Origin of the sequence: Microbacterium sp. TPD7012, from assembly GCF_003075395.1 — a bacterium.
In the GTDB taxonomy this organism is placed as follows: domain Bacteria; phylum Actinomycetota; class Actinomycetes; order Actinomycetales; family Microbacteriaceae; genus Microbacterium.
The window spans coordinates 401,830-627,687 of the sequence record NZ_QDFV01000002.1 but is presented as its reverse complement, the minus strand read 5'-3'; the positions used below and the strand labels follow the sequence as shown (position 1 = coordinate 627,687).

The window sequence follows — 225,858 nt, the reverse complement described above, 5'->3', positions numbered from 1 at the left end:
GCCCGGCGAGGAAGACGTCGAAAGGCTGCGAGCGCACGCGAAGAAGACGCTCGCCGCCGTGCTGCCGCAGTTCCTCGCGCTCCCGCGTCCCGATCATGTCGTCGGCTCGTCGAAGGCGATCCGCTCGCTCGCCCGACTCGTCGGATACCCGGCACCCGGCTGGTCGGGGACCGATCGGATGCTGCTCCCCCGCGCTTCGCTCGGCTCCTGGATCCCGCGTCTCGCGCGGCTCCCGGCATCCGCTCGTCAGGAGCTCCCCGGGATCACGCCGGATCGCACGTTCCAGATCGTCGCCGCGGCGGTCTCGCTGCATGCGGCGATGACCGTGCTCGACATCGAGGAGCTCGAGGTGTCGCCGTGGGCGCTGCGCGAGGGCGTGCTGCTGCGCTACATCGAGCAGCTGAACTGGAGCGGCACCCGAAGCTGAGAACCGGGGTCGGCTGCGGTGGCTAGCATGGCGGCATGTCCGCTCCTGCCGTCGTCCGCGCCCGCACCGGCGCCGTCGTGGCGCGGGCGCTGCTGGTCGGCTACCTGCTCTTCGTGGGCTTCACGGTGTGGCTGCCCGCGACGGTCTCGGCCAAGGTCACGGGTCTCGTCGGCATCGTCGCCACCTGGGTCGCGGATGCCGGGATCGCGTCGTACTCGCGGAGCGCCTTCGTGCTGGAGATCCTCGCCAACGTGGCGCTCTTCGTGCCCGTCGGCCTGCTCCTCGCACTGGCCTGGCCGCGCCTGCGGCTGTGGCAGACCGTGCTGATCGGCGCGCTGATGAGCGTGCTCATCGAGACCGTGCAGGGGGTGATGCCCTCGCGGTTCCCGACGCTGTCGGACGTGATCGCGAACACCACGGGCACGCTGATCGGCGCGCTGATCGTGACGATCATCCTGTCTCTCGCGGGCGTCGGCCGACCGTCTCCTGCGCGTAGGCTGACGGCGTGAACGCGCATTCTCAGGACGGTCCGCCCGCCGGCATGAGCCGCCGGGAGTGGCGTGAATCCCAGGCGCCCGCCGCCGCGGTCGAGGCTCCCCCGGCGGAAGCTCCGGTCATGCCCGACTTCCTCGGGGGCCCGCCGTCCGCCGAGCAGCCGAGCGCGAGCCTCACGATCCTCACCGTCTGCACGGGGAACATCTGCCGCTCCCCTCTGGCCGAGGTGCTGCTGCGCGGCAGGCTCGAGCCGCTGGGCGTCCGCGTGCACAGCGCCGGGACGCACGCCCTGGTCGGCCACGGCATGCCCGAGCCCGCCCTCGACCTCGCGCTGAAGGCCGGTGCGGATCCGCAGGTCGCCGCCGCTCACCAGGCCCGCTATCTCGTCGAGCCGATCATCGGCGACGCCGACCTCGTCCTCGCGATGGCTCGTGAGCACCGGTCGCACGTGGTCAAGATGATGCCCAATCGGCTGCGCCGCACGTTCACGGTCCGCGAGTTCGCCCGCCTCGCCTCGACCCTGAGCACGGAAGACGCGCGCCGCGCAGCGGATGCCGCCGGCGGATCGCCGCAGGATCGGTTCGCCGCCGTGCTCCGCGCCGTCGCCGACCAGCGCGGCCTGACGCCGTCGGCCGCCGAGGACGACGACGTGGTCGACCCCTACCGACGCTCCAGCGAGACGTATGCGCGCTCCGCCGCTCAATTGGTTCCGGCGCTCGACGAGGTCGAGCGGATCGTGCGCGCGGCACTCGGCTGAGCCTCGTCTTTCCCACGGCAGGCGGTGGTTCACCGTATGCTCGATGTCGTATCTGCATCCCGAGTTCCCCACGGGATGCATGAGGGGATAAAGAGTTGGAACTCAGAGACTACGTGCGCATTCTGCGCGCGCACTGGATCGTGATCATCGTCGCCACGATCATCGGAGCCGCCGCGGCCTTCGGGTGGAGCGCCATCCAGCCTCGCGTGTACTCGGCCGACACGACCGGCATCGTCACCGCGGTCGGCGGCGACGGCACGAGCGGCAGCGCCCTCGTGGGCAACCAGCTCGCCCAGAGCCGGGTGAAGTCGTACCTGAACCTGGGCTCGTGGCGCGCCGTCGCCGAGCACGCGATCGACGAGCTCGACCTCGACACCTCCCCCGACGTCCTCGTCAACCACGTCACGGTGACGAACCCCGTCGACACGACGGCCCTGAAGGTGACCGCGACGGGTTCGACGCCCGAGTCCGCGCAGGCGCTCGCTCAGGCCTGGCTCGACGGCATGGCGATCGAGATCGAGAAGCTCGAGGGAGGGACGACGACGTCCCCCGCAGCGATCTCGCTCATGGTGGGCGATTCCGCGCGGCTCCCCTCTGCGCCCTCGTCTCCGAACACCCGCCTGAACCTCATCATCGGCGCCCTCGTCGGCCTCGCCCTCGGGCTCGTGTACGCGTTCGTGCGCCACACGGTCGACCGTCGGGTCCGCCACCCGCGCGACATCGAGCGCGAGACCGGCGTCTCGGTCATCGGCACGCTCCCGCTCGAGAAGTCGATGTCCGACGAGCGCCAGGTGATCGACTTCTCGCTGGAGTCGCAGCACGGCGTCTCGCACCACACGATCGAGTCGATGCGCGAGCTGCGCACGAATCTGCAGTTCATCGACGTCGACAATCCGCCGCGCGTCATCGTCGTCACCAGCTCGGTGCCCGGCGACGGCAAGTCGACCGTGTCGGTCAACCTCGCCTCGAGCCTCGCCGCCGCGGGCCAGTGGGCGATCCTCATCGACTGCGATCTGCGTCGCCCGGTCATCGCCGACATCTTCGGGATGTCCAAGGATGTCGGCCTCACCGACGTTCTCGCCGGGCGTGCCGACCTGCAGGATGTCGCGCACCGCCCGTCGCGCGACGTGCCGCTGGCCGTCGTGGGGGCTGGGCGCATCCCGCCGAACCCGAGCGAGCTGCTCGGCTCGCACCGCATGCGCGACTTCCTGGCGGAGATCAGCAAGTCCGCGATCGTGATCCTCGACTCCCCTCCGGTGCTGCCGGTGACGGATGCCGCCGTGCTCGCCGCCGGCGCGGACGGCGTGCTGATCGTCGTGTCGTCGGGGAAGACCACCTTCGACATGCTGCAGCGCGCCATCGAGAACATCACCCGCACGACGGGTCGTGTGCTCGGCGTCGTCCTGAACCGCGTCCCCCGCAAGGGCGCCGAGTCGGCGTACTACGGCCGCGAGTACTACGGCGCGTACGAGCGGTACGCGCAGAAGGAAGAGGACACCGAGGCGGAGACCCCGGAGCCGGGCGTGCGTCGTCGCGGCGCCGCTCAGGTCTGAGCCGTCGGCGCCTGCAGGAGCCCGTCCTCGACCAGCTCCTGGAGAGCTGCCTGCACGATCGAGCGCGCGTCGCCGGTCTCGGGCTCGCCGTGCGCGCTGACGACCGCCTCGACGATCTCCGCGAGGGTGTGGCCGTGCGCCGCCGCCCACAGGGACGGCCCGATGCCGTCGAGCACGTGGACCTGTCCTCCCGTCGGCGTCCGCTGCAGGATCGCGATGCGACCGCCGAGGTCGAGCTCGTCGGCCGTCGCCGCGCGCGCGAACGCGTCGGCGCGCGTCGGCGCGCCATCGGATGCCGTCGGACGGGGTGAGACCGCGTCCACCGGGCGGAGCTCGGTGCGCAGCAGACGCTCGATGATCGGATCGATATCGGCGACCTCGCGATACCGCAGCCGCACAGCGCCGCCGGTGGCCTCGAGAAGGGCCGCGATCCGCTGCAGCGGGGCCTCTCCGTCGCACAGGTAGCTGGTCTGGGGTCCGAGCAGCTCGAGGGCCTCCGCGACGTCGAGCTCCTCGAGCGACGGCTGCTCAGGGCCGTCCGCTGACCGATCGATCACGACGATCTTCGCGACGCGCAGCGAGGACGGGAGCGGACGCCCTCCGTCGAGACTCGACAGCGCCACCTGCGCCTTATGGGTCGAGTGCGCCTCGATGATCGACAGCGGCTTCCGATACGGTTCGACACCGCCGTCGGGGGCGATCGCGATCGTCTCATCGCTCACATACGCGTACCGCCGGGACAGGTGCCGTGCAGCCGTGGTCTTGCCTGTGCCCGACGGCGCGCTGAGCACGACGACGCGACCGCTCTCGTCGGCGAGGCCGGCCGCGTGCAGCATCCACACCGGATCGGCGCGACGGTGCGCGAGGGCGGCGATCGTCACGTCGGTCGAGAGCATCGAGAGCGCTGCGTCGTCTTCGAGTCCGTCACGCACCGCGACGATCACGTCCGGCGTCCGAGCTCCCTCGTACCAGGCATCCGCCCATGCCTCATGGGCACGGATCCGGAACTCCGCATCACGACTCGAGACATCGACATCGACGACGGCACCGACCGCGCTGACGAGAAAGCGATCAGGCATGGGAACAGCCTATCGACCGGGATGGAGCCCTCATCGAACGCACGAAAGAACACATCGCGCGCATTTAACAAACAATCTGCGCAGTGTTCTTCACTTCGATGTTCGAATTCCGCTGCTCGTCATAGCGTGACGGTATCCAGGACAGGGGAATCCTCGCGAGAAGAAATCCTCTGACTCCAGAAGAAAAGCGGAGTAACGGTCACCGCGACGGTCTTCGAGACGGTAGCGTATCGACCACGCGAAGCCAGAGTGCGGGTCGATCTGAGGGGGTCGACGAGCACGGATCAGTCTGGCGCGCGTTCATTCGGCGCACGGAAGGGTGATGCGTGGATCTCGGCAACGTGAGGGAGATCGGTCCGCAGGAGCTGATCGATCACGGCATCCGGCCGGTCGGTGACCGGGCCTCCCTGCGTGCTCGGGAACGGACTCCCGGCTCCGTCATCCTGCTGACCATGAGCGGCACGTCGAGCGAGGTCGCGATCGACACGCTGACCGCTCACCCGGAGCACGCGGTCTTCGCCTTCATCCAGGCCGAGGCCCTCTGGTCGAGGATGCAGGACGAGCCGTGGCTGCAGATCGAGAACGGCATGGTGATCGCCGCTCCCGGCCTCACGCGCGGATTGCGCTGTCAGGGCGCGTGGAGCGCGACCGTCGCACTGGTGCCCCGCACGGCGATGGCGTCGTTCGTCTCGACCCTGCCGACCGACGCCCGGATCTTCCCCGAACGTCGCCTGCTCGACCGGGCGATGCAGGACTTCGTCGAGGGGCTGCTGGAAGCCGACGAGCGGGCGACCGCGATCGAGCGCTACGCGGTCGAGCAGCTGGTCGTGGAGATGGGCGGCGCGATCCTCCTGGACCGGGTCGGCGCCGTCTCGGGTCAGGGCTCGCCGCGCGCTGTGCTGCGCGACCGTGCGATCGCGGTGATCGCCCAGCAGTGCGGGGATCCGAGCCTGACGCCGACGCAGGTCGCCCGCGAGGTGCAGTCCTCGCTCCGTCAGCTGCAGCTGGTCTTCGCCGAGGCCGAGAACAGCGTCGCCGGAGAGATCCGCCGCCAGCGCGCACGCCTCGCGCGCTCGCTGCTCGTCGACAGCCGCTACGACGTGCTGAGCATCGAACAGATCGCGCAGCGCTCCGGTTTCCAGTCGCCGATGAGCCTGCGCCGGGCCCTCGACGAGGCTTACCGGGCGACGCCGCGCGCCCTCCGCGCACGTCGTCGCGCGTAGCTCGAAATCGGTCTTTTCGCTCAGATCGCGCAGGTTCGGCGCACAATGCGCTGACTTCCTCCATTCGATGTTCTCGGCCGTTCTCCCCCGCCTACGTTGATGCCTACGAAGAGGCTCCTGGGGGATGCAGACGAACGTGTCGCCTCTTCGCGACACAACGGGGAACCGTATCTGCATCTATGAGGGAGGGCACTCACGTGACCGAAGAAATCCAGAAGAACAGCGGCTTCTCGCGCCGCACCGTCGTCAAGGGCGCCGCATGGTCGGTGCCGGTGATCGCGGCTGCCGTCGCAACGCCGCTCGCAGCGGCATCCGGCGGAGACATCGGAGCCTTCGCGCTCGACGGCTCCTGTGGAGTCCTCGGCGTCCTGGGCCCTGGGTTCACGCTCGAAGCCAGTGCCACCGAGCCGATCCCGGCGGGTACCACGGTCACCATCACCGGCGGCGGCATCGCCAACATCGGTGTCTTCAGCGTCACGGGCGGCACGGCTGCCGTCAACGTCCTGTCGCCCACGAGCACCCAGATCGTCCTGAGCGCTCCGGTCCCGGCTGGCGGCACCATCGCCTTCCGCACCACGCTTTCGATCTCGGTCGCGTTCACGCTGAACGCGACGACCACGCTCCCCGCCGGTTACACCGGCACCGGTGGCAAGCCTGCCGGTTCGGTGAGCTCGACCCTCATCCTCTGCTCGGCCACCTGATCGGGCACCAGAGGATCTGAGAAGTCAGACCACCAGAGCGGCCGGATCCTTCGGGGTCCGGCCGCTCTGCTGATCCGCCAAGATGAAGTCATGCACGCATTCGTCGTCCCCCTGACGGTGTTCCTCGCCCTGGTGTTCGCCGTGAGCGCCCTCGGCAAGCTCCGGTCCGCCGACCGCGGGAGCGCGTCGTTCGCCGCCCTGCAGATCCCGGTACGCCACCCGGATGCCGCTGCCGTCGCCCTGATCGCTGCGGAAGCCGTGGTCGCCGTCGGACTCGTCGCCACCGGGGGATGGCTCTTCGTCGGTTTCGCCGCCGGCGCGTTCGTCCTCACGGCCGGTCTCCTCATCGTCGTCGTCCGGGCTCACCGGAAGGGCGCCACCGATGACTGCGGATGCTTCGGCGAGTGGATCCCGTCCGCGATCGGTCCGCGACTGATCCTGCGCAACGTGATGCTGACCATCGCGGCCTCCGCCGTGCTGGCGTCGTCGATCCTCGTTCAGACGCTCCTCGGCGGGCCCGTCGGGGTGCCGCTCGCCCTCTCGTCGCCGTCGTCGGTCGTGCCGGCGGTCGGAGCGCTCGCGGCCGCGGCGCTGATCGCGGTGGCCACCTGGGCGACCGTCCGCGCCTCCACGACGACCCCGGCTGCCTCATCGCCCGCTGACCGCGGAGCGGGTGCGGTCGTCGTGCCGGAGACGGGCGAGATCGTCGATCTGCTCGCCGCAGGCTCCCGCGCCCGCCTGCTGGTGTTCGTCTCGCCGGGCTGCCACGCCTGCGAGACCGCTCTGACGGCCCTCACAGCGGCCGAAGACGACCTGAACGGGCTCGTCGACCTCTACGTCGTGCAGAGGGCCGCGTCGGGGGCTGCGGGCACCGCCTCGGCCCACGCCCTCCCCCAGGCCGCGCGCTTCGCGCTCGACGTCGGCGGATCGCTGAGCGCGAGTCTGGGCACAGGCCGGGCGACCCCGGTGGCCGCCCTGATCGGCACCGACGGGCTGCAGGCCGGTCCCCTCGCGGTCGGCAGCGACGAGACGGCGCTGCTCATCGACAGCATCCGCGCCCTCGCGACCGCCCCGCCGGCGTGAGCCGCCGCGGGTCTACGCCGTGCGGCGGATCGCCTTCGGTCGACCCGTGAGCCAGCCCATGACCCATTCGACGGGCCCGGTGCCGACGAAGCGCCACCACAGCCATCCGATGAGGATCATGCCGGGCACGATGACGAGCCAGCCCGGATAGAAGTTCTCGGCAGGACGACCGTAGGCGTTGTTCCAGAGCGCGATGAGCCCGACGTGCAGCAGGTAGAGCGAAAGCGCGACCTGGCCGCAGGCGCGGAGCGGGACGAAGATCGCGCCCCAGACGCGCTGCGCGCGCTCCCGACGGACGGTCGCCGCGAGGACCACGCAGACGTAGACGGCGAAGACGAGACCGAAGTCCTTGAGGGTGTCGAGGTAGTCGCCCGACTGCACCGTGCCGAGACGCTGGCCGACACCCCAGGCCAGGTATGCCAGCGGCGCCGCTGCAGCGAGCACCCAGAGCAGGCGATCCCGCTTGAGGCCGTGACGGATGAGCAGCGCGCCGATGAGGAACATCGGCAGCAGGTTGACGACCCGATACTGGGGGCCGAGGAACAGCCAGGTCATGACCTCTCGCACCGGGTCGCCGCTCGTGTAGGCCCACACCCAGGTGCGGGCGAGGGCGAGCAGGGGCTGGCTCACGACGAGGATCACGACGGTCACGGCGATCACGACGGGCGTACGGGCGAGCAGGATCGGCGCCCCGATGATGATGAGCAGACCGAGGTAGGCGAGCACCACGGCCACCCACGAGCCCCAGGAGGCCATCCAGACGCCCAGGACGACGAGGAAGAGGCCCCGGAGCGTCTGCTGGAGCAGCGTCGTCCCCACGCGTCCTCCGCGCCGCCACACCAGCTCCGCCGACATCCCCATCACGAGCGCGAACAGGGGCGACGCGACGTCGCTGAAGTTCGCCGTGATGAACTTGACGGCCCACGGGGCGTTCGGCACGAAGGATGCCGCGTGGGCGATGAGCATCGCGATGATCGCGAAGCCGCGCAGGACATCAGGAATGAGAAGGCGACTCGGTGCAGACCGGAGCCGCGCGCGGGCCTCCGGCGCGTGCGTCGCCGCACTCGCAGAATATTGGTCCATTCCCTGACAGTATTGGCTGGACCCCCGTGCGCGCGACCTGGAGACCGAGATGACGACCGCAGAATCCCCTGCTCCTCGTCGCCGCAGAATCGGCGGAGTGTGGCTCAACGTCGCCCTCGCGCTGGCGCTCACGGCCATCATCGTCGCGTTCCTCGGGCAGCCCTCGTCCGGCTCGATGTCTCCGACGCTCGAGCCCGGAGATCGGATCGTCGTGAACAGGCTCGCGTTCCTCGGCTCCGACCCCGCTCCCGGCGACATCGTCGTGTTCCGGCCCGACGACAGCTGGGGCGAGAAGCCCGCAGCCGGCAACTGGGCGACCGGAGCGCTGCAGTGGATCGGCGAGACCACCGGCATCCGCCCCTATGTGCTCGTGAAGAGGGTCATCGCGGGCGAGGGGCAGACGGTCGAGTGCTGCGATGCCGAGGGGCGGGTCCTCGTCGACGGCGAGCCGCTCGACGAGCCCTACGTCGTGAAGGACCTGCCGTTCGTCAGCGGCGAGCTCGACTGCGACACCACACCCCTGTCGACGCGGTGCTTCGCCGAGGTGACGGTGCCTGAGAATTCGTACCTGGTGCTGGGCGACAACAGGGCGAATTCCGCGGATTCCGTGTTCCTGTGCCGCGGTGTCGCCGACCCGGACGACGGATGCTGGCGCTGGATGCAGCGGGACTCGGTGTTCGGCAAGGCCGGGCCGATCCTCTGGCCCGTGTCGCGCTGGGGCGGACCGTGAGAAGCGGGCTCGAAGCGCGCGAGTTGTTATTCGTCGGGACGTTATGAACGCGTGAGTTAGCGAAGACCTCTGAGCAGGATGTGGGCTACCACACTCAGACTCTGAACACGGATGTCTTCGTGACTCACGCTAACGCACGGAGCATCGGATCGTAGCGTTGGCCGGTGTGCACGATGGTGTGATCCGCCCCAGCCGCTCGCCCCACCTTATGGATGGGAGCCAACCTGACGAAACTGCGGGCGAGCACCGACGACGCTTATGAGCTTCATGATTGATCAACCTAGAGAGTGGAGGGCGTACGCCTGGACGATGGTTCTAAGTGCTGCACTCCGTGAGCTCCCAGGCCTGGGATCCTGCTCGGCCGGAAAAGTTCGAGGCGCCAGCGCACGGTAACTCGGCGTGCTCACGCACAGCGATGGCGTTCTGGGGCGACGCACGAGCGAGTCTTTGTCAGACAGGCCCGCGGCAACGACGTTCGGTGACGATAGTAAGGATCACGGCTGGAATGTCGAAAGGCATCGCTAGGGTCGCGACTAGGCTGCAGCCGCGCTGCACAGAAGCAATGAAATGAACCGAGGAGAAGCTCTTGCCCACAACTATCCCGATACCGCCTTTGACCTCGCCCGAAGACCCTGCTCGTACGCAGTTCGACGAGGCGGTGCGCATCCGTCTCAATGACGAGCTGTCAGCGGCGGCCTTGGGCACGTTCTCCGCCGCCGACTATGGTGCGGACCCTGCCGCGTCTTGGACGGTCAACCGGGACGCATTCCAGGCTGCGAACGATGCTGCCGTCGCAGCCGGTGGCGGGCGGGTAAGTGCCCCTCCGGGTGTGTACCTCGCTAAGGGCATCGTGTTGGATTCCCGGGTCGTGCTCGATATCCCTGGTGTCACGATTCAGTCTCCCGATGGCCTCGCGCCGAACGTAATCACCACTCGGCTCAGCTCACGCACGGCATCGGCCGTGAAGGGGTCCCGGGATGTGACTGTGACCCTTGGCGGTGTGGCAGGGATCGAGATTGGTGCGCGGGTAGCGATCTTCGCCGCCGGAGGACTGCTTGACTCACAGCAGAGCCGTCTGTCCGGAGCGGTGGACGCGACCAGCACTGACCTGACGCTGATCAATGTCACCGGCCTTGCAGCCGCCGGTACTTTGATCATCGATGACGAGTTGATCACCTTCACCGGGCGCACCGCTGGCGCGTTGACGGGTGTCTCGCGCGGAGCTTTCGGCACGACGCCTGCCGCGCATACGGCCACGGCCCCCATTGGTGTTGCGCGTCGACTCTACGCAACCATCGTAGGAATATCCGGCGATGTCATCGCTCTTGACCGGCCGGCTCAAGCGACGGCGACTGGTGTGGCTCTCACGTTCGGGACCGTCAGGTCTGGAATCATCGGTTTCCCCACGATCGACGGTAATAAGCCCGTCAACGGCGCTCCCGCGAGCGTCTACGCGGTGCTCGTCCAGCTCTCAGCCTGGGGCGAGTATGACCTCCGTATCGTGAACGGAGAAACCGGCGGCATGATGTTCTCCCGCGGCTCCGCCTACAATCTCGGGCGGCGCATCCACCTTCACGACAGTTCAGTCCCCGCCGCATTTAAGGGGTCCGCGTTCTGGCTATACCAGGGTTGTGAGCAGAATCACTTCGAGGACATCACTGTCACCGGCCACTCGTGGGTGGGTGTCTACCTCGACGACCGGACCTCGATCAACGAGGAAGGATGGGACGCCCCCAATTCGCACAACACCTTCGTGACCATCAACATCGATGTCACCCAGTCCGCGACCGGTGTTTTGAACGTCGTTTCTGGTCGGTACAACCGTTTCCTCGGTGGTCGTCTGAAGTCGCCGAAAATCGGCATCAACTGCTCCAACAACAGTCAGGGCTCCTCGGCGGGTCAGGGCTCGGTAGGCAATGAGTTCACCAGCTTCACGCTCAACGTTGGAGAAACCCCTTATACGCTCAGCGCGTCTGGCAACCTTCTCCACGACTGCTTTGTGGAGGCGTCGCACCAGTCTTATCCGGGAACGGCTGCGCTTGGAAACACGGTCTACGCCGTGAGCCCTGCACCGGGCGTCGCGCCGCTCATGGCGGCGGCTTACCGCCTCAATATGCTTCCGAAATCACGACTCGACACATGGGACGGGTGGACGATCCTCCCCGCAGCGGGCACGGGCGGTCCTAACGGCGTCATCGATTTACTCGACACCGCCACAACCTTCAACCCGATCGTCTACAACACCACTCCGATTGCGGTTGGACCGGGTGTTCCCTTGGCCGCCTCGGTGGAGGTCACGGTCCCGGCGGGCTACCCAGCTGTCACGCTTGCGGCCGTCGTTCTCGGATACCGTAACGTCTCGTCCACACCGTCGGTGACGAACTCCGTGGTTGGACCGATCACGACGATCAATCCCGGTGAAACGAAGCGGCTGACCGCGGCTATCCCTGTCACTGCGGCACTCACCGAGGGAGCGCGTGTTCAGATTCAGCTCCGGTCCGCCGCCGCCACCGGACGACGTATCGTCGTAAGCCCCTCACCTGTGCTGGAAAAGAACACCACACAGCCAGGACAGGGGTTTAACGGCGACACGGCGGGCGCACTATGGGTGGGTGAACCCGGCAATTCTACTTCGGTCCTCTTCGCCTGAGGTAACGTTCGAACTTGGACGGCGGGGAATCGTGACCCATGGCGGAACGCCTACGCAAGAGTTGTAGCTTACGATAAGAAACCCCGACCTGGCCCGAGGAAAGGGTCGGGGTTTCGTAGTAGGGAAGCACCCGGCGCTCTCTGAACACGCATCCTGCCCGCCGCTATCGCCTGGGTGCATGCACGTATAGGTCTCGCCACCCGGACCGAGTCGCCCACCCTGGTCGGCATCATAGTCCTAGTGTCGCTGGTGGCTGTCAGAATGGGAATCGCAGATTTCGTCGCCGTGATACGCCGCGAACGCGCAATCCGCAACTCAGTGACGCGGTGGATGGCACCGCGCGACAACAGATAGTCGCGGTCCGCCCCATAGAATCAAGCTCATGTCTCACACGCGAACAGCTCGCGCGATGGACGACCTCCACTCGCAGGCCAAACGGGTTTCCCTTATGCGGCACCTGTCGGTGTTCGTGTTGTTCTCGGTCTCCCTCTGGGTCTACATCGCCGCCCTCGAGGTCACCTACTCGCAATTCATGGCACCTCGATTCGGGTACCTCGGCTGGATCTATCACCAGCCGGACCCGGGCTGGATGCTCATCTCGTATGCGCTGCTGCTCGGCGCTGCCGCGTTCCTCCCGTACCGCGTGGAACGGTTCTCCGGTTACGCGGTCTGGTTCCTATACGCCGCACTGCTCGTGCCGGTCACCACGCTGCCCCAATACGGGGGTAACCGCACCCCCGAGGACACCTTCACCTTCGCGATCTTCTGCTCGATCGTGTGGATCGCCGTCGCCTTAATACTGCGCCGCAAAGCTGCACCGCTTGTCCCGATCAAGACGAGCAAGCCTGGCCTGCTCTGGGCACTAGTGTCGGTCATCTCCCTCGTCACGTACGTCTATCTCGCGGCCGTCTTCGGTATTACGTTCAACCTCGTGTCCGTGTTCGAGATCTACGACACTCGGCTCTCATACCGCGACGAGGTCATTCCCACGGTGCCTCTACTGGGCTACCTGATCACCAACCAGGGCAACGTTATCAACCCGTTCCTCATGGCATTCGGGTTGCTCAAGCGGAGGTACTGGCTGTTCGGGCTCGGAGTGGTCGGGCAGCTGCTCATTTACTCCACGACTGGATACAAGACTGTCCTCATTTCGATCCCGCTATGCCTCCTGCTGGTGTTCCTGCTTCGGAAGCGCACCAGCATCCTCGGAGCGATGGTCGTCTTTGGGGCCGCCGCCCTCGCATGGCTCGCCATCGCCATCGACCGCGCCGTGTCCATCGGCGTCGTCGATGTCCTCGTCGCGCGCACCTTCATGACCGCTGGGTACCTCATGCCCTTCTATCGCGAGGTGTACGACGAGGGGGCGTGGGCGCTCTGGGACTACTCATTCCTCGCGCCGTTCGTCGACGCCCCGTACGACACATCGCCCGGTTTCCACGTCGCCCAGGTCATGCTGAACCGGCCCGACGTGCAACTCAACGCCAGCCTGTTCGCTGACGGCTACGCGAACCTCGGCTTCATGGGCATCGTCATCGAAGCAGCCTTCCTCGTCGTGCTGCTATTCCTTGTCGACAGCGCTGGCCGCGGGCTCCCCACCGCAATCGTCGTCCCGGCCGGGCTCCTGCCCGTGTTCTCACTGGCGAACGCGAGCCCGTTCAGTGCCCTCCTCAGCTACGGCTTCGGTCTCCTCATCCTCCTCCTTGCGTTGTATCCGCGAGACGTCGAACCGGACTCCCCGCCCCTCACCATTCACTTCCCGCCATCCAAGCTCGCCAGTGCCAGCGCACGACGCCGGCAATGACGAAAGCCCCCACCGCCGTTCGGCGGCTGGCGGGGGATCAGACTTGAGTTGATCAGCCGCAGCCGGGCGCTTCAACTGCGATAGGCGTCTCACGCACCATCGGTGTCGTCCACACGTCATAGGCGCCGTAGTCGGCTCCCGTCGTGCCTTCGGCCCCCTTCATCACCACAGTGATCGTCGACGCCGTTTGCGGAGTGTTCAGGACACTGATACGGGCAACCGAGCGCCCCAGGTGGGTCCCTTGAGACACGAGAGTGGCGCTTTGAGCCCCACCGACCTCCCACGACTCGATAGCTGCGCCCACGGGCGAGTAGATGACGACATCGGTCGCGAGACTGCCCGGGTCGTAATGCGGACCGGTGATGAAGTACGGCAGGTTATCTGCCTGCTCAGGTGTGATGTTGTTGGCGAACGTGATGGTTTGCGTGAACGTCGGGGCGATGCCTGTCGTGGTGCACTGATCCGTAGTCGCAACCACGGAGGCGTCCGCGTAGTAGTCCGTCTTAGCCCCGGTCGTGTCGTTGAAGAAGACTCCGGCGACCGTTTTGTCCTCGTTCGTCGCGGGAAGCGTGCCGGAAAGCTTGCTTCCCGCCATCATCGCTTCAAGAGTCGGGTTCGACGACCAGATCTTCATCCGGCCTTCGTCACTCGCCTTCACGAGCGCGTCAACAAAGGCCAAAGGATTTTCGACACCCGATGTGATCTTCGAGAAGATCTGGGCCGCGGCTGAGGCGAAGAAGAGGTCCTGGGGGTTCTGATCCGTCCCGTCTCCATACTTGAAGTAAACCTCGTTGAGGAGCAAGGGAACCGCGTTCTCGCTCGTGAGGATTTCGCCCGTCTGGAGCGGGATCGGGCCCGTTGCCTTCAGGATGTATGCGAGGGCGACCGGATCGGTTGAGATCACGTCGTCGAACGGCGGAAGTCCCTCATCGGCCCACCAAGCGCGCATGATCTCCACAGTCGTCGGGAAATCTGGCGTGGCGGTCATATTAGGGATCCAGCGACCGATGATGTCCGAATAGATGTGCTCTGTCTCTGCATCGAGAGGAGCGATACTCTCCTCACGGGCGTTCGCGAACTGCACACTCGTCGCTTGAGTGGTGAGCTCGATCCGCCCACCCGTCGCGGTAACGAGAGCGAGCGCTGCGGGGTTTCCGCCGGACGCGCGTAGCTCAGAGTTGCCCTGGAACATCAGCAGGTAGGTTCGCGGAGCCTCCTCACCAAGGGCAGCTGGAAGCACCTTGAGGATGGGGGAAAGAGCACCCAGAGACTCGTCGACCCCGGCGACTGCGTCCCTCAAAGTGGAGAGTGCTTCTGTAACTTGGGGAAGGAGGAAAGTCTGATCTGTGGAATCAAGCCGTGCGCTGACCGCCGCGAAGGTGGCGGCTCCCGACGTGACGACTCCTTCTAGACGATGGATCGCTGAGAGATCGACGGCTCCGTCAACGGGGCGGAACGCTGTGAGGTCCAGACTCGGTAGGGATTTCAGCGAGAAGTCCGCGACCTCGTCCACGCTTTCAGCCGCGGCACGGACAGCAGCGAGGTTCTGTCCCACGACCGGTATCCACTCCGCCAGACGCCAGTCCGCTTCCGCCGTCGTCGCAACTGCGCGGGCTGAGAGCTCTTTCAGGGACGCCGCATCGGCCGCCGCTCCCTCAAGGTCACCCGCGAGCACTTTCGCCGGCATCCCGCTGGCGATTGGCACCGCAGGCGTCAGGGAATCGCGGACCGTCAGTGCCTTCGATACGGCTAGCGCGGACAACACGACGACCGCAGCCGCGAGCAGCCCCAGAAGCCCGCCGATAACCCAGATGACGCGTCGTCGACGGCTACGCCGGGGCTCTTTTCGGTCGATGTCTGTGCGCCGGCTGGCGCGCGTCTGGGGCATGTCGCTCATCGCATCCTATTCAAGCGTATGGCTGCACCGAATCTGCTGAGAGGCGGTAAACACCGTAGTATCAACGCCCCGTCGCCAATTTCTTGATGCTCTGACCGACGCGGCGCACACGAGCGACGAGGATCGCTCGACGGCCAGCTTGAGCGTTTCCCATCGAGATGCGCATGGTCTCAGTGGTCGGCCAAACCAAACGGGTGAGTGCTCTGAGACGGTGGCGCATCGGGACAAATTTCAGCGCCTTGAAGTGACGAATAGAGGACGCGGCTTCCGTTCGCATGGCCCAGTCCGCCGGGGGTAGAGCGGACGAGTACCGGTGGGCGGCATCGTCACCGAAGGCACGAGCAAGGGGCGCGCGGAGAACGTAGCCAGCATCGAATCGGTCGACAACCGTCATCACTCCCGATCCAGCCTTGTGTAATACGGTCGCGGCTTTCGCGATGTCGTGGTCGGTGGGCGCCACGCCGTTGTATGGACGCACATCGTGAAGCGCCGACAGCACTGCGTGAGCCTCACGAGACGGCGTGAGTGCCCTCACACCCGCGAACGAACGCGGTTGTGAGTCTTCGAGCAACGAGCGAAACGCATCCGCAGGACGGCTCCGCATACCGGGGAACGATGTGTGTACGTCGACAGCGCAGCCCCATTCTCCGGGGACAAGAGTGAGTGAATGAGTGATGGTCGTTCCGGTGAAGGGGAGCATTAGAGGCGTCCAGCCCCACGGCCGCATTGCGTCGGCTAGGCGAACGTCATCACCCGGCGACACCCAGCAGTCCACATCCCCTGAGTGCTCACGCTCCCGGAGCCCCTGAGCGTGCAGAGTCGGCCCCTTGATAAAGACAAGCTCTATGCCTGCCTTGCTCGCGACATTCTGCAGCAGCGCGTACACCAATTCGTGAGTGAATGACGTGAGCCACGGACGAGACACTCCTGTGAGGCGCGTAGGGTGCGTCGGATCTTCCCCTGCCAGACCCATGTCGCGCAAGTCGTGAAGGATATCCAGGCCGCCCTCCTCCGCGTCGGGTGCCGGAACACCACCCGATGCCAGCGCCCGCCACACCTTGGCACCGTCGCCGAACAGCAGGATCGGTGGACCCGGGTGGACCGACGTCACCGCGATTTCGTAGCCTTCACCAGCGGCTGCGTTCTCCATAAGATCGAGGGCGCCATACCCCGTTGCCACCCACTGCGACATCGCGGCTAAGCCTCCCCAGCGGTGCGCGATTCGCTCCCGCGATCCAAGTGTCGTGCCGCAGCAAGGCCGGTCAGCCACGTCGCCACGTAGATGACTGCGAACGCGAGAGAGGTGACGAGGACAAGTTGAGCGACGTCCGCCCCCCAGGACCAGCACAGCCAGATCACGACGAGCACCAAAACAAGCCGCGACGCATCAAGCACGAGGTTAACTCTGGCCCATTTCGCCACTACGAGGGCCTTACTGAGCGGACTGGCGATGAGTCTCGTAATCAACATCGGAGTGAGCAACTGCATGATGATGCCTGCGGCCGCCCATTCTTCGCCCAGCAGCCAGGGAACGACGATCGGGGCCAGAAAAAGGACAGCGACTCCGATGACCACGCTGACCAGGAGGAGGAGCAGCGAGACTCTCAGGTAGTAGGTGGTGCTTCCATGGGAGTCAGATCGCACATGGAAAGCAAGACGCGATTCCACCACCTGCGATACAGCGGTAGCCACGATGACAAGCGGGACCGCGAGGATTCGTTCAGCCATCCCCCACTGACCGGCATCCGCCACGTCGAACCAAAGCCCTGCGAAGAGTATCGGCAGAGCGAGCGCCGAGGCGTTCATCAGCGCGGCTGGAGCAAAGAGCAACGGGAACGTGCGGTACTCGCGCATCACCAGGCGAATATCCGCGCGGTCGAAGCGTTGAAGCTCTCTCCTGATCGAACCGACCAGCGGAATCACCCCGGCTAGGCGACCGGCTCCGTATCCGCCAACAAGTCCGACGGCCGAGGGCGAAATCAGAGCAACGCCGAGTTGGGCGAAGGCCGTTGTCGCAGCTTGCGTCACGTTGCGCGTCGCGACTGCTCGATAGTTCCTCACTCGCAACGCGAACTGACCCAAGAGAACGAAGACACCTGAAAGGAAGGTTATCCCCCCGACCCAGGCGCTGAATCCAGCCAAGCCAGCCATTGCTTGCAGCTGACCCGCTGCGAAAAGAAGCTCCAGCACCAACCCGGACAGCACGCTAATCACCGCAGTGATGCCGAGCCCGAGAAATAGCAGCGCCGAGGCTTGTTTCGAGTCCTTCGGTAGCATGAGCGCAGACTCAAGCCGAAGCGCCACAGCTGGAGTGATCATCCCTGTCACTGATACGACCAGAGTCAGGTAGCCGAACGCGTCCGGTTCGTAGATACGGGACAAAATGGGGGTTGCGACGAGCGTTATCGCCTGAGCGATCACCGAACTCAGGATGAGCACGGATCCCCCGCGCACTTCCTTGCCGCGCATCAGCGCCCGGATTCTCGCGAAAAAGCTCAACTCTCAGACCCCCTCGGACGGGGTGGAGAGTGGACAGGACGATCGCTGGCGCGATCTCATCTGCCAACACTCCTCAATCGTAGGAGCTGAGCCCGCAAGCCAGGCTCGACGGCGAGTTCCCATGTGAAGCGCTCTTTCGCTGCTCGCGCTCGCGCTCGCAATGCAGCATCAGTCTCATCGTGAGCCTCAGCCAGCTTCACCATCTCGTCGAGCATCGAGTCGGCTAGCCCCGAATCGCCGTGAACAGTCACGGCATTAGATGTAGAGAAATTCCATTGTGCCCGCCGCTCTGTCACCACGTTAACCAGCCCGGCCATCGCATGCTCATAGTTCTTGCTCGGCACGGCTTCTTCGTTCTGCCCATCAGGCATGAGCAGGGAGAGACCAAACCCTGCGCGCGAAAGAAGCTCGGGCATCTCGTGCGTAGGGCGCGTCGGCAAGATCCGCAGATTCGCCGGGCGCCCGGCTGCGTCGATCACTCGTTCGAAATCCGTCTGGTGCTCAGGCGACGGATAGCGGCCGAGAACCCAGAATTCGAACAGCAAGCCACGCTCCGCGGACCGTCGCGCGAGGTCGACCAGCAGTTCTGTGCCGTACGTCCGCGAAAGCGTTCCAACGTGAAGGACGACCCAGCGGCGGTGCTGGAAGGCGATCGAAGGCAGCTCCGCGAACTGAGACAGCATGGGAAAATTCGGCGATACAGAGACCGGCACGCCTCCGTCGCGAAAAGATTCCGCCATTCGTTCGGTGACGACGTTCGCACCGCCCAGCATCCGTGCTGCGCGAACTTGATATCGCTCCAGCATGCCTGCCACGGCCTCTTGCGCCCGCCGCGGGATTGGCAGCTTCTCGGCGTAGTACGACGCATAGTATTCATGCACGTCGTAAAGGACGGGCTTGCCCGATCGGCGTCGCCATCGTTTCGCGGCGTGAAGAAAGTAGTAATCGTGAATATGCCACATCTCGCCGTCGAGAGCCTCCGCCGCCCGAGCCACTCGCCCGACCATGCTGATGCGCTCTCGAGCGTTCTTCGGAGAGGGAAGCACAGTCTCACCGACAACAGGGTCATCGGATGGCATCCCGTCGCCCAACCAGATGAAGTGAACCCGGAAGCCGGCATCGAGCGCTACCTGAGCACACCTGACGATTCGCCGATCTCCTCGCGGGTGCACCGTGGGGATGACGAGCAGCGGAGCGTGTTCTGTAACGCCGGATGGAACAGACACACGCCACGCGTCGGTCCGGACCTCGCGCTGTTCAGGCGCGCCTGACACCAAGGACTCCCCCACACTCTCAGTCATGCAGACCCAGCCGTGCGCGGTGCGAGTGAGCGGTCGACAGGATGAAGGCCGTCGCCCGCCACGCGGTGTTGTCGATCTCGTATCCGGCGGGCAGCGATGCCAGATCAGCGGGGATGCTGAGCCGAGCCTTGACAGCACGCAGCACGCCCGCCGGCGTCAGCCCGGTCGTGATGATGGCACCGGCGTCCAGGGCCTCTGGGCGCTCGATGAAGTCGCGGACGGTCACGGCGGGGAAACCGAGCGTGCTCGACTCCTCGCTGATCGTGCCGCTGTCCGAGAGCACGAGCTTGGACTCCTGCTGCAGCTTGATGTAGTCGTGGAACCCGAACGGCGGGTGGAAGGTGATGCCGTCGACCGCCGCGGCGTCGTCGAGGGCCTCGATCCGCTTGCGCGTGCGCGGATGCGTCGACACGAGGATCGGGATGCCGTACTCGCTCCGCAGCGCCTGCAGCGAGGCGATCGCGGACCGGAGACGAGCAGGGTTGTCGACGTTCTCCTCGCGGTGCAGGCTCACGAGGAAGTACTCCCCCGGCGTGAGTCCTGCTCGTTCGACCGCGTCGCTCGCCTCGATCTGCGCCCGGTTCTGCTCCAGGACCTCGCGCATGGGCGAACCCGTGAGCAGGATCTTCGAGGGGTGCAGACCCTCGGCCAGGAGGTTCCGTCTGGCGTGCTCGGTGTAGACCAGGTTGTAGTCCGCGACGTGATCGACCAGGCGGCGGTTCGTCTCCTCCGGCACGTTCTCGTCGAACGAGCGGTTGCCCGCCTCCATGTGGAACACCGGGATCTTCATGCGCTTCGCGATCACCGCGGAGATGCAGCTGTTCGTGTCGCCGAGCACGAGGAAGGCATCCGGCTTCTCCTCGCGGAGAACCTCTTCGGTCTTGGTGAGGATGGATCCCAGCGCCGCACCCAGCGATGAGGTGTCGGCGTTGAGGAAGTGATCCGGCCGGCGCAGCCCGAGGTCTTCGAAGAACACCTCGTTGAGCTCGTAGTCGTAGTTCTGCCCGGTGTGGACGAGAACCTGGTCGGTGTGCTCGTCGAGCATCTTGATCGTCGCGGACAGGCGGATGATCTCCGGCCTGGTGCCGACGACCGTCATCACCTTGAGTTTGTCGGCCATGGTCACACTGCCTCGGCAATCGTGTCGGGGTTCGCGGGGTCGAAGATGTCGTTCGTCCAGAAGGACGTGTACAGCAGGTCCTCGCCGATGTTCGTGATGTTGTGCGCCCACATCGTCGGCATGTCGACGGCACCGGGCGCGTCGCCCGAAACCTCGAAGGACACGACCTCATCAGAGTACAGGCGGCGCAGCGAGATGCGGGCTCGGCCCTGGAGCACGGTGAAGCGCTCGATCTTGCGGCGGTGGAAGTGGTCCCCGCGGGTGACGCCGGGAACCGTCGTCGAGAACGACGACTGGCCGGGACCACCGTGCGAGCGGATGATCTCGAAGAACGACCCGCGGGCATCCGCGTGCCGGGTCAGATCGATCGGCGACTGCGCGGGGAACGTGTACGAACGGTACGTGTTGAAGAGGTCGCGGTCGAAGTCCTCGGCCACGCTCGGGATCTCGCCGCGGCCGTACAGCTCGGCGTACCCCTGCAGGCGGGCGAGCAGCCCCGACACGGTCTCGTCCTGCTGCAGCTCGCCGAGGGCGGTGAGGGGCACAGCTCCGCTGAGGATGTCGGCGGCGTTCTGCGCATGCAGCAGCGTGAGCTGCTTGTCGTTCTCGACCGTGGGGCTCTCCCCCGCCGCGATCAGGTGGCTGAACGTCGCCGTGACCGCGTTGTAGAACGGACGCCCGTGCTCGCCGAACAGGTTCGGGAGCCGCACGTCGACGAACTCCGCTCCGATCGTGGATGCCGCGTCGGCGAGGATCTCCGCAGCCTTGGCCTTGGCCTCTCCGTACACGGAGCCGTTGGTGGCCTGCGTGGAGTTCGCGTAGACGATCACAGGAGGCGGTGTCGCGGCCGCCAGCAGGGCCGACGCGAGCTGCTCGGCGAACGCGATGTTCCCCTCGCTCACTTCCTGATCCGAGGCGCGGTTGATGCCGGCGATGTGCACGACGCGGTCGCTGCCGTCGACCGCGGCCGTCGCCTTCGACGCCTCGAATGCGGCCCCGACGGGGATGGCCTCGACAGGCGTCCCCGATTCCTTCATCGCCGCGCGCAGGTGCCAGCCGAGGAACCCCCCGGCACCGGTGACGGCGAGTCCGCTCACGAGTCCGACCCGCTCACGGGGATCCCCGCCAGGCGGAGCTCGTCGCGCACCTCGGGGAGCGTCAGCAGCAACTCCTCGACCTCGCCGACCGACATCTGCTGCACGGTGTGCGAGTCGTAGTCCTCGAAGCGGTTCTGTGCGACGTCGCCCTCTTCGAAGTAGACGCTGTAGTTGAGGTCGCGGTTGTCGGCGACGACGCGGAAGTAGTCGCCCATGTCGCGGGCACGAGAGAGCTCTTCCCGCGTCGCGAGCGCTTCGGACAGCTTCTCGGCGTGCCGGGTGCCGATCACCTCGAGCTTCGCATCCGACCGGAACAGGTTCAGCACAGCCTGCGCGAGGGTGCCGATCGAGGTCGCCCTCGCCTTGCGGACGAACAGGTCACCCTGCGAGGCGTTCTGGAACGCGAACTCGACGAGGTCGACCGAGTGCGCGAGCGACATCATAAAGCGCGTCATGTCGGGGTTCGTGACGGTGATGTTCTTCCCCGCCTTGAGCTGACGGATGAACAGCGGGATCACCGATCCGCGCGAGTACATGACGTTGCCGTAGCGGACGCACGAGACGGTCGTGGCGGTGTTGGGGTTGTTCAGGCCGTGCGACTGCGCGACCTTCTCCATCAGGGCCTTGGACATGCCCATCGCGTTCACCGGGTAGACGGCCTTGTCGGTGCTGAGCGCCACGACGGAGCGCACACCGTTGCGGTCGGCCGCCCGCACGACGTTCTCGCTGCCGTGCACGTTCGTGCGCACGGCCTCCATCGGGAAGAACTCGCACGAGGGCACCTGCTTGAGCGCCGCGGCGTGGAAGATGAAGTCCACGTCGCGCGTGGCGCGGTCGACGCTGTCGTAGTCGCGCACGTCGCCGACGTAGAACCGCAGACGAGAATCGGGGATCTCATGGCGCATGAGATCCTGCTTGGCCTCGTCGCGGCTGAAGATGCGGATCTCGGAGACGTCGCGCTCGAGGAGCTTCTTCGCGACCGTGTGGCCGAACGATCCCGTTCCGCCGGTCACCAGCACCCGCGCTCCGCCGTATGACTCGCTCATCGTCGTCTACTCGTTCCCTTCGCGGCTGCCGAGAGCAGCTCTTCGATCCTTGCGATTCCCGACTCGCGGGAGAAATGGTCGTCGTACATCGTGCGTCCGCGCCGGGCCATCGCCGCGCGCTCATCGGAAGTGCGTGCGGCCGCCGAGCGGAATGCCGCTTCGAGCGAGTCGACGCTCTCGGCATCCGCCGTCAGTCCCACGTCCCCGTCTTCGACGAGGCGCCGCACATCGCCCTGGACCGTGGTCACGACGGGAACACCCGCCGACAGCACGGCCTGGAACTTCGAGGGGATGGTGCCGCGGAAGACCGGCATGTCCTTCAGCGAGACGAGCGCGTAGTCGGCGCGCGCGTAGACCTCCGGCATCCGCTCGCGCGGGACCGGGTCCTGGAAACGCACGTTGTCGGCGCCCAGGTCGCCGACGAGCGACTGCAGGTCGGCCTTCACCACGCCGTCGCCGACGAGCGTCAGCGTCACGCCGGCATCCGCCGCGGCGTAAGCCGCTCGGACGGCCGTGTCGAGGTCCTGCATGTCGCCCACGTTGCCCGCATAGACGATCTCGGCGCGCGGCTCCTCGGCCACGGGGAGCACGGATGCGACGGGCTCACCGGCATCCGCCCAGTTGTAGACGAGATGGGCGCGGTCGGCCGGCACACCTCGCGACACCAGCGTCGACACCATGGTCGGAGCGATGCCGATGACGCCGGCGGCCCGCCGGTAGGCGCTGCGCAGCCACGGTCCGAGCGCTCCGGAGATGACCCGTTCCTTCGTGCCACCGGACATCATCGACGAGCCGACGATCGAGTCGGGCCACAGGTCCTGCACGTGCAGCACGTACGGGCGTCCGCCCGTGACACGCCACAGCCAGGGGCCGAACCCGGCCGTCATCTGGGTGGCGTACACGTAGACGACGTCCGCTCCGCGGGAGAGGCGCCGGGCCGTCGCCGAGCTGAACGCGAACGAGAAATAGTTGAGCATGCGCTTGAGCGCGCTCTGCGAATGGTCGGCGAACAGCGGGACCCGGCGGATCTCGACCCCGCCGTCCTGCTCCGTCGAGCGCCAGCGCTGCCGATAGCCCGGGAAGACCTTGCCGGTCGGATAGTTCGGGAAGCCCGTGAGCACCTTGACCTGATGCCCGCGCGCGGCGAGCCCCTGAGCGAGGTCCGCCGGCAGCGGCACGGCCTCCGGCGGGTAGTACTGCGAGACGATCAGCACCCTCATGACGCCGTCCCGTCTCCGAGCAGGCGAGCCGGCACGCCGACCACGACCGTCCCCGCCGCGACATCCTTGGTGACGCAGGCCGCAGCCCCGACGGTCGCACCCGCCCCGACCGTCAGCCCCGCGAGCACGACAGAGCCGGCGCCGAGAAGCACTCCGCTCTCGACGACGACGTTGCCCGAGACGATCGCCCCGGGATTGACCGAGACGAAGTCGGCCAGCGTCGCGTCGTGGCCGAGGATGCTGGCCGGATTGAGATGCACGTGGTCGCCGATGCCGACGTTCGTCGAGACCTGCACGCCCGAGGTGATGACGACGCCGTCGCCGATGCGCGCCCGCGATCCGATCACCGCGCGCGGGTGGATGAGCGTCGTGGCGCGCAGCCCCGCGTTCGAGAGCCGCTGAGCGACGGCCTCGCGCACCGACGGCGAGCCGATGGCCACGACGAAGCGCTCGTCCCCCGCCGCGGTCGGCAGCCATTCCTCTTCCGTGCCGAGATAGACGATGCCGCGCTCCGCGAGACGGCCGAGGTCGACCGGGCGCGGCCCGGAGTCGACGACGCCGAGAAGCTGCAGGGGCTCGCCGCCGGCGATCAGAGCCTCGACGACATCGAGGGTCTCTCTGCCGAAGCCACCGGCTCCGACGATGACGATCCGCTCAGCCATGCGCCTCACCGAACTTCGTCATGGTCACGTGCCCCTCAGCCGAGATGCCGTCGCGCTTCACGACCGAGCCGATGGTCCGGGCGACGATGCGGAGGTCGAGGCCGACGCTACGGCGATCGACGTAGCGGACGTCCTGGGCGAACTTGCTCTCCCAGGAGATCGCGTTGCGGCCGGTCACCTGAGCGAGGCCGGTGATCCCCGGGCGCACCTCGTGCCGCCGGGCCTGCTCCGGCGAGTAGCGCTCCAGGTACTCGACCAGCAGCGGCCGCGGGCCGACGATGCTCATGTCGCCGCGCAGCACATTCCAGAGGCTGGGGAGCTCGTCGAGGCTCGTCGAGCGCAGCCGCATGCCGAACGGCGTGAGCCGGTCGGCATCCGTCACCCATCCGCGGGCCTCGTCGACCGAGCGCATGGAACGGAACTTGTACAGCGTGAAGATGCGGCCGTCCTTGCCGGGGCGCTCCTGCGCGAACACGACGGGGCGTCCGAGCTTCACCGCGACGAGCACGGCCGTGGCGACGATGATCGGCGAGAGCACGACGAGCGCCACCGCGGCGGCGGCGATGTCGAGACCCCGCTTGACGACGTCGTAGGGACGGAAGCGGGCGCTCATCGCGTCAGGAAGCCGCGGATCGCCGCCAGCACGCGCTCACGCTGCGGCGATGTCAGAGCGGAGCCGCTCGGCAGGGTGAGACCGCGGGCGAACAGGGACTCGGAAGCACCGCTGGTCTTCCGACGGGCGCCCGCGAACACGGGCTGCGCGTGCATGGGCTTCCAGAGCGGACGGCTCTCGATGTCATCCGCGGCGAGGGCGGCGGCGAGCTCGGAGGGCTCCCAGCCGGTCTTCGCCGGATCCACGACGATCGACGTGAGCCAGACGTTGTCGGCCTCGTCGCCCTCTGCCCCGAAGACCTCGACGCCGTCGACATCCGCGAACAGCTGCTTGTACAGCTCGCGCACCTCACGACGACGCGCGATCATCGCATCGAGGCGGCCGAGCTGCGCGCGCCCGAGAGCCGCGAGCAGATTGCTCATCCGGTAGTTGTAGCCGATGTCGGTGTGCTCGTAGTGCACGACCGGCTGACGGGCCTGCGTGGCCAGGTACCGCACGTGCTGTGCGAAGTCCGCATCGTCCGTGAGAAGCATCCCACCGCCGGACGTGGTCATGATCTTGTTGCCGTTGAAGGAGACGATGGATGCTCGGCCGAAGCTGCCCGCCGCGCGCCCCTGGTGGGTGGCGCCCAGCGACTCCGCGGCATCCGACAGGACGGGCACCCCGAACTCGTCCGCGATCGCGAGGATCGCGGTGTAGTCGACGGCCTTGCCGAGCAGGTCGACCGGAACGATCGCCGACACCCGCTCGCCCGCTTCACGGAGCTCGACGAGCGCCTCGCGGAGCAGCGCGGCATCCATGTTCCCCGTCAGGGGGTCGGCGTCGATGAAGTACGGCTCAGCACCCGTGTAGACGATCGCATTGGCGGTCGCCGCGAAGGTCATCGACGAGGTCAGCACGACGTCGCCGGGCTTCACTCCCAAGGTCAGGAGACCGAGGTGCAGCGCCGCGGTGCCCGAGCTGAGGGCCACCGCATGGGCGACGCCCACGCGTGCGGCGAGCTCGCGCTCGAAGGCGTCGACGTCGGGGCCGAGCGGGGCGATCCAGCCGGAGCGCATCGCGGCGACGACGGCCTGTTCCTCGGCCTCTCCCACGTCGGGCGAGGACATGTAGATCCGTTCGCTCACGCCTCTGCGCCCTTCGGGAGGCGGATCGGCTCGATCACGACCGTGTCGTTGTTCCGCGGGCTCGCGAACATGCGTTCCATCCATCCAGTCTTGTCGAGTCGCTCGGGAGTGATCACGTCGGCGCGCGTGTGCGAGACCTTCGGATGGAAGGGACGCTCGAGGTTCTCGCGGGACCCGACGAGCTCCTCGTGCAGCTTCTCGCCCGGGCGCAGGCCCGTGAACACGATCTCGATGCTCTTGCCCGACATCGCGACCATGCGCTTCGCGACCTCGAGGATCGACACCGGCTCGCCCATGTCGAGGATGAGCACCTCGCCGGCGCGGCCGATCGCTCCCGCCTGGACCACAAGCTGGCAGGCCTCGGGGATCGTCATGAAGTACCGCGTCGCATCGGGGTGGGTCACGGTGATCGGTCGACCGTCGGCGATGAGGCGCTGGAACGTCGGCAGCATCGATCCGCGGCTGCCGATGACGTTGCCGAAGCGCACCGAGAGGTAGCGCATCCCGGTCTCCTCGCCGGCCCAGGCGGTCAGCTTCTCGGCGACGCGCTTGGAGTGCCCGAGCACGCTCGTCGGGTTGGCAGCCTTGTCCGTCGAGATGTTGACGAACGTCGAGACGCCCACGCGGCGCGCCGCGTTGAGCACGTTCAGCGACCCGATGACGTTGGTCTTCCACGCCTCGTCGGGGTACTGCTCGAGCATCGGCAGGTGCTTCAGCGCTGCCGCGTGGAAGACCACCTCGGGCTTGCGCTCGTCGAAGATGCGGTCGAGGAGCTCGACATCGCGGATGTCGGCGAGGACCACGTCGTTGGTGTCGAGCAGCCCGTGCCCGGAGGTGCCCAGCTGCGCGTCCTGCAGCCCTGTCTCGTCGCGGTCCAGCATGATCAGCTCACTCGGGCCGTACTTGGCGAGCTGTCGGCAGAGCTCGGACCCGATCGATCCCCCGGCACCGGTCACCAGCACGCGGCGGCCCGTGACGTAGCCGGCGATCAGCTCGACGTTGGTGTCGACCGGATGCCGGCCGATGAGGTCTTCGATGCTGATGTCGCGCACGTCGCTGATCGACTGCTCCCCCGACGCCAGCGTGTTGAGCGAGGGCGTGACGGCGACACGGAGACCGGCGGCCTCGGCGCGGTCGCTGAGCTTGCGCAGCAGCGCGCTGTCGGCGCGGCCGATCGCGATGATCGCGAGCTCCGCTCCGGTGCGCTGGGCGGCCTCTGCGAAGTCGCGCGTGGTGCCGATGACCGAGACGCCGCGCAGCCGCAGGTTGCGCTTGTCCGGGTCGTCGTCGATCAGTCCGACGGGGCGGATCGGCGACGTCGGGTCGGTCGTCACGTTGGCGAGCAGCTTGTCGGCGATGAAGCCGGCGCCGACGATGAGCGCGGGCGAGGCGTCTTCCCCGGGCTTGCGTGCGCGTTCGATGACGAGGCGCGCGAAGTAGCGCACGCCGAACATCAGCAGGAGCACGAACGGGAAGGCCAGAAGGAGCGTGCCGCGGGGCACCCCGACGGCCGGACCGATCGGGATCACGATGAGTGAGAGCGCGACGGCCTCGATCACGACGATGACGCCGACGGCGCGCACCTCGTCGAAGGACCCGTAGGTGAAGCGTCCGCGGTACAGCGCGGTCGCGTAGCCGATGACGATCTGGATCGCGCCGGCGATCAAGGCGAGCACCGTGGTCGAGATCCAGCCGCGTGCGTCCATGATGAACTCGAAGCGAAGGGCGACGGCGAGCACGACGCCGAAGCTCCAGGAGAGTCCGTCGACGATGGCCGCCAGCATGCGGCGTCGCCTCTGTGTCACGGACACCTCCGCGACAACCGGTATATCGCCGGTCGAAGTATCGACGAACGGCTTTTTCGCATTCAAGACTGGAAGCCCCCTCAGACTTACTCACTCCCCTGGAGATATGTTCTCACAGGTATTGAGCAGGTCCGTGCCTTATGGCGTCCCTTCGCCCTCGGGCGGCGTCTCGGGATCGACCGGGGTCTCCGGCGCGGGCGGGTCCGTCGGAGTGGTCGGATCCGCCGGTGGCGTGGTCTCCTCGGTGACCGGTCGCCGGGCCGTCTCCCGTGAGCTCTGCTCCTGCTCCTGCTCGGCATCCACGCGCGCCTGGTCGGCGACCACGGCGACGAACGCATCGTGGTAGCCCTGGAGCGCCGTGGCACCCCCGGGACCCCAGAGCCCGGTCGCGCCGATGCGGGCCGCAGCCTCCGACAGTCGGGCCTTCAGCGCCTCGTCCGCCTCGGGATAGGCCGACTTCGCGGCCTCCGCCGCGCCGACGAAGCTCCCCGCATAGGCCGCCACCGCGGCGTCCGCGGGAGGGCGGAGCGCGTCGAACTGCGTGCGGATCGACCGCATCTCGGTGGTCGCGCCGTCGAGTGCGACGAGCTTCTCCTGCGCGCGGTCGATCGCGCTTCCCACGTCTTCCAGCGACTCCTCGTCGATGTCGCCGCGTCGGTACTCCGCGGGCAGCTTCGGCACCGTGATCGCCGCGAGGCCCGCTGCATAGACGTCGACCGCCGCGACGGCAGACGCCAGCGCCGCGGGATCGGTCACCGCGATCACGCCGCCGCCGTCGGATGCCGGATCCGGTGCGGTACTCGTCGACACCAGCGCGCTGCGCAGGGATGCAGCGGCCGCCGTCTGCGTCTCGATGTCGGCGACGATGCGGTTCCTCGTCGACGTCAGCGCCTGATGCGCGTTCTGCAGCGTCGCCTCATCCGCCTCGAGCGACACGAGCGAGCTCGCCGCCGGACTCGCGGTCGCCATCTGCACGCCGCCGACCGCCGCTGCCGCGACCACGGCGACGACGGCGAGCGCACCGACCGACGTGGCCAGCGGATCCCAGCGCCGGCGGGAGCGCTTCGCGGGACGCCCGGCATCCGCAGACCCAGCCGCGATCGGCGCGGCGTTCTGCGCGGCGACCTCGACCCGGCGCATCAACTCGTTCGTGTCCGCCAGCGGCCGCACGGGGCCGCGCGCGTCGCGGGGCTCGCCGATCATCTCGCGCAGGCGCCGGACCGTGTGGTGGTCGTCCAGCGGCGCGCGCCCGGACGCACCGTCGCGCGGGCCGTTCGGGAAGAGTTCGCTCAGACCAGTCATGGTGCCCTCATAGGAATCGGTAGTCTCAGAAGACGATACCGTCGATCCGCGCCGAACCGACCGGGAGAGCCATGGAGTTCCACGACTACGTCCGAGTCCTGCGACGGCAGATCATCCTGATCATCGCCGGCGCGGTCATCGGTCTCTCGACCGGCGCGCTCGTCGCGATGCTCACCCCGCAGCGATTCGAAGCCTCGGCCGACGTGATGGTCACGGTGCAGCTCAGCGACACCGCGACCCCCGCCGAACGGGCGCTCGCCACCAGCTACGCGATGCAGACCGTGGGCACCTACCGTGCGATCCTCACCAGCACGCTGGTGCTCGAGCCGGTGATCGAGGACCTGAACCTGTCGACCACGCCCGCCGGTCTCGCCGGTCGCATCCAGACGAGCGCGGCGACCAACAGCGCGATCATCACGATCAGCGTCGAGCACGGCAACCCCGGCCAGGCCGCGCGCATCGCGAACGCCGTGAGCGAGAGCTTCACGACCGTGGTCACCGAGACCCTCGAGAAGCGCGAGCAGCAGACCGCGTACTCCGTGCGCCTCGTCACCCTCCAGGCCGCACAGGTTCCGACCACGCCCGTCGCGCCCAACATGCAGCTGTCGCTCACCCTCGGTGGGATCATCGGTCTCGCCGCCGGCATCGGGATCGCGCTCCTGCGTGCGACGCTCGACCAGCGGGTGCGCACGGCATCCGATGTCGAGGCCGCCGTCGCGGTGCCCGTGCTCGGGCAGATCCCCCTGGATGCCGACACCGCCGACCACCCGCTCGCCGTCAGCGCGGCTCCGCACGGTCTCAGGGCCGAGGCGTTCCGCGCCCTGCGCACCAACGTGCGCTTCCTCTTCACCGAGGGTCAGGGCGTGTTCGTCATCACCAGCTCCGGCCCCGGTGAGGGCAAGTCGACGACCGCAGGCAACCTGGCCCTCGCCTTCGCGGATGCCGGTCACCGCGTCGCGCTCGTCGACGGCGATCTGCGACTCCCGCGCGTCGCCGAGTACTTCGGCATCGAAGGCGGTGTCGGTCTGAGCGACGTGCTCGCGGGTCGCGTCGAGCTGAACGACGTGATCCAGCCCTGGGGGCGCAGCGCGCTGTTCCTCCTCCCCGCCGGGACCGTCCCGCCGAATCCGGCGGAGCTCCTGGGCTCCCGCGCGATGGCGCAGCTCGTCGAGGCGCTGACGGCCGCGTTCGACGTCGTGATCATCGATGCCCCGCCGCTGCTGCTCGTGACGGATGCCGCCGTCATCGCCCGCGTGGCCACCGGGGCCATCCTGGTCGCGGCATCCGGCTCGACCCACGCCACGCGGCTCTCCGACGCCGCGAAGAGCATCGAAGCCGTCGACGCCCGCGTGCTCGGCACCGTCGTCACGAAGGTGCCGGTGCGCGGTGCCGAGAAGAATCCGTACGGCTCGGAGGCCGAGCGCGTCAGCACCTGACGCGCGACGCGCGGTGCCGGAGGGCGACGCGCGCCATGAAACAATGTCGAGAATCGTCATGCGGCTCGTCTCAGCAGACGCGGACCGCACACAACAGGGGGAATCTGCCGCGTGGAACTTCGCGACTATGTGCGTATCCTGCACCGCAACTGGATCCTGATCGTCATCCTGCTGGTCCTCGGGCTGGCCGGCGGCGCGGGATACGCCGCGCTCCAGCAGCCCAAGTACGTGGCGTCCACCCAGCTGTACGTCTCGGTCCACACCGAGGGCGCCGCCACCGGTGACCTCGTGCAGGGCACCACCTTCGCGCGTCAGATGGTCACCAGCTACGTCGACGTCGTCAGCACGGCGCTCGTGCTCGAACCCGTCATCGACGAACTCGGCCTCGACGACAGCGTCGCAGACCTCAGCGGCCGGGTGACGGCCACGACCCCGCTCAACACCGTGCTGATCGACATCACCGTCACCGACGGAGAGGCCGGGCAGGCGGCGGAGATCGCCAACACGGTCGCCTCGAGCTTCCAGGACGCGGTCCAGGAGACGCTCGAGCAGCCCGCCGTCGAAGGCGCCGTCAGCCCGGTGCAGATCACCGTGACCGAACCGGCCGTCACTCCGACGCAGCCGACCAGCCCGAATGTGCGGATGCTCATCATCCTCGGCGGCATCATCGGCCTGGCCGTCGGCATCGCGATCGCGACGCTGCGGACCGTGCTCGACAACCGCATCCACACCCTGCACGACATCGAGACCCTCACCGACCGCCCCGTGCTCGGCGGCATCGCCTTCGACCCGGAGGCGACCAAGCGTCCGCTGATCGTGCACGCCGACCCGCGCAGCCCCCGCGCCGAGTCGTTCCGCAGCCTTCGCACCAACCTGCAGTTCCTGAACGTCGACGCGGGACCGCGGATCTTCGTGATCTCCAGTGCCGGCCCCGGTGAGGGCAAGTCGACGACGACCGCCAACCTCGCGATCGCGCTGGCCGAGACCGGTGCGCGCGTCGCCCTCGTCGACGGCGACCTGCGCCTGCCGCGCGTCGCCGACTACATGGACATCGAAGGCAGCGTCGGGCTGACCGACGTGCTCATCGGGCGCATCGACGTGGCCGACGCCCTGCAGAAGTGGGGCACGAACGACCTGTACGTGCTGCCGAGCGGGCAGGTGCCGCCGAACCCGAGCGAGATGCTGGGCTCCGCCGCGATGGACCAGGTGCTGGCACCCCTCGGCGAGTACTTCGACTACGTGCTCATCGACGCGCCGCCGCTCCTGCTCGTGACCGACGCCGCGGTCGTCGGCGCCAAGACCCGCGGAGTCATCGTCGCCGCAGCATCCGGCAAGACGAAGAAGCAGGAGCTCGAGGGCGCGGTGCGCTCGCTCGAGACCGCCGGCGTCAACCTGCTGGGCGTGGTCGTCACGATGCTGCCGACAAAGGGCCCGGACAGCTACGGCTACGGCGCCTACACCTACGGCGCGACCCATCCCGAGGACGCGAGCCCGAAGAAGCGCAAGCGCGCCAAGGCCTCCGCCTGACTTCTCCTCCCCTGCCGCGGCGCTTTCGACGCTCCCGTGGCAGTTGTGGTGGGTGTTCGGCCGGAATACCCACCACAAGTGCCACGGCAGCATCGCTCTGCCTGTGGAGGAGCGGGGCGCGGAGCGGGACGGCGGCGGATGCTGGGGGCATGACCCGGATCGGAGAGCTGCCGCCGTCGCTCGGACAGCACTTCAGCGTGTCCACGGCACGGGAGGAGGGCGTGCTGCGGAGCCGATTGCGCGCGAGCGACCTGGAGTCGCCGTTCCGCGGGACGCGTCGACGCGCGTCCGCGCTCGAGACGACGGATGCCGCGACCGACATCGGCCCGATGACCGGACCTCATCGGGCCGAGCAGCTGCAGCGCCGCGCCGGCGCGCACGGGTACGCGCCGCGGATGCACCCGGAGCACTTCTTCGCCCTCGAGACCGCTGCAGCACTGTGGGGTGCTCCCCTCCCGCTCTTCCGGCGCCTCGGAGAAGACGACGAAGAACTGCCCGTGCATGTCGGGGTCTTCGGCACCGGCTCGCTGCCGCGCCTCGCAGGGGTGACGGGGCATCGTATGCGCCCCGCGACGACCGCGGTCTGCACTCTGGAAGGACTGCGCGTCACCACTCCGGCCAGTACTTGGGCGAGTCTCGGCACTCTGCCCCTGCACGACCTCGTCGCCCTGGGGGACTACTTCTGCCGGGTGTGGCGGCCGGGGTACGGTCGACCTCGCACCGACCGGCAGCCGCTCACGACTCCGGCTCGGTTGCGCGCCGCCACGGCATCCGGTCGACGCGTCGGCGTCCGCCGTCTGCGAGAGGCGCTCGCACTCGTGCGCACCGACTCCTGGTCGCCGCGCGAGAGCAAGGTGCGCTGCATCCTGGTCGAGGCTGGGCTTGCGGAGCCGGAACTCAACATCGACGTGTTCGACGACGACGGCCGATTCCTCGGCTGCGCCGACATGGCCTACCCGCGACGGAAGGTCGCCGTCGAGTATCACGGCATCTGGCACAGCTCGACGTACGCGCGCGACGTCGAGCGCATCGCCCGTCTACGGGCCGCGGGGTGGACAGTGATCGAGGTGACCGCTGATCTCGTCCGCCGCCCCGCCGACCTGGTCTCGCGCGTCCGCCAGGCTCTCGGCTGACCGCTCCCGTGGCAGCGTCAGGGCTTCACCCGGAACACGACCCAGTGGTACAGGACGAAGCGCAGCAGCACGACGATCACGATGCTCACGAGGTTCACGACGTTGACCGCGAACGCGCCGGGCGTGCGTCCGAGCGACGCGGCCACCAGCTCGACACCGACCCAAACGAGCGCGGCGCCGATGGCCGTGCACACCGCATTGGTCGCGAGGAACAGCGCGACCTCGGCGATGCGGCCCCGGCGGTCGCGGTGGCGGAACGTCCACTCGCGGTTCCCGATGTAGGCGTTGATCAGCGCGACCAGTGACGCGGCGATCTTGGCGGCGACGACGTCCCAGCCCCACACGTAGACGAGAAGGTTGAAGACCCCGATCTCGATGAGGGTGCTGAGCGCCCCGACGACGAGGAAGCGGCTGCCGACGCCGACGAAGCGGCGCAGTCGGGAGGGAGGATTCATGGCTCAACTAGGCTACTTGCAGAATGCCCTGCGCCCGGCCACCCCTAGGACCCCCGTGACACTCACCCATCTCGCCATCGTCATGCCCGCCTACAACGAGGCCGAGGGCATCCGTGGCTTCATCGACGAGATCAGGGATTCCGTGGCCCCCCTGGCCGACCGCGTCACGTTCCACATCGCCGACGACCGGTCGACGGATGCCACGGCGTCGGTGTTCGACGACGTCGCCGACGTGACGGTCGACGTGCAGCCGGTGAACCGCGGGCACGGCCCGACCGCCCTCGCCGCCTACCGGGCAGGGCTCGCCGCCGACCCGACCGTGCTCATCCACGTCGACGGCGACGGGCAGTTCTACGGCCGCGACTTCCCCCGTCTGCTCGCCGCCCTGGACCAGGCGGATGCCGATGTCGTGCACGGCGTCCGCGACGGGCGCACCGACCCCTGGTACCGGAAGGTCCTCACCTCGGCCGTCGGCCTGCTGATCGCCCTCGCCGCCGGCCGCCGCATCCCCGATGTCAACACTCCGCTGCGGGCGTATCGTCCCGACGCCCTGCAGACTCTGATCGACGCGATCCCCGCCGATGCGACGGTGCCGCATGTGCACTTCTCGCTGGCCGAAGCCCGCGCCGGCTTCACGGTGCGCTACCTGCGGGTCGCCAGCATCCCGCGTCGCGGCGCATCCACCACGGGCACCATGTGGGGTCGCGGCAACGGTGTCAGCCTGCCACCCAAGCGCCTGCGTGCCTTCGTGCGCACCGCGCTGGGCGAAGCCTGGACGCTCTCCCTGCGCCCCTCGGCTCCGCTGCGCGGCATCCGTCGGCCGGAGCCCGTCTCGCGATGACCCGCACGCGCACGATCCTGTTCTGGGCGGTCGCGGCCGCCCTGCTGATCGGACACGTGATCGTCGCGTGGCACAGCCTCGTGGTCTGGCGCTTCTGGGAGGACGAGGCGTTCAACCTCACCGTCCCCCGCAATCTGCTCGCCGGTCTCGGCTATTCGAGCGACGGCGCCCTCTCCGGTTCGACCATCACGCCGTTCGATCCGCGCATCTCCACGGGGCCTGTCGTGCTGCTGCCGGTCGCCCTGCTGCTCGCCACGGGCATCGACCCCGTGCTGGCCGCGCGCCTGGTCCCCCTCGCGTACTGGGTGCTGCTGCTCGCCGGACTCGCCGTCATCGGTCGGAGGATCGCCGGGCGGTGGGCGGCGCTGCTCGCCGTCGCGGTGCCGCTCGCGTTCACGGCCGGAGCCGGCGTCTCCCCGATCCAGGGGCCGGGCGACCTGCTCGGCGAGATCCCGGCCGCCGCGCTCCTCGTCTGGGCGCTGATCGTGCTGCCGCGGCGCGCCTGGCTGGCGGGACTCCTCGTCGGACTCGCCATCCAGGCCAAGCTCATCGTGCTGCTCGCCCTCCCCGCGTTCGCGGTCGCCCTCTGGGTCCTGTCGGACGGCACGGGCTGGGCCCGCCTGCGCGATCTGCTGCGACGCGCCTGGCTCCCGCTCGTCCTCGTCGCCGTGCCGACGTTCGTGTTCGAGCTGGCGGCGCTCATCTCCCTGGGCGCCACCGGATTCGTCGAGCACCTCCGCAACCTCGTGAACTTCGTCCGCAGCGGCGGGCAGGGAGACGCGGCGACCTCCATCATCCAGAAGCTCGGCGCGCTCGCGGACTCCTGGTCGCTGCCCGGAGTGATCGCGGCCATCGGAGCGGTCATCGCGATCGGACTCGCCGCCACGGGGATCGTCCTCCGCTGGCGCTCGGCCACCCCTGAGGAGCGCGTCGTGATCGCCTACGCGCTGGCGGCGTTCGTCGGCGCGCTCGCCTTCGTCGGCTGGTGGGCGACCGCGTCGCGGCTGCCGCTCTGGGTGCGGCATCCGGCTCCCGGCATCTTCGCGTTCTTCCCGATCATCGCGGCGGTCGCGGTCTGGGCCGTCGTGCGGATGCCGCGGGGCACGGTCGTGCGGATCGCCGGTGTCGTGGCGGCATCCGCTCTGGCGCTCGTCGTCGCGGCCGGCGGCGTGCTGCACGTCGTGGCCCAGTTCGCCCCGCGTACCCTCATCACCCTCGACGAGCAGCGCGCGGGAGTGGCTCCGCTCACCGCCTGGGTCGAGGAGAACGACGTGGAGTGGCTCGCCGCAGACCCCTGGGGCGCGGCCGTCGCGCCGATCGTCCTCACCGGGGCGCACGTCGGCCTGTTCGACGCCGTGGCGATGCAGGACGCACCGCGCCTCACCGGCCTCGCCTGCACGACCGAGACCCTCGCCGACAGCGGCTACTTCCGCATCTGCGCCGCGCCCTGAGCGCACGGCGGAGCCCCCGCAGACGCGCGAAACGCCCCCGGCCCGAAGGCGCGGGGGCGTTTCGATGTCGTACCGCAGACGGCCGTGTCAGAGAGCCAGGCGCTCCTGCACGACGCCGGCCAGACGATCCGCGTACTCGCGCACCGACTCGGCATCCGCCGCTTCCACCATGACGCGCACGAGCGGCTCGGTGCCGGACTTGCGCAGCAGCACACGCCCGGTCTCGCCGAGCTCGGCTTCGACCTCTCGGACGGCCTGCTGCACGTGCTCGTCGTCGGCCACGCGGTCCTTGTCGACGTCGCGGACGTTGATGAGCACCTGCGGGTAGACGTTCATCACCGAGGCGAGCTCGGCGATCGACTTCTTCTGACGCGCCATCTCGGCCACGAGGTGCAGACCCGTGAGGAGTCCGTCGCCCGTGGTCGCGTACTCGCTCATGATGACGTGACCCGACTGCTCGCCGCCCAGGGCGTAGCCGCCCGCGTTCATGTCCTCGAGCACGTAGCGGTCGCCGACGGCGGTCTGACGCACCGTGATGCCGTGCTCGCGCATGGCGACGTGCAGACCGAGGTTGCTCATCACGGTCGCGACGAGCGTGTCATCGGTGAGGTGCCCGCGCTCCTTCATCGAGACGGCCAGGATCGCCATGATCTGGTCGCCGTCGATGTGGTTGCCCTCGGCGTCGACAGCCAGGCAGCGGTCCGCATCGCCGTCGTGGGCGATGCCGATATCGGCCCCCAGACGCACGACGGCCTCCGCGAGGTTGTCGAGGTGGGTCGAGCCGACGCCGTCGTTGATGTTCCAGCCGTCGGGGTCGGCGCCGATCACGGTCACCTCGGCGCCCGCGTCGCGGAACGTCTCGGGAGACACACCGGATGCGGCACCGTGGGCGCAGTCCAGCACGACGTGCAGGCCGTCGAGCTGGTTCGGCAGGGATCCGAGGAGGTGAAGGACGTAGCGGTCCTCGGCGTCGGAGAACCGCTCGATGCGGCCGACGCCGGCGCCGGTCGGGCGGAGCATCTCCCCCGACATCGCCTCTTCGATGCGCTGCTCGACCACGTCGGGCAGCTTGCGCCCGCCGCGCGCGAAGATCTTGATGCCGTTGTCGGGCGCGGCGTTGTGAGACGCCGAGATCATCACGCCGAAGTCGGCGTCACGGTCTGCGACGAGGAACGCGAGCGCCGGCGTCGGGATGACGCCCGCCTCGAGCACATCGACGCCCGAGGACGCCAGTCCCGCCGACACGGCGGCCGTGAGGAAGTGTCCCGAGACCCGGGGGTCGCGGGCGACAACTGCGGTGAGTCGCTTGCCTTCGGCTTTGCGAGACTCCGCAGTACGGCCCTGGCCCAGGACGACAGCAGTCGCCTGGGCCAGGGTGAGCGCCAGGTCGGCGGTGAGGATGCCGTTGGCAAGTCCTCGCACGCCGTCCGTGCCAAAGATCGGCATCGGAGCAGTGGACCTTAACGCTTCGAGTACTGAGGCGCCTTACGGGCCTTCTTGAGACCAGCCTTCTTGCGCTCCTTGACGCGAGCGTCGCGCGAGAGGAAGCCGGCCTTCTTGAGGGTCGGGCGGTTGTTCTCCTCGTCGATGCCGTTCAGCGAACGGGCGATGCCGAGACGGAGCGCGCCGGCCTGACCCGAGGGGCCACCACCCGAGATGCGGGCGATGACGTCGTAGGCACCGGTGAGGTTGAGCACCGTGAACGGGTCGTTGATCAGCTGCTGGTGCAGCTTGTTCGGGAAGTAGTCCTCGATCGTGCGGCCGTTGACCGTGATCGTTCCCGAGCCGGGGACGATGCGCACGCGGGCGATGGCCTGCTTGCGACGGCCGACAGCGGCACCCGGGACGCTGAGCACGGGGCGGGGAGCCGCCTCGACTGCTTCGGTCTCGGGGGTCGACGTCGAGAAGTTCTGGGGGGTTTCGGTGGTGTCCTGGATGTCAGCCACGAGTATGTCCTTAAGTCTTTACGGCGCTTACTGGGCGACCTGGTCGAGGGTGTACGGCTGGGGCTGCTGCGCGGCGTGCGGGTGCTCGGCACCGACGTACACCTTGAGCTTCGACAGCTGCTGACGGCCCAGGCTGTTCTTGGGGAGCATGCCACGGATGGCCTTCTCCACAGCGCGGATCGGGTTCTTCTCGAGGAGCTCGGCGTAGGTGACCGACTTGAGGCCGCCCGGGTAACCCGAGTGACGGTAAGCCAGCTTCTTCTGGAGCTTCTGACCGGTGAGCGCGACCTTGTCGGCGTTCACGATGATGACGAAGTCACCCGAGTCGATGTGGTTGGCGAAGGTGGGCTTGTGCTTGCCACGCAGGAGCGTAGCGGCGTGCGAAGCCAGGCGGCCGAGAACGACGTCGGTGGCGTCGATGACGACCCAGTCACGCTGGACCTCGCCGGCCTTCGGGGTGTAAGTGCGCGTCACGATAGTGCTGCTTTCTTGTTCGAACGGAGAAGTTCGTGAATCCCACTCCGGGGTGGTTCTTCCCCAGGGGGAGGAACACGCCAGTGGAGGGCTCACGTTCGGATAGTGCATCTTCCCCGCAGTGAGGAGAAGGGCACCAAAGAGACAGCATACGCCACCCGATGCCCTTCCCCCAAACCGGCCTCAGCCGATCGCGACGCGCTCCCCCGCCGCCAGCACGCGGAGCCGGTCGCCCTGCCCGGCGTACTCGAACATCGCGACGAGCCGCTCCCGGGTCTCGGAGAAGTGGAACCAGCCCTCCGCGTGCACCGGGACGATGACGGCGGAGGAGAGCACCTCGGCCGCCTCCAGCGCGGTGCGCGCGTTCAGCGTCAGGTCGATGTCTCCGAACCGCCCCACGTTCGCGGCTCCGGCGAAGAGCACGGCGACCCCGATGCCGGGGAAGCGCGCGGCGATCTCGCGGACCAGGTCGACGGAGGCGTTGTCGCCGGAGACGTACACCGTGGGGTGACCCTCGGCTTCGAGCACGAATCCCGTCACCGGACCGGACAGGGCCTCGGCGCCCTCGGGCCCGTGCAGTGCCGGCACCGCGGTGACGACGACGTCGCCGACGCGGTGCTGCTGCCAGGGGGCGAGGCCCGAGATGCCCGAGATGCGCGTGGCCGACTCCTCGGTGCCGAGCACGAGCGGCACCTCCTCGAGCAGCGCCCGTCCTGCCGTGTCGAGGTTGTCATCGTGCTGGTCGTGCGACAGCAGCACGACGTCGATCGCACCGAGAGCGGATGCCGGCACCGCCGGGCCCGTCAGCTTGCGGAGCACGATCGGACCATCGTACGAGCCCGGCTCGTCGAAGGTCGGGTCGGTCAGGAATCCGAGTCCCGCGTAGGTGAAGTGGAGCGTGGGGCCTCCGACGAGGAGAGCAGAGATCTGTGTCATGGATCGAGTCTCCGCCATCCTCCGTCGCGGGCCCAGTGGCCTGAACGCACACTTCCGATAAGATCGGGCCATGCTCTCCCCCGCTTCCCGCTCTCGCGTCGCGGTGCTCGCCTTCCCGCACATCAGCCCCTTCCACCTGTCCGTCCCGACGCTCGTCTTCGGCGGAGCCGGGCTCGACGGCGTGAGCGGCCTCTACGACGTCGAGGTCTGCGCCGAGCAGCCCGGATCGATGCCGACCGCGGCGGGATACGGCATCCGGGTCGAGGTCGGGCTCGAGGCGATGGACGAGGCCGACCTCGTCGTCATCCCCAGCTGGCGCCACGGGTCGGAGCCCTCGACCGAGCTGCTCGACGCGGTGCGGAGGGCGCACCGTCGCGGTGCGCGCATCGTCGGGCTCTGCCTGGGAACCATCGTGGTCTCCGCGTCCGGCATCGCGGATGGGCGCGAGGTGTCGACGCACTGGGCCGCCGCCGACCGGCTGTCGGCCGCGGAGCCGCAGGTACGGGTGCGCGACGACGTGCTGTGGTCCGATCTGGGCGACGTGGTGACGTCCGCCGGCGCCGCGGCAGCGCTGGACTGCTGCCTCCACATCGTCCGCTCGGACCACGGGAGCGTCGCGGCGGCGGCGCTGGCCCGCTCCCTGGTGCTCGCGCCTCATCGCACGGGGTCGCAGGCGCAGTACATCCCCGCTCCGGTGGTCGCCGTGTCGGCCGACGACCCGATCGGCGGGGCGATGCGGTGGGCGCGCGAGCGCCTCGGCACGCCCATCGATGTGGACGGCTGGGCGGCGTCGACGCACATGTCCCGGCGCACGTTCACGCGACGCTTCCGCGACCGCACCGCGACGAGTCCGCAGCAGTGGCTGCTCGACCAGAGGGTCGAGTTCGCTCGCACCCTGCTCGAGAGCGGCGACGACACGGTCGAGAGGGTCGCGGAGCTCGCCGGCTTCGGCAGCGCGGTGTCGCTGCGTCTGCACTTCCGTCAGAGACTCGGCGTCAGTCCTGCGGCGCACCGTGCGGCATTCCGCACCGGCGCGGCCTGAGCGGGCGGCTCTCAGTCCGGCTTGACCGTCACCAGGATCGGTCGATGGTCGCTCGACCCCTGGGGCAGCGTGGTGATGCGCTCGATCTCGAAACCCGTCGAGGTGGCGAAGTCGTAGTGCCCGCGGAACACGCGGTAGCGCGTGTAGGTGTGGTCGTCGCTCAGGGTCAGCGCATACCCGTGGTCGCGAACCGCCTGTCCGAGGTTCTCCTTGAAGATCGGGTAGTTGTAGTCCCCGACCATGAGCTGCGGCAGCCCCTCGCCGAGTGTCGCGAGCTCGGTGAGCGCGGCACGGATCTGATGACGGCGGAGGGAGTTGAGCGCTGTCAGGGGGGCGGCGTGGAACGAGGCCACGATGAAGTCATGACCGTCGTCGATGTCGCGCAGACGCGCCCCGAGCACGCGCTCGTGCGCCGGCTTCGCGATCCGGTCGTGCAGGGACTTCTTGAGCCCGAGCATGCGGATCCCCTGCAGGTGATAGGTGCTCTCCCGATAGAAGAGCGCGATGCCGAGCCGGTTGCCGTGCGTGGCGTCCGCGAGGACGAGTCCGCCGATCCGCGGCGGGAGCTCCGGCACGTCGCACTCCTGCAGGCAGAGGATGTCGGGGTCGTGCTCGCGCACGAGAGCGGCGAGCTCGCCCGCGGCCCGGTGCTTCTGGAGGTTGTACGAGATGACCTTCATGACCCCTCCCACGCTACCCGTCGCGGCTGTGCACCGGCTCCGATCACTCGTCGTATCCCCAGCGGATGCCGAGCACCCCCGGCCCGAATCCGTGACGCACGAGATGCACGGAGCCGCTCTGCACCGGCCGCATCGACGACGTGCAGTCGTCTTCGGTCTCGATGTACTCCTCGCACCAGGAAGGCAGGGCGTCCGGGTGGAAGCGCACCCAGATCAGGGTCTCGCGCGCGGGCCTCGACGTCGCATGCCAGGCGGACTGGCGCGGTGGATAGCCGGGCGGGAACGTCTCGGTGAACTCCACGAGCGTGGTGCCGCCGGTCGTGATCGGCTGATCGAGCGCGATCACCACCCCGGAGAGAAGATGGCCGGGATGCAGGTACTCCCGGTCGATGCGACCGCCGACGACGTCGGTGATCACCGACATCACCTCGGTCTCCTCGGGAGCGACGTCGACGAGCGGGAGCTCTGTGATCACGCCCTGCGTGGCCTGCACGAGCGAGCGCATCACGACGCTCTCGACTGCGCCGCTCGCTCCGACCCGCACGGTGACATGGGTGGAGAGATCGCGCAGCGCCTCCTGCGGGGAGGACTTCAGCGCGCGCAGCGTCTCCTCCGTCTCCCGGTTCTCACGCTCCTCGTCGAACGGCAGCCGAGGCGGCGCCACCGGTCCGAGTCGCGTCGACGGCCCGAGCAACGAGCTCAGGTGCCCGCGCGCGAGTCCGAGGCGATCCTCGATGCCGTCGACCGCGCTCAGCGACTGGGCGCCCTCCGGCTGTCGGTCGCCCGACCGCCAGTAGCTGAGGGTCGCCATCGACACGAGGTTGCCGTCGTCGGCGAGCCCCTGCTGGAGCCGTGACAGCGTGATGCCGCGCTCGGAGATCGCCGCGCGCAGGGCCGCGGCGAAGGCCCCTGTCCGGGCGTCGATCCGATCCGTCACGTTTCCCCCGTCGTACCGTGAAGAGGTCTGCCGGGTTCAGCTTACGGTCGGTCGGCGCCGTCGCGGGGAACGGCTTGCACGACCTCCGAGACGACGGATGCCGTCAGGCGCCGTCGTCTTTCGCGTCACGGCGAGCGCGCGTCTGCTCCGCGCGGGCGGCGAGCAGCTCGTCGGCCGGGTAGCCGACCTCGGTCAGCGTCAGGCCGCGCGCCGCCAGCACCTTGAACTCGCTCGTGCGCGTCAGAGCGTCCCTCAGCACCACGAGGTCGCCGATGTCGAGCCGCCCCTCTCCGACGGCGACGCATCCGCCCACGAGGGCACGCACCATGCTGTGGCAGAACGCGTCGGCCTTGACCTCGGCCACGAGCACGCCGTCGGCGTCGCGCGTCCAGCGGTAGTCGAGGAGGGTGCGGATCGTCGTCGCCTCCTCGCGCGGCTTGCAGTAGGCCGCGAAGTCGTGGAGTCCGATGAGGGTGCGGGCCGCGGCATCCATCGCCTGCGCGTCGAGTCGTCCGCGGATGCTCGTGGTGTCGAGCCGCCGCAGCGGATCGAACCCGGCCTCCGCATCGGCGAGCCGGTAGCGGTAGCGACGCCACACGGCGGAGAATCGGGCGTCGAAGCCCTCGGGCGCGAGCGAGGTCCGCGTGACCGTGACGTCGGAGTATGCGCCGAGCACGCCGCGCAGGCGTCCTGCGATCGAGCCGGCGGGGTCCTGCGCCGCGCGACCGTGCCGGGCTTCGATCCTCTCCCACTGCGCCTCGTCGAGGTCGACGTGCGCCACCTGCCCGGTGGCGTGCACACCGGCATCCGTGCGTCCGGCGACGACGAACTGCACATCGGAGCCGACGATGCGGGCGAGCGCGGGCTCGAGCGTTCCCTGCACCGTGCGGAGCGTGGGCTGCTTCGCCCAGCCGCGGAAGTGGGTGCCGTCGTAGGCGATGTCGAGCCGGATGCGCACGGAGCAAGCCTAGGGCAGACCCCCGCGCCGCCCGGTGACGCTCAGATGCCGCCGTCGATCGAGCGGATGGTCACGCTCGGCTCGTCGGGCACCATCACCTGCGTCTCGCGGTTCAGGCTCTCACCGCGGAAGAACCGCTTCGAGCGCGGGAACAGGTACCAGACGAACATGAGCACCAGTCCGATGGCGAGGGAGCCGATGCCGATCACGAACGTGCCCCCGATGCCGAAGAGCACGGTGTAGCCGTAGTCGACGTCCCACATGTCGATCGCGGACTGGATGAACGCCCACGCCAGCATCAGGCCGCCCAGCAGCGGGAACAGGCCCTTGAAGAAGAAGTCGCGGGCCGACCGGGTCAGGTCCTTGCGGAAGTACCACACGCACGCGAAGCCGGTGATGGCGTAGTAGAAGGCGATCGCGAGCCCGAGAGAGAGGATCGAGTCCTGCAGGATGTTGTCGCTGATCAGCGTCATCCCGACGTAGTAGGCCACTGCGACGACGCCCATGACGATCGTCGAGAACGACGGCGTCTTGTACGTGGGGTGCACGTCCTTGAACTTCGCCGGCAAGGCCCGGTAGACGCCCATCGCGAGGGTGCCGCGAGCGGTCGGCAGGATCGTCGTCTGGGTGGAGGAGATCGCCGAGATGACCACGGCGACCACGAGGACCCACCCGAACGGGCCGAGCAGACCGTCCTTGATGGCCAGGAAGAAGTCGTCGGCGTTGGCCTCGTTGCCGAGACCGGTGCCGGTCTCGCCGAGCCCCGCGTACATCATGGCGGCGATGGTCACGCCCACGTACGTGAACAGCAGGATGACGGTGGTGAGCAGAGCGGCGCGGCCAGGGATGCGCTTCGGGTCCTTCGTCTCCTCGTTCAGCGCGAGGCAGGTGTCCCAGCCCCAGTAGATGAAGAGGGCGAGCAGGATGGCCTCGGTGAATCCGGCGAAGTCGGTGAAGGCGAACGGGTTGAGCCAGGCCATGTCGAACGGCGTCGGGTCGGGTGCCGTGCCGGCGAAGAACTGCCAGAGCGCGGTGACCACGAAGATCGCGAGCGCGAGGTACTGGATGCCCAGCAGGATGTTCTGGATGCGCTCGCCGATCTCGACCCCGCGCCAGCTGACCCAGGTCATCGCGGCGATGAAGAGCACGGCGACCAGCACGACGCGCCAGTCGTTGTTCTCCAGGTCCTGACCGATCAGCGACCAGAAGTAGACCGAGGCGATCTGGGCGAGGTTGGCGAGCACCACCATGCCGGCGACCGCGACTCCCCAGCCGCCCATCCAGCCGACCCACGGACCGAAGGCCTTGGTCCCCCAGGTGAACGTCGTGCCGCAGTCCGGCACCGCGTTGTTGAGCTCGCGGTAGGCGAAGGCGATGAGCAGCATCGGCACGAACGCGATGATGAACGCGATCGGCGCCTGAGCACCCACCGCGAGAACCACGAATCCGAGCGTTGCGACGAGCGAGTACACCGGAGCCGTCGAGGCCAGACCGATGACGGTCGATCCCCAGAGTCCCAGTGTTCCCGCAGCCAGACCCTTGCCGTCGGGTCGTTCCAGATGAATCGGCGTCGTTGCTGCCATGTCAGAACAGTAGAGCCACTGCTGTTCTCGCGTCAATCGTTTTCTTTCACCGACTGATTCCGCACTTCGATGTCGGGTACTACGACGGATTCCGCAGGTTCAGTCGCGCCCGAGCATTCCGTCGGCGTGGTCGGCGACCCACTCCATCAGCGGCAGCATCCGCTCCATCAGATCGCGGCCGAGCGGAGTCAGGCTGTACTCGACGTGCGGCGGCACGGTGGGCAGGGATTCGCGGTGCACGAGACCGTCGTCGGCGAGCGTGCGGAGAGTGGACGCGAGCATCTTCTCGCTGATGCCGTCGACCGCACGGCGCAGCTCGCCCCATCGATGCGTCCCGTCGGAGAGGGAGGAGAGGATCAGCACGCCCCATTTGCTCATGATGTGGTCGAGCACGACCCGGGTGCCGCATCCCTGATCGAAGACGGCAGGGGTGGACTCCTTGATCTGCGCGAAACTCACCGACATGTAGGTACCTTACCTGAAAGTGGGTACCCTCCGGGTGGAATGCGCCGAGGGGTTCCGGAGGTTGTCGAGGGTGTCATCCACGAAAGGACTCCCATGACCACCCTCGTCACCGGCGCCACCGGAAACCTCGGCCGCCTCATCATCGCCAGCCTCATCGAGCGCGGAGCCGATCCGCAGTCCATCGTCGCCGGCGCGCGCGACGTCGCCAAGGGCGCCGACCTCGGCGTGCGCGTGGTGCACCTCGACTACGCGGATCCCGCCTCGATCGCGGCGGCGTTGGAGGGCGTCGACTCCGTCGCGCTCGTCTCCGGCTCCGAAGTCGGTCAGCGCGTCTCTCAGCACCAGGCGGTCATCGACGCCGCGAAGACGGCAGGCATCACGAAGCTCGTCTACACGAGCGCGCCGAAGGCCTCGACGAGCGACCTGGTCCTGGCCCCCGAGCACAAGGCGACGGAGGAGCTCATCGCCGCGTCGGGTGTTCCGGCCGTGATCCTCCGCAACAACTGGTACACCGAGAACTACGTCGCCGATCTCCGCCGTGCCGCCGAGACCGGGGTGCTCGCCGCCGGCGTCGGCGAAGGACGGGTCGCCTCGGCGAGCCGGAAGGACTTCGCGGATGCGGCAGCCGTGGTGCTTCTCGAAGACGGTCACATCGGTCAGGTGTACGAGCTCGGCGGCGACGTCGCGTGGAGCTACGGGGAGCTCGCCTCGGCGATGTCGGAGGTGTCGGGGCGTCCGGTCGCGTACCAGGCCCTCACCGCCGAGGAGCAGAGCGCCGCGCTCGAAGCCGCGGGACTCGATGCCGGGACCATCGGCTTCGTGGTGGCCCTCGACGCGGGCATCCGCGGCGGTGCGCTCGCCGACACCGACGGCACCCTCGCGCGCCTGATCGGGCGGCCGACCACGCCTCTCGTGGACGGGCTGCGCGCCGCGGCCTGATCACCGCCGCTGAGACAGCAGTGCCGTCCTCCCCTGTCGAGGAGGGCGGCACTTCCTGTCGGCGCAGGATGCGTCAGGCGGCGTCGCGCGACTGCACGTACACGACCGTGAGCGTGATGCTCTCCCTCTGCAGCCCCGCGGCGCGGAGCACAGCGTCGACCCTCTCGTACGCCTCGCGCAGGACGACGCCCGATGACGCGGTGACGTCGACGCCGAGCGAGGCCTCGACGGCGACGCCCTCGTCCCTCACGACGACCGAGACGATCGGCCGTTCGTCGTCACCGACACCGAGCGCGACAGCTCCCGCGCGGAGCAGGTTGGAGACCAGCGAGCCGGATCGGTAGACGTTGCGGACACCCGGCGTCGCCCGCAAGGCCCCTTCGATCTCCTGCGCGAGCCCGGTGCGGACCTCCGGCGTCATCGCTTCCGCTCCGTTCACGACGAGACCTCCTGGATGTCGCGGATCGCGATGTCGATCGCGACGATGACGAGCTCTGTGTGCAGGCGCAGTCGCCTGTCGACCTCCGCGCGGAGACGATCCGCGAGAAGCGGGATCGGCTCGCCGTGGAAGACGTTCGCCTCGATCTCGACCCGGATGGGTGTCCCCGGCACCGTGACGTCTCCGTCCAGGCGGCATCGCCCGAGCAGCAGTCCTGGTACCGCGTTCTCGGCCGATCGGATGAGGCCGCGCACCGCACCCTCGGTGATCGCGAGATCCGCGCCCGGCTCCGGCGACCCGAGCGGAATCCTCCGGCCCGCGCGCGCATCGATCGCGATGCCCGCGAGGATGCGGTCGACCCAGCCCGCCTCGACCTCGGGAGCCGCCGCGGCATCGGCGTCGATCAGCTCGCCGCTCAGTCCGTGGAGACGCTCGAGGGCGTCGAGGGCCAGCTGACAGCCCGGCGACTCCTCGATGGAGCGGTTCAGCGGCTGTCTGTCGGCGTCGAGGTACTCCGTCAGCTCCTCGATGGTGTGCCCGTCCAGATCGGTCGGCTCGAGTCCGAGTCGACGGCGGTCGGGGGTGCCGTGGTCGTCGCTCATCGCCACTCCTCCATCCGTACGATCATGTACTTCCTCGCACGGGCCAGCAGGCCGCGTGCGGTCGTGACGGGTATGCCGAGCTCCTCGGCGATCTCGTCGTACGAGTAGCCGCCCATCTCGCGGAGGACCCAGCATTCGCGCTGTTCATCCGGGAGCTCGCGCAGTGCGGCCCCGAGTGCCGCGATCCCGGCCCGCGCCTGCACGACCTCATCCGGTGAGGTGTGCGCGGGGGCAGGGCGGTCGAGGTCGTCGATGTCGACGACGGGACGGAGCGCGCGAATCCGGTCGACGGCCTTGCGGCTGACGATCCTCATCAGCCAGCTCTTGACCTTCGACGGATCCTCTAGCTCGGAGAACCGCTGCCATGCGGTGACGAACGCCTCCTGCACCACGTCGTCCACGTCGGCCGAGGCGTTCAGCATCCGGTGGGTGTACGCGCGCATCATCGGCGTGTACCGCCGGACGAGCACCGCGAACGACTCGACGTCGCCATCCATGGCGCGTCCGGCCACGATGCGGTCGTCGGCGTGCTCGAGCGCGCTGCGAAAGCGTTCGTCTGCCATCTGCTCACCTCCTCGTCCCGATCCCCTAGGAGATTCGGAACGGATGCGCCATCGGATCGGATCATCGCGCATCGACTCAGTCGTCGTCCGTCGCGATGTGCACGTCGTTGACCGTGACGTTGACCTCGGAGACCTCCTTGCCGACGAAGTCGACCATCGCGCGATGGATCGCAGCGCGCACGTCGTCGGCGACCTTCTGGAGCGAGACCGGGTACTCGGCGACGATGGTCACGTCGACGGCGACCTGGGTCTCGCCGACCTCGACGGCGATGCCCTGCGTGAGGTCGCTGGTGTTGAGCGCATCGCGGATCGCGCCGACCATGCGGGCGGCTCCTCCGCCGAGGGCGTGCACGCCGCTCACCTCGCGCGCAGCGATGCCGGCGATCTTGGCGACGACGGCATCCTCGATCGTGGTCGTGCCGGGCGCGACCGCCTCATGCGGCGCGACGGCCGGGGTCCCGGCCTGAGCGGCATTCGTCACATTCGCCATGGTGAGCTCCTTCGTACGTGTCTCGCATCCGCGCGGGGTGCGGGTCGCAGGTCAGCGACACCACTAGGACGGATGCCGGGCGCCGATCGTCACAGATCCGTCCGACATTTCTCTGTGAGGCGTGCCGCCGGGACTCACAGTGCACTCCAAGCTTGAGAGTGCAAACTTGCACTCTATGGAACAAGGTGCAGATTCACTGAGAGAGCAGCGCAAGCGGGAGACCTCGCGGGCGCTGACGAAGGTCGCCAGGCGGCTCACGGCAGACCGAGGCTTCGCCGGCTTCACGGTCGAGGAGCTCTGCGCCGAGGTCGGGGTCTCCCGGCGCACGTTCTTCAACTACTTCGAGAGCAAGGAGAACGCGGTCTTCGGCTTCGCCACCATCGACTCCCGGCAGGAAGCCCTCGAGGAGGCGTTCGTCTCCGAGCACGGCGAGCTGCTGGATGACTTCGTGGGTCTGACGATCCACCGCTTCGGACTCTTCAACCCGCTCGAAGATGCCGCCGAGCTCTTCGCGATCATCGAACAGGAGCCGCGGCTGCTGAAGGCCGCGTTCGAGCAGATCGCGAAGAACGAACGCCGCGACATCGAGCTGATCGTGCGCCGCATGGGCGATGTCGCCGATCCCGATCTGCGCGCCGAGGTCATGGTGCACTCCGTCGGCGCCCTCGTGCGGCTGTCCATGGACCAGCTCCTGCACCACCACTCGACCGATTCCTTCGAGGCGCTCATCACGCGACGTCTCGAACTCGCCCGCTCCGTCTACGCACCGACACAGAAAGTCGACTGAATGTCCGCCACCGCCACGAAGGATGCGCCCTTCCTCCTCACGAAGCGCCGCATCTGGATCATCTTCAGCGCGCTCATCGCCGGGATGCTGCTCTCCAGCCTCGATCAGACGATCGTCTCCACGGCGATGCCGACGATCGTCGGCCAGCTCGGGGGCGTCGACCACCAGGTCTGGATCACCACCGCGTACCTGCTGGCGACCACGATCGTCATGCCCATCTACGGCAAGTTCGGCGACGTGCTCGGCAGGCGGAACCTGTTCCTCGTCGCGATCGCCCTGTTCACGCTGGCATCCGTCGGCTGCGCCTTCGCCACCGACTTCTGGATGTTCGTCGTGTTCCGCGCTCTCCAGGGCCTCGGCGGCGGCGGCCTGATGATCCTGTCGCAGGCGATCATCGCCGACATCGTCCCCGCCAATGAGCGCGGCAAGTACATGGGCCCGCTCGGCGCGGTGTTCGGCCTCTCGGCCGTCGCCGGCCCCCTCCTCGGCGGATTCTTCGTCGACCACATGACGTGGCAGTGGGCGTTCTACATCAACATCCCGGTCGGCATCGCCGCGTTCATCATCGCCCTCGTGGCGCTGAAGCTCCCGAGCAAGAAGGCCGAGAAGCCGATCGACGTCTTCGGCGTGATCTTCCTCTCGATCGCGACCACGTGCCTGATCTTCTTCACCGACTTCGGCGGCGACGCCGAGTTCGGCTGGGACTCGCTGGCCACCTGGGCCTGGGGCGCCGGACTGATCGCCGCAGCCACCGCCTTCGTCATCACGGAGTCGCGGGTGCAGGACCCGATCATCCCGCTGAGCCTGTTCCGGAACCCGATCTTCGTCAACGCGACGGCCATCGGCCTCGTCCTCGGCATCGGCATGTTCGCCGCGATCGGATTCGTGCCCACGTTCCTGCAGATGTCGTCGGGCACCTCGGCCGCGGCATCCGGTCTGCTGATGATCCCCATGATGGTCGGCCTCATCGGCACGTCGATCTTCTCCGGCATCGCGATCTCGAAGACCGGGAAGTACCGGATCTATCCGATCGTCGGCACTATCCTCACCGGCGTCGCGATGGTGTCGATGACCACGCTCTCGGCGGCCACGCCGATCTGGCTCATCTGCGTCTTCCTGTTCGTGTTCGGGGCGGGACTCGGGCTCATCATGCAGGTGGTCGTGCTCGTCGTGCAGAACGCGGTGCCTGCGGGCGAGATCGGCACGGCGACCAGCACGAACAACTACTTCCGCGAGGTGGGAGCCTCGCTCGGCACCGCCGTGTTCGGCACGATCTTCACCACGCGACTGACCGAGAACCTGCTCGGCGTGTTCGCCGACGCCGGGGCATCGCCGGATGCCGCATCGCAGGCCGCGTCGACGATCGACCCCTCCACGCTGAACTCGTTGCCCGACGAGGTGCGGGACGGCATCGTCACCGCCTACGCCGACGCGCTGGCGCCGGTGTTCTGGTACCTCGTGCCGTTCATCGTGCTGGCCCTGGTGCTGTCGCTGTTCCTCAAGCAGATCCCGCTCTCCGACCAGGCAGGACTCGTCGCCCGCGGCGAGGCCATCAGCGGCGCGGAGGCCGAGCGGCTGGAGGCCGAGCTCCGCGGCGGCGGACGGACGGATGCCGCGTCGACCGATGCCGGGAGCGATCCGGCCGGCTCGGAGGGCGGCGGCGAGACGTCGCCCGCCCGCCGCTGACGCGGGACCGGCGCGGCATCCGCTCGTGATCCTGTCAAGGGGCTACCCGTCTCCTCCTGCTCCCGGCATCCTTCACAGTGAGGACAGGCAGGAGAATGATGGAGCAGGCGTCAGACCCACGGTTCGTGCTGACCCAGGTCAGCACCGAGGCCTGGGCGATCCACGACCTGCAGTATCCCGACGGCGATCACCGGCGGATCGTGTGCCGGATCTACGAGGACACGCCGACCGATGTCGAGGTGCTGTGGTTGCGCGACCTCCCGCTGGCCCCGCGCTATCCGTCCGTCGACGACGTCCTCGAGTCGGTCCGCCGCTTCCAGGACGCATCCCGCGCCACGCGCCCGATCCCGATCCCGCACCGGCCGCCGCCCTCGCTGCGGCGCGGAGAGCGCGGGTGATCCGCAGGGTCCTCTAGGAGGTGCTCGAGCTGCCTGAGCGTTCGGTCAGGTAGGGCTCGATGGCTGCCGCGAGCTTCGCGGGCGTCATCGACTGCAGCCAGATGCGTCCAGGGCCGTGGATCTCGGCGAGGAACAGCGAGTCACCGAAGAACTTGTTCTTGATGCCCTTGATCGAGGTGAACTGCAGATCCATGTTCGCGTCGAACATGGCGAGGTGCCCCGGGTGGATGAGAAGCGACTGACCCGCCGCGAGCGTGTACTCCGTGATCTCCCCCGCGAGCTGCACCCACGCCGTACCGGAGCCGGTCAGCTTCTGGAACACGACGCCGGCGCCGCCGAAGATCCCTGCGCCGAGCTTCTTCTGCAGTCCGACCGTGACCTCCACATCGCGCGTGCTCGCCGTGTACGAGCCCGCCTGCACCATGAACTGATCGGCCGCGTCGATGTCGATCTGACGGATCGTGCCCGGCAGCTGCGCCGCGAACGCGACCAGGCCGCCCTGCGCGGGAGCGGTGTACTCGGTGAGGAACAGCTGCGCGCCGCCCAGCACGCGCTTCAGACCGCTCATGAAGCCACCCTGTCCTCCGGTGCCGTGCACGGTCGACGTGTCCAGGGCGAACCCCGGGGACATCCAGGCCACGTCCCCACCCTCCGCGACGATTCTCTCGCCCGGGTCGAGCGTGACCTCGAGGACGGGCATGGTCGTTCCTGAGATGGATGACTTCATGCATCCGACCATAGACGCGGCGACGACCGGCGCGCCAGCCTCTTCCGCCCCGCGGTCAGCACTCCCATTCGGCGTGCGCGTACTCCCCCAGGTCCGACGGCGGCCCGGTCCCCGGGTCGTCATCGATCGCGATGACGACCCGGCTCGACCGCGAGATCAGCGCGCTGAGGCGAACGCCCTGGGAGATGAAGCCGACGAAGGTGCCCTCCGATCGCGCGGCATCCTCGATCCGGCGCATCAGGTCTTCGAGGTCCTGCCCGGGACTGAGCAGGAAGTCGTGACCGTCGATGTCGACGTGGGTATGAGTTGTTGCCGGTGCAGGGCTCATGGGGTGAACGTACGCGCCCGCAGCCGACTCCCTCAGGGGGTTGCGCTCACGCCTTCGATGCGCACGGCCATGAGGTCACGGCTTCCGGGGGTGGTCATCGACCTTCACGAGCGTGCGTCCGCGCAGGGTGTAGACGACACCCTCCTCGTCGACGTTGAGGTGCGGTCCGCTGTACCAGCCGCCGTTGATGGCCGCCACGACGGTGGTGACCTCGAAGGACTTCGGGTCGATGCGGAACAGCGTGGTGTCGGAGACTCCGTAGATCACGCCACGAGCCGCCTTCATGGCCACGAACCCGGGGGCGATGGACTTCAGATCAGCGGTGTGGACGATCTTCCGACCCGGGCGGTCGATCACGAACAGGATGCCCCGCTGCGTCAGCGCGAAGAGGTGTCGACCGTGGCTCGCGAGAGCACCGATCCCGTTCGCCTGCGCGGTCTCGATTCGCCAGAGCTCTCGGTGAGCGATCGGATCCCACGCCACGATCGTGCCGCGCGGGCCCGTCTTCTGCGCGTTGTCGCCGCCGAGATAGGCGACGCCGTCCACGGAGACGACCGCACGGACGAGCTGCACGTCATCGATCGGATTGATCGCGTGCGTGCTCGCGCCCGTACGGGGGTCGTACGTCCAGAGCGAGCCACCGCCCTCGGTGTCGGCCTGCGCCGCCACCAGGAGCAGCCCGTTGCAGTCGTCCCAGTGCGTGTCGAGCGGCCGATTCTGCTCGGAGGGGAACGACGCCACGCGGCGGATCGGCTCCCCGGAGGAGGGATCGTAGGACCAGATCCCCTGCGAGTTGTACTGACCGGTGAAGAGCACACCGCCGATGACCTCGGCATCCTTCGCCTCACCCGGTGCACGGAGGTTGATGACCTCGCCGCTGCCGAGATCGTGGCGCGCGATGCCGCCGTTTCCCCCCACGTACGCGAAACCGGCGCCGACCGCGATGCCCATGCAGGTCTGCGCACTGATCGGCGCGCCCGCATCGCCGAGATCGACCTCCGACCGAAGGGTGCCGTCGCGGTCGAAGGCCGCGACGACCGCGTATCCCGACACCGCGACGAGTCCGCCGTCGTGGGCATCGAGGCCCCAGATCTCGCCGAGCTCGATGGTCAGCGGGAGCTGCTCGACCGCCGCCGCTCCCGGTGACCAGCGCAGCACGCCCGCCTCGTTCGCGCAGTACACGTCGCCGTCCATCACGGCGAAGCTCTTGGCGGTCTTGCCGATCGAGGTGACGAGCTCGTACGACGTGTGATCCGCGAGCGAGATCGCGGCGATCTTCGACTGTTCGAGGGAACCCGCGGTCGATGCGAGCAGTCGGTCGCCGTCGACGGCGAGTTCGCGGATGCTCGGGTCGTTCACCATCTCGGACGGCGTGATGTCGGTGAACGCGGCCGACGCGCGGTCGTACGCGTAGAGCGCCGCCCGGCTGGTCTCGGTGCCGCCGCCGAGCGTGCTGCCGGCGCCGAAGTAGACCGTCTGGTCGGTCGCCGCCACCGCACGGGCCAGCGTCGCCTTCGGATCGGGTACCCCGAGGCTCGTGACGGCCCCGGTCGACGGGGAGTACTGCCAGAGGGACGGCGCGCCGGTGCCACCGCCGCCGACCGCGAAGACGGTGCCGTCGGGAGAGACGGCGAGATCGCGCACATCGCGGTCGCCGATCCGCCCGATCGAGACGGCGGGAGCGGAGAGATCGGCGAGGTCCCACCGGTAGAGGTTGTCGTTTCCCGCGGCCTTCTGCAGGATGCCGGCGTAGAGGACCTTCCGCACCGGATCGACCGCCAGCGCCTGGATGCTGTGCCCCGTGGCGAGCGTCGTCGAATGGGTCACCGTGCCGGAGGCGACGTCGAAGGCGAGGATGCCGGTCGGCTCGAGGTTGCGCGAGCCGATGTAGCAGACGCCGTCGAGGAGCACTCCGCTCATGAGGGAGTACTGCAGGATGCCGGGGCCGATCTCGGTGATCGTCGTCGAGCCGCGCCCGGCTCGCACGAGCGACGAGGCCTGAGCGGGCGACGGCGAGACGATGCCGACAGCGGCGGCGAGCAGACCGCCGGCTCCGGCGAGCAGCACGGTGCGGCGGGACATCGCGGTGTTTTCGGACATGGTGGAGCTCCTTGGGTCGTCGTTGAACTGCGGAGGGGTCGGGGACTCGGGTCGGAGAAGTGCGGTCAGGCGGTGATGGCGAGGAGATCCGGTGCGATCTCGTGCCGGAGCGGCTCGCCGCGGGCGATCCTCCGGAGCTCGTCGAGCATCGACCCGGAGAGCCGACCGAGCTCCGCACCGAGGGATCCGGCGATGTGCGGCGTGAGAAGGGCGTGCTCCGAGGCGTACAGCGGATGGTCCGGCTCCAGGATCCAGGGGACGGTGACGTCGAGGATGGCGAACAGCTCGCCGTCGACGACCCTGCGGGTGAGGGCCTCCTGATCCACCAGTTCGCCCCGCGCCGTGTTGATCAGGGTCGCACCGCGGCGCATCATGCCGATGCCGCGGGCGTCCACCAGATCACGGGTCGACGGCAGCGAAGGGGCATGCACGGAGACGACCTCGCTCGTGCGCAGGAGCTCATCGAGCGGGACCGAGGCGACGCCCAGCGCTGCCGCCTCGGCGTCGCTCAGGTACGGGTCGTAGACCACGACCTCGAACGTGTAGGCCTTGAGCATGTCGATCACGATCCGGCCGATCTTCGACGCGCCGATGATGCCGATCCGCTGCCCGTAGTTCCCCATCCCCGGGAAGGCGGCTTCGATGTCGAAGTCCTCCTGGAGGTCCCGGTATCGACGGGCGATCGGGAGCACGCGTTTGCCCGCGAGGACGATCATCGCGACCGCGTACTCGGCGACGGGCACGGCGTTGGCCGCGGCCGCCGAGCTGACGCGCACCCCGCGGTCGAGGACTGCGCGATCCAGGTAGGGCTTGACCGTGCCCGCCGCGTGCAGAACCGCCTCGAGTCGAGGTGCGGCATCCAGCAGCGCGGCGTCGAGTCGTGGTGCCCCCCAGCCGGTGATCAGCACCTCGACGTCGCCGAGGATCCGACGCGCGGAAGCCGAATCGAACTCGGTGAGGTGACCCGCGACCTCGCCGACGCCCGCGTACTCCGTCATCGTCCGCGCCGAGAACACGCGCTGCCTGACGGATTCCGGCATCGCGAAGGCGATCACGGGGCGGCGGCTCATTTGACGCTCCCCGCGGAGAGGCCCGCCCGCCAGAACCGCTGCAGCATCACGAACGCGATGATCAACGGCAGGACCGAGACGAAGGATCCGGCGATGACGAGGGTCGAGAACTCCGGGTTCTGCTGCACCTGGCTCTGCCACAGCGCGATGCCGACGCTGGAGGGGAACAGATCGCGGTTCTGCAGCATGATCAGCGGGAGCATGAAGTTGTTCCAGATGCCCACGAACTGGAAGAGCGCGATCGTGACGAATCCCGGCACGAGCATCGGGAGTCCGACCTGGAGGAAGCTGCGGATGGGGCCCGCTCCGTCGACGCGCGCGGCCTCGAGAGTCTCCGCGGGCAGATAGCCCGAGGAGAACACTCTCGCGAGGTACACGCTGAACGGGTTGCACAGGGTCGGGATCAGCACCGCCCAGATCGTGTTCGTGAGACCGATCGACGCCGCCAGCAGATACAGCGGGATCACGGTCGCAGTGTTCGGGATCAGCACGCCGACGAGGACCGAGGCGTAGAGGCCCCGCTTGCCGCGGAACTCGAACTTGTCGAAGGCGTACCCGGCCATCAGGGAGACGAACCCTCCCACGACGGCGCCGACTCCGGCGTAGAGGATGCTGTTGCCCAGCCAGCGCAGGAAGATGCCGTCGTCCTGGCCGAGCAGTCGCTGCATGTTCGCGACGAGATCCGACCCGAAGGCGAAAGCGTCTCCGGAGTAGAGCTCGCCGGCGTTCTTCGTCGCGGCGAACACGAGCCACAGCAGCGGCAGGACCATGTAGGCCGAGCCGAGGATCAACAGGCCGTTGACCGCGACCTTCGACGGCAGGTGACGCCCGCCGGCGAGGTTTCGACGAGGGGCCCGCGGCGGTTTCACGGGTGCCGCGGCGCGGGGCACGGGACGATCGATCACGGCGGTCATTGCGCCCTCTCCTTCGAGGTGAATCGGGTGACGACGAACGACAGCAGTCCGGCGAGCAGGGCCAGGATGATCGACGCTGCTGCGGCCTGAGGAAGGTCGTTCCGGTTGAAGGCCGCGTCGTACGCCCACATGTTCGGCACCCAGGTGCTGGTCACCGCGGTCGTCGCGGAGGACAGGATCTTCGGCTCGGTGAACAGCTGGAGAGAGCCGATCACGGTGAACAGGAGCGCGACGCCGATCGCCGGCCAGACCAGAGGAGTCTTGATCGAGAACGCGGTGCGGATCTCCCCCGCGCCGTCCACCCTTGCGGCCTCGAGGATCTCGCGCGGCACGGCCTGGAGCGCGGTGAAGAGGATGATCACGTTGTAGCCCGCCCACTCCCACACCGCGATGTTCACCATCGAGGGGAGCACGAGCTGCACGGAGAGGAAGTCGATCCCGATGCCACCCGATTCGAGCGCCTTCACGATCGGGCTCACGCCCGGGGTGTACAGGTAGGCCCAGATGAGAGCCGCGATCACTCCCGGAACCGCGTGCGGCAGGAAGAGCAGCAGCTGGAATGCCCGCTTGGCATAGGCGACGGCCGAGTCGAGCAGGAGCGCGAGCACCAGGGCGACGACGAGCAGCGACGGGACGTAGAGCAGGCAGTAGAGGGCGAGGCGCCCGAAGCCATCGGTGAAGGTGCGATCCGCGAGGACCTCGACGTAGTTCCCGAGACCCACGAACTCGGTGGTCGAGCCGCCGAAGCCGAGGCCGCTGCGCTTCTCGGCGAACAGACTCATGCCGATCGCGTAGATCACCGGGGCGATCATCGTCAGGGCGAAGAGCGTGAAGAAGGGGATCAGGAAGACCGAGGCGGTGCGACCGCCCGTTCCCGGGATCGTCTTCCTCGTCCGCCGCTTCGCGGGTGCCGGAGTTGTCATCATCGATGTCCTTCGATCTGAACCGCCGGGCGGGGTCCCTCCCCCTGCAACACCCGCCCGACGGAGCATCCGCTTATTCCTTGATGTCGAGGCCGAGCTTCTCGAGCCCGTCGACAGTGGCCTGCTGCGTGGCCGTCAGCGCGTCGCCCAGCGTGGGCGACGCGGTGACCGAGTCCTTGAGGGCAGTCGCCGTGAGGTCGTACTTCGGCCCCCAGGCCCAGGGCCCGAGGTTCGCGGACGCTTCGTCGAAGACCTCGTAGATGTCGTTGCCGTAGTAGTCGACGGGTGCGACGGATGCCGCGACGTCGGCCAGCCCCGGGAACGCCGGGTACGCGGTGCCGACAGCACCTCGCGCCTCGATGGCGTCGGGCGACGTCACGAGCCATTCGAGGAACACCGCCGCTGCGGCGGCGTTCTCGGAGTTCTCCGGGATCGCGAAGCTCGTGCCGCCGCTGAGCGCGCCTGTCGGCTCGCCGTCCCACGACGGCGGAGCGGCCGCGATCCACTTGCCGGCCATGCCGGATGACTCGGTGCGGGTCTTGAGCGCGGACGCGCTCCAGGAGCCGCCGACCCAGCCGTTGACCACACCGCTGTTGAGGTCGGCGGTCCATTCGTCGCTGAAACCGAGCTGCGCCTTGACCAGTCCGTCATCGATCAGGCGCTGCCAGTAGTCGGCGACCTCCTGCGACTTCTTGTCGTCGACCGAGACCTTCCAGCTCTCGTCCTCGACGCTGAACCACTCGGCTCCGGCCTGCCACGCCATGGGGGCGAGCTGCGGCTCGTTGGTGAAGAAGCTCGTCAGGTAGGCGTCGGGGTTCACGGCCTTCAGCGCGCGCGCCGCCTCTTCGAACTCGTCCCAGGTGGTCGGGACCTCGACACCGGCCGCCTCGAGGACATCCTGTCGGTACCAGACGACCATGGGCGGGGCGTCGTACGGCAGCGCGTAGGCGGCGTCGCCGAAAGTGACCAGGTTGCGCACCTGCTCGTCGTACTCCCCCAGGACATCGCCGGAGACCAGATCGCCGACGGGAGCGAGCTGCTCGGCTGCGACGAATCCGGGGAGCCGGTCGTATTCGATGCCGACGATGTCGGGTCCGCTGCCGGACTCGATCGCCGCGGACAGCTTGGTGTAGCCGCCGTTGGCTCCGTTCGGGATCTCCTCGAAGTTCACGGTGATGTCGTCCTGGCTCGCGTTGAACGCGGCGGCGACATCGGCCATGCCGCTGAGGAACGACCAGAAGGTGACCTCGCCCTTCGGAGTCTCGGTCTTCACGGGTTCGGCTGCGGGACTGCTCGCAGCACAACCCGCGACGAGTGCGGAGGTGGCGACCAGTGCCGCCACAGAGAGGGAAGTTCGACGCAGGGACATCGCGGGTTCTCCTTCGAATCGTTGACCGTGCGAGTCCGATCTTTCGTCACCCGAAGCGATTCACCAAGGAGAGCGGTGGATTTCTCACAAAACCTAACATTTCACCCGGCGCGGACGGACGACTCCCGCACCACCAGGGCCGGGAGGAGCGCCATGCGCACCGGCGTGTGGGCGGAGGCGGCGGGGCGCTTCAGCTGGTCGACGCACAGTCGCAGCGCGGTGTGCCCGAGCTCGTGCTTCGGCGGCGCGACGGCGGTCAGCGGCACGGTCGCGAAGGCGGCGACCTCGTCATCGTAGGCGACCACAGCGAAGTCCTCGGGGACGCGCAGCCCTCGCTCCAGGACCAGGTCGAGGAAGGCCATCGCATCCGCATCACCCAACAGGATCGCCGCAGTGATCCCCTGCTGCACGCAGTCGTCGAGCAGGTCGCCGAGCTCTGCGATGTCGGCGTTGTCGCCGATCCGCGGGTGCGAGAGGTCACGGCGGAGCCAGAGCGCGGATGCCGGGTCCATCGCGGCCATCGCGCGCCGGAACCCCGCGTCCAGCCCGGCGACGGTCGCCGCGGGCCGCGCGGCGAGCGCGATCGCACGGTGCTCCTGCTGTGCGAGGTGGCGCACGGCGACCTCGGCGCCGTGCGCGTGATCGGTGCGGACCCATTCGAGGCGCCCGGCGAGCTGGTCCTCGACCGACCTCTCGACCATCACGACCGGGATGCCCGCCTCCTCCAGCATCCGCTGCAGCGGCGAGCTCTCGGCGATCGCGTCGTGCGGAGTGATCATCAGCGCGTCGACGCCGCTGGCGATGAGGCGCTCCGCCTGACGGAACTCCTCCTGCGACGAGTAGTTCGTCGCACCGACGACGAGGCGGCAGTTCGCCTCATGGGCCGCCTGGCTCGCCCCGCGGATCACCTCGGGGAAGTAGTACTGGGTCGTCGGCACGATCATGCCGATGGTCGCCACCGGTCGGGGGCGGACGCGCGCCCCCGACCCGTCTTCGCGCGACTGCTGCTGGGCGACAGCGAGCGAGATCGCTCCCCCGTGCACGCGGGCGAGCAGGCCCCTCTGCTCCAGAGCGACCAGGTCCCGCCACAACGTCATCGGGGTCACGCCGAGCCGCGCCGCGAGGACCGCGCTGGTCAGCGAACCGCGCAGTTCGAGCTCGCGGAGGATGGCATCGTGCCGAGCGGCAGCAGTCATAACCACATCACGATAGTGGATGCGCCTCTTCCGGCCAGTCGGTGACGACGACCTTGCCGATCGTCTGCGACGCCTCCACGATCTCATGCGCCCGGCGCATGGTCGCGGCATCCAGCGGCGTGAGGTGCTCCGTCATCGTGGTGCGGATCACCCCTTCGTCGACGAGTTCGGCGACCTGCTCGAGGAGCTCGTGCTGGTAGTGATCGGCGGGGTCGGTCACCGGACGGGTGAACATCAGCTCCCAGTGCCAGGTCACGCTCTTGCCCTTCAGCGCGTCGATGCTGCCACCGGTCTCGTCGATCGAGACGACCTCGCCCCGCGGACGGATGACGTCGGCGATCGCGCGGACGTTGCCGGGCGTGAACGACGTGAAGACGTAGTCGACGCCGCTCGGGGCGATCGCGGAGACCTCGTCGACGAAGTCGCGGCCGACGACGTGATCGGCCCCCATCCGCTCCACCCATTCCACCGATTCCGAGCGCGAGGCGACCGCGATGACGGTGAGCTTCGTGAGCGCCTTGGCGAACTGGATGATGAGAGAGCCGACACCGCCGGCCGCACCGATGACGAGCAGAGTCCCCTCGCTCCGGTCGTCGAGACCCAGCTTGTCGAAGAGCGCTTCCCACGCCGTGATCGCGGTGAGCGGGAGCGCTGCCGCCTCCGCGGTGGACAGCGAGCGAGGAGCGTGGCCGACGATGTTCTCATTGACGAGGTGGTAGCGGCTGTTGGTGCCGGGGCGATCGATCTGTCCCGCATAGAACACCCGATCCCCCACGGCGAAGCGGGTCGCCTGATCGCCGAGGCCGACGACCACGCCGACCGCGTCGTAGCCGAGGATCCGATGCGCACCGGAGGTCGGCGAGCCCGCGCGGACCTTCACATCGACGGGGTTGATCGAGACGCCCTCGACCTCGACCAGAAGGTCTCTGCCGGTGGGCGTCGGGACCGGCAGCGAGAGGTCGGTGAGCGATTCGGAGTCCGAGACGGGGCGGCGCCCGCGCGCGCCGATCGCGGGCATGCGGTCAGGGAGGGAGGAGGTGTCGTTTGCCATGACGTCACGCTATCCGAAGACCCCCAGTTACCCACAAGCGCCCCAAGTATCCAAGAGATACCATGGAGGGATGCTGACCGAGACCGCCTGCCGCATCGACGCCCCTCACGACGTGTACGACGCGCAGTGCCCCTGCCGCGGGGTGCTCGATCTGCTCGCGGACAAATGGAGCGCTCTGGTGATCGGCGCGCTCAGCGAGGGACCGCAGCGCTTCGGCGAGCTCAAGACCCGGCTGCAGGGCATCAGCCCGAAGGTTCTGACCGCGACGCTGCGGCGCCTGGAGGCGCGCGCGCTGCTGGTGCGCACGGTCTTCGCTGAAGTCCCGGTCCGGGTGGAGTACTCGCTCACCGACCTCGGCGTCGACGCTGAGAAGCCGTTGCGCGCGCTTCGCGGCTGGGTCGAAGCCAACATCGAACGCTTCCCGGCGATCGACTGACGGGGCCGCAGGTCTCAGGCCGAGACGTCGGCCTCGAGCATCCGAGCGGTGCTGACCCACTGGGATTCGATCAGCGACGGATCGTTGCGCAGCTTCGCGAGCAGGACGAGACCCTCGAGGTTCGCGACGACGGCCGTCGCCATGTCGCGCCGCTCGTCCCCCAGCACGGCGGCGATCATGTCGACCTGGGTCTCAAAGATCTCCTGGAGACGCTCGCGGATGACCGGCTCCGTGGATGAGAGCTCCAGGGCCAGGTTGCCGAACATGCACCCGGCCACGGCTCCGGCCCCCGCCTGCGCTTCGCGCTGCACGGCGGCGGTGGCCTCGAAGAGCCGGTGGAGGCGATCGACAGTGCTGCCCTCGGACGACAGGATGCTGGACCACTCCGCTTTCTGACGGCGCCAGTGCTCATCGATCACAGCGACGGCGAACTCCTGCTTCGACGGGAAGTAGTAGTAGAAGCTGCCCTTCGGCGCACCCGCGGTCGCACTGATCTCGGCGACGCCGATCGCTCCGTACGAGCGCTCGCCGAACAACCGCTCCCCTGCTTCGAGCAGCCGCTCCCGCGCATCCGATGTCCGACCCATTTGACAAGTATATGACCGATCGTCTATAACGGTCAATGTTAGTAGTTGACCGATCGTCTATAGGAGAATCATGTCTGTTCAGAAAGTCGCGATCATCACCGGCGCCTCGCAGGGAATCGGTGCAGGACTCGTCGCCGCCTACCGGGAGCTCGGATACGCCGTCGTGGCCACGTCCCGCTCGATCACGGCGGGCGATGACCCCGGAGTCCTCGCCGTCCCGGGCGACGCCGCGGATCCCGCCACCGCCGCTAACGTCGTCCGCGCGGCCCTCGACCGCTTCGGACGGGTCGACACGCTCGTCAACAACGTCGGAGTGTTCACCGCCAAGCCCTTCACGGATACGACCGATGAGGACTACGCGCTCAACCTGGGCGTCAACCTCGGCGGCTTCTTCCACTTCACTCGGAACGCGATCGTCCCGATGCTGGAGCAGGGCGGCGGCCACATCGTCAACATCACCACGACGCTCGTCGAGTCCGCGCGATCCGACATCCCCTCCGTGCTCGCCTCCCTCACCAAGGGCGGGATCGCGGCAGCCACCAAGTCGCTCGCGGTGGAATACGGCGATCGCGGCATCCGCGTGAACGCCGTATCTCCCGGGATGATCCTCACTCCCCTGCAGGGCGGGGCGACGCCGGAGCAGCTCGCAGCCTTCCACCCTCTGCAGAAGGCCGGCACGGTGGATGACATCGCTCGCGGGGTCGTCTACCTCGAGCAGAACGAGTTCGTCACCGGCGAGTTCCTGCACATCGACGGCGGCCAGAGCGCGGGCCACTGATCATGACCGCACACACGACGGCAGCCGCAGCCCGGATCGCACCGGCGCTGACCCGATGGCAGCAGGGAATCGGCGCCGGGGATCTCGATCGCATCGCCTCCGCGTTCACGACGGATGCCCTGTTCCAGGGGCTGCTTCCGGAGCACTCGATCGGGCGTGCCGGGGTCGTGGCGTACTACGCCTCCCAGCCGGTCCCCCTGACGGTGGAGTATGACGTCCTTCGGGCGCACGACCTGGGAGATGACGCGGTCGTGGCCTACCTCGAAGCGCTGTTCCACCTCGAGGGGCGAGACGACATCGTGACGCACCTCACGCTGGTCTTCGAGCGTGAGGCCGACGACCTGCTCATCTCGCACTACCACGTGTCGCGGGTGAACTGATCGGAGGGTGGTGTCCCGGCGCGGGCACCACCCCTCGTTCGACCGCTTCACCGGCGCCGAAGTAGATTTGCCAGGTGACTCTGGAGATCCGCGCCCTGACCGATGCCGACGTCGAGCCGGTCATCGACCTCTGGCACGAGACCGGCCTCACCCGCCCCTGGAACGATCCTCGCGCCGACATCCGCCGCGCCCGCGCGGTGTGGCCCGAGCTGCTGCTCGTCGCCGCCGACCGGGACACCGTCGTCGGGACCGTCATGGCGGGGTACGACGGTCACCGCGGGTGGCTCTACTACCTCGCGAGCGGGCCGGCGCGCCGGGGCGAAGGCATCGGTCGACGGCTCGTGCAGGAGGCGGAAGCCCGGCTCGAGGCGCTCGGATGCCCGAAGGTCATGCTGATGGTCCGTCCGGGGAACGACGCGGTGCTGGATTTCTACGACGGCCTCGACTACATCCGCGAGGGCACGCTGCTCACCGGCAAGAGGCTCATCCCGGACGACTGAGGGCGGCTGCGTTCACGGCAGAGTGCGTCAGAGCGAGAGTCGGATGCTCGTGTTCGAGCCCAGCCTGTGGTCGCCATAGCAACGTCCGACATGCGACATACGGTGGACCCGTGAGCTTCCGCCCCAACGACCGCGTCTACGTTGACGAGTCCAAGGCGCGAGGCTACTACGTCGTTGCCACCGCCTCGATCATGGAGAGTGTGCAGGTCTCCGAGCGCGTGTTGCGGGATCTGCTCAAGCCTGGTCAGCGCCGAATCCACTTCAAGAGTGAGGGCGACAGTCGGCGCCGCCAGATCATTTCTCGCATGTGCGATCTTGATCTGCGGGCGTCGGTGTGGGTCGTCAAGCATCAGTCGGACAAGGAAGCACGACCCCTGTGCCTGACCGCGCTGACAGAGAAGGCTGTCGATGCGGGCGTGGCGCATTTGATCATCGAGCGAGACGAATCCCTCGAGCGCGCAGACCGAAGATTGATCGCCGAAATATTCCGCCGTGCAGGATCTTCAGAGATGTCCTACCGACATGTCGCGCCCCACGCGCATCCTCTGCTCTGGGTGAGCGACGCCGTCGCTTGGTGCTATTCGAACGGCGGCGACTGGATCCGTCGGGTCGACGCCATCGTCGATGCACGGGTCTTCCGACTCTAGAAACACGTGAGCCTGGCTCGTCTACCGTCCGGAAGACTGCCAGGCTCCGAGGGCTACTGCCCGCCGTACCCCAAGTGTAACGTGCAGGCACCGACAGCGGCCAGCGTTCATCTGCAGTGCCGCGTCCGGCACAAAACCGGCACACCACTCCCCCAGGCCGTTCCGCCCATCGCCCCCGGATACGACAAAACCCCCGGAAACCGGGGGTCTTGATCTGTAGCAGGAGCGGGGCTTGAACCCGCGACCTCACGATTATGAGTCGTGCGCTCTAACCAGCTGAGCTACCCTGCCGCGAGGCATCCGTCCGCGTGTGAGAAGAATGCTGCGAGCCCCGAGTCAGGATTGAACTGACGACCCCTTCCTTACCATGGAAGTGCTCTGCCACTGAGCTATCGGGGCGTGCTGCCCCTCTCGGGGCAACCACACGAGAATACCATCACCATGGCGTCCTCATGAAATCAAGGCGGGTCAGTACGAGGACCGACCCGCGTTCGTGCGGAGCCACGGCAGCGGATCGATGGTCGATCCGTTGACGATGAGCTCGAAGTGCAGGTGTGCGCCGTAGGAACGGCCCGTGTTTCCGGTCTTGCCGACGATGTCGCCGACCTTCACCGTGTCGCCGGCCTTGACCTGCAGCGAGCCGTACTGCATGTGCGAGTAGTGGCTCGTGATGACCGCGCCGTCGATCACGTGATCGATGTAGACGGTCACGCCGTAGGCGTCGCCCTGCTCGGTCGCGATGCGCACGGTTCCGTCGGCGATGGCCTGGATCGGAGCGCCGTCGCCGGGGACGAAGTCGATGCCCTCGTGCAGACGGCCGCTGCGCATGCCGTAGCCGTCGGTCATTCCGACGCCGACGAGGAACGGCCACTGGATGGCCGCGTCGGGGTCGTTCGTGAAGACCTCGTTGGAGTAGTTGATGCCCTGCTCGGCCGCGACCTGGACGAGCGAGATCGTGCTGAAGCCGTCGGCGCGCGTGAGGGCCTCGTTCTGGACGCCGGCCGGAGCGACGAAGGCCTGGATCTCGTCGGCGGACTCACCGTCGGCGGCCTGCTGGGAGGAGGCGACGAGCGAGGTCGCGGCGAGGGACGTGCCCTGGGAGGCGGCCACAGCCTCGGCGGGGAGCGTCATCGAGACCGCGAGCAGACCCGCGAGGCTCATGACACCGACCGTCGCACCGACGGCGAAGACCTTGCGCGCGCTGCGCTCACGGCGGCTCGTGGCGGGAACAGCCGCATCGCTCTCGCTCTTCGCGTCGGTCGCGGACTGGCCGGCGGCCGGCTCGGACGGAGCGGATGCCGTGGGCACGGGCCCGGTCGCGCGGAATGCCCGGGACGCGCGCTCGAAAGCATCGGCGTCCGCCGTGTCGTCCGACGCCTCCGCGCTCGTCGCTGCGGGCATCTCGAAAGCCTCGGAAGCCTCCGGCTCGGAGACCTCGACGAGCTCTTCGACCTTGTCGGTCTCGGCCGGGGCGTCGACGGTGACGGGCTCGGCTGCGTGCTCAGATGCGTCGTCGATGCGGGTCAGGGGCGCGTCGTCGATCGGGGCGTCGGCGGTCACACGCTGGCGGGCGGCGCGGCGGGAGAGCGGGGCGACAGCGGCGAGGGCGATGACAGCCTCAGCTGCTGCGACAGATTCCGTCGGTCCCACCGCAGGGGCCTCAGAGGCCGTGGTGCGGAGTCGGCTGGACCGGCGCGTGGGCGCAGAGGCAGCCTGGGGATTCTCGAAGGGCAAAGCGTTGTTCTCTCAGTCGTGCGTCAAGCTCGGGGGCGCTAACTCGGCTTTCACCTTCGGGTGGTGAAAGTAACGATCGCGTAAGACCTTATCGGTATCCGCCTGGGAATGCCATGAACAGGTCAGTGTTTCTCCCCCAGAAGAGCGAGGAGCCGGGCGTGCACCTCGGGTCCTCCGGAGATCAGCATGGGCCGCGCCGAATCGACGTCGTGGCGCGAGACCAGGCCGCCGGCCTCCTCGACGAGGAGCGCTCCCGCCGCGAAATCCCACGGCTTGAGCCCTCGTTCGAAGTAGCCGTCGAGTCTTCCCGCCGCCACATAGGCGAGATCGAGGGCGGCGGATCCCGACCGGCGCAGATCTCGCGCCATCGTCATCACACGTCGCACGGTCGCGAGGTCGCCGTCGTGGGTGGCCGGGTCGTATCCGAAGCCGGTGGCGAGAAGCGCCCCGGCCGAGGTGTCGGACGTCACCGCGAGTCGGGTCTCCCCCGCCCAGGCGCCATGCCCGCGGGCAGCCGTGAACAGTTCGCCGAGCGCCGGGGCGTTGACCGCGGCGGCCAGCGCCTCCCACGACCCGGGTTCCGCCGGGCCTCGCACGGCGGCGATGCTGACGTTGTAGGCCGGCATCCCGTAGGCGTAGTTGACGGTGCCGTCGATCGGATCGACGACCCAGGTGATGCCGCTGGTCCCGCTCTCGGCCCCGGACTCCTCACCGAGGAATCCGTCGTCCGGGCGGGCCGCATCGACGCGCGCACGGATCAGTGCCTCGACCTCGCGGTCGGCTTCGGTGACGATATCGGCGATCGTCGACTTGGTCGCGGCCAGATGCACGCCGTCACGGCGACGGCGGAGCGCGAGCTCGCCGGCCTCACGTGCGATCTCGGTCGCGAGATCCTTGAGTTCACCCTCGAGCGTCACTGCGCCGGGTACTGCGGTGCGGGCGGAGGCGGCGGGAATGCGGGCGGAGCCGTCTGCTGCGGTGCGGCCGGAGGCTCGGCGACGGGAGCCTGCGGTACCGGGGGCACCTCCGGCGCCTGCGGAGCGGGCGGGGCGAACGCCTGTGCGTACTGCGGCGCGGCCGGTTCCGGCGCGACAGGGAACGCTGCTGCCGGAGCCTGCCCGAGCGCCTGCTGCTGCGGCGCGACACTCGGGTATCCGGTGTAGTAGGCGTTCCAGTCGGGCGACGCGTCAGGAAGCGCGGGGAGCGGGGTGACGCCGTCGGCGTACGTGGGCCAGGCCGGCGCGGCTGCGATGGCGGCTGATGCCTGCGTCGGCTTCTTCGGCGCGAAGAGCGCGTTCAGGAGCGGGATGAGCGTCGTGCCGACAGCCGCAAGGATCGTCAGCGCGACCACGATGCGCCAGTAGAGCTCGCTGTAGTCGAAGCTGTGCGGGAAAGCCAGGAAGAAGATGAGCAGACCGACGAGGCCGGCCAGGAACACGATCGTCGCGATGTAGATGATGCGGGTGAACGTCGTCACGTGGCGCCGCGCCGCAGGCGTGAAGAGACGCACGTGGAGCAGGGCGAGCTGCAGGATGCCGATGACGAGCAGCAGCTGGAAGAACCGCTCCGCCCCTGTGAAGTAGCCGTCCTCCTCGGGAAGCCAGATCTTCACGGCGCCGACCAGGAGCGCGACGATCCACGTCACCATGCTGGCGAGTGCGAGCCAGTCCGGCCGGTTCGGTGCGAGACCGGCCTCGAGGATCGCGATGCCGGCGAAGGCGGCGAGGAGCAGGATGGTGAGGAACGCCCGACCGATCAGGCCGTCCTGATCGCCGATCAGCACCCAGACGACGCACACGAGCGCCGCAGCGATCAGCGCGCCGATGGCGATCCAGATCGCTCCCCTGATAAGCAGCGACATGTTCTTCTTCTCACCCTGCGTCGTCTGATGCGCGGTGATCTCCGGCTGAGACATGGCCATCCTCTCGTTGAGCGGCGATGCCCTCATCCTGCCACGCGAGCGGCCCGTTGCCCCGGCGGCCGCCCGGACGGGGCAAAGTCACCGCCGGAGCGCGGTCGGTGCAGAAGCAGTCAGACGGATCGCTTCGCGGATGCCGCGGCGAAGGCCGCGACCCGCGCCTGCGCGTCCGGGGTCTCGAGGGCTGCCCCGATCGAACGGGCCTCCTCGCTCAGCTGCTCGACGAACGAGCGCTCCGGCTGGGATCGCACCAGGTGCTTGGCCTGTCCGTAGGCGTCGGCGGCACCGGCCAGCCAGAAGCGTGCGATCTCCTCGCCGCGTGCCCGCACGCGCTCTGCCTCGGTCGCGGCATCCTCTCCCTCGACCGCCTCCGCGACCAGTCCCCACGCCACCGCCTCCTGCGCGGTGAGAAGACGGTCCTGCAGGACGAGCTGCAGCGCACGGCGCTGCCCGACGGCGCGGGCGAGCTGCGCCGAGACCGACAGGTCCGGGGTGAGACCGATGTTCGCGTAGAGGCTGCCGAGTCGGGATCGCGATCCGACGACGGCGTAGTCGCTGCAGAGGAGGATGCCGAGTCCCCCGCCCGCCGTCGTCCCGTGCGCCGCGGCGACGACGGGAACCGACGATTCGGTGAGCGAGCGGATGCCGGCGTTGATCACCTCGGCGAGCGCCGTGATGTCCGCCCCGGCGGAGGATCCCATCGTCGTGGCCATGTCGATGACGTCTCCGCCGGCGCAGAAGGCCGGGCCCGATGCGTCGAGCAGGATCGCCTTCACATCCGCTCTCGACGTGGCCTCGGCCGTCACGTCCTTCCAGGCGTGAGCGAGGTCGGCGTTGAACGCGTTGAGCCGGGTCGGACGGTTCAGCGTGAGCCGTGCCATCCCCTCTTCGACACGGAACAGGATGGCATCGCTCATGGCTTCTCCTTCGAGCATGGGACGTGTGGGTCCAGCGTAACCGCGATCAGTCCTGCGCCCAGACGCGCGAGACGAACGCCTCCATCCGCCGACGGGTGCCGTCGAGCCGGAAGTCCACCTGCCCGGGTGAGCGCACCTCGTTGGGTGCGAGGGGGTGCGCCAACCGCACGTTCTCGTGGCACGAGAGGTCGGAGCAGATGTAGGTGCCGAAGGAGTCGCCGCGGCGTCCTGCTTCTCCTGTGCGGCGGGCAGAGAGCATGGCCACCTGGTTTCCCGGCTGCATCGTGTGGCAGATGTTGCACATGCCGGAGCGCCCTCGTCCCGGTTCTGACGCGCGGAGCACCACTCCGACGACGCCGCCGTCGTGCTGGATCAGGACGTACCCGCGCTTGGACGCGCTCGGGTCGCGCCACGCGAAGAAGTCGAGGTAGTCCCAGTCGACGAGCACGAAGTCGTGCGGCATCTCGAGGGTGCGCAGCTCGTCTTCGTCCGCGTTGACGAACGATGCCCGGACTTCGGCTTCGGTGAGCGCTCGCATCGTTCCAGTCTATGAACCCTGGGACGTCGTCGAGGCCGGCGCCACCTCTTCCGCCGCCGTCCGATCGCGGATGAGGAACCCGAATCCGAAGGCGATGAAGAACATCAGCACGCCGTAGACAGCTGCGGGGAGGCTCAGTTCGACGGAGCCGAGCACGGACTGCGCGATGACGATCGCGAGAGTGGCGTTGTGGATGCCGATCTCGAACGAGGTGGCGATGGCCTGTCGCCTGCCCACCCGCAGCCACCGCGGGATGAGGAAGCCGATGGTCAGGCTGATCACGCAGAAGAGCACCGTGATCAGCGCGAGCTGGGTGAAGTTGGAGATGAGCAATGCCCAGTTCGACACGACGGCGCCGACGATGACGACGATGAGGATGACGACGGATGCTATCCGCACGGGCTTGTCCATCCCTGTCGCGAACCTCGGCCAGAACCGACGGATGAGCATGCCGAGCGCGACGGGGAGGAGCACGATCGCGAACACCTCGAGCGCCTTCGACCACTGCAGGCCGAGCCGGTCGTCGAACGGCTGGAAGTAGGCGATGGCGAAGTTCGTGATGAGGGGCAGCGTGATCACCGCGATCACCGAGTTCACTGCGGTCAGCGAGATGTTGAGTGCGATGTCACCCCGGAACAGGTGGCTGTACAGGTTGGCCGTCGTGCCGCCCGGCGATGCGGCGAGCATCATCATGCCGACCGCGAGGATCGGTGGGAGCTGGAACGCGAGCACCAGGCCGAAGCAGATCGCCGGAAGAAGCAGCAGCTGGCAGAGCAGCGCGATGATCACCGCCTTGGGCTGCTTCAGCACCCGCGCGAAGTCGGCGAGGGTGAGGCTGAGCCCGAGCCCCAGCATGATGATGCCGAGGGCGACGGGAAGTCCGATGGTGGTCAACGCTGATCCCATGGGACTCAGTGTGGCGGATGCAGGGCCTCGGTGTCACGGGGTGATCGTCACCGGAGACGGATCATCGAGTCCCTGCATCAGTTGAACCTGCGTCCACGGGACCGGCGCGTCGTCGAAAACCGGCTGGATCACCTCCCAGATGCGCTCCGCATCCGGACCGACGAAGTACAGCGCGTATTCGCCCGCTCCGATCTCGTTTCCGTCGATCTGGCCGGCATCCGCCCTCGTCAGCGCTTCGTCCGCCGCCAGCTCGGTCTCGAGCATCGCGTCCATGAGCGAGAGGTCGAAGTCGGCATCACGGTCCTCGAATGTCACGACGACCCACTCATCCACCACAGGACTGGCCGATTCCGCGGGAGCGGGGAGGGCCGTCGACGCGCCATTCGAAGGGAGGATGGCCGCAGTCATCTGCAGCACCAGCACCACAGTCCAGACCATCGCCGCGATGAAGACGGCTATCTGGATCGCGATCGTCACGATGAGAGGTGCTGCCCCCTTGCCTCCTCGGCGTCGGATGACGGCGTGGCGTCCGATCACGTAGGCAAGCGGAGACAGCAAGGTCCACAGCCAGTGGAAGGGGTCTGCGAATCCGCGACGCTCGAGCTCTCGCGCATCGAGGAAAGCGAACCACACGTACAGGGCGGACGATCCCCAACCGATCACCATCAGAACGAGGAACCAGGGATTGAAGAAGAGGGCCAGCTCTGCGGCGACGAGGCGCTGGGGGTCGGGAGTCAAACCGCCGGTGGGGAACAGCGCCACCAGGTCGACCATCCCTCGCAACATCTGGTCGAGATACACGAACGCCGGGTAGAGGCTCAGCAGCGGGAAGAGCACGATGAGCCACACCCACACCGTGTGCGAACTCGTTCCCGGAGCGGCCTGCGGCGGCAGCGGGTCTGGCGGCGCCCGATACTCGTCGGCCCACCCATACCCATCCCACCAGCGCGGAGCACCCGCAGCGTCGGGATACCAGCCTGCCGGCGCGCTCACGGCGCCTCGCGAAGGGCGACGGAGACGCCCACGGGGTTCATCATGAGGTCACTGTATCGGGCACGCGGCCGGTCGTAACGCGGGGAGAAACGCAACAAGCCCCGGGCGACCGGGGCTTGTTGCGTGTGATCTGCGCTGGTGGCGAGTGAGGGATTCGAACCCCCGAATGCGATGCAGTCTGATTTACAGTCAGATCCCTTTGGCCGCTTGGGTAACTCGCCAGAGCGCACCCGTCCGACTTCGACAGCCAACCGGGGGCACGAAAGACCATCATACCCGTCAGACGCGGGCACATGAAATCGACGCGTCAGCTGCCGAAGACGCCTCGTTCGGCCTCTGCGAGCGACTCCGGCGTGCGCAGCAGACCGCCCTCGGCGCGGCATGTCGCGGCGGCGATGTCCATGGCCCTGGTGAGCAGCGCGCGCCACTCGACGAGGCGTGCCGGACTCCCCCCGACGAGCCCGGCGGCGACCGCCGAGAGCGTCGCGTCCCCTGCGCCCACCGTGTCGACGACGCGGCCCGGGAGGTCCGAGATCGGTGCCGCCGCGGTGCCGGCGTCCGTCTCGAGGATCGCGCCGTCGGCGCCGGCCGTCGCGAGCACGGCCGCGACTCCGAGGTCGCGGAGTCGGGCGCTCAGCGCGCCGAGGTCGCCGTCGTAGAGGATCGCCGCGTCATCGGCGCCGACCTTGACGATGGCGGCACCCGCAGCAGCGCGCTCGAAGCCCTTCACGAACTCGTCCCGGTCGCTCAACATGCCGGTCCGCGGATTCGGATCGATCGCAAGGCGCGCTCCCGCTGCGGCCTCGAGCAGAGCGTCCACCTCCGCCGGCACGTCGAAGGGGAAGCAGCTGATCGCGACCAGTCCCGCCTCCGCGATGGCGTCGCGGGCCGCGTCGGAATAGCGGATGCTGCGCTTCCGGGCCGCTTCGTTGAAGACGTAGTCGGGTTCCCCGTCGGCTGCCCGCTGCACGACCGCACGCGAGGACCCGTGCGGGGCCGCGCTCTCGATGAGGCGGACGCCGTGATCGGCGAGGTATTCGCGGATGTGCTCCCCGGCCTCGTCCGCACCGACCATCGCGATCAGCGTCGTCGCGACGCCGAGTCGCCGGAGCCCCACGGCCACGTTCAGGGCCGCCCCGCCGACCAGTTCGCGCACGCCCGAATCGTCGCGGATCTCGTCGATCAGGGCATCGCCGATCACGACGACGGACCCTGCAGCGGAAGTCTCGATGCTCATCCGCCGACCTTATCGCGACGCGCCACCGCGAGTGCGCGGCACGAATGCTGTCGTGCGACCCGCGAGCGCGCTACGGTGTGCCCATGAACGCGCGATTCCCCGCAGGCGCCGCGGCACTCCTCCTCGTGGCGATCCTCACCGCGTGCGGAACGGCATCCGATGGCCCGGGGAATGCCGGCGGATCACCGAGTCCGTCGCCAGGAGCATCCGACGGCCCCGCCGAGACCGGATCGCCGACCCCTTCCCCCAGCCCGTCACCGACCGCGAAGGGCGTCGCCCTGCCGACCGACTGCCGGGCGATCCTCTCTGACGACGTGCTCGCCCAGCTCGAGGGCGTGCCGCTCAACGACGCGGCCTTCGGTCCCTCTGGCGTCGGCACCGACGGGACCCTCACCTGCATCTGGGCGGACCCCCGAGCCGACACGACCCGTCTCGTCACGACGATCTCCGCGATGAACCGCGGCCCGGCTCTCGACATGCTCAACGCGCTCGCCGACACCGAGGGGTTCGCCTGCTTCACCCCTGACGGCGGCACCCGGTGCGAGAAGACGTGGCCGAACACGCAGTACCCGGTGACCGACGGACGCACCCTGTTCTGGCGCGACGACATCATGATCGACACCCGCTATTCCAACCTCGCGCCGTCCGGCTACACGTCGTCGATCGTCTCGCACCTCTTCGGCTGACGACCGCGCGCCGGCCGGCGGGCGCTCACTCGCGCTGCACCGCCGGCACGCTGTCGTCCGTACCCTCGGAGCCGTCGTCGAAGACCGCGACGCCCTCGTCCTCACCCGGCTCCTGCGCGTCGAGCTTCTCCTGCTCGCGCCGCGCCCGCCGCTCTGCGCGCTTGGCCATGCGGCGCTCACGCGAGCGTTCGAGCAGCAGGTACAGGATCGGCACGAGCACCAGCGTGAGAAGGGTCGAGCTGATGAGGCCGCCGATCACGACGATCGCGAGCGGACGGGAGATGAACACCCCGCCTCCCGTGATCCCGAACGCCATCGGGAGCAGCGCGAAGATCGTCGCCGTCGCCGTCATCAGGATCGGGCGCAGACGCAGTCGCGTTCCGTGGTAGACCGCCTCAGCGAGATCGGCCCCGCCCTCCCGCAGCTTGTTGACCAGGTCGAGCAGCACGATCGCGTTGGTGACCACGATGCCGATGAGCATCAGGAGTCCGATCAGCGCCGGGAGGCCGAGCGGCGTGCCGGTGAGCAGCAGTCCGACGATCGCTCCGGTGGCGGCGAACGGCACCGCGATGAGCAAGATCGTCGGCTGACGCAGATTGCGGAACGTCATGACCATCACCAGCAGGACCAGGGCGATCGCCGCGAGCATGGCGAGGCCGAGCTGCCCGAAGGCGTCATCCTGATCGGCAGCGACACCGGCGACCTCGAATCGGGTGCCCGCAGGCAGATCGAACTTCGCGGTCGCCGCGTCCAGCGCCTGCGTCGCCGCATCGAGCTGCCCGCTCTTCGGCGTGACCGTGATCGTCACGACGCGTTCGCCGCCGATCCGCGAGATCGACGGTGCCGTCATCTCCTCGGTCACGGTCGCGACATCGGCGACGCGCACGGCCGTGCCGCGCACCTCCGCCGCGGCCTTCTGCTCGGCCTCGAGCCGGGTCGCCTCCTCCTGCTGCGCGGCGGCCTCCGTCTGACTCTCCCGAAGCTGCGTCAGCTGCGCGTCGGCGGCCTCGACGCCGGCCTGTGCCTGTCCGATCGCGGAGAGCATCGCGGCGATCTGCTCCTGACGCTCGCGCTCGGCGTCGATCGCCGCCTGTGTCTCGGGCGTGACCGGATCCGGCACGACGGGCGCCGATGCCTCCAACTGGGCCAACTGGCCTCGGAGCGTGCTGATCTGATCGCGGAGCTCGGAGCGCTGGTTGGTCGTGTCCGCGATCTGCTTGTCCATCTCGCGCTCGGCCTTCGCCTTCTGCTCCTCGGCCTTCTGCTTCTGCTGCGCCTCGAGCGCGTCGAGCGCTGCCTTCTGCGCCGCCGCGGTCTGCTTGGACGTGACCGGGAGCGCCATCGCGGCGACCGCGTCGACCCCGCCGCTGACCGCGGCGGTGCGGATGACGATGTCACGCTCTCGACCGTCGAGCATCACGCTGCCGGCAGGCGTGCCGTTCAGCGCAGCGGTGATCGCCGACGCGATCTGCTGCTGATCGAAACCGAGCGCCGCCGCCTTGAGAGGATCGACCGTCACCTGCACGAGCGGCTGCTCGCCGCTGATGTCGCTGGAGGCGTTCTGGATGCTCCCCTCCTTCTCGAGAGCCTTGATCAGGGACTCGCTCGCCGCCGCGAGCGCCTTCGGATCGTCCCCGATCACGCGCAGATCGATTCCCGATCCCGCACCGCTGGAGTCGGCCGTCTGCACCTCGAACTGCTCGGGGTCTCCGAGCTCCTCGAGCTTGCGGTCGATGCCGTCCTGCACATCCGCGACCTTCGCGCCCTTGTCGAGCGTGACGTCGAAGGTGTTGACGTTCTCCTCGCCGGCGCCGGTGGATGCCCCGGGGATCGTGGAGCGGACGCTCTCGACGCCCGTGACCTTCTGCAGTGCGCGCTCGACGGGCTCAGCCGCCGCCACACGGTCCTCGACCGTTCCCGCCTCCTCCGGCGTCTGCGTCACCGTGATGCTCTGCTGGCTGGACTCCCCGAGGAAGTCCGTGGGGATCTGCGTCGCGAGGACGAACGTCGCCAGCAGCACCGCGGTCGAGGCGGCGAGCGTGATGACCGGCCTCCGATGGGTCGCACCGAGGAACGACATGAACCCCCGCTGCAGCCTGTCCTCCGGTGCGCTCATCTCGGCGCGGGCGAACGCACCTGCATCCTCGACGGGCGCCTCCGCCTCCGTCGCGGCGATCGCGCCGCCTGCCGTCGCCGCTGCGGCACGTCGCGCGCCGCGTGACCGCAGGAAGACGTACGCCAGGACCGGGACGATCGTCAACGCGACGACGAGGGACGCGGCCAGCGCGATCGTCACCGTGATCGAGAACGGACGGAACAGCTGTCCGGTGACGCCCGACACGAACGCGATCGGCAGGAAGACCGCGATCGTCGTGGCCGTCGAGGCGATGATCGCTCCCGACACCTGCTTGACCGAGGCGACGATGTCCGCCGCCGTCGGCACCTTCCTCTCCGCATGCCTGTTGATGTTCTCGATGACGACGATCGAGTCGTCCACGACGCGTCCGATCGCGATCGTGAGGGCGGCGAGCGTGAAGATGTTGAGGGTGTTGTCGGTCCAGAGCAGCGCGATCATCGTGATCAGCAGCGAGAGCGGGATCGACACGGCCGCGATGATCGTCGAGCGCCAGGACCGCAGGAACGCGAAGATGATGACGACCGCGAACAGCAGCCCGAGTCCGCCCTCGGTCGAGAGGTCTTCGATCGACTGCTCGATGTAGGGAGCCTGATCGAAGATCGGGAGGAACTCGGCCTTCAGCGAGTCGCTGTACCGATCGAGGATCGCGGTGACACCGTGCGAGATCTCGACGGCGTTCGAACCGATGGCCGGCATCACCTGGATCGTGAGAGCCGCCTTGCCGTTCACGCGCGACAGCGAACCGGTCGGCTCGGGCTGAAGCGTGACGTCCGCGACATCCTGGATCTGGACCGCGCCCTCGGCGACCTGCACGGGAAGCGCCGCGATCGTCTCGATGCTGTCGACGCCGGGACCGACGTTGACCGCCACCTGACCCTCATCGGTGCCGACCTGACCGGCGGACAGCACGGCGCTGTTGCTCTGCAGCGCCGCCAGCACCATGGCCGGGTCGACCTTCAGACGGTCGACGTCGGCCGGCCGCAGCGATACCTCGATCCGCTGCGACTCGCGGCCCTCCAGCGTGGCGGCGCGCACCCCGGCCACGGCGCGGATCTCGGGCAGGACGCTCTGCTCGAGGGCCTCCGCGAAGGTGTCGGCATCCGATGTCGAGCCCGCGCTCAGCACCATGGCCGGGATGTCTGCGGCGGAACCGGACTGCACGATGACGGTCGAGTCCTTCGGCAGCGCGGTCTTGACCCCGTCGACGGCCGCCTTGATCGCGCGGAGCGTCTCCTCGGCGTCGAGCTCGAACGGCCAGTTGACCATCACCTGCGCACTGCCGCTCTGAGTGGTGGAGCTGACCGAGGTCAGCCCGCTCACGCCTCCCAGCGCCTCTTCGACCGGCTCTGTGGCGAGCTGGACCATCTGGTCGGGCGCGAGCCCGCTGGAGCTCACCGAGATGTACGCTCCCGGTTGCGTCATCGACGGCGTCAGCTCCTGACGGAGCGAGGACATCGCGATGATGCCGAACACGGCGACGGCGATCGTGATCAGGCCGACGATGGCACGGTTGGCGAGGCTGGCGCGCGTGAGGAATGTCATGTGTGGCGAGGAGTTTCGTTCGGTGCGACAGGGCAGAGGCGCGGCCCTGTCGCGGCTCCCGGCCGCGGTCGTGCGCGATTCCTGGCCGCCGTCGAGCAGCGATGAGTCCAGCCAATCGTCTCCGGTCCACCCCGGCATCCGCCGGTGGTACCGACCGGGTCCGCCTACGGGACGATTTCTCCTCCCCCGTGCGAGGGAGGAGGCGCGTGAACGCACGAAGAAGGCCCCGGGGCGAACCCCGGGGCCTTCTTCACTTCGTCACACCTCAGTTATAGGTACCGGGCGTGATGTCGTCCGTCGAGAACGCGTCGAAGTCGACGTAGCCGAAGTCGCCGTCTGCGTACGCGCCGTCGGATGCGAAGATCCGGTTCGGGTAGCGCTCGCTCTTGGCTTCCTCGGTCGCCTCGACCGTGACGTCACGGTACTTCGAGAGTCCCGTTCCGGCGGGGATGAGCTTACCGATGATGACGTTCTCCTTGAGACCGACCAGCGGGTCGCGCTTGCCCTGCATCGCAGCCTCGGTGAGCACGCGGGTCGTCTCCTGGAACGACGCAGCCGACAGCCACGACTCGGTCGCGAGCGACGCCTTCGTGATACCCATCAGCTCCGAACGTCCGGAAGCCGGACGCTTGCCCTCGGCCACAGCCTCGCGGTTGATCGCCTGGTAGCGCTTGAGGTCGACCATCTCACCCGGGAGCAGGGTCGTGTCGGCGTGATCGACGACGGTGACCTTGCGGAGCATCTGACGGACGATGACCTCGATGTGCTTGTCGTGGATCGGCACACCCTGCGAGCGGTACACGCCCTGGACGCCGCCGACGAGGTAACGCTGCACCTCGCGAGCACCCATGACGCGCATGATCTCCTTGGGGTCGAGCGTTCCGACCAGGATCGGCTGACCGACCGTGACGTGCTGTCCGTCTTCCACGAGCAGCGTCGCACGACGCAGCACCGGGTAGATGACCGGCTCGTCGCCGCTGTCGGGCGTCAGGATGACCTTCTTGCCCTTGTCGGTCTCGTCGATCGTGATGCGACCGTCGGCCTCGGCGATCGGGGACGCACCCTTGGGGGTACGAGCCTCGAACAGCTCCTGCACACGGGGAAGACCCTGCGTGATGTCGTCTGCCGACGCGGAACCACCGGTGTGGAACGTACGCATCGTCAGCTGGGTACCGGGCTCACCGATCGACTGGGCCGCGATGATGCCGACCGCCTCGCCGATGTCGACGGTCTTGCCGGTGGCCAGCGAACGGCCGTAGCACTGCGCGCAGACACCGACGGCGGAGTCGCAGGTCAGGACCGAGCGGACCTTGATGGTCTCGACACCCAGACCGACCAGCTTGTCGATCAGGACATCGCCCACGTCGTCGCCGGCCGAGGCGAGGACCTCGCCCGACTCGCTGACGACATCCGAGGCCAGGGTACGGGCGAACACCGAGTTCTCGACGTTCGCATCGCGGACCAGCTCACCCTGCGAGTTCGGAGCGGCGATCGGGAGCTCGAGGCCCTTCGACGTGCCGCAGTCCTCTTCGCGGATGATGACGTCCTGCGAGACGTCCACCAGACGACGGGTCAGGTAACCCGAGTCGGCGGTACGCAGAGCGGTGTCGGCCAGACCCTTACGGGTACCGTGCGTCGCGATGAAGTACTCCGCCACCGACAGACCCTCGCGGTACGAGGAGATGATCGGACGCGGGATGATCTCACCCTTGGGGTTGTTCACCAGACCACGCATACCGGCGATGTTCCGGATCTGCAGCCAGTTACCACGGGCGCCGGAGGACACCATGCGGTTGATGGTGTTGTCCTCAGGGAAGTGCGCCTTCATCGCGGCCTGCACCTCGTCGGTCGCCTCGGTCCAGATCTTGATGAGCTCCTGACGACGCTCGGCGTCGGTCGTGAGGCCCTTCTCGTACTGGGACTGGACCTTCGCGGCCTGCTTCTCGTAGCCCGCGACGATCTCCGCCTTGTTCGGCGGGGTGAGGATGTCGCTCAGGGCGACGGTCACACCGGAGCGCGTGGCCCAGTAGAAGCCGGCGTCCTTGATGCGGTCCAGCGATGCGGCGGTCTCGACCTTGGGGTACTCCTCGGCCAGCTTGTTGACGATCTGCGACAGCTTGTTCTTGTCAGCCTGCTCGCGGACGAAGGGGTAGCCCTTCGGGAGCGTGTCGTTGAAGATCGCCTGACCCAGCGAGGCGTCGACGAGACCGTGACGCTCGTAGCCCTCGGGCGCGTCGCCCTCGAGGAACGTCAGACCCGGGATGCGGATGCGGACCTTGGCCTGCAGGTCGAGGCTGCCCTCGTCCTTCGCCAGGATCGCCTCTCCCACCGAACCGAACGCACGGCCCTCGCCGGCTGCGCCCTCCCTGACCGTGGTCAGGTGGTGCAGACCGATGATCATGTCCTGCGAAGGCAGGGTGACCGGACGGCCGTCGGACGGCTTCAGGATGTTGTTCGACGCGAGCATCAGCACGCGGGCCTCGGCCTGAGCTTCGACCGACAGCGGCAGGTGCACGGCCATCTGGTCACCGTCGAAGTCGGCGTTGAACGCCGCGCAGACGAGCGGGTGGAGCTGGATGGCCTTGCCCTCGACGAGCTGCGGCTCGAACGCCTGGATGCCGAGACGGTGCAGGGTGGGTGCACGGTTCAGCAGCACCGGACGCTCGCGGATGATCTCCTCGAGCACGTCCCAGACCTCGGGACGGGTGCGCTCGACGGCACGCTTGGCCGCCTTGATGTTCTGCGAGTGACCGAGGTCGATCAGGCGCTTGATCACGAACGGCTTGAAGAGCTCCAGAGCCATCTGCTTGGGCAGACCGCACTGGTGCAGCTTCAGCTGCGGTCCGACGATGATCACCGAACGACCCGAGTAGTCGACGCGCTTTCCGAGCAGGTTCTGACGGAAGCGACCCTGCTTGCCCTTGAGCATGTCGCTGAGCGACTTCAGGGCGCGGTTGCCGGTACCGGTGACGGGACGACCACGGCGACCGTTGTCGAACAGGGCGTCGACGGCCTCCTGCAGCATCCGCTTCTCGTTGTTGACGATGATCTCGGGAGCACCGAGGTCGATCAGACGACGAAGACGGTTGTTGCGGTTGATCACACGACGGTAGAGGTCGTTGAGGTCGGAGGTCGCGAAGCGGCCACCGTCGAGCTGCACCATCGGGCGCAGCTCCGGCGGGATCACCGGGACGACATCCAGGACCATGGCGGCCGGGCTCATGCCGGTCTCCAGGAACGAGTTGACGACCTTCAGACGCTTGATCGCGCGGATCTTGCGCTGACCCTTGCCCTCGGAGATCTGCAGGTGCAGGTTCTCCGCCTCGGCAGCGAGGTCGAACGCCGCGAGGCGACGCTGGATCGACTCGGCGCCCATGTAGGCCTCGAAGTACTGACCGAAGCGGTCCTGCAGCTCGTGGAAGACGTCGTCCTCGGGACGGAGTGCGCCGACCTCGAGCGTGCGGAAGTCCTCCCACACGCGCTCCAGCTTGAGGATCGCCTCGTCGGCGCCCTTGCGGATGAGGGACATCTCCTTCTCGGCGGCGTCCTTCACCTTCTTCTTGGCGTCGGCCTTCGCACCCTCGGCCTCGAGAGCAGCGAGCTCCTCCTCGAGACGAGCGAGGCGCTCGGCGATCTTGGCGTCACGACGGTCGCCGAGCGTCTTCAGCTCGAGACGGATGTTGTTCTCCTGCGTGCCCAGGTCGCGGTGACGAGCATCCTCGTCGACCGAGATGACCATGTAGGCGGCGAAGTAGATGACCTTCTCGAGGTCCTTCGGCGCCATGTCGAGCAGGTAGCCGAGACGCGAGGGGACACCCTTGAAGTACCAGATGTGGGTGACGGGAGCGGCGAGCTCGATGTGACCCATGCGCTCACGACGGACGGAGCTCTTGGTGACCTCCACGCCGCAGCGCTCGCAGACGATGCCCTTGAAGCGGACGCGCTTGTACTTTCCGCAGGCGCATTCCCAGTCGCGGGACGGGCCGAAGATCTGCTCTCCGAAGAGACCGTCCTTCTCCGGCTTCAGGGTGCGGTAGTTGATGGTTTCGGGCTTCTTGACCTCGCCGTAGGACCACGCGCGGATGTGGTCTGCGGTCGCCAGGCCGATGCGAAGCTCATCGAAGGTTGTGGACTCGAGCACTAGTTCTCCTGTGTCGGAAATTCTTTTTGAGAAGTCTGGCGCCGGCAAGCTCAGTCACCCGGGTGGGCTCCTGAGCTTGCCTGCGGATTAGATCTCGTCGATCGAGGCGGCCTCGAAGCGGCTGGAGATGTTGATCCCGAGCTCCTCCGCTGCGCGGAAGGCCTCGTCATCGGTGTCGCGGAGGTTGACCAGCGTGCCGTCGGCCGAGAGGACCTCGACGTTCAGGCAGAGCGACTGCATCTCCTTCATGAGCACCTTGAACGACTCGGGGATGCCCGGCTCCTGGATGTTCTCGCCCTTGACGATCGCCTCGTACACCTTGACGCGGCCGAGGATGTCGTCGGACTTGATCGTGAGGAGCTCCTGGAGCGCGTATGCGGCGCCGTAGGCCTCGAGGGCCCACACCTCCATCTCACCGAAGCGCTGTCCACCGAACTGCGCCTTACCACCGAGCGGCTGCTGGGTGATCATCGAGTACGGACCCGTGGAACGTGCGTGGATCTTGTCGTCGACCAGGTGGTGCAGCTTCAGGATGTACATGTAGCCCACCGAGATCGGAGCCGGGAACGGCTCACCCGAGCGGCCGTCGAACAGCTGCGTCTTGCCGGTGGAGTCGATCAGGCGGACACCGTCGCGCGTCGGGAGCGTCGCGTCGAGGAGACCGGCGATCTCCTCCTCGCTCGCACCGTCGAACACCGGGGTCGCGACCTTCGTGCCGGGGGCGGCCTCGAACGCGTCCTTCGGGAGCCGTGCGGCCCACTCCGGAGTGCCTTCGACCTTCCAGCCCTGATTGGCGATCCACCCGAGGTGGGTCTCCAGGACCTGGCCGAAGTTCATTCGACCCGGGATGCCGAGCGGGTTCAGCACGATGTCGACCGGGGTGCCGTCCGAAAGGAACGGCATGTCCTCGATCGGGAGGATCTTCGCGATGACACCCTTGTTGCCGTGACGGCCGGCGAGCTTGTCGCCCTCGGTGATCTTGCGCTTCTGGGCGATGTAGACCACGACGCGGCGGTTCACGCCGGAGCCGAGCTCGTCGTCGCCGTCCTCGGCGTTGAACTCCTTGACGGCGATGATCGTGCCCTGCTCGCCGTGGGGCACCTTCAGGGAGGTGTCACGGACCTCGCGGCTCTTCTCGTTGAAGATCGCGCGGAGCAGGCGCTCCTCGGCCGACAGCTCGGTCTCGCCCTTCGGCGTGACCTTGCCGACGAGGATGTCGCCGGGGCGGACCTCGGCGCCGATGCGGATGATGCCGCGCTCGTCGAGGTCCTTCAGCAGCTCAGGGCTGACGTTGGGGAGGTCACGGGTGATCTCCTCCTTGCCGAGCTTCGTGTCGCGGGCGTCGACCTCGTACTCCTCGATGTGGATCGAGGAGAGGGTGTCGTCCTTCACGAGGTCCTGGCTGAGGATGATCGCGTCCTCGAAGTTGTAGCCCTCCCACGTCATGAAGGCAACGAGGAGGTTCTTCCCGAGGGCCAGCTCGCCGTTCTCGGTCGCCGGGCCATCGGCGATGACCTCTCCGACCTCGACGCGCTCGCCGGCGGAGACGACGACCTTCTGGTTGTACGACGTGCCCTGGTTGGAGCGGTCGAACTTGCGCAGGTGGTACTCCTGCGTGCCGCCCTCGTCGAGCATGACGACGACGCGGTCCGCGGAGACCTCGGAGACGACACCGGCCTTGTCGGCGGTGAGCACGTCACCGGCGTCGATGGCCGTGTAGCCCTCCATACCGGTTCCGACGAGCGGCGAGTCGCTGCGGAGCAGCGGCACAGCCTGACGCTGCATGTTGGCACCCATGAGGGCGCGCTGTGCGTCGTCGTGCTCGAGGAACGGCACGAGCGAGGTCGCGACCGACACCATCTGGCGCGGGGAGACGTCGATGTAGCCGATCTCCTCGGGCAGGAACAGGTCGACCTCGCCGCTGCCGCCCTTGGGGCGGGCCAGGACGTGGCTCTCGCGGAAGCGACCCTTGGCATCGAGCGGGGCGTTGGCCTGCGCGATGTTGAAGTCGACCTCTTCGGAAGCCGTCAGGTAGTCGATGTGCTCGGTGACGACGCCACCCTCGACCTTGCGGTACGGGGTCTCGATGAAGCCGAACGAGTTGATGCGCGCGAAGGTCGCGAGCGCACCGATCAGACCGATGTTCGGGCCTTCCGGCGTCTCGATCGGGCACATGCGGCCGTAGTGCGACGGGTGGACGTCACGCACCTCGACACCGGCGCGGTCACGGCTCAGACCACCGGGACCGAGCGCGGAGAGACGACGCTTGTTGGTCAGACCCGCGAGCGGGTTGTTCTGATCCATGAACTGCGACAGCTGCGACGTTCCGAAGAACTCCTTGATCGCGGCGACGACGGGGCGCACGTTGATCAGGGTCTGCGGCGTGATCGCCTCGATGTCCTGCGTGGTCATGCGCTCGCGGACGACGCGCTCCATGCGGGACAGACCGGTGCGGACCTGGTTCTGGATCAGCTCGCCGACCGCGCGGATGCGACGGTTGCCGAAGTTGTCGATGTCGTCGGTCGCGAGACGGATCTCGGCCTTCTTGCCACCGCGGATGCCCGTGAAGGTCTCCTCGGTACCGGCGTGCAGACGCACGAGGTACTTGATCGTGGCCACGATGTCCTCGACGGTCAGGACCGAGGAGTTCAGCGGCTGGTCGAGACCGAGCTTGTGGTTGATCTTGTAACGACCGACCTTCGCCAGGTCGTAGCGCTTCGGGTTGAAGTAGAAGTTGTCCAGCAGCGCGCGGGCGGCCTCGGCGGCGACCTGCTCGCCCGGACGGAGCTTGCGGTAGATGTCGCGGAGCGCATCTTCCTTGGTGACGATCGTGTCCTTCGCGAGCGTCTCCTCGATCGAGGTGTAGCCGGCGAACTCCGCGAGGATCTCCTCGCTCGTCATGCCGAGCGCCTTGAGGAAGACGGTGACCGACTGCTTGCGCTTGCGGTCGACGCGCACGCCGACCTGGTCGCGCTTGTCGATCTCGAACTCGAGCCATGCGCCACGGCTCGGGATGACGCGCGCCGACACGATGTCCTTATCGGACGTCTTGTCGGGGGTCTTGTCGAAGTAGACACCCGGCGAGCGCACGAGCTGCGAGACGACGACGCGCTCGGAGCCGTTGATGATGAACGTGCCCTTGTCGGTCTGGAGCGGGAAGTCGCCCATGAAGACCGTCTGGGTCTTGATCTCACCGGTGAGGTGGTTCATGAACTCGGCCTCGACGTACAGCGGAGCGGCGTAGGTCTTGCCACGCTCCTTGCACTCGTCGATCGAGTACTTCTCCGGCTCGAGGTACGGGTTCGTGAACGACAGCTGCATCGTCTCGCCGAGGTCCTCGATGGGAGAGATCTCCTCGAAGATCTCGCCCAGACCCGAGTTCTCGTTGACGTCGGTGCGGCCGGCCTTCTTGGCCTCGGCCACGCGCGCCTTCCAGGCGTCGTTGCCGACGAGCCAGCCGAAGGACTCGGTCTGCAGAGCCAGAAGGTCAGGGACCGTCAGGGTGTCGGAGATCTTGGCGAACGAAAGACGGGATGCTCCGCGTCCGTTCTTGGTGGTGGTGGATGTGGATGCGTTGCGAGCAGCAGCCAAGGGAATAACCTCCGTGAGCCCCGCAGGGCTTCTCGATTCCTTTGTCGTCAGGTGGAGTGTGCGCTCAAAGACTCAACGAATGCCGACCACCATATGAGGGCAGGGAGAAGCGAGCGCAACTACCAACTATACGTGTGATTCTGCGACATGGCAAGCTCAGTCCTTGACCAATCTCGGAAGCTGCGGTAAAAGCATCCGAGATCGGCCGGTCAGGACGCGATGTTCAGCTCGTTGCCGGGGATCGAAGCCAGCAGCTTGCGCGTGTACGGGTCGCGCGGGTTCGTGAAGATCTCCTCCGAGGAGGCCGCCTCCACGAGCTTGCCGTCCTTCATCACGCACACGTAGTCGCTGATCAGTCGCACCACCGCGAGGTCGTGCGAGATGAACAGGTAGCTCAGGCCGTACTCCCGCTGCAGCTCGCCGAGCAGCTTCAGGATCTGGTCCTGCACGAGCACGTCCAGCGCGGAGACCGGCTCGTCGCACACGATCAGATCCGGCGAGAGCGCGAGCGCCCGCGCGATCGCGACCCGCTGTCGCTGCCCGCCGGAGAGCTCCGACGGGTAGCGGCGCAGCATCGACTGCGGCAGGGCCACATCGTCGAGGAGCTGTCGCACGCGCTTGCGCCGGTCGGCACCGCTCCCCCTCTTGTAGAAGTCCAGCGGCTCCGCGATCAGGCGCTCGATCGTGAACATCGGGTTCAGGCTCGAGTACGGATCCTGGAAGATCGGCTGCACCTGCTGGCGGAAGTTCTTCGTCTCCGCCCGGCTCAGCGACGAGATGTCCTTGCCCTCGTAGCGGATCAGCCCGCTCGTGGGCTCGATCACCTTCAGCAGCATCCGCGCGGTCGTCGTCTTGCCCGAACCGGACTCCCCCACGATCGCGACCGTCTCGCCGCGCGGGATCGCGAGCGATACGTCGTCGACGGCCACGAAGTCCTCGCCGCGACCCCTCACCGGGTAGACCTTGGTGAGGTTCTCGATCTCGACGATGTTGTCCTTCGGCTTCGCCGCCTCGGCTTCGTCCGCAGCCTCCGTCCGCTCCTCGACGTGGAACGCCTCCGGCCGCAGGCGCGCGGCCGCGACCGACGGCGCCGCCGCCACGAGGGATTGGGTGTACGGATGCTGCGGAGCCTCGAGGATCTGCCGCGCAGGGCCCTGCTCCACGACCTTGCCGCGGTGCATCACGACGACCCGCTCGGCGCGCTCGGCGGCGAGACCCAGGTCGTGCGTGATGAGCAGGACCGCCGTTCCGAGCTCTCGCGTCATCGCGCCGATCTGGTCGAGGATCGTGTGCTGCACGGTGACGTCGAGCGCGCTGGTGGGCTCGTCCGCGATCAGCAGACGCGGCTTGCACGCCAGGCCGATCGCGATGAGCGCTCGCTGGCGCATGCCGCCGGAGAACTCGTGCGGATACTGCTTCGCACGACGCTCCGGGTCGGGCAGCCCCGCGGCGGTGAGCGCCTCGACGACCTTCTCCTGCACGTTCTGCCGGTTGGCGAGACCGTGGGCGAGCAGCGTCTCCGCCACCTGCGTCCCGATCTTCGCGACCGGGTTCAGGTTCGACATCGGATCCTGCGGCACGAGACCGATGTCACGACCGCGGATCATCCGCAGCTCGTTCTCCGGCGCGTGCGCGATCTCCCTGCCGTCGAGACGGATGCTGCCCGAGGCGACCTTCCCGCCGCCGGCCAGCAGCCCGATGATGGCCATCGCGGTCGTGGACTTGCCCGAGCCGGACTCCCCCACGATCGCCACGGTCTCGCCGGCGGCGATCTCGAGATCCACTCCCTCGACGGCGTGCACGACGCCGTCCATCGTGGCGAAGTCCACGGCGAGGCCCTGGACCGACAGCAGCGGTGCGGTCGACATCTGATTCTCCTTCGCGGCGTTCATCGCGCCCTCGTCCGGGGATCCATCGCCTCGCGCAGCGCCTCACCCAGCAGGGTGAAGCCGAGCGCGGTGACCGCGATGCAGATACCGGGCAGGAACGCCAGCCATGGTGCGATCGCGAGCTCCGCCTGCGCGTAGGTGAGCATGCGGCCCCACTCCGCCGTCTCGGGGCGACCGCCGCCGAGACCGAGGAACGACAGCGCGGCCGCGTCGATGACGGCGGTGGCCAGCGTCAGGGTGCCCTGCACGATGACCGGGCCGATGGCGTTCGGCAGCACGTGCGACATGGTGATCTGTCCGCGGCCGAGTCCCAGCGTCTGCGCGGACAGCACGTAGTCGCTCGACCGCTGCTGCAGCATCGAGGCGCGCAGCAGGCGCGCGAAGATCGGCACCTGGGACGCTCCGATGGCGATCATCACCGCGAACGGCGTCTGACCGAGGATGGCCGCGATCGACACGGCCAGCAGCAGGTTCGGCACCGACAGGATGATGTCGACGACGCGCATGATGACGGTGTCGACCCATCCCCCGAACGTGCCGGCGAGCAGGCCGAGCACCATGCCGCCCACCAGGCCGAGGGCCGTGGAGATCACGCCGACCAGAAGCGATGCCTGCGCTCCCCAGATGAGCTTCGAGAGCACATCACCGCCGAAGCGGTCGAGACCGAGCGGGAACTCCGGCAGCTCACCGGGACCGGGGATGTGCGTCGGGGTGATGAACTTCGCACCGGGCAGCGCCGTCTCCGGATAGGGAGCGAGCAGGGGTGCGAGTGCCGAGACGAGCAGGAAGGCGAGCACGATGGCCGCGCCGATCCACGCCGTCGGGTTGCGGCGGAGTCGGCGGAAGACGTCGCGCCAGAACCCTCCGGATCCGTCCTTGAGACCGGCCTGGGCGATCGCGACGGTGTCGATGACGCCGCCGCTCTCCGCCGACGGTCCCTGTGCGGGTGGGAGTGCGACGCTCATGATGCGGCCTCCGTGCGGACGATGGTGAGGGACATCACTGCACTCTCACTCTCGGATCGATGAAGCTGTAGGAGACATCCACCGCCAGGTTGATCAGCGCGTACGCGATCGCGATGAAGATGATGAATCCCTGGAGCACGGGGAAGTCCCGCGTGAAGATCGCTCTCGCGAGGAACGAGCCGATCCCGGGGAAGGCGAACACGGTCTCGGTGAGCACCGCGCCCGAGATGAGCAGACCGGTCTGGAGGCCGATCGTGGTGATCACCGGGAGCATCGCGTTGCGCAGGATGAAGCGGCTGCGCAGCGTCGACGACCCCACGCCCTTCGCCCGACCGGTGCGCACGTAGTCCGCGTTCTGCACCTCCAGGACGCTGGCCCTGGTGATGCGGACGATGATGGCGAGCGGGATCGTGCCGAGAGCGAGCGCCGGCAGGATGAGATGCAGGATCGCATCCCAGGACGCGTCGAACTCGCCGGTGATGAGGCCGTCCCACACGTAGAAGCCCGTGGGATGGGTGGCGTCTATTCGCGGATCCTGCCTGCCGTCGGACGGCAGCCAGCCCAGCTGCACCGCGAAGACGTACTTCAGGATGAAGGCCAGGAAGAACACCGGGATGGTGATGCCGACGAGGCTCAGCACGACGGACGCGTGGTCCGTGAGCTTCCCGTGACGGCGCGCGGCCCAGTAGCCGAGCGGGATGCCGACGCCGACGGCGAAGATGAGCGCCATGACGCTCAGCTCGAGCGTCGCAGGGAAGCGGCGGAAGAACTCCTCCACCACGGGACGGTTGGTCTGGATCGACGTGCCGAAGTCTCCCTGGAGGAGGCGTCCGATCCAGATGAAGTACTGCTCGAGCAGCGGCCTGTCGAAGCCGTAGAGCTCGTTGACTCTGGCGATGGCGTCGGGAGTCGCCTTCTCACCGAGAAGAGCGACGGCGGGGCCGCCGGGGAGGGCCCTGACCCAGGCGAACAGCAGGATGCTGAGCCCGAACAGGGTGGGGATGAGGAACAGCAGTCGCCTGCCGATGGTGCGCAGCAAAGAGATCTCCGATGATCGGAAGGTACGCCGTGTTCCGGTTCTCGCGATGCGCGAGAACCGGAACACGGCTCCTCAGATGGTCAGACCTACTTGGTGAGGACGATGTCGGTGAAGACCTCGTCGTTCACGGGGCTGGCCGGGTAGCTCTTCACGCGCGGGTCGAACGCCAGGGTCGGCGCCGGGTGCGCGAGCGGGACACCGGGGATGAACTGCGCGACATCCTCGTTGATCTGCTCGTAGAGCGGGGTCTGCTCGTCGAGGCTGGAGACACCGCGTGCCTCGGCCAGCTTCTGGAACAGCTCCGGGTTGTTGAAGCCCCACTCGGAGCTCTCCTGACCGAAGAAGACGCCGACGAAGTTGTCGGTGTCGTTGTAGTCACCGGTCCAGCCGAGCAGGTGGATGCCGTGGTCCGGCGTTCCGGTGGTGCGGTCGAGGTACTCGACCCACTCCTCCGAGACCGGGGTGGTCTCGACGCCGACCTCGGCGAGCTGCGAGGACAGCACGGTGAAGATCTGCTCGGGGTCCGGCATATAGGGGCGCGACACGTTGACCGGGTAGTTGAAGTCCAGCATCAGCGGGTTGGCCTCGGTGTAGCCCGCCTCGGCGAGAAGCGACTTGGCCTTCTCCGGGTCGAACTCGTAGGTCGTGACGTCGGGGTTGTAGCCGTTGACGACCTCGGGAACGAACTCGATCGCCTTCTTGGTGCCCTCGGGGAGGACCTGGCTGATCAGCGCATCCTTGTCGATCGCGTACGACAGCGCCTCACGGACCTTGGGGTCCTGGAGCGCCGGCACGGCCTGGTTGAACGCCAGGTACAGGATCGTGAACGGCGGGCGCGACACCATGGTGAAGCCGTCGTCCTCGAGTGCCTTGGTGTCGGCGGGGCCGACGAGGTCGTAGCCGTCGATCGAACCGGACTCCAGCGCCTGGCGGCGGGCGGTCGGGTCGTCGATGGTGCGGAAGATGATCTCGTCGACCTGCCCGGCGTCGCCCCAGTAGTCGCCATAGGCCTTCAGGGTGACCTGCTCACCCGGCGCCCACTCGTCGAACTGGTAGGGGCCGGTCCCGACCGGGTGCCCCATGGCGTACTCGGAGAGCTGCGGGGCCTCGGCCGAGCCGCCGACCTCGTCTGCACCGAACTCGGCGAGCGCCGACGGGCTCTGCATGCCGAACGACGGCAGCGACAGCGAGGCGACGAAGCCGGCGAACGGCTTGTTCAGCTCGATCGTGACCTTGCCCTCGCCGTCCGGGGTGCAGGACTTGTAGACCGCTTCCTCGGGGTTGGACGAATAGCCCTTGAAGAGCTTGTTGTAGTAGTACCCGAACGCCTCGGACGCGGCCAGACCGGTCCAGTTGTACCAGCGGTCGAAGTTGAAGCACACGGCCTCGGCGTTGAACGGCGTGCCGTCGTGGAAGGTCACGCCCTCCTTGAGGGTGAAGGTGTGGGACATGCCGTCCTCGGACGACTCCCACGACTCGGCGAGGAGCGGTGCGGGGTCTGCGGTGCCGGGCTCCGTGCCCACGAGGCCCTCGAAGATCTGGCGGGAGACGCGGAAGGTCTCGCCGTCCTGAGCGAACGCGGGGTCGAGGCTGGCCGGATCGGACGATGCCGCGAAGACGAACGTGCCGTCGACATCTCCGGATCCTTCTCCACCGTCGTCTCCCCGCTCGCTGGCGACGCATCCCGCCAGGACGAGAGCGGCGAGCGCTGCTCCGGTGACGGCGATGAGACCTCGCCGACGTGTGACTGTGTGGTGCATTCTGTGACCTTCCCTGTAGGGCGCTTCTGCACGTTCCGGGGCCTCTTCGCCCCGGACACGGTGATTCCTCGACGCTACCCAGTGAATTCTCAGATACCAAACACCCGCATGTTGCGATCCGGTATCGACATCTCGCGACTGGGTGTCATCCGGTAGTGTCCACATCGTGCCCGACTCCTCCCCTCTCGTCGTCTGCTTCGGTGAGGGCATGGTCTCCCTCGTCCCCGCCCTCGCGGCCCCGCTCGAGGACAACCGCACCTTCCACCGCTCGCTCGCGGGCGCGGAGTGGAACACCGCGATCGCGCTGGCATCGGCCGGCATCCGCACCGCTGTGGTCTCACGCGTGGGCGATGACGGGTTCGGGCGATTCCTGACGGCGGAGCTGCGCCGACACGGCGTCGACGACTCCGCGGTGGAGATCGATCCGGATGCTCCGACCGGACTCTACGTGAAAGAGCTCGCGCCTCGACCCGACGGCGCCGTGGACGGGACGATGCACTACTACCGCGCGGGGTCCGCCGCGGCAGACCTGTCGCCCCAGACGCTGGAATCGCCCGCGGCATCCGCTCTCCTCGCCGAGGCGGCGCTCGTGCACACGTCCGGGATCACCCCGGCCCTCTCGCCGTCGGCCCGTGCCGCGCAGGAGTCGCTGTTCGCGGATCGTCGCCCCGATCGACTGCTCAGCTTCGACGTGAACTGGCGTCCGGCGCTGTGGCGCGCCCGCGAGGAGGAGGGCAGGGCGCTGATCAGCGAGTTCGCCCGCCGGTCCGATGTCGTGTTCTGCTCGCGCCCCGACGCCGAGGCCGTGTTCGGGGCCGGCGATCCGGATCGGCTGCGCGCACTGTTCCCGCAGCCCCGGTACCTCCTGGTCACGGATGCGAACGGCGCGGTGGCGTTCGACGGCGCCGAACGCGCCGAGAGCTCCGCACTGGAGGTACCGGTCGTGGAGACCATCGGTGCCGGAGACGCCTTCGCCGCCGGCTTCCTCGCCGGAGTGCTGACCGGTCTCTCGCTCGCGGGGAGCCTCGCGCGAGGCCACCGCATCGCCACGCGCGCTCTCGCCAGCACCCGCGACCACGTCGACTGACCCGCCGTCGCGGGTGGGAACGTTTCGTCTCGTCGCTGGCGCTCCTCGCTCAACGACCGAGACGGGGCACGTCTCGTCTCGTCGCCGACGCTCCTCGCTCGACGCCCGGGATCTGTCAGCGACGGCGGCGCGCGGCGGCCGCGTCGTGCGTGAGCTGGAGAGACACGGCGACGGGCTCGCCGCGGTGCTGCACCACCCGTACGAACAGCACATCGACGAGCGCGAGCTGGGCGATGCGGCTCGACATCGCCGCCATCCGGAACGGCGACTCGTGCGCATGGGTGAGCAGCACCACGTCGGCGACCTGGGCGAGGGTCGAGTCGGCCACGCTCGTGACGGCGACGACGAGCGCGCCCGCGTCTCGCGCGACCTCGAGGGCCCGCACCGTCTCCAGGGTCTCCCCGCCGTGGGAGAACGCGATGGCCACGTCGTCGCTCGTACGCAGCGACGCCGTCGTCACGGCGAGATGCGGGTCGGGCGAATGCGACACCGAGCAGCCGATGCGGGACAGCTTCAACTGCAGGTCCTGCGCGGTCAGGGACGAGGCGGCCTGCCCGAAGAGGTCGATGTGCCGGGCCGCCACCACGGCCCTCGCGACGCGATCGATTCCGGCCGCGTCGATCGCCAGCGCGGTCTTCTCGATCGCGTCGATCTCCATCGCGGCGAGCTTCGCGGCGATGGCGGGAGGCTCGTCCTCGGGGTCGATCGTCGTGCTGTCGAGCCCGAACCGCGCCTGCTGAGCCTGCGCGAGAGTGACGGTGCGCGCGACGGCGACCCGCAGCTCGCGATACCCGCTGTAGCCGAGCGTCTGCGCGAAGCGCGCGACCGTCGACAGCGACGTGCGGCAGAGCTTCGCGAGATCGTTGATCGCGAGGTCGATCACGAGCGTCGGGTCGCCCAGGATGGTCTCCGCGACGCGCGCCTCGGCCGCGCTCAGCTTCGGCAGCGAGCGTCGCACCAGTGCGAGAACGTCGGCGTCCATCGGCGGATCCCGCCTCAGCCGGCGGCGTCAACCCTCTCGGGCGGGGTGGAGCGACCCAGCAGGGTCTCCCTCGCGACCTGGGCGCCGAGTCGACTGGCCGCCGCGACCTCGACGGTCGGCAGAGGCAGCGGATGCCGAGCGGGCAGGCCGACGTTCACGACGACCGCCTGCGGGTCGCGGACCGCCGCACGTTCCACGAGCGCGCGCTGCGCGGCATCCGCGTCGGGCCGATCGATCAGGACCACGGTGGTCCCGGCCGCCGTGGCGGCCTCGTCGAGGACTCGGTCCTGCTCGGCCACCGGATTGCTCGCGACGTCGAGCCGCACGCGGAAGCCGTCCGCGGCGAGCGCGTTGGAGACGTAGCCCGCGGCGCTGTCGACCGCCAGCGACGATCGGCGCCGCGCGTCGATCACCGCGAGTCCGGATGCCGCCGCCGGGGCGTCACCTGTGAACGAGACGACGCGACGGACGATCTCGGCCGCGTCGAACTCCTCGGTCGTCTCGTGCTGCCCGTCCGCGGCGATCCGGAGCCGTGCAGCGAGCACGGCGACCCGCCGAGCGGCCTCTTCGACCCGCTCCCGTGAGAGCGATCCGTCGCGCAGGGCGTCGACGATCCCGTCGCGGGCGGCGAGGAAGTCGCGTCGGTCCTGGTCGGGGAACGCGGCGGCGCCGGGGTTGGTCGGATTGCCGATGCAGAGGAGGTCCGCGCCGGCGGCGAGCGCGAGAGCCGCCCCGCCTCCGATGCCGACGGTCTCGCGGATGGCGGCCATGTCGAGCGCATCGGTGATGATCACGCCGTCGAAGCCCCACTCGCGCAGCATCCCCAGGACTCGGGGATTCAGGGTCGCCGGCGCCTCGCCCCAGGCGGGGACGACGATGTGCGCCGTCATGACGGCATCCACTCCGGCGTCGATCGCGGCACGGAAGGGCTCCAGGTGCACGCGCTCGAACTCCTCGATGTCGAGGGAGATCTCGGGCAGCGCATGATGCGAGTCGACGTGCGTGTCGCCGTGACCCGGGAAGTGCTTGACGCACGCGGCGACCGCGCCGTCCTGGATGCCGTCGACCGTCGCGACGACGTGCCGGGACACCAGGTCCTCATCGGCCCCGAACGCGCGCACGCCGATGACCGGATTGCTGGGGTCGGTGTTGACGTCGGCGACCGGCCCGAGGATCACGTTCGCGCCGACGGCACGCACGCGCCGAGCGAGCTCGGCGCCGGTCCGCTCGGTGGCGACGAGATCGTCGAGCAGGCCCAGCTGCGCGGCGCCGGGGACGGTCGAGCCGGAGGCGGACTCCAGCCGGGTGACGCTTCCGCCCTCCTCGTCGATGCCGATCAGGGCATCGGGGTTCGCGGCGAGGATCTCGTCGCTCAGGTGCGCGAGCCCGTCGCCGACGTTCTGCCCGAAGTAGACCACTCCGGCGAGACCGTCGCGCAGCTCGTCGAGGAGCCAGGACGGCGCCTCCGTCCCGAGGAACCCGGGCCAGAGCACACCGTTGGCGAGACGTTCGAGTTCGATGCTCATCCCTTCACCGCTCCCGCGACCATGCCGGAGGCGAGGCGGCGCTGAACGATCACGAAGAAGATCATGACAGGAACCGTGATGATCGTCGAGGCGGCCATGATGCTGCCCCAGTCGTTCGAGAACAGTCCGAAGAACGACTTCAGGCCGATCGAGACGGTGTACTGGTCGGTCTCGGCGCCGAGGATCGTCATCGCGAAGATGAACTCGTTCCAGGCCGTGATGAAGCTGAAGATGCTGGTCGCGACGAGGCCGGGCATGACCAGCGGCAGCAGGATCGAGCGGAACATGCGCCACCAGCTCGCACCGTCGATGTACGCGGCCTCCTCGAGCTCGACGGGGACGGCGGCGACGAAGCCGCGCAGCATCCAGATGCCGAACGCGAGCGACAGGGCGATGTAGACGATCATCAGGCCGAGGATGCTGTTCAGCAGTCCGAGGCTCTTCACCTGGAGGAACAGCGGGATCACGAGGGCCTCGAGCGGCACCATCTGCACGACGAGGATCATCATGAGGACGGTGGTGCGGAACTTGAAGCGGAAGCGCGCGACGGCGACCGCCGCCAGCAGGCAGACGAGGGCGCTGACGAGGACCGTCACGAGCGCGACGATCGCGGAGTTTCGCAGGAAGGTTCCGAAGCCGCCCTCGTTGAGCACGAACGCGAAGTTGTCGAACGTGAACTCCTGCGGGAGCAGCGACTGCCCACCGCTGGACGCCTTCTTGTCGAAGGCGCTCGACACCATCCAGTAGACCGGGAACAGCGTGAAGATCAGGACCGCGGCGACCGCGATGCCGAGTCCGATGCGGGACCGGAGCGAAGCGCGGGGATTCACAGCTCGTCCTCCTTCATGAGGGAGCGGATGTAGACGATCGTGATGCCGATCAGGACGAGCGTCAGCAGCACCGCGAGAGCGGCGCCGAAGCCGTAGCGGTTCTGGCCGAACGACTCGACATACGACCAGACGCCGAGGTTGAGCACGGAGCGGTTGCCTCCGCTGCCGCCGGGCATCAGATAGACCTGCGCGAACACCTTGAAGTCCCAGATGGTCGACAGGATGATCACGACCGAGAACACCGGCTTGAGCGTCGGGAAGATGATCTTCCAGAAGCGGCGCCAGGCGCCGGCGCCGTCGAGGGCCGCCGCCTCGAGCATCTCCTTCGAGACGCCGAGGAGACCGGCGAGCACCGTGATGGCGACGAACGGGAATCCGTGGTGCACGACGTTGAGGAGAACGATGGCATAGAACGACCACTGGTTCGTGAACCAGTTGACCGAGCCGTCCATGAGACCCAGGTCCTTGAGCACGGTGTTGAAGATGCCGCGGTCGGCATCGAAGATGAAGGTCCAGACATAGGTGCCGGTCACGGCGGGCATCGCCCACGCGACCATGATGCAGCTCGACACGATGACGCGCCACGTGGTGCCGAGGCGGGCGAGCAGCAGGGCGACGAGCGTGCCGACCGCCACGGTGACGAAGACGGCGACGGCCGCGAAGCCGACCGTGTTCGGCAGCACCACCGTCCAGAGCGTCGGGTTGGTGAGCGCCTCGGCGTAGTTCTCGAGGCCGATCCAGTTGTTCTCGCCCGTGTTGATCTCGCGCAGGCCGTAGTCCTGCAGAGAGTAGATGACGACCTGGACGAGCGGCCAGAGCATGAGCACCGCGAGGATGATCAGCCCGGGGGCGAGGAGGAGCCAGGGGCGGGCCTTGAGGAGCGAGACGCCCCGCTTCGGCCGGCCGCCGACCACGGAGGCGGAGGTGGACTCCGCCTTCGTGGTCGGCAGTGGCGCTTGCACCATCGACATGGAAGGGATGCTTCCTTACTGGTTGAGCAGTTCGGTCATCTCGGCGGCGGCGTCCTTCGTCGCGGTCGCGACGTCCTTCTGCCCGCTGAGGATGGCCTGGATCATGGCGTTGGTCGTCTTCTTCGCCTGGACGGCTCCGAAGTTCGGCGTGACCGGGACGGATGCTCCGCCGTCGACCATCTGCTCGGCGAACGGCGCGACGAGCGGGTCGGTCGAGGCCAGGGCCTCCTCCATGGCGGACTGGACGCCCGGGAAGTAGCCGGTCTCGTTGGACCACTGCTCGGCGAACTCGCCGGTGGTCATGAGCTTGACGAACTCCCACGCGAGGTCGGCGTTCTTCGTGGTGTTGAACACGGAGAGGTGCGACCCGCCGAGCACGGACGGAGCGATGCCGCCGTCTTCGCCGGGGATGACCGCCGCGCCGATCTTGCCCTCGAGGTCGGGGTTCGCCTCGATGAGCGCCTTCGGGGTCCACGAGCCCGAGAGCATCATGGCGACGTTGCCCTGCGTGAACGCGTCGCGGAGGTCGGTCTCCTTCCAGGTGGTGGCACCGGCCGACGAGAAGCCGTGCTGCGTCGCGAGGCCCGTGTAGAACTCGATGCCGGCCTGCGACTCCTTGCTGTCGAGCTCGCTGGTCCACTCGCCGCCGTCCTGCGTGGCGATCTCTCCGCCTGCGCCCCAGACCCAGGGGTAGACCTGGAACTCGGCGTCGCCGGCGACGGGGAACGGGAGCATCTCGGGCTTCGCGGCCTTGATGGCCTCGCCTGCGGTGACGATGTCGTCCCACGTCTTCGGAGCCTCGAGACCGAGCTCCTCGAACACGTCGGTGCGGTAGACGATCGAGCGGACGCCCGCGTACCACGGCATGCCGTAGAGCGCGTCGTCGTAGGTGCCGGCGACCGCGAGACCCTCGACGAGGTCGTCGCGCAGACCCTTCTCCGCGTCGACGTACTCGTCGAGCGGCTCGAGCGCGCCGGCGTCGGCGAACTCGGCCGTCCAGGTGGTGCCGGTCTCGGCGATGTCGGGGGTGGTGCCGCCGGCGATGGAGGTCACGAAGCGATCGTGGGCGTCGGCCCACTGGATCTCCTCGATCGTCACCGTCGCGCCGGTCTCCTCTTCGAAGGCCTCGGAGACCTTGTCGTAGAAGGCGGTCGCGTCGGGGTTGGTGCCCTTCATGATCCAGACGGTGAGCTCCTGGCCCTTTCCGTCGGTGCCGCTCTCGGTGGCACCGCCGGCGCAGGCCGCCAGGCCGAGCGTGGCCGCGGCGCCCAGCGCCACGACCGGAAGAATGCGCTTGTGCATCAGGGGATCTCCTCTTCGAAATTTCTCCTGGCGGGCATCGGGTGCTCACCGGATAGGAAAAAGTATCCACGACTAACTAATTCGCTGCAAGTTACTCTCACAATCGTCACGCGCCCGTAACATCGGGCTTCCCTGCACCTTCTCGGCTGGTCGTGCACTGCCGTGGGTATGCTCACCGGATGCCCAGACGCTCCCGAGACGACGACCGATCCACCGCCGCTCGCCACGCGGACACGCGCACACGCGGCGCCGCCCCGCGGTTCCTGAAGATCACCGGCATCGTGCTGGCGATCGTCCTCACGTCGGCGCTCGCCGTCGTCGCATTCGTCGTCGTGGACCTCGTCAACCGCATGGGCGACGGCGCCGTGACCCTGGAGGATGCCCCCGAGGTCGAGCCGCCGACGATCGACGCCTACCCCGGTGAGTTCAGCATGCTCATCATCGGCACCGACGAGTGCGGCGAGGTCTCGACCGGCCTGCTCGGCGAGCGCTGCTCGGAAGCGGACGGGGGCGTGCTCAACGACGTCAACCTGCTCGTGCATGTCTCCGCCGAGCCGCGGAACGTCACCGTCGTGTCCTTCCCCCGCGACCTCATGATGTCGACGCCGGAGTGCACCCTGGCGGATGGATCGGTCGCCTCGGCCACCGACTACTCCGCCATCAACGAGATCTACCAGCGCGCCGGCCTCTCCTGCGTCGCGAAGAGCGTCACCGATCTGACCGGCATCGAGATCCCCTTCGCGGCCAAGATCGGTTTCGACGGCGTGATGGAGGTCACCGATGCGATCGGGGGCGTCGAGGTCTGCATCGGCGGCGAAGGCATCCGCGACGAGCAGACCGGCATCGACTGGCCCGCCGGCATGCGCTCGGTGTCCGGCATCGAGGCGCTGCAGTTCATCCGCACGCGACACGGTGTCGGGGACGGCAGCGATCTCGCCCGCATCTCCAACCAGCAGCAGTACATGTCGCGACTGGTCCAGAAGATCATGAGCGACGAGGTCCTCACCGACCCGGCGAAGCTGCTCGGCCTCGCCAACACCGTGGTCGACAACATCGAGCCGAGCGATGAGCTCTCCAACCCGATCCGCCTGGCCCAGCTGGCCCTCTCGGTCAAGGACGTGCCCTTCTCGGACTTCGCGTTCCTGCAGTATCCGGTGTTCGTGGACCCGGATGACGAGGACAGACGAGTGCCCGACTACGACGCGGCCGAGACGATCTGGGCCGCGCTGCGCGCCGGACAGGCCGTGCAGATCACGGGCGACGTGACGACCAATGAGGGCGTCGAGCTGGTGGATCCGGCGCCCGGGACCGAGGAGGAGACTCCGGAGGGCGAGACACCCTCGACCGACGCCCCGGCCACCCGCGCCCCGCTCGCCCCGAGCGTCTCGGGCCAGACCGCGGATCAGGAGACCTGCGCGAACGGCAGGCAGAACTGACCCGCAGCGCCCGGGCGTAGGCTCGTGCGCATGGGACGGATGCGAACGCGGGACACCGAGCACCCCCAGGCCCGCCTCGATCACGGCGGAATCGCCCGCATCGTGCCGAGCGATTTCACCACCGGATTCGAGCTCGTCGTCGACGAGACTCCGCAGTCGCATGTCGATCTGGACGACCCCACCCACCTGCACTTCGAGTACATCGTGCGCATGGGCGCGGTGATCGATCAGCTGCCTCCCGGCCCTCTCACTGCGGTGCACCTCGGCGCGGGAGCGCTGACGATCCCCCGCTACATCGATGCCACGCGTCCCGGTTCGCGACAGCAGGTGATCGAGCTCGAGGCGCCGCTCGCGCAGCTCGTCCGAGAGCATCTGCCTCTCCCGAAGGGCGCCGGCATCCGCATCCGCATCGGCGACGCACGGGAAGGGGTCCGCCGACTCCCCGCCGCCCTGCAGGGGAACTGCGACCTCGTCGTCTCCGATGTCTACTCCGGCGCGCAGACGCCTGCGCACCTCACCAGCATCGAGTTCTACCGCGAGCTCGCCGCACTCCTCGCTCCGGCCGGCGTGCTGCTGGTGAACGTCGCGGACGGGCCGGGCCTCGCGTTCGCCCGGCGTCAGGCCGCCACGATCGCCGAGGTGCTCCCCGAGATCGGCATCCTCGCCGACACGCAGGTGCTGAAGGGGCGGCGATTCGGGAACCTCGTGATCGCGGCATCCGCTGCTCCGCTCCCGACCGAGTGGCTTCCGCGGATGCTGGCGGCCGGTCCGCATCCCGCGAAGATCGCTCAGGGCGCCGAAGTCGACGCCTTCGTGCAGGGCGCGCGCGTGGTCACGGATGCCGACGCCGTGGCATCCCCGCGCCCTGACGCGTCGCTCTTCCTGCGCTGAGCCCCCACCGCTGCCGCCGCGTGGATCGGCGGCGTCCCGATCTGCGGATGGTGGCACGATCTGCGGATGTTCTCGCCCGGAACGCCCGCGAATCGGGACAGGCTCCGCAGATCGTGCTCGAGAAGGACATCCCGGAGAGCGGATGCCGACGTGCGGGGCGCGCCGCCCCGGGGAGCGCGCGACCGCCAGGCAGACTGAACGGGGACGCTGCGGAAGGAGAGCAATGAGTTTGATCCAGGGATACGACCAGGAGACCCTCCGCGAGCTGGTCGATCTCGACGAGTGCGCGGTGCGCCTCGCGGAGATCGAATCGCAGCGCAGCCTCCCCGCGCTGCTCGAGCGCGTGTGGCTGCTGAAGGTGCTCGATCGGCTCGACGAGGCACTGCGACTGGCGGACGAGACGGTGCGGCAGGCGCGCATGGCGGGCACCCGGAAGGACGTGCTGCGTGCGCGGGTGCTGCACGCGACGATCCTCCAGTACCGGGGCGCGTACGCCGCCGCCGAGCAGGAGCTGGCGACCTGCGCCGATGAGGCGGAGGGTCAGCGCTGGGTGTCGATCGCGGCGTTCGCGCATCACCACCACGGCAAGAACGCCTATGACGCGGAAGACTACGAGACGGCTCGCGAGAGCTTCAAGCGCTCGCTGTTCCTGCGGCGGGAGTCCGGCGCGGAGGATCGCGATCTGGAGACCGCGCTGCTCGCGATCGAGGCGGCCGAGCGGCGCCGCTCCACGCAGCTCGTCGCGGGCTGAGCAGGCCTCGGCCCCGATGTCCGCGGCATGGCTTACCCTGGGCGCATGGCCGAACTTGACCGTGTGCGCATCTGGGGCGAGGCACTGATCAGGCTGCATCTGGATGACAGCTGGTCCTTCGGCTTCGACAACGCCAAGCGCCGTGCCGGACTGTGCGATTACACGAAGAAGCGCATCACCGTGTCGCGGTATCTCGCCGCCCGCTTCGAGGACGACGAGATCCATCAGGTGCTTCTGCACGAGGTCGCGCATGCCCTCGCCGGGCACACCGCGGCGCACGGCCCGGCCTGGAAGGGCGTCGCACGCGACCTCGGCTACGTCGGCGGCACCACGCACCGCGGCGAGACCGCCGTCGAGCTCGCCCCGTGGGTCGGCCGCTGCCCGGCCGGACACGTCACGTATCGCCACCGTCGCCCGACGAGAGCGACCTCGTGCGCGCGGTGCTCGCGCACGTTCGACCCTCGGCACGTGTTCTCCTGGACGCGCCGCGAGATCACGACCGACGCACGCCTGTCCGCCCAGATGCCGCGCTGACCGCGATGCTCCTCCGAGAGCCGGTCAGTCGATCGGCTCGGCGGGGTCGTCGGCCACGGCCGCGTCACCCGTGGGCTGAGAGCCGCGGACGCGCCGCACGAGCGCCGCGATCCCGCGCCAGCCGACGAGGAAGACGCCGAGCACGATCGTCGCGACGATGATGAACGGCACCTCCGCGGTGTCGCCGGCGAGGACGCGCACGAGCATCCCGCCCGCGACCGTCACCACCCACACGACCGCACCCCACATCAGGGACCACGGTCGGCGGGGCCTGCCCGGCAGCAGTGCGGCCGCGAGGTGCCCGATCACCAGAGCGACCAGGAACGGCCAGGCCGTCAGCAGGAATCCCGCCGGGTCCTCCTGATGCGACGCGCGACCGATCGCGGCGAAGATCAGCACGAAGAGGGCGTCGACGATGACTGCGGGGAGGAACCTCATGCCACGACCCTACGTGTCGACCGCTGAGGCCGCGCGCGCCCCGCGGCCCGGGGCGGAGATCACCCCGACGGGCGGAGGACGCGACGCGGAGGCTCCTCCCATCGCCGAGAAGTCCTCCCGTCGGAGGCGCGGCCGCTCACTCGAAACGCGTGAACAGCCCGTCGCGCAGCACCGGCACGACGTCGACCGCGTCGAGCACGGCCGCATCCCCCGGCGCGGTCGGCACCACACCGGATGCCGCCATCCGCTCGGTCGACGGCACCCCGACCTCGAGCTCGCGGGCCGAGCCGCTCGCGCTCAGCAGATGACGGAGGGCCCGCCGCAGCGCGCGGAACCCCTCTGCCGCGACCGCCGCGTCCGGTGCCGTGTGGTCGATGCCCAGATCCGTGAGCGCCGCGATGATCGCTCCCGCGCCGAGGTGATCCTCGACCGCGAACCGGGGACGCCCCGCCTCGTCCCACTCCCCCGCCGCGATGACGGCGACCGAGGTCCGCTCCTGCCGGCGCTCCTGCACCGTCTGCACGGCCCGGGCCACCGCGGAGGCGTTGCGGATGCCGCCGACGAGCACCGTGGCGTCGGCACTCGCGGCCGCCGCCACGGCTGCGCCGTTGGTCGACCACTCCACCGCGTCGGACAGGTCGATCTCGTGGCCGCCGGCGACGGCATCCGCCACCGTCGAGGAGAACCGCAGCACGTCGACGACCACGACGATGTCGGCCGGGGCCAGACGGGCGAGGCCCGCGGTCCCCCAGTCGAGACGGACCTGATACGTGGACTGATCGAACGGCGACGACATCCGTCCAGCCTAGAGGCGTCAGTCGGCGGCGAGCGCCTCGACCGGGGCCACTCGTGTCGCCAGTCGGGTGGGCGTCGCGGCGGCGACGAGAGTGAGCACGGCGGTGGCCACGACGATGATCGCCACCGGGATCCACGGGATCTGCGGCGCCACGAGTCCGGCCGGCGTGAAGTCCGGCAGGGTCGGCACGGAGCCGAGCAGCGACTGCGCGGCGATCCAGCCGTAGACGACGCCCAGGACGAGCCCGGTCAGGGTCGCGGTGACCGTGATGTGCGTCGCCTCGAGGAGCACCATCGTCCGCACCTGGGCGTTCGACAGTCCGATCGACCGCAGGAGTCCGAGCTCGCGGCGACGCTGCACCACGCCGATCGTGAGGAGGTTGACGAGTCCGACGGCCGCGATCACCGCCGAGACCGCCACGAGCACCATCATGATCGCGGCGAACGCGTCGAACGGCGCGAAGAACTCCTCCGGGATCTCTCCGGTCACCTGGCTCATCATGAGCCGCTTCGCCGACTCCAGCGCGACCGCGAACATCGTCACCAGCGTCACGCCCATGACAACGCCGATCGCCATGCGCGACGACCGCTCCGGATACCGCAGCGCGTTCTCCGCCGCGAGACGGGCGGTCGCACTCGACCCGAACATCCGCCCGACCAGGCGCAGCACCGGCGGCATGAACATCACCGACCCGAGGACGAGTCCGGTGAACGAGAGGATGCCGCCGACGAACGCCACGACGACCCCGAGCGGACTCACCAGACCGATCACGACGCCGCCGAGGAGCAGCACCGCTCCCGAGATCAGCAGGATCCAGGAGCCGATGTGCCGCGCCGGCTTCCCGGACACCTCGTCGTGCGTGCGCTCGACCGAGCCGCCGAGAGCCTGCAGCGGGGTGACCGAGAGCACCCGACGCGACCCGGCCCACGCCGCGGCCCAGGTGGTGAGGGCGACGCCGACGACCGGCAGCACGATGAACGGCTGCGCGAGCGAGAACCCGGTCGGGTCGTTGTCGAGGAGCTGGGACCCGATCTGCACGCCGACCACCGCCAGCAGCAGTCCCGCGAGCAGCCCGATCCCCGCTCCGAGCACGCCGACGAGGAAGCCCTGCCTGCCGACCTGCGCGCGCTGCGAGCGCGCGGTCGCGCCGATGAGGCGCATCAGAGCGATCTGCCGGGTGCGTCCGGCGATGATCGTCGCGAACGTGTTGGCCGTGACGATCGCGGCGACATACATCGCGACCGCGGTCAGCAGGATCGACAGCATCCCCACGATGAAGGCGAGGGTGCCGCTGTCGCCGATGAGCGGATCGGCCTGCAGCACCGCGCCGATGTACGCCGTGACCTCGACGAGGATCACGCCGAACGCCGCCGACAGGGCGGCCACGAGGATGCTCGCCCCCATGCCCCGGTCGCGGAGCCACGCGAGGCGCGGACCGGTGGCGGCGGTCTCGGGGACGACCGTGGCGACGGCGGTCATGCCGCCACCTCCGCGGCGAGCATGTACGCGGAGATCTGCTCGGCGGTCTGCCGAGGGTGGTCGGCGACGATGCGGCCGTCGCCGAGGTACAGCACCCGGTCGGCGTGACTCGCGGCGATCGCGTCATGCGTGACCATCGCGATCGACTGGCCGTGCTCTCGGCTCGCAGACGCGAGCAGGCGCAGCACCTCGCGACCCGTCTGCGAGTCGAGGTTGCCGGTCGGCTCGTCGGCGAACACGAGGTCGGGCGCGGTGGCGAGCGCCCGGGCGATCGCCACGCGCTGCTGCTGCCCGCCCGACAGCTGGTGCGGCCGATGGTTCAGACGTGCGCCGAGTCCGAGGGAGTCGATGAGGCCGTCGATGCGTGCCCGTTCGATCGCGCTCGGACGGCGTCCGTCGAGCTCGAACGGCAGCATGATGTTGCCCAGCGCATCGAGGGTCGGCACGAGATTGAACGCCTGGAAGATGAACCCCACGCGCCGTCGGCGGAGGATCGTGAGCTCGAGGTCGCCGAGACCGGTGATCTCGGTGTCGCCGATCCAGGCTCGTCCCTGGCTCGGGCTGTCGAGCCCCGCCATGATGTGCATGAGCGTGGACTTTCCCGAGCCCGACGGGCCCATGATGGCGGTGAACTGCGCGCGGCGGATCCCGACGCTCACGTCGTCGAGGGCGTGCACGGTGCCCTCACCGGAGCCGTAGGTCTTCTTCAGGTGCTGGACGCGGGCGGCGAGCCCGAGGTCGGTGGTCGTGATCTCCATGCTTCGACGCTATTTTCCGCGTCCATCCCGGCGCGTCGCCCGGAGGGGGCATCCGTGTACATCGCAAGGATGATCGCGTCCCCTCGCCGAGCGCCGAAAGGGGTGGCTCGGCGTCAGGCGAGGCCGTGCTCGAACGCGAAGACGACGAGCTGCACCCGATCGCGCAGGGCGAGCTTGGTCAGGATGCGGCTGATGTGCGTCTTCACCGTCGCCTCGCTGAGGTACTCGCGTCCGGCGATCTCGGCGTTGGACAGACCTCGTGCGGCGAGCGCGAAGATCTCCTTCTCGCGGTCGGTGAGATCGGCGAACTGCGGCGGCACCGGCTTCGGCGCCTCGGAGAAGTGCTCGAACAGGTCGCGGGTGGCGGATGCCGCGATGACACTGGACCCTGCATGCACCGTGCGGATCGCCGCGAGCAGGAACTCCGGGTCGGCGTCCTTCAGGAGGAAGCCGCTCGCCCCCTGGCGGATCGCCCGGGCCGCGGCCTCGTCGAGGTCGAAGGTCGTGAGCATGACGATGCGCGGCGGCTCCGGCCGATTCAGGATCTCCGCGGTGGCGGTCAGCCCGTCCATGACCGGCATCCGGATGTCCATCAGCACCACGTCCGGACGGCTGGTGCGCACGATCTCGAGCGCCTCCTGTCCGTTGCCGGCCTCTCCGACCACCTCGAGGTCGGGCTGCGAGGCGACGAGCATGCGGATGCCGGCGCGGAACAGGGCCTGATCGTCGACGAGGACGACTCTGATCATGCGTGCTCTCGTTCCTGGGTCTCTGCGGCTGTCGACGGGCCGATCGGGAGCGAGCCGCGGACGACGAACTGCGCCCCTCGGCGTTCGGCTTGCAGACTACCGCCGACGAGCTGTGCCCGTTCGCGCATGCCGATGAGCCCGTGCCCGCCGGGGGCCGCGGATGCTCCTCCGGACACCGTGTTGCGCACCTCGATGTCGACGCGCTCCGGCAGCCACGCCAGGTGCACATGGACGCTGCCGTCGCCGTGGCGGATCGCGTTCGTCAGCGCCTCCTGGAGGATGCGGTAGACCGCCAGCTGAATCGACCCCGGCGGCTCGCCCGGGGGCATCGGGTCGACCGTGACGAGCGGCTCCACCCCGGCCTGACGCACCTGCGCGAACAGCGCCTCGAGGTCGGCGAGCGTCGGCTGCGGCCCGTCGCCCTGACGGTGGCGGAGCTGCGTGAGCAGCATCCGCACGTCGCTCAGGGCTCCGCGAGCCGTCGAGGCGATCGTGCCGAGCGCCTCGGTCGCCATCTCGGGCTTCGTCGCGGCTGCATATCGAGCACCGTCGGCCTGCGCGATGACGACCGCCAGCGAGTGGGCGACGATGTCGTGCATGTCGCGCGCGATGCGCACGCGCTCCTGCTCCTCGGCGGCGAGCGACTCCGCCTGCAGCTGCGCGGAGCGGGTGCGCCGAGCGCGCAGCACGACACGCCAGAGCAGACCGCAGACCCACGCGAAGCCCAGGGCGAGCACCGAGACGATCAGCAGCAGGGTCCCCGCGGTCAGCTTCTCCCAGCCGGTGCCGGGCCCGAGCGCGACGCCGTTGACGAAGACCATGTACAGGGCGGCGATGAGTCCGCCGCCGAGCGCCGATCCGAACCCCCACCAGAGCACGCGCCTGGTCCCCCAGGCAGACGTCGCGTAGAGCACGAGCAGGATCGCGAAGTCGATCGGAAGCGGGCCGAAGCCCGCCAGCATCTGCACGACCGCACCCGCCCAGGCGGCGGCGAGTGCGAGTCCCGGGGCGAGTCGGCCGATCGCGACGCCGCCGAACATCAGGAAGCCCGAGACGGCGACGGCGCCGACCGCGACGCCGTTGATCGCCTGGTTGCCCGTGCCGGGGCCGTAGAACACGACCGACATGGGCGTCAGGACGAGGAAGAGCAGCGCTGCCCCGACGATGTCGAGGATCAGCGCCGTACGGGAGAGCGGGCGGATCACTCCCCCACGCTACGCGAGCGCCTCAGCGCCGGCATCCGCCTCGAGATGTATCCGTGCGCCTATGCGCGGCAGAGGATCTCGCCGTGCGGAACCAGGTACCACCCGTCGCCGTCATCGGCCCAGCGCTTCCAGGCGTCGCTGATGGCGCGGAGGTCTTCCGGCGTCGCCATCCCGCTGTCGACGAGCTGGCGCGCGAGCGCGGACTCGAGGATCCGGTCGGCCCACATGCCTCCCCACCATGCCCGTTCGGCGGGTGACGCGTAGCACCACGTGGATGCCGTCGCCGTGACGTCGTCGAACCCTGCTGCCCGCGCCCAGGACAGCAGACGGCGGCCGGCATCCGGCTCCCCGCCGTTGGCCCGAGCGGCCTCGCGGTACAGGGTGAGCCAGCGGTCGAGTTCAGGAAGCACGGGGAACGACAGGAAACCGGCGTAGTCCGCATCGCGGGCCGCGACGATCCCGCCGGGGACGGTGACGCGACGCATCTCGCGGAGCGCCTGCACGGGATCGCCGACATGCTGCAGCACCTGGTGCGCGTGCACGACGTCGAAGGAGTCGTCCGGGAAGCTCAGCGCGTGGACGTCCTCCACCGAGAAGTCGACATTCGTGAGGCTGCGCTCGGTGACGAGGCCCCGCGACAGGGACAGCGCGGACTCGTCGATCTCCGTGGCCGTGACGTGGGCGACGACGCCCGCGAAGTCGACCGTGATCGATCCGGGGCCGGCGCCGACGTCGAGGAGGCGGGTCGTCTTCTCGAGGTGAGGGCGGAGATAGGCGGCGGAGTTCGCGATGTTCCGGATGTTGTGCGAGCGCAGGACGGACTCGTGATGTCCGTGGGTGTACAGGGCCATGCGGATCAGTCTGGCAGGTGCGCCCGCACCTGCTCGGCGACCTCGGACGCCGACATCCCGGCCCTGCCGATGAGAAGCTCTCCCGCGCGCACAGGCGTCTGCCGCTGACGCGCACCCAGGGCGACGATGTCGTCGACGGCCTGCGGGGAAGCCCCGATCAGATCGTCACCGGCCAGCAGCGGACCGGTACCCGCGGCCCCCTGCAGCGCGCGAGCGCGGCGGGTGTCGTCGTCGGCATCCAGCCGGAAGAACCGGATGTCGGAGCCGGGGAAGGCATCCCGCACGGCCGCCGGGCTCGTCTCGAAGGGGGCCACCGCGACGAGGGTCCGCGCTCCGGCTCCGGCGAACAGCCGCTGCAGCGAGGTCGTGTTGCGCAGCCCCACGGTGCGGTCGACGTTCCATACGAACCCGAGCTGGGCGACATCGACGAATCCCGTGCGCTGCCCGGCCCTCCACGACTCGGCGGCGATCTCCCAGCCGACACTGGACGCTCCGGCGCATCGTGGCCCCGTGATCCAGATGATTCTTCCCGCCACGTCGGGCTCCCTCCGCGGGAACTCCGCGGGTGTCGCGACGGATCCGGGAGACGGCCGTTCGAGCACGATGCGCACGGTCTCCTCGACGGCGCTGCCGTCTGTGGCGACCCTCGCCCACGCCGGATGAGCCGCCGCGGCCTCCGCCGTGCCGACCGCGAGCACATCGTCGACCTGCTTCTGCGGCCAGCCCCGGGGAGCGAGACGCACTCGCCTCGTCGCCTCATCCGCATCCAGCCAGAGCGAGACCGTGGGGTGACCGTTCGCCCGGGGCGGGTCCGCCGGATCAGCGACTCCCGAGACGACGAGCCGCTCGACACCCGCAGCGGCGAAGGACCGGGCGACGCGTCGGAGCGCGTTCTCCTTGAGATCCCAGCGGTCGGGATCCTCAGACGGGGCGGGATAGCACATGCCGAGCTGGTCGATGTCGACGTATCCGACGCGCACGCCGTCGGCCGTCAGCTGGCGGGCGACGGCCCACGCGACGGTGCTCTTGCCCACGCCGGGCACTCCGGCCAACCGCAGTATGTCCATCCGACGAGTCTGGCAGGAGCCCCGGGTGTCAGTGGAGCTCGGCGGCCACGCGCCGGATCGCCTCGCGGTCGGGCTTGCCGGAGGCGAGCGCCGCCAGCTCGTCGACCACGATCATCCGGGCCGGCCGTGCGTGCTTGCCGATCTCCTCGCCCACGGCGTCGCGTGCCTGCGCGAGCTGCTCCCCCTCGCTGCGCCGCAGGACCTCGCCGCGTGCGACGACGATCACCGAGGCCTCCCCCCAGCGTTCATCCTCGACGCCGACGACGACAGCCTGGTGCAGGCCGGGGATGCGCCGCACGATCCGCTCGACGCGGTCAAGCGAGATGTTGATCCCCCCGGACACGATGACGTTGTCGGCGCGCCCGTGCACACGGACGACGCCGTCCTCCACGAGTCCGAGATCACCCGTGCGATACCAGCGGATGCCGTGCTCGTCGCGCACGAATGTGCGCGCGGTCAGGGCCGCGTCCCCGAGGTAGCCCTCGGCGAGCATCGGGCCCGCGATCCGCAGTTCGCCGTCGACCGATCGCACCGTGACCGTCTCGAGCGGCACCCCGTCGTACACGCAGCCGCCGCTCGTCTCGGTCGAACCGTAGGTGCGGACGAGACGGATGCCGAGGTCGGCGGCGCGCTCTCGCAGCGGTTCGGGCAGCGACTGGCCGCCGACGAGGATCGCCCGATACGCCTGCAGGGCGGCACGCACGGCCGTGTCCCCGGCCGCGTCGAGCAGCGTCGCGACCTGGGCGGGCACGAGGGATGTGAACAGGTCCGGGAGGCCGGCGCTCGACCCTGGCGCCGGTCGCAGCATCTCGAACGTCGCCTCGGCGAACGAATTCGGCGAGAAGCGGCCGTCGATCACCGCCGGCTCCGTGCCGGCGAGAATCGATCGCACCAGGACCTGGAGCCCCGCCACGTAGCCGGCGGGCAGTGCGAGCAGCCACCGCCCGCTGCCGATGCGGCTCGCTGTCGCCTCGGCACTCGCCCGCAGCGCCTCCGCGCTCAGGGAGACGCGCTTCGGGATGCCGCTCGACCCGGAGGTCGCGATGACCGCCGCGATACCGTCCGGCACCTCGTCCGGTGCACCCGCGAGCATTCCGAAGCCCAGGGCCGGCCCGTCGTCGAGAGCGCGCTGCAGCGCGTCGCGGAGCTGCCCCGGGTCTTCGGCATCCGTCGCGATCAGGGCGGTCATGGCAGGTCCGCGGGCTTCAGTAGTGCCAGGGGAACGACGACCAGTCGGGGTCGCGCTTCTCGAGGAACGAGTCGCGTCCCTCGACGGCCTCGTCGGTGCCGTAGGCCAGGCGGGTCGCCTCACCGGCGAACACCTGCTGTCCGACGAGCCCGTCGTCGACCGCGTTGAACGCGAACTTCAGCATCCGGATCGCCGTGGGCGACTTGGTCAGCACGGTCCGTGCCATCTTCAGCGCCTCGACCTCGAGCTCGGCATGCGGCACGACGCGGTTCACCGCGCCGGCCTCGTAGGCGCGCTGCGCGGAGTACTCCTCCGCCAGGAAGAACACCTCCCGCGCGAACTTCTGCCCGGTCTGGCGGGCCATGTAGGCGGAGCCGTATCCGGCGTCGAAGCTGCCGACGTCGGCATCCGTCTGCTTGAAACGCGCCTCTTCCGCCGAGGCGATCGTCAGGTCGCACACCACGTGCAGCGAGTGCCCGCCGCCGGCTGCCCATCCCGGGACGACGGCGATGACGACCTTCGGCATGAAGCGGATGAGACGCTGCACCTCGAGGATGTGGAGACGTCCCACGCGAGCGGAGGAACCCTCGGCCTCTGAGCCCGTCGCCCCTTGGGCCCCTGAGCCTGTCGAAGCGTCGGAGTACTTGTACCCGTCGCGTCCGCGGATGCGCTGGTCGCCGCCGGAGCAGAACGCCCACCCGCCGTCCTTCGGGCTCGGGCCGTTGCCGGTCAGCAGCACCGCGCCGATGCGAGGGTCCTGACGCGCGATGTCGAGAGCGCGGTACAGCTCGTCGACCGTGTGGGGGCGGAAGGCGTTGCGCACCTCCGGCCGGTCGAACGCGATGCGGGCGACGCCCCCGTCGTGCGTCACGTGGGCGGTGATGTCCGTGTAGTCCTCGGCTCCGGGCGCGAGCACCCATTCGGCGGGGTCGAACAGATCGGAGACGAATGCGGTGGTCACGGGATCCAGCCTATTCCCGCCCTCCCCGAGAACGACGAAACGCCGCCCCGAAGAGGGCGGCGTTCCGTCTGCCGGGAGTTCAGCTCCGGCGCGCGCGCGAGGCCTTCAGCCAGCCGTCGATGATGTCCCACACGACGATCCCTGCCGTGACGACGCCGAGGACGACGCTGACCACACGCAGCACCCCGCCCTGCTCGGCGGCACCGGCGTTCGCATTCGCGAGGTCGTCTGCGTGGTTCGTCGCGAGGTAGTCGAGGAACTCCGGGTTGACCAGCTGACCCGAGGCGAGCAGGTACAGCGCGGGAACGGCGAAGGCGATGGCCAGTACGGTGTTCACCACGGCGAAGCCGGCGTTCCAGCGTCCGGCGCGGTAGACGGCGATCGCGAGCAGCAGCTCCGCCGCCATCAGGACGAGCAGCGCCGTCATCCACCACGGCCACAGCTCCGGGTTCAGGATGGGCAGCGCCTCGCCGTCCGTGCGGACGAAGCCTCGCAGCGCATCCCACAGGATCGCGGCACCCGCTAGCACGAGGAAGATGATCGAGCCGATCATCTCGGAGAAGCCGGCACGGGTCTCGTAGATCTCCGGCAGCTGGTCGACGCTCCACTCGGTCTCCGGCACCGGCACCGTCCGCTCCAGGATCGCGAAGACGAGCGTGGTCCAGAAGCCCACGTTCACGATCACCTGGATGATCACGACGACGACCGCGCCGATGGTCTCGCCGATCGTCGCGAATTCCAGGATCTTGGCGATCGTGACGCCGAATGCCGCACAGGCGGGAACGATCCAGAGGAGCAGCTTCAGCAGTCGCCACCAGACGAGGAAGTAGCGCGGGCCGATCAGGTGCAGCGGGCGATCGGCGTAGCCGGCGGCGAGGACGCCCGGGTCGCCGAGCTCCGTGAGCACGGAGTGCTCGGCGGCCTCGCGCGGCTCGCCCTGCTCGACGCGGGCCTCGACGGCGTCGGCGATCGATGCCTCGAGCTCGGCCCGCACATCGGCCTGCGCCGTCGCGGGCAGGCTGCGGATGGTGGCGGTGATGTACCGCTCGGTGAGGGTGGTCTTGGTAGGCATGTCAGTTCTCCTCTGAGGTGAGGGATGCGATCGCCGTCGTGAGAGATCGCCATTCGTCGGTGAGGGTGTCGGCCAGCCGGACGCCGGTCTCCGAGGTGCGGTAGAACTTGCGGGGCCTGGCCTCGTCGGTGTTCCACTCGCTCGTCAGGTACTCCTGCTTCTCCAGTCGGCGAAGCAGCGGGTACAGCGTGTTCGCGTCGGTGGCGAAGCCGCGGCGCTCGAGGTCCTCGAGCAGTCCGTAGCCGTACCCCGCCGTGCGCAGCAGCTGCAGGCAGGCGAGCACGATGGTGCCGCGCCTGAGCTCCTGCAGATGTGTGTCGAGCGTCTCGTTCATGAATCACACGTTACTGTGCGTCACACACCATTGTCAATCACACATTTATGTGAGGGCTCCCGTGACAGTTCTGGCGGGTGTCTCCATCCACGACCCGCCACAGCTGCCACGGGAACGAGAAGCATGGGGGCACAATGGGGTCATGCTCCCCCCGCTCGCAGACCTCCTCGCTTCCGCCCGCGTCGCCTCGCTCCCGATGCACACCCGCTTCCGCGGCGTCGACACGCGGGAGGCGCTCCTGTTCGAGGGGCGGGAGGGGTGGGCCGAGTTCTCCCCCTTCGTGGAGTACGACGATGCGGAGGCCGCGAGCTGGCTCGCCGCCGCCATCGATTTCGGCTGGCATCCCCAGCCCGCGCCGCTGCGCGATCGAGTACGCGTGAACGCGACGATCCCCGCGATCCCGGCGGAGCGCGTCGCCGAGGTCCTGGCGCGCTTCGCCGGATGCCGGACGGCGAAGGTGAAGGTCGCCGAGCCCGGCCAGACGCTCGCGGACGACGTCGCCCGGGTGCGCGCAGTGCGGGAGGCGATGGGCCCGGAGGGTCGCATCCGCGTGGACGCGAACGGGATGTGGAACGTCGACGAGGCCGAGCACGCGGTGCACGCCCTGAACGAATTCGACCTCGAGTACGTCGAGCAGCCGTGCGCGACCGTGCCGGAGCTCGCCGACCTGCGCAAGCGGGTGAAGTACATGGGCATCCCGGTCGCCGCTGACGAGAGCGTGCGAAAGTCGTCCGATCCGCTCGCCGTCGCCCGCGCCCGCGCCGCAGACATCCTGGTGATCAAGGCGCAACCGCTGGGCGGAGTGACGCACGCACTGCAGATCGTGACGGCCGCCGGTCTCCCCGTCGTCGTGTCGAGCGCACTCGACACCGCGATCGGCCTGTCACAGGGCGCCGCCCTCGCGGCTGCTCTCCCGAACCTGGACTACGACTGCGGACTCGGCACCTCGTCGCTCTTCCTCGATGATGTCGCCGACCTGCGCCCTGTCGATGGCGCGATCCCCGTCGGCCGGGTGACGCCGGATGCCGCAGCGCTCACGCGCCTGGCCGCCTCGGCCGAGCGCCGCGACTGGTGGCTGGCCCGACTCGAGCGCTGCCACGGAGTGCTCGCCGAGGCCTGAGCCGGCTCAGCCCTCGATGAGCAGCTGCACCAGCCGGCCGAGCTCTTCGCTCCCGGAGTGGCGGAGCTTCTCGTCGTCCTGGCCGGCCATCGCACCGCGGACGGTCATGCCCTCCCAGACGATCATGAGCATGCGGGCCGCGACGTCGGCCGGCAGTCGCAGCTTCAGCCGCCCCGCCGCGACGATGTCCTCGACGATCTGCGCGATGCTCGCGACCATCTCGCGCTCCTGCGCCAGGTAGGCGATGCCGAACTGCTCGTCGCGCAGGGCACGGATGCGGATCTCGCTCATCAGCATCACCCCGAGGCGATCATCGCCCCCGAGCTCCATGACCTGCTGCACCAGGTCGATGGGGTCGCAGCCTTCGGCGAGCGCGCCCTCTGCCGTCATCTCCTCGACCCGGGTGCGGACCGCGTTCACGCGCACCTCGGCCACACTGGCCGTGAGCATGAGGAACAGCTCGTCCTTCGACTCGAAGTTGGAGTAGAAAGCGCCGCGAGTGAAACCGGCGCGCTCGCAGACGGCCTCGACGGAGGCGCCGTCGAGGCCGACCTCGGCGAAGACCTGTGCCGCCGCCTCGAGGAGTCGGGCACGCGTGTTCTCCCGACTGCGGGTTGCGGGTGTCGTCATCGAAACCTCCTGACCCTTCACTCTCGCATGATTCACACCCCGCACACAGACTCCAGCGGGCGGGTCACTTTACGATACATCTATGTATTGAGTACACCTGTGTATCCAATCGGCATCTCTCGGAGGAACGCGTGTCCACTCTCCTGTCCTCGCTCGGTCGCTGGTCCTACCGGCATCCGTGGCGTGTCCTCGTCTCCTGGCTCCTCGCGCTCGGCATCGCCGGGGCGGGCGCCCTGGTCCTCGGTGCCGGAACGGACAACTCGTTCTCGATCCCCGGCACCGAATCGCAGGCCGGTCTCGAGCAACTGTCGCGCTCGTTCCCCCAGGTGAGCGGCACCAGCGCGCAGATCATCGTGGTCGCCGCCGACGGCGACAAGGTCACCGACGACGACTATCGCGACGAGATCGAGCAGTCCATCGGCGAGATGGAAGACCTCGACGGCGTGCTCGCGGCCAACTCGCCCTACGACGAGATGGTCAGCGGCATGATCAACGACGACGAGACCGCCGCGATCGTGCGGCTGCAGTTCGACGGCGAATCCACCGACGTCTCGGACGAGACGAAGGACTCCCTGCGGGCGGTGTCCGATGAGCTCGGCGAAGCGCTCCCCGACGGCGCGCAGACAGCGCTCGGCGGCGACCTCTTCGCCACATCGATCCCCGGCCTGACGCTCACCGAGGCGGTCGGGCTGCTGATCGCGCTGCTCGTGCTGATCGTGACGTTCCGCTCCTTCGTCGTCGCCGGGCTCCCCCTCCTCACGGCGGTCCTCGGCGTCGGCATCTCGATGGCCGGCATCTTCGCGGCCACCGCGTTCGCCACCGTCTCCTCCACCACCCCGCTTCTGGCACTCATGCTCGGCCTCGCGGTCGGCATCGACTACGCGCTGTTCATCATGGCCCGGCATCAGGACCAGGTGCGCGACGGCGTCGATCCCGAGGAATCCACGGCCAGAGCCGTCGGCACGGCCGGATCCGCTGTCGTTTTCGCCGGCGTCACGGTGCTCATCGCCCTGATCGGTCTCGGATTCGCGGGCATCCCGTTCCTCACGACCATGGGCATCGCGGCATCCGTCGCGGTGGCCATCGCGGTCGCGATCGCGGTCACGCTCACTCCGGCACTGCTCGGCTTCATGAAGGGCAAGGTCGTCGGCCGCCCGCGTCGCGCGCCCAAGCCCAAGAAGGGACAGAAGGTCGCCGCTCCGCGTCGCGGGTTCAGCGACCGCTGGGTCGGCGGCGTCACCAAGCATCCCGTCCTGGTCTCGCTCGCCGTGGTGATCGGGCTCGGCATCGTGGCAGTGCCCGCGCTCAGCCTGAACCTGGCCCTCCCCAACGCCGGCGTGCTGCCGAAGGACTCCGAGGCGCGCCAGAGCTACGATCTCGTCGGCGAGGAGTTCGGGCCCGGTTTCAACGGTCCCCTGATCCTCACCGGAACCATCGTCACCTCGACCGATCCGCTCACGCTCATGGAGGATCTCGGGGACGCCGTCGCCGACATCCCCGGCGTCAAGGAAGTCGCCCTCGCGACCCCCAATGAGACCGCCGACACCGGCATCGTGCAGATCATCCCGGAGACGGCACCCGATGATCCTGCGACGGCCGACCTCGTGCGCGAACTCCGGTCTCACCACGACGAGTGGCTCGACGAATTCGGGATCGACCTCAAGGTCACCGGCTTCACGGCCGTCGGCATCGACATCTCCGATCAGCTCGGCAACGCCCTCCTGCCGTTCGGCATCTTCGTGATCGGGCTCTCGCTGATCCTGCTCACGATCGTGTTCCGCTCGCTCTGGGTGCCGATCACCGCCGCCCTCGGCTACCTGCTCTCGATCGTCGCCGCATTCGGCGTCGTCGGCGCGGTCTTCGAATGGGGCTGGTTCGCCGATCTCCTCCATGTCGCCAAGGTCGGCCCCATCATCAGCTTCATGCCGATCATCCTGATGGGCGTGCTGTTCGGCCTGGCCATGGACTACCAGGTGTTCCTCGTCTCCCGCATGCGCGAGGACTTCGTGCACGATCCCGCCTCGAAAAGCTCCGATCGCGCGACCCGTCGTGCCGCCGCCCTCCGCGCCGTGCGCAGCGGATTCACCGGCTCGGCGAAGGTCGTCACGGCCGCAGGCCTCATCATGTTCGCGGTGTTCGTCGCATTCGTCCCCGAGGGCGACTCGTCACTCAAGCCCATCGCCCTCGGCCTCGCGGCCGGCATCGCGATCGATGCCTTCCTCGTGCGCATGACCCTGATCCCCGCGCTGATGGCCATCCTCGGCGAGCGCGCCTGGGAGATCCCGACCTGGCTGGAGAAGATCCTCCCCCGCGTCGACATCGAGGGCGAGGCCGTCGAACGGGAGCGCCACCTGTCCGAGTGGCCCGGCGACGGCTCCGTCGTGGCAGCGGACGACCTGGTGATCAGCGCGGACGCGCCGGTCATCGAAGGCCTGACGGTGCGCATCCTCGAGGGCGGCGCCGTGGTCGCGACCGGAAGCGACGCGCGCACCCGCCGCGCTCTGGCGCTCACGATCGCCGGCCGCATCGCCCCGAGCGACGGGCGTCTCCGGGTCGGCGGCCACCTGCTCCCCGGCCGCGCGGCCTGGGTGCGCTCGCACGTCGGGTGCGTGCTCGTCGACGATGCGGATGCCGCGCTCGACGATCTCGCCGAAGCCCTGCGGGGCACCTCCGCGGTCGTCGTGATCGACGGCCTCGACCGGCTCACGGGCGGCCAGCGCGACCAGGCGGCAGCGATGCTCCGGGATGCCGCGGCCTCACGGCCCCTCGCCGTCTTCGCCACCGCTGCCGATGCCGCATCGGCCCGCACGACTCTCGCCGAGGCCGGCTGGCCCGACGCCGACACACTCGACACGCGCGCTCCGCGCCGAATCGCCGCAGAATCCACCGAGGTGACCGCATGACACTCCCCATCGAGCGCGCCCGCTCCCGCAAGCCGGTCACGTGGCTGACCATCCTCGGCATCCTGCTCCTGCCGGCGGCCGTCGGCGGCATCCTCGTCGCGGCGCTGCAGAACCCGACCGAGCGGCTCGACTCCATGACGGCGGCGATCGTGAACCTGGATGAGCCTGTCACGATCGACGACCAGCTCACGCCCCTCGGGCGTCAGCTGGCCTCGGGACTCGTGGAGGGCTCTGACGAGCTCGACTCGAACCTCACCTGGGTCATCTCGAACGAGGACGACGCGAAGGAAGGGCTGGCCGACGGCACCTACCAGGCCGTCATCACGATTCCCGAGGACTTCTCCGCGGCGGCGACCTCCGCGGGGCAGGCCGTCGCCGACGGCGGAGGGGATGCCGAGAAGGCCACCATCACGGTGACCACCCCCGACGACGGCCTCGTCGCCGACGACCTCATCACCGGTCAGATCGCGAACGTCGCCGCATCGACCATGGGAACCATGCTCACCGAGGCGACGACCGACAACATCCTCGTCGGCTTCACCACGATCGGCGATCAGATCGGCGAGGCAGCCGACGGCGCCGTCGAACTCGCCACCGGCGCCCGATCGGCCGCCGACGGCGCGGCCGCCATCCCCGACGGCGCCACGCAGCTCGCCTCCGGGGCGAGCCAGCTCGCGACGGGGGCGTCGTCGTTGGCCTCCGGGCTCGACACCATCGCGGGCAAGACGCGCGAAGCGGCCACCGGCGCCGGGCAGATCGGCGCCGGACTCACGAGCGGAGCTGCAGCTCTGGAGCAGAACGTCGGAGGCATGAACCAGCTCGTCGGAGCGATCCAGGCAGGTTCCGCTTCCGCGGGATCGGCGGCGACGCAGTCGGCCGATCTGGCCCAGCGTCTCGGCGAGATGGCGGCTGCCTGCGTCCCCGCCACGAACGGACAGGCGATGTGCGATGAGCTCTCCGCTGCAGCCGCGGATGCCGGCGTCGCCGCGGAGTCCGCCGGCACCGCATCCGGAGTGCTGAACAGCGACCTGGTCGCCCCCGGTGTCGCCGCGATTCCCGGAACCTTCAGCACTCTCGCGGCGAGCATGTCTCAGGCCGGCGCCGGCGCCTCGCAGCTCGCGGGCGGACTGAACCAGCTCGCCGGTGAGGGCATCGACCAGTCAGCGGCCGGTGCGCGCTCGCTGTCGTCCGGTGCGACCCAGCTGTCGGGCGGCGCGACCGAGCTCGCCACCGGCACGTCCGAGCTCGCCACAGGACTGGACACCCTCGCGACGGGCACCGGCGATCTCGCCGGCGGTCTGCGCACCGCGGCCGATTCGCTCCCCTCGTTCAGCGATGAGGAGTCGACGTCGCTCGCCTCGGTCATCGCCGACCCCGTGTCGACGGACTCGTCGATGAACACCATCTTCGGCCCGACCGCGATCCCGCTGCTCGCGGCCGTCGTGCTGTGGTTCGGCGGATTCGCGTCGTTCCTGGTGATGCGCGCGCACACCGCCCGGACTCTGACCTCGCGGCGTCCGTCGGCCGCCCTGACGCTGCGCGCGTTCGCTCCGGCCGCGCTGATCGGTGCGGGACAGGGCCTGCTCGTCTCGCTGGTCGTGCAGATCATCGCCGGCTACGACGCCGCCGCGTGGTGGGCGTTCGCGGGCACCGCGGTGCTCGCCGGGATCGTGTTCGCCGCCGTGAACCAGGCGCTCGTCGCCCTCTTCGGCGGCACGGGACGCTGGATCGCGGCCCTGGTCGGCGTCCTCGCGGTCGCGACCGGGCTCATCTCCACGGTTCCCGACTGGCTCGCCGGTCTCGGAGCCGCCCTGCCGACGGCTCCGGCCTTCGCGGGCCTGATCGCGGGGAACGGCTCGGCGATCGCGGCGCTGGTCGTGTGGGGCGTGCTGTCCCTCGTCGCGACGACGCTCGCGGTGACTCTGCGCCGCACGACCTCGGCGAAGGCGGTCCTCGCCACCGCGTAGCCCCGGCGCTCGGGCTCCCCTCGCCGCAACACGGCACCCCCACCGCACGACTTCGGAGATCGGCCTCGACTCGCCGAGAATCGCCCCTCGAACACGGCGAGTCGGGCCGCAGCTCCGAAGCCGTGCCCGGGATCGCACGTGTTCGGCGTACGCTCGCGTCATGCGCCGACCGTTCATGGACTCGCCCGACCAGCTCGCCTCGCTGGAGGGTCAGCAGTACCTCGTGCTGCGTCCGACGCTCGGCGTCGCCTCCCTCTTCCGAGAGGTGCAGGATGCCGCGCTCGCGCGTTTCGGCGGTGAGATCCGGCATCCGCACACCGAGCATGCGACGCTGCGCGCGTTCTTCGAGCCGGACCGTCGGGCGGAGCTCGGCGCGCTGATCCGCCGGTGGGCGGCGGACCAGCCCCCGATCGAGGTCACGGCCGAGGCGATCGACGCGTTCCCCGCACCGTGGCAGGTTCTGATCGTGCGTCTCGCACGCACACCCTCCCTCGTCGCGGCCTATGCGAGCCTCTCCGCGGCCCTGGCGGGCACCGACTTCCGACGGCTCGACGAGCTCAGCGTCGACGACTGGACGTTCCATCTCTCCGTCGTCTACGGCAGGTCACTCGAGCCTGCGGTGTGGGAGGAGTTCCGTCAGACGTCGGTGAGCGAGCTCGGACGCACACCCACCGAGACGATCGCCGAGGCGGAACTGGTCTGGTACCAGGACGGCGCCGAGCACGCGGAGCTCATCCCCCTCGGCGGCTGAAGCCCGGGAAACCCAGACCGTGCACGACGGACTCGGCGCGTCCCCGCCCGACACGCCGAGGCGACGGCATCCGCTCTCCGTTCTCCGAGAGCGAGCCGGACTCAGCTGAGGCCGGAGTACGCGTGCAGGCCCTTGAAGAAGACGTTCACGATCGTGAAGTTGAAGATCACGGCCGAGAAGCCGACGATGGCGAGCCATGCCGAGGGGTTGCCCCTCCAGCCACGGGTCGCCCGCGCGTGGATGTAGCCGGCGTAGATGACCCAGATCACGAAGGTCCAGGTCTCCTTCACGTCGAAGCCCCAGAAGCGGCTCCACGCGTAGTACGCCCAGATGGATCCGGCGATGAGCGTGAAGGTCCAGAGGATGAACCCGATGATCGTGAAGCGGTACGCCATGCTCTCGAGCCGCTCGGCGGAGGGGAACGTGCGGAGGAAGCCAGGGCCCGTCTTCTGCGCGTCCTCGGAGATGAGGCGCTCGCGTCGCGACTGCATGAGCTGGATGACGGAGAGCGCGAAGGCAAGCGCGAAGAAGGCGGTCGCGAGCGACGCCACGAAGACGTGGATGATGAGCCACACGCTCTTCAGCGGGTCCATCAGCGGCGAGACCTCGACGTAGAAGTTCGTCGCCGCGAGCCCGAGGAGCACGACGACGAGACCCGTGATGAACGTGCCGAGGAAGCGCAGATCGATGCGGGTGAGCACCACGAGGAAGACAGCCACGATGAGCAGCGTGCCGATCATCGCGAACTCGTAGAGGTTCGCCCACGGCACGCGACCGGCCGCGATGCCGCGGGTCAGCGTCGCCCCGAGATGGAAGAGGAACGCGAGCACGGTGAGCGAGGTGCCGATCCGCGCCATCACGAACCGCTGCGGCTTCGCGTCGGTGACGGATGCCGCACCGGAGGCCTTGACCGCGCCTCCCCCTGCGCCGACGAGGGCGGACTCGCGCACGGTCTGCGCATCCGCCGACACCTCGGAGCGGCGCGCGAGATCGAAGGCGTAGGCCACGAAGGCCGCCGCATAGATCGCGATCGCCGTCCACAGCAGGATCGGCGAGATCTCGTTGAGCTCGAGCATGGTGTCAGTCTACTTTCGGGGAATCGGATGCCGGGGCCTGCTGCGCCGTGGACGGATCGGCGTCGGCCTGGGGTTCGCGGGCGGTGGTGCCACCCGCTGCATCGAGCAGACGCGCGTGCCCGGCGACGAGGTCGTCGACGGCAGCGGCGAGGGTCGGGTCCTCACCGCGGGCGAGCGCGGCGTACTCGATGGTCACGGCGCCACCGTCGGCGGTCGCCTTGACCCAGACGCGGCGTCGGGGGACGAACAGCGCGATCATGAGGCCCGCGAGGGCGAGCAGCGCGAAGCCGAGCACCCAGGGGCCGGAGTCGTCGCGGTGGATCTGCAGCGACGCGAACCGCTTGACGGACTCCGAGGCGTCGGTCGCCCCCGCGGGGGACTCGTCGTCGAACGTCACGCTGCCGAGGCCGTTCGGCAGCTGGGCGGTCTCCCCCGGCGTGAGCTCGATCGACTCGACGTCGGTGGTGCGTCCGGTCAGCTTCGTCATGCCGGTGGTGTCGAGCACGTAGACCGAGCGGGGGACGCCGTCGTTGATGCCCAGGTCGCCGGTGTAGACGTCGAGGGTGAGCGTCGGGTTGGTGAGGTCGCCGTAGGCCGAGAAGAACGCGCCGCTCTCGAGGATGCCGGTGGTCGGGTAGAAGAAGCCGACCAGGCCGACCTGCTCGGCGAGTCCGTCGGGGATCTTGAGGACGCCGAGCGACGTCATGTTGTTGTCCTGCGGGAGGAACGGCGTGCTGTTGGTGAAGACGACGTCGCCGTCGGGGTCGCGCACCGTGACGGTCGGAGCGTACCCGTTGCCGAGCAGGAAGACGTCGTCGTCGGCGACCGCGAGGGGCTCGTTGACCTTGACCGCGCCGGTGCGCTCCTCGCCCTTCTCCTGCACGGTCATGTTCGCGGAGAAGTCCCCGGCCTGCCCGGATCCGGGCTCGCCGAACGGCTGGTACGACACATCGAACGAGTCGAGGCGCATCGAGTAGGGCGCCAGCGCGTCGTCGCCGACGAAGCGCCCGCGGTTCATCGAGTCGTAGTCGACCAGCGTGTTCGCGAAGGTCTCGCCCTCGACCAGCACGCGCTGGCCGGTGTACGAGAAGCCTCCGCCGATGCCGACCGTGACGAGCACGCCGACGAGCGCCAGGTGGAAGAGCAGGTTGCCCGTCTCGCGCCAGTATCCGCGTTCGGCCGACACCGAGAAGGTGCGGCCGCGGTCGTAGCGCTCGACGCGGTAGCCGAGCGCCTTCAGCTGCTTCGTCGCGACATCGATCGACGCGGATGCGGCCTCGGCATCCGTCGCATCCCGCACCACCGACCGGTAGTCCTCGAGACGCTGCAGACGGGCGGGTGTGCGCGGCGGACGCGCGCGCAGCGCCTTCGCGTGGTGCTTGATGCGCGGGATGACGCAGCCGACCAGCGAGGCGAACAGCAGCAGGTAGATGGCCGAGAACCACGGCGACAGGTAGACGTCGAACAGCTTCAGGGCGTCGAGCACCGGGAAGAGGTCGGGGTTGTCGCGCTGCCACTGCGTGACGCCGTTCGGGTCGGCCATCCGCTGCGGGAAGATCGAGCCGGGGATCGCGGCGATCGCGAGCACGAGCAGCAGGATGAGCGCGGTGCGCATCGAGGTGAGCTGTCGCCACCCCCACCGGAGCCAGCCGACGAGGCCGAGGCGCGGCTGCGAGATCGAGTCGTCGCCGTCGACATGGTCGGACGGACGCAGGGGGTCGCTGATGTCGCTGTTCACAGCATCCTTGTTCTTCGTGGCGTCGGTCTCAGAGCGGGAGGATGACACTGCCGATCACCGCCGTCAGCCGGGACATGATGTCGGTCCAAAGTCCGGTCACCATCAGGATGCCGAGGACGACGAGCAGCACGCCCCCGATGATGTTCACGACGCGGATGTGGCGGCGCAGGAAGCCGATCGCCTTGGTGGCCCAGCCGAATCCGAGAGCGACCAGCAGGAACGGGATGCCGAGGCCGAGCGAGTAGGCGAGTCCGAGGAAGCCCGCGCGCACGGGGTCACCGGCGTTGAACGACAGCGCGACGATCGCGGCCAGCGTCGGCCCCATGCAGGGCGCCCAGCCGATGCCGAGCGCGATGCCGAGGAGCGGGGCTCCGACGACGCCGTACTTCGAGTCGACGTGGAACCGGAACTCGCGCTGCGCGAATCCGAACAGCCCGAGGAACACCAGGCCCATCGCGATGATGACCACACCGAGGATGCGGGTGATCAGATCGCCCCACCGCAGCAGGAAGACGCCCGCCGTGCCGCCGAGCACCGTGTAGAGGATGAAGACGATGCTGAACCCGAGGATGAACAGCAGCACCCCGAGCACGAGCCGCCCCCGCGTGGCCGTGGCCGTGGCCGTCGCGTCGGTCGCACCACTGGGTCCCTGAGCCTGTCGAAGGGCGCCATCCGACGAAACCGACCGAGGCGCGACCGCACCCCCGAGGAATCCGAGGTACCCGGGCACGAGCGGCAGCACGCACGGGGACAGGAACGACACGAGCCCGGCCAGCATGGCGACAGGGATCGCGAGCCAGAGGGCGCCGGATCCGATGATCGTCTCGGTGTTCACAGCGCTCCCGTGGCGGTCACGAGGACTCCGCGAGCGCGTCCCCCACGAGCGTGGAGAGGATCGAGGTGCCGTCGATCGGCCCGATGATGCGAGCGGCGACACGGCCCTGCTTGTCGAGGACCAGCGTCGTCGGGGTGGCCGCGATCGGGGTGACCTCGGCGAAGGCGAGCTTGGCCTCGGCCGTGTCGACGTCGATCAGGCTCGGGTACGTGATGCCGTACTCCTCGGCGAACGCGACCGCCGTGTCGGCCTGGTCGCGGGTGTTGATGCCGACGAACGAGACGCCGTCTCCCTCGTACTCCTGCCAGACGCTCTCCAGAGCGGCGGCCTCCACACGGCACGGTGCGCACCCGGCGTACCAGAAGTTGACGACCGTGACCTGCCCGGCGAGGTCGGCGCTGTCGAGCTTCTCCCCGGTCTCGGTGACTCCGCCGAAGTCCACCGGCTCACCGCGCTCGCCCTCGGGGATCTCGACGATCGCGCCGTCGGCCGCAACGTAGCCGGTGTTGTCACCGCTCAGGAACGACTCGCTCACCGGATCCGGGGCGCACGCGCTCAAGCCGACGGCGAAGAGCGCGGCGAGCGCGACTCCGAGCGCACGCCGCGGGAGGCGGGTGCGGGAGGGGCGGCCGCTGCGGATCGGCCCTTCGACAGGCTCAGGGACCCAGCTGGTCTGTGGCACGATTCCCAGTTTACGTGCGGGTTCCTATGCATGGGGTGGACGAGGCTGCCGGTCAGACCGCCCCGACGTCGACCGCGCCGTCGGTCGCTGCGGGCTCCGCGTAGGCGACCTCGCGCCAGACATCCCCGACCCTCTCGAACGAGGTGACGCTCGACAGCGCACAGCGCCGTGTGCGCGGATCGTGGCGGAGCGGAAGACCCGCCACCCGAAGGTGGGTGATCCAGATCGGCGCCTGGTGCGAGACCATGACCACGTCGCCGCCGTCGGCGGCATCCCACGCCTCGTCCATGATGCCCAGCATCCGCTCGGCGATCGACGCGTACGGCTCGCCCCAGCTCGGCAGCGCCGGCTGACGCAGGTGCCACCAGTTGAGCGGGTTCATCAGGGATCGCCGCATCTGGGTTCCCTCGAACACGTTGGTCGGCTCGATCACGCGCACGTCGATCTCCGGCACCAGGTCGAAGCGCTCGGCGAACGGCTCGGCCGACTCCTGCGCGCGTTCCAGCGGCGAGGAGTAGAGCGCGGCGATCGGGCGGTCGAGGGAGGCGACGTGGTCCGCCGCCGCCCTCGCCATGCGCCGGCCGGCTTCACTCAGGTGATAGTCCGGGAGTCGCCCGTAGAGCACACGATGAGGATTGTGCACCTCACCGTGTCTGACGAGATGCAGGCGCTCTCGCGACATCAGACCTTGTTGTACTGGGCCGAGCCGAAGCCGATGATCAGGTGGCCGATGAAGGGGAACAGCCAGAGCAGGAAGAAGGAGAAGACCCCGCCCTTGCCGAAGTTCTTGCCCTCCTTGATGGCGACGACGATCGCGAAGATGACGTTCACGATCGGGATGAGGTAGAGCAGCGCCGCCCAGCCCGACATGCCGGCGATCTTGACCAGGAACACCCAGTTGACGATCGGGATCAGCGCGAGGATTCCCGGGTATCCGGCCTTGGAGAAGACCTTCCACATCGTGATCGCGTAGATCAGGTAGTAGATCACCGAGATGACGACCGAGCTCGTGCTGAAGACCTGCTCGCTCAGCATGTTGGAATCCATGGGTTCTCCTTCGTTGTTCGCCCGCCGGCCCCTCGTACCGTCGTGGCTTCGGCGTGAGTCTAGCGACTGCCCTCGTCGCGTCGTGGCGTCGTGGCCGACCCCGCATCGTTCCGGGTTCCCGCGCCCGTAGACTGGGCGGGTTCGCCATTTCCCAGATCAGAAGGAATCCTCCGTGCTTCGCACCCACTCGGCAGGCTCTCTGCGAGCCGAGCACATCGGTCAGACCGTCACCCTCACGGGTTGGGTCGATCGCCGTCGTGATCACGGAGGAGTCGCCTTCATCGATCTTCGGGATGCGTCGGGCATCGCCCAGGTCGTCATCCGCGACGAGGAGATCGCCCACCCGCTGCGCAACGAGTTCGTGCTGAAGGTGACCGGCGAGGTCTCGCAGCGCCCCGAGGGCAACGCGAACCCCAACCTCCCGACCGGCGAGATCGAGCTCATCGCGAGCGACGTCGAGGTGCTCAACGAGTCCGCTCCGCTGCCGTTCCAGGTGTCGACGGCTGTCGCCGACACCGAGACCGTCGGCGAGGAGGCACGCCTCAAGTACCGCTACCTCGACCTTCGTCGTCCGGCTCAGGCGTCGAACCTGCGCCTGCGCTCGAACGTCTACAAGGCGATCCGCGACGTGCTGCACGCCGAGGACTTCACCGAGGTGGAGACCCCGACCCTCACGCGTTCGACGCCGGAGGGAGCCCGCGACTTCCTCGTGCCCGCGCGCCTCAGCCCCGGCAGCTGGTACGCGCTGCCGCAGTCCCCGCAGCTGTTCAAGCAGCTGCTGATGGTCGGCGGCGTCGAGAAGTACTTCCAGATCGCGCGCTGCTACCGCGATGAGGACTTCCGTGCCGACCGCCAGCCGGAGTTCACGCAGCTCGACATCGAGATGAGCTTCGTCGACCAGGAAGACGTCATCGCGCTGATGGAGTCGCTCGTCGTCGCGATGTGGAAGACGATCGGCGTCGAGGTCGCGACCCCGCTGCCGCGCCTGACCTACGCCGACGCGATGGCGAAGTACGGCTCCGACAAGCCCGACCTGCGCTTCGGACTCGAGCTCGTCGAGGCGACCGAGTACTTCGCCGAGACGCCGTTCCGCGTCTTCCAGGCCGAGTACGTCGGCGCCGTGCGGATGCCCGGCGGCGCGAGCCAGCCGCGCAAGCAGCTCGACGCGTGGCAGGACTGGGCCAAGCAGCGCGGTGCCCGCGGTCTCGCCTATGTGCTCTTCAACGAGGACGGCTCGCTCGGCGGCCCCGCCGCGAAGAACCTGTCCGAGGCGGAGCAGGCGGGCCTCGCGGCCTTCGTCGGCGCCGAGCCGGGCGACTGCGTCTTCTTCGCCGCGGGTTCCACCAAGGAGAGCCGTGCGCTCCTCGGCGCCGCGCGCGTCGAGATCGGCCGCCGCCTCGGCTACCTGAACCCGGACGAGTTCGCGTTCACCTGGGTCGTCGACGCCCCGATGTTCGAACCTGCGGCGGATGCCGTGGCCTCGGGCGACGTCGCCGTCGGCGCCGGCGCCTGGACCGCCGTGCACCACGCGTTCACCGGCCCGAAGCCGGAGTTCGCCGACACGTTCGACACCGACCCCGGCTCGGCCCTCGCCTACGCGTACGACATCGTGTGCAACGGCTCCGAGCTCGGCGGCGGCTCGATCCGCATCCACCGCGAAGACGTGCAGAAGCGCGTGTTCGAGGTCATGGGGATCAGCGACGAGCAGGCCGACGAGCAGTTCGGGTTCCTCCTCGACGCGTTCAAGTTCGGCGCTCCGCCGCACGGCGGCATCGCGCTCGGCATGGACCGCGTGCTGCAGCACCTGTCGAAGACCGAGTCGATCCGCGAGGTCATCGCCTTCCCGAAGTCCGGCAACGGCTTCGACCCCCTGACCGCGGCTCCGGCTCCGATCACCCCGGCGCAGCGCGCCGAGGCCGGGGTCGACTTCGAGCCCGAGGACGACGAGGCCTGATCCGCGCGTCTCGTCTCACGGCGTTTCGTCTCGCTTCGATCGCTCGACGACCGGGCTCCTCCGGTCGTCGAGCCTGCCGCCACTTCGGTCCCTGAGCCTGTCGAAGCGCCTGGGTCCCCGAGCCCTGGGTCCCTGAGCCTGTCGAAGGGCCCCGTCGCTGGTGCTTCGACAGGCTCAGCAACCCAGAAGGCACGCTCAGCAACCCAGAAGGCACGCTCAGCAACCCAGAAGGCACGCTCAGCAACCCAGAAGGCAGGCTCAGCAACCCAGAGGGTGGTCTCAGCAACCCAGAGGGCGGGCTCAGCACTCGGGGTGATCGTCAGGCCGCGGCCAGCGCCGGCGCGATGTTCTCGTTCCAGACGTCGACGCCGAGCTTGCCGATGAGCCCGATCACCACGACGAGGAACACGACGCGGATGAACGTCGTGCCGCGCGAGATCGCCATCCGCGACCCGAGATAGCTGCCGCCGACGTTCGCCACCGCGAGGATGCCGCCGAGCAGCCACAGCACCGATCCGTTCGGGATGAACAGCAGCAGGGCACCCGCGTTCGTCGCGAAGTTCACGATCTTGGCCTTGGCGCTCGCCTGCAGGAAGTCGTAGCCGAGCAGCGCCACCAGGGTGATGACGAGGAACGTGCCGGTTCCCGGGCCGATCATCCCGTCGTAGAAGCCGATCGCGAGACCCGCGAGACCGGCCATGACGTGGTGCTTGTGCCCGTGGAACCGCAGCTTCGTCGCCGCCCCCATCTGCGGTCGGAACGCGGTGAAGAGCGCGACGGCCAGCAGCGCGACCACGATGATGGGCTTGAAGGCGGCGGGCGGCAGGATCGTCGCCACCGCCGCCCCGCCGAAGGACCCGGCGAGGGCGATCCCGGCCATGGGCAGAGCCGTGCGGATGTCGGGTTTCGCCCGTCGGTAGTACGTGACACTGCTGGTCGCCGTGCCGAAGACCGAGGCGAGCTTGTTCGTCGCGAGGGCCTGGATGGGCGCCATCCCGGGGATCAGCAGGAGGGCAGGAAGCTGGAGCAGACCTCCCCCGCCGACGACCGCGTCGATCCAACCGGCTGCGAAAGCCGCCACGATGACGAGGATCAGCATCCCCCAGGTGAGCTGCTCGAGCCCGAGGAGTGCGCCGATGTCCATCCCCTCAGGATGTCAGACTGGACGCATGCTCGATGCCCTCGCCCTGCCGCATCCGATCGACTCCCGCGCCGGCGCCGCCGTCCTGCGTCGGTCGACGATCGACGACGCGGATGCCGTCATCGCCCTGCTCGCCGACGACGCGATCAGCGCTGCCCGCGGTGACGTGGCATCCGACGACGATCGCCCCGCGTACACCGCCGGACTCGTCGAGATCCTCGCCGACGCCTCGAACGATCTGCTCGTCGTCGAACTCGACGGCGCCATCGTCGGAACCCTGCAGCTCACCTCGATCCCCGGCATGTCGCGACGGGGCGCCCGTCGGCTTCTCGTCGAGGCCGTACGGGTGCGCAGCGACCTGCGCTCTTCCGGCATCGGCTCCGCACTGATGCGCTGGGTCTCCGACGACGCTGCACCGGCCCTCGGCGCCGCCATGGTCCAGCTCACCTCGGACGCGAGCCGCATCGACGCGCACCGCTTCTACGAGCACCTCGGGTACGTCGGCTCGCACAAGGGCTTCAAGTACGCGGTCCCGCAGGGCTGAACGCCACCGGCATCCGCTCCGCAGCGCAGGAGTAGCGCGCTTCCGAAGGATGAATCGTCCGGATTCGTCCTCCCGTAGCGCACTTCTCCTCCGCAGGCGCTCGCGAGCGCGTTCTCGCCACGACCCGGTCACCTGACGTTCACCCTCGCCGGCACAATCGGCAACCTCGCCCTCATAGTGTCCTCTCGCAACCCCGAACCGGCCTTCGCCGGTCACCCGAGAGGAATCACATGGCTCGCAACATCCGCCGCGCGCGCATCGGCGCCGGCATCGCCCTGGCCACCACGGCCGTACTCGCGCTCACCGCGTGCTCCGGCGCCGCTGACGCCTCCGCCGGTGGCGGCGACTCCGCCGTCGATGCGGCATCCGCGACGTCGGTCGCCGACTTCGGCACGTTCGCCGACCTCGAGGCTGCAGCGAAGGCGGAAGGGCAGCTCAACGTCATCGCACTCCCCCGCGACTGGGCGAACTACGGCGAGATCCTCGATCTGTTCGCCGAGAAGTACCCGGAGATCACGATCAACGAGGCGTCGCCCGACGTCTCCAGCGCCGAGGAGATCCAGGCCGCCGAGACCAACCAGGGCCTCGACACCGCCCCCGACGTGTTCGACCTCGGTCTGACCGTCGCCCTGCAGAACACCGACGTCTTCGCGCCGTACAAGGTCGAGACCTGGGACGACATCCCCGACGCCCTCAAGGAGCCGACCGGCCTGTTCGTCGGCGACTACGGCGGGTACATGTCGATCGGCTACGACTCCTCGAAGTTCGATGCCCCCGAGTCGCTCGACGACCTGAAGAGCGCCGACTACAAGGGCGCGGTCGCGATCAACGGCGACCCGACCCAGGCCGGTGCGGCGTTCGCCGCGGTGGGCCTCGCAACGGTCCAGTCCGACGGCACGCTCGACGACTTCCAGCCCGGCATCGACTTCTTCTCGGAGCTGCAGAAGGCCGGCAACCTGCTCAAGGTCGACGTCACGACCGCGACCGTCACGAGCGGCGAGACCCCCGTCGTCTTCGACTGGGACTACCTGAACGCGTCGCACGTGGCCGACAACGAGAACTGGAAGGTCGTCGTGCTCGACGGCACCGGCTACGCGGGCTACTACAACCAGGCGATCAACAAGGATGCCCCGAACCCGGCCGCCGCGCGCCTGTGGCAGGAGTTCCTCTACAGCGACGAGGTCCAGAACCTGTGGCTCAAGGGCGGCGCACGTCCGGCCCGCATGGAGGCCATGACCGAGGCGGGCACGATCGACTCCGACCTGGCCGCGGCCCTTCCCGAGGTTCCGGCCGAGACCGTCGTGCCGACCGAGGAGCAGTCCACGAACGCCGGTACCCTGCTCGGCGAGAAGTGGGCCGCGGCCGTCCAGTGACGACCCTCACCCGAACGGGGGCGGATGCCGCGGCATCCGCCCCCGTCACCACCGCCGGGACCTCGCATGACGCGAGGGCCCGGCGGTCCTCGCCCTCGTGGGCCTGGCTGGGCCTCGTGCCCTTCGCCGCCTACGTCGTCCTCTTCCTGGCGGTCCCGACGGCCCTTGCGATCGGCTCCGGCTTCTTCACCGAGAGCGGCGCCTTCACATGGACCAACGTGTCGGCGCTCGGTGATCCGGTCGTGCTGACCACGTTCGCCAACTCCGCCGGCCTGTCGCTGCTCACCGCCGTCGTCGGGGCGCTCGTCGGCGCCCTCGTCTGCTACGCGCTGCTCGGCATGAACCCCGAGGGGGCCATCCGGTCGATGGTGGATGCCGCGGCGGGCGTGCTCGCGCAGTTCGGCGGCGTCATGCTGGCGTTCGCGTTCATCGCGACGATCGGCATCCAGGGCGTCCTCAAGCTTTTCCTCCAGGACTCCTTCGGCATCGACATCTACGCGAACGGCACCTGGCTGTACGAGCTTCCCGGCCTGATCCTGCCCTACATCTACTTCCAGATCCCGCTGATGGTGATCACGTTCATGCCCGCACTCGCCGCGCTCAAGCCGCAGTGGTCCGAGGCGAACCTCACGCTCGGCGGCACCCGCGCGAGCTTCTGGCTGCGCATCGGCATCCCTGTGCTCGCCCCCTCGTTCCTCGCCAGCCTGATGCTGCTGTTCGCGAACGCGTTCTCGTCCTATGCGACCGCGGCCGCCCTCGCCAGCCAGGGCTCGCAGATCGTGCCGCTGCAGATCCGCACCGCCCTCACGAGTGAGACCGTGCTCGGCCGGGAGAACCTCGCCGGGGCGCTCGCCCTCGGCATGATCGTCATCGTCGGAGTCGTGATGGCCCTGTACTCGCTCATCCAGCGTCGAGCCGCGCGGTGGCAGTCGTGAACCGCCTCGGCCCCTCGCTCGCGACCCGCTGGGTCATCGGCATCCTGGTCGGCGCCTTCTTCGCGATCCCGCTGGTGTCGACGCTGCTCTTCACCCTGCGCGATCCGTCCGGCGGGATGTCCCTCATCCACTGGACGGCGCTGTTCGACCCCGCCGCATCCGCCGCCATCAAGCCGATCTGGATCGGACTCGGCAACTCGCTCATCCTCGCCGTCGTCACGGTCGCGATCGTGCTCTTCCTGCTGGCACCGACGATGATCCTGGTGAACCTGCGCTTCCCCCAGCTCAAGCCGGCGTTCGAGTTCGCGGTGCTGCTGCCGATCTCGATCCCCGCGATCGTGCTCGTCGTCGGCCTCGCGCCGATCTACCTGCAGATCGGCCGCTCCCTCGGCACCGGGACCTGGACGCTCGCGTTCGCCTACGGCATCACGGTGCTGCCGTTCGCGTTCCGCTCCATCCAGGCCTCGATCGACGCCGCCGATCTCAAGACCCTCGCCGAGGCCGCCCGCTCCCTCGGGGCGAGCTGGCCGACCGTCGTGCTGAAAGTGCTCGCTCCGAACATCCGTCAGGGCCTGCTCGCCGCATCCCTGATCTCGATCGCCGTCGTGCTCGGCGAGTTCACGATCGCCTCTCTCCTGAACCGCCAGGTCTTCCAGACCGCGATGGTGGTCGTCCAGAAGCAGGACCCCTACGCACCCGCGATCTTCACCCTGCTGGCCCTGGTCTTCGTCTTCGTCCTGCTCCTCGTCATCGGCCGCGTCGCCCGCGGCACCGGAAAGGCCCGCTCATGACCCTCGACCACGCGCTCCCCCGAACGAAGGACAACGTGCTGCTCGCCGAAGCCGGGGAGGGCACCCGCGTCGAGCTGAAGGGCATCGTGAAGAGCTACGCCGGCACGAGGGTGCTGCACGGCGTCGACCTCGACATCGCGCCCGGTGAGTTCGTCTCCCTGCTCGGTCCCTCCGGCTGCGGCAAGACGACGCTCCTGCGCGTGCTCGCCGGGCTCGAGGGCGCCGACGAGGGAGCCGTGCTGCTCGGCGGCGGCGACGTCTCGCGCGTGCCGACGAACAAGCGCGACATCGGCATGGTCTTCCAGTCGTACTCCCTGTTCCCGCACCTGCGCGTCGTCGACAACACCGCCTTCGGCCTGCGGCGGCGGGGAGCAGGGAAGACGGATGCCGCGAAGCGCTCGCTCGACGCCCTCGCCCTCGTGGGTCTCGCCGACTTCGCCGACCGCTTCCCGCACCAGCTCTCCGGCGGTCAGCAGCAGCGCGTGGCTCTCGCCCGCGCGCTCGTCACCGAGCCCAAGGTGCTGCTACTCGATGAGCCGCTGTCCGCCCTCGACGCGAAGGTGCGCGTGCAGCTGCGCGACGAGATCCGCCGCATCCAGCTGCGCCTCGGCATCACGACCGTCTTCGTGACGCACGACCAGGAGGAGGCCCTGGCCGTCTCCGACCGGATCGCGGTGATGAACTCCGGTCGCATCGAGCAGATCGGCTCCCCCGAGCAGCTGTACACGACGCCGTCGACGGCGGGCGTGGCCGCGTTCGTCGGGCTCTCCAGCGTCGTCTCGGGGGTCGCCGACGGAGATCACGTCATGGTGTGGGGGCAGGCGCTGCCGCTGCAGACGCCGGCCGACGGTCCGGTCGACGTGTACCTCCGTCCGGAGAACGTGCACTTCGCCTCCGAGGCGGATGCCGCGACCGACGCGCTCGTCGAGGAGAGCACCTTCCTCGGGAGCATGCGACGCACGCTGGTGCGGACCGAGTCGGGCGAGCTCGTGCGGGTGCAGCATGCACCCGGCATCCATCCCTCCTTCGGCGACCGCGTGCGCATCGCGGTCGCGCCCGAGCCCGTCGCGGTGCATCCGCGCGGCTGACCGGCTCTTCCCTCCGATATATGGGTGGGGATAGCGTGAACGCGAAGGGTCGATCCCCCGACCCGACAGAGAAAGGACGCCCTCCATGGCAGGCAAGTTCGAGCTGTACACCGACAAGTCCGGCGAATACCGGTTCCGTCTGAAGGCCGGCAACGGCGAGGTCGTCGCCGTCAGCGAGGGCTACTCCTCGAAGTCGAGCGCTCTCGCCGGAATCGAGTCGGTGCGCCGCAATGCCGCGGACGCCGAGGTCGTCGAGGCCTGACCGCGCTTCTCGGCCGTTGGGCGAGGAGCTCAGCGACGAGACGAAACGCCTCACGTTCCGCGGAACGTGAGGCGTTTCGTGTCGCTGCTCCCGCGCGACGAGCGAGCTGGAGCCGGCGCTAGAGCACGCGGGACAGGAAGTCCTTCGTGCGCTGGTTCTGCGGGTTTCCGAGGACTTCGCGCGGGTCGCCCTCTTCGACGATGTGACCGCCGTCCATAAAGATGAGCCGCGAGCCGACTTCGCGGGCGAAGCCCATCTCGTGCGTGACGACCAGCATCGTCATGCCCTCGTCCGCGAGGGAGCGCATGACCTGCAGCACCTCGCCGACGAGCTCCGGGTCGAGCGCCGAGGTGGGCTCGTCGAACAGCATCATGTCGGGGTTCATGCACAGCGCCCTGGCGATCGCCACGCGCTGCTGCTGACCTCCCGAGAGGTGCCCGGGATAGGCATCGGCCTTCTCCGCCAGCCCGACGCGGGCGAGCATCGCCAGCGCGACCTGCTGCGCCTCGGTCTTGGAGCGCTTCTTCACGCGCTGCTGCGCGATCATGAGGTTGCCCATGACATCGAGGTGCGGGAACAGGTTGAAGCTCTGGAACACCATGCCGATGCGCGTGCGCACGCGGTCGATGTCGACGTCGGGGTCGGTGATGTCGATCCCCTCGATGAGCACCTTGCCGCCCGTCGGCTCCTCGAGCAGGTTCACGGAGCGCAGCAGCGTCGACTTGCCCGACCCCGAGGGGCCGATCACGCAGACCACCTCGCCGGCTGTGACCGTGAGGTCGATGCCCTTGAGCACCTCGTTGTCGCCGAAGCTCTTCACGAGCCCCTGCAGGTCGATCGCCGGGGCGTGCACATCAATCAGGTCGGTGATCATCGCTGCTTCGCCATCCGTCGTTCCAGCCACGCACTGAAGCGTGTGAGGGGGATCGTCACGATCAGGTACAGGATCGCCGCCATGATCAGCGGCGTCGCGTTCGTGTTCTGCGTCGCCGCGTCACGGGCGAAGTTGGTGAGCTCCTTCGACCAGATGAAGGTGCCCGCCACGAAGAGCAGCGAGGTGTCCTTCAGCAGCAGCACGAACTCGTTCGTCAGCGGCGGGATGATGATCCGGAACCCCTGCGGCACGATGATCCAGAAGGTGGTCTTCATGGGCGACATGCCGAGCGAGCGAGCCGCCTCGGTCTGGCCCTTCGGAACCGCCTGGATGCCGGCGCGGATGGTCTCCGCCATGTAGGCCGACGCCACGAGGATCAGACCGATCAGACCCAGGACGACAGGACCGCCGAGATCACGGCCCGAGATCCCGAGGGCGATCGGCAGGATGAAGGCCACCGCGAAGATCGTGAGGATCGCGGGGAGCCCGCGGAACAGCTCGATCCAGGCGGTGGCGATCCACCGGAAGGGCCCGATGCTCGAGAGCTTCAGGAGCGCCAGGACCACGCCGAGCACGAGCCCTGCGACGAACGCCACCGCGGTGAACCACAGGGTGTTGACGAGCGCGGTCGTGATGATCCCGGGGAACATCTTCGCCGCGACCTCGGGGTTGAAGAAAAGCGGACCGATCTTCGCCCAGTCCGTGCTGACCGCCGCCCAGACGACGACGGCGATCAGCACCACATAGACGATGTACCGATAGAGCTTGCTCTTGGTGGTGCGCCTCAACGCCATTGTCAAGGTCTCCTTGCTCTACGCTGCTCGCCGATTACTTCGCGGTGAAGTAGTTGTCGTAGATCGTCTGGTAGTCGCCGCTGTCCTGCAGCTCCTTCAGCGCACCGTTGATCGCCTCGCGCAGCGCGTCCTTCTCGCCCTTGGCGAACGCGAAGCCGTAGGACTCGCCGGTCTCGTACTCCTCGACGATCTTGTAGGCGCTGTCGGCCTTCTCGTGCTCGAGGTTCACGGGCTGGTCCTGCAGGATCGCGTCGATCTGGCCGGCCTGCATCGCGGGCCACAGTTCGCCGTCGGACGGGTACTGCACGAGCTGGGCGCCGGTCGCGTTCTCGGTCGCGTAGGCCTCACCCGTCGTTCCCTGCTGCACGCCGACGTTCTTGCCGGAGAGGTCGTCGATCGACTTGATGCCCGAGTCGGTGCGCACGAGCAGCGACTGCAGCGACTCGTAGTACGGGTCGGAGAAGTCGATGTTCGCCTTGCGCTCGTCGGTGATCGTCATGGCCGAGGCGCCGATGTCGCAGGTGCCTGCCGCGAGGGTCGTCCCGGACTGGAGTGCGTCGAATCCGACGTCCTGCACCGAGAGCTTGAGGTCGAGCTTCTTCGCGATCGCGTCGAGCAGATCGATGTCGAACCCGGTGTAGCCGGTGCCGTTGTCGCCGCCCTCGAACTCGAAGGGCGCGTAGGGGATGTCGGAGCAGACCGTCAGCGTCCCCGCCTCGACCAGACCGTACTCGTCACCCGCGGCGGGCTCGCCGCCTCCGGAGTCTCCCGCGCCCGTGGCGCAGCCTGCGAGGGCGAGAGTGGCGGTCGCCACGAGGGCGAGGCCGGCGAGGATGTTGCGACGGGACATGTCGACTCCTGTGAGACGAGGGCGATGACGCCCACGGACTGGTAGGTGATCATCTAAACATGCGGCTCGTCGCCCCGACCAACGGGAGAGGACCTCCGCGGATCACATTTGTGTTGCAAGTGTGTCCGATTGTGACGGCCGTGTTTCCGAATCAGACCTCGAAGTCGACGGCGACGCGCGACGCGACGACCGAGCGTACGTAGGCGACGACCTCCTCGTGCGCGGGGTGCACCTGATACTCCTCGAGCGCGGCGATCGAGGCGAAGTCGGCGACGAGGGTCACGTCCCAGTTCGCGTCGGGGTAGGCCATGTTGGCCCCGGCGGAGATCGACAGCAGCTGCGGCACCACGCCGTCGAGCGCATTGAGACGACGGGCGACCTCGGCGGCCTGCGCGCCGCGCTCGGCGGCATCCTCGGCGGCGAGCTTCCACGTCACGACATGGCGAACGGTCACTTCGACTCCTTCTGGTCGCTCAGCGCGACGGCTCGGACGGACTCCTCGAGGGCGAGGCGCAGCCGGTCGGGCGAGAGCCGCCAGTGCGCATGGAGCTGTCCGTCGATGAGGACGACCGGGATCTTCTCCCACCACAGCTCGTAGAGCGCCGGGTCGTCCTTGATGGAGACCTCGGTGATCTCGATCTGCTCCGCCGCGGCGTCCGGCAGCTCGGCGACGACCGCGTCGATCACCTCGGACGCGACGTCGCAGAGATGGCAGTCGGGCTTGCCGATCAGCGTCAGCGTGGTCACGCCGACGGCACCTCGACCTCGCGGCCCTGGGCGATCCATTCGCCGGTGCCGCCTTCGACGTTCGTCACGTCGTAGCCGCGCGCCTCGAGCGCCTCGACGACACGGGCAGAGCGACCGCCCATCTGGCAGATCACGTCGAAGGCCTCATCGGGCAGCTCGTCGAGGCGGTTGCCGATCTCGGACATCGGGATGTTGACAGCACCGGGAACATGGCCCGAGGCGAACTCCGCGGTCTCGCGCACGTCGATGAGCGGCGTGGCGGAGCGTTCGGCGAGTTCGGTGACGGTGATCGACTTCATGACGTCCTCTCGACGGTGCAGACATGCGGGCAGAGACACAAAGCGCCCGTCCGAAGACAGGCGCTCGTGTCTGGCCGCTTACTTCTTGTTGCGGCGCTGGTGGCGAGTCTTACGAAGCAGCTTGCGGTGCTTCTTCTTCGCCATGCGCTTGCGGCGCTTCTTGATGACAGAACCCACGGAAACCTCACTAAGTCAGCGGCTGGGCGTCGCGCAAAATCGGACGCCCGGGTAACGGGCACGAAAAAATGCCTCGGATCAGTCTAGCAAACCCGAGCGGCCCCTCTGTGCGGCCTCATTCCGCGACGTCGTCCGTCACCAGGAAGCGCCACACGAGGGCGTGCCCGAGAGCCACCAGGCCGATGAGGAGCAGCGCCTCGACCTGGATTCCGGTGAGGCCGAGAGACGTCACGAGCTGTGGAGCGACGCCGATGACGGCGATCGCGATGTACACGAGCACGGTCCCGAGCTGGGTCCAGCGGATCGCCGCGGGGGTGCCGTCACGACCGGCCTGCGCGACCAGGCGCACCATGGATGCGCCGCCGACGACGGCGACGACGACGAACGACGTGCGCCACAGCAGGGGGTTCTCCGTGCCTCCGACCTGGGCGAACAGGCCCATCAGAGCCGGCAGCAGGAAGGAGAGGTAGATGCCGCCGATCGTGCGACGCATCGCCGGATCCGCGGTCCAGTCACGGCGAGCCCGGACGACGTTCCACCAGAGCCCGGTGAGCGTGAAGCACGTGGTGGAGAAGAGGGCGTAGAACGTGCTGACATCCACGACATCCTCCCGTCAGGTATCAGCCGACGTCGGCGATCGGTCGCTGCAGAGCGTCGCTGACCGCTGATTCGGGCACGCGGTAGCTGCGGCCGAAGCGGATGGCAGGCAGCTCGCCGGCGTGAACGAGCCGATACACGGTCATCTTCGACACGCGCATGAGCTCGGCGACCTCGGCCACCGTGAGGAACCGGACGTCAGGTACTTCGGGCATCCCACGTACCCCTTTCTCGATGTGCACACTCTATGGGGTGGGTGGGACACCTGTAAACCCATGTGGCTCGTGTGATCAGTGAGGTGCCGCGACCGTCGCGAACGCGCGGACCGGGAATGTGCCGAAGCCGCGCACCGCCGGGGGCGCGGCCGTGAACCGGGCGCCGCGCGGCGGCAGCCGGTCGAGCCCGGTCAGGTGCTCGACCACATGGATCCCGGCGGCGAGCAGGATGCTGTGCGCCGGCCGCTCCCCTCCGCTCTCGGTGTCGTCGATGTTGAGCGCATCGATGCCGACGAGCCGCACGCCGGCCTCGACGAGGAAGCGCACGGCGTCCTCGGCGAGGAACGGCGAGCCGGTACCGTACGCCGGGGCCCCGAAATGCCGGTCCCATCCGGTGTCGAGGAGGACAGCGGCGCCGCGGAGGTCGCGATCCCCGAGCGTGATCGCCGCGATTCCGCGCCGCTCGGCCGTCCAGGCGTCCCGCAGGTGGAACACCTCGGCGGGGAGATCGACGAGGGTCTCGAGGTCGAGCGAAGCCAGATCGCCGCCGTCCGCGTAGCGGTGGAACGGCGAGTCGATGTAGGTGCCGGTATTCCCGATCATCGTGATGATGTCCATCGCGAACTCGGTCCCCGGCGCGTACTTCGATCGCGAGTCCTCGCGCGTGAGGTGCGAGGTGATGGTGGGCGCGGGAAGTCCGGGGTAGGTCACCAGTCCCGCTTCGATCGGGTGGCTGAGATCGATGACGCGCGTCGCCGCAGAGGCCTCGACGGGGGCCGACGTCTCGACGCCCCGACTGCCGCGATGCGCCTCGGCGACGATCCGGAGGTCGCGGATCACGACCTCGCTGACGAGCGCGAGACCCAGGTGCGCGACGAGAAGCGCGCCCACCTGATCCGACGTCATCTCCTCGCGCGGCACATCGAGACGGAATCCCTCGCCCTGCATGCCGCCGCCGTTGGCGAAGGCGATCGTGAAGTCGAAGTGCGCTCTGAAGTCGGTCATCATCCCCCTATCATCCCGGTGGCACGGCCTCCGGGGTGCGCGTCAGGCGGACTTCGTCGCCTTCGCCAGCCGCTCTCCGGCCTCGCGCAGGGTCTGCCGCTCGACCTTGCGCGCCGCGCGAAGCATCTTCTCGGCCTCGCGGACGGCCTTCTGCGCCTCGCGCAGCCGGCGGTCGCCGGCGAGTTCGGCGGGATCCAGAGCGACCCACTCGTCCGAGGGATCGCGCGGCTCGTCGCGATCGAGCGTCGCGATGTAGGCGGCGACGCCGTCGAGCATCCGCTCCATCCCGAACCGGAACGGGTCGGCCGGAGAGAGGAACACGTCCTCCTCGATCGCGCGACGGAGGGCGGGGAATTCGTCGGCGGTGATCACCCGGTCGTAGAGGGTGGCCTCGCGCACGGCGACCTCTTCCGGCGTCAGCCCGGAGCCGCGGGACTGGGCGGTGTACCCGGCCTGCACGATCCCGCACCACCGCGCGTCACCCGTCACCGCCAGCGCGACGGCCACCCGCTCATCGGCCGTCAGAGGTGTGCTCTCGAGGGCCGCGAGCGACGCGTCCAACCACGCCGAGCTGTTGGGCGTGATCGGCGAGCCGTTGATCGGCAGGGACAGCATCCAGGGATGGCGGAGATACAGGAGCACCTGCTCCTCGTAGAGGGCGAGCAGCCGCTCCCGCCAGCCATCCACCTCGAGGTGGCTCTCCGGCGGGAGCCCGGTCGCCTGCTCCTGCATCAGCAGCAGCAGGTCGTCCTTCGCGCTCACATAGCGATAGAGCGACATCGGTGTGAATCCGAGCTTGGCGGCGACGGCGGCCATCGACACGGCGCCGATGCCCTCGGCATCCGCCAGCTCGACGGCCGCGTCGACGATCTTCTCGACGCTCATCTCGCGCTTCGGTCCGCGCTGCGGATCGGCGGCCACGCCCCAGGCGAGCGCGATCCCCCGCGGCAGCTCCGGCGGCTCGGTCTCAGTCATGCGCTTCATCCTACTTCTGTTTATTTAATAAACAGTGTGTTACGGTCATACACAGTTGTTTGTCACGTACACAGTTTTCCCCATACACAGAGAGGATCGACCATGGAGACAGCCATCGCGGTGCAGGGCCTCAGCAAGGCCTTCCAGGGCAGGGTCGTCGTCGACGACCTGGACTTCACCGTCGCGCGCGGAGAGGTGTTCGCGCTGCTGGGGCCGAACGGCGCCGGAAAGACCACGACGATCAACATCCTCACCACGCTCACCACCGCGGATGCCGGCTCGGCCGAGGTGGCTGGGTGGGACGTGCGCACGCAGAGCGCCGAGGTGCAGCGCCGGATCAGTCTCACCGGGCAGTCCGCCGCGGTCGACGATGCGCTGACCGCCACCGAGAACGTGGTCATGTTCGCCCGACTGTCGGGCCTCGGCCGCGCTGCAGCGAAGCGCCGCGCCGCCGACCTCATCGCGCAGTTCGATCTGACGGATGCCGCGGGCCGGATCGTGCGGACCTTCTCCGGCGGCATGCGTCGCCGTCTCGACCTCGCGCTGAGCTTCGTCGTGACACCCGAGGTGCTGTTCCTCGACGAGCCGACGACGGGCCTCGACACCCGGAGCCGTCGCGACCTCTGGGACATCATCCGCATGCTCGCGAGCGCCGGCACGACCGTCTTCCTCACGACGCAGTATCTGGAGGAGGCCGATCAGCTCGCCGACCGGATCGCCGTGCTCCACGACGGGAGGATCGCCGCCCTCGGCACCCCCGCGGAGCTGAAGGCCCGCATCGGGGGCGACACCGTCGAGCTGCACGACGATCGCGGCGAGCTCCGCCGGGAGATCCCCACCGACGGATCCGTCGCCGACCTCCGCCGCGCACTCGACCTGCTCGACGAGGAAGGCGCGGACGGCATCGTGACCCTCCGTCGTCCGACGCTCGACGACGTGTTCCTCGCCGTCACCTCATCCCCTGCCGCCCGCTCGTCGAAGGAGCTCGCATGAACATCGCCATCGCCGCGCCCCGCGCCACGGCATCCGTCCCCCCGTCCCCCGTCCCGCGCCCGCGCGTGCGCGGCCTCACGGCCGAGACCGTGTTCGTCGGCCGGAGCCTTCGCCATTCGCTGCGCGACGGCGAATCGCTGCTGATGGCGATCATGCTCCCCGTGATGCTCATGCTCATGTTCACGTGGGTGTTCGGCGGGGCGATCGATCCCTCCGGCGCCTACGTCGACTACGTCGTCCCGGGGATCATCCTCACCTGCGCGGGCTTCGGAGCCTCGTCGACGGCCGTGTATGTCGCGAACGACATGCGCACGGGGATCATCGACCGCTTCCGCACGATGCCGCTGCGCGCCGGCGCCGTGCTCACAGGGCATGTCGTCGCCAGCGTGCTGCGCAACCTCATCGCGACGGCGATCGTGATCGGCGTCGGCATCCTCGTCGGCTTCCGACCGACCGCGACTCCGCTGGAGTGGATCGCCCTGACGGGACTGATCGCGCTCTACATCCTCGCGATCACCTACCTGTTCGCCGCGATCGGTCTCGCCGCCGGCAGCCCCGAGGGCGCGAACGGCTACGGCTTCGTGCTGCTGTTCCTGCCGTACCTGTCCAGCGCATTCGTCCCGGTGGCCAGCATGCCCGCCTGGTTGCAGCCGGTCGCCGCCCACCAGCCGATCACTCCCATCGTCGAGACCATCCGCGGACTGCTGACGGATGCCCCGCTGCAGAGCGAGCCCTGGTGGGCGATCGGGTGGTGCCTGGTCATCCTCCTGATCGCGGTGACCTGGGGCGCCTGGCTCTTCCGCCGCAAGGCCGCCCGTCGTTGACACCGAGGACCACAGGTCCGGGACGGAGTCTCAGCTGAGACATAGCCGTTCCGGGCCTTCCACCCAGCCAGGCCTGCGATGGTTCTGGCAGGACTTGTGCCGGCACCGCCGAGTCCACGCGGGCTGGGGCCCGCGGATCGCCCCTGATGACATGCCCCCCTGTCATCGGGGGCGTGTCATGTCCAGGGCGGAATACGACGGCGGGAGCGGATGCCGTCAGGCGCCGAGCCGCTTGAGCGCCGATGTCACGACGTGCTTGGCGGAGGCGGCCGCGCGTCCGACGACCTCGGCCGCGTGAGCTGCGCTGTCGGGCAGCGGGACCGGGTAGGCGATGTCGGGAGCCTCATCGCCGTACGCGTCGACGAGGAACGGCACCAGCCAGTCGTCGACGACCTCGAGGGGCTCGACGGACAGGCTGTAGAAGCGACGCTGCCCGTCTTCGCGCACCGAGACGAGCTCGGCGTCGCGCAGGACCTTGAGGTGCTTCGACACCGTGGGCTGGCTGATGCCCAGATCGGCGACGATGTGGCTCACGCTCGTGCCCGACTCGCCTTCGGCCGTGCGTCGCAGCAGGAGCTGGAGGATGTCGCGCCTCGTACCGTCTGCGATCACGTCGAAGATGTCCGTCATGAGATCAGGGTAGTCGTCCCCGGCACGGAGTACCATGACGAAGGCTCGGCGAAAGGCGCCGTGTGACCGCACCGCGGGCAGGCGCAGGACGAAGGGGGACGCGATGTCGGGCATCGCTTCGGCGTCGTCCCCACGGGAGCGCCTCGAGAGCGTCGCCGGCTGGATCAAGCACATCGTCACCTCGTCCCCCTCACGATTCGCGATCGTCATCTTCGCTCTGCTGATCCTGGTCTTCACCGTCCTGCTGTCGCTGCCGATCGCCTCCGCGAGCGGCACGGTGACTCCGCTCAGCGATGCCCTCTTCACCGCGGTCTCCACGATCTGCGTGACCGGCCTCTCGACCGTCGACATGGCGAACCACTGGTCGCCGTTCGGTCATGTGCTGGTCTTCGTCGGCGTCAACATCGGAGCCCTGGGCGTGCTCACGCTCGCCTCGCTGATGGGCATGCTCATCTCCCGGCGGCTCGGCCTGCGCGCCAAGCTCATGGCCGCCGGGGACACGAACCCCCTGCGCGCGCACGGCGGGGTCGTCAACGAGAGCCAGACCGTGCGCCTCGGCGAGGTGGGCCAGCTGCTCACCACGGTCGCCGTCTCCGCGTTGATCATCGAGGCCTCGCTCGCGGTGCTCCTCTACCCCGCGCTCGTGATGGCGGAGGTCGACCCCATCGCCGCGCTGTGGGAGGCGCCCTACTTCGCCGCGATGGCCTTCACGAACACCGGCTTCGCGCCCAACGACGGCGGCGTCGCGGTGTTCGCCGACGACTACCTCGTGCTCTTCCTGCTGATGGTGGGCGTCTTCCTCGGAAGTATCGGATTCCCGGTCATCTACACGCTCGCCAAGCACGTCTGGCACGTCAAGAAGTGGTCTCTGCACACGAAGCTCACCCTCGTGACCACCGTGCTGCTGTTCGTGCTCGGCGCCGCGGTCTTCCTGATCCTCGAGTACGCCAACCCGAAGACCTTCGGGTCGATGGATGCCGCAGACACCACGTTCCAAGCCTTCTTCCTGTCTGCGATGACCCGGTCCGGCGGCTTCAACGTCATCGAGATGGACGATCTGAACGGCTCGTCGCTGCTGGCGGCCAGCATGCTGATGTTCGTCGGCGGTGGCTCGGCGTCGACCGCCGGCGGCATCAAGGTCACGACGCTGGCGGTGCTGGCGATCGCCGTCTGGTCGGAGGCGAAGGGACGCCAGTCGGTCGAGGTCTTCGGCCGTCGCATCCCCAGCGACGTGCAGCGCGTCGCGCTCAGCGTCGTCGCGTGGGGCGCCACGATCGTGGCCCTGTCGACCATCATCATCGCCCAGATCACGAAGGCCGACATCAGTCATGTGCTCTTCGACGTGATCTCGGCGTTCGGCACCGTCGGGCTGTCGACCGGTCTCACGGCGGAGCTCCCCGATTCAGCGTCCTATGTGATGGCCGCGACCATCTTCATGGGGCGCGTTGGTACAGTGACTCTCGCCGCGGCAGTCGCCGCGACATCGCGATCGCAGTATTACTCGCTGCCCGTGGAAAGGCCGATCGTTGGTTGAAGTCCTCCGGGGCGACGCTCCCGTCCTCGTCATCGGTCTCGGTCGATTCGGCGCCGCGTGCGCCGGTGAGCTCGATCGGCTCGACCGCGAGGTCCTCGCGATCGACGACAACCTCGAGCTCGTGCAGAAGTGGTCGGACCGCGTCACGCACACGGTGCAGGCCGACGCGAAGAACATCGATGCACTGCGGCAGATCGGCGCCGGAGACTTCCAGGTCGCCGTGGTCGCGGTGGGCTCGTCGATCGAGGCATCCGTCCTCATCACCGCGAACCTCGTCGACCTCAAGGTGCCGCAGATCTGGGCCAAGGCCGTCTCGCAGTCGCACGGCAAGATCCTCGCCCGCGTGGGAGCGAACCACGTCATCTACCCCGAGCGTGAGGCCGGCGAGCGCGTCGCCCACCTCGTGAGCGGACGGATGCTCGACTTCATCCGCTTCGACGACGACTTCGTTCTGGCCAAGATGTACCCGCCGAAGTTCATCCGCGGCGTCGGGCTCAACGAATCGGGCGTGCGCTCGAAGTACAAGGTCACCGTCGTGGGCGTGAAGAGCCCCGGCAAGCCGTTCCGCTACGCGGAGGCGAACACGATCGTCACCAACCACGACCTCATCATCGTGTCGGGCACCAACAGCGACATCGAGCGCTTCGCCGCGCTCGACCGCTGACGCGGACGGTGGCTGCTCAGGCGTCGATGTCGAGGGTGATCGCGACGACGTCGTCCACGGTCACTCCCTCGCGGTCCTGCAGCACCTTCTTGATCGGCACGATGTAGCCGCCGTCCTTCGGCCAGAGCGCCGTCGTCACGGTGGTGGCGCCGATCGTGACGGACGCCGGGATCATTCCCCATCCGTAGGTCACGATCGAGGCGATCTCGTGGATCAGCTCGCTCTCCGCGGGTGGCACGGCGACGAAGTGGAACGGCGCAGGACCCCGCCAGTGGAAGATCTCCCCCTCGATCCGCAGCCGCATCGCTCAGGCTCCTGCCGCGAGCTCCTTGGAGCGGGCGAGGGCCGCCGCCGCGGCATCCGAGAAGGTGCGGTCGAGTCGAGCATCCTGCAGCACGGCGATCGCGCGCTCGGTGGTGCCCTTGGGGCTCGTGACCCGGCGGCGGAGTTCGGCGGGGTCCTCCCCCGAGGCATCGAGCAGCGCCGTCGCACCGATGAACGTGTGTTCGGCCATGAGGCGCGCATCGGCCTCGGCGAACCCCAGACCGATGGCGGCCTTCGTGAACTCCTCGATCAGCAGGTAGACGTACGCGGGCCCGGAACCCGAGATCGTGCCGAGCGCGTCGATCTGCGATTCGGGCACCTCCACGACCGCGCCGACGGTCTCGAACAGGCGGCGGACGAGGGCCAGGTCGTCTGCGGTCGCAGAGGCCCCGGCTGCGAGCCCGGCGACGCCCTTGCGCACGGTGGACGGAGTGTTCGGCATGGAGCGGATGACGCGGGCGTCGTCGCCGAGCACATCGGCGAAGGTCTGGAGGGTCACGCCCGCTGCGAGGCTCACGACGATCGCGTCGTCCGCGAGGTGCGGGGCGATCTCACGGAGCAGCTCCGGCACCATCGCCGGCTTGACGCCGACGAGCACGATGCGCGCTCCGGCGACGGCATCCGCGTTGCCCTGCGGCCGCTCGGAGAGCGCGATGCTGGTGACCCCGTCGACGTCTTCGAAGGCCGCGGCCTTCTCGGGCGTGCGGTTGGTCGCGGTGATCCCGCCGTCGATGCGGATGCCGGAGGCGACGACGCCCCGGAGGATCGCGCCTCCCATGGAACCGGCACCGAGGAACGCGAGCGAGGGAAGCGATTCAGCCATGTCGTCATCCTACGGCGGGCGCTCCGGAATCCATCGGCGAGCAGTTCTAGACTCGTGCCATGAGTGCATCCGGAGGCAACAAGGCCATCGTCGCGGCGTTCCTGGCGAATCTGGGCATCGCGCTCGCGAAGTTCGTCGCCTGGGCGCTCTCCGGCTCCGCGTCGATGCTCGCCGAGGCGATCCACTCGGTCGCCGACTCCGGCAACCAGCTGCTCCTGATGCTCGGCGGACGCAAGGCCCGGCGCGAGGCCGACCGCTCCCACCCGTTCGGCTACGGGCGCGAACGCTACGTGTACGCCTTCGTCGTCTCGATCATCCTCTTCTCCGTCGGCGGCCTGTTCGCCATCTACGAGGGCGTCGACAAGCTCACCAACCCGCACGAGCTCGACAAGACGTGGTGGTGGCTGCCTCTCGTCGTCCTGGTCATCGCGATCGGCCTCGAGTCGTTCTCCCTGCGCACGGCCGTCAGGGAGAGCAATCTCGTGCGAGAGAAGGGGCAGTCGTGGGTCTCGTTCGTGCGCCGGTCGAAGGCGCCGGAGCTCCCGGTCGTGCTGCTCGAGGACGTCGGCGCGCTGACCGGTCTCACCTTCGCCCTCCTCGGCGTGGGTCTCACGCTGATCACCGGCAACCCGGTGTTCGATGCACTCGGAACGGTCATGATCGGCGTGCTACTGGTGCTCATCGCGATCGTGCTCGGCGTCGAGACCAAGAGCCTGCTGGTCGGCGAGGGCGCGACGCAGGCCGACTACGACCGGATCGTCGACGCGATCAACGCGGGCGATGAGATCGAGAAGATCATCCACATGAAGACCCTCTATCTCGGCCCCGACGAGCTGATGGTGGCTGCCAAGATCGCGCTCAGCGCCGACAAACCGCTGCGCGAGGCCGCCGACGACATCGACGCGATCGAAGCCCGCATCCGCGAGGCCGTGCCGGTCGCACGAGTCGTCTACATCGAGCCGGACGTGTATCGACCGGCGATCGATCCGCAGCCCTCGACCGACGTCTTCGTGCTCAAGTCCTCGGACTGAGTCTCTCCGAAGAACGTGGAGCTCAGCGACGCTGCTCGAAGAAGTCGCGCAAGAGGGCCGTCGCGGCATCCGCTTCGATGCCGCCGATGACCTCCGCGCGGTACGGCAGGCGCCGGTCGCGGAGCACGTCGTACAGGGAGCCCGCCGCTCCCGCCTTGTCGTCCCACGCCCCGAAGACCACGCGGCCGATGCGCGCCTGCAGGATCGCCCCCGCGCACATGAGACACGGCTCGAGCGTCACCACGAGCGTGTGACCCGCGAGATTCCAGGAGCCCGCGGATGCCGCGGCACGTCGCAGCGCGTCGATCTCGGCATGGCCGGTGGGGTCGTGCGTCTCCTCGCGGTTGTTGCGCCCCTCGGCGACGATGCGACCCTCGGCATCGAGGATCACCGCCCCCACCGGGATCTCCGACGCGGCCGCAGCCTCCGCCGCGAGCACGAGCGCGCGTCGCATCGCGAGATCGTCGGCTTCGGTCATGGGTCGAGCCTACGACAGCGGCCTCCGGCATCCGGCAGCATCGATGTCGTGCGGAGGGGCGCCGCGCATTAGCCTGTATCCATGCGTGTTCACGTCGCCGACCACCCCCTCATCACCCACAAGCTCTCGGTGCTGCGCGACCAGCGCACCCCGTCGCCGGTCTTCCGGCAGCTCACCGAAGAACTCGTGACGCTGCTCGCGTACGAGGCGACGCGCAACGTCAAGGTCAGCCCGATCGAGATCACGACACCGGTGACGACGACGATGGGCGTGAAGATCTCGGAGCCGCGTCCGATCGTGGTACCGATCCTGCGCGCCGGTCTCGGCATGCTGGAGGGCCTCGTGAAGCTCCTCCCGACCGCCGAGGTCGGCTTCCTGGGCATGGTCCGCGACGAGACGACCTTCGAGCCGACGACCTACGCCGAGCGTCTTCCCGACGACCTGAGCGACCGCCAGTGCTTCGCCATCGACCCGATGCTCGCCACGGGCGGCTCGCTCGCGGCGGCGATCCAGTTCCTGTTCAACCGCGGAGCCAAGGACGTCACCGCGATCTGCCTGCTCGGCACCCCGGAGGGCGTGGCCGCGATCGAGGCCATGGCCGGCGACCGCGATGTCACGCTCGTGCTCGGCGCCCTCGACGAGCGTCTCAACGAGAAGGGGTACATCGTGCCCGGACTCGGCGACGCCGGCGACCGGCTCTACGGCACCGTCTGATACCCCGGGCGCGGCGGCTCGCCGACCGATCCGCTCGCCGACCGATCTAGGCGAGATCTAGGCGATACGCCCGCTCATCGCCGTAGTGCTCGAAGCCGACCCGAGTGAGGATCGGCGCCGAGGTGGCGATCCGGCCCTTCACCAGCGCGGTCGTCGCGCCGAGCTCGACGCTCGCGCGCAGCCTTTCGGCGAGGACCGCGCGGTACACGCCTCGTCCGCGGAACTCCGCGAGAGTCGCCGCGCCCCAGAGCCGTGTGAAACCGTCGACGATCGTGCATCCACCGGTGCCGACCGCCACGCCGTCGAGGCGCCCGAGCACCCGCAGACCCTCCCCTGCCTCGCGCTCGGCGGTGAGCTCGGCCAGCTCGACGCGGAGGCCCTCCTCGTCGAGAGGCTCCTGCTCCCAGACCGGCACGTTGATCGCATCGACCTCGCGCACCTGATCGAGAGTGCGGACGACCTCTCCCGATGCCTCCGGGGGAACGTCGCCGGCGAGATCGTCGATCGCGGGCGCATCGATGGCGCGCGCGAGCACCGCGACCGTATCGATGTGCTCCGCACCGCGTCGTCGCAGCTCCGCTTCGAGGTCGGGATCGTCCGAGGGGTTGGTCCAGAACGTCAGCCGAGACTCGCCCCAGCTCCTCGCGCGCTCGACGGCGTGATCGAGCACCGCCGCGGCCTCCGAGGTCGAGTGCACCTGCGAGCCACGCACTCCGCCACCGAGTCTGGCGGGATAGCGCACGAGGCGGAGGTGGACGTTCTCCTGCTCGCCGTCTCGCGGGAACCACGACCACGCTGCCGCGGCCCGAAGGATGTCGCCTTCGGTATGGGTCGGCGCGGTCACGACGCGGCTCCGACCAGACGCGCGAACGCGCTGAGCCGGGCGACGCCCTCCGGCGTGTAGGGCAGGTCGTCGAGCAGTGCCGGGGAGTGGATCAGGTAGGCGACGGCCTGGGCCCGGGAGATCGCGACGTTGAGCCGATTCTGCAGCAGCAGGAACTCCGGTCCCCGAGGAGCATCCCGCCCGCTCGACGCCGCCAGAGAGGTGATCGACACGACCGCCTCCTTGCCCTGGAAGTTGTCGACCGTGCCGACGGGGACATCGGGGAATCCGGCATCCGCGAGCGCGTCGAGGACGAGCTGGCGCTGCGCGTTGTAGGGCGTGACCACGATGATGTCGGACGGCTCGAGGGGCCGGATCGAGGCATCTGAGTCGTTGTCGGTGAAGGTGCGGCCGACGAGGTCTCGCACGAGGCGCACCACCTCGGCGGCCTCCTCGGGCGACTGGGTCGCGTTGCCGCGATGCCGGAGAGGAATCACGTGGAGCCCCGGCTCTATGCCGTCGATCGAGCGGCGTTCCGTTCCGGGTGCAGAGGCGAGCTGGCCCGCGTACGCGAGCTTCGAGACAGGAGCCGCCACGAGCGGATGCATCCGCCACGACCGCGCCAGGAAGTAGCCGAACTCCGGACGCACGACCGGGTCGCCGTCCATCACCCAGCCGAGGGCCGACGTGTCGACGGGCTCGGGGTGAGCGCCCTGACTGACCTGCGGGAGCTGCTGCGGGTCGCCGAGAAGGAGCAGTCTCTGGGCGCCCGCCGCGACCGCGATCGTCGACGCGAGCGAGAACTGCCCCGCCTCGTCGATCACGAGCAGGTCGAGCCCGCCCCGATCGACGCGCTGGGTGTTGCTGAAGTCCCAGGCGGTTCCGCCGACGACGGCGCCCTCGCCGGCGTGCTCTGCGAGGAATGCCGCCATGCCGTTCTTCGGTATCGCGGTGTACGAGGTCTCGGCCTCGCTGTCCTTCGGCGCCTTGGCGACCTGAGCCGGCGCCACGCCGTCGGAGACCACCCGCTCCAGCAGCGTCTCGATGATGGCGTGCGACTGCGCGACGACGCCGATCTTGAAGCCGTGCTCGTTGACCAGCCGCGCGATCACCCGCGACCCGGTATACGTCTTGCCGGTTCCAGGAGGGCCCTGGACCGCGAGATAGCTGCGGTCGAGATCGAGGACGCCGCGCACGATCGCGTCGATCACATCGTCTTCGGCAGGGGGAATCGGCGCACCCGATGCCGTGCGCGGCGGAAGGCGCCGCAGGATGTCGGTGGCAGGGTCGGCCGGGAAATCCGGCGCCGCGGCGTGCACGGCATCGGCCCACTCGTCGATCGCACCCTGCAGCGACACCACCCGCGGCGGCGCGGCAGGCGTGAGTGCGAGCGGGAGCTCGTCCCATGTCTGCCCCTGCACGGCCGACTCGGTCACCAGATAGCCGTCGTCGAGCACCTCGGACACGGTGACCGTATGCGGGACATGCACCGCCCGGGACGGCACCTCGGTGTCGAACGGCGCCGGCACCTCGTACAGCGCGAACGGCTGCGCACCGACGCCCAGCGTCGTTCCCGGTGAGACCTCGCCGCGGATCTCGATGTCGCGCGACATCGAGCGCCGTCCCTCACCGATGCTCCAGTCCCGGCGGACCGACGAGGACGGCCGATCGACCCGCACCACGTCGCGCGTGCCGTCCCACATGGTCACGGGTTCGCGCAGACGCTGGAAGTGCGAGACCCAGAAGCTCTTGGCCTCGCGAGGGAAGTAGTCGATCGCGGCTGCCGCGATGCGGTGCACGAGCCCGTCACCGCCGGCGTCGACCGCGCGTTCCGCATCCGCGAGAAGAGCGACGGATCGCGGAGAGGGCTCGTAGATCACCTCGTCGATCTCGTCCGGTGGCGCCGGTGTCACGCCCTCCTTCCGAGCGATGTCGATCAGCCAGTTGCGCAGCCGACGCGTGGAGACGCAGTCATAGCGGTTGTAGTCCGCGAGGTCGGCGAGCACGGCATCCGCTTCGCCCCGCTCCCCCGCGGCGGCGAGCTCTCGTGCCGCGACGTACTGCACGATCGAGTCGTCGCCCTTCTGCACATCACTCGTGCGCACGTCGTCGCCCATGTAGAGCGGCTCGAGCTTCTTGATCGAGTACGAGCGGGACCCGACCCTGACGGTGCGCAGCACGAGCGGATACAGATCCACGAACACGCCCTCGCGCAGCAGCCGGTCGACCTCGCCTTCACGCACTCCGTGCCGTGCCGCCATCGCCACGAGGTGCGAGGTCTCGTAGGGCGCGTAGTGATAGATGTGCATGGCGGGGTGCGCGGCCCGTCGCACCTTCACGAAATCGAGGAATGCTTCGAGGGCCCGACGCTCGTCGGCGAAGGTGTGCGCCCACAGCGCGGAATACTGGTCGGCGTTGTCGACCCAGCCGAACAGGTAGTCGATGCCCCAGTGCGCCTCGCCGTCGGGGGCCGGTTCCGTGTAGAGCGGATCGCCTTCGAAGTCGAAGAAGATGTCGCCGTGGCTCGGAAGAGGAAGGGTGTGGATCGCCGGCGCGTAGTGCACGTCGTAGGTCGGCGTGCCGTCGGCATCGGCGCGGATCTGCAGACGCGCCTGCGCGCGGAGGTTCTCGAAGGAATCGACGTTCATGCCGACAGGAGCGTCGGATGCCGTCGCGAGGGCGTCGATCGTGTCGATGCCGGAGGCCCGCAGACGTGCCCGCTGCACCGGACGCATGCGCGCGACCATCAGGAGGTCACGGTGCGCGAGGACCTGCTCCTCGCAGGTCGCGCACCGACCGCACGCCACGATCTGCAGGTCGTCACGGTCGTCGCCCCAGGCCAGCGGGGTGCCGGTCACTCCGTCGCCGATGCGACGATCGGCGATCAGCGATCGCAGTCGCGCTCGGCGCACCTGGAACAGCGGGAGGAGATCGTCGACGCGGTGCGTGCTGAGGGTGCTGTCGCCGAGGATCAGGTCGACCTCGTCGGATCGTGGGATGCCGAGACGATCGAGCTGGTCGACGTATGCCGCCAGCTGCATGAGCGCGGTCACGCGCGCCTTGCGCGCCAGCTTCGAGTCCTGCACGCGCCAGCGGCCGTCGTCGTCCCTGCGGAGGAAGTCGGCGAATCCGACGAACTCCTCGGTCGCGAACGCTGCCTGGAAGACGACCAGCGCGTCGGACTGCAGCGCAGCGACCGTCTCCTCGGTCGCAGCGCGAAGGGCCTCGGCGTCGACGGACGAGACCTTCTCGATCTGGTGGACCCTGTCGTCGCCGAGTTCGTCGACGTACCGCGCCAGCACATTCTGCTCATGCACGTCGCCGAGCAGCGCGGCGCGCTTCAGAGTGGCGTCTTCAGGCTCCTCGACGGCCGGGACGCGGCCGAGCTTCGCGTCGATCGCACGGCACCAGGCGAACTCGCATTCCGCGGCCGCCTTGAGATCGCTGGCGCTCCAGATGACGCGCTGCGCCGCAGTGTCGATCCGCACGATGCTCCCGTTCTGTCGGATGCTTCGACACTATCCGCGGCATCCGACACGGGACGAACGGCGCGCACCTCCGGTCAGCGCCACCAGTCGTCGTCAGGGGTCACCGGGAGGTGGCGCTTGTGCTGCGTCGCGAGGTACTTCGCCTCGATGCGTCCGGCCGCCTCGGGGTCGACGGGTCGCCCTTCGAGGAAGTCGTCGATCTGCTCGTACGTGAGGCCGAGCTCGTCCTCGTCCGCGCGACCCGGCTGGCCGTCGAGGAGGTCGGCCGTCGGCACCTTGAACGCGAGCCGGTCGGGAGCGCCGAGGAACTGCAGCAGCGAGCGGCCCTGCCGCTTCGTGAGCCCCGAGAGCGGCAGGATGTCGGCCGCTCCGTCGCCGAACTTCGTGTAGAAGCCCGTCACGGCCTCGGCCGCGTGGTCCGTGCCGATCACGAGCAGGCCGTCGTGGCCGGCGAGCGCGTACTGCGTGACCATGCGCACGCGCGCCTTGATGTTGCCGCGGTTGAAGTCGCTGATGTCGCTGGTGACGGCGAACTCGATGTCCTCTTCGACCCCGTCCACCCCGTTCTGGATGTTCACCTCGACGGAGGCATCCGGCGCGATGTACTCGAGTGCCGCCTCGGCATCCGCCGCATCCTTCTGCACCCGGTACGGCAGACGCACGGCGAGGAACTTCGCCTCGCCGCCCTCGGCGCGCACGCGTTCGACGGCGAGCTGCGCCAGGCGCCCCGCGAGGGTCGAGTCCTGCCCGCCGGAGATACCGAGGACGAAGCCCCGTGCTCCTGTCGTGCGGAGATAGTCGACGAGGAATCCGACTCGACGCTCCACCTCGGCTTCGGGATCGATCTCGGGCTGGACACCGAGGGCTTCGGAGATCTGCTGCTGCAACGACACGGGGGCCTCCACTCTTCCTCGAATCAGTATCGCCCTTCTGTGTTACGCCGGGGTGACAGAACCGCCCGTGCACACTCCTGTCAGCCACGACCTGAAAGAATGAGGAAGTGAAACTCCTCGTCGCCGCCCTCGCGTCCGAACTGTCCGCCTTCCCTGAGGCACTCGAAGGCTTCGACCGCCTCGTCACCGGCCCCGGCAAGCTCCAGGCGACCTACGCGCTCACCCGGGCGCTCGACGCACGCGCCTACGAGGAGATCGTCGTCGTCGGCACCGCCGGCGCGATCGCCCCCGGTCTGGAGGCGACGGTGCACGAGATCGGCACCGCGTTCCAGCACGACGTCACCGACCTCGACGGCATCGCCGGCCAGCATGTCTCGCTGCCCGCCCGGGTGTCGACCGGACGCGAAGGCGTTCTGATCGCCACCGGTGATCACTTCGTGGAAGACGCGGAGGTCACTGCGGTGATCCGCCCCTCCGGTGCCGCGCTGGTGGACATGGAGACCTACGCCTACATCTGGGTCGCCGAGCAGTTCGACGTGCCCATCCGGGTGTTCCGCGCTGTCTCGGATCAGGCCGAGGACGGGGCGCTCACGGACTGGCGCGAGGCCGTCGCGCGGTGCAGCGTCCAGCTGCGCGATTTCATCCGCAGCGAGTACGGCGTCTGACCTCGGGTCGACGCCGCCGGATCAGGAGACGCCTCAGCGCGTCTCGATGATGCTCGGCCCGTGGGGCGTGGCGCGGACGGTGAGCTGCGCGGGGATCTGCTCCTGCATGGCCTCGACGTGGCTGATCACGCCGACCGTGCGGCCACCCTGCCGGAGTTCGTCGAGAGTGCGCATCGCCACGTCGAGCGTGTCGCCGTCGAGGGATCCGAAGCCCTCGTCGATGAAGAGCGTGTCGAGGCGGATGCCGCCGGCCCGCGCGGTGACCACCTCGGCGAGCCCGAGCGCGAGGGCCAGCGAGGTGAGGAACGTCTCGCCGCCGGAGAGCGATTGGGGCGGACGGGTCTGACCCGTGAAGGCGTCGGACACCACGATCCCGAGACCGGATGCCGCGCCGCGCGCAGCGAGAGCATCGGAGTGCTGCAGCTGGTAGCGGCCCGTCGACATGTCGTACAGCCGTCGGTTCGCGGCCTCGACGATCTCCTCGAGCTCGGCCGCGAGGACGAAGGTCTCGAGCGCCATCTTGCGGGTGTTCGCACCCCTCCCGGCGATCGTGTCGGCGAGGCTCTGGAGCACCTCGAACTCGGCGGCGTCGTCGGCCGTCTTCGCGTGCTCGGCGTCGGCGGAGGCGATCAGGCCGTCGAGCCGCTCAGCGGTTCCGGTCGCGCGGCTCGCCTCGTCGACCGCCCGCACCCAGCTCGCGCGCGCCGTCGCCGCGGCCGCTTCGGCGGGCGAGAGGTCGATGGGCTCCTCGGGGAGCGTGCGCAGCTCGAGGTCGAACAGGGTCGCGCGCTCCTTCTCGCGTTGCACCGCGTGCTGGGAGATCCGCTCGTCGAGAGCCTCCTGCGCGGCGGTCGAGCGCAGTGCGGCGACAGCGGCGGCGGCATCGTCGAACGCCGACCCGGTCAGCGCGGCATCCCTCTCGCTCTCCGCCTCGCTCAGGGACTGTGCGCGACGCGCGCGTTCGGCCATGGCCTCGACGAGTGCGCGCGCCGCCGTCACCTTCGCCGTCGTGTCGGCGAGGCGTTCGGCCACGGTGTCGAACGGCCCGCGTGCGTCGGCGATCAGCCGGCGCGCTTCGGTGACGCGCTGGGTCAGCAGCGCGTGCTGCTCGCGCGAGGCCGCGAGCGCAGCATCGTCATCCGCTCGTTCACGCTCGAGCAGCTCGATTCGATCGGAGAGTGCCTGCAGCCGCGTGTCGAGGGACGCGACGCGATCCGCCGCGACGAGGCCCTGTTCGTGCCCCTCGACGGCCTCGAGGTGCTCCTTCTCAGCCTGCTCGACGGTGCGCCCGTCGGCCTTCGTCTCCGCGGCCGCTAGTTCGGCCCGGAGCGCGGACGACGTCGCCGCCGCGTCGCGCTCGCGCTCGGACGCGGCATCTCGGGTGACCTCGGCGGCGGCGATGTCATCGGCCGAGACGGGATCCGCGTGCGTCGCCGGCGCCGGATGCTCGTGCGCACCGCACACGGGGCACGCTTCACCGTCGGCCAGACCCGAGGCGAGCTCGCCGGCGATGCCGTCGAAGCGGCGCCGCCGGAGCTGCGCCAACGTCGTCTGCGCAGCGGCGTGCTCCGTCGTCGCGGCGGCCAGCTGCTGCTCGGCGCGCGCGTGGTCCGTGCGCAGCCGCACCGCTTCACGGGCTGCTCGGAGGCGGGAGTCAGCGACGTCCCGAGCGATGAGCAGGTCACCGGCACGGTCGGCGACCCGCCGTGCCTCGTCACGCTCGATGGTCAGCGCGGAGATCTGCGCCGGCAGCTCGGCGCGCTGCGCAGTCCCCGCCTCGGCGCGGGCCTCGGCCGACCGCACGGCGGCCTCGGCCGTCTGGAGCTCGTGTGCGAGGGAGCTCTCCTGCCGCTCGAGGTCGAGTGCGCGCTCCCATGCTCCGCTCTCCTTGAGGCGCTCCGCAGCCCATGCGGCCAGCTCGTCGTCGACCTCGATGTCGAACGACCGCCACGACTCGCGGGCGACGTCCTCTGCTCGGCCTGCGCTCTCGAACGCGCTTCGCGCTCGGTCGGCTGCGGCGATGGTCGAGCGGAGCGCTTCGGCCGCGCGCGCCTCATGCAGTTCGGCGCGGGCCGCCGCGATCGAGGGCTCCTCGGCGTCGAGACGGTCGAGCGCGGCCCGCGCGCGATCCCTCTCGGTCTGCGCACGCTGCTCTTCGCGGGTGGTGGCCAGCACGGCATCCGCGTCGGCCGAGCGCTTCTCGGCCTCGGCGCGTTCCGAGGCGCGACGCTCCGCGCGGTAGTCGGCCCTGGCCTTCGCGCGCCGCAGGTCGTCGAGACGCTCCGGGGTCGTGGCCGCCACCGTGGGACGAACGGATTCCCCGGCGCCCGCCTCGTCGTCGGCCCCGTCTCCCCAGAGGCCTTCCGTCGAGACCAGCCGCTCCGCCTCGTCGACCCGCGCGGCGACGGTCGCGAGGCGAGCACCGAGAGCCTGCTCCGCGGCCCTGCGCCGGTCGTCGAAACGCGACTGGACGTCTTCGAACCGCTGGGTGCCGAACAGCCGCCGGAGAAGCGTCTGACGGTCTCTGCTGCCCGCGAGGAGGAACTCCGAGAACCGGTTCTGCGCGAGCAGGATGACCTGCAGGAACTGTTCGCGACTCAGCTGCAGGATCTCGTCGAGCTCGGTGGCCACGTCGACCGCCCGCGCCGCGCGGCCGACCCACCCGGCATCCGTACGCTCCTCGAGCGAGACGGCGGCGGCCTGCTTCGTCATGCCGCCGCCGCGCTTGGCCGGGCGCAGGTACTCGGGTGACCGGGTCACCCGGAAGTGACCGGCGGAGGCGCTGAACTCCACGACGACCTCCGAGATGTCGTCGGGTTCGCAGTGGTCGCTGCGCAGCCGCTTCTCTCCGCCGTCGTAGCGCGGTACCCCGCCGTAGAGGCCGAAGCAGACCGCATCCAGGATGCTGGACTTTCCCGCGCCTGTTCGTCCGGCGATCAGGAAGATGCCGTCGTCGGCGAACGCATCGAAGTCGACGGTCTGGCGGGAGCGGAACGGGCCGAATCCCTCGACCTCGAGGCGATGGAGACGCATCTAGACGAGCGCCTCCGCGCGCACGCGATCGTCGAGCACGGCGCGGATGAGGCGGCTCTCGGTCTCTGTCGCTCCGTGGCCCGCGCGCACATGCTCGAGGAAGGCCTCGATGCGCTCCGCGTCGGTGACCGCCGCACGCAGTCGCTGGGAGTAGCTGCGCTCGCGCTCCTCGGCGACGACCTCGGGCTGGTGCTGCACCATCGCGCAGAACGGGAAGCTCTCGCGCAGGCGACGCATGGGCTCGGCCTGCGGCGCCGCGTCGGTGTAGATCGCGCACACCCAGTCGTCGACATGCTCGGCGATGTTCGCCTCCGAGAGGATCTCCTCGAGCGGACCCGTGAGCGTGACGAGCCGTCGAGGCACCGGCAGCTCCAGCCACTCGACACCGGCGAGCCCATCGGCATCGAGGTCGACCAGCCACGAGCCACGGGGCTTGTGCTGCTCGCCGAAGCTGTAGTGCAGCGGGGCGCCCGCGTAGCGCACGCGCTCACTGATCTGCTGGCGTCCGTGGATGTGGCCGAGCGCGACGTAGTCGGGCCCGTCGAACACGCTCAGCGGCACGACGTCGAGACCGCCCTGTCGCACCTCGCGCTCGAGCCCCACCGTCGCATCGACGCCGGCGGCGAAGCAGTGCGCGATCGCGACCGAGCGACCGGAGTGCCGCCCCATGCCGATCCGCACGAGATCCATCGCATGCGCCATGGTCTGCGCCTGCGTGCGCAGCTGACGCCCCTCGGCGTCGCCCTCCGGCCAGTGCTGACGCACGATCGCCGGCTCGAGATAGGGGATGCCGAAGAAGTTGACCGGCCCGTCGGCATCGGCGATGGTGACCGGCTCGCCGACGGCGAGCGGATCGGTCAGGACGTGGATGCCGTCGCGCAGCAGCCGTGCCTGGAAACCGAGCCGGGCCGCGGAGTCGTGGTTGCCGCTGGTCACGATCACGCGAGCACCCGTCTCGTGCAGCGCGACCAGCGCATCGCCGAGCAGAGTGTAGGCGGGACCCGAGGGCGTCGCAGAGTCGAAGACGTCTCCGGCGACGACCACGACGTCGACCGCGTTCTCCCGCACCTGCTCGGTGAGCGCGGCCAGCACGTCGGCGAGCGCGTCCATGGTCGAGTGACCGTGGAACGTGCGACCGATGTGCCAGTCGGAGGTGTGCAGGATTCGCATACTCACACGCTACGAACCACCACGGACATTCGGCCCCAGGCGTGCCGCAGATGCGGAGGAGAGAGCGGAAGGTCCCCTGACCCACCCTCGTCACGACGATCGGCACGCGGTGATGCATGGTGCGCTGTGCGCTTTCACCTGTGCGGCGTGCGGGGCTGCGCGATGCGATCCGGGCTGCCCTCCGCCCTCCAGGTGTGCCGGAACTTGCCCCTCCCGGCGGGGGTTGTGCCCGCTCCGTCGTGACTACCGACTTCCGCTCTACTCCTCCAGCTCGTTCGTCCAGTTCGCCTGCTGGATCCGGTTGTCGAGTTCGCGAAGCTCCTGCGCCACCGCGTCGGCTCTGGCGCGCAGCTCGGCGACCGGGAGCGCGGAGATCTTCCGGAGCTCGGATCTCATCTGGCGCTGGAAGTGGTCGTTCGCTCCGGATGCCGCTGCCGCGGCATCCGTCAGCATGGAGTGCTGGAGACGCAGCACGTCGCGCGCGGCGAGGGCATCGGTCATGGTGCCGTCGCGGCCGAGATCGAGGCGCGAATTCGTGGCGTTGATGCGACGGATCAGGTCGCGCAGCTGGGTGAGCGCGGCGTCCGCTTCGACGATCAGGGCCCCCGCGTCCTCCGCAGGCTCCTCGCCCTCCTGGTAGCGCGCGTTCGAGGTGATGCGGGCGCGCAGCTGCTCGATGCGACGCTGCAGATCGGCTCGTGCGGTGAGGGCCTCGGCGAGTTTCATGCCTTCATCCTCGCAGGGCCGCCGCGTAACAGAACGAAATACTCGGGCGCGTCAGCGCGAGCGCAGCAGGTGGGCGTGCTCCGGGTTCGCCGAGAACCAGTCGGCGACGTACCAGCAGACGGCGTCGACCTTGCGATCGCCGCGCGACTCGATGTCGGCCACGGCGCCCTCCACGACCTTCCCCGCATAGCCGTGGCCGCGGAAAGTCGGGATGGTGAACGCCCTGGTCAGCGCGATCGTCCGACCGTCGTCACGGTAGTCGAGCACGCTCACCAGCCGTCCGTCGCGCATGAGGGTGTAACGCGATTCATCCTTCTCGTCGGTCAGGATGAAGCCGCCGACAGTGGTCGAGATCGTCATTCGAGCAACGTTACGCCCGCTTCTGCGCACGGAGCCCGTTTTGACACGAGGCGACACGATCAGACATAATCCCCCCATGACCACCAACGCACGCCCTTTGTCCGCCCAGGAGGCGAACGGGACTGCCGGGATGATGATGCCCGGTCGCGTTGGCATGTGTTGCCGAATGTGTCGCTGAACGAACAGCCACCCCGCCTGACCTGATCCTTCGCCATCTGCGAGGTCAGAGTCACCGAGCATCCACCCTTGCTCGCTTCCCGGCTCCGCCGGTCATTCATGCAACGCATCAGAGCCGCTCACCGGCTCACGTCCTGAGGACTTCATCATCATGTCGAACATCGCACTTCTCGAGCGTCCCGCCTCCTCCGCCCAGGCCCGCACCGCCCGCCCCACCTCGTCCGAGGCCGCAGCGCCGCTGAACGGCGCAGCCGCAGATCTCCCGGCCGTCCGCTCGCCCCGCGGCTTCGCCCTCTACGTCGGGCTCGACGAGATCAAGGCCGCCGAGGCCGGCGTCAGCCTCCCGCTCCTGGTCGACGCACTTCGCCGTACGCTGGCCGAGCTCGCACCGGGCGCCGAGACCCACGCGACGGTCGCCCTCGCCCCGCACGGCTCCGGAGGTCGCGACCTCGACGTCGTCCGCCTCGCCCTGCAGGAGCCGGGCGCGATCGCCCGGACCAAGGCAGCTGCCGAGGAGGACATCGCCGAGGAGGAGACGGGCGTGACCGTCGACATCTCCCGCAAGCGCGTGCTCATCGACGGCGAGTCCGCCGCGTTCACCTACAAGGAGTTCGAGCTGCTGCAGTACCTCGTCCTCCGCGAGGGTCGCACCATCGAGCGCAGCGAGCTCGTCTCCGCCCTCTGGCAGGCGCAGGACGACGAGACCCCCGGAGAGCGCACGATCGACGTGCACGTGCGTCGACTGCGCGCCAAGCTCGGCCGCTACGAGGACATCGTCCGCACTGTTCGCGGCATCGGCTACCGGTTCGACCGCCACGCCGACGTCGTCATCCGGTACGGCCACGGCACCCCGTCACCCGACCGCTTCTGACCCGCGTCGCGCAGATTCGCCGTGGTCGCACCTCAGTCGTGAGGGCGGTGTCAGCGCCGCCGCGTAGGGTGGGCGCATGACCCTGACAGCCGATCCCGCCGCGGCCGGTGCCGCGCGCGCGAGCGCGGCGCAGGAGACGGTCTATCGCCCCTCGTACGACCTCGATCTCGGTCGCACGGTCGGCGTGCTGCGCCGCGGGGGAACCGACCCGACGACCGTCGTCGAGGGCCCCGTGATCTGGCGGGCCGTGCGCACGCCGCTCGGCACGGCGACTCTCGCGCTGCGGTCGATCGGCGGCCAGGTCAGGGCCACCGCGTGGGGAGCCGGAGCCGCCGTGGCACTCGACCGAGTGCCCGAGCTGTGCGGCGCGCGCGATGATCCCACAGGCTTCGACGCGTCGCGGCATCCGCTCATCGCCGAGGTCGCCCGGCGCCATCCCGGCATCCGTCTCACGCGCACCGATGAGATCTTCGACGCGCTCGTCGGCTCGATCCTCGAGCAGAAGGTCACGGCGGTGCAGGCGTTCGGCGCCTGGCGGTTCCTGGTGTCGCGCTTCGGAGAACGCGCGCCGGGTCCCACTCCGCGCCCGATGTTCGCTCCTCCCCCGGCATCCGTCTGGCGGACCGTCCCGTCCTGGTCCTGGCATCGTGCGGGCGTGGAGCCGCCGCAGTCCCAGACGATCGTGCGATCGGCCCGACGCGGCGACAGCATCGAGCGGGCCGTCCGCGCCGCATCGACCGGACCGGACCGCGACCGCGTGCTCAGCAGCCTTCCGGGGGTCGGCGCGTGGACCTCGGCCGAGACCCGTATCCGGGCGCTCGGCGATCCGGATGCCGTGAGCGTCGGCGACTTCCATCTGGCGCACGAGGTGGGCTACGTCCTCGCCGGCGCGCGCACCGACGACGACGGGATGCTGGAGCTCCTCGCTCCGTGGGCGGGCCATCGCCAGCGCGTGATCCGGCTGATCTACGCCAGCGGGGTGAAGGAGCCGCGCCGCGGTCCGCGCCTCGCACCGGAGAACCATCGCGACCGCTGAATCGGCACCCTCCATGGGACAGGATCTAGGCTGAGGCCATGTCCCGCACCGCGCTCCGCGTCTCCGTCACCGTCGGCCTGCTGATCTTGGGCGTCGTCATCGGGCTGATCTTCCAGAACGTCTGGCTCGGCGTGCTGCTCGCCGCGATCGTCTGGCTCGGCTGGTTCCTCGGCTACGAGTCGCGGCGCGGGAACAACGCCGGTGTCAACGACGAGGACCACGGCATCGAGCTCTGAGTCGCGCTCGGGTGCGTCAGTAGTAGACGGCGAGCGGTCCGGAGGGCCCGTCGATCACGTGCACCGGTGTCTCGAAGACGCGGGTGAGCACGTCGTCGGTCATGATCTCCCCCGGAGCGCCGAACTCCACCACCGCGCCGTCCTTCATGGCGCAGATGTGATCGGCGTAGTGCCCGGCGAAGTTCACGTCATGCAGGACGATGACGATGGTCCGCCCGAGCTCCTCGGCGGCGCGCCGCAGATGCTTCATCATCTGCACCGCGTGCTTCATGTCGAGATTGTTCAGCGGCTCGTCGAGCAGCACGAACTCGGTGTCCTGCGCGAGAACCATGGCGACATACGCGCGCTGGCGCTGTCCGCCGGAGAGCTCATCGAGATAGCGCCCCTCCAGGGCAGCGAGATCCAGGAAGTCGATCGCGCGACTGATGATGTCCTCATCCGCCCGGTTCAGCCGCCCCTTCGAGTGCGGAAAGCGCCCGAAGCCGACGAGCTGACGCACCGTGAGTCGCGTGACGAAGTGGTTCTCCTGCCGGAGGATCGACACCACCTTCGCCAGGTCCTTCGACTTGGTCGAGGCGACGTCGAGACCCGCGATCTCGATGGCACCGGCATCCATCCCGTTCAGACGGCCGATCATCGTGAGCAGTGTCGACTTGCCCGCACCGTTCGGACCGATGAGGGCCGTGATCCCGCCGGCCGGGATCTGGAGGTCGACGGGGCCGATGGCGACCTCGCTGCTGTAGTCCCGGCGGACGCCGTCGAGTGCGATCACAGCCTGCCCTTTCTGAGGATGACGATGAGGAACACGGTGCCGCCGACCAGCTCGATCAGGATCGACACCATCCCCTGCGCGTAGAAGATGTTCTTCATCACGAAGTACGCCCCGGCGAGGATCGTGAACGCCGTGAGCACCGCCACGGGGAAGATCAGGCGGTGGTCGTACGTGTCGGCGAACTGGTAGGCGAGAGTGGCGACCAGGAAGCCGAGGAACGTCATCGGCCCGACCAGCGCGGTGGAGGTGGCCATCAGCACCGCGACGAGGAACAACACGATGAAGAGTTCGCGGCGGTGATCGAGACCGAGCGAGCGCGCAGCATCCGACCCCAGCGCCATCAGGTCGAGGCGTCGCGAACGCAGCCACAGCAGGACGGATGCCGCCACCACGAGCGGGATGGCCAACGGCAGGTACGAGGGGTCGGCGTTCGACACGTTGCCGAACAGCCGCGCGGTGAGCACGTCGAACTCGCTCGGAGTGAGGAGGCGCTGCATGAACGTGGACACGGCCCCGAGCCCGCCTCCGATCACGATGCCGATCAGCAGCATGATCTGCAGGTTGCCGTAGCGTCCGGAGAGCAACCAGCCGTAGAGCGCCACCGCCAGCCCCACCATAATGGCGACCTGGATCGCGAACTGACCGACGCCCTGGATCGCGACGACTCCGGCCACCCCGAGGAGGTACACGGTCGAGGTCTGCACGACGCGGTACAGGGACTCGAAGCCCATGATCGACGGTGTGATGATGCGGTTGTTGGTGACGGTCTGGAAGCTGACCGTGGCCACCGCCTGGGCGATCGCGACGAGCACCATCACAGTGACGTCGGTCGCCCGATGCTGCGCGATGCGCCAGAACCCCTCGGAGCCCGGCGGCATCGGATTGCCCCCGGCGAGCAGGCCGAACCCGGATCCGACGGCGAGCACGGCCAGGATGGCGACCACGATCACATAGCGGCGACGCGCGCGCGGTGACGTGAAAGCTCCCGCCGATCGCGACGGAATGCCCGCCGGTGCGGTGACCACCAGGCCCTCAGCCACGTCGACGCTGCCTGAGCAGGAGGAGCACGAAGACGACAGCGCCGACGACACCGAGGATCAGGGACACCGGCACCTCGAACGGCATGATGATCGTGCGGCCGATGATGTCGCAGACGGTGACGATCGCGATGCCGAGCAGACACACCCATGGGAGGTTGCTGCGCAGATCATCGCCTCGGACCATCGAGACGACGTTCGGCACGATGAGGCCGAGGAAGGGAAGGTTGCCGACCACCACCGTGACGACCCCGGTGGTGATGGCGATGAGCACGGTCCCGAGGAGGATGACCCGGTTGTAGTTCACGCCGACGTTCGTGGCGATCTCCTCGCCGAGTCCCGCGATCGTCAGCCGGTCGGCGACGATGAACACGATCACGCCGACGATCGCGACGATCCACAGCATCTCGTACTGCCCGCGCATCACCGACGTGAAGCTGCCGGCGAACCAGACCCCGATGATCTGCAGCGAGTTCGTCGCGAGGGCCAGATAGGTCGAGACGGCGCCGACCACCGCGCCGAGCATGATCCCGACGATCGGGACGATGAGCGAGGACTTCAGGGCGACGCGGCGGAGGAAGGCGAAGAACACGAGCGTGCCGACGAACGCGGCGAACACCGCGCCCGCCATGCGCAGCGGAAGCGAGGGCTGCGGCACGAGGACCATCACGGCGAGAAGGCCGAGTCCCGCCCACTCGGTGGTTCCCGTCGTCGTCGGCTCGACGAAGCGGTTCTGGGTGAGCAGATGCATCACGAGTCCCGCCATGGCCATGGCTGCGCCGGCGAGCACGAGGGCGATCGTGCGGGGGACGCGCGTGATCTGGAACATCTCGGCGCCGTCGCCGGCGCCCGCGATGTCGTAGACGCCGGTGAACAGCGAGATGACGAGCAGGACGGCGACCGCGAGAACGCCGATCAGCAGCTTCACGTCGAAGAGCCGCCCGGCGTTGCGGGGCGGCGCGGCGAGGCCGACAGAGGTCATGAGGAGGTTCCCTGGCTGTTGCCCTTCGTCTCGCTCCGCGGGTCTTGAGGGAGCGGAGCGAGACGAAGGGCGCTCGACGACCGGCGACTGCTACTTGGAGCCCTCGAGGGCGTCGGCGAGGTCGTTGAAGAACGTCGTGTACGTCTGGATGCCCTCGTTCAGGTAGGTGTCCGTGGGCATGTAGACGATCTGCTCGTCCTTCACCGCGGTGACGCCGGCGAGCGCCTCGGAGCTCTCGAGGATCTCGGCCGCCTGCACGTAGTCGGGCGTCTCGGCCGCGAACACGGCGTCGCGGTCGAGGACCAGGATCCAGTCAGGGTTCGACGCGGCGATCGCCTCGACGGAGATCTCATCGCCCTGGTGGTCGTCGGTGGCATCGTCGACCTCGAGCGCGGGGGTGAGACCGAGGATGTCGTACACCGGGCCGAGCGAGCGGCCGACGGTGGGCGCGAGATAGCCGATCTCGCCACCCGAGGTGTTGACGGCCATGACGGTGTCGGCGTCGTCGTAAGCGGCCTTGGCGCGCTCCACGGCGGCGTCGAACTCGTCGACCAGCTTCTGCGCCTCGTCCTGCTTTCCGAAGATCTCGCCGAGGACGGTGATCTGCCGCTTGAGCTCCTCGTCGAAGGGCTCTCCCTCGCGCGGCTCGAGGTCGATGATGGTGGCATCCGGCACGAGGTCGGCGATCGCCGCGTTGTGCTGGGTGAAGCGCTGGCCGCTGATGATCAGGTCGGGCTCGACGGCCACGACGGCCTCGAGGTTCGGCTCGCTGTGCAGGCCGATGTCGACGATCGCGTCGTCCTTCACATAGGAGACGGTGTCCGGCATGAGCGCCACGGCACCGGCGGAGAGCTCCACTCCCCAATCGGACAGGGTCTGGAAGGTGCGGTTGTCGAGCGCGACGACGGATGCCGGCGGGGTCGCGATCTCATGCTCGCCGGTGTTGTCCTCGATCGTGACGGATGCCGGTGCGGCTTGTGTCTCCTCGGGCTCGGCGGCTGCCCCCGAGGCGCAGCCTGCGAGAGCGAGAAGGCCGACGAGGCCGAGGCTCGTGGCGGTGAGAGTTCTGGGCACGGACATGGAGAGACTCCTGTTCTGCGGGATCTGCGCGCACGCGTCGGGGCGCCGGACGGGCGAAGTTAGGGTGACCTTTCCTTCGCCGCGTTTAGGTTAGCCTTACTTTATGAGCGATACGAAATCCGGCTTCTCGATCGAGCGTCGCGGCCTCGATCTGCGCTTCCGAAACGTCACCCTGAGCGCCCGTGAGTGGCTCGCCCCGGACTTCGTGCGGGTGCGGTTGACCGGGTCCGATCTCGCGGGATTCGACTCTCCCGGCTCCGACGACCACATGCGCCTGTTCTTCCCCGCCGGCCCGACGGAGACGGTCGATGAGCTGCGCGCCGCTCCCAGCCGCGAGTACACGCCTCTGGCGTGGGGCGAGGACTGGCTCGACGTCGAGTTCGCCGTGCACGGCGATGCGGGGGTCGCGGCGCCCTGGGCGGCGAAGGCTCCGCTCGGCTCGTCGGTCGGTGTCGGGGGCCCTCGGGGGTCCGCTGTCCTCGTCGGCGCGCCCGGCTCGTGGCTGCTCGTCGGAGATGAGACGGCGATCCCCGCGATCCGTCGGTTCGCCGGGCTCATCCCGGACGGCACCCCGGCGCGCCTCGTGATCGAGACGGTCTCCTCCGGCCGCGAGATCGAGATCGACGCCCCGGTCGACGTGGAATGGCTCCACCGCGGCGAAGCTCCTTCCGGCTCGGCGCTCATCGCGTTCCTCGAGTCACTGACCGCCGAACACGCCGTCGGCGAGGATCCGTTCGTCTTCATCGCCGCCGAGCAGTCGATCGTGAAGCCGGGTCGGGCGCTCCTCGAACGGTGGGGCGTCGATGCGTCGCACGCCGTCGTGAAGGGCTACTGGAAGCGGGGCGAGGCCGAGTACCACGCCCCGCACTAGTGCGACGTCCGCGGTCCCTGGAAGACTGGCGGCATGGCTCTTCTCGATCACCTGGGCATCACCGTCGACGACCTCGAGCGCGGCCGGGCGCAGTTCCATCCGGTCCTCACGGCGCTCGGCTACCGCAGCGGCGGCGAAGACGACCACTCGATCTCGTGGAACAACGGCGACGAGACCGAGATCATCCTCTACGCGTGGGATGAGGACTCCGGTCCGCACCGGCACGGTCGCGTCGGGTGGCAGCATCTCGCCTGGGCGATGGACTCGCGCGACGAGGTCGATCGCCTGCACGCCGTGGCGCTGGACGCGGGGTGGACCGCCGTGCGCGACCCCAAGGAGTACCCCCGCTACTCCGATCGCTACTACGCCTCGTTCGTCGAGGACGCCGACGGCATCCGCATCGAGTTCATGTACAACCCTCCGCGCGAGCAGGCTTGACGCCCGGGCGTGTCCCCCCTAGTCTCGGAAAGCTGTGCCGACCGGCGCAGCACGCCAGCCGAGGAGACGACAGGATGACCGCTCTGCGGAAACTCCCCTTCGCCACGGTCGAGGCGCTTCAGCCGAAGCGCAACGACCGTCACGAGTCGTACCCTCCGGCGCGCGCCGTGTGACAGCATCCACTCTCGCAACGCCCCGCACCGTCAGGTCCGGGGCGTTTTCTGTGGGAGAGGCCCCCTGACCTGTGGCTGCACACCACCACAAGGAAAGGAATCATGGAGAGGCTCTCCGCACGGCTGCTGTCGTGGGCGTCGCTGATCGACGAGAAGACACTCGCGCAGGCGCACACCACGGCACGCATGCCGTTCATCCACCCGCACCTGGCGCTGATGCCGGATGCGCACCTCGGCAAGGGGGCGACGGTCGGCTCGGTCATCCCGACGCTCGGCGCGATCATCCCTGCCGCCGTCGGTGTCGACATCGGCTGCGGCATGATCGCGGTCCGCACCCAGTTCACGAGAGGCGACCTCGAAGGTCGTGAGTTCGCGGAGCTCCGGGAGCAGATCGAACGCGCCATCCCGCTCTCGGCCGGCCGGTACAACAACAAGGTCGTCACGACCGCCGAGCCCCGCATCGCGGAGCTCGAGGCACTGGCCGAGAAGAACGGGTTCGACCCCGCGCAGTACGCCGGGAACTGGCGCCTGCAGCTGGGCACGCTCGGATCGGGCAACCACTTCATCGAGGTGTCTGTCGACGAGCGGGACCGGGTCTGGCTGTTCCTGCACTCGGGATCCCGGGGCATCGGCAACAAGATCGCCATGAAGCACATCTCGGTCGCGCAGCGGCTCTGGGCGGAGCGGGCCCACGCGCCAGAGGCTCCGCGCAGCGCGCAGCGATGGGTGGAGGAAGCGTGGGGATGGTGGATCGACCTCCCCGACCCCGACCTGGCCTACCTCGTCGAGGGAACGCCCGAGTTCACCCGGTACATCCGAGAGCTGCGGTGGGCCCAGCACTTCGCCCTGGTGAACCGGGAGGAGATGATGGACCGCGTCGCGCGGCAGGTGTCCGAGTTCCTCGGGACGGGTGTCGACGAGCAGGAGAGGATCAACTGCCACCACAACTTCACCGAGTCGGAGAAGCACTTCGGCAAGCAGGTGTGGGTGTCGCGGAAGGGTGCGATCCAGGCGGATGCCGGTCGGCCCGGACTCATCCCCGGCTCGATGGGCACGGCCTCCTACGTGGTGGAAGGGCTCGGCGACCCGCAGTCGCTGAACTCGTCGCCGCACGGCGCCGGGCGGGAGTTCTCGCGGTCGGCAGCCCGGAAGACGTTCACGCACGAACAGCTGCGGGAGGCGATGACCGGGATCGAGTTCCGTGACACGGACGCCTTCATCGACGAGATCCCGCAGGCGTACAAGCCGATCGACCAGGTGATGGCGGATGCCGCGAGCCTCGTGTCGATCCGGCACACGCTGCGGCAGCTCGTCAACGTGAAGGGCGACTGACCGGAGGGGGCGGGCGGAGCAATCTCCGTCCGCCCCTTCTCCGAATTCCGCCAGGGAGCTTCGCCTCCGGCGCGGCCGACGTCAGACCGCCGGTGCCGCCTCGGTCTCCACCGACCGATCCGTGAACGCCGCCTTCGGGACGAAGACGAGCAGCACGGCGGCCGCGAGCGCGGTGACACCGCACACGACCCAGACCGTGAAGTAGCCGGCGAGCGACCCCGCCGTTCCTTCCGTGGCACCGGCCGTGCTCGCGACCCCGTTCAGCAGGGCGATGCCGAAGACGCACGATGCGATCGCCCCACCGACCGTCTTCACCGAGTTGGTCAGCCCGGTCGCGACACCGGTCTGCGACGCAGGCGCAGCGGATGCCGCGGCCGCCGGGAGCGCCGCGACCAGAGCGCCGGAACCGAGTCCGACGATCACCATGTTCGTAATCACCTGGGCGTACTCATGGTGGAAGGGCAGGAACAGCAGGAAACCGATGCCCACCAGCATGGACGCGCCCATCAGCGTGAGGCGCGGCGACATCCGTCGCGCGATCGTCGGGAAGAGCAGGGCACCGGTGATCATGGCGATGAGGTAGACGCCGATGATGAGCGACGTCGCGAATCCGGTCGTGCCGAGCCCGTAGCCGTACACCGTCGGATCGGTGCGCGCGAAGGTCGACAGCGGAGCCTGTGCACCCAGCACGCTCACCCCGAAGAGCCCGGCGGTCAGGAACACCGGGCCGAGCGCCGGCGACCGGAACATGCGCACGTCGATCAGCGGGTCATCGCACCGCAGCTCCCAGAGCACGAAGGGGATGACCAGCAGAAGCCCGGCGACGACCACGGCCCAGGACCAGGGGTTCGCGAGGCCACCCTCGAGGCGCAGAAGGCTGAGTCCGCCGGTGAAGCACACGAGCGCCAGCGAGATGAGAACGAGACCGACGGTGTCGAAGATGCCGCCGGTCGGATCGGGCGACTCCTTCACTCCGAACAGGATCACGAAGAAGCAGACCACGATGAGCACCGCCGGAACCAGCAGCACGACGGTCAGCGGGAGCACGTCGATGAGCGCTCCACCCACGAGGGCGCCGATGATCGCGCCGCCTTCGAGAGCGGCCACGAGGAGTCCCGCGGCCTTCGCCGTGATCGACGAGCGCCCCTCCATCCGACGCGACCGCGACCAGATGAGGGCGATCTCCAGCGGGAGCCACACGACGTAGAACCCCATGAGCGCCCAGGCCGCGAGGAAGACGCCGAACGAGTCGGTGAACGGCAGCACGAGCGCCGCGGCAGCCGTGAGGGCCGTCGAGATCAACAGCATCCGCTTGTGGCCGACCATGTCGCCGAGCTTCGCGAACGCGGGGACCACGAGGGCCGACAGCATGAGCTGCGCTCCCTCGAGCCAGTTCACGTCGGCGTCGTGGATGCCCAGGTGACGGGCGATGTCGCTGAGCATCGGCGTGTAGTAGCCCTGCAGCACACCGCTGGTGAACTCCACGAAGGCGAGGAAGCCGACGACGACGGCGAGGGTTCCCAGCGTGCGGGTGCGCGTCATCGCGTCTCCTGCTTCTCTCTAGCCCCGAGCAGATCGAGGGGCGGGTGAGATCACTGTAGCTGCTCGAGGAGAGCGCGATGGAATCGCTCCCCGCGCTCCAGGGCGGCGATCTCGACCCTCTCGTCGACCCCGTGGATCGACGCCCGCTGCGCGTTCGACATGTCCAGCGGCGCGAAGCGGTAGACCGCCGGCGAGAACCGATGCAGATGCCGTGAATCCGTCGCGGCCATCATCACGTACGGCACGGCGGGGACGCCCGGGTGGGAGACCTCGAGGGCCGACGCGAGGAGCGCGAACTGCGCGTTGTCGGTCGGCGACTCCGGGGACGGCTCGCTCGCCTCGACAACCTCGACGGCGACGAGCGGGTCGCGGATGCGGCGTCGCACGCGGAACACCGTCTGACTCGTCGTCTCCCCCAGCGCGATACGGAGGTTCACGGTGGCGGAGGCCTGCGACGGAAGCACGTTCGCCGCCGTGCCGCCGGACTGCATCGTCGGTGCGACGGTGGTGCGCACGAGAGCCGCAGGTTCGCCTCCGAGCGCGGCGAAGAGCCGGGCGGTCAGCAGCGGCGCCGCGCCGAGCAGACGCAGCAGGTGGCGGGCGGGGCCGGGCGTCTGCGCAGCCAGCTGCGTCAGCATCCGCCGGATCGCCGACGACGCGTGCGGCCGGAACGTGGAAGGTCCGAGTCGGTCGACGGCGCGGGCGATGCGCCGAACGGCCGTCAGCGAGGGAGGCGCCGAGGCGTGGCCGCCATCGCCCCGGGCCGACAGCCGCACGGTCATCACGCCCTTCTCCCCGACGCCGATCATCGCCGCCCGCCCCGGCACGAACGGCAGCGGCGCGTCCACCACCGCTCCGCCTTCGTCGACGACGAGCCAGGGGACGATCCCGCGCTCGCGCAGCACACGTGCGATCTCCTCCGCCGCCCGCCCGTACGTCTCCTCATTGCCGCCGAACGAGAGATAGACGTCGCGCGCCGGGACTAATCCATCGGCGAGGAGGTTCTCGACGGCCTCCAGCACCACGATCAGCGGACCCTTGTCGTCCAGCGCGCCGCGACCGTGGACGGAGCCGTCGGCGATCACCCCGGCGAAGGGCGGGTGCGACCAGTCGTCGCTCTCGTCGACGGGGACGACGTCGTAATGCGCCATCAGCACGAGGGGGCCGTCGGATGCCGCGCCGCGCCCCGCCCAGTGGAACAGGAGCCCGAAGTCGGTGTGCCGCTCCAGCCGCAGCGTCTCGTGCGTGAGCGGATACAGCTCGGCGATCAGGGCGACGAAATCCTCGAACGGGCCGGAGCCTCGTTCCTCGAGCTCGGCCGACACCGTGGGCAGCCGGATCATCTGCGAGAGCCGGTCGGCGATGCCCGGGCGCACGGTCGCTGTGGTCACAGTCGCCATCGTAGCGAGCGCCCCGTCACTGCCACTGCGTGAGCTTGTCGGGGTTGCGGACGATGAAGATCTCGGTGATGCGATCGCGGGCGACGGCGACGGACACGACCGAATCGGTGCGGCCGTTCAGCGTGGCCAGCAGCGCGATGCCGTCGGGCGTCTCCGTGGGGGTGAGCTCGATCCCCGGATTGAGATGCGGGATGCCGAGCAGGAACCGCGCGACCCGGTCCGGGCCGACCACGGGACGCCGCGCTGCGGACATCTTGCCGCCGCCGTCGGACCGCAGCACGACGTCGGGATCGAGCAGCGCGATGAGCCGCTCGAGCTCTCCGGTCGCCGACGCCTCGAGGAAAGCGCGCGCCACGGCGTCGTGCTGCTCTCGTGTGGCCATCCCGGCTCGACGATCCCGTACGCGCCGTCGCCCCTGCGAGGCGAGCTGGCGGACCGCGTCCTGGCTGCGGCCGACCGTCTCGGCGATCTCGGCGAACGGCACGCCGAACACGTCGTGCAGCACGAACGAGACCCGTTCCGCCGGCGTGAGCGACTCCAGCACCACCAGCAGCGCCATGCTCACGGACTCATCGAGCGTGACGCGCTCGAGCGGATCGAGTGGGGCGGAGGCCACGAGCGGGGAGCTGCGCGGGAGCGGTTCGGGAAGCCATGGACCGACGTAGCTCTCGCGTCGCACCCGCGCGGATCCGAGGACGTCGAGGCAGACGCGCCCGGCGACGCGCGTGAGCCAGGCCGCCGGGTTGAGGATCTCCGCGCGCTCCTCTCCGGACAGGCGGTACCAGCGCACATACGTCTCCTGCACCGCGTCCTCGGCGTCGGCCACGGTGCCGAGCATGCGGTACGCGAGGGCGAGGAGGTTGCGGCGCTCGGACTCCAGCGCGTCGATATCGTCCATCGCCCTCTATCCTGTCCCGGATCAGAGCATCCGTCGACACGGGCGCCTCACGTTTCCGGTGCCCGCGTCGTCGAAGGAGTATGAGCCCGTATCGAGGAGAGTCCGTCATGAAGATCGCCGTCGCAGGAGGAACCGGAGTCGTCGGCAGGTATACCGTCGAGGCGGTGCGGGCAGCCGGCCACGACGCCGTCGTGCTCAGCCGCTCGCACGGGGTCGATCTCGTGACCGGGAGCGGCCTGGACGCCGCTCTCACGGGTGTGGATGCGGTCATCGATGTCGCGAGCGTCGAGACGCTCAAGGCCGCGGAGGCGATCGAGTTCTTCACCGCAGCGACGGGGAATCTCGTCTCGGCCGCCGCGGACGCCGGCGTCTCGCACGTCGTGCTCCTCTCGATCGTCGGCATCGATCGCATCCCCTACGACTACTACGCAGGGAAGGTCGCGCAGGAGAAGGTGATCGAGGCGTCACGGGTGCCGTGGACGATCCAGCGTGCGACGCAGTTCCACGAGTTCGCGGCGCAGCTGTTCGCGCGGGCGAAGGTCGGCCCCCTCCACATCGCCCCGAGGGCCCGCACCCAGCCCATCGCCGCTCGCGAGGTCGGCGAGCGCCTGGCCGCCCTCGCCGTCGACGAGCCACGGGGGAGGGTGGCGGACATCGCGGGTCCGCGCGAGGAGCAGCTCGCCGACATGATCCGCGCCTATGCGCGCGGACAGGGCTATCGCGGATGGATCCCGGCGCTGAACGTGCCAGGGCCGCAGATGGCCGGCATGCGCGCCGGGGCCGCCCTCCCCGGGCCGGATGCCGTTCTGGGTCGACAGACCTTCGAGGAGTGGCTCGCCGCGCGCTGACGGATGCCGGGCGACGACGACAATGGAGGGGTGAGCCTCTTCACCTTCGCGCCATCGCGCGGTCCCCGGTGGCCGCTCGCGCTGCAGGCCGCGCTGGGCATCGGGGTTCCGATCGCCGTGATGGCCCTTCTCGGTCAGCCGGCCCTCGGATACATCGCCGCGAGCGGTGCGTTCACCGTGCTGTACCTCGGCTCGGCGCCGACCGTCGATCGGGCACGAGCGCTTCCGCTGATCGCGGCCGGTCTCATGCTCAGCGCGGTGCTCGGCGTTCTCGTCGCAGAGAGCCCGTGGCTGGTGAGCGCCGGTGTCATCGTCGTGGCGGTCGCCTCCGCCGGGCTCGCCTTCGGCTTCCGTCTCGGCCCGCCGGGACCGCTGTTCTTCGTGCTGGTCTTCGGGCTCTCCGCGCACGTGGTGGCGGCCTCGGACGTGTCACCTCTCGTGTATGTCACCGCGCTCGCCGCGGGGTGCGCCTTCTCGTACGCCGTCGCCCTGACCCCGCTGCTGTCGGCGAGAGCACGCGCCAAGACCGCACGACGGCTGAACGCGCTGCTTCCCGGGCCCGCGCTCGACGCCGGATCCCGCGTGCTCCTGCTGCGCGTCGCCATCGTCGCGGTCGTCGGCGTGCTCCTCGGGCTCGTGATCGACCCTGCGCGCACCTACTGGATCGTCGGTTCGGCGGTCGCGGTCATCGGTGACGCCGCGGCCCGAGGCGCGGCATTCCAGCGCGGGTTGCATCGTATGCTCGGCACCGTCGTCGGGGCCGGCGTCTACGCGGCTCTCGCGCTGCTGCATCCGTCCGGACTCCGGCTCGCACTCCTCCTGGCCGCGCTGCAGTTCCTGATCGAGCTCGTCGTGGTGCGCCACTACGCCCTGGCGCTGGTGTTCATCACACCGCTCGTCCTGCTCCTCACGGGAGCCGCGACCGGGGAGATCGGCGCGATGGACGTCGCCGGAGAACGCATCGTCGACACACTCGTCGGGGCGGTGCTGGGCGCGGCATCCGGCCTGCTGCATCCGCGGGTGATGCCCGAGAGCCGCTGAGAGCGTCAGTTCTCCTCCCCAGAGCCTGCGGGATGCGGCTTGTCCCCAACCGCTGCCGCAACACGCAACCCCTTGGCAGGATGGCATCGTCCGAACAGAATGGGAGCGTGCCCGCCTTGACCGAACCTCAGACCTGGACCATGATCGGTGCCGTCATCGCTCTCATGTTCGGCATGCTCACGATCGTGTCGACGCTCTTCATCCGCATTCTCCGGGCGGAGATCAGCGGGTTGCGCGGAGAGGTGATCGGCCGGTTCGACGCTGTCGACTGGAAGTTCGAGTCCGTCAACTCCCGCTTCGACTCCGTCAACTCCCGATTCGACTCGGTGAACTCCCAATTCGACTCGGTGAACTCCCGATTCGACGCCATCGACTCCCGCATCGACGGGCTCGACCGAGACGTCCGCGCACTCGTGAAGCACACCTTCGGGCTGGACAGAGGCTGACCATGTCTCTCCCCGACGACGTACTCGGCTACCACCGAAAGCTCGCGCCCGAGGATCGGGAGATCTGCGACCTGCTGGCGGCGGAGATCGACCGAGGGCTCCCCGAAGCGGCCGCGAAGGTCTGGCATGCGCATCCCGTCTGGTTCCTCGACGGCAACCCGATCGTCGGCTACGACCGCCTGAAGGACGCCGTGCGGCTGATGTTCTGGAGCGGGCAGTCGTTCGACGTCGAGGGACTCGCACCGTCTGGTTCGTTCGAGGCCGCAGAGGTGCGTTACCGGGGCGCCGACGACATCGACGTCGAAGCACTGGGCGCCTGGCTGTCGGCGGCTCGCGAGATCCAGTGGGACTACGAGCACATCCGCACCAATCGCGGCCTCGTCAAGCGCACCGAGTTCTGAACGCGGTCGAGGCGCGCCGGCCCCTCAGGGAACAGGCGACGATCGCCGGCGGTTGCATCCGAGGAACAGGCATGGTCCCGAGGAGGTGCGGATGGAGCTGACCCTGGTCTCCTCGTCGTTCTGTGGCGCGTGTTCGCGCACCCGCTCGGTGCTCGCCGATGCCGTCCGGTTCCTTCCGGACGCCACGGTGACGGAGATCGACGTCGCTCTCGAGCCGGATGCCGCGGAAGCGCTCGACATCCGCTTCACGCCCACCGTCATCATCCGGGACGGCGCCGGCGTCGAGGTCTTCCGCGCCGAGGGCGTGCCCACGGTCCCGCAGGTTCTGACCGCGGCGGTCAAGGCGCTGCCGACCTGACACAGGACCCCTTGCGGACGACCCCGACCCGGCGCAGACTGTCGTGCATCGATGCCGATCCGGGCTCCGTCCCGCACATCCTTGGAGTCGTCCATGCCCGATCTCAACCCGTATCTGTCCTTCCGCACCGACGCGCGCGACGCGCTCGAGTTCTATCAGAGCGTCCTCGGCGGGGAGCTCGACATCAGCGTGTTCGGGGACTTCCCCGACATGGTGCAGGACCCGAGTCAGAAGGACCTGGTCATGCACGGCCAGCTGACGACACCCGAGGGGCTGGTGCTCATGGCGTCGGACACTCCCGACGGCATGACGTACGAGAAGCCGCAGGGCATATCGGTGTCGCTGAGCGGCAACACGCAGCAGGTCACGCAGCAGGTGTGGGACAGGCTGTCCGACGGCGCGACGATCACCATGCCACTGGATGTCCCGCCCTGGGGCGGCACGTTCGGCATGCTCGTCGACCGCTTCGGCATCGCCTGGATGCTGCACGGCAACCCGGAGTGACCGAGGCGCTCCGCGCCCGCCGACTCAGTGCAGCGCGTTCTCCGCGATGAAGGCGCGGAGCACGTGCTCGTCGTCCGCCATCTCGGTCACGTGCTGCGGAGCATCGAGCATCTCGCGCAGCTCGGGAGCGTAGGCGAGCTCGACGCCGATGGCCTCGTGGATCGTCTCCGCGAACTTCTCGGGCTTCGCGGTCTCCAGCACGAGCATCGGCACACCGGGCTCGAGGTACTCCCGGGCGATGCGGACGCCGTCGGCCGTGTGCGGATCGATGATCTCGCCCGTGGTCTCGTAGACGGAGCGGATCGTCGCGAGCCGGTCGTCGTGGGTCGATGTGCCGCTCACGATGCCGAACTCCGAGGCGAAACGGGACAGCTCGGCGGAGAAGTCGAAGAAGCCCTGCTCCTCGAGGTCGCGCCAGGCGCCGACGACCCGTGAGGCATCACGTCCGACGAGTTCGAAGATGAACCGCTCGAGGTTCGACGCCTTCGAGATGTCCATCGACGGGCTGGAGGTGGCCAGCGTCTGCTCCGCGCTGCGCGGACGGTAGACACCGGTCCGGAAGAACTCGTCGAGCACGTTGTTCTCGTTCGCGGCCAGGACGAGCCGACGGACAGGGAGCCCCATCTGCTTGGCGTAGAACCCGGAGAGGATGTTCCCGAAGTTGCCGGACGGAACCGTGAACGAGAGCTCGGTCCAGCCCCCGGCATCCGTCGCCCGCAGCCAGGCCCAGAAGTAGTACACGACCTGCGCGGCGATCCGCCCGAGGTTGATGGAGTTCACCGCGCCGAGGTGCTGAGCGCGCTTGAACACGAGGTCGCCCGCGAGGTGCTTGACGAGATTCTGGCAGTCGTCGAAGACGCCCTCGACCGCGATGTTGTGCACGTTCGCGTCGTCGAGCGAGAACATCTGCGCGCGCTGGAACGCGCTCATCCGCCCCTGCGGCGAGAGCATGAACACCGCGACGCGCTCCTTGCCGCGCAGGGCGTGCTCGGCAGCCGAGCCGGTGTCGCCGGAGGTGGCGCCGAGGATGTTGAGCACGGCGTCCTGGCGCTCCAGCGTGTACTCGAGCACCTGGCCGAGGAACTGCATCGCCATGTCCTTGAAGGCCAGCGTCGGCCCCTCGGAGAGTCCGACCAGCGTGAGGTCGCCGTCGATCGCGCGCAGCGGGACGACGCCGGCCGGGAAGTCCGCGTACGCGTCGGCCGTCATCCGGGCGAGGTCGGCACGCGGGATGTCGGTGGCGAACAGTCCCAGCACCTCGGTCGCGAGCTGCGGATACGTGAGCGCGCGCCAGCGCTCGAGCGTCTCGCCGTCGACCGTCGGGATCACCTCGGGAACGGCGAGTCCCCCGTCGGGCGCGAGGCCCTCCAGCAGCGTCTCGCTGAACGACTGCGGCTGCATGCCGCCGCGGGTGGAGATGAACTGCACGTTGGCTCCTCGGGATCGGGACTCGGCGCCTCCATTCTCTCAGGCCGCGGTGGGCCGAGATGACGGGATGACGAGGACCGGATCAGAACAGGGAGGCGGGCAGCGCGCCCTCGAGTTCCAGCAGCCATCGCTTCGTGGCGAGTCCCTCACCCGGGTTGCCGCCCGAGTATCCGCCGAGGCCGTCGCCGGCGACGACCCGATGGCACGGCACGATGATCGGGATCGGGTTCGCTCCCATGATCGAGCCGATCCCCCGCGCGGGCACGTCGGTGCCGCTGCGCGCGGCGAGCTGACCGTACGTCACCGGCGTGCCGTAGCCGACGGTCTCGTGCAGCGCCGTGAGCACGGCGTGCGTGGTCGCCGTCTGCGCGCCGAGATCGATCGGCAGATCGAACGTCGTCAACTCGCCGGCGAAGTAGGCGCGCAGCTGGGCGAGCGCTTCGCTCAGCAGCGGATCCGGTCGGGATCCGCTTCCTTCGGGAGCGGGGGCGCGCCAGCCGAGGCGAGTGATCGCGGTGCCGTCGCTGACGACGCCGATCACGCCCACGGGGGTGTCGAGCGTTCCGAAAGCGACCATGAGCCGAGGCTACTCCGCGCCACGGACCTGACGTCGCGCTCCCGACGTGTGGCTCACCCCGCGGATCGGCTCTCGGGCGAGGGCAGCCACGCGCCCGCCGGAACATCGAGCCACCCCCGGGTCTCCGTGAGCCGACGAGCGGCCTCGCGCAGCTCGTCGAGCCCCGGGTGGTCGAGATCACTGCGCCACGACATCGCCCAGGGGAAGAGCGGGATCGGGTCGACCACCGGGAGGAGGACGGCCCCCTCGACCGGCTGCTGGGAGGCGAGAGCGAGCACGGGAGCGCTGCGCAGCCGCAGATGCTGCGCGAGCTCCTCCCCTCCCGCCACCACGGGGTGGCCGATCGCCGGGTCTATGCCGAACGGTGCCAGAAGCTGCGCGGTCGCGTCGATCCAGCCCTCCGTCACGTGCCCGCCGGCACGCGAGCAGACGCGTGTGCCGCGCAGATCCTCGAAGGCGACGGCGTCCCGATCCGCCAGCGGATGCCGCTCCGGAACGAGCACCGCGAGCGGTTCGAAGCGGACCAGCTGAGACGACACCTCGGGCGACGGACGCCGCACGCGATCGAAGACGACGTCTGCCGACGAGCCTCGGCCCCCGTCCCCGCGCTGACCGAACCGGGCGATGAACTCGCTGCCCGACGCTCGGCTCCGCACGGCCTCCAGCACCAGAGCCGGGGTCAGTTCCGCGTCCACGACGTCGACCACGAGGGGTTCATCGTCACGGAGCTCGCGCAGCGCGAGGTCGTGCAGCGCCAGCATCTCCTTCGCACGCGGCAGCAGCCGTCGCCCGGCATCCGTCAGTTCGACGCTGCGGGTGGAGCGGGTGAGCAGCGGGGTGCCGACCCGATCCTCCAGCCGCCGGATGTCGCGGCTCAAGGCCTGCTGGGCGATGAACAGCCGTTCGGCGGCACGACGGAAGTGCAGCTCCTCCGCCACCGTGACGAAGTGGCGCAGCAGACGCAGCTCGAGCTCATCGGCCATGGTCTCGTTATACCGGATTCACAACAGGAACGCGTCAATCGCGCGCAAAAGGGTGTTGGAGATGGCGGCCGGTGCCGGCGCACCCTGGAGCCATGGACATCCTCCGCTCCCGCCGCCGACTCATCACCCTCTGCCACGGGCTGACCGGTCTGATGACAGCGGTCTGGGGCGCAGGTCTCCCCGCGCTCGACGCGCGCCTCGACCTCGGACCGGCGGCCATCGGCGTCATGCTGCTCGTCGTCGCGAGCTTCGCGCTGCTGGCGATGCGGGCCGCGGGCCGCTTCTCCGGTTCGGCCGGGCGGATGCTGGCCGCGGCACTGCCATGCGCCGGCGGTGCCCTCCTGCTGGCGGGCATCGCGCCGTCCCTTCCCGTGCTGCTCCTGGCGGCCGGGATGTTCGGACTCGGCTGCGGTGCCACGAACATCGCGCTCAGCACCCAGGCGATGGCGGTGGAGACGGCGATGGGGCGGCCGGTGATCGCCCGCATGCACGGCTTCTGGACGCTCGGCGCCGCGGGCGGCGGGCTGCTGCTCGCCGCCGCTCTGCACGCGGGCCTCGACAGTCGCCTCGCGATCTCCGGAGGCGCGGGGCTCCTGGTGACGGCATCCGCTCTGGTGGGGATGCGGCTGCGCGGGCTGCCGACGGCGTCCGGTGCTGCTCCGGCGTCCGCGCTCGTCCCTTCCGTCGACGGCGATACGGGAGATGCCGGCGCTGCACCGCTCCGGCCGGGCCATCTCGTCGCCCTGGGCATGGTGGGGGCGGCCGCCTTCCTCACCGAAGGTGCCGCGACCGACTGGGCGGGTCTGCACACGACCCGCATCCTCGGCGCGGATCCGGCGACCGGTTCCCTGGTCTACGGCGTCTTCTTCGCGGCGATGACCGTGATGCGCTTCGGCGGCGACGCGCTCCGCCGCCGGCTCGGGCCGCTGCGCACGGTCCGCCTCACCAGCGGGCTCGCCGCGATCGGCTATGCCGCCGTGCTCACCGCGGGTCTGGTGCCGGACAGGCCCGTCGCCGTGATCGTCGCCGTCTCCGGCTGGGCGCTCGCGGGGGCCGGGACCGCCCTGATCTGGCCGATCGTGATCGGCACCCTGGCTGAGCGCGGCGAGACCGCCCAGAAGCTCTCCGTCGTCACGATGATCAGCTACGGCGGCGGGCTCCTCGGCCCCGCCCTGATCGGATTTCTCGCCGCCGCGACCTCTCTGCCCGTCGCGATGCTGCTGCCCGCCGGGCTCGCGGTCCTCCTGGCGATCACCGCGCCGCCCGTGATCCGCTGCTGCCGCGGCATCCGCTCGACGTCATCGTCGACGCCCCTGACCACCGCCGTACCCCAGCAGCAGTAACCGAGAGAAGGAGACACCCATGAACACCACCTCGACCCTCGACCGCCCCGACGCACGCCTCCACTACGAGGTGCGCGGGGAGGGTCCGCTCATCGCGCTGATCGGCTCCCCGATGGATGCCGACGCGTTCGCCCCTTTCGCGGACGAGCTGGGCGCCGATCACACGGTGCTCACCGCCGATCCCCGCGGGATCAAGCGCAGCACGGTGGCCGACCCGACACGCGAGTCGAGTCCTGCCGTGCGGGCGGCGGATCTCGCCGCCCTGATCGAGCATGTCGGTCGCGGACCCGCGACGGTCCTCGGATCGAGCGGAGGTGCCGTCACCGTGCTCGCCCTCGCGCAGGACCGACCGGACCTCGTCGAAGTCGTGATCGCCCATGAACCGCCCCTGCTGCGCCTGCTGCCCGATCACGAGGCCCAGCTGCAGACCGCGGAGGACCTCATCGCGCTCGCTCTCGGCGGGGATCGCCTGGGCGCGTGGCGGATGTTCTTCGCGCAGGCGAACATCGTCATGCCGGAGGAGGTGCTCGTGCAGTGGTTCGGCGGGGATGCCGATCCGCAGAGCCTCGCCGACGAGCGCTTCTGGTTCGAGCGCGAGTACCTCGGCAGCGTCGGCTGGCAGCCCGATCTCGACGCGCTGCGGCGCGCAGACGTGAGCTTCGTGCTCGGCATCGGCGAGGAGTCGGTCGGTCAGCTGTGCGAGCGCACCACGACGGCGCTCGGCGCGCACCTCGACGTCGAGCCGACGAGGTTCCCGGGCGATCACACGGGCTTCGTCGACCACCCCGCGGAGTTCGCCGCACGGCTGCGAGCAGTGCTCGAGACCCGGTGATCGGAAAGGGGGTGCGCCTCGGACGCACCCCCTTTCCTCACGCCGACCGCGCGAACCACCGCCAGAGCCCCGACCACTGCTCCGGTCCGAGATCGCGCGGGAGACGCCGGTCCGATGCGCCGGCGGCCGTCAGCGCCTGCCGTGCCTGGGCCCTCGACACGCGAGCCGCCGAGGCCACGACCGCGTCGAGGGTCGCCCCGCGCGCCGTGAACATCGACCGAACGAACCCCTCGTACGCGCGACGCTCGGCGATCGGCACGAGCGGTGAGCCGCGTCGCGTGATCGACAGCAGACCACCGTCGACGCTGGGCTGCGGCGAGAAGCCCCACGCCGGGACACGCCCTTCGAGGGAGAACTCGAACCACGGCGCCGACTGGGCGGTCATCAGGGTGCCTCCCCCGACGCCCGCCCGCTTGCGGGCGACCTCCCACTGCGTCAGCAGAACCGCGTCGCGCCACCGGCCCGTCGACAGCATCCGCCGCAGGATCGGGGTCGTCAGGTGGAAGGGGATGTTGCCGACCACGACATCGGCGTCGAGCGGATGGCGCGTCGCGTCGGCGTGCTCGACCCGCACGCTCGGCAGGCGCCCGCTCAGTCTGCGGACCCGATGCTCGTCGATGTCGATCGCCGTGAGCGGTCGTCCGAGTTCCGCCAGCGAGCGGGTGAGGGCGCCGTCGCCGGCGCCGAGTTCGAGGATCGACCCGGACGTTCGCCGGACGATCATCGTGATGCGTCCGAGGGTGGGGCGATGGGTGAGGAAGTTCTGGCCGAGTTCGTGTCGGCCGCCGTGGATTGAACGAGGCATGAGTGCGCTCCAGAGGAAGATTCGGAGCACCTCGAAGAGAGGGGGGAACGCGGAGAAGCGTCAGCGAAGAGAGCCCGTCCCGAGGTGCGATGACATCTCGATGGACGGCGCGCAGATGCGTGCGAGCGAGCGCGCCGTCAGGCGCGGCGGTCGCGGAACACGAGGGTGCGCCCCATCACGGGCGCGAAGCATATTGTTCCCATGGCCGACAGCCTAGCGACCTCCAGGACGCGGCTCCAGTCAGATCCAGCCGCGCTCCTCGGCGATCAGCACGGCCTGCTGTCGGGTGCCGACGTGCAGCTTTCCGAGGATCACCGAGATGTGGTTGCGGACCGTGCCCGGCGCGAGCGCGAGGGCACGGGCGATCTGTCCGGTCGTCTCCCCCCGCCGTCCGGCACGCAGCACGTCCAGCTCGCGATCGGTCAGCGGCGAGCGCTCGTCGCTCAGCGCATCCGCCGCGATCTCCGGGTCGACGTAGCGCGCGCCCGCTGCCACCCGCCGGATGACGGCCGCGACCTCGTCGGCACCGCGGGACTTGGGCAGGAACCCCGCGACGCCGGATGCCAGCGCGCGACGCAGCACGCCGGGCCGCGCGTGACGGGTGACGACGACGCAGCGCGTCGCGATCGCCCGATTCAGACGCTCGGCGACCTGCACGCCGTCGAGGCCCGGCATCTCGAGGTCGAGCAGGCAGACGTCGGGCTGCAGGCGCAGCGCCTCGGCGACCGCCTGCTCGCCGTCCTCGCACTCGGCGACGACCTCGATGTCCTCCTCCAGGCGCAGCAGCGCCGCGAGCGCCGACCGGATCATCCCCTCGTCGTCGGCGAGCAGCACGCGGATCATCGAGCCTCCTCCACGTTCGACGGCACGGTCACCACGACCACGAACTCCTCCGCGTCGGCGTGGATCTCGAGCGTGCCGTGCACGTCGTCGATCCGACGACGGACACCGTCCAGGCCGGAGCCGTCGTCACCGAACCGGGCGCCCTGCACCGCGTCGTTGGCGATCTCGTACCGCCAGGCATCCACCGTCCGGGTCAGGGCGAGACGCGCACGGCGTCCACCGCCGTGCCGCAGCACGTTCGTCGTCGTCTCCCGGATCACCGGCCCGAGAGCGGATGCCGGTGCGGCGGCGGCATCCGGATCGATCACCGCCTCGACCTCGAGGCCGGCGGCGCGCAGGAGGTCTCGGGCGTTGGCGAGCTCATCGCTCAGCGGGACGGACCGGTACCGGGTCGCGAGGTCCCTCGTGCCCTGGCGCGCCTCGTCGACGCTGACCCGCGCGGCACGGAGCTGTTCCATGCCGGCATCCGGATCGCGCGGCAGCAGCCGCTCCGCGAGCTCCAGCTGCAGCGCGATGACCTGGAGGTGGTGCCCCTGCAGGTCGTGCACATCGGTCGCCACGCGCAGCCGTTCCTGCGTCGCCGCGAGGCGCGCCTCCGATGCACGGGCGCGGTCCAGAGTCACCATGACGTCCCAGAACCACAGCGAGCTGACCGTCATGAACGGGAGCAGCGAGATCACGATCACCGGCAGCCACCGGGGAAGGAAGGCGTCGACGGATGCCGCCGCGGAATCGACGACGCTGAGTCCCACCAGCAGTAGGGTCGCCGCGAGGACGACCCGGAAGCGCACGCCGCTGGGCCAGTTCAAGAGCACGATCGACTGCGCGAGGGGCATGACGGCGAGCTGCCAGCTGTGACCGAGCAGCCCCACGACGAGCCCGAACGCCACGGCGGCGAGCAGCGGCAGCCACAGCCGCCCCCAGGGGACCCCCGGTCGCGCGTCGAGTCGGCGCCGATAGTCCAACAGCAGCAGGAGGGTCGAGGCCAACCACAGGAGTCCGCTGACCGCGGCGATGAGCAGCGCTATGCCGCTGAGGTCCGTCGCCCCGACGAAGGCGGTCGCGGTGGCGACGACCGTGAGTTCGATGAACAGCACGGCGCCCGCCGTGTACCACCAGGTGACCGTGACGCCGCGCGTCAGCGAGACCGCCCCCGGGGTCGGAACGGCGGGGGCGAGGGGCTCGATGCGGCTGCTCACGCTCTCACGATACGGGCGTGACAGATGTCACGGATACGACGTGCGATCCACCCGTGAAGCGGTGACGGCTCGGCACTGTCGTGTGCGGCCGGAGAACGGTGGACTGGATCCATCGCAACGGACACGCCGTTCGCACCGACAACCGGGAGCACACCCCATGAACCTCATCGAGATCTTCCAGAACTGGGTCGCCCAGGTCCCCGAGCTCGTGCAGCCGCTCATCGTCGCCCTCGCCGGCGCGATCCCCTTCATCGAGGGCGAGGGTGCCGCGAGCATCGGGATCATCGGCGGCATCCACCCGGTGATCGCCGCCGTCGCAGCCATCGTCGGCAACTTCGTGTGCGTCGCCGTACTGGTGCTGGCGAGCTCGGGTGCCCGCAGCGCGATCGTGAACCGCTCTCGTGTGAAGGAACCGGCCCTTGCAGGAGGAGGAGCGTCAGCCGCACCCGAGTCCGAGGCGCCGCACACCGATCGCAAGGCCGCCCGCCGGGAGAAGTTCCAGCGCGCGTTCGAGCGCTACGGCGTTCCCGGGGTCAGCCTTCTCGGACCGCTGCTGCTGCCGACCCACTTCACCGCCACGATGCTCGCCGCGGCCGGCGTCGGCAAGGCGCGCGTGCTGTTCTGGCAGGCGCTCGCGATCATCGGCTGGACGACGGCGGTCGCCGTGATCGTCGGCGGTGCGGTCTACGCCATCCGCTGATCCGAACAGCGCCTCCGACCGATTCGGCGGACTCGCGTCATGATTCGTCCGCCACGGGGTCTTGCCTATGACGGAGGTCCGGGCCTTTGGGGATATTGGCTCGCTCCGTCATCGGCCGCCCACCCCTCACACAGAGCGGCCAGAGGGTGGGATCCCTTCCCCGGGATCCCACCCTCTTTCTCCTGGTGCGGTGCTCGACTGTCGTCGTAACCCTCGCAAGTCGGCCACCCGGTCTGCGGTAATCTCTCAATCCCCCGACGCGACACCCGGACGTCGTGCGACGGAACACGAGGTCTCATGGAAAGCTCTGGCGCAGGCATCGCCGACGAGACCGACGCCGACCTCCTCCGGCGCAGCCGCGACGGCGACCGTCGTGCGTTCTCCGAGCTCTGGCGCCGACACGCTCCGACCGCCGTGGCCTATGCCCGCAGCCTCGGCGCCGCGCCGCCCGACCCCGAGGACGTCGTCTCGGATGCGTTCCTGAGCATCCTGCAGCTGGTGCGCACCGGCCGAGGACCGGAGGAGAGGTTCCGTCCCTATCTACTCACCACGGTGCGCAACACCTGGCTGACGGCCGCTCGGCGCGCGCCGACGACGGTTCCGCTCGACGCGGTCGAGGAGCCCCCCTCGGGCGTCGGTACGATCGACGTCGAGGCGATGATGAACTCCACGGCCCTCACCGAGGCCTTCTGCGCGCTTCCGGATCGTTGGCAGCATGCGCTCTGGCTCAGCGAGGTCGAACAGCTCCCCCCTCGCGAGATCGCCGATGTGCTCGGCATGAGGGCGAACGCCGTGGCCGCTCTGACGTACCGCGCCAGGGACGGGCTCCGGAAGGCGTGGATCGGCGCGCACCTCCGCCGTGCACCTGCCGGTTCCGACCATGTGCGCGTGATCGAGCTGCTCGGCGCCTACGTGCAGGGCGATCTGGGTCCGCGCCCGCAGAAGTTCGTCGCGGGGCACCTGGAATCGTGCGCCGACTGCCGCGCGGCGGCCGGTGAGGCGAGACACCTCGCGCGCGCCATCACGCTCGGCCCGCTCCTCGTCGGCGGCGCCGGACTCGTCATCGTCCCCGCGTACTTCGGGGCGGGGCAGGCCGCAGCGGCGATCGTTGCGGCCGCAGCGCCGACGGCGCCCGTGCTGTGGCCCGTCGCCGCCGCCGTGGCCGTGGCCCTCTCGGTGAGCGGCAGTCTGTTCCTGCGCACCCCGACCGAACCGGACGCGACCGCGGTGGATCTGCCGTCGGTCGCGCTGCCGGACGAGGCGGCATCCGCACCGCCTCTCGCTCCGTCTCCGGACCTCGCGCAGCCGAATCCCGCCACGTCCTCGACCGTGGGCATCCGCGAGATCGCCGCTCCGATCGCCGACGCTACGAGCACTCCGGCACCGGTGCCGACTCCCGTTCCGGTGCCGGCACCCGACGCCGCTCCGGCGCCCGTCGAAGAACCTCCGGCGTCACCCACGACCGCCCCCGTGACGGCGCCCGTGACCGCGTCGAGCGAGCACGATCCCCCACCGACGACCTCCCTCAGCCGATCGCGCTGGTGGTGGGTCGATGTCGCCGTGACTCCCGCCGATCTCATCGGATGCCCTCCGATCGCCACCGTGACCATCGGCGGGGTCGGCGGAACGACTGTCCTGGTCGTCATCGATGATCAGCGCAGCGGAGCGGTCGTGACCCTCGATTCCGACGGCGTCTGGACAGGAGAGATCGAGCTGCCGATGACCTCGGGGCAGCATGCGGTGTCGATCATCGATACCGGCCCGCGGGACGGAGATCCCGAGGTGCTCGCGCAGGGCACCGTCGACTACTGATCTCAATTCAGGCATTCCTGAATTCAGGTTCTGCTGTACGGTTGTCATCATGACCACGGCGACGGCATCTCTCACCCATACCGCGGCGGTGGCCCGTCTCGGCCACGCATTGTCCGATCCGACGCGTGCCGGCATCCTGCTCGCACTGCGGGCGACCGACCGCTACCCCGCCGAACTGGCCGATGATCTCGGCGTCTCCCGGCAGGTGATGTCCAACCACCTGGCCTGCCTTCGCGGATGCGGACTGATCGAGAGCGTCCCCGACGGCCGCCGGAGCAGCTATCGCCTCACGGACCCGCACCTCGCGCCGGCCCTCGACGAACTCGTGCGCGTCACCCTGATCGTCGAGCCGGACTGCTGCGACGGCGAAGGATGCAGCTGCTGATGTCGACGCTCACCGCGGACCGCCGCGCGACCCTCCATCGACGCATCCGACTCATCGTCGCGATCACGATCGCGTACAACCTCATCGAGGCGGTCGTGGCGATCGCCGCCGGGTCGATCGCCTCATCGGCGGCGCTCGTCGGGTTCGGCCTCGATTCGACCATCGAGGTCCTCTCTGCAGCGGCCGTCGCCTGGCAGTTCACGCGACGCGACCCGGAACGCTGGGAGAAGCCGACCCTGCGCGTGATCGCGATCGCCTTCTTCGCGCTCGCCGTCTACGTCACCGCGACCTCCGTGCTCGCCCTCGTCACGGCGGAACGACCGGAGCACAGCACGATCGGGATCGTCCTGACCGCCGTCAGCGTGGTGGTCATGCCCTTCCTGTCGTTCGCCGAGCGGCGAGCGGGTCGCGAGGCGGGATCCGCCACTGCCGTCGCCGACTCGAAGCAGACGCTGATCTGCACCTACCTGTCGGCCGCCGTGCTCGTCGGCCTCGTCGCGAACTCGCTGTTCGGCTGGTGGTGGGCGGATGCCGTGGCCGGGCTGGTCATCGCGGCCTTCGCGGTGCGCGAGGGCGTGGAGGCGTGGAGGGGCGACGCATGCGCGACCTCCGTCGGGATGATCTTCGACGACGAGCACGATGACCACGACCACGATCACCACGATCACCACGCGCACTGAGCATCTAGGTTGGGGAGATGGATGCTCCCCTGCCGCTGCGGCACGACCTCGACGGTCGCACGATCCTCGTCACCGGAGCCAACGCGGGAATCGGGTACTGGTGCGCCGAGCGCCTCGCCGCTCGCGGTGCGCGCGTGCTTCTGGGATGCCGATCGCCCGAGCGAGCGCAGACCGCGGTCGCGGCGATCACCGCCCGCGTCTCCGACGCGCAGCTGCGCATCGTCTCCGTCGATCTCGGCTCACTCGACAGCATCCGCAGCGCGGCAGCCGACGTCGATGAACGACTCGATGCGGTCATCTGCAACGCCGGTGTGAAGACCGCCCGCACGGATGCCCGGACGCACGACGGCTTCGACCTGATGATCGGCACCAACTTCCTCGGGCATTTCGCTCTGCTCGCCCAGCTCGCCCCGTTCTTCGCCGACGATGCCCGCGTGGTGGCGGTCGGCTCGATCGCGCATCGCTTCGCCCGGCTCGAGCCCGGCCGTCTCTCGGATCCCTGGCGCGGCTCTTCGCTGCGTCAGTACGGGCGTTCCAAGGCCGCGCTCATGGCGTTCGCCTTCGAGCTGGATCGGCGCTGGTCCGATACCGGGCGATCCGCCCTCTGCGCACATCCGGGGTACGCGGTCGATCCGCTCACCGCCCCGCGGCCCGGACTCGTCGAGGTGCCCGTGGTCGTGCGCGCTCTGGCCACCCTGAGCCGACCGTTCGTGCAGGGCAAGGACGACGGCGCCGCGCCGCTGATCCATGCGGCCACGGCCAGCGAGGCAGAGAGCGGCGACTACTGGGGTCCGGGAGGGGCGCTCGAGTTCCGCGGCGCACCCACCCGCGTGCGCGCCTCGGACGAGGTCCGATCGCCTGCCACCGGCGCCGCCCTCTGGGATGCTGCGGAGCAGCTGACCGGCGTGCGCTTCCCGACCTGAGCCGATGTCGGATGCCGCGGCCAGACTGGGGTCATGATCACTCTGCTGTCCGCCCCCAGCAACCTCGGTCTGCGGCCGCCTCAGCACGGAAGCGTGCCGGGCACGGCGAAGGCTCCGGAGGCGCTGCGCGAGGCAGGACTCCACACCCGCTTCGCCGAGCGCGGGGCGATCGACGGAGGGGTCGTGCTCTCCGCACGCTATGTCGATGACGACGACACCAGGGCCGCCGGGCATGTCCGCAATGAATCGGCGCTGGTCGAGCACTCCCGGCGCCTCGCCGCGCGCATCACCGACGTGCTCGCCGCGGAGAGCGCTCCGCTGGTGATCGGCGGCGACTGCGCCCTGCTGCTCGGCGCCGGCATGGCCTCGGCGCGACGAGGTCGCACCGGGCTGGTGCACGTCGACGGGCACACCGACTTCCGCCATCCGGGGAACAGCGACGAGAGTGCGAGCGTGGCCGGCGAGGCGCTGGCGGCCGCGATCGGGTACCACTGGCCCGCCATCGCGGACATCGACGGACTCTCCCCGTACTTCGCGGCTGCCCGCACCGCACACATCGGTCATCGCGATGACGACGAGGAACAGGAAGAGGTGCGCGCGCTCCTCGGACTCGTCACCCCCGCCGCCGATGTCATCAGACGGGGTGCGGCGGCCGTGGCGGCCGACTCCGCCGCGGTGGCCGGTCCCGACGGTTACTGGCTCCAGGTCGACGTCGACGTGCTCGATGCCTCAGTGATGCCGGCGGTCGACAGCCCGGATCCCGGCGGCCTGACCGCGGCGCAGCTCGCCGATCTCCTGCGGGAACTGGCACCTCGGGCCATCGGCGCGAGCATCACCGTGTTCGACCCCGACCTCGACCCAGACGGCCGCTACGCGCGACTGCTGGTCGACATCCTGGATGCCGGCCTGCGCGAACTCGGGTCGGGCATCCGCGGATGACGCGACAGCCCTGATCACGCCGGCGAGCGCGATGTTCCAGAGCAGATCACCCCTCAGCGGAAGCTCCCGAGGGGACCGAGCACGCCCGGTGGGAGCCGGGCGCTCATACTGTCAGGGTCTGAGGAAGGGGTGGAGCAGCGCGACGCGCTCACGAATTCTCCTTGTCGATGGCGGATGTCGAGGGAACGGCGATCCCGGCGGTGTCGGTGCTCTCCAGCGAGCTCAGCGCGCCCGAGGCATCGACCGTCTCTGCGACATCCGGGGATCGCCGCGTCTTGAGGAGGCTGGCGACCGTGGCGACGGTGATCGTCGCGGCGATGAACAGCAGCGAGAACCAGATCGGGATCTCGGGAGCCCAGAGCATCGGCTCGCCGCCGTTGATGAAGGGCAGCTCGTTCACGTGGAGGGCGTGCAGCACGAGCTTCACGCCGATGAACGCGAGGATGACCGCGAGCCCCTGGGCCAGGTAGACGAGGCGCTCGAGCAGGCCGCCGATGAGGAAGTACAGCTGACGCAGACCCATGAGCGCGAACGCGTTGGCCGTGAACACGATGTAGGCCTCGTCGGTGAGCCCGTAGATCGCCGGGATCGAGTCGACCGCGAACACGAGGTCGATGAAGCCGATCGCGATGATCGTGAGCAGCATCGGGGTGACGAAGCGCTTGCCGTTGTTCACGACGGTCAGCTTGTCCTCGTTGTACTCGTCGGTCACCGGGAGGTGCCGACGGACGAACGTCATGAAGCGGCCGTTGGCCGGGTTGCTCTCGTGGTTGCTGAAGGCCTGTCGGTACGCGAGGACCAGCAGCAGCGCGCCGAACAGGTAGAAGATCCATGAGAAGTTCTCGATGAGGGTCGCGCCGACGGCGATGAAGATACCGCGCAGGATCAGCGCGATGACGATGCCGATCATCAGCACCTTCTGCTGGTAGATCTTCGGCACGGCGAAGCCGGTCATCACGATGAGGAACACGAAGAGGTTGTCGATCGACAGCGCCTTCTCGGTCAGATACCCGGCGAAGTACTCCCCGCCGAAGGTCCACCCGGAGAAGACGCCGATCCCGACGCCGAAGAGCAGGGCGAGGCTGATGTAGAAGATCGACCAGCGGGCGGATTCCGCGATCGAGGGCTCGTGAGGCTTGCGCACGTGGGCGAAGAACTCGTACACGAAGAAGGCGATCGTGACCGCGATCGTGATGATCCAGATCAGAGGGGTGATTTCCAACAGGGGCTCCAGACTCGGCGTGACAAGCAGCGCCAAAGTCTTCTCCATTCCTGAGATCAGGAACCGGTGGCCCGGGATGCGACGTGCATCCGTAATGACGACCCGACCGTATCGGAGTACTCCCCTTGGGATCTCCAGGGTACAAGGAGGCCTGGATCATCCCTGTGGATCTGCCGACAACCGCGGGGCGGCGGGCGCAGCGCATGACGCCCCGCGGAGAGGCGGTCAGTTCAGGATGAACGTCACCGTCGCGCTGTTGCCCGCGACGTCCTGGACGACCAGGGTGTTCTCCCCCTGGACGGCACCGAAGACGCCGGGCTTCACGTGGTTGATGTCGGACCACGTGTTGTCGGAGAGGTCCTTCACCACCCCGTTGAGCGAGACCTGCGAGACCTTGCCCGCGTCGAAGAGCTTGAAACTGACGAGGTCGTAGACCCCCGCGGAGCCCGCGGTGAACGATGCCCCCTCCTTGACCGTCGCGGTCGGAGCGGTGGCATCGATCGTCACCGCGAAGACGCCGGTCTGCGCGATGTTGCCCGCGAGGTCCTCCGCGTTGTACTTCACCGTGTACGCACCGTCGGGCAGGGTCTGGGTCGTCTCGTGCACACCGCTCGTCGCACCGTCGATCGCCGACTGAGTGCTCTTGACGAGCGTGCCGTCCTTGTAGATGTTCGCGACGATGCGCTTCAGACCGATGTCGTCGGTCGCGTCGACGCGCAGCGTCAGCGCGGTCATCGGACCGGCAGTGGTCGGCGCGACGAGAGTCGCCACCGGCTTCGTGGTGTCGACCGGAGCAGCATCCTGGCCGAGGGCGACGCGATCGACCGCCCAGAACGCGCTGTTGGTCCCGGTGTAGTGGAATCGGAACTGCGCGGTCTGCGCGCCGGCAGGCACGTCGAAGACCAGACGCTCCTCGGCATTCGTGTTCGCCGTGTACGCCTTGAGCGACTGCGCCTCGCCGCCGTCGAAGCTGACGAGGACCTCGGCCGACTGCGGCCCGTCGATGAAGTAGTTGGTGGCATACGCCAGAGTCGCCGTGGAAGCGCCGGTCAGCGGGTAGGCGGGGCTGACGAGCGTCGAGTCGAAGGCGCCCGCCGCGTGCGCCTTGTCGTCCCACTCATCCGAGTCGGCCACGGCGAAGACGTCGCGGACGCGCACCGACGTCTCCCGACGCTGCCCCAGCTCGACGTTGGTCCAGAAGTCATCGGTGGCGAAGGACCAGCCGGCCCATTCCCTCACACCGCCGCAGGGCATGAGGGAGTTGTCGATGCTCCAGCCTTCCGGTGTCGCATGCGTCCAGCCGAGGACATCCGCTCCGGGGCGGGTCTCGTCCGCGCGGGTCTGCAGCGCTGGGCGCAGCGCGTCGAAGGCATCGGGCGCGAGGTCCGGTACGGCAGTGCCGTCGAGTGCCCAGGCCGGGTCAGCCGCGATGCCGACGGCGGAGAGGACGGTGGGGGCGACGTCGGTGATCTTGACGTCGTGACGCACACCGGGCTCGATGCCCGGTCCCGCCGCGATCACGAACACCTTGCGCTCAGCCGGGCTGCTTCCGCCGTGACCACCGGTCGGAGTGTGGCCGTGATCCGCCGTGACGACGATGGTCCACTCCTCCTCCGAGGGTCGGGCCTCGACCGCGGCGAGGATCTGGCCGATCTCGCCGTCCGCCTTCGCGAGTGCCTGTCCGTAGGCGGTGCCGTTCGTGCCCGTGCTGTGCCCTGCGCCGTCGACCTCGTCGAGGTGCACGAACACGTCGTCGGCGCCGCCCGCGATCGCCTCGACCGCCTTGGCCGTCGTGCCGACATCGTTGCCGCCCTGGATGCGCGAGTCCGCGGCCGGCCCGAAGACCGTGGTCGCGATCGGAGACCACGTCGCCACGACCGCCGTGGAGCGCTCCGGCTGTGCGGCTTCGATGCGCGTCAGGTAGTCGGGGTAGAGGTCGTACCGAGGTGCCGTGAAGTTGTTGTCGACGACGTTGTGCTTGTCGGGCCATACGCCCGTGGCGATGGTCGACCACCCCGGCCCGGAGATGGTGCCGGCCAGCGGCGTGCCGTACAGGTTGCTGGACGAGACCATGCCGCGCGCCATCAGCGCGTCGAGGTTCGGCATGTCCGCATCGTCGAGGAAGTCGAACGACGCACCGTCGATCCCGATCACGAGGGTCTTGACGGCGGCCGCGTCGGCGGCCGCCAGGGCGGGTGCGGCCACCAGCGGGGACAGGAGGCATGCGGCCGCAGTTGTCAGCACAACTGCGCGCTTGCGATACGAGGGCATTTGATCTCCGAGACGTTGGTTTCACGGGCATGGTGACGTCCATGCCCGGAGACAGTCTCGAACTCGGAGACCGCGCCGCCAACGGTTCGCGCGAAGATGTCAATACACGTTGAGGTGCCGTTCACTCTCGGGCGCGCAAATAGGTATCTATGTGCGTGAACGGACGAGCGCCGCCGTCAGTCGAGCAGCTCGCCCACCAACTGTTCGATGCGGCTGCGGATGTCGTCGCGTATCGGCCGCACCGCGTCGATGCCCTGGCCGGCAGGATCATCGAGCTTCCAGTCCTCGTAGCGCTTCCCGGGGAAGAACGGGCACGCGTCGCCGCACCCCATCGTGATCACGACATCGGATGCCTGGACGGCCTCGGTCGTGAGCACCTTCGGCTGCTCCGCGGTGATGTCGATGCCGAGTTCGGCCATCGCCTCCACGGCGATCGGGTTGATCTCGTCAGCTGGCATGGACCCCGCGGAGCGGACCTCGATGCGGTCGCCGGCGATGTCGCGGAGAAACCCCGCGGCCATCTGCGAGCGGCCGGCGTTGTGCACGCACACGAACAGGACGGAGGGGGTGGATGCGGCGTCGGGCATGGTGGCTCCTGTCTACGTTTCCAGTCTGACATTCATCGATGCGCGGGAGGCTGCTCGGATCAGCCGACCGCGACAGGGCGCGAGCCGATCTGCAGCACGGAGGGCGCAGGAGCGGCGCAGCATCCGCTCGCTCCCTCGTCGAAACCGCCCGCACCTCCGCAGACACCGGTGTCCGGCAGCACCAGCTCGTTGCGGGCCGCGGACTCGTGATCTCCGGCGAGGTGCGCGACGACGCTCCGCACCTGCTCGAAGCCTGTCAGGGCGAGGAAGGTCGGCGCGCGCCCGTAGGACTTCGCGCCGACGATGAACAGACCCTGCTCCGGCTGTGCGAGCTGACGCGCACCCGTCGCCGACACCGAACCGCACGAGTGGATGTTCGGATCGATCTCGGCGGCGATCCCCGCGACCGCCTCCAGTGCGGGATCGAGATCGATGCGCAGCTCCCGGAGCAGGTCGGAGTCGGGTCGGAATCCGGTGAGCGCGAACACGTGGGAGACGTCGGCGACCTCTCGCCCGTCGTCCGAGCGGATGCGGAGAGCGCCGTCCTGTGCCCGGAACTCGGCGACACGGAACCCGGTGACGACGTCGACCACGCCGGACTCGATCACGCGGCGAGCGCGCGCTCCGAGAGCCGCCCGCTCGGGGAGCTCGGCGCCGGAACCGCCTCCGAACACGTTCGTCGCGGTTCCCCGTCGCAGCAGCCAGGTCACCCGCGTACCCGGTGCGCGGCGTGCGAGCTCACTCAGTCGCAGCACCGCGTGCGTCGCGGAATGGCCGGCTCCGACCACGACCACGTGCGCGCCCGCGAAGGCGGCGACGTCGTCGGGGATCCGATAGGAGATGCGATCTGCCGAGGCCGGCTCGCCCAGCGCAGGGTAGCCGTCCGCACCCGCCGGGTTCGGCTGCCCCCACGTGCCGCTGGCGTCGATCACCGAACGTGCGAGGAGCCGGCTCTCGGTGCCGTCGGCATCTCGCGTGTGCACCACGAACGGCTGACTCCGACGTCCGCCGTCGACAACCTTGTCACGGCCATGGCGTGCGACGCCGGTGACGGTGACCCCGTAGCGGACCCGCTCACCCAGTGCGTCGGCCAGTGGGGCGAGGTATCCCTCGATCCACTCCGCGCCCGTCGGGTACCCGGCCGGCGGAGCCGACCACCCCGACGGCTCGAGCAGGCGCCGACCGGCCGCATCGGTGAGCTCCGGCCACGAGGAGAACAGCCGCACATGCCCCCATTCCGAGACCGCGGCCGCGGCGGCATCCCCGCGTTCGAGGACGACGGCGTCCAGCCCGCTTTCGGTCGCATGCGCCGCGGCGGCGAGGCCCTGCGGCCCCGCTCCGATGATCACGACGGGCAGTTCATCCATGACGTCTCCTCAAATCGAAAAACTTCAATATGAAGACCATCCCCTACCTATCGAAGAATGTCAATACGTGACAGACTAGCGGGGTGAGCCTGCCCCTGACCATCGAAGCGACCTCCTGCTGCGTCCCCCGCGTCACCTCTGCCGTCTCCGTCGAGGACGCGGAAAGGGCAGCCCGCGTGTTCAAAGCGCTCGGCGACCCGACACGCGTTCGACTGCTGTCACTGATCGCCGCGGGCGAGGGCGGGGAAGCATGCATCTGCGACCTCACGGAGCCGGTCGGGCTCTCCCAGGGCACGGTCTCCCACCACATGAAGCTGCTCGCAGAGGCGGGGCTCGTCACGCGCGAGCAGCGCGGCAAGTGGGCGTACTTCGCCCTCAACGACTCAGCGCTCGACGCGGCCGCCGATGCCCTGCGGACGACCTGAGGGTCTCACCGCCGGCTCGGCCTCGAAGTAGAGGTGGGCATGCAGCGCGCACCTCTCGTTGAACCCGGCATCGCACTCCGGACAGGAGGATGCCGCCAGATAGTCGGTGATCGTCAGCTCCGCACCGCAGGCTCCGCACAGCACGGCCTTCGTCGCGCGCTCGTCGAAGCCCCACTGGCGCGCGGGATGCCCGGCAGCCTCCGCATGGCAGAGATGGCACGGGTAGTACTCGCCGCAGCAGGCGAAGCGGATCGCGATGATGTCGACGGCGGTGCGATAGTGCGCGCATCGGGTCATGTCGTCGACGACCGCGCCGCGGACGACCGGACGACTAGGCATGGGGCTCGCGACCTTCGATCAGTGCGGCGAGAGCGTCGAGCGTACGCGCGAGCCCGAACGCCCAGGCCTGACTCGCACCCCACGCGCCGCCCTGCGCCTCTCCGGCGGCGGCGCCGATGCGCACCGCTCGCGGAAAGGCCGCAGGGTCGAGGGCGCGGACGAGGATCGGCTGGTTCGCCGACCACCACTGCTCATCGCTCATCGCGGTGTCGGTGACCGCACGGGCGGCGTCGTGCGCCGAGCGACAGTGCGCCTGGACGAAGCCGAGGAGGTAGGTGAGCGAGGCGTCGACATCGACATCCGAGAGCCCGGTGCCGTCGAAGGCGGCGAGCTCGTGCTCGTACTTCGCCATGACCCCGGGACCGAGCGGCGGCCTGCTGAGCGCGGCGACCTCGGTGAGCCACGGATGCCGGGTCAGCAGCTCGCGGTTCGCCTGCGCGATCTCGGTCACCCGTTCGCGCCACGGCCTCTCCTCTGAATCCGGCCGCGCCATGCCGGCGTAGAGCGCGTCGACCATCAGGTCGAGGAGCTCCGGCTTCCCCGGGACGTAGGTGTACACCGACATCGGCGCGATGCCCACGCGCTCGGCCACGGCACGCACCGTGACTCCGGCGAGCCCCTGCTCATCGGCGATGGCGAGGGCCGCATCGACGAGCCGACCCACGGCGACGGAGCGCGCCGGGCCCTTCCGCGGAGCCGACGGCTCACCCCAGAGCAGAGCGAGGGTCCGGCTCGGCTCTCCTGCGCCCGTGCGATCGGCATCCATGGGAATGATCTTGCCACATCTGCGTTATACGCAGTACATTGTACGTCGTACAGTGTTACCGATAGGAGCATCCATGCAGTTCACCTCGACAGCGATCTCGCTGAATGTGCCCGACGTCGACCCCTCCGCCGAGTGGGTGCAGAGGCACCTCGGCTTCTCCGTCGCGATGGCGGCCGAAGGATTCTGCTCGCTGCAGCATCCGGATGCCGGGATCAACCTGATCTACCTCCGCACGGGCCTGCCGACGTTCAAGCCCGCGTCGGCGGCTGCGGACGCGACAGGCCTCCTCGTCGTCTTCACGGTCGACGCCATCGACGACGACTACGCCCGCCTGCGCGAGGAGGGCGTCACCATCGTCACGCCGATCGAGACCGAGCCCTGGGGCGAGCGCTACTTCCAGATGACGGACCCGAACGGCATCGTCTACCAGCTCGTCCAGTGGGTCGAGCCGACGGAGGAGCACGTCGGCTGACAGCGGTGCCACGCGCTGAGCCGCCTCGACGCCGCTCAGCGCGTGGGTGCGCTCGACCGCCCCTGATCCCGACCGCTGAGCTCTGCGTCGAGCGTCTCCTGGGCGACGCGCATCTGCTCGGCATACGCCGGCTGCTGCAGGCGCTGCCAGATCAGATCCTCCGAGACTTCTTCGACGTTGCTCACCACCCACCAGATGTTGCCGAACGGGTCCTTGATGCGTCCCCCACGCTGACCGAAGGCATTGTCGTCGAGGGCGGTCACGACGACGGCTCCCGCTGCGATCGCCTGAGCGAAGGTCGCATCGGCATCCGGAACCCACACCCGCAGCAGACTCGGCATCACCGGCCACTCCGGACGGCGATCGAAGGCCAGGATGATCGTGTCCCCGACCCGGATCTCGGCATGGCCGATCAAGCCGTCCTCCGTGGCGACGCGCGCGATCTCCTCGCCGTCGAACGCCGCGGCGACGAAGTCGAGCAGTGCTCCGGTGTCGTCCGTGACGACCCATGGCGCCACGGTCGTGTAGCCGGCGGGGGCGGAGTTCTTCGCGTCGGTCATCTTCTTCTCCGATCTGGATGTCATGCGATGAACCTACGAGCAGATGCGGACAGATCCTGTCCTCGTGCGCTCCAGCCGAGACCCGGTCAGTGCGCGTACCGCGGCCCCAGGACCGAGAGCAGCTTCAGCTTCTCGTGACTCTCCGACCCCGGGGCCGCGGTGTAGACCAGCAGGGCCTGCGAGGACTCCGGGTCGATCAGGCTCTGACAGGACAGATCGAGGGCACCGAGCTCCGGGTGGATGAACCGCTTGGTCTCCTGCGGCCGCAGCCCGATCTCCTGCCGCTCCCAGAGCATCCGGAATTCCTCGCTCTCATCGCGCAGCAGGCGGCAGAGCTCGGCGGCGCGCGACTCCGGGCCGTTGCGGGCCATCACCTCGCGCAGGCCGGAGACCCACAGCCGGGCGAGGAACGCGTGGTCGCGGGGGTCGTAGAGCTCACGCGAACCCGGATCCGTGAACCACCGGAACCCGATGCTGCGCTGCGGGCCGGTGAGCTGCGCGGTGTCGCCGGTGAGCGCGACGCCGAGCGCGGTCTGACGCAGCGTCTCCCCCAGCTCCGTGACGACCTCGGCCGGCGTGTCCTCGAGGCGGTCCAGGATGCGCAGCATTCCCGGTGAGACGTGGTCGCTCTCCACACCGCGAGCGGGAGGTCGGTGGCCCGCCAACCGGAACAGGTGGTCGCGTTCCTCCACCGAGAGATGAAGTCCCTGGGCGATCGACGCGATCATCTGCTCCGACGGCAGCGGGCCGCTGCCGCGCTCGAGGCGCGCGTAGTAGTCGGCCGACATGTGACTGAGCGCAGCCACCTCCTCGCGCCGGAGTCCGTCGGTGCGCCGACGCTGCCCGCGAGGCAGGCCGACGTCCTCCGGCTGGAGCACGTCGCGCCGCATCCGGAGGAACTCCGCCAGCCCTGCCCTGTCGATCCCCATGCGCACGGCATCCTCTCGTCGCCACGATCCTGACATGCCGGTGCTCCGGCATCCACTGATCGACGAGTCCTGGATAGCGCGCCGGGCACCGATGAGAGTGGAGGAGACCTGAAGGAGCACGCTCATGCCACGCACCATCGACATCACCATCCCACCGCTGCACGGTCGACGCGCCGTCGTCACCGGCGGGAGCGACGGCATCGGACTGCGGATCGCCACCCGTCTCGCCCAGGCCGGCGCAGACGTCGTGCTGCCGGTCCGCAATCTCCGCAAGGGCGAGGCGGCGGCCGCCGGGATCCGGGAGAAGGCTCCGTCCGCCGAAGTGGAACTGCTGCCCCTGGACCTTTCATCGCTCGCGTCGATCGCCGCGTTCGGCGACAGCATGCGAGAGGACGGACGGCCCATCCATCTCCTCATCAACAACGCCGGCGTGATGACGCCACCGGACCGGCAGGTCACGGCCGACGGCTTCGAGCTCCAGTTCGGCACGAATCACCTCGGCCACTTCGCGCTCGTCGGGCAGCTGCTGCCGCTGCTGCGTGCGGGCAGGGCCCGCGTCACGTCGCAGGTCAGCGTCGCCGCGAACGAGCGATCCATCCACTGGGACGATCTGAACGGGGAGCGCTCGTACAACGGCATGACCGCGTACAGCCAGTCGAAGATCGCCTTCGGTCAGTTCGCGCTCGAGCTCGACCGTCGCAGCGAAGCACAGGGCTGGGGCATCACGAGCAACCTCTCCCACCCCGGAGTCGCCCCCACCAGCCTGCTCGCCGCCCGGCCGGAGCTCGGACGCGGACAGGACACGTTCGGTGTGCGGGTGATCCGGTGGGGATCCGCCCGCGGGATCGTGTTCGGCACTCCGGAATCGGCGGCTCTCCCCGCCCTCTACGCAGCGACGTCTCCCGACGCCCGCCGCCGCGCGTTCTACGGACCGCGCGGGATCGGTCATCTCGGCGGCGCTCCTGCCGAGCAGCGGCTGTACTCCCGTCTGCGCAGCGAGGAGGAGGCGCGGCGGGTCTGGCAGGTCTCCGAGGAGCTGACCGGCATCCGATTCCCCGGCGACGGACCGATCGAGACTGTGAGCCCACCCAGCTTGGGGGCGTAACGTCCGGTCATGAACGCACAATTGAAGATCGCGGGGCACAGCCCCGAACCGCTGGGTCACGGATCTGCCCTCGTCGACGCGCTTCCGGCCGCGCTGACGACGAAGCACGTGCCTGACCACCACACCGCCGCAACGGTGACCGACGACGACGAGGCACGCATCTCGGACTGGGCCGAAGAGGGCGGTGCCGCCCGCGACTAGGGCGACACCCGCGAAGAGGTCATCATGGACGACATCCGTCCGACCGTCCGCACCCGTCCGCGCGACAGCGCGGCCCGCGCATCGAGCACCTTCACGGAGCTCGCTCAGACCGTCCGCGAGCGCGGACTGCTGCGCCGCCGTTACGGCTACTACTGGTCGAAGCTCGTGGGAGCGCCACTGGTGCTCATCGCCTGCATCCTCGTGTTCGTCTGGATCGGCGACACCTGGTGGCAGCTGTTCACCGCGGCCGTGCTCGCGATCGTGTTCACCCAGATCGCGTTCCTCGGCCACGACGCCGCCCACCGCCAGATCTTCGTCTCCGGACGCTGGAACGACTGGATCAGCCTGATCCTCGGCGACCTGCTCGTCGGCATGAGCTACGGCTGGTGGCAGCACAAGCACACCCGGCATCATGCGAATCCCAACAAGCTCGGCGCCGACCCCGACATCGAGCTGCCTGTCATCGCGGTCACAGCCGACAGCGCCGCACGGCATCACAGCCCGCTGGTGTCATGGCTGCGGGCGCACCAGGGCCTGATGTTCTTCCCGATCCTGCTCTTCGAGGGCCTGTCGCTCCACGCGTCGAGCGTTCGACGCGTGTTCACACGCGGACGCCTCGAGCGGCGATGGGTGGAGATCGTCTTCCTGGCCGTGCGGATGATCGGCTATCTCATCCTGGTCTTCCTGGTGCTGTCACCGGGCATCGCCTTCGTGTTCCTCGCCGTGCAGCTCGGACTGTTCGGCTTCTACATGGGCATCGCCTTCGCACCGAACCACAAGGGGATGCCGGTTGTCCCGCGGGACATGACGCTGGACTTCCTGCGGCGCCAGGTGCTGATGAGCCGCAACGTGAGCGGAAGCCGGTTCATCGATGTTCTCCTCGGCGGGCTGAACTACCAGGTCGAGCACCACCTCTTCCCGTCGATGCCTCGCCCGCACCTGCGTCGCGCGGCGCCCGTGGTCGAGGCGTACTGTCGCGAGCTCGGGGTGCCGTACACCCGCATCGGCCTGTTCGCCTCGTACGCGATCGTCGTCCGCTACATCAACCGCGTCGGCCTCGGCGAGCGCGACGTGTTCAGCTGCCCGCTGATCGAGCAGCGCAGTCACGTGTAGTGCGCTCCCGTGGCAGGTATGGCGGGTGTTTCGCTCGCAGACCCGCCAAAACTGCCACGGGAGCACCATGATGGACGGATGACGGACGGGTATCGGGACGACTTCCTCGCCACCGCGGTGGCGTTGCCGCAGACGGGGCGCGCCACTCGGAGGCTCGACTACCCGCGCTTCTCGGTGCTGCTCGACCCTTCGCGTCGCCTCGCGGCGGCGACGGCGGTGAACATCGACGGCGCCGAGCTCCGCGACCTCGCCAGAGAGGGCGAGTGGCGCCTCGATCCCCGGGTCGATGCCGACGAGCAGACCGGCCCCGAGGTCTACGCGCGCAACGACCTCGACCGCGGGCACCTGGTCCGCCGGCGCGATCCGGGCTGGGGCGAGCCTGCCGACGCACGGGAGGCGATGGAGGCGACCTTCTTCTACCCGAACGCCGCGCCGCAGGCCGCCGGCTTCAACCAGTCGAAGGAACTGTGGCTCGGCCTCGAAGACCATGTGCTCGCCTATGCCGAGACGACCGATCAGCGGCTGAGCGTCTTCACCGCGCCTGTCCTCGCCGACGAAGACCCGGCGTACCGCGGCATCCGGATCCCGCTGCGATTCTGGAAGGTCGCCGCCTGGCAGGATGCGACCGGTCTTCGCGCCGCGGGGTTCGTCCTCGACCAGACCGAACTCGTCGACACCGGCGAAGGCCTTCTGGCGAAGCCGCCGCTCGGGGCCTTCCGCACCTTCCAGGTGCCGATCGCGGACATCACGGGCATCACGGGTGTCGACTTCGGGCCGCTCGCTGACGCCGACGTGCTGGATCGCGCCGACCTGCGGGCGGGCGGCTGGCGCGCGCTGCGCTCGGCGGGCGACACGATCCTCTGAGCTGCCGCCCGCCCCGGGTCAGCCCTGACGACCCTTGAATCGGGGGTTGAGCTTGTTGATGACGAAGACGCGCCCGCGACGGCGCACGACCTGGGCGCCGGGTTGATTCTTCAGGGACTTGAGCGATGCACGAACCTTCATGACGATCTCCTTATTGATAATCTTTCTCAATAACAAGGTAGGGTGGCGAGGACCGCCCGTCAAGAAGAGAGCAGATCGTCCATGGAGCACCCCCTCATCGTCGTCGGCGTCTGCGTGCCGGAGCGACGACGGTACGCGTCCGCGCTCGCCCGGGCGACCGGCAGGCGCCTGGTGCGGATCTCGGAGCACCCTCCCGCGCCTCGGGAGGAACGCGATCCGATCCCGTCGGAGCGGTCGCTCGGCAGCGGCGAACTCTGGCGATTCGTGGCCGACATCGGGACCGAGATCGACCTCCCGCACGTCGACCTCGCGACGGATCCGCGGATTCCGGTCGTGTGCGTCGTGGACGCCCTGCACCTGCTGGAGGACCTCGCCGACCAGCGCCCGCTCCTCGAGACCGCAGGCCCCGGTGACGACCGCGGCGACGTCGGCGCTCGCGCCCGTCGCGCCGTGTCCTTCGTCGAAGGCGCGACGCTGATCTCCTTCGTCAACTGGGAGGCGGTCGACACGCCCCGTCTGGCCCTCGTGATGACGATCGCCTCTCACCTCAATCCCGCCGCCCGCGTGCGTCTGTCGCGCGGACCGGCGGACGACATCCGCGCCCTGAGCTCCGGGTCGCCGGAGTCGCCGCTGCTGCTGGAGAGAGCGGGCTGGGTGCACGCGCTCAACGATGAGCACGATCCGCACATGACAGATGCGCGTGTGACGACGCTCCGCTACGAGCAGCCGCGCCCGTTCCACCCCGCGAGGCTCGCCGCTGCGCTGGACGACATCGAGTCCGGTCGCCACGGTCACATCGTGCGGTCGGCGGGATTCTGTCGTCTCGCGACGCGGGCGAGCGTCCTCGCACGCTGGGATCACGTCGGTTCCGCGATCTGGATGGATCCGCTGTCGTCCGATATCGAGGCGGCGTCGACCGTGCAGGACATCGCGTTCACCGGGCTCGGCATCGATGCGCGGGCACTCCGCGACGCCCTCGACGACGCCGCCGTCACCGACGAGGAGCTCACCGCCGGTCCGGTCGCATGGCGCGAGTTCGAGGACCCGCTCCCCGCGTGGCCGTCGATCGTCGAGGAGCGCCCCTGAACGACCGCCCGTCGGTCGTCGTGTCCGGCCGCTCGCTGCCTCAGGCTTCGGCCGATGCCGCCTGGTCCGCGCTCGCCGACTCCGTCGCGACCCAGCTGGCGAGCATCTTCAGCTTCTCCTCGGATGCCGTGCCGGGCTCGGCCGTGTACGTCGACATGCGCAGTCCCGGGTCGGAGGGCAGCTCGAACGCCTCGTAGACGAGCTCGATCTCGCCGACGACCGGATGCCGGAGCCGCTTGACCCCACTGCGGTGGTGGCGCACATCGTGCGCGGCCCACAGTGTGCGGAACCGATCGCTGCGCGTCGAGAGCTCACCCACCAGGTCGCTGAAGCGACGGTCGAACGGATTGCGGCCGGCCTCACCGCGCATCGCCGCGACGATCTCACGGGTGACACGGTCCCAGTCGGGATAGAACTCGTGCGCCGCCGGATTCAGGAAGGCGAAGCGTACGCTGTTCGGCGAGGGATCGGTGAAGTGCGGCGAATAGAGCGCCTTGCCGAGCGCGTTCGCGCCGAGATAGTCGAAAGAGCTGTTGCGCACGAGTGCCGGCGCCCCGGTCATCGCGTCGAGCAGGCGCTGGATGCTGGGGCGGATCGCCTCCGCCTTCTTCCGCGGCTTCCTGGCCACGGGTGAGGCGTTCGCGGTGCGGGCGAGGTCGAAGAGGTGCGCCGTCTCCGCGTCGTCGAGCTGCAGCGCCCTCGCGAGGGAGTCCAGCACGCTGTCGGACGCTCCGGAGAGGTCACCGCGTTCGAGGCGGGTGTAATAGTCGACGCTGACGCCCGCGAGCAGCGAGACCTCCTCGCGACGGAGCCCCGGCACGCGTCGGTTGCCCCCGAACACGGGGAGCCCTGCCTTGTCGGGGGTGAGTCGTGCGCGCCTCGTGGAGAGGAACTCACGCACCTCGCTGCGGGTGTCCATACCTCGACGGTACGCCTTGCGTGCGGACGAAGGGAGGTACCAGCACCCCCTCCCATCCGGCCGCATCCGTCCGCACACTGGAGGTATGACCATGAATCTCACCCTGAACAACGGCGTCACCATGCCAGCGCTCGGCTTCGGCGTCTTCCAGGCCGCTCCCGAGGAGACCGTCGCAGCGGTGACCGCGGCGCTCGAGACCGGCTATCGCCTGATCGACACGGCAGCGGCATACGGCAACGAGCGCGAGGTCGGACAGGCCATCCGACAGTCGGGCATCTCCCGCGACGAGATCTTCATCGAGACCAAGGTGTGGATCAGCGACTTCGGCTACGACGAGACGCTGCACGCCTTCGAGAAGTCGACCGGCAAGCTCGGCGTCGACACTCTGGACCTGCTCATCCTGCACCAGGCGCTGCCCTCGCAGTTCGACCTGACCGTCGGCGCGTACAAGGCCCTCGAGTCCCTACTCGGCGAGGGGCACGTGCGCGCCATCGGCGTCAGCAACTTCATGCCGTCGCACCTCGCCGACCTGGCCGCCTCGACCTCGATCGTGCCCGCGGTCAACCAGGTCGAGGTGCACCCGTACTTCCAGCAGCGCGATGTGCAGCGGGCGGATGCCGCGGCGGGCACGATCACGCAGGCCTGGTCGCCGATCGGCGGCATCACCGCATACCGCCCCAACGGCGCGTCGGCCTTCGACGACGAGACGCTGAAGGCGATCGGCGCGGAGCACGGCAAGTCGCCGGCACAGGTCATGCTGCGCTGGCACCTGCAGCAGGGCCGCTCCGCACTGCCGAAGTCGGTGCGACCCGCGCGCATCGCCGAGAACTACGACGTGTTCGACTTCGAGCTCACGGCCGAGCAGCTCGCCTCGATCGACGCGCTCGACACCGACGTGCGTCGCGGGCCCGAGCCGGAGGCCGTCACTCTCGAGGCCTTCGGTCGGGAGATCCCGGAAGCATGAGCCGTTCGGCGAGCGCCGCGGACGAAGAGCACGGGAGAAGCTGAGTCGCGCAGCCGGACCTGCAAGAATCGGCTCACGTCCGACACATCCTCAGTGAACGGGTCCGTCGGACCCGCCGTGAGGAGTGTCATGGGTCATCGACCGTCCGATGCTCAGGCATGGTTCACGACCGAAGTCGCGACGCTCGTCGACCCCGTGTATCGCTACTTCCTCCGACGGTCCGCCCGGCAGGATGCCGACGACCTGACCGCTGAAGTGTTCGAGATCGCCTGGCGTCGGTGTGACGACATCCCGTCCGAGTGGGTGCTGCCGTGGCTCTACCGCACGGCGAGTCACGTGCTTGCCAATCATCGGCGCCGCACGTCACGGCTCCCCCTGCATCTCACCGACGAACCGCCACCCTCGGACGACCATGCGGCGCGGATCGCGGATCACGACCGACTCCTGCGCGCGCTGGCCGAGCTGTCTGAGCGCGACCGTGACATCCTGCTCCTGCATGCGTGGGAGGGCTTGAACGGCGACGAGCTCGCCGAAGCGCTCGAGATCTCGCGATCCGGCGCACAGGCCGCGCTCTCGCGCGCGCGGGTCCGACTCCGCGAGGTATGGGATCCATCGGTGCAAGATGAGGGCGCCCGTCGACAGTGACTCAGTGGACGAACACCGTGAGAGACGAGGCGCATCATGAGCGACGACACCCCGGGTGACGAGATTCGGGCATTGGAGTCCGCTGACCCTGCCGCGGCCGCCACGGCATCCGCGGACCTGCATGACCGCATCTCGCGTATCCCGACGGCGACCACCCCCGTCCCGGCAGGACGCGGAAGGCCACGATGGCTCGTGCCACTCGCCGCATCCGCGGCGGTCGCCGCCGCCATCGGGGGCGCGTACATCTGGGGTTCGGGCGGTATCGCCGTCAGCCCGTCGACGACGCCGATCGCGGTGGAGACCGGAACACCGGCTGACCCTGCGCGTCCGATACACCTCTATGGCGACGGGTCCGGGGGCGCACTGTCGCAGTCGGTCGAGATGCAGGTGGGAGGTCGAGTAGAGCCGTCCGTCGGCGTCGGGTTCGGGTGGGATCGACCGACCGGTCGCAATCGATTCCTCCTCCCGACCCTCGACACGGCGTCGACCCAGGCGGACGTCTTCGTGGTCGACCCCGCGGCGCAGACGACGGCGGAAGACGCCGGCCGGATGGCCGCAGCGCTCGGTCTCTCCGGCGACGCCCGGCCCAGCGATCTCGACGGCGGGTGGGTCGTCGGGGACTACGCCGGTGCCTACTTCGGTCTGCAGCTGTGGGGCGAGGCATACTTCCAGAGCGGCATCCCCGATGCGCTCTCCGTGTGCGAGAGATCGGCCACGGACCTCCACGGTCGCGACAAGATGAACGACGACGGAACCTGGGCCTTCGGCCAGGAGATGATCCGGTGCATGGCCGACACTCCCCCTCCGAGCGACGAGCTGGTGCAGGAGTCGGTCAGTCTGTTCCTCTCGGCCCTCGGCATCGATGAGACGGCGACGCAGATCACGCTGACTCCCGACGGCTCGGATCACACGACGACGGCAACGGCCGCCCTGATCGTGGAGAACAACGTGACGGAGATCGTCGCCCGGGTGACGGTGTCGGCGCAGGGGATCATGTACGCCTCCGGCCCCACCGGCGAGATCGTGTCGCTCGGCTCCTACGCCGTGGTCAGTCCCGCCGAAGCCGGAGAGAGACTCAGCGATCCGGCGTTCTCGGCCCGCATGGTGTCTTCACCCGACTACCTCTCGGTTCCCCCGGCGTCGCTGACCGCTCCACCTGAAGCTCCCCAGCCCGGTTCTGCCGTCCCGTGGAAGGTAGTCGATCGCGAGATCGTCTCGGTCCGCCTGGGCCTCGCTCTGCTCCCCAAAGACGTGAACCAGCATCGGTACCTCGTCCCGACCTATGAGTTCACCGCCGCGGACGGCACCGTCTGGAGCGTGATCGCGCTGGGCGAGGACGAGCTGGACATGACGGGCTCGGGATAGAACTCCTAGGCTGTCGGGATGGGTGACGCGCTGGACGAGGGACCGTTCTTTCACGGCACGAAGGCCGATCTGCAGGAGGGGGACCTCCTGACGGCGGGCTTCCGCTCCAACTACCGCCCCGAGATCGTGATGAACCACATCTACTTCACGGCTCTGCGGGATGGCGCAGGGCTGGCGGCCGAACTCGCGGCGGGTGACGGCGAGCCGCGCGTCTACCTCGTCGAGCCGACCGGCCCCTTCGAGAACGACCCGAATGTGACCGACAAGAAGTTCCCCGGCAACCCCACGCGCTCGTATCGCAGCACCGAGCCGATCCGGGTCGTCTCCGAGGTGCTCGACTGGACCCGGCTGACCCCCGAAGCACTCGCGACCTGGCGGGAGACGCTGGCCGCGATCCGCGCCGACGAACGCAGCGAGATCATCAACTGACTGCCGATATCGTGGAGGCATGAGCCGCCTGGAACCCCGTCCCCTTCTCGGACTCGTCGGGGCATTGCTGTTCTGGGGCGGCCTCTGCTTCACCATCCTCTTCGGCGCGGTGGGCGCCTGGCTTCTCGCGACAGGATCTCAGCCGTCGTGGATCCTGCTGGCCGTCACGGCGGGAGTGTGCCTCGTGGGTCTCGGGATCGTGAAGTGGAGCGGCGTGCCCCTGAGCGAGGCGATGCTGCTCTGACGGGAGCTCCCCGAAGCGCGCCCGTGCGCGCGACGCCGCGAAGTCAGCGTCCGATGCCGGCCTGCAGCGATGCGTACAGGCGCATCAGCTGCGGGACCACGAGGTAGACCGCGACGGGAACGACCACGATCGTGAGGACGAACGCGCGGAGCACGGGATTCCATCCCTCGGAGAACGGTGCGATGGCGAAGAAGCCGAGCGTCACGAGCGGGAAGATCGCGAGCCAGGTGATGACGGCGCGGACATGCACGGACGGAGGCTTCGCGATGGCGCGGTCGGCGGGGCGCGTGGCGGGCTGAGGGTTCGACATCGTCTGTCCTTCATTCGGGGTAGGAGCGCGGCTTCTCCGCGCATGGGACCACCGTCCCAGGCACCGGCACGAAAGTGGGAATTCCGTTGCTGAAACCGGGAAGGAGATGCTTGAGTGAGCGGATGAGCACGAGGCAGCGGATAGAGACGGAACTGAGCCAGATCGGGCCGCGGCTTCGACGAGTCCGTCTGGCCAAGGACACCACTCTCCTCGACCTGGCGAGCATGACGGGGATATCGAAGAGCACGCTGTCCAGGTTGGAGTCCGGTCAACGCAAACCCAGCCTCGAGCTGCTGCTGCCGATCGTCGCCGCTCTCGCCGTGCCTCTCGAGCAGATCGTCAGCCCTCCCCGCATCGGCGACCCCCGTGTGGCTCCGAAGACCTCTCGCGCCGACGGACGCATCCTCACGAGACTCTCGGCCAGAGGAGGTGAGCCGCAGGCCTTCCAGATCACGATCCCTGCGACCGAACAGGAGCCGACCCTGCGCGCCCACGACGGGTACGAATGGATCTACGTGCTGGACGGTCGCATGAGGCTCGTGCTCGGCGAGCACGACATCGTCATGCGGCCGGGCGAGGTCGCGGAGTTCGACACGAAGAACCCGCACTGGTTCGGGTCGGCCGGTGCGGGACCCGTCGAGATTCTCAGCCTGTTCGGCGCACACGGACAGCGGATGCATCTCCGCGCGCGCACGACTCCCGCGAAAGCCCGCTGACGCGCTCGCACACGCAGCCGTCAGCGACGGATCACCGCTCGTCGCCGTCGCCGGCTCGCCGGCGCATCCGTCCCGTCTGGTGCGCCCAGATGGCGATCTCGACGCGATTGCGGGCGCCGAGCTTCGTCATGAGGCTCGCGACGTGCGTCTTCACCGTGCTGATGGTGATGTAGAGCTCGCTCGCGATCTCACCGTTGCTCAGGCCTCCCGCGACGGTCGCGAGCACCTGCTCCTCGCGCTCGGTGAGCGGCTCGACGGGCTGCGGAGGCGGCGCGGCGGGACGCGCTCCGGCGAATGCCTCGAGCAGCCGGACCGTGACGTTGGGGGCGATCAGAGCATCCCCGCCGGCGGCAGCGCGGATCGCCTGCGCGAGAAGCTCCGGTCCGGCATCCTTGAGCAGGAAGCCCTTGGCGCCCGCCCGCAGCGCGGCGAAGACGTACTCGTCGAGATCGAAGGTCGTGATGACGACGACCGCCATCGGGTCATCCACGCCCGGACCGGCGAGCAGGCGGGTCGCCTCGATGCCGTCGAGATCGGGCATGCGGATGTCGAACAGGCAGACGTCTGGCCGCAGGCTCCGGGCCAGGGCGACGGCTTCGTTGCCGTCGACGGCCTGACCCACGACCTCGATGTCCGGCTGGGCGCCGAGGATCATGCTGAGGCCCGTGCGCACGAGCTCCTGGTCGTCGGCGACGAGCACGCGGATGGTCATGCTGACCATCCAACACGAGGGAGCACCGCGGTGACGGCCCATCCGCCGCCGGGCGCCGGTCCTGCCTGACAGGTGCCGCCGAGCAGAGCTGCGCGCTCCATCATGCCGATGATCCCGAAACCGGGCGTGGGAGAGGAGGCGACCTCGCCGTCGTTCGTCACGCTCAACCGCAGCCCTCCCGCATCCGCCTCCACGAGCACGTCCACACGCGTGACCTGCCGGGCGTGACGGAGAGCGTTGGTCACGGATTCCTGGGCGAGACGGAAGACCGCGGCGGCCACCGGCGGCGGGATGCTGCCGCCATCCCCCGCCACCCTCACGACGACCGTCGCGCCACCGGGCCGCGTTCCGGCGAGCTGCATGATGTCGCCCAAACGCGGACTCGGCGCAAGCTCGGCCGTCTCGCCCTGCCGCAGCACCCGCACCATGGACCGCAGCTCGCTCAGGGTCTTGGCCGCCTCCACCTCGATCACGCCGAGCGCGTCCTCCGCCGCTCGAGGGTCTCGCGCCGCCACCGCCAGGCCCGCCTGGGCCCGGATCGCGATGGCCGAGACGTGGTGGGCGACCGTGTCATGCAGATCACGGGCAAGATGCTCACGTTCCCGCATCCGGATGCGGTCGAGGCCACGCTGCCGGGATCCGGCGCGATAGCGGAAGGCGATGCCGAGCAGCACCACCGTCAGCAGCAGCGCGAACCCGCCGATGAGCTCATCGAGGCCTTCCCCGCGGACGAACGTGAGGCCGAGGCTCGCCAGGAGGACGACCGAGCCGATCACGAGGTCGCGACCTGCCCCCCAGCGATAGAGCGCGTAGACGTTCACCATGGCGAAGAGGCTCGTGTAGAGGGTCGAGTCGGGCAGGAGCAGCCCGAGCGGCACCATCACGGCGATGAGCATCAGCAGCGGCTTCGTGCGGCGCCAGAGCACTGACGGCAGCACGGCGAGGAGCACGAGCACCGAGAGCAGCGGCTGCTGCAGGTCGGTTCGGAGGATGCTCTCGACCACCGCCAGCACGGCGACGAGGGCCAGGAGGACCCAATCCCGCCAGACCCGGCGCGGCGGAGGGGGCACAGCGCTCGGCGCACTCCACGCGGAACGCAGAAGCCCGGTCACTCCGTCAGGATACAAGCGCAGAGCCATCCGTCACGCGGCTCATCCGCCGGCCGGTCCGTCTGCGGATGAGCAGCTCCGCCACCAGGCTGTTGATGACGAAGGCCACCGCGACCAGCCAGGCCTCGCCGAATGCGTCGACCTCGCCGAGGGGGATCGTCCACGACGCGAAGACGAGCGCCTGGGTTCCGCCGGAGATCGCGATCGCGTAGGCGCGTGTCATCCATGCACCGTGTGCGGGGAAGTCCCGGCGCCTGATCGCGATCACCGCTCGCACCAGGAACACCGTCATCGCTGTCGCGAAGACGAGGCGGATCATCGCGAGTGCGAGCTCATCCGGGGGTCCGCCGAAGAAGACGGCGAGCCAGACGGCGGACAAGGCCGCGAGGAAGGCGGCGGGAACCAGGACGCGGCCTGCGGAGCGATGCCAGCGACGCCGGGCTCGCAGCGCCGGAGAGAACTGGAAGGCGCCGAGAACGCAGTACACGGTCATCGACACGATGTGCACGACCAACGCCACTGTCGAGGCCGGAGGCGATGGGTCCCCGGAGCCGGCGCCCACCTCTCCGAGCCGGAGCACGCCGCCGAGCACCGGGAGCGCGCTGAGCAGCAGGAGCCCGGTGATCGCCGGCCATCCGCTCTTCGGACGCGCCCGCCGTCGCACCGAGGTCGGACGGCGGGTGGCCTTCATCTGTTGCGACATGTCTCGATGCTCGTCGCCCTGGAGCGCGAGGACATCGGCCCGCGGCACAGAACGGATGCCGTACTTTCGGCCGAGCAGATCCGGACCGCCTGGCCGATGATCCGCGCACCCGGGAAGACGAGCATCGAGGCATGACACCCGATAAGACCATGACCGCGGCCGTCTACCACCGGTTCGGCGGCCCTGAGGAGGTGCACCTCGAACAGCGCTCCATCCCCTCGCCGAAGTCCGGCGAGGTGCTCGTCCGGGTGCACGCGAGCACGGTGAGCATCGCCGACCATCGGTCCCGCGCTAGGGACGTGCCGCCCGGCCTCGGTCTGCTCGCGGCCGCCGGGATCGGCGTGCTCCGTCCGAAGCATCCGATTCTGGGCATGGATGCCGCAGGCGTCGTCGAAGCCGTCGGTCCGGGCGTCACAGCTTTCACCGCCGGCGACCGTGTCATCGCGGCGATGGGCGGAGCGTTCGGCGGTCACGCCGAGTACGTGTGCATGCCCGCCGAGGGGGCGATCACCCACGCTCCTGCGAGCATGACCCTCGAGGAGGCCGTGACCCTCGTGTTCGGCGGCATCACCGCGCAGGGCTTCTTCAGACAGGTCTCGATCGGGCCGGGCACCTCGGTGCTCGTCAACGGAGCATCCGGCGCGGTCGGCACTGCGGCGGTCCAGCTGGCGAAGCAGCTCGGCGCCGACGTGACGGCCGTCACCAGCGGCGGCAACGCCTCTCTGGTCCTGTCACTCGGCGCGGACCGGATCATCGACTACACCCGCCAGGACTTCACCGCGGGCGACGAGACGTACGACGTGATCGTCGACGGCGTGGGCAATGCCGGGTTCGGCCGCGTCGAGAGATCGATCGCTCCCGGCGGGGCGCTGCTCCTCGTCATCGCCGACCTGTGGTCGATGCTGCGCAGCCGCGGTCAGACCCGTCGATCGGGAAAGCTCGTCACCTGGAACGTCGGCAAACCCGGCGCCGACGAGCTCGCCCACGTCGTGGCTCTCGCAGACTCCGGTCGCTACCGACCCGTCATCGACCGGTCCTTCGCCCTGGCCGACATCGTCGAGGCGCACCGCTACGTCGACACCGGGCGCAAGCGAGGCAACGTCGTGCTGCGCATCGCCGACGTCGACCCTCTCTCATGATCCGCACCCGACAAAGGAGTACCTGATGAACACACGACGACCCACCACCACCGCGCTGGAAGAGCAGCGGATGCCGGTCAGAGCCAGACTCGCTGCCGCCTGGACGAGCTTCATGCTCTTCTACATCTACGTGGACATCCTCGCCTTCTACAAGCCCGGCGTCGTCGATGACATCCTCGTCGGCGTCGTCTGGCAGTTCTACATCACCCAGACCTGGGCGATCATCGCGCTGAGCCTCCTCGCGATCCCGATCCTCATGGTCGTGCTGTCGGTGGCGCTGCCCGCCCGGGCCGCCCGCATCGTGAACCTCGTCGTGGCGTCCATACAGATCCCGTTCGCGGCCTTCAACGCCGTGGGCGAGGTAGGCGGGTCGTGGCTGTTCTTCTACCTCCTGGGCGTCGCACTGGAGCTGGTCGTGCTCGCGTTCATCGTGCGGTGGGCCTGGACATGGCCGCGCGGCGCAGCAACGACGGACACGGCGGCCAGCGCAGAGCGTGCGGTGAGAGACGTGCGGTAGGCACGGACTCGACGCTCACGGACGGGTCCCCTGGGATCCCGTCCGTGTCAGGCGGCGGCCTTCTCGACCCAGGCGCGAATCGTGGCCTCGGTCGCAGCATCCAGCGACGTGACCGTCCACGCGACGGGGTGCAGATGGGCACCCTCTTCTCGTGTCGGGTTGACGACCTCGCCGAAGCCGAACGCGAGGTAGTCCTTGTCCGGCTTGATGTAGCAGATGTCCTTGCCGTCTCTCACGTAGAACACGAGTCCCCAGCGGACGACCGGCTCCAACGAGGGCGCGCTTTCCCGGACGAGAGTGTGGAGGCGCTCAGCGACTTCCCGGTACTGCGCAGGGGCTTCTCGGAGCTTCGCGAGAACAGCCTCGTCGCCCTTCTTCGCGAACAATCCCATGTTCCTGCCTCCCTGAGTCAGCCTGTGGTCACCGGTGGCGAGTCTACGTCGACGGACTCGAGAGCGTCACTCCTACACCGCCGGCTGGCGTCTGGGATGCCGCGGCGTGCATAGTGAGAATGTGAGCGATCTGCACGTACGGAGAGCACGGCCTGAGGAGCACGAAGAGATCTCAGCTTTGGCTCTGCGCTCGAAGGCGCACTGGGGGTACTCAGCCGAGTTCCTCGAGGCATGCCGAGCAGAGCTGACCTTCGATGCGACGACCTGTGGGTCACCGCTGATGTGGATCGTGGAGCAGGACAATACCGTTCTCGGCTTCAGCCTCGTGAAAGGCGACACAGACGAAGGCGAACTATCGGCGTTGTTCGTCGATCCGTCCGCGATCGGCACCGGGTGCGGCCGAATGCTGCTCGAGCACACACTGCACTCCGCGCGGGCCGCGGGGTTCACGCGCCTGGAGCTCGATGCGGATCCAGGTGCGGAGTCGTTCTATCTGCGTTTTGGTGCTCGACGCATCGGCACCTCGCCCAGTGGTTCCATTCCGGGCCGCGAGCTTCCGCGACTAGCGATTGCGCTCACGGAGTAACCGGAAGCGGCTGGTGCGCTGCCGACAGCCGGGCTGTCTCACAAACGGTGCCGGTAGTCGCGTTCGCCACGGCCCGCCGAAAAACGTCGAGCGAATGGTTCGGCGCAGCCGGTCCCGGCAGAGGTTCGGCAGAAACGCGAACGGCATGTCGCGTGGTCAGTCACCAACACGAGTGCGGATGCCGAAAACGATCGTTCTAGCGTGGGACGTAGTCCAGGGTCTGGCTCTGCTTCGAAGAGATTGATCAGACGACTCTGGTCCCAAGGTCGCCGCTTCCTGACAGCCGCGCACGGCGACGGGGAGGTGCTCGCGTGAGTGTCGCGAGCGCCTCCCCTGTCGAACGCGCATCAGATGCGGGCCGCCGGCGACGACCACTGACCTCAGAAGGCGATGATCAGCTTCGCGATCTTGTCGCCACGAAGCGTGAAACGGAACGGTAGGTCGACGACGCCACCGGGGAAGTCACCCTCCAGGTGGGCGATGACCGTCCACTTGTCAGGTCCGTCCTGACGCTGACCGGTCAGGGTCGTCGTGTAGGCGTATTCGCCGCCGGTCTTGTTGAGCCAGGCACGGACGCCGTCCTCACCGTGGTAGTCGATGCCCTCGTCGTTGACGTGTGCATCGGAGGTGAACGCCTGCGCGATCGTCTCCGAGTCGGTTCCGTCGCCCTGAGCGACCATGTACTGGGCGACGACCGGCGGGACGATCGCAGCGTCGTAGATGTCGTACGTTTCGGTGGTGGCCATGAGATTTCTCCAGATTCACTAGTTCGATGGGTGAGCCTGCAGGGGGCTTCGGGCTGCCGGCCGGTACCGGTCGAGGACCTCTGTTCCCTGCATGACTCAAGGTTCCGACTTCCCCCAAGAGGAAGGTCAAACCCCTCTTTTCGCCCTCAGTGAACGACCCGCAAGATTGGCCACCCGACCTCGGTGACGGTGCGCGGATCGATGGTTCGAAATCCCTGAATGTACGCCTCACGGACGGGACCCCCGGTGCCAAGCTCGTGGCGAGCGACGTGCTCTCCGAGCGCCGCGTACACGTTCGGGGCGGTCTCTTCAGGGCCGTCGTGGACGGCTACAGCGAGCTCGACGGCGGGAAGCTCGACAAGTGCGGCGCCGTCGCCGAAGGCGCGTTCCGTGAACGCGTCGTCGACAGTGAAGAAGACTGTCGCGAGACCCCGCCCACCCGAGATCAGTTCGTTCGGCCAGACGCCGCCGTAGCCGCCGGTGGATGCCCGATCGGTCTGCGCGGCGACGCGCTGCAGCTTCGATGTGGACTGCCGGAACCAGCCGGGGAGATCCGGCAGGTCGATGACCTCGCTGATGGCCACCGCCCGCGTCTCCGGGATACTCCGGTACAAGATCTCGACCGGGGCATCGGTGGGGGTGAGGATGTCGCGCAGGTTCTGCACGGCTAGCTGCGTATCGGCGAGCTGCCTTTCCATCGTTTCGAGGTGGAGCGCGAGCATCTGCGTGCGTACAGCGACGTCGGTGCTGGTCAACACCTCCTTGATGGAGTGGATGGGCACGTGCAGGTCTCGCAGAGTTCGGACGATCTGGGCGTCGGAGATCTGGTTCGGGCTGTACATGCGGTAGCCGTTGTACGGGTCCACGACCGCAGGGACGAGGATGTCGTTCTGGTGGTAGAACCGGAGCGCTTTCGCGGTCATCCGCACCGCGCGCGAGAAGTCGCCGATGGTCATTAGAGCGCTCATGACTCGATCCTCCTCTCCTGCGTCCCAGCCGGTACCCAGTCTTCTCGAGTTTCGTGCGATTCGCTGAAGTGATGCGAGCTACGCGGTGGCATCCGATCCGGCTGACCGTCACCGTCGTGGTTGCCGGGCTTGCCCTGGCGCTGCTCGTGAGGCCCCAGCTGTTCGGCGCTCAGCCCGCCCTCATCTTGTCGCAGGTGGTGGCGTTCGCGCGCCGACCGCCACCACCTCTTGCGTCGGTGCCGTGCTGTTCGCGTCCCGCCGATGTCGCCCGTCTCGTCCTGGACGGCGCTGCCGTGCCGGACGGACGCGCGGCGGGCCGGGCTCGGTCGTCGCGGGCGAGGGCGTGGCCGGTTCACGACTGCCTCGGCATCCGGCGGCGGGGCGTAGGGAGTGATCGCTGCTCGGGAAAGGTCCAGCTGAAGACGACAGCGACGAGGCGGACGATCGTCGTCACCGCGACGCAGATGACCGCCCCGAGAAGTACGGGGGTTCCGAGGCTGACGAGTAGCACGAGGACGCCGACTCCAGAGCCGGCGGCCACGGCGTAGAGAGTTCCAACCTGGACAAATGAGACAGGCAGACTGAGGAAGATGTCGCGGAGCATGCCGCCACCGATGGCGCTGAGCACTCCAACGACCAGCGCACCGACCTCGCCGACGCCGAGAGAGAGGGCCTTGGTGGCACCGATCGCACCGAACAGCCCCATGACCACCGCATCGAGTACCGTGATCAGCCAGTTGGCATGCGCGATCAGGGGTTGAAGGATCATGCCGACCAGGGCGGCAGCGCCGGCGACAACCAAGTACCAGTTCATCCAGATCACAACCGGAGGCTGGTTCAGAACAACGTCGCGCAGCAAGCTTCCCCCGAGCGCGACGATCAACCCGATCACGAGCACACCCAACACGTCGATGCGTCGGTGACGGATGTCAGCTGCGAACAACGCTCCTTGAAGTCCACCGAGGCCTGCAGCAAGCAGCTCCACCCAAAGAGCCACCTGGAACGTCGTGACCGCCATGATGCTCCTCTGGAGTAAGGTCCGGGGTCAGCTCGCGTTGCAAGCGAGCTGACCCCGGGCGGGTGGTGAAGCGTCAGCGAGCGCCGGCTTCGGCAGCGACCTTGGCCGCGGAGTTCGTGGCCGTGGCAATCACGTCGGCGACGGCCTCAGCCTGCGTGATGAACAGGGCGTGGCTGCCGGGGACATTGGTGATGTCGGCGCCGATGCGGCTGGCCATGTGCTGCAGCATCGCCTGGTCGAACGCCTTGTCCTCGGTGGCGATGACCGCCCAGCTCGGCTTGTCCCGCCACGCTGCCACCGTGACAGCCTCGCCGAAAACGGCCATGTTCACGGGCACCTGGCTGTCTGCCAGGAACGCCGCGTCAGCGTCGTTGACGTCGGCGGCGAATCCTGCGTGGAAGGCGTCGCGGTTGAGATAGCCGTACCCGTCGTCGTCGATGTCGATGACGAACTCGGGGGTTGCTGCGAAGCCCTCGTACTGCTGGCCGCTGGTCTCACCGACATCCGGGATGAGGGCAGACACGTAGACCAGGCCAGCGACCTTCGGGTGCACACCCGCCTCTGTGATCACCGTGCCGCCCCACGAGTGACCGACCAAGATGGCTGGGCCGTCCTGGGCGTCCAGGACGCGGTTGGTTGCCGCGACGTCGTCGGCGAACGAGGTGAGCGGATTCTGCACGATGGAGACGCGGTAGCCGCGAGCGGTCAGCAGGTCGTAGACCCGGCGCCAGCCGGACCCGTCCGCGAACGCGCCGTGCACGAGAACGACGTTCTTGATCTCTTCAGTGGTTGTCATGATTCTTCCTTCCAGATGCGGCTCCGAGTGAAGCCGGGCGGGTTGTGTTGTGAAGTAGAACACTAGCAATACGCAATATATTGCATCTCGAATTCAGAACGCAACGAGCAACGCCGACTTGCTCTCGGCGCTGACGTGTGCGCAATATATTGCATGCCCATTCCTCAACAAGTTTCAGGTGTAGATCGGTCGCTACTGCGTGACGACGTCTTCCGACGGCTGCGCGACGCGATCATCGACGGCACTTTTCTCCCCGGTGAGCAGCTGAAAGACGGCGACCTCGCCGAATGGCTCGGGGTCAGCCGAACGCCGGTGCGTGAAGCGCTGCTGCGGCTGGGGGCGAGCGGGCTCGTGGTCGCCAAGCCGGGCCGATCCACGACGGTGAGCACGATCGACCCGAAGGCCGTTCGCGATGCTCGGGACGTTGTAGCCGCGATGCACGTGCTGGCTGTGCGGGAGATGGCAGGTAACGCCACTGACGCCGAGCTCGACCGCATGCGGCATGCAAACCGCCGCTTCGCGAAGGCGTTGGCCAAGGATGACATTGCCGCGGCAATGGACGCTGACGAGGAATTCCATCGTGTGCCGGTGACAGTGCTCGGCAACGACGCCATCGCGTCGGTACTGGATCTCTTCGGACCCGTCGTACGCCGCGCAGAGCGCGAACGCTTCGCCGCGGACGGGCAGGCATCCCTCGAACGACACGAGCAGCTCATCGCACTGCTGTCCAGTGGGGACGTCGAAGGGGCATCGGATCTGACCTTCGAGACGTGGCACACGCTAGACGTCGACGATCATCCGGAACCCGAGCAGAGCTGAGCCGAACGATGCGCGCAACGGCCGCATCGGCGATCATTGGATCCATCATCGGCGACTGGCTATTTCCCCGACACGTCTCTACGGTCTGGGCGCCGGCATCGTCGCCAGGCGCGGCTTCATCCTGGCCTTGCGAATGCTCGCGTTCCCCGGGCGTCACGCCCGTCGAGTGGTGTCTGACCGCCGCCACGTTGCGAGCGCGAGGTCAACGCGCACGTCGGTCTCGTCGTCGCGTAACAGGGGTGTCGCTTCTTCAAGGAACTGTGCGAGCGCTTCGCGCGCCAGGCTCTTGACCGGCTGACCCGAAGCATTCACGACTCGCCACCACGGCCCATCATGCCCGCCGCTGCGCAGAATCTGCCCGACCGCTCGCGGCCCCGTGCCCGCTCTCTCGGCGATGTCTCCGTAGGTCAGCACGTGTCCGCTGGGTATGGCGGACATGATGCGGAGAACCGTCTCGGCTATGTCGTTCATGATCTACTCCTCGTGTCGAACGGATCTGCTGGGTCCGGGTTCTCTAAGACGAATTCGGTGCGTGGGGAGAGCACGCCGTTGGCCTGCAGAGTGATGTGATGCTTGCCCGCGTAGTACGTGCGCGTGGTGATAGGGCGGAAAGAGTGCGTCTTGGTGACGATCGCACTGTCGCCGGCGGCGATCTGTCGTGATCCGAGCTTGAAGGTCTTCTCGCCGATCGCGCCATTGGACCGCTGGAATCCGACGGTGTAGTCGACCGCCACCGTGGCATCCGCATCTGCGTCGTTGGTGACTACAGCCTCGAAGGTCAGCGCACCGCCCCAGGGAACCTGCGCCGTTGTGATGCGAGGCCGGGTCACGCGCAGGGTGGTTCCCGTGAAGCCCACGAGAGCGAGCGCCGCGGGATTAGCCTGCTTTACGAGAGTCCTCAGGCCGTGTCGAAGCAGCCACTGGGTGTTCACGTCCGAAGCAGACGCCCACCCAGCAGCGATCTCGGTAGCGGCTTCGGCATCGACGCGGCTCAAGTCGTTGAGATGGTTGGCGGTCGAGCGTCGCACGTACTCACTCGGGTCGCGGTAGGTGGCGTCGACGATGCGCCGGGTTCCCTGAGGGTGCGTGAGCAGCCAGGGCACCCGCTTAGCCCAGGGAAGATAGGCGCGAGAGCCCTCGGTAGCGAGCCGTCGTACGTGCTCGTTGTCGTGACCTGTCCACGATCCCATGATCTCCAGCGCACGCTCCGGACGAGCGATCAGTAGATCTCGAATGGCGAATTCACCCGTCAACCCGACTGTCAGACGTGACAGAAGCGCCATGGCATCGTCGAAGTCGGTTGTTGACCCGGACTCAAGGGCGCGGGAGCTCACGAACTCAGTGACGGGCCAGATCATCCACCCGGCGAAGTCAGGTTCATCCATGACATCCACGACGAGCCGCTCAGCAGCCGAGAAGCCCGCCGGAGCGTCGCTGAGCAGTGCATTGCGGACCAAATCCACCCGCTGGCGGAGACGCGCGCCCTGCACGCCCGTCTCCGCCGCCGCCAGGTTGGGAAAGCCGGCGGACGTGCCGGTGGCTATCAACGCCGCTCGCAACTGCGCGACGACCGTCGGGCTAATCAGCTCGTCCATCGCGCCCATGTCGCTCGCCCTCTCCTCTCGCGTCGGTTCCCGTGCCTGGCGCGGCGTCTAGATCGTCGGAACCGTTCCGCCGTCGATGACATACTCGGCCCCGACGATTCCCGACGCCCTGTCAGAGACGAGGAAAGCCACGAGATCGGCGATCTCCTCGGTGTGAGCGAACCGCCCAAGCGGCACGCCGCCAAGAGAGTCGAGTATCTGCTGCTTCGCGGCATCCCGGCTGAGGTCGTTACCCTCCGCGATCCGGTCGACGAAGCGTTCGTACGCGTCGGTCTCGATGCCACCAGGGCTGATGGAATTGACTCGAATGCCCTTCGGGGCAAGCTCATTCGCGAGCCCCTTGCTGTAAGTGCGAAGCGCTGCCTTCGCAGCCGCGTAGGCCAGGGAAGCATCGTACTGCGGCATCTGCCGCTGAATCGAAGTGAAGTGGATCACCACGCCAGAACCGGAATCGATCATCGCGGGAAGAAGTGCGCGATCCAGCCGGACAGCGCCGAGGAAGTTGAGATTGAGCTCGGTCATCCACTGTTCGTCGGTGATCTTCACGAATCCGCCAGAAGGCGTCGAGGCGCCCCCGACGACGTGGACGAGAACGTCGACACCTCCGGCCTCCTGAATGCGGGACGCGACGGTCGCCGTGCCCTCAGTCGTCGACGTGTCGGCGCCGATGAACCGGTCCGGGAATACATACCCGATCGGCATAGACCGTGCCGTCACATACACATCCGCACCCAGTTCGCGAAGGCGCTCCGCGACAGCCGCCCCCGATCCCTTAGAGCCGCCTGTCACCAGAGCGCGCCGCCCATCCAGCCGATCACGATTCACGCTTTCCATGTCTTCTCTCCAGATTCACCAGTCCGATGGGTGGTACGCAGGGTTCTCAGACTGTTGACCGATGCCGGTCGAGGTCCTCGTCTCTGCATGACTCAAGGCTCTGGCCTCCCCTAAGGGGAAGGTCAAACCCCTGTTCTTCACTCTCACTGAGCGCCCCTCACGGCAAGCCGACTTCGGTTTCGGACACCGAAGGCGAGCTCGTCATATGGCCGGTGGGCCCGGACTGCGGAACATGGCCGCGTCGGAAACGATCGATTCGGCAGGGTCGGTGACTCTTCGCCGTCGAGCAGGGCGCGACAGGTTCCGTGAGATTCCGACACCTTCGTGAGATGGGACACCTCATGTCCGATCTCACGAGAGTTGTCATGAAGTGAGACATGGCTTCTGCGGAATCCCGCGGCCGCCATGATCGCCCCGTCGTGTGACTTGTCTCACGAGAGTTGTCAGAATCTGAACTTCAGCGGGCAGCCAGCCCCGCGCATCGGCCTCCATCGTGCTCGTGATCGCTCGTGGTGAACACCAGGAGCCAATTCACGAGGTCGGAATCCCGACTGCGATGCGGACTGCGCATCGTACCGCGACACGCGACAGCTAAGGGCCGCGGCGTCCCTCGTACCGCCACAGCGCTCTCCAAGAAAGCGGGAAGAGGGCGGAGACTCCACAGTGCGGATCTGCATCGACGGTCTCAGCCTTCTTGACGCGCGCCCGCGGCGGGTGGGCCGCATGAACGTCCATCGGACGGTTGAGATACGGGTCGCCCCCTCGGACCGGCGTCTACCAGTGTCGATCGATGACCTCGTCAGCGCCGCATCTGTCCGATCGCGCGGCAGCTACTGAGAATCCTTGAGGACACGCGAGTACCGCGCGTGGACCCGGTCCGTTTGCGCGATGCCCGCGACTAAGGTCCCCTCCTCCATCCTGTAGGTCCGGTTTGGATCCCCTCTAAAAGACAGCCAGTTGAAGCTCGACGTGATGTACACGTCGTCGTAGATCAGAATCTTCGCGTGAGTGTTGGGGAGGCGCACAAAATTGAAGTTCAGGTACGTTCGCGCAAGCGCGTTCAGCTTGTCCACTGCAGCCTGGTCAGTTCCAGCACCGTCAAGGCCGATGCCATATCCGATCTGCACGTCGACGCCGCCCTTGAGGCGCCGCTCCAAGTCCGTCAAGAACTGCGAGTTGACGACGGCGCGGCGAATCCATGGGGAAATAATGAGGATCCGCCGTTGGGCCGAACTGAGCGCCGCCCTCAGGCGAAGTGGGTGCTCAAACACTCCGATCTGGGTGATGCTAGCGCCATCGTCACCTCGGTCGGCGACATCTTGCGGCTCGAAGTTGGACGAGGACACGAAGGGCACAGCGCTTGGGAGCTCCACTTTCATCCCGAGCGCTACAGCCCCGCCAAGACTCTCCAACTCCCGCTGGTGTGAAAAGCTCTCTTCGCCGTTCACGATCACGAGAATCTCAGGTTCAGTACGCACTCCGTCGCTGAATAGCGCGAGCTTGACGGGGAGGTACCGGTGCTTCGTGACTCGGGAACGCAATATCGAGAGAAGCTGAAGACGACGCGCGCGCCCCTTCCCCGGCGAAACAAGGTGCTCGAGGTCCATGAGCCTCAAATCCTCGCGCTCGATGTGCTGCGTTCGCGCCGCAGGCATTACCAGCAGCCCCTGCTCACGTGCCGCTTTCTTGGCGATGAGGTCCGACTCGCGATACTCCGTGACTCGCCAGATGCTCCTGTCGAAGCATGCGGGGATCTCCTGCTCGATAGCCGAGATCGACATTAAATCAATCGCCGCGAGCTTTCCGCGAGAGGTCAAGGTGGCGACTTCGCCATCACCGCGATACGTGATGTTTCCGGCTTGTACCTGTGCGATCAGTGCGTCGTCCAGCTGATCTGCCCCGAGTCCAAGGAACGACGCCACTTCACCAATCTCCCGAATGCCGTTGAAGAGCGCCCGCAGTACAAACTCCTCGAGCAACGGAAGTGGCTTCTCCTCCTGGGCCGAGACGAGCACGCGAAGCACTGTCACCGGGATGGCGGCCTCTTCGATCGCAACAAGGTCACGACCCGGCCGCGCTTCCCGAAATCGCTCAGCGACGTCCTGATCAGTCAGGTAGCTCATACTGCGCGCACCTCGCAGTCGTCGAGGTTGGATCTCATGTAATCAATCACCCGTTTGAGCCCTCCCGGCGAACCTGAGCAGAAAGCAGCGTCGCCCACGATTGTTAGGCCGTACCGAGCACGAGACAGCGCCACGTTGATGCGCCGCCAATATGCATCGGCCAAGAATCCGAGCTGCTGTCGATCGTTACTCCTCGTGACGCTGAGGACGGCCAGGTCGCATTCGCGCCCTTGGACCGCGTCGACGGACTCCACATCAATTGCAAGATGATTCAACGTTTGCTTGATGCGATCGATCCGTCGCTGGAGTTCGTCGAGCTGACTTCGATAGGGGGAAATCACGATGACATGTAACCGGCCGTCGCCTGCGCCACTCGGGATCAAGCCGCGCTCGATCGCCGTGTTGATGGATTGCAACCTCGAAATCGTCAAGTCAGCCTCGCAGTGATTGACAAAACTGCCCGCGTTGCGCGGGTCTCGGGTCTCGCGTCGATCCTTCAGTCTCGAGGTGTCAAGCCACAAGACCGGCTTGCCCAAGGTCTCGTATCCCGCGAGAACCGGCTTAGGAGCCGATTCAAGCCAACCATCATAGAAGCAGCTGGAGATCATCGCCCCAATGGGAGGGATCATTCGATATTGGCGCGTCAACCGGAATCGGTTCTCTTCGGGGAGGTGCCCAGATAAGCGCTCGAAGAGCGTCGACGGACTCCACATCAATTGCAAGATGATTCAACGTTTGCTTGATGCGATCGATCCGTCGCTGGAGTTCGTCGAGCTGACTTCGATAGGGGGAAATCACGATGACATGTAACCGGCCGTCGCCTGCGCCACTCGGGATCAAGCCGCGCTCGATCGCCGTGTTGATGGATTGCAACCTCGAAATCGTCAAGTCAGCCTCGCAGTGATTGACAAAACTGCCCGCGTTGCGCGGGTCTCGGGTCTCGCGTCGATCCTTCAGTCTCGAGGTGTCAAGCCACAAGACCGGCTTGCCCAAGGTCTCGTATCCCGCGAGAACCGGCTTAGGAGCCGATTCAAGCCAACCATCATAGAAGCAGCTGGAGATCATCGCCCCAATGGGAGGGATCATTCGATATTGGCGCGTCAACCGGAATCGGTTCTCTTCGGGGAGGTGCCCAGATAAGCGCTCGAAGAGCGTCTCTTTCACCAGCTCAGGTGTGAGCGACGCCTCCTCCAACAAGTCCTTTCGTCGGAGCAGATCCTCGTCAAGCGGAGGCAGCTGGTGGGTGTCTCCGACCAACACAATCCGTTCGGCGCGCACCAACGAAACGAGCGCTTCCGTGCTTGTCGCCTTGGACGCCTCGTCGACGATGCACAGGTCGTAGGTGAGATCTCGAGCGGCTCTGTGTCCGATGAACCCGAGGCAGGTGCCAGCAACCACCCTGCTACTGGCGAGATAGACAGAAGCGAGTCGGTCATCCGAGGCGATTCTCTGGAGCCAGTCAGCTTGCAGCCGCATCAACTCGAGCAGTTGGTCACCAGCCTCTGACTGGGACAAGATCAACTCGATGGCTGCACGAACATCCGATGCATCGACCTTCGAGTCCAGGTCTATGAGCCCGGACAAGTTCTCGCGCGCAGCTTTGACGAGTTGCGTTTCTCTCTGCCGGGCATCCTTCAACCGCTTGCGGAGATCCTCCGGATCATCGAGCAACTCCAACCGGCTCGCCGTCGTATCGTCCGCCCGCGCCGCTTCCTTGAGCCGCTCTGCCAGCATCTCCGTGGTCTGGCGTGCCACCAGCCATTCCTGCAAGTCCACAGCGGCACGCAACTGAGCGGCAGCGATTCCTGCCGACTCGGCATACTCGATGAAGTGCTTCTCGGCTCTGCCGCGGACTGCTGCGGCCCACACTTGCAACTGGCTATCGAGCAGCAGATTTCTTGAGGAGTGTGCAACCCGAGAATCATCTTCACGCCCCATACGGACAACGCCATGTATGCCCAACTCGGTGAGTCTTTGTAGCGCATTGTCGATTGCGACATGAGTTTGGCTTACCAGGAGAATCTTCGATTCAGGACTGCGGAGAAGTTGTTGCGCAACTAGCTCCGAGATCATACGCGTCTTGCCGGTTCCTGGTGGACCGCTCACGACGATGCAGTCTTGCGTGCCCAAGCCAGCGGCTACCGCGATCTGTTTGCTCTCATCGATCTGCGATACCCATTCGATGTCCTCCGCTGCGACTGGTGGCAGCGCCTTGGTGGGATCGGCTAGCAGCTCCAAGAGCTTTGCGAGTCGTGCCTTGCCGCTCTCTAGCCGCTGAAGCGCGTCTCGTTGACGGTCGATCGCGATCTGCGTGGGGCCGAGGTATGGAGTGAGCGTACCCTTTGCGGGTGGGGTGAGGTCGTCTCGCCACTCCCAGCGGAGCGTTAGGGCACCGGCGTTCTGCTGAACGGCCTGCCCGCGGCCTTTAGGCCGGCCCCCTTCATCGAGAATCTGCCACTCGGACCCGACCAGGTCCGTCTCAGGATCGGACAACAGATCGAACCTGGTCTCGTTATATCCGCGCGGAGTGAAGCTTTCGAAGTCCAGGGGCCCGACCTGAGACGCACCGAGGTTCTCGCGTGCTGTCAGAATCCGCCGCCAGGCCGAGAGCAGCTCGGCTCCGAAGCGCTCGTCGTCGAGCCCACCCGATGCTCGGTCATGATGATCGCCGAGACGCTGCAGAAGCTCGCGGGTCTCTCCTCCTCCAGCGAAAGGGTTCAACGGGGCCGCGAAGGTCCACCGTATGAAACCGTCGAGTCGGAGGCTGGACTCTCGATGGCGCTCCAATTCCTCATATTCAGGCTTTCGGACGCTAACCACCACAAGGTCGCCGCTATCCTCGTTGAACTTGACGATGATTCGAAGCGCATCGCCCGACACCACAAATGCGCCGCGGTCTACCGCTTTAGTTTGAGGGTCCCAGAAAAGCGCACCATGCGTAGCGCCCGACAGATCTTCCGCGAGGATCCGACTGGCTGACTCCCGGCTACCATTGGGCCCAGCGAGCTCTTGTTGCGCGCGCTTGGTGAGATTGAGCCGAAGCTGAAGGAGACGTTCACCCGGTTGTAGTCTTTCGAGTGATTCATTCAGCACGCGCGAGAACTCGCGGGCATTCTGCGGTCGTTTGGTCGGATCCAGGTCAAGGCTTCGACGAAGCAGTTCATCCAACTCAGTCGGCAGTCCCAACCGGTCCAGTCGTGGGATCAGCTCGTGAAGGTCTTTCGCGCGATCCGCTTGCGCCGTGAGTCCTTGGACAGCGAGAACTGCAAGCGAGTACACGTCGCGCACGTACCGATGTTTCCCGCTTCGCTCCGGAGGAGCGTACAGGGGAGTGCCGGCCTGCCCAACTGTCATCGTCGTATCGTCCGCATCCCGTTGCTGCTTGGCGATGCCGAAGTCGGCCAGTAGTGGAACGCCGGGCTCGTCCCACAGAACGTTGTCCGGCTTGAGGTCGCGGTGCTCGATGCCAAGTTGATGCAGATACGAAATTGCCCCAGCGATCGGCCGTAGGACCCGGTTCGCAAAAACATCCCATTCCATCGGAGATTCAACGTCCAAGACGTCTCTCAGCGAGTCTTCAACCCACTGCAAAACCAGATAGGGCGTGGCAGTTTCGTCGTATCCAGAGTCAACGAGACGGATAATATTCGGGTGATTTGTCCTGTTCGCCGCCTGGAGGAGCTCTACCTCGCGCTGAAAGAGCTTTCGAACGACCCGATCCGCCGCGCCGGATACAAATTTGACAGCAACCGACGATCCATCCCGCGTATCGACGGCTCTGTGCACGCTGGCAAAGCCTCCGCCGCGCGGCTTCTGACCGGGGAGAATCAGGTAGTGACCGCCGACGATCTCAACACTTCCCACGGATCAGCCTCCTACGGCCTCGCACAGTCGGGGCACGGCTGCTTTGCCACGACATCGCAACGTATGCCGCGACGCTTCCCGCTGTAGCTAAAGCTCGTTGCCATATCGATGTCGCCGAACATTCTCACGGGGCCTCGATGCGGAGCCTAGCGGAGACTTCCGACCAGCGTGTGGTCGCCGCTCACTACCTCTAACCCAAGGGGCCCAATAGCTCGCGAAAGGCGCGGTGCGATCTCATTGCGCAGCTCAGCCGAATCGTTTCACTCGCCGTACCGGCACGAGCTGGTTTCAGCAAGGGGTTTAAGCGGCTTCTCGACAGGCGCCTCAAGCGGTCCGCGCTCCGCGCCACGTGAGTTCCGAAACGATCGATCTGGTTGGCACTAGGCGAGTCAGAGGCCCAGATGACCAGTTCTCGAAGTCTCTGCCGGGGCGCGAGTGGAGGGCGAGCTATACCCAATCGCGATCATAGTCACAGCGAGAAGGAACGCACCACTGTCGATGTGCCTAGTGATACTTAGACGTCACGCAATCGTGCCGCTGCACAGGGATCGCCGGCGCGGAACGTGGAGCGGGCCCCGAGATAGTAGGTCTGAGTCGTTTGAAAATAAGGGAGTCGGTGCGAGTTACTCGTATGGCCTACCCCGAGTTTGGTCCACCGCGCGGCCGATCAAATCTCCGCCGCCGCGAACGCTGGCCGTAGGGAAATCAGACCTGCAAAGCCAACTCGATGCTTCCTAGAAGCTCCTTCAGAAGCTCGCGTCTGTTGGGATCGAAAATCTCGCGATCAGCACTCAAGTTCGCGACCCGCTGAGCCACTGCAACCTTGTCCGGTGCGGCTACTCCGTTCGCTTTCGCCCAAAGTTCAACCGCTTTCGTACGCATGCTCTCGGGGAGGGCGCTCCCGTCAAGTTGAGTCTTGGTCGCCGACCAGCAGTCGGCCTCTTCCATGACGCATTGAGCGTAGAGATCCGGGTGGATCAGGTCCTCAAGCTCAAGTGCGCCAGCGCCACCTGTTTCGTTCAACACGAGCACACGGCTGGGGTCCACTCCAGCCTTGAGGAGTTTCTTCCGGTTCTCCAGTCCGCCGGGGTCTCCATCCACGATGAAGGCAACCTGTCCTGCCTGGGACACAAGCTCCGCCACGCGCACGGAGGCAACGCTGGAAAGCCCTGGGACAATCTGAAACTTGATCCGCTCACGGCCCGC

Annotated in this window: 226 protein-coding genes and 3 tRNA genes (2 of these 229 cut by a window edge); 86 read left to right on the top strand and 143 right to left on the bottom strand. The window is 68.5% G+C overall.

Annotation, left to right across the window (positions count from 1 at the left end):
- From DC434_RS07025 to DC434_RS07010, 4 genes are all read left to right on the top strand, one after another.
- Positions 1–427, top strand: the 3' end of a protein-coding gene (locus DC434_RS07025; RefSeq protein ID WP_116634552.1) for a Ppx/GppA phosphatase family protein. 518 nt of this gene lie to the left of the window's left edge; only the last 427 of its 945 coding nucleotides appear in the window; the start codon falls outside the window, past its left edge; the stop codon is at positions 425–427.
- A gap of 35 nt (positions 428–462) precedes the next feature.
- Positions 463–936 (top strand): VanZ family protein, encoded by a 474-nt coding sequence (locus tag DC434_RS07020; RefSeq protein ID WP_116634551.1) that lies wholly within the window; start codon positions 463–465, stop codon positions 934–936.
- Positions 933–1,679 carry a low molecular weight phosphatase family protein gene (locus tag DC434_RS07015; protein ID WP_243408846.1) on the top strand — a complete coding sequence of 249 codons (747 nt, stop codon included), beginning with the start codon at positions 933–935 and terminating at the stop codon, positions 1,677–1,679. Before DC434_RS07020 ends, DC434_RS07015 begins: the two co-directional genes overlap by 4 nt.
- A 95-nt stretch (positions 1,680–1,774) precedes the next feature.
- Positions 1,775–3,232, top strand: coding sequence for a polysaccharide biosynthesis tyrosine autokinase (locus tag DC434_RS07010; protein WP_116634550.1), 1,458 nt, complete (start codon positions 1,775–1,777; stop codon positions 3,230–3,232).
- Here the strand turns inward: DC434_RS07010 and DC434_RS07005 are convergent.
- Complete coding sequence (locus DC434_RS07005; RefSeq protein WP_116634549.1) at positions 3,223–4,311, bottom strand: PqqD family peptide modification chaperone; 1,089 nt, start codon at positions 4,309–4,311, stop codon at positions 3,223–3,225. The two genes, DC434_RS07010 and DC434_RS07005, sit on opposite strands and share 10 nt — an antisense overlap.
- A 326-nt stretch (positions 4,312–4,637) precedes the next feature.
- Between DC434_RS07005 and DC434_RS07000 the strand changes: the two genes are divergently transcribed.
- The 3 genes from DC434_RS07000 to DC434_RS06990 all read left to right on the top strand — a co-directional run bounded on the left by DC434_RS07000 (position 4,638) and on the right by DC434_RS06990 (position 7,318).
- Positions 4,638–5,534, top strand: coding sequence for a helix-turn-helix domain-containing protein (locus DC434_RS07000; protein WP_116634548.1), 897 nt, complete (start codon positions 4,638–4,640; stop codon positions 5,532–5,534).
- A 197-nt stretch (positions 5,535–5,731) separates the two neighbouring features.
- The gene (locus DC434_RS06995; RefSeq protein WP_165807992.1) at positions 5,732–6,235 is read left to right on the top strand and encodes a hypothetical protein; all 504 of its coding nucleotides are present in this window, start codon (positions 5,732–5,734) and stop codon (positions 6,233–6,235) included.
- A gap of 90 nt (positions 6,236–6,325) precedes the next feature.
- Positions 6,326–7,318 (top strand): MauE/DoxX family redox-associated membrane protein, encoded by a 993-nt coding sequence (locus DC434_RS06990; RefSeq protein ID WP_116634547.1) that lies wholly within the window; start codon positions 6,326–6,328, stop codon positions 7,316–7,318.
- Between the two features lie 12 nt (positions 7,319–7,330).
- Here the strand turns inward: DC434_RS06990 and DC434_RS06985 are convergent, their stop codons facing one another.
- Positions 7,331–8,401 carry an acyltransferase family protein gene (locus tag DC434_RS06985; protein WP_133192788.1) on the bottom strand — a complete coding sequence of 357 codons (1,071 nt, stop codon included), beginning with the start codon at positions 8,399–8,401 and terminating at the stop codon, positions 7,331–7,333.
- A 49-nt stretch (positions 8,402–8,450) separates the two neighbouring features.
- Between DC434_RS06985 and lepB the strand changes: the two genes are divergently transcribed.
- The 3 genes from lepB (at position 8,451) to DC434_RS06965 (ending at position 13,582) form a co-directional block, all read left to right on the top strand.
- Positions 8,451–9,131, top strand: coding sequence for a signal peptidase I (gene lepB / locus DC434_RS06980; RefSeq protein WP_116634545.1), 681 nt, complete (start codon positions 8,451–8,453; stop codon positions 9,129–9,131).
- A 586-nt stretch (positions 9,132–9,717) separates the two neighbouring features.
- Entirely contained in the window at positions 9,718–11,781 is a 2,064-nt protein-coding gene (locus DC434_RS06970; RefSeq protein ID WP_133192787.1) for a hypothetical protein, read from the top strand.
- A gap of 382 nt (positions 11,782–12,163) precedes the next feature.
- A complete protein-coding gene (locus tag DC434_RS06965) occupies positions 12,164–13,582 on the top strand; it encodes a hypothetical protein (RefSeq protein ID WP_133192786.1) in 1,419 nt (472 codons plus the stop codon).
- 52 nt (positions 13,583–13,634) lie between these two features.
- Here DC434_RS06965 and DC434_RS06960 read toward each other — a convergent pair whose 3' ends face one another.
- From DC434_RS06960 to DC434_RS06900, 13 genes are all read right to left on the bottom strand, one after another.
- Positions 13,635–15,479, bottom strand: a complete 1,845-nt coding sequence (locus DC434_RS06960) for a DUF4012 domain-containing protein (RefSeq protein WP_116634542.1) — start codon at positions 15,477–15,479, stop codon at positions 13,635–13,637.
- Between the two features lie 61 nt (positions 15,480–15,540).
- Positions 15,541–16,671: a nucleotidyltransferase family protein gene (locus tag DC434_RS06955; protein ID WP_116634541.1), complete on the bottom strand. Its 1,131-nt coding sequence runs from the start codon at positions 16,669–16,671 to the stop codon at positions 15,541–15,543.
- Between the two features lie 5 nt (positions 16,672–16,676).
- Complete coding sequence (locus DC434_RS06950) at positions 16,677–17,948, bottom strand: oligosaccharide flippase family protein (protein WP_116634540.1); 1,272 nt, start codon at positions 17,946–17,948, stop codon at positions 16,677–16,679.
- Positions 17,949–18,034: 86 nt separating this feature from the next.
- On the bottom strand, positions 18,035–19,204 hold the full coding sequence (locus DC434_RS06945) for a glycosyltransferase (protein WP_165808019.1): 1,170 nt from the start codon (positions 19,202–19,204) through the stop codon (positions 18,035–18,037).
- Between the two features lie 67 nt (positions 19,205–19,271).
- Positions 19,272–20,399, bottom strand: a complete 1,128-nt coding sequence (gene wecB, locus DC434_RS06940; protein WP_116634538.1) for a UDP-N-acetylglucosamine 2-epimerase (non-hydrolyzing) — start codon at positions 20,397–20,399, stop codon at positions 19,272–19,274.
- Between the two features lie 2 nt (positions 20,400–20,401).
- Positions 20,402–21,496 carry an NAD-dependent epimerase/dehydratase family protein gene (locus tag DC434_RS06935; RefSeq protein ID WP_243408845.1) on the bottom strand — a complete coding sequence of 365 codons (1,095 nt, stop codon included), beginning with the start codon at positions 21,494–21,496 and terminating at the stop codon, positions 20,402–20,404.
- Positions 21,493–22,542 (bottom strand): polysaccharide biosynthesis protein, encoded by a 1,050-nt coding sequence (locus DC434_RS06930; protein ID WP_116634537.1) that lies wholly within the window; start codon positions 22,540–22,542, stop codon positions 21,493–21,495. Before DC434_RS06930 ends, DC434_RS06935 begins: the two co-directional genes overlap by 4 nt.
- Positions 22,539–23,762, bottom strand: a complete 1,224-nt coding sequence (locus DC434_RS06925) for a glycosyltransferase family 4 protein (RefSeq protein WP_116634536.1) — start codon at positions 23,760–23,762, stop codon at positions 22,539–22,541. The genes DC434_RS06930 and DC434_RS06925 overlap by 4 nt, the downstream gene beginning before the upstream one ends.
- Positions 23,759–24,424 carry a NeuD/PglB/VioB family sugar acetyltransferase gene (locus DC434_RS06920; protein WP_116634535.1) on the bottom strand — a complete coding sequence of 222 codons (666 nt, stop codon included), beginning with the start codon at positions 24,422–24,424 and terminating at the stop codon, positions 23,759–23,761. Before DC434_RS06920 ends, DC434_RS06925 begins: the two co-directional genes overlap by 4 nt.
- Positions 24,417–25,037, bottom strand: a complete 621-nt coding sequence (locus tag DC434_RS06915; protein WP_116634534.1) for a sugar transferase — start codon at positions 25,035–25,037, stop codon at positions 24,417–24,419. Before DC434_RS06915 ends, DC434_RS06920 begins: the two co-directional genes overlap by 8 nt.
- Entirely contained in the window at positions 25,034–26,164 is a 1,131-nt protein-coding gene (locus DC434_RS06910; RefSeq protein WP_207769919.1) for an aminotransferase class I/II-fold pyridoxal phosphate-dependent enzyme, read from the bottom strand. Before DC434_RS06910 ends, DC434_RS06915 begins: the two co-directional genes overlap by 4 nt.
- Positions 26,161–27,969, bottom strand: coding sequence for a nucleoside-diphosphate sugar epimerase/dehydratase (locus DC434_RS06905; protein WP_243408844.1), 1,809 nt, complete (start codon positions 27,967–27,969; stop codon positions 26,161–26,163). Before DC434_RS06905 ends, DC434_RS06910 begins: the two co-directional genes overlap by 4 nt.
- Before the next feature lie 138 nt (positions 27,970–28,107).
- A complete protein-coding gene (locus DC434_RS06900) occupies positions 28,108–29,271 on the bottom strand; it encodes a hypothetical protein (protein WP_116634531.1) in 1,164 nt (387 codons plus the stop codon).
- 71 nt (positions 29,272–29,342) lie between these two features.
- On the opposite strand from DC434_RS06900, the gene DC434_RS06895 reads away from it, so the two are divergent.
- From DC434_RS06895 to DC434_RS06885, 3 genes are all read left to right on the top strand, one after another.
- Complete coding sequence (locus DC434_RS06895; protein ID WP_116634530.1) at positions 29,343–30,707, top strand: polysaccharide biosynthesis tyrosine autokinase; 1,365 nt, start codon at positions 29,343–29,345, stop codon at positions 30,705–30,707.
- A gap of 111 nt (positions 30,708–30,818) precedes the next feature.
- Positions 30,819–32,234 carry a polysaccharide biosynthesis tyrosine autokinase gene (locus DC434_RS06890; RefSeq protein ID WP_116634529.1) on the top strand — a complete coding sequence of 472 codons (1,416 nt, stop codon included), beginning with the start codon at positions 30,819–30,821 and terminating at the stop codon, positions 32,232–32,234.
- A 149-nt stretch (positions 32,235–32,383) separates the two neighbouring features.
- Positions 32,384–33,367 (top strand): hypothetical protein, encoded by a 984-nt coding sequence (locus tag DC434_RS06885; RefSeq protein WP_116634528.1) that lies wholly within the window; start codon positions 32,384–32,386, stop codon positions 33,365–33,367.
- Between the two features lie 17 nt (positions 33,368–33,384).
- Here the strand turns inward: DC434_RS06885 and DC434_RS06880 are convergent, their stop codons facing one another.
- Positions 33,385–33,822 (bottom strand): GtrA family protein, encoded by a 438-nt coding sequence (locus DC434_RS06880; RefSeq protein WP_116634527.1) that lies wholly within the window; start codon positions 33,820–33,822, stop codon positions 33,385–33,387.
- A 55-nt stretch (positions 33,823–33,877) separates the two neighbouring features.
- On the opposite strand from DC434_RS06880, the gene DC434_RS06875 reads away from it, so the two are divergent.
- Entirely contained in the window at positions 33,878–34,663 is a 786-nt protein-coding gene (locus DC434_RS06875; protein WP_165808018.1) for a glycosyltransferase family 2 protein, read from the top strand.
- Positions 34,660–36,114 carry a hypothetical protein gene (locus tag DC434_RS06870; protein ID WP_116634525.1) on the top strand — a complete coding sequence of 485 codons (1,455 nt, stop codon included), beginning with the start codon at positions 34,660–34,662 and terminating at the stop codon, positions 36,112–36,114. The genes DC434_RS06875 and DC434_RS06870 overlap by 4 nt, the downstream gene beginning before the upstream one ends.
- A gap of 87 nt (positions 36,115–36,201) precedes the next feature.
- Here the strand turns inward: DC434_RS06870 and glmM are convergent, their stop codons facing one another.
- The 4 genes from glmM to DC434_RS06850 all read right to left on the bottom strand — a co-directional run bounded on the left by glmM (position 36,202) and on the right by DC434_RS06850 (position 39,470).
- Positions 36,202–37,560 carry a phosphoglucosamine mutase gene (gene glmM / locus DC434_RS06865; protein WP_116634524.1) on the bottom strand — a complete coding sequence of 453 codons (1,359 nt, stop codon included), beginning with the start codon at positions 37,558–37,560 and terminating at the stop codon, positions 36,202–36,204.
- A 14-nt stretch (positions 37,561–37,574) separates the two neighbouring features.
- The gene (gene rpsI / locus DC434_RS06860; protein ID WP_046012472.1) at positions 37,575–38,060 is read right to left on the bottom strand and encodes a 30S ribosomal protein S9; all 486 of its coding nucleotides are present in this window, start codon (positions 38,058–38,060) and stop codon (positions 37,575–37,577) included.
- Positions 38,061–38,087: 27 nt separating this feature from the next.
- Positions 38,088–38,534 (bottom strand): 50S ribosomal protein L13, encoded by a 447-nt coding sequence (gene rplM / locus DC434_RS06855; RefSeq protein ID WP_116634523.1) that lies wholly within the window; start codon positions 38,532–38,534, stop codon positions 38,088–38,090.
- Between the two features lie 183 nt (positions 38,535–38,717).
- A complete protein-coding gene (locus DC434_RS06850) occupies positions 38,718–39,470 on the bottom strand; it encodes an MBL fold metallo-hydrolase (protein WP_243408843.1) in 753 nt (250 codons plus the stop codon).
- 70 nt (positions 39,471–39,540) lie between these two features.
- On the opposite strand from DC434_RS06850, the gene DC434_RS06845 reads away from it, so the two are divergent.
- The gene (locus DC434_RS06845) at positions 39,541–40,512 is read left to right on the top strand and encodes a helix-turn-helix domain-containing protein (protein WP_116634521.1); all 972 of its coding nucleotides are present in this window, start codon (positions 39,541–39,543) and stop codon (positions 40,510–40,512) included.
- 11 nt (positions 40,513–40,523) lie between these two features.
- Here DC434_RS06845 and DC434_RS06840 read toward each other — a convergent pair whose 3' ends face one another.
- The 5 genes from DC434_RS06840 to DC434_RS06820 all read right to left on the bottom strand — a co-directional run bounded on the left by DC434_RS06840 (position 40,524) and on the right by DC434_RS06820 (position 45,135).
- Positions 40,524–41,192, bottom strand: a complete 669-nt coding sequence (locus DC434_RS06840; protein ID WP_116634520.1) for an endonuclease/exonuclease/phosphatase family protein — start codon at positions 41,190–41,192, stop codon at positions 40,524–40,526.
- A 43-nt stretch (positions 41,193–41,235) separates the two neighbouring features.
- Complete coding sequence (locus tag DC434_RS06835) at positions 41,236–42,129, bottom strand: hypothetical protein (protein ID WP_116634519.1); 894 nt, start codon at positions 42,127–42,129, stop codon at positions 41,236–41,238.
- 103 nt (positions 42,130–42,232) lie between these two features.
- Complete coding sequence (gene truA, locus DC434_RS06830) at positions 42,233–43,087, bottom strand: tRNA pseudouridine(38-40) synthase TruA (protein WP_116634518.1); 855 nt, start codon at positions 43,085–43,087, stop codon at positions 42,233–42,235.
- 41 nt (positions 43,088–43,128) lie between these two features.
- On the bottom strand, positions 43,129–44,670 hold the full coding sequence (locus DC434_RS06825) for an APC family permease (protein ID WP_116634517.1): 1,542 nt from the start codon (positions 44,668–44,670) through the stop codon (positions 43,129–43,131).
- Positions 44,671–44,769: 99 nt separating this feature from the next.
- Positions 44,770–45,135: a helix-turn-helix domain-containing protein gene (locus tag DC434_RS06820; protein ID WP_116634516.1), complete on the bottom strand. Its 366-nt coding sequence runs from the start codon at positions 45,133–45,135 to the stop codon at positions 44,770–44,772.
- Between the two features lie 93 nt (positions 45,136–45,228).
- On the opposite strand from DC434_RS06820, the gene DC434_RS06815 reads away from it, so the two are divergent.
- A complete protein-coding gene (locus tag DC434_RS06815) occupies positions 45,229–46,074 on the top strand; it encodes an SDR family oxidoreductase (protein WP_116634515.1) in 846 nt (281 codons plus the stop codon).
- Positions 46,075–46,147: 73 nt separating this feature from the next.
- Here DC434_RS06815 and DC434_RS06810 read toward each other — a convergent pair whose 3' ends face one another.
- The 4 genes from DC434_RS06810 to DC434_RS06795 all read right to left on the bottom strand — a co-directional run bounded on the left by DC434_RS06810 (position 46,148) and on the right by DC434_RS06795 (position 48,168).
- The gene (locus DC434_RS06810; RefSeq protein WP_243408842.1) at positions 46,148–46,513 is read right to left on the bottom strand and encodes a hypothetical protein; all 366 of its coding nucleotides are present in this window, start codon (positions 46,511–46,513) and stop codon (positions 46,148–46,150) included.
- Positions 46,510–47,115, bottom strand: coding sequence for a hypothetical protein (locus tag DC434_RS06805; RefSeq protein ID WP_116634514.1), 606 nt, complete (start codon positions 47,113–47,115; stop codon positions 46,510–46,512). The genes DC434_RS06810 and DC434_RS06805 overlap by 4 nt, the downstream gene beginning before the upstream one ends.
- Positions 47,112–47,678 (bottom strand): RNA polymerase sigma factor, encoded by a 567-nt coding sequence (locus tag DC434_RS06800; protein ID WP_116634513.1) that lies wholly within the window; start codon positions 47,676–47,678, stop codon positions 47,112–47,114. Before DC434_RS06800 ends, DC434_RS06805 begins: the two co-directional genes overlap by 4 nt.
- Positions 47,679–47,754: 76 nt before the next feature.
- Entirely contained in the window at positions 47,755–48,168 is a 414-nt protein-coding gene (locus DC434_RS06795; RefSeq protein WP_116634512.1) for an Asp23/Gls24 family envelope stress response protein, read from the bottom strand.
- A 175-nt stretch (positions 48,169–48,343) separates the two neighbouring features.
- On the opposite strand from DC434_RS06795, the gene DC434_RS06790 reads away from it, so the two are divergent.
- The 3 genes from DC434_RS06790 to DC434_RS06780 all read left to right on the top strand — a co-directional run bounded on the left by DC434_RS06790 (position 48,344) and on the right by DC434_RS06780 (position 51,039).
- Complete coding sequence (locus DC434_RS06790; RefSeq protein WP_116634511.1) at positions 48,344–48,955, top strand: TetR family transcriptional regulator; 612 nt, start codon at positions 48,344–48,346, stop codon at positions 48,953–48,955.
- Entirely contained in the window at positions 48,956–50,641 is a 1,686-nt protein-coding gene (locus DC434_RS06785) for an MDR family MFS transporter (RefSeq protein WP_243408841.1), read from the top strand. It abuts the gene before it with no gap.
- Positions 50,642–50,739: 98 nt separating this feature from the next.
- Positions 50,740–51,039 carry a hypothetical protein gene (locus DC434_RS06780; RefSeq protein WP_116634510.1) on the top strand — a complete coding sequence of 100 codons (300 nt, stop codon included), beginning with the start codon at positions 50,740–50,742 and terminating at the stop codon, positions 51,037–51,039.
- Positions 51,040–51,052: 13 nt separating this feature from the next.
- Here DC434_RS06780 and DC434_RS06775 read toward each other — a convergent pair whose 3' ends face one another.
- The 9 genes from DC434_RS06775 to DC434_RS06735 form a co-directional block, all read right to left on the bottom strand.
- Positions 51,053–51,766 carry a TIGR00266 family protein gene (locus DC434_RS06775; RefSeq protein ID WP_116634774.1) on the bottom strand — a complete coding sequence of 238 codons (714 nt, stop codon included), beginning with the start codon at positions 51,764–51,766 and terminating at the stop codon, positions 51,053–51,055.
- Between the two features lie 55 nt (positions 51,767–51,821).
- A complete protein-coding gene (locus DC434_RS06770; protein WP_116634509.1) occupies positions 51,822–52,094 on the bottom strand; it encodes a hypothetical protein in 273 nt (90 codons plus the stop codon).
- A 75-nt stretch (positions 52,095–52,169) separates the two neighbouring features.
- Entirely contained in the window at positions 52,170–54,194 is a 2,025-nt protein-coding gene (locus DC434_RS06765) for a hypothetical protein (protein ID WP_116634508.1), read from the bottom strand.
- 65 nt (positions 54,195–54,259) lie between these two features.
- Positions 54,260–55,264, bottom strand: a complete 1,005-nt coding sequence (locus DC434_RS06760; protein ID WP_116634507.1) for a hydroxyacid dehydrogenase — start codon at positions 55,262–55,264, stop codon at positions 54,260–54,262.
- Positions 55,261–56,178 (bottom strand): carbohydrate ABC transporter permease, encoded by a 918-nt coding sequence (locus DC434_RS06755; protein ID WP_116634506.1) that lies wholly within the window; start codon positions 56,176–56,178, stop codon positions 55,261–55,263. The genes DC434_RS06760 and DC434_RS06755 overlap by 4 nt, the downstream gene beginning before the upstream one ends.
- Positions 56,175–57,101 carry a sugar ABC transporter permease gene (locus DC434_RS06750; RefSeq protein ID WP_116634773.1) on the bottom strand — a complete coding sequence of 309 codons (927 nt, stop codon included), beginning with the start codon at positions 57,099–57,101 and terminating at the stop codon, positions 56,175–56,177. Before DC434_RS06750 ends, DC434_RS06755 begins: the two co-directional genes overlap by 4 nt.
- Positions 57,102–57,174: 73 nt before the next feature.
- Entirely contained in the window at positions 57,175–58,374 is a 1,200-nt protein-coding gene (locus DC434_RS06745; protein WP_243408840.1) for a sugar ABC transporter substrate-binding protein, read from the bottom strand.
- Between the two features lie 197 nt (positions 58,375–58,571).
- Positions 58,572–59,666, bottom strand: coding sequence for a substrate-binding domain-containing protein (locus tag DC434_RS06740; RefSeq protein ID WP_165808017.1), 1,095 nt, complete (start codon positions 59,664–59,666; stop codon positions 58,572–58,574).
- A 7-nt stretch (positions 59,667–59,673) separates the two neighbouring features.
- The gene (locus tag DC434_RS06735) at positions 59,674–60,717 is read right to left on the bottom strand and encodes a zinc-binding alcohol dehydrogenase family protein (protein WP_243408839.1); all 1,044 of its coding nucleotides are present in this window, start codon (positions 60,715–60,717) and stop codon (positions 59,674–59,676) included.
- Positions 60,718–60,787: 70 nt separating this feature from the next.
- Between DC434_RS06735 and DC434_RS06730 the strand changes: the two genes are divergently transcribed.
- Positions 60,788–61,153, top strand: coding sequence for a helix-turn-helix domain-containing protein (locus tag DC434_RS06730; RefSeq protein ID WP_116634503.1), 366 nt, complete (start codon positions 60,788–60,790; stop codon positions 61,151–61,153).
- A gap of 14 nt (positions 61,154–61,167) precedes the next feature.
- Here DC434_RS06730 and DC434_RS06725 read toward each other — a convergent pair whose 3' ends face one another.
- Positions 61,168–61,740, bottom strand: coding sequence for a TetR/AcrR family transcriptional regulator (locus tag DC434_RS06725; protein ID WP_116634502.1), 573 nt, complete (start codon positions 61,738–61,740; stop codon positions 61,168–61,170).
- A 70-nt stretch (positions 61,741–61,810) separates the two neighbouring features.
- Between DC434_RS06725 and DC434_RS06720 the strand changes: the two genes are divergently transcribed.
- From DC434_RS06720 to DC434_RS06705, 4 genes are all read left to right on the top strand, one after another.
- Complete coding sequence (locus DC434_RS06720) at positions 61,811–62,518, top strand: SDR family oxidoreductase (RefSeq protein ID WP_116634501.1); 708 nt, start codon at positions 61,811–61,813, stop codon at positions 62,516–62,518.
- 2 nt (positions 62,519–62,520) lie between these two features.
- Positions 62,521–62,898, top strand: a complete 378-nt coding sequence (locus DC434_RS06715) for a nuclear transport factor 2 family protein (protein ID WP_116634500.1) — start codon at positions 62,521–62,523, stop codon at positions 62,896–62,898.
- A 74-nt stretch (positions 62,899–62,972) separates the two neighbouring features.
- On the top strand, positions 62,973–63,398 hold the full coding sequence (locus tag DC434_RS06710) for a GNAT family acetyltransferase (RefSeq protein ID WP_116634499.1): 426 nt from the start codon (positions 62,973–62,975) through the stop codon (positions 63,396–63,398).
- A gap of 110 nt (positions 63,399–63,508) precedes the next feature.
- Complete coding sequence (locus DC434_RS06705; RefSeq protein WP_116634498.1) at positions 63,509–64,045, top strand: hypothetical protein; 537 nt, start codon at positions 63,509–63,511, stop codon at positions 64,043–64,045.
- A 217-nt stretch (positions 64,046–64,262) separates the two neighbouring features.
- Here DC434_RS06705 and DC434_RS06700 read toward each other — a convergent pair.
- The 11 genes from DC434_RS06700 to DC434_RS06650 form a co-directional block, all read right to left on the bottom strand.
- Positions 64,263–64,336: transfer RNA gene (locus DC434_RS06700), tRNA-Met, on the bottom strand.
- Between the two features lie 36 nt (positions 64,337–64,372).
- Positions 64,373–64,444, bottom strand: a tRNA-Thr gene (locus tag DC434_RS06695).
- A 69-nt stretch (positions 64,445–64,513) separates the two neighbouring features.
- Entirely contained in the window at positions 64,514–65,695 is a 1,182-nt protein-coding gene (locus tag DC434_RS06690) for a M23 family metallopeptidase (protein WP_243408838.1), read from the bottom strand.
- Between the two features lie 206 nt (positions 65,696–65,901).
- Complete coding sequence (locus DC434_RS06685; RefSeq protein WP_116634496.1) at positions 65,902–66,696, bottom strand: inositol monophosphatase family protein; 795 nt, start codon at positions 66,694–66,696, stop codon at positions 65,902–65,904.
- Positions 66,693–67,694, bottom strand: a complete 1,002-nt coding sequence (locus DC434_RS06680; RefSeq protein ID WP_116634495.1) for a hypothetical protein — start codon at positions 67,692–67,694, stop codon at positions 66,693–66,695. The genes DC434_RS06685 and DC434_RS06680 overlap by 4 nt, the downstream gene beginning before the upstream one ends.
- 116 nt (positions 67,695–67,810) lie before the next feature.
- Positions 67,811–68,614, bottom strand: coding sequence for an enoyl-CoA hydratase/isomerase family protein (locus DC434_RS06675; protein ID WP_116634494.1), 804 nt, complete (start codon positions 68,612–68,614; stop codon positions 67,811–67,813).
- A 46-nt stretch (positions 68,615–68,660) separates the two neighbouring features.
- Positions 68,661–69,152, bottom strand: a complete 492-nt coding sequence (locus DC434_RS06670; RefSeq protein WP_116634493.1) for an FBP domain-containing protein — start codon at positions 69,150–69,152, stop codon at positions 68,661–68,663.
- Between the two features lie 9 nt (positions 69,153–69,161).
- A complete protein-coding gene (locus DC434_RS06665; RefSeq protein ID WP_116634492.1) occupies positions 69,162–70,058 on the bottom strand; it encodes a bile acid:sodium symporter family protein in 897 nt (298 codons plus the stop codon).
- Positions 70,059–70,091: 33 nt separating this feature from the next.
- Positions 70,092–71,051, bottom strand: a complete 960-nt coding sequence (locus DC434_RS06660) for a DUF2510 domain-containing protein (protein ID WP_133192784.1) — start codon at positions 71,049–71,051, stop codon at positions 70,092–70,094.
- A 136-nt stretch (positions 71,052–71,187) separates the two neighbouring features.
- Positions 71,188–71,272: transfer RNA gene (locus tag DC434_RS06655), tRNA-Tyr, on the bottom strand.
- A gap of 86 nt (positions 71,273–71,358) precedes the next feature.
- Entirely contained in the window at positions 71,359–72,288 is a 930-nt protein-coding gene (locus tag DC434_RS06650; RefSeq protein ID WP_116634490.1) for a PfkB family carbohydrate kinase, read from the bottom strand.
- A gap of 83 nt (positions 72,289–72,371) precedes the next feature.
- On the opposite strand from DC434_RS06650, the gene DC434_RS06645 reads away from it, so the two are divergent.
- On the top strand, positions 72,372–72,974 hold the full coding sequence (locus DC434_RS06645) for a hypothetical protein (protein WP_116634771.1): 603 nt from the start codon (positions 72,372–72,374) through the stop codon (positions 72,972–72,974).
- Positions 72,975–72,999: 25 nt separating this feature from the next.
- Here the strand turns inward: DC434_RS06645 and DC434_RS06640 are convergent, their stop codons facing one another.
- The 7 genes from DC434_RS06640 to DC434_RS06610 form a co-directional block, all read right to left on the bottom strand.
- Entirely contained in the window at positions 73,000–76,653 is a 3,654-nt protein-coding gene (locus DC434_RS06640; protein WP_116634489.1) for an efflux RND transporter permease subunit, read from the bottom strand.
- 265 nt (positions 76,654–76,918) lie between these two features.
- Positions 76,919–80,794, bottom strand: coding sequence for a DNA-directed RNA polymerase subunit beta' (gene rpoC, locus DC434_RS06635; protein ID WP_116634488.1), 3,876 nt, complete (start codon positions 80,792–80,794; stop codon positions 76,919–76,921).
- Between the two features lie 87 nt (positions 80,795–80,881).
- Entirely contained in the window at positions 80,882–84,385 is a 3,504-nt protein-coding gene (locus tag DC434_RS06630; RefSeq protein WP_116634487.1) for a DNA-directed RNA polymerase subunit beta, read from the bottom strand.
- A 209-nt stretch (positions 84,386–84,594) separates the two neighbouring features.
- Entirely contained in the window at positions 84,595–86,253 is a 1,659-nt protein-coding gene (locus tag DC434_RS06625; RefSeq protein ID WP_116634770.1) for an ABC transporter ATP-binding protein, read from the bottom strand.
- Positions 86,254–86,273: 20 nt separating this feature from the next.
- Entirely contained in the window at positions 86,274–87,239 is a 966-nt protein-coding gene (locus tag DC434_RS06620) for an ABC transporter permease (RefSeq protein ID WP_116634486.1), read from the bottom strand.
- Between the two features lie 34 nt (positions 87,240–87,273).
- Positions 87,274–88,278 (bottom strand): ABC transporter permease, encoded by a 1,005-nt coding sequence (locus DC434_RS06615; RefSeq protein ID WP_116634769.1) that lies wholly within the window; start codon positions 88,276–88,278, stop codon positions 87,274–87,276.
- 86 nt (positions 88,279–88,364) lie between these two features.
- Positions 88,365–90,038 (bottom strand): ABC transporter substrate-binding protein, encoded by a 1,674-nt coding sequence (locus DC434_RS06610; protein ID WP_116634485.1) that lies wholly within the window; start codon positions 90,036–90,038, stop codon positions 88,365–88,367.
- 166 nt (positions 90,039–90,204) lie between these two features.
- Here DC434_RS06610 and DC434_RS06605 point away from each other — a divergent pair, with 166 nt between their 5' ends.
- On the top strand, positions 90,205–91,125 hold the full coding sequence (locus DC434_RS06605; RefSeq protein ID WP_116634484.1) for a sugar kinase: 921 nt from the start codon (positions 90,205–90,207) through the stop codon (positions 91,123–91,125).
- Between the two features lie 115 nt (positions 91,126–91,240).
- Here DC434_RS06605 and DC434_RS06600 read toward each other — a convergent pair whose 3' ends face one another.
- The 5 genes from DC434_RS06600 to DC434_RS06580 are packed head-to-tail and all read right to left on the bottom strand — an operon-like array spanning position 91,241 to position 96,736.
- Positions 91,241–92,107, bottom strand: a complete 867-nt coding sequence (locus DC434_RS06600) for a MurR/RpiR family transcriptional regulator (protein ID WP_116634483.1) — start codon at positions 92,105–92,107, stop codon at positions 91,241–91,243.
- A gap of 14 nt (positions 92,108–92,121) precedes the next feature.
- Positions 92,122–93,633, bottom strand: a complete 1,512-nt coding sequence (locus DC434_RS06595; RefSeq protein ID WP_116634482.1) for a glycoside hydrolase family 3 N-terminal domain-containing protein — start codon at positions 93,631–93,633, stop codon at positions 92,122–92,124.
- Positions 93,630–94,463, bottom strand: a complete 834-nt coding sequence (locus DC434_RS06590; RefSeq protein WP_116634481.1) for a carbohydrate ABC transporter permease — start codon at positions 94,461–94,463, stop codon at positions 93,630–93,632. Before DC434_RS06590 ends, DC434_RS06595 begins: the two co-directional genes overlap by 4 nt.
- Positions 94,460–95,434, bottom strand: coding sequence for a sugar ABC transporter permease (locus DC434_RS06585; RefSeq protein WP_116634480.1), 975 nt, complete (start codon positions 95,432–95,434; stop codon positions 94,460–94,462). The genes DC434_RS06590 and DC434_RS06585 overlap by 4 nt, the downstream gene beginning before the upstream one ends.
- A gap of 15 nt (positions 95,435–95,449) precedes the next feature.
- Positions 95,450–96,736: a sugar ABC transporter substrate-binding protein gene (locus tag DC434_RS06580; RefSeq protein ID WP_116634479.1), complete on the bottom strand. Its 1,287-nt coding sequence runs from the start codon at positions 96,734–96,736 to the stop codon at positions 95,450–95,452.
- Between the two features lie 179 nt (positions 96,737–96,915).
- Between DC434_RS06580 and DC434_RS06575 the strand changes: the two genes are divergently transcribed.
- From DC434_RS06575 to DC434_RS06560, 4 genes are all read left to right on the top strand, one after another.
- Positions 96,916–98,172 (top strand): LCP family protein, encoded by a 1,257-nt coding sequence (locus tag DC434_RS06575; RefSeq protein WP_116634478.1) that lies wholly within the window; start codon positions 96,916–96,918, stop codon positions 98,170–98,172.
- Positions 98,173–98,202: 30 nt separating this feature from the next.
- Positions 98,203–99,063 carry a fused MFS/spermidine synthase gene (locus DC434_RS06570; protein WP_116634477.1) on the top strand — a complete coding sequence of 287 codons (861 nt, stop codon included), beginning with the start codon at positions 98,203–98,205 and terminating at the stop codon, positions 99,061–99,063.
- A 223-nt stretch (positions 99,064–99,286) separates the two neighbouring features.
- A complete protein-coding gene (locus DC434_RS06565) occupies positions 99,287–99,814 on the top strand; it encodes a hypothetical protein (RefSeq protein ID WP_116634476.1) in 528 nt (175 codons plus the stop codon).
- 45 nt (positions 99,815–99,859) lie between these two features.
- On the top strand, positions 99,860–100,348 hold the full coding sequence (locus DC434_RS06560) for a SprT-like domain-containing protein (protein ID WP_116634475.1): 489 nt from the start codon (positions 99,860–99,862) through the stop codon (positions 100,346–100,348).
- 24 nt (positions 100,349–100,372) lie between these two features.
- Here the strand turns inward: DC434_RS06560 and DC434_RS06555 are convergent, their stop codons facing one another.
- The 12 genes from DC434_RS06555 to DC434_RS06500 form a co-directional block, all read right to left on the bottom strand.
- A complete protein-coding gene (locus tag DC434_RS06555) occupies positions 100,373–100,786 on the bottom strand; it encodes a DUF3054 domain-containing protein (protein ID WP_116634474.1) in 414 nt (137 codons plus the stop codon).
- Between the two features lie 136 nt (positions 100,787–100,922).
- Entirely contained in the window at positions 100,923–101,582 is a 660-nt protein-coding gene (locus tag DC434_RS06550; RefSeq protein WP_116634473.1) for a 2-phosphosulfolactate phosphatase, read from the bottom strand.
- 18 nt (positions 101,583–101,600) lie between these two features.
- The gene (locus DC434_RS06545) at positions 101,601–103,061 is read right to left on the bottom strand and encodes an FtsX-like permease family protein (RefSeq protein ID WP_116634472.1); all 1,461 of its coding nucleotides are present in this window, start codon (positions 103,059–103,061) and stop codon (positions 101,601–101,603) included.
- A complete protein-coding gene (locus DC434_RS06540; RefSeq protein WP_116634471.1) occupies positions 103,058–103,819 on the bottom strand; it encodes an ABC transporter ATP-binding protein in 762 nt (253 codons plus the stop codon). The genes DC434_RS06545 and DC434_RS06540 overlap by 4 nt, the downstream gene beginning before the upstream one ends.
- A 113-nt stretch (positions 103,820–103,932) precedes the next feature.
- Positions 103,933–104,568, bottom strand: a complete 636-nt coding sequence (locus DC434_RS06535) for a response regulator transcription factor (RefSeq protein ID WP_116634470.1) — start codon at positions 104,566–104,568, stop codon at positions 103,933–103,935.
- Positions 104,565–105,773: a histidine kinase gene (locus tag DC434_RS06530; protein WP_116634469.1), complete on the bottom strand. Its 1,209-nt coding sequence runs from the start codon at positions 105,771–105,773 to the stop codon at positions 104,565–104,567. Before DC434_RS06530 ends, DC434_RS06535 begins: the two co-directional genes overlap by 4 nt.
- A 59-nt stretch (positions 105,774–105,832) precedes the next feature.
- Complete coding sequence (locus DC434_RS06525) at positions 105,833–106,624, bottom strand: class I SAM-dependent methyltransferase (RefSeq protein WP_116634468.1); 792 nt, start codon at positions 106,622–106,624, stop codon at positions 105,833–105,835.
- Positions 106,625–106,629: 5 nt separating this feature from the next.
- Positions 106,630–107,691, bottom strand: a complete 1,062-nt coding sequence (locus tag DC434_RS06520; protein ID WP_116634467.1) for an AAA family ATPase — start codon at positions 107,689–107,691, stop codon at positions 106,630–106,632.
- A 28-nt stretch (positions 107,692–107,719) separates the two neighbouring features.
- The gene (locus DC434_RS06515) at positions 107,720–108,880 is read right to left on the bottom strand and encodes an AMP-binding protein (RefSeq protein ID WP_116634466.1); all 1,161 of its coding nucleotides are present in this window, start codon (positions 108,878–108,880) and stop codon (positions 107,720–107,722) included.
- A 16-nt stretch (positions 108,881–108,896) separates the two neighbouring features.
- Positions 108,897–109,841, bottom strand: a complete 945-nt coding sequence (locus tag DC434_RS06510) for a 1,4-dihydroxy-2-naphthoyl-CoA synthase (protein ID WP_116634465.1) — start codon at positions 109,839–109,841, stop codon at positions 108,897–108,899.
- 79 nt (positions 109,842–109,920) lie between these two features.
- Positions 109,921–110,913 carry a permease prefix domain 1-containing protein gene (locus tag DC434_RS06505; protein WP_116634464.1) on the bottom strand — a complete coding sequence of 331 codons (993 nt, stop codon included), beginning with the start codon at positions 110,911–110,913 and terminating at the stop codon, positions 109,921–109,923.
- A 1-nt stretch (position 110,914) separates the two neighbouring features.
- Positions 110,915–111,247: a helix-turn-helix transcriptional regulator gene (locus DC434_RS06500; RefSeq protein WP_116634463.1), complete on the bottom strand. Its 333-nt coding sequence runs from the start codon at positions 111,245–111,247 to the stop codon at positions 110,915–110,917.
- A gap of 142 nt (positions 111,248–111,389) precedes the next feature.
- Here DC434_RS06500 and DC434_RS06495 point away from each other — a divergent pair, with 142 nt between their 5' ends.
- Complete coding sequence (locus tag DC434_RS06495) at positions 111,390–112,367, top strand: o-succinylbenzoate synthase (protein ID WP_116634462.1); 978 nt, start codon at positions 111,390–111,392, stop codon at positions 112,365–112,367.
- Between the two features lie 6 nt (positions 112,368–112,373).
- On the opposite strand, the gene DC434_RS06490 is transcribed toward DC434_RS06495, so the two are convergent.
- Positions 112,374–112,997: a TetR/AcrR family transcriptional regulator gene (locus DC434_RS06490; RefSeq protein ID WP_116634461.1), complete on the bottom strand. Its 624-nt coding sequence runs from the start codon at positions 112,995–112,997 to the stop codon at positions 112,374–112,376.
- Between the two features lie 131 nt (positions 112,998–113,128).
- Here DC434_RS06490 and DC434_RS06485 point away from each other — a divergent pair, with 131 nt between their 5' ends.
- The 3 genes from DC434_RS06485 (at position 113,129) to DC434_RS06475 (ending at position 118,618) form a co-directional block, all read left to right on the top strand.
- Entirely contained in the window at positions 113,129–115,900 is a 2,772-nt protein-coding gene (locus DC434_RS06485; protein ID WP_116634460.1) for an MMPL family transporter, read from the top strand.
- The gene (locus tag DC434_RS06480) at positions 115,897–117,867 is read left to right on the top strand and encodes a YhgE/Pip family protein (protein ID WP_116634459.1); all 1,971 of its coding nucleotides are present in this window, start codon (positions 115,897–115,899) and stop codon (positions 117,865–117,867) included. The genes DC434_RS06485 and DC434_RS06480 overlap by 4 nt, the downstream gene beginning before the upstream one ends.
- A gap of 160 nt (positions 117,868–118,027) precedes the next feature.
- A complete protein-coding gene (locus DC434_RS06475) occupies positions 118,028–118,618 on the top strand; it encodes a 2'-5' RNA ligase family protein (RefSeq protein ID WP_243408837.1) in 591 nt (196 codons plus the stop codon).
- A gap of 101 nt (positions 118,619–118,719) precedes the next feature.
- On the opposite strand, the gene ccsB is transcribed toward DC434_RS06475, so the two are convergent.
- From ccsB to DC434_RS06445, 6 genes are read right to left on the bottom strand one after another with little or no spacing between them, the layout of a single operon-like run.
- Complete coding sequence (gene ccsB / locus DC434_RS06470; RefSeq protein WP_116634458.1) at positions 118,720–119,694, bottom strand: c-type cytochrome biogenesis protein CcsB; 975 nt, start codon at positions 119,692–119,694, stop codon at positions 118,720–118,722.
- 4 nt (positions 119,695–119,698) lie between these two features.
- A complete protein-coding gene (locus DC434_RS06465) occupies positions 119,699–121,432 on the bottom strand; it encodes a cytochrome c biogenesis protein ResB (protein WP_116634457.1) in 1,734 nt (577 codons plus the stop codon).
- Between the two features lie 28 nt (positions 121,433–121,460).
- Entirely contained in the window at positions 121,461–122,267 is an 807-nt protein-coding gene (locus DC434_RS06460) for a cytochrome c biogenesis CcdA family protein (protein ID WP_116634456.1), read from the bottom strand.
- A gap of 16 nt (positions 122,268–122,283) precedes the next feature.
- A complete protein-coding gene (locus DC434_RS06455; protein ID WP_347707144.1) occupies positions 122,284–122,949 on the bottom strand; it encodes a TlpA disulfide reductase family protein in 666 nt (221 codons plus the stop codon).
- 52 nt (positions 122,950–123,001) lie between these two features.
- Positions 123,002–123,631, bottom strand: coding sequence for a histidine phosphatase family protein (locus tag DC434_RS06450; protein ID WP_116634455.1), 630 nt, complete (start codon positions 123,629–123,631; stop codon positions 123,002–123,004).
- Positions 123,631–123,996, bottom strand: coding sequence for a DUF5684 domain-containing protein (locus DC434_RS06445; RefSeq protein ID WP_116634454.1), 366 nt, complete (start codon positions 123,994–123,996; stop codon positions 123,631–123,633). The genes DC434_RS06450 and DC434_RS06445 overlap by 1 nt, the downstream gene beginning before the upstream one ends.
- 172 nt (positions 123,997–124,168) lie before the next feature.
- On the opposite strand from DC434_RS06445, the gene aspS reads away from it, so the two are divergent.
- The gene (gene aspS / locus DC434_RS06440; protein WP_116634453.1) at positions 124,169–125,950 is read left to right on the top strand and encodes an aspartate--tRNA ligase; all 1,782 of its coding nucleotides are present in this window, start codon (positions 124,169–124,171) and stop codon (positions 125,948–125,950) included.
- A gap of 319 nt (positions 125,951–126,269) precedes the next feature.
- On the opposite strand, the gene DC434_RS06435 is transcribed toward aspS, so the two are convergent.
- Entirely contained in the window at positions 126,270–127,094 is an 825-nt protein-coding gene (locus DC434_RS06435; protein ID WP_116634452.1) for a TSUP family transporter, read from the bottom strand.
- 25 nt (positions 127,095–127,119) lie between these two features.
- On the opposite strand from DC434_RS06435, the gene DC434_RS06430 reads away from it, so the two are divergent.
- The 6 genes from DC434_RS06430 to DC434_RS06405 all read left to right on the top strand — a co-directional run bounded on the left by DC434_RS06430 (position 127,120) and on the right by DC434_RS06405 (position 132,084).
- On the top strand, positions 127,120–127,635 hold the full coding sequence (locus DC434_RS06430; RefSeq protein WP_116634451.1) for a GNAT family N-acetyltransferase: 516 nt from the start codon (positions 127,120–127,122) through the stop codon (positions 127,633–127,635).
- A gap of 230 nt (positions 127,636–127,865) precedes the next feature.
- Positions 127,866–129,008: an ABC transporter substrate-binding protein gene (locus tag DC434_RS06425; RefSeq protein ID WP_116634450.1), complete on the top strand. Its 1,143-nt coding sequence runs from the start codon at positions 127,866–127,868 to the stop codon at positions 129,006–129,008.
- Complete coding sequence (locus DC434_RS06420; protein WP_116634766.1) at positions 129,005–129,943, top strand: ABC transporter permease subunit; 939 nt, start codon at positions 129,005–129,007, stop codon at positions 129,941–129,943. The genes DC434_RS06425 and DC434_RS06420 overlap by 4 nt, the downstream gene beginning before the upstream one ends.
- Positions 129,931–130,734, top strand: a complete 804-nt coding sequence (locus tag DC434_RS06415; protein WP_243408836.1) for an ABC transporter permease subunit — start codon at positions 129,931–129,933, stop codon at positions 130,732–130,734. Before DC434_RS06420 ends, DC434_RS06415 begins: the two co-directional genes overlap by 13 nt.
- Positions 130,731–131,822 (top strand): ABC transporter ATP-binding protein, encoded by a 1,092-nt coding sequence (locus DC434_RS06410; protein WP_116634449.1) that lies wholly within the window; start codon positions 130,731–130,733, stop codon positions 131,820–131,822. The genes DC434_RS06415 and DC434_RS06410 overlap by 4 nt, the downstream gene beginning before the upstream one ends.
- Before the next feature lie 85 nt (positions 131,823–131,907).
- A complete protein-coding gene (locus DC434_RS06405) occupies positions 131,908–132,084 on the top strand; it encodes a YegP family protein (RefSeq protein WP_116634448.1) in 177 nt (58 codons plus the stop codon).
- Between the two features lie 118 nt (positions 132,085–132,202).
- On the opposite strand, the gene DC434_RS06400 is transcribed toward DC434_RS06405, so the two are convergent.
- From DC434_RS06400 to DC434_RS06350, 11 genes are all read right to left on the bottom strand, one after another.
- Entirely contained in the window at positions 132,203–132,958 is a 756-nt protein-coding gene (locus tag DC434_RS06400) for an amino acid ABC transporter ATP-binding protein (RefSeq protein WP_116634447.1), read from the bottom strand.
- Positions 132,955–133,752 (bottom strand): amino acid ABC transporter permease, encoded by a 798-nt coding sequence (locus tag DC434_RS06395; protein ID WP_116634446.1) that lies wholly within the window; start codon positions 133,750–133,752, stop codon positions 132,955–132,957. Before DC434_RS06395 ends, DC434_RS06400 begins: the two co-directional genes overlap by 4 nt.
- Before the next feature lie 34 nt (positions 133,753–133,786).
- Positions 133,787–134,602 (bottom strand): basic amino acid ABC transporter substrate-binding protein, encoded by an 816-nt coding sequence (locus tag DC434_RS06390; protein ID WP_116634445.1) that lies wholly within the window; start codon positions 134,600–134,602, stop codon positions 133,787–133,789.
- Positions 134,603–134,753: 151 nt separating this feature from the next.
- Positions 134,754–135,056: a Dabb family protein gene (locus tag DC434_RS06385; RefSeq protein ID WP_116634444.1), complete on the bottom strand. Its 303-nt coding sequence runs from the start codon at positions 135,054–135,056 to the stop codon at positions 134,754–134,756.
- Positions 135,053–135,349, bottom strand: coding sequence for a glutaredoxin family protein (locus DC434_RS06380; RefSeq protein WP_116634443.1), 297 nt, complete (start codon positions 135,347–135,349; stop codon positions 135,053–135,055). The genes DC434_RS06385 and DC434_RS06380 overlap by 4 nt, the downstream gene beginning before the upstream one ends.
- A complete protein-coding gene (locus DC434_RS06375) occupies positions 135,346–135,648 on the bottom strand; it encodes a rhodanese-like domain-containing protein (protein ID WP_116634442.1) in 303 nt (100 codons plus the stop codon). Before DC434_RS06375 ends, DC434_RS06380 begins: the two co-directional genes overlap by 4 nt.
- A 78-nt stretch (positions 135,649–135,726) precedes the next feature.
- A complete protein-coding gene (locus DC434_RS06370; RefSeq protein ID WP_003792170.1) occupies positions 135,727–135,825 on the bottom strand; it encodes an AURKAIP1/COX24 domain-containing protein in 99 nt (32 codons plus the stop codon).
- Positions 135,826–135,940: 115 nt separating this feature from the next.
- On the bottom strand, positions 135,941–136,426 hold the full coding sequence (locus DC434_RS06365; RefSeq protein ID WP_116634441.1) for a hypothetical protein: 486 nt from the start codon (positions 136,424–136,426) through the stop codon (positions 135,941–135,943).
- Positions 136,427–136,445: 19 nt separating this feature from the next.
- Positions 136,446–136,637, bottom strand: a complete 192-nt coding sequence (locus DC434_RS06360; protein WP_116634440.1) for a helix-turn-helix domain-containing protein — start codon at positions 136,635–136,637, stop codon at positions 136,446–136,448.
- A gap of 75 nt (positions 136,638–136,712) precedes the next feature.
- Entirely contained in the window at positions 136,713–137,642 is a 930-nt protein-coding gene (locus tag DC434_RS06355; protein ID WP_165808015.1) for a cyclase family protein, read from the bottom strand.
- Positions 137,643–137,684: 42 nt separating this feature from the next.
- Positions 137,685–138,617: a TetR/AcrR family transcriptional regulator gene (locus tag DC434_RS06350; protein WP_116634438.1), complete on the bottom strand. Its 933-nt coding sequence runs from the start codon at positions 138,615–138,617 to the stop codon at positions 137,685–137,687.
- Between the two features lie 102 nt (positions 138,618–138,719).
- Here DC434_RS06350 and DC434_RS06345 point away from each other — a divergent pair, with 102 nt between their 5' ends.
- Positions 138,720–139,610: an ATP-binding cassette domain-containing protein gene (locus DC434_RS06345; RefSeq protein ID WP_116634437.1), complete on the top strand. Its 891-nt coding sequence runs from the start codon at positions 138,720–138,722 to the stop codon at positions 139,608–139,610.
- A complete protein-coding gene (locus DC434_RS06340) occupies positions 139,607–140,434 on the top strand; it encodes an ABC transporter permease (RefSeq protein ID WP_116634436.1) in 828 nt (275 codons plus the stop codon). Before DC434_RS06345 ends, DC434_RS06340 begins: the two co-directional genes overlap by 4 nt.
- Before the next feature lie 216 nt (positions 140,435–140,650).
- Here DC434_RS06340 and DC434_RS06335 read toward each other — a convergent pair whose 3' ends face one another.
- A complete protein-coding gene (locus DC434_RS06335; protein ID WP_116634764.1) occupies positions 140,651–141,064 on the bottom strand; it encodes a metalloregulator ArsR/SmtB family transcription factor in 414 nt (137 codons plus the stop codon).
- A gap of 103 nt (positions 141,065–141,167) precedes the next feature.
- Between DC434_RS06335 and DC434_RS06330 the strand changes: the two genes are divergently transcribed.
- The gene (locus tag DC434_RS06330) at positions 141,168–142,598 is read left to right on the top strand and encodes a potassium transporter TrkG (RefSeq protein WP_116634435.1); all 1,431 of its coding nucleotides are present in this window, start codon (positions 141,168–141,170) and stop codon (positions 142,596–142,598) included.
- Positions 142,591–143,262 (top strand): TrkA family potassium uptake protein, encoded by a 672-nt coding sequence (locus DC434_RS06325; RefSeq protein ID WP_116634434.1) that lies wholly within the window; start codon positions 142,591–142,593, stop codon positions 143,260–143,262. The genes DC434_RS06330 and DC434_RS06325 overlap by 8 nt, the downstream gene beginning before the upstream one ends.
- 16 nt (positions 143,263–143,278) lie before the next feature.
- Here DC434_RS06325 and DC434_RS06320 read toward each other — a convergent pair whose 3' ends face one another.
- Together DC434_RS06320 and proC are read right to left on the bottom strand one after the other, a co-directional pair.
- Positions 143,279–143,566 (bottom strand): DUF1905 domain-containing protein, encoded by a 288-nt coding sequence (locus DC434_RS06320; protein ID WP_116634433.1) that lies wholly within the window; start codon positions 143,564–143,566, stop codon positions 143,279–143,281.
- A gap of 3 nt (positions 143,567–143,569) precedes the next feature.
- The gene (gene proC, locus DC434_RS06315; protein WP_116634432.1) at positions 143,570–144,409 is read right to left on the bottom strand and encodes a pyrroline-5-carboxylate reductase; all 840 of its coding nucleotides are present in this window, start codon (positions 144,407–144,409) and stop codon (positions 143,570–143,572) included.
- A 59-nt stretch (positions 144,410–144,468) separates the two neighbouring features.
- Here proC and DC434_RS06310 point away from each other — a divergent pair, with 59 nt between their 5' ends.
- A complete protein-coding gene (locus DC434_RS06310) occupies positions 144,469–145,440 on the top strand; it encodes a cation diffusion facilitator family transporter (protein WP_116634431.1) in 972 nt (323 codons plus the stop codon).
- A gap of 22 nt (positions 145,441–145,462) precedes the next feature.
- Here the strand turns inward: DC434_RS06310 and tadA are convergent, their stop codons facing one another.
- The gene (gene tadA / locus DC434_RS06305) at positions 145,463–145,918 is read right to left on the bottom strand and encodes a tRNA adenosine(34) deaminase TadA (RefSeq protein ID WP_116634430.1); all 456 of its coding nucleotides are present in this window, start codon (positions 145,916–145,918) and stop codon (positions 145,463–145,465) included.
- Positions 145,919–145,999: 81 nt separating this feature from the next.
- Between tadA and upp the strand changes: the two genes are divergently transcribed.
- The gene (upp, locus tag DC434_RS06300; RefSeq protein WP_116634429.1) at positions 146,000–146,632 is read left to right on the top strand and encodes a uracil phosphoribosyltransferase; all 633 of its coding nucleotides are present in this window, start codon (positions 146,000–146,002) and stop codon (positions 146,630–146,632) included.
- Between the two features lie 46 nt (positions 146,633–146,678).
- Here the strand turns inward: upp and DC434_RS06295 are convergent, their stop codons facing one another.
- From DC434_RS06295 to nadE, 3 genes are all read right to left on the bottom strand, one after another.
- Entirely contained in the window at positions 146,679–147,476 is a 798-nt protein-coding gene (locus DC434_RS06295) for a GNAT family N-acetyltransferase (protein WP_116634428.1), read from the bottom strand.
- Entirely contained in the window at positions 147,473–150,943 is a 3,471-nt protein-coding gene (locus tag DC434_RS06290) for a bifunctional RecB family nuclease/DEAD/DEAH box helicase (protein WP_116634427.1), read from the bottom strand. The genes DC434_RS06295 and DC434_RS06290 overlap by 4 nt, the downstream gene beginning before the upstream one ends.
- A 74-nt stretch (positions 150,944–151,017) precedes the next feature.
- A complete protein-coding gene (gene nadE / locus DC434_RS06285; RefSeq protein WP_116634763.1) occupies positions 151,018–151,836 on the bottom strand; it encodes an ammonia-dependent NAD(+) synthetase in 819 nt (272 codons plus the stop codon).
- A gap of 107 nt (positions 151,837–151,943) precedes the next feature.
- Between nadE and DC434_RS06280 the strand changes: the two genes are divergently transcribed.
- Positions 151,944–152,501, top strand: a complete 558-nt coding sequence (locus DC434_RS06280; protein WP_116634426.1) for a nucleoside phosphorylase — start codon at positions 151,944–151,946, stop codon at positions 152,499–152,501.
- Between the two features lie 33 nt (positions 152,502–152,534).
- On the opposite strand, the gene DC434_RS06275 is transcribed toward DC434_RS06280, so the two are convergent.
- The 4 genes from DC434_RS06275 to DC434_RS06260 all read right to left on the bottom strand — a co-directional run bounded on the left by DC434_RS06275 (position 152,535) and on the right by DC434_RS06260 (position 157,790).
- A complete protein-coding gene (locus tag DC434_RS06275; protein WP_116634425.1) occupies positions 152,535–155,534 on the bottom strand; it encodes an SMC family ATPase in 3,000 nt (999 codons plus the stop codon).
- On the bottom strand, positions 155,535–156,704 hold the full coding sequence (locus tag DC434_RS06270; RefSeq protein WP_116634424.1) for an exonuclease SbcCD subunit D: 1,170 nt from the start codon (positions 156,702–156,704) through the stop codon (positions 155,535–155,537).
- A gap of 258 nt (positions 156,705–156,962) precedes the next feature.
- Positions 156,963–157,430, bottom strand: coding sequence for a DIP1984 family protein (locus DC434_RS06265; RefSeq protein ID WP_116634423.1), 468 nt, complete (start codon positions 157,428–157,430; stop codon positions 156,963–156,965).
- A 51-nt stretch (positions 157,431–157,481) separates the two neighbouring features.
- Positions 157,482–157,790: a GNAT family N-acetyltransferase gene (locus DC434_RS06260; RefSeq protein WP_116634422.1), complete on the bottom strand. Its 309-nt coding sequence runs from the start codon at positions 157,788–157,790 to the stop codon at positions 157,482–157,484.
- A 328-nt stretch (positions 157,791–158,118) separates the two neighbouring features.
- On the opposite strand from DC434_RS06260, the gene DC434_RS06255 reads away from it, so the two are divergent.
- From DC434_RS06255 to DC434_RS06245, 3 genes are all read left to right on the top strand, one after another.
- Entirely contained in the window at positions 158,119–158,838 is a 720-nt protein-coding gene (locus tag DC434_RS06255; protein WP_116634421.1) for a winged helix-turn-helix domain-containing protein, read from the top strand.
- A gap of 76 nt (positions 158,839–158,914) precedes the next feature.
- Positions 158,915–159,874: a DNA-3-methyladenine glycosylase 2 family protein gene (locus DC434_RS06250; RefSeq protein WP_116634420.1), complete on the top strand. Its 960-nt coding sequence runs from the start codon at positions 158,915–158,917 to the stop codon at positions 159,872–159,874.
- A gap of 38 nt (positions 159,875–159,912) precedes the next feature.
- Entirely contained in the window at positions 159,913–160,110 is a 198-nt protein-coding gene (locus DC434_RS06245) for a hypothetical protein (protein ID WP_116634419.1), read from the top strand.
- Positions 160,111–160,126: 16 nt separating this feature from the next.
- Here DC434_RS06245 and DC434_RS06240 read toward each other — a convergent pair whose 3' ends face one another.
- The 4 genes from DC434_RS06240 to DC434_RS06225 all read right to left on the bottom strand — a co-directional run bounded on the left by DC434_RS06240 (position 160,127) and on the right by DC434_RS06225 (position 163,981).
- Positions 160,127–160,882, bottom strand: coding sequence for an ATP-binding cassette domain-containing protein (locus DC434_RS06240; protein WP_116634418.1), 756 nt, complete (start codon positions 160,880–160,882; stop codon positions 160,127–160,129).
- Positions 160,879–161,922 carry an iron chelate uptake ABC transporter family permease subunit gene (locus tag DC434_RS06235; RefSeq protein WP_207769917.1) on the bottom strand — a complete coding sequence of 348 codons (1,044 nt, stop codon included), beginning with the start codon at positions 161,920–161,922 and terminating at the stop codon, positions 160,879–160,881. The genes DC434_RS06240 and DC434_RS06235 overlap by 4 nt, the downstream gene beginning before the upstream one ends.
- Positions 161,915–162,901: an iron chelate uptake ABC transporter family permease subunit gene (locus DC434_RS06230; RefSeq protein ID WP_116634416.1), complete on the bottom strand. Its 987-nt coding sequence runs from the start codon at positions 162,899–162,901 to the stop codon at positions 161,915–161,917. The genes DC434_RS06235 and DC434_RS06230 overlap by 8 nt, the downstream gene beginning before the upstream one ends.
- A 90-nt stretch (positions 162,902–162,991) precedes the next feature.
- Positions 162,992–163,981: an ABC transporter substrate-binding protein gene (locus DC434_RS06225; protein WP_116634415.1), complete on the bottom strand. Its 990-nt coding sequence runs from the start codon at positions 163,979–163,981 to the stop codon at positions 162,992–162,994.
- 103 nt (positions 163,982–164,084) lie between these two features.
- Between DC434_RS06225 and DC434_RS06220 the strand changes: the two genes are divergently transcribed.
- The 3 genes from DC434_RS06220 (at position 164,085) to DC434_RS06210 (ending at position 166,795) form a co-directional block, all read left to right on the top strand.
- The gene (locus tag DC434_RS06220) at positions 164,085–164,852 is read left to right on the top strand and encodes a siderophore-interacting protein (RefSeq protein WP_116634414.1); all 768 of its coding nucleotides are present in this window, start codon (positions 164,085–164,087) and stop codon (positions 164,850–164,852) included.
- Between the two features lie 33 nt (positions 164,853–164,885).
- Positions 164,886–165,290: a VOC family protein gene (locus DC434_RS06215; protein WP_116634413.1), complete on the top strand. Its 405-nt coding sequence runs from the start codon at positions 164,886–164,888 to the stop codon at positions 165,288–165,290.
- 275 nt (positions 165,291–165,565) lie between these two features.
- Positions 165,566–166,795: an RtcB family protein gene (locus DC434_RS06210; protein ID WP_116634412.1), complete on the top strand. Its 1,230-nt coding sequence runs from the start codon at positions 165,566–165,568 to the stop codon at positions 166,793–166,795.
- Between the two features lie 81 nt (positions 166,796–166,876).
- On the opposite strand, the gene DC434_RS06205 is transcribed toward DC434_RS06210, so the two are convergent.
- The 3 genes from DC434_RS06205 to sigJ are packed head-to-tail and all read right to left on the bottom strand — an operon-like array spanning position 166,877 to position 170,635.
- Positions 166,877–168,337 (bottom strand): MFS transporter, encoded by a 1,461-nt coding sequence (locus DC434_RS06205; protein WP_116634411.1) that lies wholly within the window; start codon positions 168,335–168,337, stop codon positions 166,877–166,879.
- A gap of 50 nt (positions 168,338–168,387) precedes the next feature.
- Positions 168,388–169,737 carry a M20/M25/M40 family metallo-hydrolase gene (locus DC434_RS06200; RefSeq protein ID WP_116634410.1) on the bottom strand — a complete coding sequence of 450 codons (1,350 nt, stop codon included), beginning with the start codon at positions 169,735–169,737 and terminating at the stop codon, positions 168,388–168,390.
- 16 nt (positions 169,738–169,753) lie between these two features.
- On the bottom strand, positions 169,754–170,635 hold the full coding sequence (sigJ, locus tag DC434_RS06195) for an RNA polymerase sigma factor SigJ (RefSeq protein ID WP_116634409.1): 882 nt from the start codon (positions 170,633–170,635) through the stop codon (positions 169,754–169,756).
- A 107-nt stretch (positions 170,636–170,742) separates the two neighbouring features.
- Here sigJ and DC434_RS06190 point away from each other — a divergent pair, with 107 nt between their 5' ends.
- The 6 genes from DC434_RS06190 to DC434_RS06165 all read left to right on the top strand — a co-directional run bounded on the left by DC434_RS06190 (position 170,743) and on the right by DC434_RS06165 (position 174,233).
- A complete protein-coding gene (locus DC434_RS06190; protein WP_116634408.1) occupies positions 170,743–171,483 on the top strand; it encodes an NAD(P)H-binding protein in 741 nt (246 codons plus the stop codon).
- A gap of 30 nt (positions 171,484–171,513) precedes the next feature.
- Positions 171,514–172,524: an FUSC family protein gene (locus DC434_RS06185; protein WP_165808014.1), complete on the top strand. Its 1,011-nt coding sequence runs from the start codon at positions 171,514–171,516 to the stop codon at positions 172,522–172,524.
- 107 nt (positions 172,525–172,631) lie between these two features.
- Complete coding sequence (locus tag DC434_RS06180) at positions 172,632–172,970, top strand: hypothetical protein (RefSeq protein ID WP_116634406.1); 339 nt, start codon at positions 172,632–172,634, stop codon at positions 172,968–172,970.
- Positions 172,971–172,972: 2 nt separating this feature from the next.
- On the top strand, positions 172,973–173,371 hold the full coding sequence (locus DC434_RS06175) for a DUF1801 domain-containing protein (RefSeq protein WP_116634405.1): 399 nt from the start codon (positions 172,973–172,975) through the stop codon (positions 173,369–173,371).
- Positions 173,372–173,462: 91 nt separating this feature from the next.
- Positions 173,463–173,729, top strand: a complete 267-nt coding sequence (locus DC434_RS06170) for a thioredoxin family protein (protein ID WP_116634404.1) — start codon at positions 173,463–173,465, stop codon at positions 173,727–173,729.
- A gap of 93 nt (positions 173,730–173,822) precedes the next feature.
- Positions 173,823–174,233: a VOC family protein gene (locus DC434_RS06165; protein ID WP_116634403.1), complete on the top strand. Its 411-nt coding sequence runs from the start codon at positions 173,823–173,825 to the stop codon at positions 174,231–174,233.
- 24 nt (positions 174,234–174,257) lie between these two features.
- On the opposite strand, the gene thrC is transcribed toward DC434_RS06165, so the two are convergent.
- The 3 genes from thrC to DC434_RS20330 form a co-directional block, all read right to left on the bottom strand.
- Positions 174,258–175,661, bottom strand: coding sequence for a threonine synthase (gene thrC / locus DC434_RS06160; protein ID WP_116634402.1), 1,404 nt, complete (start codon positions 175,659–175,661; stop codon positions 174,258–174,260).
- An 82-nt stretch (positions 175,662–175,743) separates the two neighbouring features.
- Complete coding sequence (locus tag DC434_RS06155) at positions 175,744–176,238, bottom strand: methylated-DNA--[protein]-cysteine S-methyltransferase (protein WP_116634401.1); 495 nt, start codon at positions 176,236–176,238, stop codon at positions 175,744–175,746.
- A gap of 53 nt (positions 176,239–176,291) precedes the next feature.
- The gene (locus DC434_RS20330; RefSeq protein WP_116634400.1) at positions 176,292–177,221 is read right to left on the bottom strand and encodes a LysR family transcriptional regulator; all 930 of its coding nucleotides are present in this window, start codon (positions 177,219–177,221) and stop codon (positions 176,292–176,294) included.
- A gap of 92 nt (positions 177,222–177,313) precedes the next feature.
- On the opposite strand from DC434_RS20330, the gene DC434_RS06145 reads away from it, so the two are divergent.
- Both DC434_RS06145 and DC434_RS06140 read left to right on the top strand, forming a co-directional pair.
- Positions 177,314–178,564: a hypothetical protein gene (locus DC434_RS06145; RefSeq protein WP_207769916.1), complete on the top strand. Its 1,251-nt coding sequence runs from the start codon at positions 177,314–177,316 to the stop codon at positions 178,562–178,564.
- Positions 178,565–178,583: 19 nt separating this feature from the next.
- Positions 178,584–179,396, top strand: a complete 813-nt coding sequence (locus tag DC434_RS06140; RefSeq protein WP_116634399.1) for an alpha/beta hydrolase — start codon at positions 178,584–178,586, stop codon at positions 179,394–179,396.
- A gap of 37 nt (positions 179,397–179,433) precedes the next feature.
- Here the strand turns inward: DC434_RS06140 and erm are convergent, their stop codons facing one another.
- The 3 genes from erm to DC434_RS06125 form a co-directional block, all read right to left on the bottom strand.
- Positions 179,434–180,201: a 23S ribosomal RNA methyltransferase Erm gene (gene erm, locus DC434_RS06135; RefSeq protein ID WP_116634398.1), complete on the bottom strand. Its 768-nt coding sequence runs from the start codon at positions 180,199–180,201 to the stop codon at positions 179,434–179,436.
- Between the two features lie 240 nt (positions 180,202–180,441).
- Entirely contained in the window at positions 180,442–181,044 is a 603-nt protein-coding gene (locus tag DC434_RS06130) for a response regulator transcription factor (RefSeq protein WP_116634397.1), read from the bottom strand.
- Positions 181,041–182,243: a histidine kinase gene (locus DC434_RS06125; RefSeq protein WP_243408835.1), complete on the bottom strand. Its 1,203-nt coding sequence runs from the start codon at positions 182,241–182,243 to the stop codon at positions 181,041–181,043. The genes DC434_RS06130 and DC434_RS06125 overlap by 4 nt, the downstream gene beginning before the upstream one ends.
- A gap of 157 nt (positions 182,244–182,400) precedes the next feature.
- Between DC434_RS06125 and DC434_RS06120 the strand changes: the two genes are divergently transcribed.
- From DC434_RS06120 to DC434_RS06095, 6 genes are all read left to right on the top strand, one after another.
- Positions 182,401–182,943, top strand: a complete 543-nt coding sequence (locus tag DC434_RS06120; RefSeq protein WP_116634396.1) for a small multidrug efflux protein — start codon at positions 182,401–182,403, stop codon at positions 182,941–182,943.
- Between the two features lie 297 nt (positions 182,944–183,240).
- The gene (locus tag DC434_RS06115; protein ID WP_116634395.1) at positions 183,241–184,755 is read left to right on the top strand and encodes a sigma-70 family RNA polymerase sigma factor; all 1,515 of its coding nucleotides are present in this window, start codon (positions 183,241–183,243) and stop codon (positions 184,753–184,755) included.
- A gap of 49 nt (positions 184,756–184,804) precedes the next feature.
- Positions 184,805–185,140: a metalloregulator ArsR/SmtB family transcription factor gene (locus DC434_RS06110; RefSeq protein ID WP_116634394.1), complete on the top strand. Its 336-nt coding sequence runs from the start codon at positions 184,805–184,807 to the stop codon at positions 185,138–185,140.
- On the top strand, positions 185,140–185,820 hold the full coding sequence (locus tag DC434_RS06105; RefSeq protein ID WP_116634393.1) for a cation transporter: 681 nt from the start codon (positions 185,140–185,142) through the stop codon (positions 185,818–185,820). Before DC434_RS06110 ends, DC434_RS06105 begins: the two co-directional genes overlap by 1 nt.
- Before the next feature lie 17 nt (positions 185,821–185,837).
- Entirely contained in the window at positions 185,838–186,743 is a 906-nt protein-coding gene (locus tag DC434_RS06100; RefSeq protein ID WP_116634392.1) for an SDR family NAD(P)-dependent oxidoreductase, read from the top strand.
- Between the two features lie 33 nt (positions 186,744–186,776).
- Positions 186,777–187,682 (top strand): arginase family protein, encoded by a 906-nt coding sequence (locus DC434_RS06095; RefSeq protein WP_116634391.1) that lies wholly within the window; start codon positions 186,777–186,779, stop codon positions 187,680–187,682.
- A 148-nt stretch (positions 187,683–187,830) separates the two neighbouring features.
- Here DC434_RS06095 and DC434_RS06090 read toward each other — a convergent pair whose 3' ends face one another.
- The 4 genes from DC434_RS06090 to DC434_RS06075 form a co-directional block, all read right to left on the bottom strand.
- On the bottom strand, positions 187,831–188,904 hold the full coding sequence (locus DC434_RS06090) for a TerC family protein (RefSeq protein WP_243408834.1): 1,074 nt from the start codon (positions 188,902–188,904) through the stop codon (positions 187,831–187,833).
- Positions 188,905–189,129: 225 nt separating this feature from the next.
- Complete coding sequence (locus DC434_RS06085; RefSeq protein ID WP_243408833.1) at positions 189,130–191,109, bottom strand: alkaline phosphatase family protein; 1,980 nt, start codon at positions 191,107–191,109, stop codon at positions 189,130–189,132.
- Positions 191,110–191,351: 242 nt separating this feature from the next.
- Entirely contained in the window at positions 191,352–191,762 is a 411-nt protein-coding gene (locus DC434_RS06080) for an arsenate reductase ArsC (protein WP_116634390.1), read from the bottom strand.
- Positions 191,763–191,821: 59 nt separating this feature from the next.
- Positions 191,822–193,129: an NAD(P)-binding domain-containing protein gene (locus DC434_RS06075; protein ID WP_116634389.1), complete on the bottom strand. Its 1,308-nt coding sequence runs from the start codon at positions 193,127–193,129 to the stop codon at positions 191,822–191,824.
- 83 nt (positions 193,130–193,212) lie between these two features.
- Between DC434_RS06075 and DC434_RS06070 the strand changes: the two genes are divergently transcribed.
- Complete coding sequence (locus DC434_RS06070; protein ID WP_116634388.1) at positions 193,213–193,554, top strand: metalloregulator ArsR/SmtB family transcription factor; 342 nt, start codon at positions 193,213–193,215, stop codon at positions 193,552–193,554.
- Here the strand turns inward: DC434_RS06070 and DC434_RS06065 are convergent.
- Both DC434_RS06065 and DC434_RS06060 read right to left on the bottom strand, forming a co-directional pair.
- Positions 193,513–193,893, bottom strand: coding sequence for a CHY zinc finger protein (locus tag DC434_RS06065; RefSeq protein ID WP_116634387.1), 381 nt, complete (start codon positions 193,891–193,893; stop codon positions 193,513–193,515). The two genes, DC434_RS06070 and DC434_RS06065, sit on opposite strands and share 42 nt — an antisense overlap.
- Entirely contained in the window at positions 193,886–194,659 is a 774-nt protein-coding gene (locus DC434_RS06060; protein ID WP_116634386.1) for a TetR/AcrR family transcriptional regulator, read from the bottom strand. The genes DC434_RS06065 and DC434_RS06060 overlap by 8 nt, the downstream gene beginning before the upstream one ends.
- Before the next feature lie 73 nt (positions 194,660–194,732).
- Here DC434_RS06060 and DC434_RS06055 point away from each other — a divergent pair, with 73 nt between their 5' ends.
- A complete protein-coding gene (locus DC434_RS06055) occupies positions 194,733–195,131 on the top strand; it encodes a VOC family protein (RefSeq protein WP_116634385.1) in 399 nt (132 codons plus the stop codon).
- A 35-nt stretch (positions 195,132–195,166) separates the two neighbouring features.
- On the opposite strand, the gene DC434_RS06050 is transcribed toward DC434_RS06055, so the two are convergent.
- Together DC434_RS06050 and DC434_RS06045 are read right to left on the bottom strand one after the other, a co-directional pair.
- Positions 195,167–195,715, bottom strand: coding sequence for a VOC family protein (locus tag DC434_RS06050; protein WP_243408832.1), 549 nt, complete (start codon positions 195,713–195,715; stop codon positions 195,167–195,169).
- 62 nt (positions 195,716–195,777) lie between these two features.
- Positions 195,778–196,620 (bottom strand): helix-turn-helix transcriptional regulator, encoded by an 843-nt coding sequence (locus tag DC434_RS06045; protein ID WP_116634384.1) that lies wholly within the window; start codon positions 196,618–196,620, stop codon positions 195,778–195,780.
- A 124-nt stretch (positions 196,621–196,744) separates the two neighbouring features.
- Here DC434_RS06045 and DC434_RS06040 point away from each other — a divergent pair, with 124 nt between their 5' ends.
- From DC434_RS06040 to DC434_RS06025, 4 genes are all read left to right on the top strand, one after another.
- The gene (locus tag DC434_RS06040; RefSeq protein WP_116634383.1) at positions 196,745–197,725 is read left to right on the top strand and encodes an SDR family oxidoreductase; all 981 of its coding nucleotides are present in this window, start codon (positions 196,745–196,747) and stop codon (positions 197,723–197,725) included.
- A 9-nt stretch (positions 197,726–197,734) separates the two neighbouring features.
- On the top strand, positions 197,735–197,926 hold the full coding sequence (locus DC434_RS06035) for a hypothetical protein (protein WP_133192783.1): 192 nt from the start codon (positions 197,735–197,737) through the stop codon (positions 197,924–197,926).
- A 24-nt stretch (positions 197,927–197,950) separates the two neighbouring features.
- Positions 197,951–199,039 carry an acyl-CoA desaturase gene (locus DC434_RS06030; protein ID WP_116634381.1) on the top strand — a complete coding sequence of 363 codons (1,089 nt, stop codon included), beginning with the start codon at positions 197,951–197,953 and terminating at the stop codon, positions 199,037–199,039.
- Between the two features lie 78 nt (positions 199,040–199,117).
- The gene (locus DC434_RS06025; protein WP_116634380.1) at positions 199,118–199,903 is read left to right on the top strand and encodes a DNA/RNA non-specific endonuclease; all 786 of its coding nucleotides are present in this window, start codon (positions 199,118–199,120) and stop codon (positions 199,901–199,903) included.
- A gap of 18 nt (positions 199,904–199,921) precedes the next feature.
- Here DC434_RS06025 and ykgO read toward each other — a convergent pair whose 3' ends face one another.
- Positions 199,922–200,044, bottom strand: a complete 123-nt coding sequence (gene ykgO, locus DC434_RS06020; protein WP_036311902.1) for a type B 50S ribosomal protein L36 — start codon at positions 200,042–200,044, stop codon at positions 199,922–199,924.
- Positions 200,045–200,125: 81 nt separating this feature from the next.
- On the opposite strand from ykgO, the gene DC434_RS06015 reads away from it, so the two are divergent.
- A complete protein-coding gene (locus DC434_RS06015; protein WP_116634379.1) occupies positions 200,126–201,130 on the top strand; it encodes a GTP-binding protein in 1,005 nt (334 codons plus the stop codon).
- A 40-nt stretch (positions 201,131–201,170) separates the two neighbouring features.
- Here DC434_RS06015 and DC434_RS06010 read toward each other — a convergent pair whose 3' ends face one another.
- Positions 201,171–202,049: a helix-turn-helix transcriptional regulator gene (locus tag DC434_RS06010; protein WP_116634378.1), complete on the bottom strand. Its 879-nt coding sequence runs from the start codon at positions 202,047–202,049 to the stop codon at positions 201,171–201,173.
- A gap of 91 nt (positions 202,050–202,140) precedes the next feature.
- Here DC434_RS06010 and DC434_RS06005 point away from each other — a divergent pair, with 91 nt between their 5' ends.
- The 5 genes from DC434_RS06005 to DC434_RS05985 all read left to right on the top strand — a co-directional run bounded on the left by DC434_RS06005 (position 202,141) and on the right by DC434_RS05985 (position 205,696).
- Entirely contained in the window at positions 202,141–203,013 is an 873-nt protein-coding gene (locus DC434_RS06005; protein WP_207769931.1) for an aldo/keto reductase, read from the top strand.
- 129 nt (positions 203,014–203,142) lie between these two features.
- The gene (locus DC434_RS06000) at positions 203,143–203,658 is read left to right on the top strand and encodes a sigma-70 family RNA polymerase sigma factor (RefSeq protein WP_116634376.1); all 516 of its coding nucleotides are present in this window, start codon (positions 203,143–203,145) and stop codon (positions 203,656–203,658) included.
- 36 nt (positions 203,659–203,694) lie between these two features.
- On the top strand, positions 203,695–205,023 hold the full coding sequence (locus tag DC434_RS05995; RefSeq protein WP_133192782.1) for a hypothetical protein: 1,329 nt from the start codon (positions 203,695–203,697) through the stop codon (positions 205,021–205,023).
- An 18-nt stretch (positions 205,024–205,041) separates the two neighbouring features.
- Positions 205,042–205,452, top strand: coding sequence for an NAD(+)--rifampin ADP-ribosyltransferase (gene arr / locus DC434_RS05990; RefSeq protein ID WP_116634374.1), 411 nt, complete (start codon positions 205,042–205,044; stop codon positions 205,450–205,452).
- A gap of 19 nt (positions 205,453–205,471) precedes the next feature.
- Entirely contained in the window at positions 205,472–205,696 is a 225-nt protein-coding gene (locus DC434_RS05985) for a hypothetical protein (RefSeq protein ID WP_116634373.1), read from the top strand.
- A 43-nt stretch (positions 205,697–205,739) separates the two neighbouring features.
- On the opposite strand, the gene DC434_RS05980 is transcribed toward DC434_RS05985, so the two are convergent.
- Positions 205,740–206,006, bottom strand: a complete 267-nt coding sequence (locus DC434_RS05980; protein ID WP_116634372.1) for a hypothetical protein — start codon at positions 206,004–206,006, stop codon at positions 205,740–205,742.
- A 122-nt stretch (positions 206,007–206,128) separates the two neighbouring features.
- Here DC434_RS05980 and DC434_RS05975 point away from each other — a divergent pair, with 122 nt between their 5' ends.
- Positions 206,129–206,722 (top strand): XRE family transcriptional regulator, encoded by a 594-nt coding sequence (locus DC434_RS05975; RefSeq protein WP_116634371.1) that lies wholly within the window; start codon positions 206,129–206,131, stop codon positions 206,720–206,722.
- A gap of 31 nt (positions 206,723–206,753) precedes the next feature.
- Here the strand turns inward: DC434_RS05975 and DC434_RS05970 are convergent, their stop codons facing one another.
- From DC434_RS05970 to DC434_RS05960, 3 genes are read right to left on the bottom strand one after another with little or no spacing between them, the layout of a single operon-like run.
- Positions 206,754–207,434, bottom strand: a complete 681-nt coding sequence (locus tag DC434_RS05970) for a response regulator transcription factor (RefSeq protein WP_116634370.1) — start codon at positions 207,432–207,434, stop codon at positions 206,754–206,756.
- A complete protein-coding gene (locus tag DC434_RS05965) occupies positions 207,431–208,546 on the bottom strand; it encodes a histidine kinase (protein ID WP_207769915.1) in 1,116 nt (371 codons plus the stop codon). Before DC434_RS05965 ends, DC434_RS05970 begins: the two co-directional genes overlap by 4 nt.
- Positions 208,547–208,550: 4 nt before the next feature.
- Complete coding sequence (locus DC434_RS05960) at positions 208,551–209,246, bottom strand: DUF2306 domain-containing protein (RefSeq protein ID WP_207769914.1); 696 nt, start codon at positions 209,244–209,246, stop codon at positions 208,551–208,553.
- 131 nt (positions 209,247–209,377) lie between these two features.
- On the opposite strand from DC434_RS05960, the gene DC434_RS05955 reads away from it, so the two are divergent.
- Positions 209,378–210,385, top strand: coding sequence for an NAD(P)-dependent alcohol dehydrogenase (locus tag DC434_RS05955; protein WP_207769913.1), 1,008 nt, complete (start codon positions 209,378–209,380; stop codon positions 210,383–210,385).
- Between the two features lie 25 nt (positions 210,386–210,410).
- The gene (locus tag DC434_RS05950) at positions 210,411–210,902 is read left to right on the top strand and encodes a DUF6326 family protein (protein ID WP_116634366.1); all 492 of its coding nucleotides are present in this window, start codon (positions 210,411–210,413) and stop codon (positions 210,900–210,902) included.
- Between the two features lie 47 nt (positions 210,903–210,949).
- Here DC434_RS05950 and DC434_RS05945 read toward each other — a convergent pair whose 3' ends face one another.
- The gene (locus DC434_RS05945) at positions 210,950–211,294 is read right to left on the bottom strand and encodes a DUF1801 domain-containing protein (protein WP_243408831.1); all 345 of its coding nucleotides are present in this window, start codon (positions 211,292–211,294) and stop codon (positions 210,950–210,952) included.
- A gap of 121 nt (positions 211,295–211,415) precedes the next feature.
- Between DC434_RS05945 and DC434_RS05940 the strand changes: the two genes are divergently transcribed.
- Entirely contained in the window at positions 211,416–211,880 is a 465-nt protein-coding gene (locus tag DC434_RS05940) for a GNAT family N-acetyltransferase (RefSeq protein WP_116634364.1), read from the top strand.
- Positions 211,881–212,260: 380 nt separating this feature from the next.
- Here DC434_RS05940 and DC434_RS05935 read toward each other — a convergent pair whose 3' ends face one another.
- From DC434_RS05935 to DC434_RS05920, 4 genes are all read right to left on the bottom strand, one after another.
- Positions 212,261–212,626: a nuclear transport factor 2 family protein gene (locus DC434_RS05935; protein ID WP_116634363.1), complete on the bottom strand. Its 366-nt coding sequence runs from the start codon at positions 212,624–212,626 to the stop codon at positions 212,261–212,263.
- Between the two features lie 146 nt (positions 212,627–212,772).
- Entirely contained in the window at positions 212,773–213,582 is an 810-nt protein-coding gene (locus DC434_RS05930; RefSeq protein WP_165808013.1) for a MerR family transcriptional regulator, read from the bottom strand.
- 364 nt (positions 213,583–213,946) lie between these two features.
- Positions 213,947–214,612, bottom strand: coding sequence for a TRIC cation channel family protein (locus DC434_RS05925; protein WP_116634361.1), 666 nt, complete (start codon positions 214,610–214,612; stop codon positions 213,947–213,949).
- A 73-nt stretch (positions 214,613–214,685) separates the two neighbouring features.
- Positions 214,686–215,408: an alpha/beta hydrolase gene (locus tag DC434_RS05920; protein ID WP_116634360.1), complete on the bottom strand. Its 723-nt coding sequence runs from the start codon at positions 215,406–215,408 to the stop codon at positions 214,686–214,688.
- A gap of 153 nt (positions 215,409–215,561) precedes the next feature.
- Between DC434_RS05920 and DC434_RS05915 the strand changes: the two genes are divergently transcribed.
- A complete protein-coding gene (locus DC434_RS05915; RefSeq protein WP_116634359.1) occupies positions 215,562–216,227 on the top strand; it encodes a GntR family transcriptional regulator in 666 nt (221 codons plus the stop codon).
- 153 nt (positions 216,228–216,380) lie between these two features.
- On the opposite strand, the gene DC434_RS05910 is transcribed toward DC434_RS05915, so the two are convergent.
- From DC434_RS05910 to DC434_RS05880, 7 genes are all read right to left on the bottom strand, one after another.
- Positions 216,381–216,698 carry an MGMT family protein gene (locus tag DC434_RS05910; RefSeq protein WP_116634358.1) on the bottom strand — a complete coding sequence of 106 codons (318 nt, stop codon included), beginning with the start codon at positions 216,696–216,698 and terminating at the stop codon, positions 216,381–216,383.
- Positions 216,695–217,831, bottom strand: a complete 1,137-nt coding sequence (locus DC434_RS05905; protein ID WP_116634357.1) for a hypothetical protein — start codon at positions 217,829–217,831, stop codon at positions 216,695–216,697. Before DC434_RS05905 ends, DC434_RS05910 begins: the two co-directional genes overlap by 4 nt.
- 48 nt (positions 217,832–217,879) lie before the next feature.
- The gene (locus DC434_RS05900; RefSeq protein WP_116634356.1) at positions 217,880–218,665 is read right to left on the bottom strand and encodes an SDR family oxidoreductase; all 786 of its coding nucleotides are present in this window, start codon (positions 218,663–218,665) and stop codon (positions 217,880–217,882) included.
- Positions 218,666–219,495: 830 nt separating this feature from the next.
- Positions 219,496–220,788 (bottom strand): hypothetical protein, encoded by a 1,293-nt coding sequence (locus DC434_RS05895; protein ID WP_116634355.1) that lies wholly within the window; start codon positions 220,786–220,788, stop codon positions 219,496–219,498.
- The gene (locus DC434_RS05890) at positions 220,785–221,435 is read right to left on the bottom strand and encodes an AAA domain-containing protein (RefSeq protein WP_243408830.1); all 651 of its coding nucleotides are present in this window, start codon (positions 221,433–221,435) and stop codon (positions 220,785–220,787) included. Before DC434_RS05890 ends, DC434_RS05895 begins: the two co-directional genes overlap by 4 nt.
- Positions 221,374–224,652 carry a serine/threonine-protein kinase gene (locus DC434_RS05885; protein WP_116634353.1) on the bottom strand — a complete coding sequence of 1,093 codons (3,279 nt, stop codon included), beginning with the start codon at positions 224,650–224,652 and terminating at the stop codon, positions 221,374–221,376. The genes DC434_RS05890 and DC434_RS05885 overlap by 62 nt, the downstream gene beginning before the upstream one ends.
- 705 nt (positions 224,653–225,357) lie before the next feature.
- Positions 225,358–225,858, bottom strand: partial view of an AAA family ATPase gene (locus DC434_RS05880; RefSeq protein ID WP_165808012.1) — the end only. The gene runs 1,434 nt beyond the window's last position; only the last 501 of its 1,935 coding nucleotides appear in the window; the start codon falls outside the window, past its right edge; the stop codon is at positions 225,358–225,360.

Excerpts from the sequence above, each read along its gene's own strand:
- DC434_RS06375 (WP_116634442.1), bottom strand. The coding sequence starts at position 135,648 with ATGAAGTCGATCACCGTCACCGAACTCGCCGAACGCTCCGCCACGCCG.
- DC434_RS06780 (WP_116634510.1), top strand. The coding sequence starts at position 50,740 with ATGGAGCAGGCGTCAGACCCACGGTTCGTGCTGACCCAGGTCAGCACC.
- DC434_RS05975 (WP_116634371.1), top strand. The coding sequence starts at position 206,129 with ATGAGCACGAGGCAGCGGATAGAGACGGAACTGAGCCAGATCGGGCCG.
- DC434_RS06255 (WP_116634421.1), top strand. The coding sequence starts at position 158,119 with ATGTCGAACATCGCACTTCTCGAGCGTCCCGCCTCCTCCGCCCAGGCC.
- proC (WP_116634432.1), bottom strand. The coding sequence starts at position 144,409 with ATGGCTGAATCGCTTCCCTCGCTCGCGTTCCTCGGTGCCGGTTCCATG.
- DC434_RS06215 (WP_116634413.1), top strand. The coding sequence starts at position 164,886 with ATGGCTCTTCTCGATCACCTGGGCATCACCGTCGACGACCTCGAGCGC.
- DC434_RS06115 (WP_116634395.1), top strand. The coding sequence starts at position 183,241 with ATGGAAAGCTCTGGCGCAGGCATCGCCGACGAGACCGACGCCGACCTC.
- DC434_RS06760 (WP_116634507.1), bottom strand. The coding sequence starts at position 55,264 with ATGAGCCGCCGCCCCGTGATCGCCTTCGCGATGCCGGAATCCGTCAGG.
- DC434_RS06565 (WP_116634476.1), top strand. The coding sequence starts at position 99,287 with ATGAGTTTGATCCAGGGATACGACCAGGAGACCCTCCGCGAGCTGGTC.
- DC434_RS06845 (WP_116634521.1), top strand. The coding sequence starts at position 39,541 with ATGCTCTCCCCCGCTTCCCGCTCTCGCGTCGCGGTGCTCGCCTTCCCG.
- DC434_RS06795 (WP_116634512.1), bottom strand. The coding sequence starts at position 48,168 with ATGGCGAATGTGACGAATGCCGCTCAGGCCGGGACCCCGGCCGTCGCG.
- DC434_RS06600 (WP_116634483.1), bottom strand. The coding sequence starts at position 92,107 with ATGGACGCCGACGTTCTCGCACTGGTGCGACGCTCGCTGCCGAAGCTG.
- DC434_RS06840 (WP_116634520.1), bottom strand. The coding sequence starts at position 41,192 with ATGAAGGTCATCTCGTACAACCTCCAGAAGCACCGGGCCGCGGGCGAG.
- DC434_RS05895 (WP_116634355.1), bottom strand. The coding sequence starts at position 220,788 with ATGAGCTACCTGACTGATCAGGACGTCGCTGAGCGATTTCGGGAAGCG.
- DC434_RS06805 (WP_116634514.1), bottom strand. The coding sequence starts at position 47,115 with ATGAGCGACGACCACGGCACCCCCGACCGCCGTCGACTCGGACTCGAG.
- DC434_RS06880 (WP_116634527.1), bottom strand. The coding sequence starts at position 33,822 with ATGAATCCTCCCTCCCGACTGCGCCGCTTCGTCGGCGTCGGCAGCCGC.
- DC434_RS06515 (WP_116634466.1), bottom strand. The coding sequence starts at position 108,880 with ATGACCGCCCTGATCGCGACGGATGCCGAAGACCCGGGGCAGCTCCGC.
- DC434_RS05930 (WP_165808013.1), bottom strand. The coding sequence starts at position 213,582 with ATGACCATCGGCGACTTCTCGCGCGCGGTGCGGATGACCGCGAAAGCG.
- DC434_RS20330 (WP_116634400.1), bottom strand. The coding sequence starts at position 177,221 with ATGGCCGATGAGCTCGAGCTGCGTCTGCTGCGCCACTTCGTCACGGTG.
- DC434_RS06110 (WP_116634394.1), top strand. The coding sequence starts at position 184,805 with ATGACCACGGCGACGGCATCTCTCACCCATACCGCGGCGGTGGCCCGT.
- DC434_RS06820 (WP_116634516.1), bottom strand. The coding sequence starts at position 45,135 with ATGTCGGTGAGTTTCGCGCAGATCAAGGAGTCCACCCCTGCCGTCTTC.
- DC434_RS06055 (WP_116634385.1), top strand. The coding sequence starts at position 194,733 with ATGCAGTTCACCTCGACAGCGATCTCGCTGAATGTGCCCGACGTCGAC.
- DC434_RS05960 (WP_207769914.1), bottom strand. The coding sequence starts at position 209,246 with ATGTCGCAACAGATGAAGGCCACCCGCCGTCCGACCTCGGTGCGACGG.
- DC434_RS05945 (WP_243408831.1), bottom strand. The coding sequence starts at position 211,294 with ATGGGATTGTTCGCGAAGAAGGGCGACGAGGCTGTTCTCGCGAAGCTC.
- DC434_RS06120 (WP_116634396.1), top strand. The coding sequence starts at position 182,401 with ATGAACCTCATCGAGATCTTCCAGAACTGGGTCGCCCAGGTCCCCGAG.
- DC434_RS06620 (WP_116634486.1), bottom strand. The coding sequence starts at position 87,239 with ATGAGCGTCGCACTCCCACCCGCACAGGGACCGTCGGCGGAGAGCGGC.
- DC434_RS06680 (WP_116634495.1), bottom strand. The coding sequence starts at position 67,694 with ATGTCTCAGCCGGAGATCACCGCGCATCAGACGACGCAGGGTGAGAAG.
- DC434_RS06175 (WP_116634405.1), top strand. The coding sequence starts at position 172,973 with ATGTCTCTCCCCGACGACGTACTCGGCTACCACCGAAAGCTCGCGCCC.
- DC434_RS06450 (WP_116634455.1), bottom strand. The coding sequence starts at position 123,631 with ATGTCGCGAGAGCGCCTGCATCTCGTCAGACACGGTGAGGTGCACAAT.
- DC434_RS06445 (WP_116634454.1), bottom strand. The coding sequence starts at position 123,996 with ATGGATTCCAACATGCTGAGCGAGCAGGTCTTCAGCACGAGCTCGGTC.
- DC434_RS05915 (WP_116634359.1), top strand. The coding sequence starts at position 215,562 with ATGCCCATTCCTCAACAAGTTTCAGGTGTAGATCGGTCGCTACTGCGT.
- DC434_RS05935 (WP_116634363.1), bottom strand. The coding sequence starts at position 212,626 with ATGGCCACCACCGAAACGTACGACATCTACGACGCTGCGATCGTCCCG.
- DC434_RS05920 (WP_116634360.1), bottom strand. The coding sequence starts at position 215,408 with ATGACAACCACTGAAGAGATCAAGAACGTCGTTCTCGTGCACGGCGCG.
- DC434_RS06250 (WP_116634420.1), top strand. The coding sequence starts at position 158,915 with ATGACCCTGACAGCCGATCCCGCCGCGGCCGGTGCCGCGCGCGCGAGC.
- DC434_RS06900 (WP_116634531.1), bottom strand. The coding sequence starts at position 29,271 with ATGACTGGTCTGAGCGAACTCTTCCCGAACGGCCCGCGCGACGGTGCG.
- DC434_RS06625 (WP_116634770.1), bottom strand. The coding sequence starts at position 86,253 with ATGTCGACCGCACCGCTGCTGTCGGTCCAGGGCCTCGCCGTGGACTTC.
- DC434_RS06665 (WP_116634492.1), bottom strand. The coding sequence starts at position 70,058 with ATGGGATCAGCGTTGACCACCATCGGACTTCCCGTCGCCCTCGGCATC.
- DC434_RS06790 (WP_116634511.1), top strand. The coding sequence starts at position 48,344 with ATGGAACAAGGTGCAGATTCACTGAGAGAGCAGCGCAAGCGGGAGACC.
- DC434_RS05995 (WP_133192782.1), top strand. The coding sequence starts at position 203,695 with ATGAGCGACGACACCCCGGGTGACGAGATTCGGGCATTGGAGTCCGCT.
- lepB (WP_116634545.1), top strand. The coding sequence starts at position 8,451 with ATGACGACCGCAGAATCCCCTGCTCCTCGTCGCCGCAGAATCGGCGGA.
- DC434_RS05980 (WP_116634372.1), bottom strand. The coding sequence starts at position 206,006 with ATGTCGAACCCTCAGCCCGCCACGCGCCCCGCCGACCGCGCCATCGCG.
- DC434_RS06390 (WP_116634445.1), bottom strand. The coding sequence starts at position 134,602 with ATGTCCCGTCGCAACATCCTCGCCGGCCTCGCCCTCGTGGCGACCGCC.
- DC434_RS05970 (WP_116634370.1), bottom strand. The coding sequence starts at position 207,434 with ATGACCATCCGCGTGCTCGTCGCCGACGACCAGGAGCTCGTGCGCACG.
- DC434_RS06105 (WP_116634393.1), top strand. The coding sequence starts at position 185,140 with ATGTCGACGCTCACCGCGGACCGCCGCGCGACCCTCCATCGACGCATC.
- DC434_RS06395 (WP_116634446.1), bottom strand. The coding sequence starts at position 133,752 with ATGGCGTTGAGGCGCACCACCAAGAGCAAGCTCTATCGGTACATCGTC.
- DC434_RS06260 (WP_116634422.1), bottom strand. The coding sequence starts at position 157,790 with ATGACGATCTCGACCACTGTCGGCGGCTTCATCCTGACCGACGAGAAG.
- DC434_RS06920 (WP_116634535.1), bottom strand. The coding sequence starts at position 24,424 with ATGGCTGAGCGGATCGTCATCGTCGGAGCCGGTGGCTTCGGCAGAGAG.
- DC434_RS06340 (WP_116634436.1), top strand. The coding sequence starts at position 139,607 with ATGAACATCGCCATCGCCGCGCCCCGCGCCACGGCATCCGTCCCCCCG.
- DC434_RS06155 (WP_116634401.1), bottom strand. The coding sequence starts at position 176,238 with ATGGTCGCTTTCGGAACGCTCGACACCCCCGTGGGCGTGATCGGCGTC.
- upp (WP_116634429.1), top strand. The coding sequence starts at position 146,000 with ATGCGTGTTCACGTCGCCGACCACCCCCTCATCACCCACAAGCTCTCG.
- DC434_RS05955 (WP_207769913.1), top strand. The coding sequence starts at position 209,378 with ATGACACCCGATAAGACCATGACCGCGGCCGTCTACCACCGGTTCGGC.
- DC434_RS06640 (WP_116634489.1), bottom strand. The coding sequence starts at position 76,653 with ATGACATTCCTCACGCGCGCCAGCCTCGCCAACCGTGCCATCGTCGGC.
- DC434_RS06010 (WP_116634378.1), bottom strand. The coding sequence starts at position 202,049 with ATGGACACCCGCAGCGAGGTGCGTGAGTTCCTCTCCACGAGGCGCGCA.
- DC434_RS06930 (WP_116634537.1), bottom strand. The coding sequence starts at position 22,542 with ATGAGCGAGTCATACGGCGGAGCGCGGGTGCTGGTGACCGGCGGAACG.
- DC434_RS06145 (WP_207769916.1), top strand. The coding sequence starts at position 177,314 with ATGGACATCCTCCGCTCCCGCCGCCGACTCATCACCCTCTGCCACGGG.
- DC434_RS06140 (WP_116634399.1), top strand. The coding sequence starts at position 178,584 with ATGAACACCACCTCGACCCTCGACCGCCCCGACGCACGCCTCCACTAC.
- DC434_RS06730 (WP_116634503.1), top strand. The coding sequence starts at position 60,788 with ATGCTGACCGAGACCGCCTGCCGCATCGACGCCCCTCACGACGTGTAC.
- DC434_RS06955 (WP_116634541.1), bottom strand. The coding sequence starts at position 16,671 with ATGTCGCAGTGGGTGGCAACGGGGTATGGCGCCCTCGATCTTATGGAG.
- DC434_RS06870 (WP_116634525.1), top strand. The coding sequence starts at position 34,660 with ATGACCCGCACGCGCACGATCCTGTTCTGGGCGGTCGCGGCCGCCCTG.
- DC434_RS06750 (WP_116634773.1), bottom strand. The coding sequence starts at position 57,101 with ATGACAACTCCGGCACCCGCGAAGCGGCGGACGAGGAAGACGATCCCG.
- DC434_RS06410 (WP_116634449.1), top strand. The coding sequence starts at position 130,731 with ATGACCCTCGACCACGCGCTCCCCCGAACGAAGGACAACGTGCTGCTC.
- DC434_RS06100 (WP_116634392.1), top strand. The coding sequence starts at position 185,838 with ATGGATGCTCCCCTGCCGCTGCGGCACGACCTCGACGGTCGCACGATC.
- DC434_RS06765 (WP_116634508.1), bottom strand. The coding sequence starts at position 54,194 with ATGTCCGAAAACACCGCGATGTCCCGCCGCACCGTGCTGCTCGCCGGA.
- DC434_RS06555 (WP_116634474.1), bottom strand. The coding sequence starts at position 100,786 with ATGAGGTTCCTCCCCGCAGTCATCGTCGACGCCCTCTTCGTGCTGATC.
- DC434_RS06960 (WP_116634542.1), bottom strand. The coding sequence starts at position 15,479 with ATGAGCGACATGCCCCAGACGCGCGCCAGCCGGCGCACAGACATCGAC.
- DC434_RS06475 (WP_243408837.1), top strand. The coding sequence starts at position 118,028 with ATGCGCCGACCGTTCATGGACTCGCCCGACCAGCTCGCCTCGCTGGAG.
- DC434_RS06785 (WP_243408841.1), top strand. The coding sequence starts at position 48,956 with ATGTCCGCCACCGCCACGAAGGATGCGCCCTTCCTCCTCACGAAGCGC.
- DC434_RS06360 (WP_116634440.1), bottom strand. The coding sequence starts at position 136,637 with ATGCCCGAAGTACCTGACGTCCGGTTCCTCACGGTGGCCGAGGTCGCC.
- DC434_RS06645 (WP_116634771.1), top strand. The coding sequence starts at position 72,372 with ATGAACGCGCGATTCCCCGCAGGCGCCGCGGCACTCCTCCTCGTGGCG.
- DC434_RS06850 (WP_243408843.1), bottom strand. The coding sequence starts at position 39,470 with ATGACACAGATCTCTGCTCTCCTCGTCGGAGGCCCCACGCTCCACTTC.
- DC434_RS06520 (WP_116634467.1), bottom strand. The coding sequence starts at position 107,691 with ATGGACATACTGCGGTTGGCCGGAGTGCCCGGCGTGGGCAAGAGCACC.
- DC434_RS06740 (WP_165808017.1), bottom strand. The coding sequence starts at position 59,666 with ATGACTGCTGCCGCTCGGCACGATGCCATCCTCCGCGAGCTCGAACTG.
- DC434_RS05905 (WP_116634357.1), bottom strand. The coding sequence starts at position 217,831 with ATGGGCGCGATGGACGAGCTGATTAGCCCGACGGTCGTCGCGCAGTTG.
- DC434_RS06595 (WP_116634482.1), bottom strand. The coding sequence starts at position 93,633 with ATGAGCATCGAACTCGAACGTCTCGCCAACGGTGTGCTCTGGCCCGGG.
- DC434_RS06670 (WP_116634493.1), bottom strand. The coding sequence starts at position 69,152 with ATGCGAGCGCTCACCGAAGCCGAAGTCCGGGCATCGTTCGTCAACGCG.
- DC434_RS06950 (WP_116634540.1), bottom strand. The coding sequence starts at position 17,948 with ATGCGCGGCAAGGAAGTGCGCGGGGGATCCGTGCTCATCCTGAGTTCG.
- DC434_RS06245 (WP_116634419.1), top strand. The coding sequence starts at position 159,913 with ATGTCCCGCACCGCGCTCCGCGTCTCCGTCACCGTCGGCCTGCTGATC.
- DC434_RS06435 (WP_116634452.1), bottom strand. The coding sequence starts at position 127,094 with ATGGACATCGGCGCACTCCTCGGGCTCGAGCAGCTCACCTGGGGGATG.
- DC434_RS06095 (WP_116634391.1), top strand. The coding sequence starts at position 186,777 with ATGATCACTCTGCTGTCCGCCCCCAGCAACCTCGGTCTGCGGCCGCCT.
- ykgO (WP_036311902.1), bottom strand. The coding sequence starts at position 200,044 with ATGAAGGTTCGTGCATCGCTCAAGTCCCTGAAGAATCAACCCGGCGCC.
- DC434_RS06925 (WP_116634536.1), bottom strand. The coding sequence starts at position 23,762 with ATGAGGGTGCTGATCGTCTCGCAGTACTACCCGCCGGAGGCCGTGCCG.
- DC434_RS06075 (WP_116634389.1), bottom strand. The coding sequence starts at position 193,129 with ATGGATGAACTGCCCGTCGTGATCATCGGAGCGGGGCCGCAGGGCCTC.
- DC434_RS06725 (WP_116634502.1), bottom strand. The coding sequence starts at position 61,740 with ATGGGTCGGACATCGGATGCGCGGGAGCGGCTGCTCGAAGCAGGGGAG.
- DC434_RS06405 (WP_116634448.1), top strand. The coding sequence starts at position 131,908 with ATGGCAGGCAAGTTCGAGCTGTACACCGACAAGTCCGGCGAATACCGG.
- DC434_RS06355 (WP_165808015.1), bottom strand. The coding sequence starts at position 137,642 with ATGACCGACTTCAGAGCGCACTTCGACTTCACGATCGCCTTCGCCAAC.
- DC434_RS06495 (WP_116634462.1), top strand. The coding sequence starts at position 111,390 with ATGCTCCCCCCGCTCGCAGACCTCCTCGCTTCCGCCCGCGTCGCCTCG.
- DC434_RS06015 (WP_116634379.1), top strand. The coding sequence starts at position 200,126 with ATGGAGCACCCCCTCATCGTCGTCGGCGTCTGCGTGCCGGAGCGACGA.
- DC434_RS06675 (WP_116634494.1), bottom strand. The coding sequence starts at position 68,614 with ATGAGCGATGCCATCCTGTTCCGTGTCGAAGAGGGGATGGCACGGCTC.
- DC434_RS06610 (WP_116634485.1), bottom strand. The coding sequence starts at position 90,038 with ATGCACCACACAGTCACACGTCGGCGAGGTCTCATCGCCGTCACCGGA.
- DC434_RS06350 (WP_116634438.1), bottom strand. The coding sequence starts at position 138,617 with ATGACTGAGACCGAGCCGCCGGAGCTGCCGCGGGGGATCGCGCTCGCC.
- DC434_RS06035 (WP_133192783.1), top strand. The coding sequence starts at position 197,735 with ATGAACGCACAATTGAAGATCGCGGGGCACAGCCCCGAACCGCTGGGT.
- DC434_RS06430 (WP_116634451.1), top strand. The coding sequence starts at position 127,120 with ATGCTCGATGCCCTCGCCCTGCCGCATCCGATCGACTCCCGCGCCGGC.
- DC434_RS06715 (WP_116634500.1), top strand. The coding sequence starts at position 62,521 with ATGACCGCACACACGACGGCAGCCGCAGCCCGGATCGCACCGGCGCTG.
- DC434_RS06200 (WP_116634410.1), bottom strand. The coding sequence starts at position 169,737 with ATGGCGACTGTGACCACAGCGACCGTGCGCCCGGGCATCGCCGACCGG.
- DC434_RS06770 (WP_116634509.1), bottom strand. The coding sequence starts at position 52,094 with ATGAGCCCTGCACCGGCAACAACTCATACCCACGTCGACATCGACGGT.
- DC434_RS06540 (WP_116634471.1), bottom strand. The coding sequence starts at position 103,819 with ATGGAGATCACGACCACCGACCTCGGGCTCGCCGCCCGCGTCCAGCAC.
- DC434_RS06425 (WP_116634450.1), top strand. The coding sequence starts at position 127,866 with ATGGCTCGCAACATCCGCCGCGCGCGCATCGGCGCCGGCATCGCCCTG.
- DC434_RS06225 (WP_116634415.1), bottom strand. The coding sequence starts at position 163,981 with ATGTCCGTGCCCAGAACTCTCACCGCCACGAGCCTCGGCCTCGTCGGC.
- DC434_RS06050 (WP_243408832.1), bottom strand. The coding sequence starts at position 195,715 with ATGACATCCAGATCGGAGAAGAAGATGACCGACGCGAAGAACTCCGCC.
- ccsB (WP_116634458.1), bottom strand. The coding sequence starts at position 119,694 with ATGCTCGAGCTCAACGAGATCTCGCCGATCCTGCTGTGGACGGCGATC.
- DC434_RS06570 (WP_116634477.1), top strand. The coding sequence starts at position 98,203 with ATGGGACGGATGCGAACGCGGGACACCGAGCACCCCCAGGCCCGCCTC.
- DC434_RS06045 (WP_116634384.1), bottom strand. The coding sequence starts at position 196,620 with ATGGGGATCGACAGGGCAGGGCTGGCGGAGTTCCTCCGGATGCGGCGC.
- DC434_RS07020 (WP_116634551.1), top strand. The coding sequence starts at position 463 with ATGTCCGCTCCTGCCGTCGTCCGCGCCCGCACCGGCGCCGTCGTGGCG.
- DC434_RS06205 (WP_116634411.1), bottom strand. The coding sequence starts at position 168,337 with ATGACGCGCACCCGCACGCTGGGAACCCTCGCCGTCGTCGTCGGCTTC.
- DC434_RS06400 (WP_116634447.1), bottom strand. The coding sequence starts at position 132,958 with ATGATCACCGACCTGATTGATGTGCACGCCCCGGCGATCGACCTGCAG.
- DC434_RS06210 (WP_116634412.1), top strand. The coding sequence starts at position 165,566 with ATGGAGAGGCTCTCCGCACGGCTGCTGTCGTGGGCGTCGCTGATCGAC.
- DC434_RS06775 (WP_116634774.1), bottom strand. The coding sequence starts at position 51,766 with ATGAAGTCATCCATCTCAGGAACGACCATGCCCGTCCTCGAGGTCACG.
- DC434_RS06275 (WP_116634425.1), bottom strand. The coding sequence starts at position 155,534 with ATGCGTCTCCATCGCCTCGAGGTCGAGGGATTCGGCCCGTTCCGCTCC.
- DC434_RS05925 (WP_116634361.1), bottom strand. The coding sequence starts at position 214,612 with ATGGCGGTCACGACGTTCCAGGTGGCTCTTTGGGTGGAGCTGCTTGCT.
- DC434_RS06985 (WP_133192788.1), bottom strand. The coding sequence starts at position 8,401 with ATGGACCAATATTCTGCGAGTGCGGCGACGCACGCGCCGGAGGCCCGC.
- DC434_RS06525 (WP_116634468.1), bottom strand. The coding sequence starts at position 106,624 with ATGGCCCTGTACACCCACGGACATCACGAGTCCGTCCTGCGCTCGCAC.
- DC434_RS06735 (WP_243408839.1), bottom strand. The coding sequence starts at position 60,717 with ATGGCAAACGACACCTCCTCCCTCCCTGACCGCATGCCCGCGATCGGC.
- DC434_RS06990 (WP_116634547.1), top strand. The coding sequence starts at position 6,326 with ATGCACGCATTCGTCGTCCCCCTGACGGTGTTCCTCGCCCTGGTGTTC.
- DC434_RS06550 (WP_116634473.1), bottom strand. The coding sequence starts at position 101,582 with ATGTCGTCGCCGTTCGATCAGTCCACGTATCAGGTCCGTCTCGACTGG.
- DC434_RS06220 (WP_116634414.1), top strand. The coding sequence starts at position 164,085 with ATGAGCGATACGAAATCCGGCTTCTCGATCGAGCGTCGCGGCCTCGAT.
- DC434_RS06580 (WP_116634479.1), bottom strand. The coding sequence starts at position 96,736 with ATGCACAAGCGCATTCTTCCGGTCGTGGCGCTGGGCGCCGCGGCCACG.
- DC434_RS06965 (WP_133192786.1), top strand. The coding sequence starts at position 12,164 with ATGTCTCACACGCGAACAGCTCGCGCGATGGACGACCTCCACTCGCAG.
- DC434_RS06040 (WP_116634383.1), top strand. The coding sequence starts at position 196,745 with ATGCCACGCACCATCGACATCACCATCCCACCGCTGCACGGTCGACGC.
- DC434_RS06800 (WP_116634513.1), bottom strand. The coding sequence starts at position 47,678 with ATGGCAGACGAACGCTTTCGCAGCGCGCTCGAGCACGCCGACGACCGC.
- DC434_RS06335 (WP_116634764.1), bottom strand. The coding sequence starts at position 141,064 with ATGACGGACATCTTCGACGTGATCGCAGACGGTACGAGGCGCGACATC.
- DC434_RS05910 (WP_116634358.1), bottom strand. The coding sequence starts at position 216,698 with ATGAACGACATAGCCGAGACGGTTCTCCGCATCATGTCCGCCATACCC.
- DC434_RS07005 (WP_116634549.1), bottom strand. The coding sequence starts at position 4,311 with ATGCCTGATCGCTTTCTCGTCAGCGCGGTCGGTGCCGTCGTCGATGTC.
- DC434_RS06080 (WP_116634390.1), bottom strand. The coding sequence starts at position 191,762 with ATGCCCGACGCCGCATCCACCCCCTCCGTCCTGTTCGTGTGCGTGCAC.
- DC434_RS06130 (WP_116634397.1), bottom strand. The coding sequence starts at position 181,044 with ATGATCCGCGTGCTGCTCGCCGACGACGAGGGGATGATCCGGTCGGCG.
- sigJ (WP_116634409.1), bottom strand. The coding sequence starts at position 170,635 with ATGGACGATATCGACGCGCTGGAGTCCGAGCGCCGCAACCTCCTCGCC.
- DC434_RS06310 (WP_116634431.1), top strand. The coding sequence starts at position 144,469 with ATGAGTGCATCCGGAGGCAACAAGGCCATCGTCGCGGCGTTCCTGGCG.
- glmM (WP_116634524.1), bottom strand. The coding sequence starts at position 37,560 with ATGCCGATCTTTGGCACGGACGGCGTGCGAGGACTTGCCAACGGCATC.
- erm (WP_116634398.1), bottom strand. The coding sequence starts at position 180,201 with ATGCCTCGTTCAATCCACGGCGGCCGACACGAACTCGGCCAGAACTTC.
- DC434_RS06545 (WP_116634472.1), bottom strand. The coding sequence starts at position 103,061 with ATGACCGCCGTCGCCACGGTCGTCCCCGAGACCGCCGCCACCGGTCCG.
- DC434_RS06170 (WP_116634404.1), top strand. The coding sequence starts at position 173,463 with ATGGAGCTGACCCTGGTCTCCTCGTCGTTCTGTGGCGCGTGTTCGCGC.
- DC434_RS06720 (WP_116634501.1), top strand. The coding sequence starts at position 61,811 with ATGTCTGTTCAGAAAGTCGCGATCATCACCGGCGCCTCGCAGGGAATC.
- DC434_RS06755 (WP_116634506.1), bottom strand. The coding sequence starts at position 56,178 with ATGACCGCCGTGATCGATCGTCCCGTGCCCCGCGCCGCGGCACCCGTG.
- DC434_RS05950 (WP_116634366.1), top strand. The coding sequence starts at position 210,411 with ATGAACACACGACGACCCACCACCACCGCGCTGGAAGAGCAGCGGATG.
- DC434_RS06065 (WP_116634387.1), bottom strand. The coding sequence starts at position 193,893 with ATGCCTAGTCGTCCGGTCGTCCGCGGCGCGGTCGTCGACGACATGACC.
- arr (WP_116634374.1), top strand. The coding sequence starts at position 205,042 with ATGGGTGACGCGCTGGACGAGGGACCGTTCTTTCACGGCACGAAGGCC.
- DC434_RS06915 (WP_116634534.1), bottom strand. The coding sequence starts at position 25,037 with ATGAGCGCCCGCTTCCGTCCCTACGACGTCGTCAAGCGGGGTCTCGAC.
- DC434_RS06000 (WP_116634376.1), top strand. The coding sequence starts at position 203,143 with ATGGGTCATCGACCGTCCGATGCTCAGGCATGGTTCACGACCGAAGTC.
- DC434_RS06320 (WP_116634433.1), bottom strand. The coding sequence starts at position 143,566 with ATGCGGCTGCGGATCGAGGGGGAGATCTTCCACTGGCGGGGTCCTGCG.
- DC434_RS06825 (WP_116634517.1), bottom strand. The coding sequence starts at position 44,670 with ATGGCAGCAACGACGCCGATTCATCTGGAACGACCCGACGGCAAGGGT.
- DC434_RS06190 (WP_116634408.1), top strand. The coding sequence starts at position 170,743 with ATGAAGATCGCCGTCGCAGGAGGAACCGGAGTCGTCGGCAGGTATACC.
- DC434_RS06500 (WP_116634463.1), bottom strand. The coding sequence starts at position 111,247 with ATGAACGAGACGCTCGACACACATCTGCAGGAGCTCAGGCGCGGCACC.
- DC434_RS06505 (WP_116634464.1), bottom strand. The coding sequence starts at position 110,913 with ATGCCTACCAAGACCACCCTCACCGAGCGGTACATCACCGCCACCATC.
- DC434_RS06585 (WP_116634480.1), bottom strand. The coding sequence starts at position 95,434 with ATGTCGATGGTGCAAGCGCCACTGCCGACCACGAAGGCGGAGTCCACC.
- DC434_RS06270 (WP_116634424.1), bottom strand. The coding sequence starts at position 156,704 with ATGCGAATCCTGCACACCTCCGACTGGCACATCGGTCGCACGTTCCAC.
- DC434_RS06535 (WP_116634470.1), bottom strand. The coding sequence starts at position 104,568 with ATGATCAGAGTCGTCCTCGTCGACGATCAGGCCCTGTTCCGCGCCGGC.
- DC434_RS06165 (WP_116634403.1), top strand. The coding sequence starts at position 173,823 with ATGCCCGATCTCAACCCGTATCTGTCCTTCCGCACCGACGCGCGCGAC.
- DC434_RS06025 (WP_116634380.1), top strand. The coding sequence starts at position 199,118 with ATGACGGACGGGTATCGGGACGACTTCCTCGCCACCGCGGTGGCGTTG.
- DC434_RS06330 (WP_116634435.1), top strand. The coding sequence starts at position 141,168 with ATGTCGGGCATCGCTTCGGCGTCGTCCCCACGGGAGCGCCTCGAGAGC.
- DC434_RS06345 (WP_116634437.1), top strand. The coding sequence starts at position 138,720 with ATGGAGACAGCCATCGCGGTGCAGGGCCTCAGCAAGGCCTTCCAGGGC.
- DC434_RS06575 (WP_116634478.1), top strand. The coding sequence starts at position 96,916 with ATGCCCAGACGCTCCCGAGACGACGACCGATCCACCGCCGCTCGCCAC.
- wecB (WP_116634538.1), bottom strand. The coding sequence starts at position 20,399 with ATGGCCGACAAACTCAAGGTGATGACGGTCGTCGGCACCAGGCCGGAG.
- DC434_RS06650 (WP_116634490.1), bottom strand. The coding sequence starts at position 72,288 with ATGAGCATCGAGACTTCCGCTGCAGGGTCCGTCGTCGTGATCGGCGAT.
- DC434_RS06895 (WP_116634530.1), top strand. The coding sequence starts at position 29,343 with ATGGAGTTCCACGACTACGTCCGAGTCCTGCGACGGCAGATCATCCTG.
- DC434_RS06005 (WP_207769931.1), top strand. The coding sequence starts at position 202,141 with ATGAATCTCACCCTGAACAACGGCGTCACCATGCCAGCGCTCGGCTTC.
- DC434_RS06230 (WP_116634416.1), bottom strand. The coding sequence starts at position 162,901 with ATGACCTCTGTCGGCCTCGCCGCGCCGCCCCGCAACGCCGGGCGGCTC.
- DC434_RS06490 (WP_116634461.1), bottom strand. The coding sequence starts at position 112,997 with ATGACGACACCCGCAACCCGCAGTCGGGAGAACACGCGTGCCCGACTC.
- DC434_RS06060 (WP_116634386.1), bottom strand. The coding sequence starts at position 194,659 with ATGGATGCCGATCGCACGGGCGCAGGAGAGCCGAGCCGGACCCTCGCT.
- DC434_RS06030 (WP_116634381.1), top strand. The coding sequence starts at position 197,951 with ATGGACGACATCCGTCCGACCGTCCGCACCCGTCCGCGCGACAGCGCG.
- DC434_RS06560 (WP_116634475.1), top strand. The coding sequence starts at position 99,860 with ATGGCCGAACTTGACCGTGTGCGCATCTGGGGCGAGGCACTGATCAGG.
- DC434_RS05985 (WP_116634373.1), top strand. The coding sequence starts at position 205,472 with ATGAGCCGCCTGGAACCCCGTCCCCTTCTCGGACTCGTCGGGGCATTG.
- DC434_RS05900 (WP_116634356.1), bottom strand. The coding sequence starts at position 218,665 with ATGGAAAGCGTGAATCGTGATCGGCTGGATGGGCGGCGCGCTCTGGTG.
- tadA (WP_116634430.1), bottom strand. The coding sequence starts at position 145,918 with ATGACCGAAGCCGACGATCTCGCGATGCGACGCGCGCTCGTGCTCGCG.
- DC434_RS06265 (WP_116634423.1), bottom strand. The coding sequence starts at position 157,430 with ATGAAACTCGCCGAGGCCCTCACCGCACGAGCCGATCTGCAGCGTCGC.
- DC434_RS06815 (WP_116634515.1), top strand. The coding sequence starts at position 45,229 with ATGACCACCCTCGTCACCGGCGCCACCGGAAACCTCGGCCGCCTCATC.
- DC434_RS06885 (WP_116634528.1), top strand. The coding sequence starts at position 32,384 with ATGACCCGGATCGGAGAGCTGCCGCCGTCGCTCGGACAGCACTTCAGC.
- DC434_RS06480 (WP_116634459.1), top strand. The coding sequence starts at position 115,897 with ATGACACTCCCCATCGAGCGCGCCCGCTCCCGCAAGCCGGTCACGTGG.